Raw genomic sequence first — 188384 nt, 5'->3', positions numbered from 1 at the left:
GACTAAAGCAGGCACGAGGTGCGTGGTGGATTTCCCTTCCCGTTTTGAAGTGATCGTCATCGGCGGCGGTCATGCCGGTACCGAGGCAGCACTTGCATCAGCACGTATGGGGGCAAAAACCCTGTTGCTGACGCATAACGTGGAAACCCTCGGTGCCATGAGCTGCAATCCCGCCATTGGTGGGATCGGTAAAAGCCATCTGGTCAAGGAAATCGATGCCCTGGGCGGCGCGATGGCCATGGCTACCGATAAAGGTGGTATTCAATTTCGCGTATTGAACAGCCGCAAAGGCCCGGCCGTGCGTGCAACTCGCGCCCAGGCAGATCGGGTTCTGTACAAGGCCGCTGTCCGCGAAGCTTTGGAAAACCAGCCGAACCTGTGGATATTTCAACAGGCCGCGGACGACTTGATCGTCGAACAGGAACAAGTGCGCGGCGTTGTCACGCAAATGGGCCTGCGTTTCTTCGCCGACTCCGTGGTGCTGACGACGGGCACCTTCCTCGGTGGACTTATCCACATCGGGATGCAGAATTATTCCGGCGGTCGCGCCGGTGATCCGCCTTCGATTGCTTTGGCACGTCGTCTGCGTGAACTGCCATTGCGTGTCGGTCGCCTGAAAACCGGTACTCCGCCGCGTATCGACGGTCGGTCTGTGGATTTCTCGGTCATGACCGAGCAAGCCGGTGATACGCCGATCCCGGTCATGTCGTTCATGGGCTCCAAAGAACAGCACCCGAAACAGGTCAGTTGCTGGATCACCCACACCAACGCCCGGACCCACGAAATCATTGCCGCCAACCTCGACCGTTCGCCGATGTATTCCGATGCCGGGTTGATCGAAGGCATCGGCCCACGTTATTGCCCATCGATCGAAGACAAGATCCACCGCTTTGCCGACAAGGAAAGCCACCAGGTCTTCATCGAACCGGAAGGGTTGACCACTCACGAGCTGTACCCGAACGGGATATCCACATCCTTGCCGTTCGACGTGCAATTGCAGATCGTGCAATCGATCCGCGGCATGGAAAACGCGCACATCGTGCGTCCGGGCTACGCCATCGAGTACGACTATTTCGACCCGCGTGACCTGAAGTACAGCCTGGAAACCAAAGTGATCGCCGGTCTGTTCTTCGCCGGGCAAATCAACGGCACCACCGGTTACGAAGAAGCCGGCGCCCAGGGTTTGCTGGCTGGAGCCAACGCCGCACTGCGAGCCCAGGGCAAAGATGCCTGGTGCCCGCGTCGTGATGAAGCGTACATCGGCGTTTTGGTTGACGACCTGATTACCCTCGGTACCCAGGAACCGTATCGGATGTTCACATCCCGCGCCGAATACCGCTTGATTCTGCGCGAAGACAACGCCGACCTGCGCCTGACCGAAAAAGGTCGCGAACTGGGTCTGGTGGATGACGCGCGTTGGGCGGCTTTCTGCAAAAAACGCGAAAGCATCGATCTGGAAGAACAACGCCTGAAAAGTACCTGGGTTCGCCCGTGCACCGAGCAGGGCGATGCGATTGCCGAGAAGTTCGGCACGCCGCTGACCCACGAATACAATTTGCTCAACCTGCTGAGCCGTCCGGAAATCGACTACGCTGGTCTGATCGCCGTGACTGGCGGGGGCGCAGAAGATCCACAGGTCGCCGAACAGGTCGAAATCAAGACCAAATACGCCGGTTACATCGACCGTCAACAGGATGAAATCGCACGCCTGCGGGCCAGCGAAGACACCAAACTGCCTGTGGATATCGATTACACGAACATCTCCGGTCTCTCCAAGGAGATCCAGAGCAAGCTCGGTGCGACCCGTCCAGAGACTTTGGGCCAGGCGTCGCGTATTCCGGGCGTGACCCCAGCGGCGATTTCGCTGTTGATGATTCATTTGAAAAAACGCGGCGCGGGCCGTCAGTTGGAGCAAAGCGCTTGAGTTCGTTGGTTACCTCGCAACATGCAGAAGAGTTATCCACAGGTGCTCGCCAGCTCGGTGTCACACTGACGGAAACCCAGCACRCTCAGCTGCTGGGTTATCTGGCCTTGTTGATCAAATGGAACAAGGCTTACAACCTGACCGCCGTGCGCGATCCGGACGAAATGGTCTCCCGTCACCTGCTCGATAGCTTGAGCGTGATGTCGTTCGTCGAAAATGGTCGCTGGCTGGACGTTGGCAGCGGCGGAGGCATGCCGGGTATTCCGTTGGCGATCCTGTTTCCTGAGTCCCAGGTGACCTGTCTGGACAGCAACGGCAAGAAAACCCGCTTCCTGACCCAGGTCAAACTCGAACTCAAACTGGATAACCTGCAAGTTATCCACAGTCGCGTCGAAGCCTTCCAGCCTGAACTGCCATTCAACGGGATCATTTCCCGGGCGTTCAGCAGCATGGAGAACTTCAGCAACTGGACTCGCCATTTGGGCGACGCCGACACACGCTGGCTGGCAATGAAGGGCGTTCATCCCGCCGATGAGCTGGTAGCATTGCCGGCAGACTTCCACCTCGATAGCGAACACGCCCTGGCCGTACCCGGTTGCCAAGGCCAACGCCATCTGCTGATACTGCGCCGCACGGCATGATTGGGAACACAAGCAAGAATGGCTAAGGTATTCGCGATAGCGAACCAAAAGGGTGGTGTGGGCAAGACCACCACCTGCATCAACCTCGCAGCTTCCCTGGTCGCTACCAAGCGTCGGGTGCTGTTGATCGATCTTGATCCACAGGGCAACGCCACCATGGGTAGCGGTGTGGATAAACACGGCCTGGAAAACTCGGTCTACGATCTGTTGATCGGTGAATGTGATCTGGCCCAGGCCATGCACTATTCCGAACACGGTGGTTACCAGTTGTTGCCGGCAAACCGCGATCTGACCGCGGCCGAAGTCGTTCTGCTGGAAATGCAGATGAAGGAAAGCCGCCTGCGCAGCGCGTTGGCGCCGATCCGTGAAAACTACGATTACATTTTGATCGACTGCCCGCCATCGCTGTCGATGCTCACGCTCAATGCGCTGGTTGCCGCCGACGGGGTCATTATCCCCATGCAGTGCGAGTACTTCGCGCTCGAAGGGTTGAGCGACCTTGTGGATAACATCAAGCGCATTGCCGAACTGCTGAACCCGAACCTGAAAGTCGAAGGCCTGTTGCGGACCATGTATGACCCGCGCCTGAGCCTGATGAACGACGTCTCGGCGCAGCTCAAGGAACACTTTGGCGATCAGCTCTACGACACCGTGATTCCGCGCAACATCCGTCTGGCCGAAGCGCCAAGCTATGGCATGCCGGCACTGGCGTACGATAAATCATCGCGCGGCGCGATTGCCTATCTGGCATTGGCCGGTGAGATGGTTCGCCGTCAACGCAAAAATTCACGCACCGCCGCTGCCCAGGCAACTTAAGGAATCCCCATGGCCGTCAAGAAACGAGGTCTCGGACGTGGACTGGATGCACTGCTGAGTGGTCCGACTGTCAGCTCGCTGGAAGAACAAGCGGTGCAAGCCGACCAGCGTGAGCTGCAGCACCTGCCCCTGGACCTGATCCAGCGTGGCAAGTACCAGCCGCGTCGCGACATGGATCCTCAGGCGCTGGAAGAGCTGGCGCAGTCGATCAAGGCTCRGGGCGTGATGCAGCCGATCGTGGTTCGCCCGATTGGCAGCGGTCGCTTCGAAATCATCGCCGGCGAACGCCGCTGGCGCGCCAGCCAGCAGGCTGGCCAGGAAACCATCCCGGCGATGGTCCGCGATGTGCCGGATGAAACCGCCATCGCCATGGCGTTGATCGAGAATATCCAGCGCGAAGACCTCAATCCGATCGAAGAAGCGGTGGCCTTGCAGCGTTTGCAGCAGGAATTCCAGCTGACTCAGCAACAAGTGGCCGAGGCTGTGGGTAAGTCCCGCGTTACCGTGGCCAACCTGTTGCGCCTGATTTCGTTGCCGGAAGTCATCAAGACCATGCTGTCTCACGGCGACCTGGAAATGGGTCATGCCCGTGCCTTGCTGGGTTTACCGGAAAACCAACAGGTTGAAGGGGCGCGACATGTTGTCGCACGGGGGCTGACTGTGCGCCAGACTGAAGCACTGGTTCGCCAGTGGTTGAGTGGCAAACCGGAGCCTGTGGAACCGGCAAAACCGGACCCGGATATCGCCCGGCTCGAGCAGCGCCTGGCCGAGCGCCTAGGCTCTGCGGTGCAGATCCGCCACGGAAAGAAGGGTAAGGGGCAGTTGGTGATCGGCTACAACTCTCTTGATGAACTTCAAGGTGTGCTCGCACACATCCGCTGAAACAATTCCTCTTGTAGCGTGAAGTCGGAAATCACTACCTGACAGTTGAATAGGGGCAGAACCGCCCCTATACTCTGCGCGCATTTTGTCGGCACAAATTATGCCAAGTTATTGAATTTCGGCAGCCGACCATTGGGGAGCAAAAGTGATGGAAAACCGCACGCCAGACCGCTTGCCTTTCCATCGATTGGCTGTTTTTCCGGTGTTAATGGCTCAATTCGTCGTTTTGCTGATTGCCGCTTTGGCGCTCTGGCGATGGTATGGAGTCGTTGCCGGGTACTCAGGACTTTGCGGAGGCCTGATAGCCTTGCTTCCCAATATTTATTTCGCTCACAGGGCATTTCGGTTTTCCGGCGCCCGAGCAGCTCAAGCTATCGTCCGGTCTTTTTATGCCGGCGAGGCGGGCAAACTGATTTTGACGGCAGTGCTGTTTGCACTGACGTTTGCAGGTGTGAAGCCATTGGCGCCGCTAGCAGTATTCGGCGTCTTCGTGCTGACCCAACTGGTCAGCTGGTTCGCTCCCCTGCTTATGAGAACAAGACTTTCGAGACCTTAGGGCGTTTGAGGCAACCATGGCAGAAACAACCGCTTCGGGCTATATCCAGCACCACTTGCAGAACCTGACCTTCGGTCAGCTACCCAACGGCGGCTGGGGCTTTGCCCACTCCGCAGCAGAAGCCAAGGAAATGGGCTTCTGGGCTTTCCACGTCGATACCCTCGGCTGGTCGGTCGCGTTGGGTCTGATCTTCGTTCTTCTTTTCCGCATGGCGGCAAAGAAGGCGACTACAGGTGTACCTGGTGCTTTGCAGAACTTCGTTGAAGTATTGGTCGAATTCGTCGATGGCAGCGTGAAAGACAGCTTCCATGGCCGTAGTCCAGTGGTTGCACCGCTGGCACTGACCATCTTCGTCTGGGTCTTCCTGATGAACGCCATCGACCTGGTACCGGTTGACTGGATTCCTCAGCTGGCCATCCTGATCTCCGGCGACCACCACATCCCGTTCCGCGCCGTGTCGACCACCGACCCGAACGCTACCTTGGCCATGGCCTTCACGGTGTTTGCGCTGATCATTTTCTACAGCATCAAGATCAAGGGCCTCGGCGGCTTCATCGGCGAGCTGACCCTGCACCCGTTCGGCAGCAAGAACATCTTTGTTCAGGCGCTGCTGATTCCGGTGAACTTCCTGCTGGAATTCGTGACCCTGATCGCCAAGCCGATCTCCCTGGCTCTGCGTCTGTTCGGCAACATGTATGCCGGTGAGCTGGTGTTCATTCTGATCGCTGTGATGTTCGGCAGCGGTCTGCTCTGGCTGAGCGGCCTGGGCGTAGTTCTGCAGTGGGCGTGGGCTGTGTTCCACATCCTGATCATCACCCTGCAGGCATTTATCTTCATGATGCTGACCATCGTCTACCTGTCGATGGCGCACGAAGAAAACCATTAAGACCAGTCTCGACTGGTCTGATGTCCCACCCGGTCAAACGGGTGGGTGCCCTAAACGGGCTATGAAACGATTTGTTTTACCGCTTTAAAATCTAAAAAACCTAAACCATACGACGTAAAAGTCGGGAGGAAAGATGGAAACTGTAGTTGGTCTAACCGCTATCGCTGTTGCACTGTTGATCGGCCTGGGCGCACTGGGTACCGCAATTGGTTTCGGCCTGCTGGGCGGCAAGTTCCTGGAAGGCGCAGCGCGTCAGCCAGAAATGGTTCCAATGCTGCAAGTTAAAATGTTCATCGTTGCCGGTCTGCTCGACGCCGTAACCATGATCGGTGTTGGTATCGCTCTGTTCTTCACCTTTGCGAACCCGTTCGTTGGTCAAATCGCTGGCTAATTACTCGGATCTTCCGGGTAATTTGGTGTGATGGACAACGTAACTGCGAGGTGTTGGCGTGAACATTAATGCGACCCTGATTGGCCAGTCCGTTGCGTTCCTGATTTTTGTACTGTTCTGCATGAAGTTCGTATGGCCTCCGGTCATCACGGCTCTGCACGAACGTCAAAAGAAGATCGCTGATGGTCTGGACGCTGCCAGCCGAGCAGCTCGCGACCTGGAGTTGGCCCAAGAGAAAGCGGGTCAGCAACTGCGCGAAGCGAAAGCTCAGGCAGCTGAAATCATCGAGCAAGCCAAGAAACGCGGTACCCAGATTGTCGACGAAGCCCGTGAACAGGCTCGCGTCGAAGCTGACCGTGTGAAGGCTCAGGCTCAGGCCGAGATCGAACAGGAACTGAACAGCGTCAAAGACGCGCTGCGCGCCCAAGTGGGTAGCCTGGCCGTTGGCGGTGCTTCGAAGATCCTGGGCAAAGCAATCGATCAAAACGCGCACGCAGAGCTGGTTAACCAACTGGCTGCTGAAATCTAAGCGAGGGCGATCATGGCAGAACTGACCACGTTGGCCCGACCTTACGCTAAGGCGGCCTTCGAGCACGCTCAGGCCCACCAGCAACTGGCCAATTGGTCAGCCATGCTCGGCCTGGCAGCAGCGGTGTCGCAAGACGACACCATGCAGCGCGTGCTCAAGGCCCCGCGACTGACGAGCGCAGAAAAGGCCGCCACGTTCATTGACGTGTGCGGCGACAAGTTTGATGCCAAGGCACAGAACTTCATTCACGTCGTTGCCGAAAACGACCGTCTCCCGCTTCTGCCGGAGATCGCCGCTCTGTTTGACCTGTACAAGGCCGAACAAGAGAAATCGGTAGACGTTGAAGTGACCAGTGCTTTTGCATTGAACCAAGAACAGCAAGACAAACTCGCCAAGGTTCTCAGTGCACGACTCAACCGGGAAGTGCGCCTGCAAGTCGAGGAAGACTCATCCCTTATTGGTGGTGTTGTCATCCGCGCCGGCGACCTGGTTATCGATGGCTCGATTCGCGGCAAAATCGCGAAACTTGCCGAAGCATTGAAATCTTGAGTTTGAAGGGGCAGCAGAGCAATGCAGCAACTCAATCCTTCCGAAATAAGTGAAATTATCAAGGGCCGCATCGACAAGCTCGATGTGACCTCCCAAGCCCGTAACGAAGGCACTGTCGTCAGCGTATCTGACGGTATCGTGCGGATTCACGGTCTGGCCGACGTTATGTACGGCGAGATGATCGAGTTTCCGGGCGGCGTCTTCGGTATGGCTCTCAACCTGGAGCAAGACTCTGTAGGTGCCGTTGTATTGGGCGCATACCAGACTCTGGCTGAAGGCATGAGCGCCAAGTGCACCGGCCGCATCCTCGAAGTTCCGGTTGGTAAGGAACTGCTGGGTCGCGTAGTCGACGCACTGGGTAACCCAGTTGACGGCAAAGGTCCGCTGAACAACACCGAGACCGACGCGGTCGAGAAAGTTGCTCCAGGCGTGATCTGGCGTAAGTCGGTAGACCAGCCTGTACAGACTGGCTACAAGGCTGTCGATGCGATGATCCCTGTCGGCCGTGGCCAGCGTGAGCTGATCATCGGTGACCGTCAGATCGGTAAAACCGCTCTGGCGATCGACGCGATCATCAACCAGAAAGACAGCGGCATTTTCTGCGTCTACGTAGCTATCGGTCAGAAGCAATCGACCATCGCCAACGTAGTTCGCAAGCTGGAAGAAAACGGTGCACTGGCTAACACCATCATCGTTGCAGCGAGCGCTTCGGAATCTGCAGCACTGCAATTCCTGGCACCGTACTCCGGTTGCACCATGGGCGAATACTTCCGCGATCGCGGTGAAGACGCGCTGATCGTTTATGACGATCTGTCCAAGCAAGCAGTGGCTTACCGCCAGATTTCCCTGCTGCTGCGCCGTCCACCAGGCCGTGAAGCTTACCCAGGCGACGTGTTCTATCTCCACTCCCGTCTGCTGGAGCGCGCATCCCGCGTTTCGGAAGAATACGTAGAGAAGTTCACCAACGGCGCAGTGACCGGCAAAACCGGTTCCCTGACCGCACTGCCGATCATCGAAACCCAGGCTGGCGACGTTTCCGCGTTCGTKCCGACCAACGTGATTTCCATCACCGACGGTCAGATCTTCCTGGAATCGGCCATGTTCAACTCGGGCATCCGTCCTGCTGTGAACGCCGGTGTTTCGGTATCCCGTGTGGGTGGTGCSGCYCAGACCAAGATCATCAAGAAGCTGTCCGGTGGTATCCGTACCGCTCTGGCTCAGTACCGTGAACTGGCGGCATTCGCCCAGTTCGCTTCTGACCTGGACGAAGCGACCCGTAAGCAACTTGAGCATGGTCAGCGCGTTACCGAGCTGATGAAGCAGAAGCAATACGCGCCAATGTCGATCGCCGACATGTCGCTGTCGCTGTATGCCGCTGAGCGTGGGTTCCTGACCGACGTTGAAATCGCCAAGATCGGCAGCTTCGAGCAAGCGCTGATTGCTTACTTCAACCGCGATCACGCCGACTTGATGGCGAAGATCAACGTGAAGGGTGACTTCAATGACGAAATCGATGGCGGCCTGAAAGCCGGTATCGAGAAGTTCAAGGCCACCCAAACCTGGTAAGCCGCAGCGGGAGCCTAGCGGCTCCCGCTTGCTAACCTGATAGGTGTTACATGGCAGGCGCAAAAGAGATTCGCAGTAAGATTGCGAGCATCAAAAGCACGCAAAAGATTACCAGCGCCATGGAAAAAGTGGCGGTCAGCAAAATGCGCAAGGCACAAATGCGCATGGCTGCTAGCCGTCCTTATGCGGAGCGCATCCGCCAGGTTATTGGCCATCTGGCCAACGCTAACCCGGAATATCGCCACCCGTTCATGATCGACCGTGAAGTAAAGCGCGTTGGTTATGTCGTAGTGAGCAGTGACCGTGGTCTGTGTGGTGGCTTGAACACCAACCTGTTCAAGGCTTTGGTCAAGGACATGGCGGTAAACCGCGAAAACGGCGTCGAGATCGATCTGTGTGTCGTTGGTAGCAAGGGTGCGGCTTTCTTCCGCAACTTCGGCGGTAACGTCGTTGCAGCTATCAGCCACTTGGGTGAAGAGCCGTCGATCAATGATCTGATCGGCAGCGTCAAGGTGATGCTGGATGCCTACCTGGATGGCCGTATTGACCGCCTGTCCGTGGTGTCCAACAAGTTCATCAACACCATGACACAACAGCCTACCGTGGAGCAGTTGATTCCACTGGTGGCAACCCCGGATCAAGAACTCAAGCACCACTGGGATTATCTGTACGAACCGGACGCCAAAGAGCTGCTTGACGGCTTGATGGTCCGTTACGTGGAGTCGCAGGTCTACCAGGCGGTGGTCGAGAACAACGCGGCTGAACAAGCTGCGCGGATGATCGCGATGAAGAACGCTACCGACAACGCCGGTGATTTGATCAGCGATTTGCAGCTGGTCTACAACAAGGCGCGTCAGGCTGCGATCACCCAAGAGATCTCGGAAATCGTCGGCGGCGCTGCCGCGGTTTAACGGTTCAAATATTCAGAGGATCCAGCTATGAGTAGCGGACGTATCGTTCAAATCATCGGCGCCGTTATCGACGTGGAATTCCCACGCGACAGCGTACCGAGCATCTACGACGCCTTGAAAGTTCAAGGCGCCGAAACCACTCTGGAAGTTCAGCAGCAGCTGGGCGACGGCGTGGTTCGTACCATTGCGATGGGCTCCACCGAAGGCTTGAAGCGCGGTCTGGACGTCAACAACACTGGCGCAGCCATCTCCGTACCGGTCGGTAAAGCGACCCTGGGCCGGATCATGGACGTACTGGGCAACCCGATCGACGAAGCTGGTCCGATCGGCGAAGAAGAGCGTTGGGGCATTCACCGTCCTGCGCCAACCTTCGCTGAACAAGCGGGCGGCAACGAGCTGCTGGAAACAGGCATCAAGGTTATCGACCTGGTTTGCCCGTTCGCCAAGGGCGGTAAAGTCGGTCTGTTCGGTGGTGCCGGTGTAGGCAAGACCGTAAACATGATGGAACTGATCCGTAACATCGCCATCGAGCACAGCGGTTATTCCGTGTTCGCCGGTGTGGGTGAGCGTACTCGTGAGGGTAACGACTTCTACCACGAGATGAAGGACTCCAACGTTCTGGACAAAGTGGCACTGGTTTACGGTCAGATGAACGAGCCGCCGGGAAACCGTCTGCGCGTAGCACTGACCGGCCTGACCATGGCCGAGAAGTTCCGTGACGAAGGTAACGACGTTCTGCTGTTCGTCGACAACATCTATCGTTACACCCTGGCCGGTACTGAAGTATCCGCACTGCTGGGCCGTATGCCTTCGGCGGTAGGTTACCAGCCGACCCTGGCTGAAGAGATGGGCGTGCTGCAAGAGCGCATCACTTCGACCAAGCAAGGTTCGATTACTTCGATCCAGGCGGTATACGTACCAGCGGACGACTTGACCGACCCGTCGCCAGCGACCACCTTCGCCCACTTGGACGCCACTGTCGTTCTGTCCCGTGACATCGCTTCCCTGGGTATCTACCCTGCGGTAGACCCACTGGACTCGACTTCGCGTCAGCTGGACCCGAACGTGATCGGCAACGACCACTACGAAACCGCTCGCGGYGTTCAGTAYGTKCTGCAGCGYTACAARGARCTGAAGGACATCATTGCGATCCTGGGTATGGACGAGCTGTCGGAAGCCGACAAGCAGTTGGTAAACCGTGCTCGTAAGATCCAGCGTTTCTTGTCGCAGCCGTTCTTCGTGGCTGAAGTCTTCACCGGTGCTTCGGGTAAATACGTTTCCCTGAAAGACACCATTGCTGGCTTCAAAGGCATCCTCAACGGTGACTACGACCACCTGCCAGAACAAGCGTTCTACATGGTCGGCGGCATCGAAGAAGCGATCGAGAAAGCCAAGAAACTGTAATCCCGGCGCCCGGCAACGGGCGCTAATTTAGGTTGAGGCAATCAGATGGCTATGACAGTCCATTGCGATATCGTCAGCGCGGAAGGGGAAATCTTTTCCGGCCTGGTCGAGATGGTGGTTGCGCACGGTGCACTGGGTGATCTTGGTATCGCCCTGGGTCACGCGCCGCTGATCACCAATCTCAAGCCGGGCCCGATCCGCCTGATCAAGCAGGGCGGGGAAGAGGAGGTGTATTACATCTCCGGTGGTTTCCTCGAGGTTCAGCCGAACATGGTCAAGGTTCTCGCCGACACCGTGCAACGCGCTGCCGACCTGGACGAAGCCGCAGCTTTGGAAGCCGTTAAGGCTGCCGAGAAAGCCTTGCATGAGCGAGGCGCGGAATTCGATTACGGTTCTGCTGCCGCACGTCTGGCCGAGGCTGCAGCTCAGCTGCGCACCGTCCAGCAGATCCGCAAGAAGTTCGGCCACTAATCGGCCATCGACTTGTTGCGCGATTGATTAAAAAGGGTAGCCTCGGCTACCCTTTTTTCTTTTTCGATATTCATCACCTGGTCGCAGTTGCTGACCACCCAGGATTGGTAGCCAGTCATGTCCCTTGAAATCGTTATCCTCGCTGCCGGCCAAGGCACTCGCATGCGTTCGGCCTTGCCGAAAGTCCTGCATCCGATTGCCGGTAATTCAATGCTCGGCCATGTTATCCACAGCGCCCGGCAACTTGATCCACAGCGCATCCACGTGGTGATCGGCCATGGTGCCGAAGCGGTGCGCGAGCGTCTGGCCGCCGATGACCTGAATTTCGTCCTGCAGGACCAACAGCTGGGTACCGGTCATGCGGTGGCCCAGGCTGTGCCGTTCATCGAGTCCGATACCGTGCTGATTCTCTACGGTGACGTGCCGTTGATCGAAGTCGAAACCCTGCAACGTCTGCTCAAGCAGGCTGCACCGCAGCAATTGGGTCTGCTGACTGTCGAGTTGGATGACCCGACTGGCTACGGCCGTATTGTCCGTGATGCCGCCGGCAAAGTGACTGCCATCGTTGAGCAGAAAGATGCCAACGCGGTTGAGCGTGCGATCACCGAAGGCAATACCGGCATTTTGGCGGTGCCTTCCCAGCGTTTGGGCGATTGGCTGGGCCGCCTCTCCAACAACAATGCCCAGGGCGAGTACTACCTGACCGACGTGATTGCCATGGCGGTCAGTGATGGTCTGGTGGTGGCCACAGAACAACCCCATGACGCCATGGAAGTGCAGGGCGCCAACGATCGCAAACAACTGGCCGAGCTTGAGCGTCATTATCAACTGCGCGCCGCTCGTCGTTTGATGGCTCAAGGCGTAACCCTGCGCGACCCGACACGTTTCGATGTGCGCGGTGAGGTTACCGTTGGTCGCGATATCCTGATCGACATCAACGTGATTCTCGAGGGCAAAGTGGTCATCGAGGACGACGTGGTGATCGGCCCGAACTGCGTGATCAAGGACAGCACCCTGCGCAAAGGCGTGGTGATCAAGGCCAACAGTCATATCGAAGGCGCGATTCTCGGCGAAGGCAGCGATGCCGGCCCGTTCGCTCGTTTGCGTCCTGGCACAGTGCTGGAGGCCCGCGCACATGTGGGTAACTTTGTTGAACTGAAGAACGCTCACATGGGCGAAGGTGCCAAGGCCGGTCACTTGACGTATCTGGGCGATGCCGAGATCGGTGCGCGCACCAACATTGGCGCCGGCACCATCACCTGCAACTACGACGGTGCCAACAAGTGGAAAACCGTGCTGGGTGAAGATGTGTTCATCGGCTCCAACAACTCGTTGGTGGCGCCTGTGGATATCTCCTCCGGTGCGACCACGGCGGCCGGTTCGACCATTACCCAGAATGTGGATAACGCTCAATTGGCCGTTGGCCGGGCTCGACAGAAGAACATCGACGGCTGGAAGCGGCCTGAGAAGATCAAGAAGAGTTAAGTTATCCACAGATCAAAAGATCGCAGCCTTCGGCAGCTCCTACAGGGAATTCGTGTTCACTCTGTAGGAGCTGCCGGAGGCTGCGATCTTTTTTTGAGTTATCCACACATCTTTTTTTCTGAAGCTGGCTTGACGAAGTTTCGCCGATAGGTTTTGATTGCTTACGTTATCTTTCGAATCGAAACTTACCAAGTCATGTCAAAGCGCAACACGCCCCAACGCCGCCACAATATCCTCGCCTTGCTCAATGAGCAGGGCGAAGTCAGTGTGGACGAGTTGGCCAAACGCTTCGAAACCTCGGAAGTTACGATTCGCAAGGATCTGGCCGCGCTTGAAAGCAACGGTCTGTTGCTGCGTCGTTATGGCGGCGCGGTCACCATGCCGCAGGAGCTGGTCGCCGATATCGGCCAACCGGTTTCGAAATACAAGCAGGCCATTGCCCGCGCCGCCGTCACGCGGATTCGCGAGCATGCGCGCATTATCATCGACAGCGGCAGTACCACCGCCGCGATGATCCCGGAACTCGGCCAGCAACCGGGCCTGGTGGTGATGACCAACTCCCTGCATGTCGCCAACGCGTTGACTGAACTCGAGCACGAACCGGTGCTGTTGATGACCGGTGGTACCTGGGATCCGCATTCCGAATCCTTCCAGGGGCAGGTGGCAGAGCAGGTACTACGCTCATATGACTTCGATCAGTTATTTATTGGCGCCGATGGCATCGATCTGGTGCGCGGGACCACCACCTTCAATGAATTGCTGGGACTGAGCCGTGTCATGGCCGAGGTCGCCCGCGAAGTGATCGTGATGGTCGAAGCCGACAAGATCGGCCGCAAGATTCCCAATCTGGAGCTGCCTTGGAGCAGTGTCCATACCCTTATTACCGATGATCGCCTGCCGCTTGAGGCCCGCGATCAGATTCAGGCCCGCGGCATCAATGTGATTTGCGCCGCTGTCAGTCAGGAGAAATAGCATGTGTGGAATTGTTGGTGCAGTCGCAGAACGGAACATTACCGCCATCCTGCTCGAAGGCCTCAAGCGTTTGGAATACCGTGGTTATGACAGCGCCGGTGTGGCGGTGTACACCAACGATGAAAAACTCTTGCGCCTGCGTCGGCCGGGCAAGGTCAGCGAACTGGAACAGGCGCTGATCGAAGAGCCTCTGGTCGGCCGTCTGGGCATTGCCCACACCCGCTGGGCGACTCACGGTGCACCGTGCGAACGCAACGCTCACCCGCATTTTTCGGGCGATCTGGCGGTGGTGCACAACGGCATCATCGAGAACCACGAAGCCCTGCGCGAGCAGCTCAAGGCCTTGGGCCACGTGTTCACCTCGGACACAGACACTGAAGTCATCGCCCATCTGCTCAACGAAAAGCTCAATGAGCAGCCCGACCTGACCGCGGCCCTGAAAGCGACCGTCAAAGAACTGCACGGCGCCTACGGTCTGGCAGTGATCAGCGCTCGGCAACCGGATCGCTTGGTAGCAGCCCGCAGCGGCAGCCCATTGGTAATCGGTCTGGGCCTGGGTGAAAACTTTCTTGCCTCCGACCAGTTGGCCCTGCGCCAGGTCACTGACCGCTTCATGTACCTGGAAGAAGGCGATATCGCCGAAATTCGCCGCGACAGCGTGCAGATCTGGGACATTAATGGCGTGCTCGTCGAGCGTGAAAGCATTCAGTACCGTGACGGTGCCGAAGCCGCTGACAAAGGCGAGTTCCGGCATTACATGCTCAAGGAAATTCACGAGCAACCGGCCGTGGTGCAACGCACGCTTGAAGGTCGCCTGAGTCAGAATCAGGTGCTGGTCCAGGCGTTTGGTTCACAAGCGGCCGAGTTGTTCGCCAAGGTGCGTAATGTACAGATCGTCGCCTGCGGCACCAGCTATCACGCCGGCATGGTTGCCCGTTACTGGCTCGAAGAACTGGCCGGCATCCCGTGCCAGGTCGAAGTCGCCAGCGAATTCCGCTATCGCAAAGTAGTGGTGCAGCCCGATACCCTGTTCGTGAGCATCTCCCAGTCAGGCGAAACCGCCGATACGTTGGCCGCGCTGCGCAATGCCAAGGAACTGGGCTTCCTTTCCAGCCTGGCAATCTGCAACGTCGGCATCAGCTCCCTGGTGCGTGAATCGGACCTGACGCTGCTGACCCAGGCCGGTCGCGAAATCGGCGTGGCCTCGACCAAAGCCTTCACCACTCAATTGGTGGGCCTGCTCTTGCTGACCCTGGCCCTGGGTCAGGTTCGCGGCACATTGGCCGCAGGTGTCGAAGCCACACTGGTGGAAGAACTGCGTCGCCTGCCGACCCGTCTGGGCGAAGCCCTGGCCATGGACAGCACTGTGGAAAAAATCGCCGAGCTGTTCGCCGAGAAGAACCACACCCTGTTCCTCGGTCGCGGTGCGCAATTCCCGGTGGCGATGGAAGGGGCGCTCAAGCTCAAGGAAATCTCCTACATCCACGCCGAAGCCTACCCGGCGGGCGAGCTGAAACATGGCCCGCTGGCGCTTGTGGATAACGACATGCCAGTGGTCACCGTGGCACCGAACAACGAGTTGCTGGAGAAGTTGAAGTCCAACCTCCAGGAAGTCCGCGCCCGCGGCGGTGAACTGATCGTCTTCGCCGACGAGCAGGCCGGCATGACCAACGGTGAAGGCACTCATGTTGTGCACATGCCGCATATCCACGACATCCTGTCGCCGATCCTCTACACGATTCCGTTGCAGCTTCTTTCGTACTACGTGGCGGTGTTGAAAGGTACTGACGTTGACCAGCCACGAAATCTGGCGAAGTCGGTGACGGTGGAATAAGTTATCCACAGGTGATCGAACCAATAAAAATCGCAGCCTACGGTTGCGATTTTTTTTACCTGAGCGAAGGACATACCCGATGGACCGATYCCAGGAAATGCAGGTCTTCGCCGCTGTCGCCCAGGACCAGGGTTTCTCGGCGGCGGCGCGGCGCTTGGGGATGTCGGCGGCCAGCGTTACCCGGGCAGTGGCGGCGCTTGAGCAGCGCATTGGCACTCAGTTGCTGACGCGCACCACCCGTAGCGTGCATTTGAGCGAGGCGGGCCAGCGTTATCTGGAGGACTGTCGGAGAATTCTCGCCGAGGTGCAGGAAGCCGAGGATTCGGCCGCCGGGAGCCATGCCCAGCCCCGTGGGCAACTGACGATCACCGCGCCGGTATTGTTCGGCGATTTGTTCGTCACGCCGCTCATGGTCGGTTACCTGACTCAATTTCCTGAAGTCAGCATCAACGCTGTACTGGTCGACCGGGTGGTGAGCATGGTCGAGGAGGGCATCGATGTGGCCGTGCGTATCGGTGAATTGCCTGACAGCAATCAGCACGCAATTCGAGTGGGCGAAGTGCGGCGGGTGATCTGCGCTTCCCCTGGATTCCTGACTGACCATGGTCGGCCTCGGCATCCGGCAGACTTGAGCCGCGCCCCGATCATCGCTACCTCGTCCATCGGGCAGCCCAGAAGCTGGCCGTTCCTTGAGGCGGGAGAGCCGATCAGTGTTCGTCCGGAGCCACGTCTTGTGGTCTCTGCCAATCAAGCGGCGATCACTGCCGCCGCCATGGGCCTGGGATTGACCCGAGTCCTGTCGTATCAAGTGGCGAGCAAGATCGCCACCGGTGAGCTGGAAATCGTCCTGGCTGACTTCGAACTGCCGCCATTGCCCATTCATGTGGTCTACCAGGGTGGGCGCAAGGCCCCGACGCGGGTTCGCAGTTTTGTGGACTTTGCGGTGAAGGGGCTGCGCGAACACCCGGCCCTGCACGGCTGAAGGTTTATTGCACTGGATGAAATAATGGATTGCGTTTGCTGGTTATTCTGTTGCTTTGGTTGTGGATGGAAGATTGCGCTCCATCGGCGCTGATCTTTCCTGAGCGGCGCCACCACCCAGCGGAGTCGACCATGCAAGCCATCAAACTCTACAACTTCCCCCGTTCCGGCCATGCTCACCGTGTAGAGCTGATGCTGTCGTTGTTGCAACTGCCGACCGAGCTGATCTTCGTCGATCTGGCCAAGGGCGCACACAAACAAGCGGATTTTCTTGCGCTCAACCCGTTTGGTCAGGTTCCGGTGATTGAGGATCAAGGCATGGTGCTGGCCGATTCCAACGCGATCCTGGTCTACCTTGCGCAGAAATACGGCAACGGTCGCTGGCTGCCAACCGATCCGGTCGGTGCCGCCAAGGTTCAGCGCTGGTTGTCGGTCGCCGCCGGGCCGATTGCCTTTGGCCCGGGCAGGGCAAGGCTGATCACTGTATTTGGTGCGCCTTACAACGCTGAAGAGGTGATCGCCTATTCTCACACCTGGCTCAAAGTGATCGATCAGGAACTGGGTGCAACGGCCTATCTGGCCGGTAGCGAGCCGACCATCGCCGACATCGCCGCCTACAGCTACATCGCCCATGCTCCGGAAGGCAATGTGTCGCTGGACGACTACGCCAACATCCGAGCCTGGCTGGCGCGCGTTGAAGCCTTGCCAGGGTTTGTCGGCATGCCACGCACCATCGCCGGTTTGCAAAAAACTGCCTGATGTTCACGGCCCTATTCAGTCGGGCCGTTCTTATTGCGCAATGAGCGCAGGGGAGAAGCCGTTATGGAACGTTCACCTTGGCATGCAGGCGAGAAACAGTTGCAAGCCCACGTGGGTGTCGGGGAGCGAATGGAGGCATTGGGTCGTAGGGTGATTCGCGGCGAGATGCCGGACCAGCACCGCACGTTCTATCAGCAACTGCCGTTCATGCTGTACGGCGCGGTGGATGCCGACGGCAACCCTTGGGCGAGCATTCTTGAAGGGGCGCCGGGCTTTGCGAAGTCCCCCGAGCCCGGGCTGTTGCAGATCGGCAGCCTGCCCGGTCGCGACGATCCTGCACAACTGCAAGACGGGGCGGCGATCGGTCTGCTCGGTATCGAGCTGCACACCCGGCGTCGCAACCGTCTCAATGGTCGAGTCGGCGCTGTAACGGCGAGCGGCTTCGAGGTGACGGTGGAGCAATCCTTCGGCAATTGCCCGCAATACATTCAATTGCGCCAGTTTCGCTCGGTGCCATTGGCGGATCCGGAGACCCGTATCGCGCAGCATCTCAATGGTCTGGATGACGCGGCCAAAGCCATGATTGCCAGCGCCGATACCTTCTTTGTCGCCAGCTATGTGGACGTCGATGGCCAACGCTCGGTGGACGTTTCTCATCGGGGCGGCCAGGCCGGTTTCGTCCAGATAGAAGGCAATCGCCTGACCATCCCGGACTTCGCCGGCAACCTGTTCTTCAATACCTTGGGCAACCTGCTGATCAACCCTTGGGCCGGTTTGCTGTTCATCGATTTCGATTCGGGCGATTTGCTGCACCTCAGCGGTCGCACGCAAGTCATCCTTGAAGGCCCGCAGATCGAAGCCTTTCAAGGGGCTGAGCGGCTGTGGACATTCGAGGTGGAGCACGCGGTGCGTCGGCCCGCGGCACTGGCCTTGCGCTGGCGCTTTGACGGCGTGTCGCCCACCAGTCTGCTGACCGGCACCTGGACGCAGGCGAATGCACGCCTGCAAGCCCAGGCGCTGGGGAATCGCTGGCGGCCGCTGCGAGTGACGCGCATCGAGCGGGAGAGCCACAACATCCGTTCAATCTATCTGGAGCCTGCCGATGGCGCCGGGTTGCCGGTGTTTCAAGCCGGGCAACATTTGCCCTTGCGGTTCAACATCGCAGGCGATGTGCACATCCGCACGTACAGCTTGTCGAGCGCGCCATCCGATGACTTTTTCCGCATCAGCGTGAAGCGTGAAGGCCTGGTGTCCTCGCACCTGCATGAGCAGATTCGTGTCGGCGATGTGCTTGAAGCCCGCTCGCCTCAAGGGCATTTCACCGTGGCACCGAATGAGCGTCGGCCGCTGGTGCTATTGGCTGCCGGCGTGGGGATCACGCCGCTGCTGTCGATGCTGCGGGAGGTGGTTTATCAAGGCCTGCGCACGCGGCGCATCCGTCCTGTGTGGTTCTTCCAGAGCTCGCGGACCTTGGCCGATCAACCGTTTCGCCCTGAGCTGGATCGCCTGCTCGACGGCCTCGGTGATGAGGTGCGGGTGCTGCGTTTGCTTAGTCAGCCGGAGGCCGATGCCCGTGAGGGTGAAGATTACGACCTGACAGGGCGCATCGACGCCGACTTGCTCAAGACCACTCTTGAGGTGGAGGACTACGACCAAGTGGATTTTGTCCTGTGCGGTCCGGGAAGTTTTACCCAGGGGCTGTACGACAGCCTGCGGGATCTGGATGTCCCTGATTCAAGGATTCATGCCGAAACCTTTGGCCCGTCGACGCTGCGTCGCAAGCCGGACCCGGACGCGGTGGTCATCGAGCAATTGCCGGCCGCTACCGTTTCGGTGCCCGTCGTGTTCCAGCGCTCTGCCAAAGAAGCGCGTTGGCAGCCAGACGGCGGCAGTTTGCTGGAGTTGGCGGAGAGCCGTGGCTTGCGCCCGGAATTCAGTTGCCGCGGCGGTTCCTGCGGGACCTGCAAAACCCGGTTGATCAGCGGAGAGGTGAATTATCCACAGCCTCCGGCGGAGGCTCCCGATGCGGGTGAGGTGCTGATTTGTTGTGCGGTGCCGGCGCAGGGTTCGCAGCCGTTGGTGTTGGATCTGTAACTGAACCAGACAACAGAGAAAATCCCCTGTGGCTTACTCGCGAAAGCGGTGTCTCAGACAACTTCCACGTTGAATGTTAAACAGCCTTCGCGAGCAAGCCCGCTCCCACATTCGATCTCGGCTGGCCTGAAAATATTTGCGAACATCCTACAAATTTGGCTGTTCTGAAGGACAAATCCGACAAGTTCTAGCGGTTGTCGTATCAGAAGTCCGAGGGATAGGCTTTGGGAGTCACTGCAAATTCAGTGATCGGGTTTGGTCGCTCAGGTTTAGAATGGCGCACTTTTGTGCTTGCTTCATGGCGAGCTGTGCGTGGGAGGGCTTAGGCCCTGCCGGGTTCCATTCCCTGGTCGACCAACCCGCGTACGGTTCGCCACCCTTCTGCTTGGTCGCAGTGTTGGCGAACTCCAGTTCTCGAATGGAGTTTCACCATGTTCAAAGCCACACCGAATCCCCCGGAAACCGACGACGTTTCCCCCTACGAATCCCTCGATTCAAAAAAGCTCAACGAAGCCGCCGAGCGCGCGCTCGATCACTACCTCAACCCCTCCGCCCTCAAATCCCCCGCGGCCCGCAAGCCGAGCACGATGTTTATGGTTGCGCCGGATATCAAAGACGAAGACCTGTTGGCCCACACCYGTGAATCGTTGGCCCAGGCCAGTGTGATGGCGAGTGATTTTGCGGGGTATCTGCAAGGGCCGCACCGGCATACGGCGATGGCGATTCAACAGATCGTCATGCTGGCGGAACTGGCGGTGAACCGGATGCTGGATAACCTTGCCATCCCGAAACCTGCGCCACACAGCTGAACAATGTGGGAGCGARCAAGCCCGCTCGCTCCCACAAAAGCATTCAGGCGCTGGACGCAGTGGTGGCGAAGAATCAGGTGATCATTGCCTGCAAGCCGATAGCTGAGTAGGCTGCCGGGAATTCGTAACCGATCAATTGTGGCGAGGGAGCTTGCTCCCGCTGGGCTGCGAAGCAGCCCCTTCATATCATCAGACACACCACATGGGCTGCATTTTGCGACTGCTGCGCAGTCGAGCGGGAGCAAGCTCCCTCGCCACAGAGGATGAGGGTGGGCATTGTGTTTTTCATTCGCTTGTCGGCCTTGCTTGGCGCATTGATGTTGCTCAACGGTTGCGAGCAACCGGACGCGCCGCCGCTCGATCAGCAACTCTATGTCTGGCAACGGCTATGGACGCCAGCCCATGACGCCGCGCTGCGCGACAGCCACACCGATTTCTCGACCTTGCGCGTGCTGGCCTTGCAGGCATTTCCACAGTCTGGCTGGAGCCGGGCGCGGATCGATCCGGCGCTGCTCAAGCGTGATGGCCGACCGCTGATTGCGGTGGTTCGTCTGGATGGCCAGCTCAATGGGCTGGACCGGGACGAGGTCACGGCGCAGATCCAGCAGGTGCTCAGCGATTGGCAAGGGCAGGGGCTGACCCTGTCCGGCGTGGAAATCGACCACGATGCGGGCAACGCCCGGTTACCGGCCTACCGCGAATTCCTCACCCATTTGCGTGGCGTTCTGCCGGCGTCCTTGCCACTGAGCATCACCGCGTTGCCGGCCTGGCTAGACAGTTCTGAATTGCCGGCGTTGCTGGCAACGGTCGACAGCAGCGTGTTGCAGGTGCACGCGGTGAGCGATCCACGGCGTGGGCTGTTCGACCCGGATCAGACACGGCAGTGGGCCAGGGCCTGGAGTCGCAACACATCGAAACCGTTTTATCTGGCGCTGCCGGCTTATGGCGTGGCGCTGTTGCCGGGGGCCGGGGGCGCGCCGGTCGTGGAAAGCGAAGTGCCCATCGAGCAAGGCGGTGAACGTCGGGAGTTGCTGGCAGACCCGCAGCAACTGAGTAAGCTCGGCACCGAGTTGCGCGCCGATCCACCGGCCCATCTGGCCGGGCTGATCTGGTTTCGCCTGCCCCTGGCCAATGATCGCAGGGCCTGGAGCCTGACGACGCTGGGCGCTGTGGCGCGCGGCGATACGCTCGACAGTCATGTGGGGCTGAAACTCTCGGCGCAGGACGGCCTCTACGACATCAGCCTCAGCAACCAAGGCAACCTCGACAGTGCCTGGCCCGAACGTCTGACGCTGGCGGTGCAGGGCTGCGAGGGCGCCGATGCGCTGGCCGGTTATGCGTTGCAACAGCGCCCGGATCTGCTTACCTTCATCCGCCTGCGTGACGGTCGAATCCCGGCCGGCGGGCAGCGCGCTATCGGTTGGGCTCGCTGCGCACACATTGATCAAGGAGGTTCGAATGTTTACCCGTAACTGGCCCCGCCATGTGCTTTGCCTGAGCCTCAGCCTGCCATTGGGTTCGGCGCTGGCCTGCGGGCCGGACTTCCCCATGCGCCTGCTCGACAACCGTGGCCAGTCGCTGGCGGAACTGCCGGAAGGCAACTTCAACCTTGAGATCAGCCGCCTCGGGCATGCCATCGCGGGACTGAAAAATGTCACCGCCGCCACCAACATTCCGGGGGACGGTTACGGCGATGCGCCTGATTACACCCATCAGCGCGATACCGCTGAACAGGCCGGTCTGACGCCTGAGCAGCAAGCGCTGGTGAAACAACTGCGCAACCTGATCGATGCCCGTCAGGTTGAAGAGCAAGGCGCGAATCTGCCGCCCGAGCACAGACTCTATCTGGCTGGCGCCGTGGCGTTCAACGCCGGTGACCATGGCCTGGCCGCCGACTACTTCCAGAAAGTGCTGGCGCTGCCGGCGGAACAACGCCCGTTGCGTAGCACCTGGGCGGCGTACTCGTTGGGCCGGGCGCTGTTTGCCATGAGTTCAGAAGCAGGCGCGACCCCTGACCTGTTGGCTCAGTCCCGCAAGGCCTTCGAGCAGACCCGTCAACTGAGCATCGACGGCTTCAACGACCCGTTGGAACTGGGTGTCGCCAGCCTCGGCGAAGAAGCGCGAGTGGCCCGCACCGCGGGTGACTGGGACAACGCCATCCAACTCTACGCCACGCAGAACCTTCACGGCTCGGCGGTGGGCTACACCTCGCTGAAGCTGTTGATGGCCGATCTGGCGGCGATGCCCGACGAGCAACTGGCCGGGTTGCTCAAGGGCAAAGCGGTGCAGCAACTGGTGACGGCGTCGTTGATCAGTCGGCTGGGCTGGTCATTCGGTGATCAACCGCCGAACGAACAGAAACTGATCAAACTGCTGCAAAGCAGCACCCGTGGCAGTCTGGATAATGCCGATCGCCTGGCGGCGATGAATTATCAACAGGGCGATTACGCCAGCGCCAAAGCCTTCCTCGAACAGGCTGGTGACGGTGGCCTTGCATGGTGGTTGCGGGCGAAGCTGGCGGTGCGTGATGGCGACAAAAACGCCGCCGCAGCGGCCTATGCCAAAGCCGCCCAGGCCTTCCCGCAGAACGAATCCTGGGGCGAGCGGCGGACGCCCGACTGGGATTACGAAACGCTCCAGCCCAAGTGCCGGGTCGAGGGTGAAAGCGCGATCCTGGCCCTGCAACGCGGGGATTACCTGCAGGCCTTCGATCAGCTCTATCGCAGCCAGGGCATCTACTGGTTCGACGCGGCCACCGTGGCTGAGCGGGTGCTGACCCTCGATGAACTCAAGCAGTACGTCGACACCCAGGTGCCGGCACCGCCACCGCTCAGCCAGCAGGATCGCGACAATTATGTGCCGTTGCCGGTGGCCGCGAGCCTGCGCAATCTGCTCGGGCGGCGTTTATTGCGTGAAGAGCGTTACGATGAGGCTCCGGCTTACTTCGACAACGCGGATTTGCAGGCCAAGGCCAAATGGTATGGGCAATTGCGCAAGGAGGCCGAGTCCAAATGGTGGCCGACCTCCAAGGCATTCGCTTATTACTACTCCGCGACGCTGGCTCGCTACGATGGGATGGAGCTGTTGGGCTACGAGATGTCCCCGGATTACGTGACCTTCGGTGGCAATTACAGCCTGGAAGCTCCGGAGCTCAAGGTCGGACCGCTGATGACCGAGGGCGAAGTGCAGCGTCAGCAAGCTACGGTGGCGCAACCTGATGAGCGTTTCCATTACCGTTATGTCGCCACGGCTCTGGCGAGTAAGGCCGCCGATCATCTGCCCCACAGCAGTCAGGCGTTTGCTTCGATGCTATGCAAGGCCTCAGGGTGGGGCACCAACCTGCAAGAGCAAAGCGCGTTCTATCGTCGTTATGTAGAGGAGGGGCCCTATGTGGTCTGGGCCGGTGATTTCGGTCATCAATGCCAGGAGCCGGACTTCCAGAATGCCGACAAGCGCTATGTGACCCAGGTCACCGACGCTATGCGGTCCACGCTGCGACCCTACAAAAAACCATTGCAGATCGGCGCCGTGTTGGCCGTTACGGCAGCGGCGCTGTTGTTGATCAGTCGCCGCCGTCGGAAAGCGCGATAACGCTCAAGCTTGTTGAACAAAGGTCAGCCGCACAGCAAAACCAATCAACAGGCTGCCAAACAACCACTGTTGTACCCGCTGGGCCGATGGACTGCGTTGCAGCCAACGGCCCAACGCAGCGCCGACCAGCGCGTAGGCGCTGTCGAACAGCAAGCCGACGCTGACCAGCATCATGCCCAGGGTCGCAAATTGCGCGAGCACCGGTCCGGCTTGAGGGTTGATGAACTGCGGCAGCAGCACCGAGCAAAACAGCAGCGCCTTGGGGTTGAGCAGGTTAGTCAGCAAACCGCGCTGGATCGCCTCCGGCCACCGTGGTTTAGCAGTCGTTGCGTCTGCACCGTTCAAGCTCGGCAGCATCGTGGTGCGCAGGCACTGAATGCCGATCCAGAGCAGGTACGCGGCGCCGGCCAGGCGCACCACGTCGAAGGTCCAGGGCGCAGTCCTGAACAGCGTCGCCAAACCCAATGCCGCCAATGCCACATGACAACCGCGCGCCACGCCCAGCCCCAATGCCGTGGCCAGCGCCGCGCCTTTGCCCTGACGAGCGCCGGTCTGCAACAGCAGAATCATGTCCGGGCCCGGCAACAGGTACACCACTGTCAATGCCATGAAAAACAGCCAGAGTTCTGTCATGTCGCCCCCATTCGTTGTCGATTTGGTGGGGTCAGTCTACGGCCGAGGGGCAGGGCAGGTGGTTGCGTAGTCGGCTTCTAAAGCTTCGATATTTGGCATAACCTGCCAGTTTGTGATGATCGAACCATCAGGATCTACCAAAACATGAAACTGGACGCCTACGACCGCAAAATCCTCACGGCGCTGCAACGGGACGGACGCCTGAGCAACGTACAACTGGCCGATGAGATCGGCTTGTCGGCCTCGCCCTGTTTGCGCCGGGTCCGGATGCTGGAAGAGGCCGGTGTGATTCGTGGCTATCAGGCCAACCTTGATCGAGATGAAGTGGGCCTTGGGCTGACGGTGTTTGTCGGGGTCAAAGTCGAACGGCATAACGATGAACAAGCCGAAGCGTTTCGCCTGGCCGTGACGGCATTGCCTGAGGTGATTTCGGCGTTTCTGGTGTCCGGGGAATCGGATTTTCTGCTGCAAGTGGTGGTACCGGACTTGCGCGCCTATGACCGTTTCCTCACCGGGCGATTGCTGAAATTGCCGGGCGTGAGCGATATCCGCAGCAATTTTGCAATTCACACGGTGAAGACGCCGGGAGCGTTGCCGTTGGGGCATCTGCCTGACTGAAAAAGCGAAAAGATCGCAGTCTTTGGCCGCGATCTTTTGATCGTTCTAAATCTGCGTCGCCATCCCTTCCACATTCATCGCCGCCTGGCGCAAGGCCTCGGAGCGGGTAGGGTGCGGATGGCAGGTCAGGGCGATGTCTTCGGCCGAGGCGCTGAACTCCATGGCCACGCAATATTCGCCAATCATTTCGCTGACGCTCGGGCCCACAAGGTGCACACCGAGAACTTCGTCGGTGCGCTCATCGGCCAGTACCTTGGCGAAGCCTTCGGTTTCGTGGTTGATCTTCGCCCGGCTGTTGGCGGTGAAGGGGAATTTGCCGACCTTGTAGGCGCGACCTTCGGCCTTCAACTGTTCTTCGGTCTTGCCGACGCTGGCCAGCTCCGGTTTGGTGTAGATCACGCTGGGGATCAGGTCGTAATTGACCTCGCCAGCCTTGCCGACGATCTGCTCGATGCAGGCCATGGCTTCGTCTTCGGCCTTGTGGGCGAGCATCGGCCCTGAGGTGACGTCACCGATTACCCAGACCCCCGCGGCTTCAGTGCGGTGGCCCTTGTTGGCGAGCATGCCGCGTTTGTCGGTGGCGAGGCCGACGTTCTCCAGCCCCAGGCCCTGGGTGTAAGGACGACGACCGATAGCCACCAGCACGTAGTCGGCTTCCAGCAGTTCGGCGGTGCCACCTGCGGCCGGTTCGACACTGAGTTGAACACCGCTTGCCGAGGAGGTGGCGCTGGTGACTTTCGAACTCAACTTGAAGCGGATGCCTTGCTTGCTCAATGAGCGCTGAAGGGTTTTACCGGCTTCAGCATCCACACCCGGGCAGATCCGGTCGAGAAATTCGACGACCGTCACCTGAGCACCCAGGCGCCGCCATACCGAACCCAGTTCCAGGCCGATCACCCCAGCGCCGATCACCACCAGGTGCTTCGGTACTTCAGCCAGCGACAGCGCGCCCGTGGAGTCGAGGATGCGTTGGTTGTCGATGTCCACGCCTGGCAGGGGAGTGGGTTCGGAACCGGTGGCGATGATGATGTCTTTGGCGCTCAGCCGGGTCTTGCCACCCTGATTGTCGGTCACCGTGACGCTACCCGGCCCGTCGATGTGGCCCCACCCCTTGATCCAGTCGACCTTGTTTTTGCGAAACAGAAACTCGATGCCCTTGGTCAACCCTGTGACGCTTTCATCCTTCTGTTTCATCATCTGAGCCAGGTTGAGCACAGGTTTGACCTCGATCCCGAGGTTGGCGAATTCCGCCCCCGTGGCCGCGTCGTAGAGCTCGGAGGCATGCAGCAATGCCTTGGACGGCATGCAACCGACATTCAGGCAGGTCCCGCCGAGGGTGGCGCGGCCTTCCACGCAGGCCGCTTTCAAGCCCAACTGCCCGGCGCGGATCGCTGCGTTGTAACCGCCGGGGCCGGCGCCCAGAATCACGACGTCATAGGTGCTCATGGTGCAACTCCTGGATTGAGAGGGGCGGGATCGATAAAAAGTAGTCTTCAATAAAAATTACGAACGTAATATGTGCGTTTCTCACCATTTCGGTCAAGGCTTCAGCTTGGCGACAGGTTCAGCGTTTTTAGATAGAACGATTCAGGACGAAAATTTCACCATTTTCGTTATATCGTAACGAATTGTGATGTGAGCAATGGCTGGGGTGGTATGCAAGTCGATCTCGATGGCGATGGGGCACAGATAGCAGGGCTGCCGCGCTTTCAGCAGGCGGTCGTTCAAGGACGTCGATTACGCCAATGGGCAATCGGTTTGGGGGCCTTGGCGGCCGCAGGGCTGGTGCTGGCGTTTTTTGTCGGGCTGTTTGCACCGCAGTCGCTCTGGCCCGCGTTGCTGGTCAATCAGAGCGCCGGTTTGCTGGTGCTGGTCGCCGGTCTGCAGTCGGCCTGGTGGATAACGCAGTGGCGCGCACGAGCGATGAATCCATCAGTGTTGGTGCCGGTGGCTATCACCGAAGAAGTCGTTGTCGCCGAAGGTTGGTACGAGCGGTTGCTGGACGGCATCAGTCAGCGTTGGCTGCGGTTGCTTGGGCAGATCGGTGCACCGACGCTCTGGCTTGGCGGCTGGGCGTTGTTGAGTTTGTACAGCATCGAGCAGGTCTGGAACCTCGCTTTGCCACCCGCTGCGTTGGGATTATCGGCCAGTGTCGGCGCGGCGTTGTCGTTGCTGCTGGCGTTCGGTTTGCTGGTGCTGGAGCGGCAACTGGCGCAGGAAAATGTCGCCCAATGGCCTGAAGCCGGGTCGTTGGCGCAGCTGGCGCGGGTCGCGATTATTGGCCTGGTGCTCAGCGCCTTGTGTCTGTTGTTCGGTAGCGAAACAGCCGTCTGGCCGGTGCGTCTGGCGGTGCTGATCGGCTTGTTGCCGGGGCTGGTCGCCATCGAGTTGTTGCTGCGCGCCGTGTTGTCACTGTTCAGCCCCCGTCGTGAACAGCTTGAACCGACCTTGCTGGCGCGAAGCTTCGTCGCCGATATGTTGCGCTGGCCGCCACAGCCCCTGCTCGCATTGCAGCACGAGTTGCACAATCGCTTCGGTATCGACCTGCGACAAATCTGGGCCTTCACCTACATGCGCCGGGCGTTTTTGCCGGTGCTGGCGGTGGTGGCAATCGTCGGTTGGTCGCTCACCGGCATTCATGAAATACCGCTACAGGGGCGGGGCATCTACGAACGTTTCGGCAAACCGGTGGAAGTGTTTGGGCCCGGTTTGCACGCCGGTTTGCCGTGGCCGCTGGGTCGCGTGCTGAGCGTCGAGAACGGCGTAGTCCATGAGTTGGCCACCAGCGTGGGCGAAGCATCGGCCCCGGTCGCGGCCGAACCTGCCGAAGGCCCGGCACCGGCCATTGCCAATCGCTTGTGGGACGCCAGCCATGTGAATGACAAATCCCAGGTCATCGCCAGCAGCCGTGCCGACAAGCAGAGCTTTCAGATCGTCAACATGGACGTGCGCTTCGTCTATCGCATCGGCCTGAGCGATCAGGCGGCTCTGGCCGCGACGTACAACAGCGCCGACGTGCCGACGCTGATTCGCAGCACCGCCAGCCGGATTCTGGTTCATGACTTCGCCTCAAGAACCCTCGACGGTTTGCTCGGCGAAGACAGGGTAGGGCTCTCTGAAGAAATCGGCCGCGCCGTGCAGGCGGATCTGCAAAAACTCGACAGCGGCGTGGAAATTCTCGCCACGGTGGTCGAGGCCATTCATCCGCCAGCGGGGGCTGCCAATGCTTATCACGGCGTTCAAGCAGCGCAGATTGGCGCCCAGGCATTGATCTCCCGCGAGCGCGGTGCCGCAGCGGAGGCGACCAACCAGGCGCAATTGCAGGCCAGCATCGCTCGCGATCAAGCCACGGCCAGTGCGCATGAAATCAACTCGAGCGCTCGGGCCGCCGACCTGAAATTTGCCGCCGAGCGAAAGGCGTACTCCAGCGCCGGCCAGGCTTTTGTACTGGAGCAATACCTCAGCCAACTGACCCAGGGTCTGGCTAACGCCAAGCTGCTGGTTCTCGATCACCGTCTGGGTGGTAGCAGCAATGCGCCGACCATCGACCTACGTACATTCACGCTGCCGGCTGACCCTGCGCCGTCGCGTAATACCGCTCAGCCAGGAGCCGCCCATTGAGCCAGTCGACGCCTACTCACGATCATCACGACCACGATGACCACGCCGGCCACGATCACGGCCATGGCGGGCATCACCACGGTCATCATCACCATCACCACCATGGTGATCCGCACGAAGCTGGCCCTTTTCCGTGGCGGCGAATGGGCTGGGCGGCGCTRCTGGTGGCCTTTGCCGTTGCGGCGGCAAGCCTGGTGCAAGTGCGCTCGGGGGAGGCCACGGTGATTACGCGCTTTGGCAATCCATCGCGGGTGTTACTGGAGCCGGGTCTTGGCTGGCGTTGGCCGGCGCCGTTCGAGGCGGCGATTCCGGTTGATCTGCGGCTGCGTACCACCTCCAGCGGTTTGCAGGATGTGGGCACGCGCGACGGTCTGCGCATCATCGTGCAAGCCTACGTGGCCTGGCAGGTACAGGGCGATCCGGACAACGTGCAACGTTTTATGCGCGCTGTACAGAATCAACCCGATGAAGCCGCGCGGCAGATTCGTACCTTTGTCGGCTCGGCGCTGGAAACCACTGCCAGCAGTTTCGACCTGGCCAACCTGGTGAACACTGACGCCAACCAGGTGCACATCGCCGATTTCGAAGCGCAGCTGCGCCAGCAGATCGATCAGCAGTTGCTCACCACCTATGGCGTGCGAGTGCTGCAAGTCGGTATCGAGCGCTTGACGCTGCCATCGGTGACGCTCACCGCGACGGTCGATCGTATGCGCGCCGAGCGTGAAACAATCGCCACTGAACGCACGGCTATCGGCAAACGTGAAGCGGCACAAATCCGTTCTGCGGCCGAGCGTGATGCGCGAATCGTACAAGCTGATGCCACTGTGAAAGCCGCAGACATCGAAGCCCAATCCCGCGTCGAAGCCGCGCAGATTTACGGCCGCGCCTACGCAGGCTCACCGCAGCTCTACAATTTGCTGCGTTCGCTCGACACCTTGGGCACCATCGTCGCACCGGGCACCAAACTGATTTTGCGCACCGATGCGGCGCCGTTCCGGGTGTTGGTTGACGGTCCACCGACGCTCGAAAACAAGTCCGGGTCGCAGCCATGAGTTTGGTTCCACGTGGAACAAATGAATTGAGCAGCCCCTGGATTCAGGCCGGGCGCTTGGCTTTTCTCGCGCTTTACGCCGTGACCGTGCTGGCTGCTTTGGCGTGGGCATTTTCCAATGTGCGGCAGATCGACCCGCAGAATCGCGCCGTGGTGCTGCACTTCGGCGCGCTGGATCGCATTCAAAATTCCGGCTTACTGTTGGCGTGGCCACGACCGTTTGAGCAGGTGATCTTGTTGCCGGCAGCGGATCGGGTGATCGAGCGTCGGGTGGAAAATCTGCTGCGCACCGATGCCGCGTTGCAGGCCGACCGGGTGGCGAGCTTCGCCACACCCCTCAGCGATGCGCTCGCCGGTTCCGGTTATCTGCTGACCGGTGACGCGGGCGTGGTGCAGCTGGATGTGCGGGTGTTCTACAAAGTCACTGAGCCCTATGCCTTCGTTCTTCAGGGTGAGCATGTGTTGCCGGCTCTGGATCGACTGGTGACGCGCAGTGCCGTGGCACTCACCGCGGCGCGAGACCTGGACACCATTCTGGTGGCTCGACCGGAACTGATCGGTGCCGACAATCAGGCTGCCGAACGTCGCGAACGTCTGCGCGGCGATCTGGTGCGAGGCATCAATCAACGCTTGGCCGAACTGACGGCGACCGGGCAGGGCTTGGGTATCGAAGTGGCGCGGGTCGATGTGCAATCGAGTCTGCCCGGCCCGGCAGTGAGCGCGTTCAACGCCGTGTTAACTGCCAGCCAGCAAGCTGACAAGGCCGTGGCCAATGCGCGCACGGAAGCCGAGAAGCTGACTCAGTCCGCCAATGAACAAGCCGACCGCACGCTGCAAGTGGCTCACGCCCAGGCCAGCGAACGCCTGGCCAAAGCCTCCACCGACACCGCCACAGTATTAAGCCTGGCCAAGGCGCAACAGCAGGGCACCGATCCGCAAATGCTGCTGCGTATTTACCGTGAGCGGATGCCGAAGATTCTCGGGCAGGCCGGTTCGGTGACGACGGTCGATCCGAAAGACGATTCCCGCCTGATCATTCAGGGAGCTGCGCAATGACTGCCCAAACCGCCGCCGCGCCGAGCATGTTGTCTTCGGCTGAACAACGTAGCGCCGCGCGCCAGTTGACCCTGGCCATGCTTGCACTGGGCTTGCTTGCGCTCGGCCTGATCTGGCGCTGGTTGTTGCCGGAGCAGACCGGGGTCAGCCAATTGCTGTTGGGTTTTGCTTCGTTGCTGGTGGCCGTGCCGGTCATGCGTTCGGCGTGGTACAGCCTGCGTTATCCGAGCCTGCACGGGATCACCGATCAGTTGATTGCCCTCGCCATGCTCGGCGCTTGGGCCACTGGCGATCTGCTGACTGCGGCACTGCTGCCGATCATCATGATCTTCGGCCATGTGCTGGAAGAGCGCAGCGTGATCGGCTCACAGGAAGCGATTCATGCCCTCGGCAAACTGACGCGTAGCCATGCGCGCAAGATTCAGGCTGACGGCGCTATCGTTGAAGTCGATAACGGCACACTCAAGGCCGGCGACCTGGTGGAGGTGCGTGCGGGTGATCGCGTGCCGGCCGATGGTCGGGTGTTGTCCGGTCAGGCGAGCCTCGACACTGCATCGATCACCGGTGAGTCGGTGCCCATAGAGGCCGTTGTGGGCATGCCGGTGTTCGGCGGAGCGATCAACCTTGATGGCCTCTTGCGCATTGAAGTGACCCGCACCGGTCACGAGTCGACACTGGGTAAAGTCATCGCGTTGATGCAAAACGCCGAACGCTCCAAGCCGCCGATCACCCGTTTGCTCGAACGCTACGCCGGCAGTTACATGGTGCTGGTGTTGCTGCTGGCTGCCGTAACCTGGTTCGTCACCAACGATGCCCAGGCGATGCTTGCGGTGTTGGTGGCGGCCTGTCCTTGCGCACTGGTGTTGTCGGCACCGGCCACGGCGATTGCCGGGGTGGCGGTCGCAGCTCGGCACGGGATTCTGATTCGCAGCTCGGCGTTCCTCGAAGAATTGGCTGACCTGACGTCGTTGGTGGTCGACAAGACCGGAACCCTGACGTTCGGCACCTTGCGCCTGCAATCGATCGACAGTCCGCTGAAAGATCGCAGTCACGTACTGAAACTCGCCGCCAGCCTTGGCTCTGCCAGCAGCCACCCGGTCAGCCGCGCGTTGGCCGGGTTGGTCACTCAGGAACATTTTCTGCTGCTCTCCGACATCCGCGAGCGTCAGGGGCTGGGTGTCGTGGCGATGACGGAGCAGGGCGAAGCGGCCCTCGGTCGTCCGGAGCTGTTCGCGCAATTGGGCATCGTCACCTCAGCTGTTCCCGGCCACGATGGCCCGATTGCCGGGCTGGCACTCAACGGTGAATTTCTCGCTTGGCTGTTGCTCGCCGACAGCGTCAAACCCGAGGCGCGGTTTGCCCTGAGCGAGTTGCGTGAACTGGGCTTGGGTCGTCAGTTGTTGCTGACCGGGGATCGACAAAGCGTGGCTCATACGCTGGCCCGGGATGTGGGCATCAGCGATGTCGAAGCCCAGGCCTTGCCCGAGGACAAACTCAATCGCGTGTTGAAAGAAATCGACAGCGGTTTCCGGCCGATGGTGGTGGGAGACGGCATCAACGATTCCCTGGYGCTGAAGGCCGGTGTGGTCGGCGTGGCCATGGGCGCGGGCGGTGCGGACATCGCGCTGGCCTCGGCCGATATCGTACTGATCGGCAGCGACCTGCGCCGGCTCGGAACCTGTGTGCGCCTGAGTCGCCAATGCCGGCAGACTTTACAGGTGAACGTAATCATCGGTCTGGGCTGGACCCTGGCGATTGTCGCCTTTGCCGCATTCGGCTGGCTGGGCGCGGCCGGGGCGATGATTGCCGCGCTGTTGCACAACTTGAGTACGTTATTGGTGCTCGGTAATGCTGGGCGTTTGCTGCGTTTTCAGGAGCCTTTGCTCAAGCTCAAAGATGAGGTTTGAGCGAGGCGAAAAGTTTTTTCATCGCCTCTGTAACGCCGTCAGGGCAGCGCTCTCTAGTGCTGTGTCGGGACTGAACAACCTTCCAGCCGACACCCCTGACGATTACTGAGGATATACAAATGAACTTCAAAACCGCCACCGCCGGTGCCGCTCTCGCCTTTGCCGCTGCAACAATGTTCGCAGGTGTTGCCACTCAGGCTCAGGCCGCCGACGCTGCACAGGTTCACTGCTACGGCGTGACATCGTGCAAAGGCATGAATGACTGCAAGACAGCCGAAAACGCCTGCAAAGGTCAGGCTGTCTGCAAAGGGCATGGCTTCAAGGCAATGACTCAGGCCGAATGCATGAAGGCCGATGGAAAAGTCGGCGAATAACTGACTGCCGAATGCCGTCGCGGTGGCTCTCTTGCCACTGCGGCACTTTGCGAGGAGTCCGCAAATGTCTGCTTCCCTTTCTTGTCTGGGCTACGGCCTGGGTTTGCGCAGTGCCTACTACCAACAGATTCTTGAACAGTCGCCAGCCGTGGACTGGTTTGAAGTGGTCTCGGAAAATTTCATGGTCCAGGGCGGCAAGGCGCTGTACTACCTGGACGCCATTGCCGAACGGTATCCCGTGGTGATGCATGGCGTATCGCTGTCTATTGGCGGTCCTCATGCCCTCGATCCGCAGTATCTGCAACAGCTGAAACTTCTGGCGGAGCGAGTTGAACCGGCATGGATCTCCGATCACTTGTGTTGGAGCCGCGGCAATGCCCATCAACTCCATGATTTGTTGCCGCTGCCCTACACCGAAGAAAGTCTTTATTACGTGGCCGGCCGAGTGCGGCAGGTTCAGGACGTCTTGCAGCGTCCGCTGGTGCTGGAAAACGTCTCCAGTTACGTGCGCAGCGCTGGCGACGAATTCAGCGAATGGGAGTTTCTTGATGCGCTCAGCCGGTTGAGCGACTGCGAGCTGTTGCTGGACATCAACAACGTCTATGTCAGCTCCCGCAATCATGGCTTCGATCCGTGGACATTCATTCAAGGGCTGCCGGCCAAAAAGGTTCGACAGTTGCACCTGGCTGGCCACAGCGACCACGGCGATTACGTGATCGACACCCATGACCAGCCGGTGAGTGATCCGGTTTGGGCGCTCTATCAACAAACCCTGGAACACCTCGGGCCAGTCGCGACACTGCTGGAACGCGATGATCATTTCCCGCCTTTTGAAGAGCTACTTACCGAGTTGCAAAAGGCCCGGGCATTGGGTGATAGCGTGTTGACCCGGAGACTGAGATGCGCCTGAACGACTGGCAGCTGGCCTTTGAAACGTATCTGCTGGGTGAGCAGACAGCAGCCGATACCGCGCTAGGCGCGAGTCTTATGGGGGGGCCGACACTGGATGTGAGCACCGGGCTGGCGATCTATCACAACGCCTATCAGGCAAGGCTTCAGGAAGTTCTGCGCGGCGACTATCCGGTCATTTGGCATTGGCTGGGTGACGATGAATTCGAGCAGCTCGCGGCGGCTTACATTCGCCAGTGTCCGTCTGTTCATTACAGCCTGAGGTGGCTGGGTGAAGGGTTCGAGTCGTTTATTCGACAGCATTTAGTGCCAGAGCAAAGTGCAGCGCTGGGGGAGTTGGCGGCACTTGAGTGGGCATTCACGCTCGCGTTCGACGCGCCTGAAGGCGCGCCGCTGACGATACAGGACATGGCCGCCCTGAAGCCTGAAGACTGGCCGACGTTGCGGGTCAGCCCCAGCCCCTCTGTGCAATGGCTTGAGTGTGCTTTCAACAGTGTTGCGTTGTGGCGGGCAGTGAAGGATGAAACCGGGTTCCCCGGTAGTGCAGCGTTAGGGGCGCCCCAAGTATTGGTGATCTGGAGAGCGGGGCTGGTTTGTCATTACCGCAGCCTGGAACCTGCGGAGGCGGCAGCTCTAGACGGCTTGTTTCAGGGCGACTGGGATTTCGCTGAACTGTGCTCCGAATTAGCAGTCATCTATGGTGAGGATGCATCCCTTCAGGCTGTTACATGGCTGAAACAGTGGGTTCAGGACGGTTGGTTGCAGCCTCGAATCATAGAGAGCAGCTATTAAATCGATAGCCGGCTATTTTTCAAGGATGGACTACCCTCAAATCAGACGTCTGAAAATCAGGGGGATTATCCATGCTCGCGCAACTTCCACTGGCCTTACAGAATCTGCAGTTGCCGCTTCGCTTGCGACTCTGGGACGGCCATGAGTTCAACCTGGGGCCGACGCCCAGCGTCACCATTGTGGTCAAGGACCCGCACATGGTTACCCAGTTCACCCATCCGAGCCTGGACGCGCTGGGGGCGGCGTTTGTCGAAGGCAAACTGGAGCTCGAAGGCTCCATCAGCGACGTGATTCGTGTCTGCGATGAATGGAGTCAGGCGCTGATCAGCGAAGACGACGATGCGCAACCGGTGCGCCTGGTTCACGACAAGGAAACCGACGCCAAAGCCATCTCCTACCACTACGACCTTTCCAACGAGTTCTATCAGCTGTGGCTCGACAGCGACATGGCGTATTCCTGCGCCTACTTCGAGACCGGCAGTGAAACCCTTGAGCAGGCTCAACAAGCCAAGTTTCGCCACCTGTGCCGCAAGTTGCGCTTGCAGCCAGGGGAGTATCTGCTGGATGTCGGTTGCGGCTGGGGCGGGTTGGCGCGGTATGCCGCGCGGGAGTTCGGCGCGAAGGTGTTCGGGATCACGCTCAGTCAAGCGCAGTTGGATTTGGCTCGTGAGCGGGTGAAAGCCGAAGGCCTGGAAGACCAGATCGAACTGCAACTGCTCGACTACCGCGATCTGCCTCAGGACGGGCGTTTCGACAAGGTGGTCAGCGTCGGTATGTTCGAACACGTCGGCCACGCCAATCTGGCCGAATACTGCAAGACCTTGTTCGGCGCGGTGAAAGAGGGCGGTCTGGTGATGAACCACGGGATTACCGCCAAACACACCGACGGTCGTCCGGTCGGGCGCGGTGCTGGTGAGTTCATCGAGAAGTATGTGTTCCCCAACGGCGAACTGCCGCACCTGGCGATGATCTCGGCCGAGATCAGCGAAGCGGGGCTGGAGATTGTCGATGTCGAGAGCCTGCGCCTGCATTACGCGCGGACCCTGGACCACTGGAGCGAACGCCTGGAAGACAATCTGGAAGCCGCCGCCAAACTGGTACCGGAGCAGGCACTACGGATCTGGCGGTTGTATCTGGCGGGATGCGCCTATGCCTTCGCCAGAGGCTGGATCAACCTGCATCAAATCCTCGCGGTGAAAGCCCATCCCGATGGCAGCCATGAACTGCCGTGGACCCGCGACGACATCTACAACTAGAGAATCGGCGAAATAAGCCGGGCGATCCGCATGCCGACCTGTTGCAGGCGGTGGGTTTCCCGGCTTTCTTCTTTGGCGATTTCGTGAGCCTGGGCGAAATCGTGGTTGAGCATCTGCTCCACTTCGGCGGCAAACCCGCTGTCGACCGTCAGCAGCATCACTTCGAAATTCAGCCGGAACGAACGGTTGTCCATGTTGGCGCTGCCGATGGCGCTGATTTCGTCGTCGATCAGCACCACTTTCTGATGCAGGAAGCCGGGTTGATAACGGAACACGCGCACCCCGGCACGTACGGCTTCGAAGGCATAAAGGCTGGAAGCGGCGTAGACGATCCGGTGATCCGGCCGCGATGGCAACAGGATCCGTACATCCACACCGCGCAGCACCGCCAGTCGCAACGCGGCGAACACCGCTTCGTCGGGGATGAAGTAAGGGCTGGTGATCCACACGCGTTCCGTCGCCGCATGGATGGCTTCGACGAAGAATAGCGAACAGGTTTCGTAGGAGTCCGCCGGGCCGCTGGCCAGTAATTGGCAGAGCACGCCGTCATCCGGATAAACGTCTGGCAGGATCAGTGGCGGCAGCGAACGGGCCGCCCAGAACCAGTCTTCGGCGAAGGACTCCTGCATGCAGGCCACCACCGGCCCGCGAACTTGCACGTGGGTATCGCGCCAGGGCGCCAGGGGTGGTTTCTCGCCCATGTACTCGTCGCCGACATTGAGCCCGCCGACAAATCCGACAAGCCCGTCGACGACTACGATCTTGCGGTGGTTGCGGAAATTCACCTGGAAGCGGTTGAGCCAGCCGCTGCGGGTGGCGAAGGCTTTGACCTCGATACCGGCATCTCGCAATGGTTGCACATACTCGTGGGGCAGGGAGTGGCTGCCGATGCGGTCGTAGAGCAAGTAAATCGCCACGCCCTCGGCGGCTTTCTTCGTCAGCAGGGTGTGCAGGCGTTGGCCGATGCGGTCATCGTGGATAATGAAAAACTGGATAAGCACCGCTTCACGGGCGTTGCTGATGGCGTCGAAAATTGCATCGAACGTGGCTTGGCCGTCGATCAGCAAGCGCACATCGTTGTTTGCCAGGCATGGCATGCGCCCCAGCTTCGGCATGGCCCGCAAAGACGCGTAAGCGCTGGAGGCACGCGCAGCCAGTGCCTCTTCTACCCAGGGGCGCCAGTTCAGTTCGGAGATGGCCTTGCGCATTTCCTCGTTGGCTTGCCGTCGGGCCTTGATGTAACCATCGAAGGTGCTGCGACCGAAGACCAGATAGGGGATCAGCGTGAGGTAGGGAATGAACAGCAGTGACAGGGCCCAGGCGATCGAGCCCTGAGCGGTCCGAACGGTCAACACGGCATGGATGGCGGCGATCGAGCCCAGTGTGTGCAACAGTGCGATCAGATAACCGAATACATGCGGTCCGAAATAATCCATGGGGCAGCCTTGCTCCTTGAAGATTCAATGCTTAACAGACCATGTTCCGGGCAGAATGTCGCTATTTAATTGGCCCATGAACCGAAGCCCGTGGCCGACGTCTAACGGCCACTAATGATCAGGAGTTACTCGATGAACGTTCGTCTGCTGGGTTTGGCCATGGCGTTTGGTTTGGCACTTCCTGTGGCCGCTCAGGCACAGATGCTGCAACCGGGCTTGTGGGAGTTGACCTCAAGCAACATGAAGGTCGATGACCAGAACATGCCCGATCTGCAATTGATCCTCGGCCAGCTACAAAACCAGATGACCCCCCAACAGCGGGCGATGCTGGAGAAACAAGGTATCACCATGGGCGGCAAAGGGATTCGGGCGTGCCTGACACCTGAGCAGGTGAAGAGCGACAACATTCCGCTGACGGACCCGCAATCGGGCTGCAAGCAGGAAATTACCGAGCGTACCGGTAACCAGTGGAAATTCCGTTTCAGCTGTCCGAAAGCGCAGGGCAGCGGAGTGGCCACTTTTATGAGTGACCGTGAGTTCACCACCAAGGTCAACGGCACCTTCAACGCCACCGGCATTCAGCAGAAGGGTAGCCTCGATACTCGCGCTGTGTGGTTGGGTCAGGATTGCGGCACAGTGAAGCCAAGGGCCTAAAAGCTTTGCGGGTAGGCTCGTTCCCACCAGGTCATATGTGATCCCTGTGGGAGCGGGCTCGCCCGCGAAGGTGTCCGCTCAGGCACCAGCAGTCTTGGGCGGGTTCAACAAATCACACACCGCCTCAATCCCTTTCTCCCCGAAATCCTCCCCGCTGCCACTGCGCATGCTGACAAACCCACCGTCCTTTTCCTTCTCTCCGACCACCAACAGGTATGGCACTTTCTGGCTGTGCTGGCGAATCTTGCGGCTGATTTTCTCGTGACGCAGATCCGAGTTGGCGCGCAGTCCGCGCCGGCGCAGCGCTTCGGTCACCGAGTGCGCATAATCGCTCTGACGCTCATCGATATTCACAACCACGACCTGGGGTGGCGCTCGCCAGGTGTCCAGTTCCTGTTGGCTGGACCAACACGTGCCATAGATTCGTTGCTGCAACGTGCCGCTGATGTGGTCCAGTGCAAAGGCCTGCAACACCTTGGTGGTGGGAACATGCGGGCCTGCCGCGAAACCCTCGAAGTCCCCCAGACGATACAGCGATAGCCTTTCGGTTGGCGTTTGCTCCTGCCGGCGGATCGAATGGTTGGTCGCCGCCAATTCGCGCATACGCGCTTCGATCACTGGCAGAGCGGCCAGGGTTAAGGATCGCTGGAAAGCAAACTCATAAAAGAAGCCGTCACCCAGCGCCGATCCGGCCCGCAACTGCGTATTCGGATGTAGCTGTTTTACGGCCATGGCCAGCATCAGCGCACAGGAACGCCGGAGGATCTCCAGACCGTCGGGTTCCTGGGACGTGACGATGCTGACCCGCGCATCGCACTTGATCAGAAATCCGCAGTCCACCAGCACGCCGTCCACCCGACCCGCGAGCGCTGCATTAGCCAGGCCGAGGCTGATACTCGCGGCAACCTCAAACACGGACAGCGGTTGGTCATACTCACGCAATGAACCATCAGGCAGGGTGATGTGGATCATGATCGGTGTTCTCGAATGTTTTCGATAACGTGCGTCAGCGCATAAACCGTAGCGGTAAGCCCTGACAGTTATCATTAAGACGTTTGTCGTGCCACGCAATTTGTCCCGACACGACCGTGGTGCTGACGCTGTGGCGAAAGCGATGCCGGGCGAAGGGCGTCCAGCCACATTGCGAAAGGATGGGTTGCCGGGAAACGGCCACGCCATCGGGCTCGTGTTTGATCAACACCAGGTCGGCCCAATACCCTTCGCGCAGGTAGCCGCGGTCGGGGATGGCAAACAGATCGGCGACCCGATGACTGGTTTTGGCCACAAGGGTGGTGATCGGCACGATCCCATCAGCCACCAGTTCCAGCAGCGCGGGCAGGGCGTGTTGCACCAACGGCAAACCGGACGGCGCCTGGTTGTAGGGGCGCTGTTTTTCGGCCCAGGTGTGAGGCGCATGATCGCTACCGATCACGTCCAGTCGATTACCCGACAGTGCGTTGCGCAAGGCGTCGCGGTCGGCCTGGGTCTTGATTGCCGGGTTGCATTTGATCAGGTTGCCGAGGCTCGGGTAGTCGCGGTCGTCGAACAACAAGTGGTGCAGACAAACCTCGGCGGTGATGCGTTTCTGTGCCAGCGGCTTGTCTTCGAACAGTGCCAGTTCACGGGCGGTGGTCAGGTGCAAAACGTGCAGCCGGGTGCCGTGACGTCTGGCTAGATCGACGGCCATTGAGGAGGATCGAAAGCACGCTTCGGCATTGCGGATAAGCGGGTGAGCGGCGGGCGGAAGGTGCTCGCCGAACAGCTCTCGCAGGTTCRCCGCGTTGGCTTCAATGCTGGGCGTGTGTTCGCAGTGGGCCAATAAAAGGGTCGGCACCTCGGCGAATAACCGCTCAAGAATTCGCGGATCGTCCACCAGCATATTGCCCGTGGAGGCGCCCATGAACACTTTGACCCCGGCCACTTCGCAAGGATTGAGTGCGGCGACGGTATCGAGATTGTCGTTGCTCACGCCGAAATGAAAACCGTAATTGGCCACTGAGTGAGTTGCCGCTCGACGTTTCTTGTCTGCCAGCGCGGCGAGGGTCAGGGTGGCCGGCGAGGTGTTGGGCATGTCCATGAAGCTGGTGATGCCGCCGGCCACCGCAGCTCGAGACTCAGTATGGAAGCTGCCCTTGTCCGGTGCTCCTGGGTCACGGAAATGCACCTGGTCATCGATCATGCCTGGCAGCAGCCATTGGCCGTTTGCGTCGATTTCCACAGCGGCTTTTTCACCTTCGATGCTGCTGGCGATCTTGACGATGCGACCGTGGCTTACCAGCAGATCACCGTCGAATTCCCGACCTTCGTTCACCAGCCGGGCGTTGCGAATCAGCACGCTGCTCATGGTCAGAACTCGTTCTGCAGGGCTTTGTAGCCGCGCACCAAATCGACGTTGGTGCGCGCCACGTCTTCGGAAAACTCCGAGGCGCTGACGCTGACGGGTGGGAACTGCGACAGGTCGGTGTTGGGGCCGATGCGTGTAGTGGAGGGCACGTAGAAGGCGTCAGGCAAGTCACGACCATCGACTACCGAGTTGTGCCGCACCACGCAACCGTCGCCCACCGCGCAGTTGAACAGCACGCTGTTGAAACCGATGAACACGCGATTACCGACCCTGCAGGGTCCGTGGACGATGGAGCGGTGGGCGATGGAGCTGAACTCGCCGATGGTCACCGCCGCGCCGGACTTGGAGTGGATCACCACGCCATCCTGGATGTTCGAATTGGCGCCGATGGTGATTGCTTCCATCTCGCCCGAGTCGTCCACTTCATCGGCGCGAATCACCGCGTAGGGTCCGACGAAGACGTTCTCGCCGATCACCACTTTGCCGCAGATGATTGCGGTTTTATCCACGTACGCCGACTCCGCAATCAACGGCAGATCACCTGAAGGATTCTTGCGGATCATGGCTTGCTCAATGCCTCGTACAAAGTGTTGAGGTTGTATTCGAACAGCCCGGTGAAGGTGCTGGCCGGGCCGGTTGCAGCGAGGGCATCGGAGTACAACGTGCCACCGATATGCGCGCCGCTTTCATCAGCGATTTGCTTGAGCAGGCGCGTGTCCTTGATGTTTTCCATGAACACCGCTTTGACCTTGGCCTGACGGATCTGTGTGATCAGCGCAGCGACGTCGGCGGCCGAAGGTTCGCGTTCGGTGGACAGGCCTTGCGGCGCCATGAAGTTGATGCCGTAAGCCTGACCGAGATAGCCGAAGGCATCATGGGAGGTGACGATTTTGCGATTACCCGGCGGCAGCGAACCGAGCTTGGCTTTAGCCTCGGCGAGCAAGGCGTAGATCTTTTTCAGATAGGCCTGGCTGTTGTGTTCGTAGTCGGCTTTGTTTGCAGGGTCGGCGGCGATCAGCGCTTTGGTGATGTTGCTGATGTACAACTCGGTGTTCGCCAGGTTGTGCCAGGCGTGCGGGTCCGGGATGGTTTCGCCGTCTTCATCCAGCGAGCGCGGAATGACACCGTGGCTGGCGTTGATGACCGGGGCTTTGGTTTCGGTGCTGGTCACCAGGCGGTCCAGCCATGGCTCGAAACCCAGCCCGTTCTTGATGATCAGTTTGGTGTTGAGCAGTGCCTTTGCACATTGGGATGTGAGCAAAGGCGGGCGGCGCAGCAAACCGTGTACCGGACCGAACACCACGGACAGCAGATACACACCGCCAGCCACCAGCACGATTGCCGGGCCGCTGGGCAGCGAGTAGTAGAACGACAGCAACAATCCGAGCCAGACCGAGAGGCTGCCGAGCAACGCGGCGATGATGATCAGCACCGGCAAACGACGACTCCAGAAGCGAGAAGCGGCGGCCGGCAGCATCATCAAACCGACCACCATCAGCGCGCCGATAGCCTGGAAACCGATCACCAGGTTCAGCACCACCAACGTCAGAAATACCCCGTGAGCCAGCGGCCCGAGACGGCTGACGGTTTGCAGAAAGAGCGGGTCGAGGGTGTCCAGCAACAGTGGTTTGTAGATCAGGGCCATGGCGAGCAGGCTGAAGCCCGAGACCCAGAGCATGCCGGTCAAGGTCGGGCCATCGACCGCCAGCGCCGAACCGAATAACAGGTGCAACAGGTCCAGCCGCTTGCCGGCGATACCGAGGATAAGCACGCCGCTGGCCAGCGATATCGGGTAAATCGCGGCCAGGCTCGCGTCCTCCCGCAAGCCGGTGCGGCGGGTAATCCAGGCGGCCAGTCCGGCCATGCTCAAGCCGGCACCGAGGCCGCCAATGGTCAGCGCGGGCAGGCTCAAGCCTGCGTACCAGAAGCCCAATGCGGCGCCGGGCAAGATGCCGTGAGCCACTGCGTCGCCGATCAGACTCATGCGCCGCAGGATCAGAAACACCCCAAGCGGCGCCGTACTACAGGCCAGAACAAGGCCACCCAGCAGTGCCCGACGCATGAATACGAATTCGTGAAACGGTTGCCAAAGGTGAGCAGCGGCGATCATCAAGCCACCTGCGTCTGAGGTTGTTGGCGAATCAGCTCGGTACTGGGGCCGAGGACGCAGCCGCTGCTTTTGATCAGTAGCGCTTGTGGAATCTGTTGGCGCACGGCGGCCAGGTCATGACACACCACGACCAGGGTTCGACCGTCTGCATGCCAGGCGTGGAGGTGTTTCCAGAGCAGCGCCTGGCCGAGTTCGTCGAGCGCGGCGTGGGGTTCGTCGAGCAGCAGCAAGGGCGCTTCGGCAAGGCTCAGTCGGGCGAGTAGGGCACGTTGCAATTCGCCTCCGGAGAGGGCCATTAACGGGCGATGTTCCAGACCGGTCAGGCACCAGTCTTCCAGTGCAGCCTTGAGTCGCTGGCTGCGAATTTCCGGAGTTTGCTTGATGCCCCAGAAACCTGCGGCCACTAACTCTTGCAGACTGATGGGGAATTGTCGGTCCAGGTGTTGTTGCTGAGGCAGGAACGAAAGGCCGCCCTTGCGTGGAACATCAATGACGACGTTGCCGGCCAGTGGCTTTTGCAGGCCGGCGATGACTTTCAGCAGGCTGCTTTTGCCCGACCCGTTGGCGCCGATGACGGCGGTCAGACTCCCCTTGGGCAGTTCGAAATCAACCGCTGGAGTGAGCGGCTGACCGGGTGCGCCCCAGCGCAAGGCTTGGCATCGAATCATGCGGCCTCCCAGTTCCAGCGGCTTTCGGCGACGGCATCATGGGCGTGAAGGCTTTCAGCGTGGACGACTCGCACGTGAAAGGCGTTGATGCCCGGGGAGCGTTTCAATGCCAGGTTCAAGCGTCGCGCGGCATCTTCGCAGAACATCAGGTTCTGACCGTTGGCGAGGGCGAAAGCTTGTTCGTCGGCGCGTTTCACGGCGGTTTGCACAGCAGTGCCGAGAACGGCTTCCGCGTCGTTGATCGCGGCGATCAACGGCAGGTCATCCAGATAGTCATCCAGACGCAGCTGCAATTGCGCATTACTGCGTTGGCTATGCGGCGTCGCGACGATGCCTTTCGTGGAACCGAGCCAAGCCAGAACGTCTTCGTGTTGCAATGGTTGATTGGCGAAGTCATCAACGAATTGCTGCTGAATCAACTGCCTCGAGAGCGCTGCTGAGCATGGACAGGTTGAGGAATATGGAACGTCGATTTTTAGTTCCACGTGGAACATCGCGTTTTTCAGACTCGCTTCGATGCTCACCGGATAGGTTTTCCAGCCGGACAACGGACTGACGAGCGCGGGTCTTTTGAGCAGAAGTTCGGTGTGAATTTTTAGGTAAGCGTTGTGGGAAAGTCCTTCATGAGTCTCGAGAAAACTCAGCAAGACTCGCCGCAACAACGAGGGTGAAAGGTTTTCCTGCTCAAGCATTTCCAGCGCCAGGTACAGCCGCGACATATGGATGCCACGCGCCTCTCCATCGTCGAGGCTAACGCCAGCGTCGGCTTTTGCACTCAGTCGCTGGCCATCGAATAAAACAGGAAGAGCAATGCCGCACATGCCCACCCAATCGAGTGGCAGGGCTTGGCGTGAGGCCTGCGCGGCGATATCCGGCAGAGTCAGCGCATTCATGAGCAGGTCCATCGTGGGAGTTGATTTGGCATGTTATATTATAACAATCAAATCGACGATGCCTTTTTCGTGAACGAGCTTTCATCATGCACAGACGTCACTTGCTCAACCTGATTCTGGCCAGCGCGGCCTTTGCGTTACCTTTTGGTGTGTCGGCCACGCAAATTCGCAATGCACGACTGTGGCGTTCGGACGACAAGCTGCGACTGGTGTTCGATCTGAGCGGGCCGGTGCAGTACAAAACTTTTTCCCTGAGTGCTCCGGAGCGGCTGATCATCGATCTGAGTGGCGCCAACTTCAGTGGCGACTTCAGTCAGCTGGCGCTCGACAACTCGGTGATTCGCGCGATCCGTTCCGGGCATTTCGGTCAGGGCGATACGCGGATCGTCCTCGACCTCAGCGGTCCGGTGCAGCTCAACAGCTTCCTGTTGCCACCACAGGATGGGCAGGGGCACCGATTGGTGCTCGATCTGAAGGCCATTGCTCCGCTACAGATCGCGGCGGCGCCGTCGGAAAAACGTGAGCCCATCATCGACAAGGCTCATCCCAAGCGCGACATCATTGTGGTGGTCGACCCTGGTCACGGCGGCAAAGACCCGGGCGCGGTCGGCGCCAAAGGTGAGCGGGAGAAAGACGTGGTGCTATCGATCGCCCAGCTGTTGGCCAAGAGGCTGAAGCGTGAAAAGGGCTTCGACGTGAAACTGGTGCGTAACGACGACTTCTTCGTCCCGCTGCGCAAGCGCGTGGAGATCGCCCGCAAGCACAAGGCCGACATGTTCATCTCGGTCCATGCGGACGCCGCGCCGCGCCTCACCGCTTCAGGTGCGTCGGTGTACTGCCTGTCCGAAGGCGGTGCGACCTCGGCCACGGCGCGTTTCATGGCGCAACGGGAGAACGGCGCGGACCTGTTGGGCGCCACCAGCCTGCTCAATCTCAAGGACAAGGACCCGATGCTCGCCGGGGTGATTCTCGACATGTCGATGAACGCCACCATCGCCGCCAGTTTGCAGTTGGGCAACACGGTGCTCGGCAGTCTGGCGGGCATTACCACGCTGCATCAGAAGCGTGTGGAGCAGGCGGGATTTGCGGTGTTGAAGTCGCCGGATGTGCCGTCGATTCTGGTGGAAACCGGCTTCATCTCGAACGCCCGCGACAGCCAGCGACTGGTGACGGCGCGGCATCAGCAGGCCGTGGCGGATGGTTTATTCGAAGGCTTGCAGCGTTACTTCCAGAAGAATCCCCCAATGAACAGCTATATCGCCTGGCAGCAGGAGCAGAAAAAGGCACAGGCCTAGCAACCGGTCATCCGGCTACAGGTGAACTTCGCGCTGCTGCCCCCGGAACTGGAGAACCGATTGATGGTTGTCCAGCCAACCCGGCGGTTGTAACCGACCCAGGCTTCGCCATCGGATGCGAGGCCGGTAAAGAACGTCAGTTGCCCGTAGCGGCTGTTGGTTTGCGCCCAATGGCGTTTGCCGGCCACTTCAAAGCCGCGCAAGTAGATCGTGCTACCGACGGTGTTAACGCTGTAGGCATTGCCGTCGGCATCCACGCAGGCCAGCAGATTGGCGCTGCGGGTGCATTTGGCCAGGCTGGGGATTTGTCCCCAGGCATTGACTGCGATCAGCAGCGAAAGGCTCAACAACGAGAATCTCAGAGCGTTTCCCATGGCATTTCTCAAGGAGCGGACAGGTTAAAGCATCGTGCTCTTTGTCGCGGTGAGCAAGAGGAGAGTGGCTTGTTTGTATTGTTATACTATAACATAAATTAAGCCCGACATTGCGACCGGGCATCCCTGTGAGGAATACCTGATGCCCAATCGTCTTCCCGTGACCGTCCTGTCGGGCTTTCTCGGCGCCGGAAAAAGTACACTGCTGAATTACGTACTACGTAATCGCGATAATCTGCGGGTCGCGGTGATCGTCAACGACATGAGCGAAATCAACATCGATGGCAGTGAAGTTCAACGCGATGTCAGCCTGAACCGTGCCGAAGAAAAACTCGTGGAAATGAGCAACGGTTGCATTTGCTGTACGTTGCGCGAAGACCTGCTCGAAGAAGTCAGCAAACTCGCCAGGGACGGTCGTTTCGATTATCTGCTGATCGAGTCCACCGGCATTTCCGAGCCGCTGCCCGTGGCGGAAACCTTCACCTTTCGCGATGAAGAAGGGCAGAGCCTGGCCGACATTGCGCGGCTCGACACCATGGTCACCGTGGTCGACGGCATGAACTTCCTGCTCGACTACCAAGCCGCCGAAAGCCTCGCTTCCCGTGGTGAAACCCTGGGCGAGGAGGACGAGCGCTCGATCACTGACCTGTTGATCGAGCAGATCGAATTCGCCGACGTGATCCTGATCAGCAAGATCGATTTGATCAGCAGCCGCGAACGCCAGGAGCTGATCGCGATCCTCGAACGGCTCAATGCCCAGGCCGAGATCATTCCGATGGTCATGGGTGAAGTGCCGCTCAAGAAAATCCTCAACACTGGGCGTTTCGACTTCGAGAAGGCCGCTCAGGCACCAGGATGGTTACAGGAATTGCGCGGTGAACACGTGCCGGAAACCGAGGAGTACGGTATTGCCTCCACGGCTTATCGGGCGCGGCGACCGTTTCATCCGCAGCGTTTTTTCAGCTTCATCGATCGCCCGTGGGTGAACGGCAAACTGCTGCGTTCCAAGGGCTTTTTCTGGCTGGCCAGCAAACACATGGATGCCGGCAGCTGGTCCCAGGCCGGCGGCTTGATGCGTTACGGGTTTGCCGGGCGCTGGTGGCGTTTCGTGCCGAAAAACCAGTGGCCGCAAGACGAAGAAAGCACCGCCGGGATCATGGAGAACTGGACGGCCGCCACCGGCGATTGCCGGCAGGAACTGGTGTTTATCGGTCAGAACATCGACTTTGCACAACTCACCGCCGAACTTGATAACTGCCTGCTGACGGATGATGAAATGGTCTTGGGCGTCGAGGGGTGGCGGCTGTTGCCCGATCCGTTCGGTCTCTGGCACGAAGAGGCGGCTGCCTGATGCTGGCGCCCAGTCTGAAGCGGCGACCGCTCATTGCTCAGGTTCAAGGTGAAACGCCAAAGGTGCTGACCGGGATTCTGGACGACGGTGTGAACCTCGCCCTCTGGCAACGCCAACTGCCGGCGCACATTGCCGATTTCGGTCGYTTGCTGTTGTCCCTGAACCAGCCGCTGGCCGAGTCGCTTTCCCTTGAAATGGCCAGTGATGAAGCCGAACCCAATCTCCACGGTTTAGCCTCAGGCTTCAGCGATCTTGAAGGTTACGAAGGTTTTATCGCCGACGTTTCCTGGCTGGTCAGCGCGTTCGCCTGCCTGTTGGGCGCCCAACGCATCGGCCTACGCCTGCGGGTTCTGGACAAAGCCATGTGCCCGCGTTTCCACGTCGATCATGTGCCGGTGCGGTTGATCACTACCTACGCAGGGGTCGGCAGCCAGTGGCTGAAAGAAGGGGCGATGGATCGCCGCCGATTAGGCGAGCCTGACGCCGAACCCCAGGATGATTCGCTGATCCAGCGTATCTCCAGCGGCGAAGTGGCGCTGCTTAAAGGAGAGAAGTGGCACGGCAACGAAGGTTTCGGTCTGGTTCACCGTTCGCCGCAGCCGGCACCGGGCGAGCGTCGTTTGATCCTGACCCTCGACTGGCTGGGCTGACAGCTCAAGGTTTGAGCCAGGTTCCCTGGCTCTGGGCTTCGCAAAACGGCTTCAGATACGCCGCATCGGTGGCCACGCCGTAATAGTGAATATCCTGCCGGTAAGGCATATTGGCGACTTGAGCGTTGCTGCATACCCCGAACGCGCCGGCGGGGCATTGGTCGACGTACTGCACCTCGACTTTCTGCCCGGCCAGATTCGGCTGGCAGAAGCCGTCGGCGAACAGTTTTTCCGGGATGTTGCGGTTCTGCTGGCAGACCTTCACGTCCAGCCGCTCAGCCGTACTATGTACCACGCAGGCTTGGGCCAGCGCTTCACCCGACATGAGCGCCAGAAGCAACGACCATCCCATCAACCGCATCCTTTACCTCCTCAGAAAACTTCGACCATGTTGCAGAACATTCCCACCCACGTCATCGCCGGCCCGCTGGGTGCCGGCAAGACCAGTCTGATCAAGCACCTGCTGGCGCAGCGGCCGGCCGGTGAGCGCTGGGCGGTGCTGATCAACGAGTTCGGCCAGATCGGCCTGGATGCTGCGCTGCTGACCCAGGACGTCGATGGTATCGCACTGGGGGAAGTGGCCGGGGGGTGTTTGTGTTGCGTCAATGGTGCGCCGTTTCAGATCGGCCTCGGGCGGCTGCTGCGCAAGGCACGACCGGATCGACTGTTCATCGAGCCCTCCGGGCTGGGGCATCCGGCGCAGTTGCTCAGGCAATTGAGCGAGGCGTCGTGGCAAGGCGTCCTGGCGGTGCAGCCTTGCGTGCTGGTGCTGGACGCCCAGGCGCTCGCGGCTGGAAAACCGCTGCCAGCGGCGCAACTGCAAGCCTTGGACAGTGCCGGGTTGCTGTTGCTGAACAAGGCAGAAAGCCTCGACGACAGTGATCGCCAGCGAGTTGTCGCACAGTTGCCGTCGCGTCCTTTGTACTGGACGCAGCAAGCTGTCTTGCCGCTGAGCGAGTTACCGGGCCTCAAGGCTCAGGCTGTCGCGGGTGTGGATAACTTCATCGTGCCCAAGGGGCTGGCACAGATGCCGGCCATCTGGACTGACCCTGCGCAGCCGATTTGCTTGAGTCAGGCGCAAGAGGGTGGCTGGAGCGTCGGCTGGCGCTGGCATCCGAGTCAGACATTCGATGCCGTRCTTGTCGGAAAGTGGCTTGAGAGCCTTGAATGGCTGCGGGCGAAGCTGGTTATCCACAGCGTCGAAGGTTGGGTGTCGGCCAACGCGCTGAATAACTCGTTACTGGATTGGCAACCCAGCGAATGGCGACGGGATTCGCGCATCGAGCTGATTTTCAGTGAAGTGCAGGATGTTGAGTCGCTGCAAAGAGATCTGGCCGATTGCCGGTCGGTTTGAAGATCAAAAAATCGCAGGCTGCGATCTTTTGATCTTCAGGGACGCCACTTGGTGTGTTCTTGCCGCCACTGGCTCAATTCAATCACCTCGGCGCTGGGTTTTGCGACTTCGACCACCGGCGGTGTGTCGTCGAATGGCATTGGATAGGGCGCGAGCTCGATGTGTGCGCTATGGGCGCCGAACTGAGTGATGGTGCCGTTGTGGCGGGTTTCGCCGGTCACGGTAAATTCGAAGTTATACACACGGGCCAGGCGCCGACGGCCGTTGGCGTCTTTAATGAAAGCGATCTTCTTCAAGGCTACGTTGCCGTCCAGCAGCTCGATCCGCAGCTTGGCGCAATGCTGCTGAACCCGCTCCAGTGCGCGTTCGCGCAAGCCGTGGTTGTGCCACAGCCATGCGCCACCGGTGGCGAGCAGCATCAGCACGAAGATATTTCCTAGGGTCAGCATCAACAGGGTGCTCCAACAAGATAGTGTCAGCTTAACTGCGTCTCTGGTCTGTCGTACAGGCTGCGTTTAGTCGCATACTGCGCGGCTCGAATTTCAATCGGTTTATGGAAAACTCACCGCATGAAACGTACGCCCCATCTGCTCGCCATCCAGTCCCATGTGGTGTTCGGCCACGCTGGCAACAGCGCCGCGGTTTTCCCGATGCAGCGGGTCGGGGTGAACGTCTGGCCACTCAATACCGTGCAGTTCTCCAACCACACGCAATATGGCCAGTGGGCCGGGGAAGTGCTGGCCCCGCATCAGATTCCGGAGTTGGTGGAGGGCATCGCGGCGATTGGCGAACTGGGCAACTGCGACGCCGTGTTGTCCGGCTACCTCGGCAGCGCGGCCCAAGGGCGGGCGATTCTGGCGGGAGTGGAGCGAATCAAATCGATCAATCCCAAAGCCTTGTACCTCTGCGATCCGGTGATGGGCCATCCGGAGAAGGGCTGCAGTGTTCCAGCCGAAGTCAGCGATTTCCTGCTGGAAGAGGCGGCGGCGTTAGCCGACTTCATGTGCCCGAATCAGCTGGAGCTGAACAGCTTCTCGGGGCGCAAGGCGCAGTCACTGTTCGATTGCCTGGCCATGGCGCGGGCGCTGCTGGCGCGCGGTCCGAAGGCGGTGTTGGTCAAGCATCTGGACTATCCCGGCAAACTGACGGATGGCTTCGAGATGTTGCTGGTGACCACTGAAGGCAGCTGGCACTTGCGTCGGCCGTTGCTGGCGTTCCCGCGTCAGCCGGTGGGCGTTGGCGATCTGACTTCCGGGCTGTTCCTGGCGCGTGTGCTGCTGGGTGACAGTCTGCTGAGCGCCTTCGAATTCACCGCGGCGGCGGTGCATGAAGTGCTGCTGGAAACCCAGGCGTGTGCCAGCTATGAACTGGAACTGGTGCGGGCGCAGGACCKGATCGCCCATCCCCGGGTGCGGTTCGAGGCGGTAGCGATCAGTTTGTAATGGTGTGGCGGTAGAAAAGATCGCAGCCTTCGGCAGCTCCCGCGCGTCTGTGGGCGCTGCCCAGGCTGCGATCTTTTGCTTTAAGCGTCGCCCTTGATTTCCTGATAGCGCTTTTCCAGTTCCTGACGAATCTGCCGACGCTGCTGGGCTTGCATGTACCGACGCTTGTCTTCGCTGTTCTGCGGTTGCAGTGGCGGGACGGAGGCCGGTTTACGCTGGTCATCCACCGCGACCATGGTGAAGAAGCAGCTGTTGGTGTGGCGCACCGAGCGCTCGCGAATGTTCTCGGTCACGACCTTGATGCCCACTTCCATCGAGGTATTACCGGTGTAGTTGACCGAGGCCAGAAAGGTCACCAGCTCACCGACATGAATCGGCTCGCGGAAGATCACCTGATCCACCGACAAGGTCACTACGTAACGGCCGGCATACCGGCTGGCGCAAGCGTAGGCCACTTCATCGAGGTATTTGAGCAGGGTGCCGCCGTGGACATTGCCAGAGAAGTTGGCCATGTCGGGGGTCATCAATACCGTCATCGACAGCTGGGCGTTTCCGGGTTCCATAACGTACTCACGGGTTCAAGGCAGGGTTTGGGGGGCACCTCTGTGGGTGCTTGTCGGTGTTTTTCAAACCAACAGTTATCGGGACGCCRGGCGGGGAGGCGCCGTCACGCCCGAAGCGATCTGTTTCCATATATTGCACCGTCTTTGCGCCGGAAGTCGTGGTGTTACCCTTCAAAAGCCCACCCCCGAAGGAGCCACACACCATGCATGCCATCAGTTTCATTCAGGATCTGGCAGTGATCATGTTGATTGCGGGTGTGGTGACCGTGCTCTTTCATCGTCTCAAACAACCGGTGGTGCTCGGCTACATCGTCGCCGGTTTCATTATCGGCCCGCACACGCCGCCCTTCGGCCTGATCCACGACGAAGAAACCATCAAGACCCTCGCCGAGCTCGGGGTGATTTTCCTGATGTTCTGCCTGGGGCTGGAGTTCAGCCTGCGCAAGCTGTTCAAGGTCGGCGCCACGGCGTTTATCGCGGCTTTCCTGGAAATCGTCCTGATGATCTGGATCGGCTACGAAATCGGCCGCTGGTTCGACTGGAATACCATGGATTCGCTGTTCCTCGGCGCGATCCTGGCGATTTCCTCGACCACCATCATCGTCAAGGCGCTCAACGACCTGAAGATGAAGAACGAGCGTTTTGCGCAGTTGATCTTCGGCGTACTGATCGTCGAGGACATCCTCGGTATCGGCATCATCGCCTTGCTGTCGAGCATCGCCGTCAGCGGCACGGTCAGTTCCGGCGAAGTCTTTTCCACCGTCGGCAAGCTTTCCCTGTTCATGATTGTCGCACTGGTCATCGGTATTCTGCTGGTGCCGCGACTACTGGCCTATGTGGCGAAATTCGAAAGCAATGAGATGTTGCTGATTACCGTGCTGGGCCTGTGTTTCGGCTTCTGCCTGCTGGTGGTCAAGCTTGAATACAGCATGGTTCTCGGCGCGTTCCTGATCGGTGCGATCATGGCCGAATCGCGCCAGCTGCTGAAGATCGAGCAGTTGATCGAGCCGGTTCGCGACCTGTTCAGTGCGATCTTCTTCGTCGCCATCGGCCTGATGCTCGACCCGATGATCCTGCTGCAATACGCCTGGCCGATTGCGGTGATCACTGTGGCGGTAGTGCTGGGCAAGATGCTGTCCTGCGGCCTTGGCGCGTTTATCGCCGGCAATGACGGACGCACCTCACTGCGCGTGGGGATGGGGCTTTCACAGATTGGCGAATTCTCTTTCATCATCGCCGCGCTGGGCATGACGCTGCAGGTCACCAGCAGCTTTCTCTATCCGGTGGCTGTGGCCGTCTCGGTGATCACCACGTTGTTGACGCCCTATCTGATCCGCGCGGCCGATCCGCTGTCGATCAAGCTTGCTGCCGTGATGCCGCAGCGCCTGGCTCGTGTGCTGGGGATGTATGGCGAATGGCTGCGCAGCATCCAGCCTCAGGGCGAGGGCGCGCTGTTGGCGTCGATGATTCGGCGGATTCTGTTGCAGGTGGGGGTTAATCTGGCGCTGGTGGTTGCGATCTTTTTATCGGGCGCCTTCTTCGCCGAGCGCATGTCCGTTTACCTGCAAGACTGGATCAGCGACCCGAGCTGGCAGAAAGCGTTGATCTGGGGTGGGGCGTTGCTGTTGTCGCTGCCGTTCCTGATCGCCGCCTATCGCAAGCTCAAGGCGCTGTCGATGCTGCTGGCAGAAATGGGGGTGAAGTCGGAGATGGCCGGCCGCCACACGCAGCGAGTGCGTCGGGTGATCGCCGAAGTGATCCCGATCCTCTCGCTGCTGGTGATTTTCCTGCTGCTGGCGGCCTTGTCGGCCAGTATTCTGCCGACCAACAAGTTGCTGGTGCTGATTGTCGTGGTCGCGGCTGGGATAGCGGCGCTGCTCTGGCGCTGGTTCATCCGCGTGCATACGCGGATGCAGGTGGCCTTGCTGGAAACCCTGGATAACCACAAGGATTCGGCCGAGCATTGAGCGTGACGAATCCCTGTAGCAGCTGCCGAAGGCTGCGTTCGACTGCGCAGCAGTCGCCAATCAGGCTACGAGGTGATTCAGGTTAACCGGGTGTCAGGGTTTACGACTGCTTCGCAGCCGAACGCAGGCTGCGCCAGCTGCTACAAAAAGTCGTGCAGGGTTAAATCAGCTTTCCAGCCAGACGTCCCGTGCCCAGTGCCAGACCGATTCCCAGGTTTCTTCGGCGAGTAACTCTTCTTCGGCCAGCCACAACACCACGGTGCCGTCTTCTTCGACGCAGTAGTAGTTGTCACCGTCCTGGCAGATCGGGATCAGGCTGCGATCAACACCAGCGTCCCAGGCGTTGGCGGCAACGTCCGGCAGGTAGGTGTGGGATTGCGGGTCGGTGACGGTCACCGGCTCCAGGCTGCCGTAGACTACATCGCTGACGGTCAGCAGAAATTCTCTGAATACGAAGGGAATGTCGATGAACAGTTGTTCTTCGATTTCTACCAGCAGATCTTCGTCGGGCAACTCCAAGGGGACCGGTACCGGTTCGTTGGCTTCACGCAGTTGTTCGATGATTTCTTCCACGTCCGGGATCCTCTTGCTTGATGGCGCGGTTTAGTTTGGGCGGTTTATACAGTAGCTCGCTATAGATGCAACCGTGAAATAGAAAACCCCGGCAGAGCCGGGTTTTCATTACAGCATGCGAAACGCGGAGTTATCAGCCGTTCTGGCGGATACCTGCGACCAGCCAAGGCTGGTTTTCGCCCTGTGGACGTTCCATGTTCCAGCTTTCGCTGAACACTTCGCCCTGGTCGAAACGCGAGGTCTTCGACACGCCGCTGAAGGTCAGGGTGGCGATGGTCTTGTCCGCACGGTCATCAACGCCGTCCAGTTGTACCTGGAGGTTGTCGATGTAGGTCGACTGGAAGCCGTCGCCCAGGTCGGCACGTTCGCGCTTGAGGAACTCCAGCAGTTGCGGGGTCACGAACTCGGCGATCTTGTCCATTTCGTTGGCGTCCCAGTGCTGTTGCAGGGACTGGAAATGGTTGCGCGCGGCTTCAACGAAGCGCTGTTCGTTGAACCAGGCCGGAGCATTGATCACCGGACGGGCAACAGGTGCGGCCGAACCGCCGAAGATCGAACCCATGGCTGGCTTCTGCTCGAACACTTCACGTTGCATCGGCGCGCCGGCCGGAGCCATATGCTCCTGCTGTTTGCGACGACGAGCGGCAATGAAGCGGAAGACCAGGAAGGCGATGACCGCCATGATCAGGATGTCGAAGAACTGCATGCCCTGGAAGCCGCCGCCCATGAACATGGAAGCCAGCAGGCCACCGGCCGCGATACCGGCCAGAGGGCCGAGCCAACGCGAAGCACCGCCGGCCTTGGCGGCAGCGCCAGCGGCACCGGCCGCGCCGGCAGTGGCGGCTGCACCGCCCACGCCAGGAGAAGAAGGAGCCATTTGGCTGGTCTGGTGAGTCGGCGCAGCGCCGACACTCTTGCCGCCACCAAAGCGCTTGGCGTTGGCGTCCAGGCTCATCGTCAGGCCGATGCACAACGCCATGGCGATGCTAAGAAAACGTTTCATAAAGGGAATTCCCATTTGTGGATGGCACGCGCGCCATGTTGCACAGCTGAAGTGTTACTGGCTAGCGGCAGAGTGTTTCGGGCTTTTGCCTGACAGGTTGTGTTCAGCTTCAGTCAGCGCAATAAGGCCTGTTAGCGTTAGTCTGTAGGACGAGTGGATAGCTTCTGTAGGAAGGATGCTTAGCGCCGCAGCGCCAGCATGACGACACCGGCCGTAATCAGGCCGATTCCGCTCCATTGGCGCAGGTCGAGTTTTTCACCCAGCAGAATTACGCCGAGCACCGCCACCAGCACCACGCTGAGCTTGTCCACCGGAGCGACCAACGAGGCCGGCCCCAGTTTCAGCGCGCGGAAGTAGCAGATCCACGAGGCACCGGTGGCCAGTCCCGACAGCAGCAGGAACAGGTAGCTCCTGGCCGAGATCGATCCTAATGACTGATATTGGCCCGTGGCGTACAAAATCAAGGCCAGGCTGACCAAAACCACCACCGTGCGCAGCAGCGTGGCGAAGTCCGAGTTAACGTTTTCGATGCCGATTTTGGCGAAAATCGCGGTCATGGCGGCAAACGCCGCCGACATCAGGGCCCAGAATGTCCAGGAAGAAAAGAAACCCGAGCCCATGTTTTTGCGCCTTTTATAAGATCAATCTGAAACACAGAACCTTGTGGGAGTGAGCAGGCTCGCCCCCACAGTAAATCACTGGCAGGTTTTAGATCGCTTCCAGCTTGGCGTAACCGAGCATCAGCCACTTGCTGCCTTCGCTGAAGTTCACCTGCACCCGCGCTTGAGCACCGGCGCCTTCGAAATTCAGGATCACACCGTCGCCGAACACCGAATGCCGCACAGTCTGGCCGAGGCTGAACCCGGTGTCCGGGATCTCGCTGCCGCCGAACAGGCTGCTGGAACTCTGCTGCTGGCCTCCGCCGAACGGACGGCTGACACTGTTGGACAGTCGCACTTCCTGGATCAGGCCTTTCGGCACTTCACGTACGAAACGCGACACCTTGTTGTAGGTCTCGCTGCCGTACAAGCGTCGGGTTTCAGCATACGTCAGCACCAGGTTCTGCATCGCCCGGGTGATACCGACATAGGCCAGACGACGCTCTTCTTCAAGGCGACCGGGTTCTTCCAGGCTCATTTTGTGCGGAAACAGGCCTTCTTCCATGCCCACCAGGAACACGTAAGGGAATTCCAGGCCCTTGGCGCTGTGCAGGGTCATCAACTGAATGCTGTCTTCGTGCTCGTCGGCCTGGGTGTCCCCGGCCTCCAGCGAGGCGTGGCCGAGGAATGCCGCCAGTGGCGATTGCTCTTCGTCCTCTTCCGGGTTTTCGAAGTTGCGCGCGGCGCTGACCAGTTCCTCAAGGTTTTCTACCCGGGCCTGGCCTTTCTCGCCTTTTTCCGCCTGGTGGTAGGCGATCAGCCCCGACTGCTCGATGACGGTCTGGGTCATCAGGTGCAACGGCATTTCCATGCACTTGGCGGCGAGGTTCTCGATCAGCTCCATAAACGCCCCAAGTGCACCGGCAGCGCGCCCGGTCAGGCCCTTGTTGGCCACCAGCTGACGCATGGCTTCCCACATCGACACGTCGCTGTGGCGCGCATGATCGCGAATCGCTTCGACGGTTTTTTCGCCGATGCCACGGGCCGGAACGTTGATCACCCGCTCAAGGGCCGCGTCGTTGCCACGACCTTCCAACAAACGCAGATACGCCATGGCGTTCTTGATTTCTGCCCGTTCGAAGAAGCGCTGACCACCATAAATGCGGTACGGGATGCGCTCGCGCAGCAAGGCTTCTTCCAAAACGCGCGATTGGGCGTTGGAGCGGTACAGAATCGCGATATCACTGCGAGCCAAGCCGGTTTTCAGCGCGCTTTCAATGGTTTCAACCACGTAGCGTGCTTCATCGTGTTCGTTGAACGCGGCGTACAGATTGATCGCTTCGCCTTCGCCACCATCGGTCCACAGCTCTTTGCCCATGCGCCCGGTATTGTTGGCGATCAGGGCGTTGGCGGCCTTGAGGATTCCGGCGGTGGAGCGGTAGTTCTGCTCCAGACGAATGATCTCGGCATCCGGGAAGTCGTCGGAATACTGATAGATGTTCTCGATTTTCGCGCCGCGCCAGCCATAGATCGACTGATCGTCGTCGCCGACCACCATCAGGCTGTCGCCACCCTTGGCCAGCAGACGCAGCCAGGCGTACTGCACGGCGTTGGTGTCCTGGAACTCGTCCACCAGAATGTGCCGGAAGCGCTTCTGATAATGGGCGAGCAGCCCCGGGTGGTCGCGCCACAGATCGAGGGCGCGCAGCAGCAGTTCGGAGAAGTCGATGACGCCGGCACGCAGGCACGCAGCCTCGTAGGCTTCATAAATGCTGCGCATGGTCGCCAGGAACAGATCGCCGCTGGCTTGAATATGTTGTGGACGCAGACCTTCGTCTTTCTGCCCGTTGATGAACCACTGGGCCTGCCGGGCCGGCCAGCGTTGCTCGTCCAGGCCCAACTCGCGGATCACCCGCTTGACCAGCCGTTGCTGGTCGTCGCTGTCGAGAATCTGGAAGGTCTGGCTCAGGCCCGCCTCTTGCCAGTGCGCCCGCAATAAGCGGTGCGCCAGGCCGTGGAAGGTGCCGACCCACATGCCGGCCGGGTTGATACCCATCAGCTGCTCGATGCGATGACGCATCTCGGCAGCGGCCTTGTTGGTGAAGGTCACCGACAGAATGGAGTGGGGCGAGGCGTTTTCGACCTGGATCAACCAGGCGATACGGTGCACCAGCACTCGGGTTTTACCGGAGCCAGCACCGGCCAGGACCAACTGACGACCCACGGAGGCAGCTACGGCCTGGCGTTGGGCATCGTTGAGGGAGTTCAGCAGAAGGGAGAGATCATCGCGCATCGGGGCATTCTAGGGTGCGACGTCACACCGGGCAAACCGAGCTTTGCATTAGCCGATGAAAGAAGCACCGATGACGACCGGTCGGTCACTGGCTGCAAGCAGGGGCGGGGCTCGCCTGGCGGCTTTTACCCCGGATGCGGGCGACTAAAACTTTTGTCTATTTTATGACCTGAGGCAGTTTGGTCCGGGCATTTGCTTGTGTATGCTCCGTCCACAATTCGGGCTCGCATGCTCAACTATAAGAACAAGAACATCGCCTATGACCCTCAGCTCCGACCTGTCGGGCCCCTCCGTGGAGCCTCGGGCTATCCGCAAACAGTACGCCATGGAGATGGCGGTCGAACGCACGCGTCTGCTGTACCAGGGCTCGCTCTTGCCGACGCTTTTCATGTTGATCAACGGTCTGGTCTGCGCCGGGTTGCTCTGGAGCCCGCAACGCTACTTCGTGGTCAGTGTCTGGCTGGTCTGGTTATTGTCGCTGGTGGCGTTGCGGGTGATTCAAGTCGCGGCCTTCGATTCGGCGATTCCCAACCGTCAGGCCCATCCGATCTGGCGTCGCATGTTTCTGCTCGGTTCGGCGATGACCGGCCTGACCCTGGCCGGTGCCGGCATCGCGCTGGTGCCCGCTGACAATTTCATCCAGCAAGCCTGGGTATTCGGTCTGATCGGCGCCGCAGCCCTTTCGGCCAGCGTCGCTTATGCGGTCAGCCTGCCAGCATTTCTATCCTTTACCTTGCCCTGTCTGTTGCCCGCCATCGGTTATCTGTTCTGGGGCGGCGATGAACAGGAGCAGGGCTGGGGCTGGTTCGGGCTGATTCTTCTGGGCTCGTTGAGCGTGGTCGCCTGGCAGGTCAATCGGTTGATCGATCAGGGTTTGTTGCGGCGTTTTCAAAATCAGGCGCTGATCGAACACTTGCAGCAAGCGCAAAGTCGCAGCGAGCAACTCAATCACGAACTGGCCAAGGAAATCGACCAGCGTCGTCGCGCCGAAGAAGAATTGCGCGAAACCCAGGTCGACCTTGAAAACCGGGTTGCCCAACGCAGTCTGGAGCTGGATGCGGCCAACCAGGCCTTGAGCAAGAGCGAAGCGCGGCTGGCGCTGGCGTTGAAAGCGAGTGAGCTCGGTTTGTGGGACTGGAACCTGCAGACCGACGAAGTTCATCACACTCAGCTCCAGGAGTTGTTCGGGCTGGAGCCGGAATACGTGACGGCAATGCTCCGCCACCTCAAGCCGAGGCTGCATCCCGACGACTTGCCAGCGCTGAAGCGGGCGCTGGTCGAGCATTTGAAGGGCCGCACCGAGGATTATCAGATCGAGTACCGCGTTCGGCATGGCGATGGCCATTGGGTCTGGATCGAGGACCGTGGTCGAGCGGTCGAGCGTAGTGAAAATGGCCGGGTGATCCGCATGGTCGGCACCCGCCGCGATATCAGTGCCAGCAAGCACCTGGAAGAACAGCGCCAACTGGCGGCGACGGTGTTCGAGGCGGCCAGCGAAGGCATCGTGATTTTCGACCCGAATTACGCACTGATCGCGGTCAATCAGGCTTTCAGTCGGGTAACTGGCTATGAAATCGATGACATGCTCGGGCGCAACGTGGTCGATTTGCCCTGCAGCCGCGACGCCTGTCGGCATTACGCGGCGATTCGTCAGGCGCTGGAGCAGCACGGTAGTTGGCAGGGCGAGTTGGTCGAGACCCGCAAGAATGGCGAGTTGTATCCGCAGTGGCTGCAACTGAATGCCGTACGCGATTTGCGGGGAAATGTCAGTCATATCGTCGGCTTCTTCGCTGATCTGTCCGCTCGGCGTGAATCCGAAGAGCGTATGCGCTACCTCACCCATTACGACGAGCTCACGGGGCTGGCCAACCGTTCGTTATTCCGTGAACGACTAAGCGAGGCTCATCAGCGGGTGCGTCAGGGCGGTCGGCGCAGCCTGGCGCTGCTGCACATCAATCTGGATCGCTTCAAGTTGCTCAACGACAGCCTCGGCCACGAAATCGCCGATCAGCTGTTACAGAAAATGGCCCGGCGGTTGGTCAATGCGTTGCCGGAAGCGGACACCATCGCCCGGTTGTCCGGCGATGAATTTGCGGTGCTGTTCGACGCCTACGGCAACCTGTCGAGCCTGGCGCGCGTGGCGACCCGATTGTCGACCAAGCTGCGTTTGCCGATCACTGTCGAGGGGCATGAACTGGTGATGAGCGCGTCCATGGGCATCAGCCTGTTGCCGGACACCGCACGGGAGATTTCCGCGCTGGTCAGCCAGTCGAACATGGCCATGCAGCATGCCAAACACTTGGGCGGCAACAACTTCCAGTTCTACACCGACAGCCTGCAGGCCAGCACGCTCGAGCGTTTGCAGCTTGAGAACCAATTGCGCAAAGCCATCGAAGAAAAGCAGTTGAAGGTGTTTTATCAACCGAAACTCTGCCTCGCCACCGGCCGGTTGAATGCCGCCGAAGCGCTGGTGCGCTGGAATCACCCGACCCTTGGCCAGGTACCGCCGGGGGATTTCATCGGTCTGGCCGAGGAAACCGGCCTGATCAACGCTATCGGCGAGTTCGTCTTGCGTCAGGCCTGCTGGCAAGCCTGCGAATGGCAACGTCAGGGGCTTGAGCCGATTCGGGTGTCGGTCAATCTGTCGGTGCATCAGCTGCGTCAGGGGAAACTGGTCAGCCTGGTGCGCCAGGTGCTGGAGGAAACCGGTCTGGCGCCGCACTATCTGGAGCTGGAACTTACCGAAAGCCAGTTGCTGGACAGCGTCGAGCACATCATCGCGACCTTCCAGCAATTGCGCGATCTGGGGGTGAAGCTGGCGATCGACGATTTTGGTACCGGGTATTCGTCTCTGAGCTACCTCAAACGTATTCCTGTGGATTACGTGAAGATCGATCAGGCATTTATCCGTGGGCTGGGGGAGAGCAGTGAAGATGCGGCGATTACCCGGGCGATCATTGCCATGGCCCACGGCCTGTCGTTGAAAGTGGTGGCCGAAGGCGTCGAACGGCCGGAGCAGCTGGAGTTTCTGAAGGTCGAGCATTGCGATGAAGTGCAGGGTTATTGGATCAGCCGTCCGGTTGAGGCTGCAGACCTGGCTGAGCTGTTGCGCGCGGACGAAAAAACCTCGTAGGTGCTACATGGAGCATATGTCGCGTGATATGGGGACATTGAGTTATGCATTGAGCAGGCAAAAAGCCGATTCATGTAGTATAACTACAAGCGTGCTACATCCCCGGCACCTGCCAATGACAAAGAGTCCAGCCCCTTGAATCTGCTGCAACACATCGCCCAGTCACGCCACCTGTTACGCAAGTCGGAGCTCAAGGTCGCCGACCACGTGCTGCTTGATCCTGCGGCGGTGATGCACAGTTCCATGGCCGACCTGGCCCACAGCGTAGGCATCAGCGAGCCGACCATCGTGCGGTTTTGCCGCGCCATCGGTTGCTCCGGGTTCCAGGATTTGAAACTGAAGCTGGCGCAGAGCCTGGCGGCCGGCGCGAGCTTCGGGCAATTCGCGATCCATGAAGACGATTCGGTTGCCGACTACAGCCTGAAAATCTTCGACACCACCCTGCATACCCTGATGGAAGTTCGCGAGAAACTTGACCCGGTAGCGTTGCAGAAGGCCGTGACCGCGATGTCCCAGGCCCAGCGTGTCGAGTTCTACGGCTTCGGTGCGTCGGGTGCGGTGGCGGCGGATGCCCAGCACAAGTTCTTCCGTTTGTTGCTGACTGCGGCGGCGTATTCCGACCCGCACATGCAGGCGATGTCGGCGGTGACCTTGAAGCCGACCGACGTGGCGATCTGCATTTCCCAGTCCGGTCGCTCAAAGGACCTGTTGATCACCGCCAACCTGGTGCGCGAAAGCGGCGCCACGCTGATCACCCTGTGCCCGAGCCAGACACCGTTGGCCGAGCTGTCGACCGTTAACCTGGCGATCGACGTGCACGAAGACACTGAAATCTACACGCCGCTGACGTCGCGCATCGCCCACCTGGTAGTGATCGATGTGTTGGCGATGGGCGTGGCCATGGCCCGTGGGCCGAGCCTGGTCAATCACTTGAAAAGCGTCAAGCGCAGCCTTCGCAGCTTGCGGTTGTCGCCAAAGTCAGTAAAAGCGCTGGACGATTGATTCTGGCTGGAATTGTGGCGAGGGAGCTTGCTCCCGCTCGGCTGCGCAGCAGTCGCAAAATCTTAGGGCTGCTTTGCGACCCAGCGGGAGCAAGCTCCCTCGCCACAGGTTCGCGGTCAGCCAGTGAGTTTCATCGTTCTGTAACCCTCCCGCCGCCAAACCGTCATCCCTCGCGCCTATCTTGAAACTCCCGTACTCGCCTTGGGAGACTCGAAATGGCCCAGCCCTACGAAGAACGCAACAGCGCCGTCAAAACCCGTCGTCAGCAAGAAGACCAGCGCCGCATGGAATTTCGCCGCGCCATCGAAGATCGCTGCGAACGCCGCCAGCTTCTGGCCGAAATCGGCGAATTTCCCGACGACCTCGAACTCAACTACTGGCAGGCAGCACCGGTAACTTCCCGTCGAAACGCTCAACCAGTGCGCTGATTTGCGCTCGTTCGCTGCGGATAAACGCAAGGAATGCGTGGGCCACCGGCGATAGCCGTTTGGCCTTGGCCTGCACCAGGCACCAGCTACGCAGCAGCGGCAGCTCTTCGACCGGCAGCTCGATCAGGCCACCGGTCGCCAACTCAAGGTTCAGGGCGTGGCGCGTCAGCAGCGCCAGGCCCAGACCCGCCAGCACGCATTCACGCTGAGCTTCCGCCGAGGCGACCTCCTGGGTCTGGGTGAAGTGCACGCGCTTCTCTTTGAAATACTCCTCGCAGGCCAGTCGCGTGCCGGAACCGGGTTCGCGCAGCAGCAGCGTGTAGGGTTCCAGATCCTGCAAGCGCAATGGACCCATGTGGCACAGCGGATGATCCGGTGGCGCCACGGCTACAATCGGGTTGTTGAGGAACGGCAGGAATTCCAGCCCCATGTCCTGGGGGACCATCGACATGATCACCAGATCATCACGGTTATCCGACAGGCGCCGGATGACCTGGCCACGGTTGACCACCGTCAGGTGCAGGTTCACTTCCGGGTGCTGGCGCTTGAACGCGGCAAACAGATGCGGCACGAAATACTTGGCGCTGGACTCCACCGCCAGTTTCAGCTGACCTTGCAATGAGCCTTGCATGTCCGACAGCTGCATATCGAGGTTTTCCAGGCGCCCGAAAATGTCCCGGCTGGCGCGCTGCAGCGCTTCGGCCGCCTCGGTCATGTAGAGTTTTTTGCCGACATAATCGAACAAGGGCTGACCGATCAGCTCTTCAAGTTGACGAATCTGTAGGCTCACGGCAGGTTGTGTGAGAGACATTTCGTCGGCAGCGCGGCTGTAGGACCTTAAATCGCACACCTCATTGAAGATCTGCAATTGACGCAATGTCATACGCATCAATGACTTACGCATTTTCTATAAATCCTGAGCGAAGGTCGATGACTCAACTATAAGTCTTTGCTTATGTCTGACCCAATTATTATTCATTTTTGTTAATCCCTTGCGACAGCTAGTGTGGAGCTGCGACTGAATTGAAACATTTGGTCACGCGTCGACCTGTCTAATCGGGTCGTGGGTGCCACCGGCTCAAGGGAACCTCCAAGTGATAAAAAAGATCCTGATTGCCAACCGTGGTGAGATTGCCGTACGAATCGTGCGCGCCTGCGCCGAAATGGGCATTCGCTCGGTCGCGATCTATTCCGACGCCGACCGTCATGCTTTGCATGTGAAGCGTGCGGACGAGGCCCACAGCATCGGTGCCGAGCCATTGGCCGGCTACCTGAACCCGCGCAAGCTGGTGAACCTGGCGGTGGAAACCGGTTGCGATGCGTTGCACCCCGGCTACGGCTTTCTTTCGGAAAATGCCGAGCTGGCGGACATCTGCGCCGAACGCGGAATCAAATTCATCGGCCCGTCGGCGGAAGTCATTCGCCGCATGGGCGACAAGACCGAAGCGCGCCGCAGCATGATCAAGGCCGGCGTGCCGGTCACACCGGGCACCGAAGGCAACGTGTCGGGCATCGAAGAGGCCCTGACCGAAGGCGACCGCATCGGTTACCCGGTGATGCTCAAGGCTACCTCCGGTGGTGGCGGACGCGGCATTCGTCGTTGCAACAGTCGCGAAGAACTCGAACAAGCCTTTCCGCGAGTGATTTCCGAAGCCACCAAGGCTTTCGGTTCGGCGGAAGTGTTCCTGGAAAAATGCATCGTAAACCCGAAACATATCGAAGCGCAGATCCTCGGCGACAGCTTCGGCAACGTGGTGCACCTGTTCGAGCGTGACTGCTCGATCCAGCGTCGCAACCAGAAGCTGATCGAGATCGCTCCGAGCCCGCAACTGACTCCGGAACAGCGCGCCTACATCGGCGACCTGTCGGTTCGTGCAGCCAAGGCCGTGGGTTACGAGAACGCCGGTACCGTGGAGTTCCTGCTCGCCGAGGGCGAGGTGTACTTCATGGAGATGAACACCCGGGTGCAGGTGGAACACACCATCACTGAAGAAATCACCGGCATCGACATCGTTCGCGAGCAGATCCGCATCGCATCCGGTTTGCCGCTCTCGGTGAAACAGGAAGACATCCTGCACCGTGGTTTCGCGCTGCAGTTCCGGATCAACGCCGAAGACCCGAAAAACAACTTCCTCCCGAGTTTCGGCAAGATCACCCGTTACTACGCGCCCGGCGGTCCCGGCGTGCGCACCGACACAGCGATCTATACCGGCTACACCATTCCGCCGTTCTACGATTCGATGTGCCTGAAACTGGTGGTCTGGGYGCTGACCTGGGAAGAGGCGATGGACCGTGGCCTGCGGGCCCTCGACGACATGCGTCTGCAAGGGGTCAAGACCACCGCCGCGTACTACCAGGAAATCCTGCGTAACCCGGAATTCCGTAGCGGCCAGTTCAACACCAGCTTCGTTGAAAGCCACCCTGAACTGACCAACTACTCGATCAAGCGCAAACCCGAAGAGCTGGCCCTGGCCATCGCCGCCGCCATCGCCGCCCACGCAGGCCTGTGAGGAATAGAACAATGAGCAAACAAATCCACGTTACCGACACAATCCTGCGCGACGCCCATCAATCGCTGCTCGCCACCCGCATGCGCACCGAAGACATGCTGCCGATCTGCGACAAACTCGACAAAGTCGGTTACTGGTCGCTGGAAGTCTGGGGCGGTGCGACCTTCGACGCCTGCGTACGCTTCCTGAAAGAAGACCCGTGGGAGCGTCTGCGCCAACTGCGCGCCGCGTTGCCTAACACGCGCCTGCAAATGCTCCTGCGTGGCCAGAACCTGCTGGGCTACCGCCATTACAGCGACGACGTGGTCAAAGCCTTCGTCGCCAAGGCCGCGGTCAACGGCATCGACGTGTTCCGTATCTTCGACGCCATGAACGACGTGCGTAACCTGCGCGTGGCCATCGAAGCGGTGAAAGCTGCCGGCAAACACGCCCAGGGCACCATCGCCTACACCACCAGCCCGGTGCACACCATCGAGGCTTTCGTGGCGCAAGCCAAGCAAATGGAAGCCATGGGTTGCGACTCGGTGGCGATCAAGGACATGGCCGGTCTGCTGACCCCGTACGCCACGGGTGAACTGGTCAAGGCACTGAAGGCCGAGCAATCGCTGCCGGTGTTCATCCACTCCCACGACACCGCCGGCCTGGCTGCGATGTGCCAACTCAAGGCCATCGAAAACGGCGCCGACCATATCGACACCGCGATCTCCAGCTTCGCCTGGGGCACCAGCCACCCGGGCACCGAATCGATGGTCGCCGCCCTTAAAGGCAGCGAGTTCGACACCGGCCTGAACCTGGAGCTGCTGCAAGAGATCGGCCTGTACTTTTACGCCGTGCGCAAGAAGTACCACCAGTTCGAAAGCGCGTTCACTGCCGTCGACACTCGCGTGCAGGTCAACCAGGTTCCGGGCGGGATGATTTCCAACCTGGCCAACCAGTTGAAAGAGCAGGGCGCCCTGAATCGCATGAGCGAAGTGCTGGCTGAAATCCCGCGCGTTCGCGAAGACCTCGGCTTCCCGCCGCTGGTGACCCCGACCTCGCAAATCGTCGGCACCCAGGCGTTCTTCAACGTGCTGGCCGGCGAGCGCTACAAGACCATCACCAACGAAGTGAAGCTTTACCTGCAAGGCGGCTACGGCAAGGCGCCGGGCACTGTGAACGAAAAGCTGCGTCGTCAGGCCATCGGCAGCGAAGAGGTGATCGACGTGCGTCCGGCCGATCTGCTCAAGCCGGAGATGACCAAGCTGCGTGCCGAAATAGGCGCCGTGGCCAAGTCTGAAGAAGACGTGCTGACCTACGCCATGTTCCCGGACATCGGCCGCAAGTTCCTCGAAGAACGCGCAGCCGGCACCCTGACACCGGAAGTGCTGCTGCCGATTCCGGAAGCAGGCGGTGTGGCTTCGGCCGGTGGTGAAGGCGTGCCGACCGAGTTCGTCATCGACGTTCACGGCGAAACCTATCGCGTCGACATCACTGGTGTGGGCGTCAAGGCTGAAGGCAAACGCCACTTCTACCTGTCCATCGACGGCATGCCGGAAGAAGTGGTGTTCGAACCGCTCAACGAGTTCGTCAGCGGCGGCAGCAGCAAGCGCAAGCAAGCCACTGCACCGGGCCACGTCAGCACCACCATGCCGGGCAACATCGTCGACGTTCTGGTCAAGGAAGGCGACACCGTGAAAGCCGGCCAAGCCGTGCTGATCACCGAGGCGATGAAGATGGAAACCGAAGTCCAGTCGGCCATCACCGGCAAAGTCACCGCCATCCACGTGGCCAAGGGCGACCGGGTGAACCCGGGCGAGATCCTGATCGAGATCGAAGGCTGAGTTAACAGCCTCGATATACCGCTTTAAACCTCGGGGGGGCATGTGCTCCCCTTTTTTTTTCGCACTGGGTTTGTGGCTGTTAGAAACTCATTCGCCACTGACCCGTCACGCCGTGGTTACGGCTGTCGGTGCCGATCTCGCCAGTGAGTCCGATGCCCAGGGTGTGTCTTGCTGACAATCCAAGGTCCAGCCCTGTATCGACCAGCAGGCTGTCACGATCCAGCGGCGCACCGGAAACGGTGAAGTTTTTTCCGCCCGTTACCAATCGTTGGCGGGTATCGCTGTAGACGTCCCCGTAAGTATGTTTCCAGCCGGCACTGAACCGTGGCGTCAGCTGCATGCCGTTATCCAGAGTGTTGAGCTTCGCCAGCCGCAGGCCGAACGTGCTGTTCAAATTGTTCTGCGTTTGACCGTGTACCTTCAGAGCCGCAGCGCCACCTTTTTCCGTGTAAGTGTCGCGTTGATAGCGCTGGTAGCCCAGGCTGGCAAACGGTTCGATGCTGACGTTCGTCCGCCCCAGGTTGTAACCCAATTCCGCAAAGGCCTGCTGGGTGTTGGCATCGTAACGGCCTTCGGGGCGGTCGCTGAAACCTTTGAAGGCAACCCGGCGTTTAGTGCTGCCATCGTGACTGCTGTAGGTCGCACCCAGGCGCAGGGACATTGGTCCGTTTTGACGCAGGGCATAAGCTCCCAAATGCCAGCTGTCGAGATCGCCGTCGAGTCCGCGGCTGTCCAGGCGCGTTTCGGATTTTCCGCTCATCACCCCGATGCGCCATTCTTCATCGATGCCCCAATCAGCTCCCAGTACCAGACCGTGGGTTGTGTGTTTCAGAGCGTCGTAGTCGCGATCCAGCGTTCCACCGTGACCCAATGCTTGAAGCCAGACTCGGCCATTGTCTTCGCTGCCGGCGGCCAGGCGTGGCGCATTGCGCCTGGTGGAATTGCTGTAGCTACTGGTGCTGTGCAGCTGACGCATGGCCGAGAGCATGGTCGCGCTGATTGGGCTGTCACTGTTCAGGGTCGCTTTCGCAAGGTTGGCGTTGTTGCCGCCGTCCAGCTGGTCGATGGCCTGGGAGGCTGTTTCGGTGGTGGAGGCAAGCAGGGCCGTGACAGCGGCGTTCGCGGTATTGGGAGGTGTCTGCGCCGTCGGACTGGCTTTGGGTTCTTCAATACTGCGGGCGAGTTCCCGACCGTTTTTGTTGGTTGCGAGACTCTCGAAAGGCACTTCGTTGCGAGCGTAGGTCAGGCGGACGGCCTTTTCGTCGCTGTAGTCCGGGGTGGCCGTCATGAATGCAAGATTGTTTTCAATATTGCCGAAATGCCCATCGACCTTGTCGGCCTCGATAATGGTGTACTGGGTGGTTTGCGGATAGTCACCCGATACTGCGACGATTTTCAGGGTGGCATTGCCGAGGCTGGCGGTGCCGTCGACTTTGATCGTTTCGTGACGGCCGTCGGGGTTGACCTCATAGGCCAGGATGGCTGAGTTGGACAGGTTCAAATTGCCTTTGACCCTTGGGGCGCCATGCAATCCATCGACGTTGACGCGGCCGGAGACATCCAGGCCACCGACGGTGCCTGCACCTGCAAAAGTACCGCCGTGCGCGACTGTTACATGACCTTTGATGTCGCCATTGTTGAAGAGCTTTCCGACCGTAATCGCCCCACCTTCGATTTTCCCGTCATTGGTCAGGATGCCGTCATCGAGCACCACCACACCCTTGTTGAAATCTCCGGTACTGGTCAGCGTCCAGGATCCCTGCGAAACATACAGGCCGTTGAAGTTGCGGGTATTCCCCAATCGGCCACCGTCAGTTGCATCAAGCTGTATGACGTTGGTTCCTTTGCCGCCATCGACCCGACCTTCGAAGCTTCCACCATTTTTGACGATGATGAGGTCATCTCTATTTTCCGGTCTCAGGGAAGTACCTCGCCGAGCGGGCTGCGGCGCATCAATCACCGTTTGAAAGGTGGTGTCCGCCTCGATAAAGGCTAGAAGCCGGGTAAGCGGGTGCGGCTCAGTATCAAGCTGCCCGGTTACCTCAGCGATATTCGTCGCCTCAGCTTGCGCGGGTAGTTGTTGGGCGCTTGAAAATTCGGCGCAACCCAGCGCAAGCGCAATGGCCAGCGCCAGGTGTTGTGGTCGGTATTTGTGTTGAACGGGCATCGAGTACGGCCTCTTTTGATGGGAGGCCAAACTCTAAAAGTGAGGCTATAGGTGCCGATGTCAGCTGCTTCCGGCGGGCCTGCGGGGGGTGTCAGCAGGTTGTGTAGAAAATAGCCAGCCGCTTGAGGGCGGCTGTTTTTTGCCCATTTGAACTGGGCGCTTTTTCTTACAGTGAATCAGGACAAGGGGGCTGGCGCTCCAGCAAAAATGCATCTGTCGCGGATCAAAAAAAGCGCAGCTCTCGACGGCTCCTACCGGCTCACGTACGCCTTCCCGTAATGCCGTTCCATCCGCGCCTGAATCAGCTCCAGTCCAATCGACATCAGCCAATAAATAATCGCCGCCGTCGTCAGCATTTCGATATAGCGATAGCTCGAACGTCCATACGATTGCGCCAGGAACATCACTTCCCAAACCCCCATCACCGAGATCAGCGACGAGTCCTTGAGCATGGAGATGAACTGGTTGGTGGTGGGCGGGATGATGGCGCGCATGGCCTGGGGCAGGGTGACGCGCCAGAAAATCACGGTTTCGCGCATGCCCAGGGCCAGCGATGCTTCGCGTTGGCCGTGGGGAACGCCGAGGATGCCGGCGCGGAAGATTTCGCTCAGGTAGGCGCCATAGTTCAGCGACAGGGCGATGATGCCGGCGGTGATGGCGCCCGGCACGACGCCCAATTGCGGCAAGCCGAGGTAGATCAGCAATATCTGGATCAGCAGCGGCGTGCCGCGAAAGAACGAGGCATAGAAGCTTGCGATGCCGAACGCCACGGCGCTTTTCGACAGTCGAGCGAGGGCCGTGATGAAGCCCAGCAGCGACGAAGCCACAATCGAGCACAGGCACAAGAACAGCGTCAGTGCCGCGCCTTGCAGAAAGCCGTTGGGCGCCAGGTGCAGGCCGATCAGGTTCGGCAGTTTGTCGAGGATGATCGAGAACTTCAGGTCGAAGCTCAGGAAGAAACTGGCGAACAAGCCGAACATCGCCGACCAGGTCAGGTACAGCCGGGTACGGAAGCCGAAGACCCGTTGCAGTAATGACTCAGCCACCGGTTGCGGCGGCTGAGGAGGTTTGGGGAAGGAAGTCATTTGCTGATGTCGGCGCCGATCCATTTTTGCGACAGCTTGCTCAAGGTGCCGTCCTGTTTCAACTGAGCGAACACATCACGCACTTTGGCGTCCCACTGCGCGTCACCTTTTTCGATGGCCACCGAGTTCGGCTCCGAGTACAGCGGCTGGCCGGCGAGCTTGAAGCGCTTGTCTTCGTTCAGGCGCGGTTGCGCGGTGACGAGGTTGGTGAGGATCGCGTCCAGACGCACGCCAGCGCCCAGGCCCAGATCCTGGAACGCGACGTTGTCGGTGTCATACGGGGCGATCTGCACGTTCTCGAACGGGTACTGCAATTGGGTGTCTTCGGCGCCTTCGATCACCAGGTTTTTGTTCAGGTAGCTTTCATAGCTGGAGGCGCTGGTGAGACCGACTTTCTTGCCGCTCAGGTCCTTGGCGCTGTGAATGCTATCGTCCTTGGCATTGACCACGATCACGGCAGGGGAGGCGTAGTACTCGACCGGGAAGTCGAAGACTTCGGCGCGGGCCTTGCTCGGGGTCATGGAGCAGATGCAGATGTCGTAACGCCCGCTCCAGCGGCCGGCGGCAATCACATCCCAGGACGGCGTTTCCAGACGCAGCTTGACGCCCAGTTTGTCCGCCACGGCCTTGGCCACGTCGACGTCGAAACCGTCGAGCTGGTTTTGATCGTTGAGGAACGAGAAGGGTGGATAGCTTTCCATCAACACGCCGACCAGTTCTTTCTTTTGCTCGATGCGATCCAGAGTGGCGCCGGCAAAGGCTTGGGTGGAGGCAGCCAGAATCGTCAGGCCCAGGGCCAGCAGCGGTTGAAATTTCACAGTTGATCCCTGAAAAAAAAGAGGTTGTTATTAACCGAGTGGTGCGTATTAAATAGTTATAAGAACGACTCTGATAGTGAGTTATTTTCATAAGCTTATGAGTGAAAAGCATATGGGCGCAGGGACGGTAATTCTGGATGGTGGCATGGGTCGGGAGCTGCAGCGCCGAGGGGCGCCGTTCAGGCAGCCCGAGTGGTCGGCGCTGGCCTTGAGCGAAGCGCCGCAGGCGGTGGAGGCGGTGCACGCGGCTTATATTGAAAGCGGTGCCAACGTGATCACCAGCAACAGTTACGCGGTGGTGCCGTTCCACATTGGCGAGGAGCGTTTCGCGGCTGAAGGCCAGGCCCTTGCGGCGTTGGCCGGTGAGCTGGCTCGGCGTGCAGTCGATGCCTCGGGCCAAGCGATTCGTGTGGCCGGCTCATTGCCGCCGTTATTCGGCTCCTACCGCCCGGACTTGTTCGACGCTGCTCGGGTGACTGAACTGCTGAGCCCTCTGGTCAATGGTCTGGCGCCTCATGTCGACCTGTGGCTGGCCGAAACCCAGAGTTCGATCGTCGAAGCACGGGCGATCCATGCCGGTCTGCCGAAGGACGGCAAACCGTTCTGGCTGTCGTTTACCTTGAAAGATGAAGACACCGACGAAGTGCCGCGTTTGCGCTCCGGTGAACCGGTGGCTGAGGCCGCTGTGGTGGCGGCTGAGTTGGGTGTCGAGACTTTGCTGTTCAACTGCAGCCAGCCGGAAGTGATCGGGGCGGCGATTGATGCGGCGCGGGAAACCTTCGAGCGCCTGGGGGTGAAGATTCACATTGGCGCATACGCCAACGCCTTCCCGCCGCAGCCGAAAGAGGCCACGGCCAACGACGGTCTGGATCCGCTACGCGACGATCTCGACCCGCCGGGTTACCTGATGTGGGCGGCTGACTGGCAGAAGAGGGGAGCCAGCCATTTGGGCGGGTGCTGTGGGATCGGGCCGGAGCATATTGCGGTACTTGCCCAGACATTAGCGTGATGCCATTCGCGGGCAAGTCGGATCACCGTGCCGCGATCCGACTTGCCCGCGAAGGTGTCGTCCGGGCGCCGAAGCTTACCCGCGGCACTCCGTCAACGTTTTCACCTGCCCCGATTCCGTCTGGTTTTCATCGCTCAACCACCGCTCGAACCCCGCCTGAATCGTCGGCCATTCCGAGTCCAGAATCGAATACCACGCTGTGTCGCGGTTCTGACCCTTGACCACCATGTGCTGGCGGAACACCCCCTCAAAACTGAACCCCAACCGCTCCGCCGCGTACTTGGAGCGGGCATTGCCGTTGTTGCACTTCCACTCCAGGCGCCGGTAGCCCAACGCAAAGGCTTCCCTGGCCAGCAGGTAAACCGCCTCGGTACTTTTCGGCGAACGCTGCATCGGTGCGCCGAAGGTCACATGGCCGATCTCGATGCGACCCTGGGCAGGAACGATCGACATCAGGCTGAGCAGGCCCTGCACCTCGCCGCTGACACGGTCGATCACACTGAAGAAATACGGATCGCTGTTGGCCGCATGGTTGTTCAGCCAGTCATTGAACGCACTGCGTTCCGGGAAAGGACCGTAGGGCAGATAGTCCCAGAGTTTCGGGTCTGAGCCCGGGCCTTCCAGGGCTTTCCACAAACCGTCGGCGTGACGCGCCGGGTCGAGTTTTTCCAGGCGAATGAAACGCCCTTCGATCAGTTGGACCGAGGGCGCCGGAACGCCTTTCCAGTCTGCGAGTGAAGTCGACATGGTGTTCTCCTTGAACCTTAAAGGGCTTTGCGAAACTGGATGAAACCGGGCCGTTCGGCGATGCGCTCGTAGAGCTGGATCGCGGTGGCGTTGGTTTCGTGGGTCAGCCAGTGGACCTTGCAGCAACCGTCGGCCTTGGCTGTGCTGTAGACGAATTCGATCAGTTGCCGACCGACGCCGGTGCCACGAGTTTCGGGTGTCACCAGCAAGTCTTGCAGGTAACAGGAGTTTTCGATGCTCCAGTTCGAGCGGTGATAGATGAAATGCACCATGCCCACCGCTTTGCCGTCGACCCAGGCCAGCGCCCCGTGGGTCGGTTCGCTCGGGTCGAGCAGGCGCTGCCAGGTGCTTTGAGTGACCGCCTCGGGCAGCTCGGTGTTGTAGAAGCGCAAGTAGGCTTGCCACAACGGCAGCCAGGCAGCGTGATCGTCGGCGGTGACCTGGCGGATGTCGATCTGACTCATGTTCATTCCTTAACGCGTCAAAGTGGCAGATACATGGAAAATTCCTTGGCGAATGCCTTCATCCTAGGCAGRCTAATGGTCTGTTGTAAGAGCCATTAATGACCAATTTCATAGGTCCATTGTCATGTCGAATACGCCGCTTCCCTCGTCGTTCAACCCGGCGGGTATCGAACTCGACCGCCGCCAGGGCCTGAGTCGACAGCTCTATCAAGCGCTGCGGGTACGCGTACTCGACGGACGATTGGCCAGCGGCACACGACTGCCGGCCAGTCGCGATCTGGCTACGGCCTTATCGATTTCCCGCAACAGCGTGGTTCGTGCCTACGATCAGCTTTACGCTGAAGGCTTCATCGAGGGGCGTGTGGGTGACGGGACTTACGTGGCGCAATTGCCTCAGGCGGCGTTGCCGGCGAAAAAATTATCCACAAAAGTATCCACAGGGTTTTCAACAGGGTTACCCACAACCTTATCCACAAATTGGCTGGATTTACCTGTTGTTCCATCCAGTAAAGTTATCCACAGCAGTGCTTTGGGGCGCGTTGAAAAGAATCATTTGGCTGTGCCGCCTGGTGGTCCGCCGCGCGCATTCAGGGTCGGCGTCCCGGCGTTCGATCTGTTCCCGTTCGAGGTTTGGGCCAAGCTGAATGCGGCTTTCTGGCGTAAGCCGGATTTACAGCAGCTGTGTTATGGCGACCCGGCAGGTGATGAACGCTTGCGCGGATTGATTGCTGCCTACTTGCGCAGCTCGAGAGGGATGCAGTGCGCCGCTGAGCAAATTGTGATCACCAGTGGCGCGCAGCAGGGGATCAGCCTTTGTGCACAGTTGCTGGTGGAGCCTGGCGATGGGGTGGGGATTGAAAATCCGGGTTATCGCGCTGCCGGCCATGCCTTCGCGGTAGCCGGTGCGCGGTTGCACGGTGTGCCGGTGGATGAGGAGGGGATCGACTGCAGCGCCTTGGCGCAGTTGAGCGATTGCCGGCTGGCTTACGTTACGCCTTCCCATCAATACCCGACCGGTGTGGTCATGAGTCTGGCCCGGCGTCTGGAACTGCTCGCCTGGGCCGAGGGCAACCAGGGCTGGATCATCGAGGACGACTACGATGGCGAGTACCGTTACAGCGGCGCGCCACTGGCGCCGCTGGCGGCACTCGATCGCCATGGGCGGGTGCTGTATGTCGGCACCTTCGGCAAGGTCGCTTTTCCGGCGCTGCGCCTGGGTTATCTGGTGCTGCCGCCGGGCCTGGTGGACGCATTCGCGCAGCGTCGGGCGGTGGATGTGCGGCATTCCGAAGTGAGCACTCAAGCGGTGATGGCCGAGTTCATGGCCGCCGGGCATTTCCAGCGGCACATTCGCCGGATGCGGCGTGCCGCCCTCAGCCGTCGCAATTGTTTGCTGGGCGGCTGGCCGGCGGGGATGACCGGAGTGGGTAGCCTGCCCACCGTCTCCGCCGGGCTGCACATGACGGTTTCGGTGGACAGCCTGGCCCGCGAACGGCGACTGATCGAACAAGCGGAAAGTGTGGGTGTGGAGATCAATGGCTTGAGCAACTATTGGCTACCGGACTCCAGGACACCAGTCGATCAGCGCGCCGGTCTGGTATTGGGTTTTGCGGCGGTGCCAGAGCCAGCGATAGAGTCGGCGCTGGCACGGTTGCGACAGGTCTGGCGGGATTGAACGATGGCCTCCCGGTTTTTAAATGAACCGCTGATCTATGAAAAACACTGAGGCGGCGAGTGTGCGACTGATCTCGCCGCGATAAATGGCGATGAGTTCCTGATTGCTGCCACCCGCGCAGATCAAAGCCCCCCCTATTAGCCGTTGACCAAAAAAGACCCGCGATGGCGCGGGTCTTTGATTCACCGGGTGTTTCAGGTCCCGGACTTGATCTTGGTCCAGGCCCGGGTCCGTGCCCGTTCAGCATCGCGAGGCAAGGGTTGCAGGGTGTAAAGCGTGCTCATCGCCGTTTCGGTCGGGTACAGGTTCGGGTTGTTGCGAATCGCCGGGTCGACCATTTCCGTGGCGTCCTTGTTCGGGTTCGGGTAGCCGACGAAGTCGCTGACCGGTGCGATGACCTGGGGTTGCAGCAGGTAGTTGATGAAGGTGTAGGCGTCTTCCGGGTTTTTCGCGCCTTTGGGGATCGCGAGCATGTCGAACCAGATCGGCGCGCCTTCCTTGGGCAGGCGCATGTCGACGATCACACCATTCTTGGCTTCCTTGGCGCGGTTGGCGGCCTGGGAGAAGCTGCCGGAATACCCGACCGCGACGCAGATGTCACCGTTGGCGATGTCGGCCATGTACTTGGACGAATGGAAGTAGGTGATGTACGGCCGGATCTTCATCAGCAGCGCTTCAGCCTTGGCGTAGTCCGCCGGCTTCTTGCTGTTGGGGTCCAGGCCGAGGTGTTGCAGGGCCAGCGGCAGGATCTCCGAAGGTGAGTCGAGCAGGGCCACGCCGCACTGCTTGAGCTTGCTGATGTTCTCTTCCTTGAAGATCAGGTCCCAGCTGTTCACCGGTGCGTTGTCGCCCAGCGCAGCCTTGACCTTGGCCGGGTTGAAGCCAATCAGGATGGTGCCGTACATGTACGGCACGGCAAATTTGTTACCCGGGTCGTTGGCTTCGATCAGCTTCATCAGCTTGGGGTCGAGGTGGTTCCAGTTCGGCAGTTTGCTGCGGTCCACTGGCTGGAATACGCCGGCTTCGATCTGCTTGGCGAGGAACACGTTGGACGGCACCACCACGTCGTAGCCGGAGTTGCCGGTCAGCAGCTTGGCTTCCAGCGCTTCGTTGGTGTCGAAGATGTCGTAGACCAGTTTGGTCTGGGTGTTCTGAGCCTTGAAATCGTCCAGGGCTTTGGGGGTGATGTAGTCGAACCAGTTGTAGACCCGCAAAGTACGTTCTTCAGCATGGACGGCGCCACTGAGCAGTGTGGCGCAGAGCGCTGGAGCGATAAGACGCTTGAGTCTGTTCATTCTTCTAATTCCTCATTGGGCGCTTTCAAAACCTTCGAGAACGTTCACGGCGTTGATGCCGATTTCTTCTACCGCGTAACCGCCTTCCATCACGAACAGCGTCGGCTTGCCGAGGCCTGCGATGCGGGTACCCATCGCCAGGTAATCCGGGCTGTCGAGTTTGAATTGGGAGATGGGGTCGTCCTTGAACGTATCGACGCCCAGGGACACGACAACGATGTCGGCGCCGTACGTTTCGATCTCTTTGCAGGCTTGTTCCAGCGCGGCGCTCCAACGGTCCCAAGCACTGCCGGCGGGCAATGGGTAGTTGAAGTTGAACCCTTCGCCTGCGCCTTCACCGCGTTCGTCTTCGTAGCCGAGGAAGAACGGAAACTCGGCTTCTGGATGACCGTGGATCGAGGTGAACAGCACGTCGCTGCGTTCGTAGAAAATCGATTGAGTGCCGTTGCCGTGGTGGTAATCGACATCGAGGATCGCGACCTTTTTATGGCCCTGATCGAGGAAGGCTTGAGCGGCGATGGCAGCATTGTTGAGGTAGCAATAGCCGCCCATCAAATCGCTGGCGGCATGGTGTCCCGGTGGACGGCACAGGGCGAAGGCACTGCGGGCGCCGCGCTGGATCGCCGCTTGGGCCGTGAGGGCAACTTGCGCTGCGCTGTACGCCGCTTGCCAGGTGCCGGCGGTAATCGGGGCGCCGCCGTCGAAGCTGTAATAGCCGAGTTGGCCGTGCAGGCTGGTGGGCATGATTCGGCGCAAGGTGCGGGCCGGCCAGGTGTAGGGCAGCAAGTCGCCGTCGGTATTGAATGCGGTCCAGCGCGCCCAGGCGCCTTTGAAGAAGTCGAGGTAGTCGCGGCTGTGGATGCGCGCGATCGGATCAAGGCCAAAGTCTTTCGGCACTTCAACCGGGCCGAGGTTCTGGTCCTTGACCCGTTGCAATACGTGATCGGCCCGTGAAGGCATTTCGAAGCAGGGCATCAATTGCCCGTCCATCAATTCACAACGGCCGTGATGCAGGTGGTGATCGTCAGAGTAGATCGTCAGCATTGTTGTTCTCCGCAGGCTGATTCGGTTTGAACACAGTCTTGCGGCAGGCGACGTTTGGGAGAACGGCAGGAAAGGCCAAAAGGGGATCTATGTGGCCAAAACATTTGACCGAAATTCGCCCCTTATTGGCGCGGGAGTGCCCCGGTCCGGGGCAATAAAGTGCTCAAGCGCTTGGAATGGAGCCTGCCTCTTCCGGGAAGTACCGTTGCAGTACTTGCAGCATGTCTTCACGTTTGCGTTGTTTTAACCAAAAACGCATCACTGCCAGGTTGTCTCCCTTGCACTGGTGACCGGCGCGAGGGTCGGCGCCTTTTTCCAGCATCAACGTGAACAGGTCTAGCGTTTGTTGCTGGTAGGCGACAGGGTCCATTCCGCTCGACAGGTCCCGTCGGGCCAGGCGCAGCAGTGCCGGTTCGAGTACCTCTTCATTGCTGTTGCAGGTGCCTTCTCGATAACCCACGTCCAACTGTGCTCCGCTGTTGATCAACCGTGCAGCGGCAGGGTAGGCGCCGCTTTCGATTGTGAGGTAAAGCGCGGATCGACCTTCTTTCTTTTCTCGCAGGTCGAGGTTCTGAGGGTACTTGAGCAGCCAAGTGAACAGGTCGGAATCCATGATCGTGGCGTGTTGCATCAACACGGTTTCACCGTTCAGATCGGTCTCGTCGATGGCGGCTCCCGCTTCGAGCAAAAATTTTAGGCGCCGGGCCTTTTCGGGGTCTTTGCTTTCCCGGCGATCCTTGTACAGCGCCTGCATCACCAAAGGCTCGCTGCCATTAAGGCCTTGGGTCTTTGCGCCGTGCTCCAGCAGCAAGCGAGCGATTGCAAAGTTGGGTTTATCCAGTGAATGCAGCAACGCACTGCGCCCATCCTCGCCCTGGGTATCGGCAGGAATGCCGGCTTCCAAAAGACTGCGCACGCGGGTTTCATCCTGAGCGTCGACCGCTTGCAACAGCGGCCATTGAGCCTTGCAGGTTTGCGGATCGCCCTGGGTGATATTCAGCCTTTCCAGGACCCGATCGGGAATGCTCATGTCGCGTGCCAAGCGCAGGCCGCAGTAAATTCGGTAGTACTCCAACGCCTGTGCGTGGTTGGTGGTGTACGCGGGGGTCTTTTCGTACCAGGACCACTGCAGGTCTGCCATGTTCAGATAGGTCGGGATACGTTGAGGATCGCGGCGAATGACTTCCTTCAACAAATTGATGGTGACTTTGTCCGGCGTGTTTGCACTTCGCCAGAAAGCGATGTCATTAAGCAGGCCGGCGAAATCTTTCTGGTCGGCGCCGACAACGCGAAAGTCAGTGTTGAGAAACAGCTCTTCGACTTTCTTCAGGCCCGGGCCTTTGTCCTTGGCTTTGGCCAGTTGCTGGTGCAGCTCACGCAGTTGTTTCGCGCCGTCACCGGCGTCGTAGGGTTGAGCCGCAATGCTGAAACCGAATGCCTCGTCCGGGACGTGGTAACGCAGCGCCGGCCGCGAAGATTCCAATGCCTTGAGCCAGGCGTCTGAAGTGTCCGGGAGGGTCGCTTGCAGCGCCTGGAAAACCAGGTGCTGATCGTTTGGGAAGCGCCCGATAGCCAGCACCGGCGTGCCCGGATTGCGGCTGTCGACCAGCAGGTAACGTCTGGTGTCCCAGCCGTTGCGCCCACATTCAAAGCTCAGCTCGTTCACCGCGATGCCTGGCGCCAACTCGATATGCGAGGCGCTGGGACTCATGACGAGGTTTTCCTGACTTTTGGTGCAGTCATGGAATTCTTGCGCAGTCATCAGCGGTATCGGGCCGAGCTTATAGGCGCGCTCCCGATAGTTTTCATCGCGATAAACATTCAGATAAAACAAACCGCGATACTGGCTGAGCAAGCCGACCATGGGCGGTGAGACGCCCGTCGCACTTTCCGTGACGGCTGTAGGGACGATGGCAATCTTGTATTCGGGGGTATCGACCACGGCTTGAGGGGGCAGGCCAAACCAGTCCATTTGAATGGCCTGTGCGGCCAGGGGCAGGTTGAGCAGCAAGGCCAGCAAGGCAGCGCGCGTGCAAAGAGAAGAGAAGGGCATCAAGCAGGAACACCGGCAAAGATTGGGCTGCGTAATGTAGTTCAGCCCGGTCGGATGTGCCTGGTTTTATCTCAAGGCCGGAACTGGCTCGGTGCCACGCCACTCCAGCGCACAAACGCATGCCGGAAGCTCGCGGTCTCGCTGAACCCCAGTGCTTCGGCGATTTGATAGATCGGCAGTTGATCCTCGCAAAGCATGCGTTTGGCTTGCTCAAATCGCAGTTCATCGAGCAGTTCCTGATAGCTGCATCCCAGGTCCTTCAGATGTCGGCGCAGGGTGCGCGACGAGCAGTTCAGCTGTTCGGCCAGCCCGTCCAGACCCGGTGCCGCGCTCAGTTGCGCGGCGAGCAATTGGCGGATGCGCCCGAGCCAGGCCTGACGCCCGGTGAACTCGGTGTTTTGCTTGCGGCAGCGTTCGGCCATGGCCTGGTGGGTAATGGCGTCGGCCAGTGGCAGGGGGTGTTCGAGCCAGCGCTTGTCGAAGGCAAATCCGTTGGACGCTGCATCAAACTGCAACGGACAGTCGAAACGCTCGCTGTAGCGCGTCTGATAGTCCGGTGCCGGGTAATCGAAGCGAGCGCCAAGCAAAGGTAGAGGGTGGCCGAGCAGGTCTTCGCAGGTGACTTTCATCGAGACCAGGCAAAACTCGACATTGAACGGTGCCAGCGCGGGGTTTTCCCGATAGTCGCCCGCGGTGAGCCAGATGCGCTCGTCATCCTCCTCCAGGCTCAACTCGAACAGTGTTCCCAATAGCGCCGGGTAGTGCAGCGCCAACTGCAAGGCGTCACCTAAAGTGGCGCTGGTGAGTAAGGCGTACCCGAGCATGCCATAGGACGAAACGTGCATCCGCCGGCCCAACTCCAGACCGATATCGCGGCGCAGCGCGACGGCATTGGCGCACACCAGCATCTCTTGATTGGTGGTGATGCGCGTGTCCGCCCGGCTCAGATCCGCCACGCTGATGCCGCTGCCGGCCAATAACGCCTCGCTGGACAGGCCTTCGGCCTTGAAGGTGTTGAGCACCAGGGAGACGGCGTTGAGGGTGGTGAGGTGGGAGTGGAGCATGGAGTCTTCCAGCGTCGAGATGCTGGAACGGGAGCAAGTTATGTGCCCAATAACGATCTTGTGGGAGCGGGCTCCCACAAGGTTATGTGTTGTGTCAGCTCAGTTCGCCACACAGGTCGAGTTCGACCAGCCGCCGAACTTCAGCGGTTTCAAGCCCTGCACCGAGCAGCCCATGCAACTTGCCGAGCGCCGCCTCGCGAGTCATGCCGCCACCGGACAACAGGCCGGCATCGCGCAAGCGGCTGCCCGCCTCATACACGTCGAGCTTCACGCCACCCTCATGACATTGGGTGACCGCAACCACTACCACGCCATTGTCTCGTGCCCGTTCCAGGCTGGCGATAAACCCGGGGTTGTCGCTTGGTCCGGTACCGCTGCCATAACATTCCAGCACCAGACCCTGAATACCGCTGTTGAGCAGGCCATCCAGTTGCTCGGCGCCGATGCCGGGGAACAACGGCAGCACCGCGACCTTCGCCAGTTGCCTTGACTGGTTGTAGTTCAGTTGGGCAGGTATCGAGGAAGCTTTCACGCCGCCGCCCTGACGCTCCAGTCGCTTGAACGGATGACGACCGAAACTGCGAACCTTGGCGCAGCGGGTCGGGTCGAGCAGTTCACCGTGGAAGTACAGATGAACACCCGGCGCCAGGCCTTGGCCAAGGGCACCCAGTGCACCACTGATGTTTTCCCAGGCATCACTGTCGGTCACGCCGGCGGGCAGCATGGAGCCGGTGAAACATACACGGGCGTTCAGGCCGAGCAACTGGAAGCTCATGGCCGCGGCACTGTAGGCCAGGGTGTCGGTGCCATGCAGGATCAGCACGCTGTCGCAGCCCTGGACATCAACGGCGTCGACCACCGCTTCACGCAGTTGCTGCCAGTACGCAGGGGTCATGTTGGCGCTGTCGATCAGTGGCGACATCTCGCGAAAGCGCCACTGCGGCACCACCAACTCAGGCTGGCTGTGCAGGTAGTCGCGCATCCGCGCTTCGAAACCGGACGCCGGGGCCAAGCCGTGGGCACTGGCTTGCATGCCGATGGTGCCTCCGGTGTAGAGCACCATGACGTGCTGCGCGGCAGGGTAAGAGGCGGAATTCATTGATGGGTCTCCTGGACGAATGCACCTTGCGCCGCAGCATGCCTGCGTGCGCAAGGTGTGTCACGTCGAGTGGCAGGACGCCACTCGTTGCGGTCTGTCGCGGCGGGTGGCGGGGAGCCACCCGCCAGGGCGATCAGCGTTGCGTGGCAGGCGTGCCCTGGGCTGCGCCTTGCTCGCGTGGAGCCGATTGGCTTGGGCTGGTCGGCCAGGCCTTCAGGTCCAGGTCCAGATCGGTGAATTTGCTGGAGTCGAACACTGGCTGCTTGACGCCGGCGCGGCGCTGCTCGTCGTAGTCGCGCATCACGCGCAGGCCGACCTTGAACAACATGGCCAGGGCCATCAAGTTGACGAAGGCCAGGCAGGTCATGGTGATGTCGGCGAAGGCGAACACGGTCGAAAGGTCCTGCATCGAACCCCATACCACCAGCGCCAGAACCAGGCCGCGGAAAACCATCAGCACGACGCGGTTGCGGCTGAGGAACTGCAGGCTGTTCTCGCCCAGGTAGTAGTTGTAGAGGATGCAGGTGAAGACGAACAGCGACAGCGCGACGCTGACGAACACGCGGCCCCAGTCACCGACCACGGCGGCCAGCGAGTTTTGGGTCAGGACGATGCCGTCACCTTCGAAGCCCGGGGTGTAGAAGCCCGACAGCAGGATCAGCAGCGCGGTGCAGGTGCAGATCACGAAGGTGTCGAGGAACACGCTGAAGGCCTGGACCACGCCCTGGGCGCCCGGGTGTTTCACGGCGGCCACGGCGGCGACGTTCGGCGCACTGCCCAGGCCTGCTTCGTTGGCGAACACGCCACGCTTCACGCCCATCACGATGGCGCTGCCGAGCAGGCCGCCGAAGGCTGGGTCGAGGCCGAAGGCGCTCTTGAAGATGGTTTCCAGCATGGCTGGCACGTGTTCGATCTGGGTGCCGATCACGTACAGGGTCACGCCGATATAGGCCAGGGTCTTGATCGGTACCAGCAGGTCGGACACCGCGGCGATGCGTTTGATGCCGCCGATGAAGGTGATGGCCAGCAGCACCGCCAGGACGATACCGGTGTGGCGTGGGTCGAAGGCAAAGGCGTTCTGCAGCGAGTGGGTCACGGTGTAGGACTGCAGGCCGATGAAGGCGAAGCCGTAGGTGACCAGCAGCAGGATGGAGAACACCACCGCCATGCCTTTCAGCTTCAGGCCGTGCTGGATGTAGTAGGCCGGGCCCCCACGGTACAGGCCGTCGCCTTCGGCGCGCTTGTAGACCTGGGCCAGGGTGCATTCGAAGAAGCTGCTGGACATGCCCACCAGTGCGGTGACCCACATCCAGAACACGGCGCCCGGGCCGCCGAGGGTCACGGCGATGCCGACACCGGCGATGTTACCGGCGCCGACGCGGCCGGCGAGGCTCAGCATCAGGGCCTGGAACGAGCTCAGCTGGCCTGCCTGGCCGTGAAGGGACTCTTTGAAGACACTGAACATGTGGCCGAAATGGCGGAACTGGACGAAACGCGAGCGGATCGTGAAGTAGCTACCGAGCCCGACAATGAGCGCGATCAGTACTTTCCCTGAGAGGAAGTCGTTGATGACTTCGAGCATGGATTATTCCTCGCTATTTTTTGTGTGTGCGAATACTGGGTGGTCGACACATCGCGTTACACCAGGTTGTGCGTGGCACAACAGGTGGGTCGAAGGTTCGTCCCTGTTCCATTTCGCGGGTTGTTATTAGTTCGGCTTTCGCATGGGCTTGGGTCTCGTTATCGACGACCGCTCACGCGAAGAGGGCCGGCACTATACATAGGAGAGTGCCATCCGTCTGCACAGTTGTGGTGCAATCGACGAAACGAAAGTGCTGCAAAATCAAAAAATCGCAGCCTTCGGCAGCCTCTACGGGTCTCTGTCAAACCCTGTAGAAGCTGTCGAAGGCTGCGATCTTGGCGGCACTGAAAACATTCAACATGTTCGTAAAATCCGCAAAGTGTTGGAAAAAAAAGGGCTTGAGGGAGTAAATCCCCAAGCCCTCAAAAGGTGAGAGGTGTCTAGTCCCTCGACCTGGTGAGCGTGCTCTTCAAAAGAGCCTGCGTTTGGTTAAGCCTTCAAAGGCACCAGACGCGGAGCAATCATGTTTTCCGGGCGCAGGATGTCGGCGAGCATTTCTTCGTCGAGCAAGCGTTCCTCGCGCACCAGTTCCAGCACGCCGCGGCCGCTTTCGAGGGCAACACGGGCAATGCGGGTGGCGTTTTCATAGCCGATGTACGGGTTCAGCGCGGTGACCAGGCCAATCGAGTGTTCGACCAGTTCACGGCAACGCTCTTCGTTGGCGGTGATGCCGACGATGCAGTGCTCGCGCAGCATGTCCATGGCACGTTGCAGCAGGCGGATCGAGTCGAAGATCTTGAAGGYGATCAGCGGCTCCATCACGTTCAGCTGCAGCTGGCCGCCTTCGGCCGCGATGGTCAGGGCCAGGTCGTTGCCGATGATCTGGAACGCCACCTGGTTCACGGCTTCAGGGATAACCGGGTTGACCTTGCCTGGCATGATCGAGCTGCCTGGCTGACGCGCCGGCAGGTTGATTTCGTTGATGCCGGTGCGTGGGCCGCTGGACAGCAGGCGCAGGTCGTTGCAGATCTTCGACAGCTTGACCGCGGTACGCTTGAGCATGCCGGAGAACAGCACGAAGGCGCCCATGTCGGAGGTGGCTTCGATCAGGTCGGCGGCTGGCACCAGCGGTTGACCGCTGATCAGGGCCAGACGCTGAACGGCCAGGGCCTGGTAACGCGGGTCGGCGTTGATGCCGGTACCGATCGCGGTGCCGCCCAGGTTCACTTCGGTCAGCAGTTCAGGCGCCAGGGATTTGAGGCGTGCCAGGTCTTCGCTCAGGGTGGTGGCGAAGGCGCGGAATTCCTGGCCGAGGGTCATCGGCACGGCGTCTTGCAGCTGGGTACGGCCCATCTTCAGGACGTGGCTGAATTCTTCACCTTTGGCGGCGAACGACTGGATCAGGCTGTCGAGGCTGGCCAGCAGCGCGTCGTGACCCAACAGCAGACCCAGGCGGATAGCCGTCGGGTAGGCGTCGTTGGTCGACTGCGCCATGTTCACGTCGTTGTTCGGGTGCAGGTACTGGTATTCGCCCTTGCTGTGGCCCATGGCCTCCAGCGCGATGTTGGCGATGACTTCGTTGGCATTCATGTTGGTKGAMGTRCCMGCGCCRCCYTGAATCATGTCCACCACGAATTCTTCGTGGAAATCGCCGCGGATCAATCGGGCACAGGCTTCGCTGATGGCAGCGTGCTTGGCTTCGCTCAGGTGACCCAGCTCGCGGTTGGCGTCAGCGGCGGCCTGTTTGACCATCGCCAGACCAACAACCAGTTTTGGGTAATGCGAAATCGGAACGCCGGAGAGACGGAAGTTGTTCACCGCTCGCAGGGTCTGGATGCCGTAATACGCTTGAGCAGGTACTTCGAGTACGCCAAGCAGGTCTTTTTCTGTGCGGAAAGATGCAGCGGAGGACATGATAGAAATCATCTCGATATGGACCCGGTCTATGCCGGAATAGCGCAAATGCTAGGCTTGAGAAGAATTTTGGGCCAATGCTGTTAAACACTGGGCTATGCACATTCGGCATAATGTCGGTGTGACGCCGCGTACGTGGCGAACGTGTGACCTAAATTGGTGCATGTCCGGGAGGGCGTGATGAATCTGGAAAGCAAATGGCTGGAGGACTTTAGTGCTCTGGCTGCCACCCGCAGCTTCTCCCAGGCGGCCGAAAGACGCTTCGTGACTCAGCCCGCCTTCAGTCGGCGGATCCGCAGCCTCGAAGCCGCGCTGGGGCTGACCCTGGTCAATCGTTCTCGCACCCCGGTCGAGCTGACGGCAGCGGGGCAGTTGTTTCTCGTGACCGCGCGAACCGTGGTCGAACAGCTGGGTGAAGTGTTACGTCATCTTCATCACCTGGAAGGCGGGCAGGGCGAGGTGATCCAGGTCGCCGCCGCCCACTCCCTGGCACTGGGTTTCTTTCCACGCTGGATCGCACAATTGCGCAACGAAGGGCTGAACATTGCCACGCGGCTGGTGGCCACCAACGTCGGCGATGCGGTGCATGCGCTGCGTGAAGGCGGGTGTGATCTGATGCTGGCGTTCTATGATCCGGACTCCGCGATGCAAATGGACCCGGAAATTTTCCCGTCACTGCATCTGGGAGACACTGAAATGCTCCCGGTGTGCGCCGCGGATGCTGACGGCAAACCGTTGTTCGACCTGGAAGGCGAGACCAGCGTGCCTTTGCTGGCCTACAGCGCCGGGGCATTTCTCGGGCGCTCGGTGAACATGCTGTTGCGCCAGCGTGCCCTGAGGTTCACCACTATTTACGAGACCGCCATGGCCGACAGCCTGAAAAGCATGGCGCTGGAAGGCCTGGGCATCGCCTGGGTGCCGCGCTTGAGCGCGCGCGCCGAATTGGCTCGCGGCGAGTTGGTCATCTGCGGTGGCCCGCAATGGCATGTGCCGCTGGAGATTCGGCTGTATCGCTGCGCGCTGGTGCGCAAGGCGAATGTGCGGTTGCTCTGGCGCAAGCTGGAAGGCGGCACAGCGCCAAACCCGGCAGGTTAATGTTTTTTTGTAGGAGCCAGGCTTGCCGGCGAAGGCGTCCGCGAGATCGCCTTCGCCGGCAAGCCTGGCTCCTACAGATTCAGGTCGATATGAACTATTTCAGGCTGACCCCGAAGTCAATAAAACCGGTACTTTGCGCCGTATGACAGATGGTCGTATGGGGGGCTGTTTATCTGCTTCATTGAGGTATACTGCGCGGCCTTCGGCCGGTTTGACTGGCCATAATTCGTACAATCAAGCCACGCATTTTGCGTGGCTTGTTGTTTTTTGACGCGCCTGCGGGCGCCCAGAGAGAAGAGGCACGACGATGAGCGCACTGGTTGGCGTGATCATGGGCTCCAAGTCCGATTGGTCCACCCTTAGCCACACCGCCGATATGCTGGAAAAGCTCGGCATCCCTTACGAGGTGAAAGTGGTCTCTGCCCACCGCACCCCGGACCTGCTGTTCCAGTATGCCGAAGAGGCTGAGGCCCGTGGCATCGAGGTGATCATCGCCGGTGCCGGTGGCGCGGCCCACCTGCCTGGCATGTGTGCGGCCAAAACCCACCTGCCGGTGCTGGGCGTGCCGGTGCAGTCGTCGATGCTCTCGGGCGTCGATTCGCTGCTTTCTATCGTGCAGATGCCAGCCGGCATTCCGGTCGCCACCCTGGCCATCGGCAAGGCCGGTGCGATCAACGCAGCGCTGCTCTCGGCGAGCATCCTGGGCGCCAAGCATCCGCAGTTTCATACCGTGCTGAAAAAATTCCGCGCTGAGCAGACAGACAGCGTCCTGGACAATCCAGACCCACGCATCGCCTGAGGTTGTTGACGATGAAGATCGGTGTAATCGGTGGCGGCCAGTTGGGTCGCATGTTGGCGCTGGCGGGCACTCCGCTGGGCATGAACTTCGCTTTCCTCGACCCTGCGCCGGACGCCTGTGCCGCTGCGCTGGGTGAACATCTGCGGGCCGATTACGGCGATCAGGATCACCTGCGTCAGTTGGCCGATGAAGTCGATCTGGTGACCTTCGAGTTCGAAAGCGTCCCGGCCGAAACCGTGGCCTTCCTGTCGCAATTCGTTCCGGTGTACCCGAGCGCCGAAGCGCTGCGCATTGCCCGCGATCGCTGGTTCGAGAAGAGCATGTTCAAGGACCTGGGAATTCCAACTCCCGCGTTCGCCGACATCCAGTCCCAGGCTGACCTGGACGCCGCCGTGGCTTCCATCGGCCTGCCGGCCGTGCTGAAAACCCGCACCCTGGGTTACGACGGCAAGGGTCAGAAAGTCCTGCGCAAGCCTGAAGATGTGGTCGGCACCTTCGCCGAACTGGGCAGCGTCGCCTGCTTGCTGGAAGGCTTCGTGCCGTTCACTGGCGAAGTCTCGCTGATCGCCGTGCGCGCTCGCGATGGCGAAACCAAGTTCTACCCGCTGGTGCACAACACCCACGACAGCGGCATCCTCAAGCTGTCCGTGGCCAGCACCGACCACCCGTTGCAAGCGTTGGCTGAAGACTACTCCAGCCGGGTACTCAAGCAGCTGGACTACGTCGGCGTGATGGCGTTCGAGTTCTTCGAAGTCGACGGTGGCCTCAAGGCCAACGAGATCGCCCCGCGTGTGCACAACTCCGGGCACTGGACCACCGAAGGTGCCGAGTGCAGTCAGTTCGAAAACCACCTGCGGGCCGTTGCCGGTCTGCCGCTGGGTTCGACGGCCAAGGTCGGCGAGAGCGCGATGCTCAACTTCATCGGCAAAGTCCCGGACACCGAGAAAGTCCTGGCCATCGCCGATTGCCATCTGCATCACTACGGCAAGGCCTTCAAGGTCGGCCGCAAGGTCGGTCACGCCAACCTGCGTTGTGCTGACCGTGCGACGCTTGCCGCGCAGATCCTCAAGGTCGAAGCGCTGATTGCCGAATAGTTTCATGTGGCGGCGGCGGAACCTTCCGAGGCCGCCGTTCTCTGATGGCAGGATGCCAAAGTCTGGCTAGGCTTTAGCCAATTCAATCAGAGGGAAATGCCATGGGAATTATCGGAACCATCTTTATCGGCTTGATCGTCGGCCTGCTGGCTCGGTTTCTGAAACCGGGCGATGACAGCATGGGCTGGATCATGACCATCCTGCTCGGTATCGGCGGTTCGCTGGCGGCCACTTACGGCGGCCAGGCCCTGGGCATCTACCATGCGGGTCAGGGCGCAGGGTTCATCGGTGCGCTGGTGGGCGCGGTGATATTGCTGGTGGTCTACGGCCTGATCAAAAAGAACTGATTCAAGCGACAAAGCCCTCTCTGCGCCAACACCGGAGAGGGCTAGAATGCTTGGCGTTATACCGTCCTTTCCTTTGCCGAGCACCTTCATGCGCCGTCTTCTGTTGACTCTTCTCTTCCTGGGCAGTGGTTTGGCCCATGCCGGCGAACTGCCGGAAACCGACTGGCTCGAACTGATGCCCAAGTCGGACCAGAAGGCCCTCGAGGCCATGCCCGAAATCGATCACAACTCACCGGAAGCCAATGGCACCTTTACCCAAAAAGGTGGCATGAAGCAGAGCAAGGGCTTGCCGGCGGTGATGTATTCGACCAAGACCGTGCCGTCGATGAACGACAAGCACATCCGCATCGGCGGTTATCCGGTACCGCTGGAATCCGATGCGAAGGGCCGCAGCACGTTGTTCTTCCTCGTGCCGTACCCAGGCGCTTGTATCCACGTGCCACCACCGCCGCCTAACCAACTGGTGCTGGTGCGTTATCCCAAAGGCCTGAAGCTGAATGACATCTACACACCGCTGTGGGTGACCGGTACGCTGAAGATCGAGAAGGTCAGCAACGACCTGGCGGATGCGGCGTATGCGCTGGATGCGGCGCAGGTGCGGGTGGTCAAGGAGTCGGATTTGTAGGTTTTTAAATGTGGGAGCAAGCCTGCTCCCACATTTATTGTGTGGTGTTAAAGCGGTTTGCTGGCGATGCTCACGCCCAGGGTATGGCTAGCCCCCGGTGCCAGCGTCACCACATCATCCATCACATTTGCCGTTTCAATGCACAGCATGCGCTGCCAGCCATCGTCAGCCATGTCGCTGAACGCGGCCGCACGGTCGATCCACGGGTTCCAGATCACCGCCGAGCGCGAACCGCTGCTGGTCAGTTCAATGCGTCGCTCCCAATGCGGGTCAACGATGCTCAATGTCGGCGGGGTATTCAGATAGATGCGGTCGGTCTCACCGGTAAAACGCAGATCACCGGTCTGAGTGACGGTTTTCCAGTCGTCCAGTGTCTCGATGTAACTCAAGCCATCCAGCCCTTCAACGTGCACGTTGCGCACATCGCTGACCGCGAAATAGCTGTGCAGCGCCTGGCTGATCGTGACCGGTTCGGCGCCGTTGTTTTCGCTCGTCAGGCTGATATGCAATTGTTCATCCAGACGAATGCTCAGTTTCAAGTCCACCTGATGCGGCCAGCCTGGCAGTCCGCCTTCGGGGTAGGGCAGGACGAATTCCACCTTCAGGCTTTCGCCCTCGGTTTCGATGCTGCCCAGTTCCCAGTCCATCGCTCGCACCAGCCCGTGAGCGGTCGGCGGCTCCTGGCTGATGCGCATGGCCTGGACACTCTGCGGGTTGCGCGACAGATTGCCGAACCACGGCCAGCACACCGGCACACCGGCACGAATAGCTTTGCCGGTCTTGAACACTGCCTCGTCGTTGAGCCAGATCAGCGGCGGTTGGCCGGCCAATTGATAACTGAGGATGTGCGCGCCTTGCTGGGCCACCAGCAATTCGGCCTGACCGTGGCGGATGCGCCAGCAGTTCAGTTCATCCAGTTTCACGGCTTCGACGGTGGGCGTGCTCATGGGGCGACTCTCAATCAGGAACAATGACTGCTATGGACCGCAAAACGGTCACCGCGTTTAACGAGCGCCTTGTTTAACGAGCTCTGGGCGGAACCGAACGAGTGCGGCCGCTGCCGTCGATGGCGACGAACACAAACACGGCTTCGGTCACTTTACGCCACTCGCTGGACAGTGGATCGTCGCTCCAGACTTCGACCATCATCTGAATCGAGCTGCGACCGATTTCCAGGGCCTGGGTATAGAAGGAGAGCTGAGCGCCCACCGCCACCGGCACCAGAAACGCCATGCGATCGATCGCAACGGTGGCCACGCGACCACCGGCAACCTTGCTGGCCATTGCGGTGCCAGCCAAATCCATCTGCGCCACCAGCCAGCCGCCGAAAATATCGCCAAAGCCGTTGGTTTCACGCGGAAGCGCGGTAATTTGCAGGGCCAGGTCGCCTTGCGGGATTGGATCTTCTTGTTCGAGCTCTATCATGCCGGGGGTGCCTCTGACCCGTGACTCTCATTGGTACTTCAGGTGAATAGCCGTCTCAAGGAAAAACGATTCAGCCCCGAACATACTACGTTCGTCACGTTTTTCGTAAGGCGCCTAAAGGGAAACTCTGCGAAATCGGCTGACGGGTGCCAACGACGGTTTCGCACAGCAACCCCTTACAAACCGTTGCAACGTTGTGAGTATATCGGTCGATAGACTTCGAGACGACCGTCCGGTTCTCATTTCGACCGTCAAATACGCACCTCTATGTGCTTTTTCGAACAATTTGCTATCGTGCCGAACCTGCCCAAGCCTCCGCCAGCGTTGTTGAGGTTGCAGATCTGACTATAAGAGAAGCCCTTGCCATGACCACAGCGCCCTCGAGCATCGCGCAACCAGCCCAACCTGCACGTCCGCTGACCCGCAACGACTACAAGACATTGTCGCTGTCTGCCTTGGGCGGTGCGCTGGAGTTTTACGACTTCATCATCTTTGTGTTCTTCGCCACAGTGGTCGGCAAACTGTTCTTCCCCGCCGACATGCCCGAGTGGCTGCGCCTGATGCAGACGTTCGGCATTTTCGCCGCCGGTTACCTGGCCAGGCCGCTGGGCGGCATCGTCATGGCGCACTTCGGTGACCTGCTGGGACGCAAGAAGATGTTCACCCTGAGCATTTTCATGATGGCGGTACCCACCCTGATCATGGGCTTGCTGCCGACTTATGCGCAGATAGGCATGTGGGCGCCGATCCTGTTGCTGCTGATGCGGGTGATCCAGGGCGCAGCGATTGGCGGCGAAGTGCCGGGAGCCTGGGTATTCGTTTCCGAACACGTACCGCAACGGCATATCGGTTATGCCTGCGGCACGCTGACCAGCGGTCTGACTGCCGGCATTCTTTTGGGCTCGTTGGTCGCCACGGCAATCAACAGCCTCTATACGCCGGTGGAAGTGGCCGATTACGCCTGGCGGATCCCGTTCCTGCTGGGCGGCGTGTTTGGCCTGTTCTCGGTCTACCTGCGCCGCTGGCTGCACGAAACCCCGGTGTTTGCCGAACTGCAATTGCGTAAAGCCCTGGCCGAAGAAGTGCCGCTGCGCGCTGTGCTGCGTGACCATCGCGGTGCGATTCTGATTTCCATGCTGCTGACCTGGTTGCTGTCCGCCGGGATCATCGTGGTCATCCTCATGACGCCGACTGTATTGCAGACCGTTTACCACTTCCCGCCGACTACCGCGTTGCAGGCCAACAGCCTGGCCATCGTGTTCCTGAGCCTGGGCTGTGTGGCCTCCGGCGCACTGGCTGACCGTTTTGGCGCCGGGCGGGTGTTCGTGTTCGGTAGCGCGTTGCTGCTGCTGACCTCGTGGACCTTCTATCACAGCCTGTTCAATCATCCAGACTGGCTGTTCCCGATGTATGCCCTGACCGGTTTGCTGGTCGGCACCATCGGTGCAGTGCCGTATGTGATGGTCAAAGCCTTCCCGGCGGTGGTGCGCTTCAGCGGCCTGTCGTTCTCCTACAACCTGGCCTACGCCATCTTCGGCGGCCTGACCCCGATGGTCGTCACCCTGCTGCTCAAGGAAAGCCCGATGGGGCCGGCGTATTACGTGGCGATTATTTGCGGCGTCGGGATTGTGGTGGGTGGTTACCTCTGGAAGAAAGGTCGCTAAGCCGACCGATGCCTTCGCGGGCAAGTCGGATCGCCGCACCGCTCGCTCCTACAGGTCATGCGCCAGTTTTGAAATGACACTGATCCTGTAGGAGCGAGGCTTGCCCGCGAAGAACGATGACGCGATATCCCTTCAAAAATCCAAATACTGGCCTTTCATCCAATTGTCATATTTCAGCCATAGAGTGTTCACACGGCCTGCTGATACTTGGCCCCGACTTAACACACCCTATCTGCTAGGAGTAAGGCATGAAACTGAAGCGTTTGATGGCGGCAATGACTTTTGTCGCTGCTGGCGTTGCGACTGCCAACGCGGTTGCCGCTGTTGACCCTGCTATCCCGAGCTACACCAAGACCACTGGTGTGTCGGGCAACCTGTCCAGCGTCGGCTCCGATACCCTGGCCAACCTCATGACCCTGTGGGCTGAGAACTACAAAAAAGAATACCCGAACGTAAACATCCAGATTCAGGCCGCTGGCTCTGCCACCGCGCCACCTGCGCTGACTGAAGGCACCTCCAACCTGGGCCCGATGAGCCGCAAGATGAAGGACACCGAACTGGCGGCCTTCGAGCAGAAGTACGGCTACAAGCCAACCGCTATCCCGGTGGCCGTGGACGCCCTGGCGGTCTTCGTACACAAAGACAACCCGATCCAGCACCTGACCATGGAACAAGTCGACGCGATCTTCTCCTCGACTCGTCTGTGCGGCGCCAAAGCTGATGTGAAAACCTGGGGCGACCTGGGTGTGACCGGCGACCTGGCCAACAAGCCAGTACAACTGTTCGGCCGTAACTCGGTATCCGGCACTTATGGCTACTTCAAAGAAGAAGCCCTGTGCAAAGGCGACTACAAGCCAAACGTCAACGAACAACCAGGTTCGGCTTCGGTCGTGCAGTCGATCAGCTCCTCGCTGAACGGCATCGGTTACTCGGGCATCGGCTACAAGACCGCCAGCGTGAAGACCGTGGCCCTGGCCAAGAAAGGCAGCACTGACTTCATCGAAGACAGCGAAGAAAACGCCCTGAACGGTAAATACCCGCTGTCGCGTTTCCTCTACGTATATGTCAACAAGGCCCCGAACAAGCCTCTGGCCCCGCTGGAAGCCGAGTTCGTGAAACTGGTTCTGTCCAAGCAGGGCCAGGAAGTTGTAGTGAAAGACGGCTACATCCCACTGCCAGCCAAGGTTGCTGCAAAAGCACTGGCTGACCTGGGTCTGGCGGAAGGCGGCGCTGAAGTCGCAAAAAAGTAAAACCCTAGGTCCGGGGTAAACCCGGACCTGCAGGAGCGAAGCTTGCCCGCGAAGGAATCGCCGCATCGCTCGCTCCTGCAAAGGCTCAGGGTTGCCACGCTGGCAACCCGGCCCCCCAAATTTCCGATCCACTGCCAGTTTCCACTGGCGGCGGATTTGTTGCGTCACTGCATTGTCATCTTTCTGTCATACAGGATCGCTAGGGTGTGCGCATGAATGATCTGGCCAATTCCACCATGACTACAAATCCCCCCAAGCGAATTGACTTCAATACGCCTGAGCTGCACCGCAAGCGCCGTATTCGTGCGCTGAAAGATCGCCTGACCCGTTGGTATGTGCTTGTCGGCGGCCTCGCCGTCCTGGGCGCGATCACCCTGATCTTCTTCTTCCTCGGTTATGTTGTCGCGCCGCTGTTCCAGGGGGCTGATCTGACCGCCAAAGACGCCATCACGCCCGCCTGGATGCAAGACGCCGGCAAGCCGCTGATGATCTCCCTTGAAGAACAGAACCAGGTGGCCATGCGGGTTTCCGACAAGGGCCAGGCGCTATTCTTTGATATCGATAGCGGCGCCGAACTGCGCCGTGTCGACCTGCCGATCCCGGCCGGTACCAGCGTGACCTCCATCGGTGAAGATCAACCCGGCCATCCATTGGTCGCAGTGGGGTTGTCCAACGGTCAGGTGCTGGTGTTCCGTCACACCTATAAAGTCAGCTACCCGGACGGCAAGAAAACCATCTCGCCGGCCATCGAATACCCGTACGGCGAAACGCCAATCGTGCTGAACGAGGCGGGCGGCGCTCTGGAGCACGTCAGCCTCAATGCCACCGATTCGACCCTGCTGCTGGCTGGCTCCACTGGTGCGCAACTGCATGTCATGTCGCTGACCAGCGAAGAAAACATGATGACCGGCGAAGTCACCAACGAGCAGAAACGTATCGACCTGCCGCAAATGACCGAGCCAGTGAAGAACATCTTCGTCGACCCGCGTCAGCAGTGGCTGTACGTGGTCAACGGTCGTGCTCAGGCTGACGTTTTCAGCCTGCGCGACAAGAGTCTCAACGGTCGCTACAAATTGCTCGAAGACGGCGATGCCGAGATTACCGCCAGCACCCAGCTGGTGGGTGGTATCTCACTGATCCTCGGCGACTCCAAGGGCGGTCTCGCCCAGTGGTTCATGGCTCGCGATCACGATGGCGAACTGCGCCTGAAGCAAATCCGCACCTTCCAGATGGGCGCTGCGCCGATTGTTGAAATCACCGCCGAAGAACGTCGAAAAGGCTTCGTTGCCCTTGATGCGTCCGGCAAGCTCGGCGTGTTCCACAGCACCGCGCACCGCACTTTGCTGGTGGATCAGGTGGTCGACGGCCAAGGCCTGTTCGGCCTGTCGCCACGGGCCAACCGCGTGATCGTGGAGCAAGGCGGCAAGCTGCAACCGTTGCTGCTCGACAACCCGCACCCGGAAGTTTCCTGGAGCGCGTTGTGGAGCAAGGTCTGGTACGAGAACTACGACGAGCCTAAATACGTCTGGCAATCGACCGCCGCCAACACCGACTTCGAACCCAAGCTGAGCCTCTCGCCGCTGACCTTCGGTACCCTGAAAGCCGCGTTCTACGCCATGCTGCTGGCCGCGCCCCTGGCCGTCGCCGCGGCGATCTACACCGCGTACTTCATGGCCCCGGGCATGCGTCGCAAGGTCAAGCCGGTGATCGAGCTGATGGAAGCGATGCCGACGGTGATCCTCGGCTTCTTCGCCGGCCTGTTCCTCGCACCGTATGTAGAAGGGCATTTGCCGGGCATCTTCAGCCTGCTGATGCTCCTGCCGATCGGCATTCTGGTGGCCGGTTTCGTCTTCAGTCGCCTGCCTGAGTCGATCCGCCTGAAAGTGCCGGACGGCTGGGAAAGCGCGATCCTGATTCCGGTGATTCTGTTCGTGGGCTGGCTGTCGCTGTACATGAGCCCGTACATGGAAGCCTGGTTCTTCGGCGGTGACATGCGTATGTGGATCTCCCACGACCTGGGCATCACCTACGACCAGCGCAACGCTCTGGTGGTCGGCCTGGCCATGGGCTTTGCAGTCATCCCGAACATCTACTCGATCGCCGAAGACGCCGTGTTCAGCGTGCCGCGCGGCCTGACCCTCGGCTCCCTGGCCCTTGGCGCCACGCCGTGGCAGACCATGACTCGCGTGGTGATCCTCACCGCCAGCCCGGGCATCTTCTCGGCGCTGATGATCGGCATGGGCCGTGCGGTCGGTGAAACCATGATCGTGCTGATGGCCACCGGTAACACCCCGGTCATGGAAATGAACCTGTTCGAAGGCCTGCGCACACTGGCAGCCAACGTCGCGGTGGAAATGCCCGAATCGGAAGTCGGCGGCAGCCACTACCGCGTGCTGTTCCTCTCGGCGCTGGTGCTGCTGTTGTTCACCTTCATCATGAACACCCTCGCGGAACTGATTCGTCAGCGTCTGCGCAAGAAATACTCGTCGCTTTAACAAAGGTAGAAGTCTGTGAAACAGAACTCCCTGAATGGATGGTTCAAGAGCGGCGCCCCCGGCGTCTGGATCAGCGGCGGCGCGGTGTCCATTGCGGTCATCATGACCATTGGCCTGCTGGCGGTGATTGCCGTGCGCGGTCTGGGGCACTTCTGGCCGGCGGACCTGATCCACGCCAATTACGACGTGCCGGGCCAGGCCAACCACCTGGTCATCGGCGAAGTGGTGCAGAAGGAAGAAGTGCCACGCGAGCGCCTGAAAACCGCTGGCCTGCCAGTGCCCGATCAGGGCCCGGAGTTCATGACTCGCGAGCTGATCAAAGTCGGCAACCGTGATCTGAACGGCACGGACTTCACCTGGATTGTCGGCGAGTGGCTGACCAACCAGAAAACCCCGCCAGAGCTGATGACCATCGAGCGTCGCGAGTGGGGCAACTTCTACGGCTATCTGGTCAACGTTAAAGAGGACGGCAAGGTCGTCGCTGAAGGCGAAGCCGCATGGCCTGAGTTGCAGGCCCGTGTCGATCGCGTCAACCAGTTGGCTGGGCAGCTCAAGAGCTTGGAAAAAACCGACATCGGCGCGATCAACGCCGGTCTCGAACGTGTTCGTCTGCACGGTCGCAAGCTGGAATTGGCCGGCCGTCTCGACGCTACCGCACAGGCGGACCTGGAGTCTGAGCGCGCCGAGCTGAATGCCCGTTATCAGGAAATCGAAGCGCGTCTGAACGACCTGCACAAGCAGTTCAACCGTGACAGCCTGACGGCTCGTGACGCGAACGGTAAAGAGGTCGAGATCGGCATCGGCAAAGTGGTTCACGCCTATCAGCCGAACGCCATGAGCACCTTTACCAAGGTGGGCTTCTACTTCAGCAAGGTCTGGGAATTCCTCAGTGATGACCCGCGCGAAGCCAACACCGAAGGCGGGATCTTCCCGGCGATTTTCGGCACCGTGATGATGACCTTGATCATGGCGATGATCGTCACTCCGTTCGGAGTGCTGGCGGCGGTCTACCTGCGTGAATACGCCAAGCAGAACACCCTGACCCGAGTGATCCGTATTGCGGTGAACAACCTGGCGGGCGTACCGGCGATCGTTTACGGCGTGTTCGGCCTGGGCTTCTTCGTTTATGTACTGGGCGGCTCGATCGACCGGTTGTTCTTCCCCGAAGCCTTGCCGGCGCCGACCTTCGGTACGCCGGGTCTGTTGTGGGCTTCGTTGACCTTGGCCCTGCTGGCTGTGCCGGTGGTGATCGTGGCCACCGAAGAAGGCCTGGCGCGGATTCCTCGCACCGTACGCGAAGGCTCGTTGGCCCTCGGCGCGACCAAGGCCGAGACCTTGTGGAAGATCGTGCTGCCGATGGCCAGCCCGGCAATGATGACCGGCATGATCCTCGCCGTGGCCCGCGCCGCCGGTGAAGTGGCGCCGCTGATGCTGGTGGGTGTAGTGAAACTGGCACCGTCGCTGCCGCTGGATGGCAACTACCCGTACCTGCACCTGGACCAGAAGATCATGCACCTGGGCTTCCACATTTATGACGTCGGCTTCCAGAGCCCGAACGTAGAAGCCGCGCGGCCGCTGGTGTATGCCACGGCGCTGCTGCTGGTGCTGGTGATCGCGACATTGAACCTGTCGGCCGTTTATATCCGTAACCACCTGCGCGAGAAGTACAAGGCGCTGGATAGCTGATCAACACCGAACTGTAGGAGCCGGCTTGCTGGCGAAGGCATCACCGCGGTGAGCCTGCGGGACCGAGTTGTCTGCATCGCCAGCAAGCCGGCTCCTACAAAGAATTGCGTAACCGCGGGCCTGGCCTGCGGTCCCGAACCGAATTTGTTAGCACAGGGAGCCTCCCATGCAGCACGAAGCACACACTCACGGCATCAACATGTCGGCCCTGGGCCGCGACAAACAGAGCCTGAGTCTCGAGCAGGAAACCGTGGCCATCGAAGTGCCGGGGTTGAGCCTGTTCTACGGCGACAAACAAGCGCTGTATGACGTCAGCATGAACATCCCGAAACAGCGCGTGACCGCCTTCATCGGCCCGTCCGGCTGTGGCAAGTCCACGCTGTTGCGCACTTTCAACCGCATGAACGACCTGGTGGATGGCTGCCGCGTCGAAGGCGCGATCAACCTCTACGGCAACAACATCTACCGCAAGGGCGAGGACGTGGCCGAGCTGCGTCGTCGCGTCGGCATGGTGTTCCAGAAGCCCAACCCGTTCCCGAAAACCATCTATGAAAACGTGGTTTACGGCTTGCGCATCCAGGGCATAAACAAAAAGCGCATCCTCGACGAAGCCGTCGAGTGGGCGTTGAAAGGCGCGGCGCTGTGGGATGAAGTCAAGGATCGTCTGCACGAGTCGGCACTCGGTCTGTCCGGTGGTCAGCAGCAACGTCTGGTGATTGCCCGCACCATCGCCGTGGAGCCGGAAGTGCTGCTGCTCGACGAACCGTGCTCGGCACTCGACCCGATCTCCACGCTGAAAGTCGAAGAGCTGATCTACGAACTGAAATCCAAGTTCACCATTGTTATCGTGACCCACAACATGCAACAGGCCGCGCGGGTTTCCGACTACACGGCGTTCATGTATATGGGCAAACTGGTGGAGTTCGGCGACACCGACACCCTGTTCACCAATCCGGCGAAGAAGCAGACCGAAGACTACATCACCGGTCGTTACGGCTAGGAAGCTGTTGTTGCTCACTGAACTGACGCTGCGGCCCACCGCACCTTACCGGACGCTCCAAGGACGCCAACATGATTAGTAAAGAAGGCCTTACCCATCACATCTCCCAGCAGTTCAACGCTGAGCTCGAGGAAGTGCGCAGCCACCTCCTGGCCATGGGCGGGCTGGTCGAGAAGCAGGTCAACGACGCGGTCACCGCGCTGATCGAGGCCGATTCCGGCCTGGCCCAGCAAGTGCGCGAGGTCGACGACCAGATCAACCAGATGGAACGCAACATCGACGAAGAATGCCTGCGCATTCTGGCCCGTCGTCAGCCGGCGGCGTCGGACTTGCGTCTGATCATCAGCATCTCCAAATCGGTGATCGACCTCGAGCGTATCGGCGACGAAGCCACCAAGATCGCCCGTCGCGCCATTCAGTTGTGTGAAGAAGGCGAAGCGCCGCGCGGTTATGTCGAGGTTCGCCACATCGGCGACCAGGTGCGCAACATGGTTCGCGATGCCCTGGACGCATTTGCCCGCTTCGACGCCGACCTGGCGCTGTCGGTGGCGCAGTACGACAAGATCATCGACCGCGAATACAAGACCGCGCTGCGCGAACTCGCCACCTACATGATGGAAGATCCACGCTCTATCTCGCGTGTCTTGAGCATTATCTGGGTGCTGCGTTCCCTTGAGCGAATCGGCGACCACGCGCGCAATATCTCGGAACTGGTGATTTACCTGGTGCGCGGCACCGACGTGCGTCACCTGGGCCTCAAGCGCATGAAGGAAGAAGTGGAAGGCACAAGTGCCGAAACCGCTAATGTTCCGGACAAAGCTGACGATAAGTAAGGTTGCCCAAGAAAAAGCGCCCGGCCTCTTGGCCGGGCGTTTTTGTTTGTGTGGCTTTTGAACTGAAAAGCCGAATTGAAAAGCAGCACCCGCGAACGAAAAGTCCCGGCGTGACTGAAGAGTTTTGGCAAAGTGCCATCAGCCAGCGTTATGCTTGCCGGGATTTTTAAAGGGGTGTTGGATGAGCAAGATCAGTGTGTTGGTCGTGGACGATGCGTCGTTCATTCGTGACCTGGTAAAAAAGTGCCTGCGCAACTACTTCCCGGGGATCCGGACCGAAGATGCAGTCAACGGTAAAAAGGCCCAGGCCATGCTGGCCAAGGAAGCGTTCGACCTGGTTCTGTGCGACTGGGAAATGCCGGAAATGTCCGGTCTGGAGTTGCTGACCTGGTGCCGTGAGCAGGACAACCTCAAGACCATGCCGTTCGTGATGGTGACCAGCCGTGGCGATAAAGAAAACGTGGTCCAGGCGATCCAGGCCGGGGTTTCCGGCTACGTCAGCAAGCCATTCACCAACGAGCAGCTGTTGACCAAGGTCAAGCAGGCCCTGAACAAGGTCGGCAAGCTCGATACCTTGATGAACAGCGCGCCGACCAAAATGAACTCGGCGTTCGGCAACGATTCCCTGAGCGCATTGACCGGTGGCAAAGCGGCGGTAGTCGCACCCTCGGCTGCAGCGGTCAACCCGTTTGCCAAACCTGCCGCCGCCGCGCCAGCCCCGGCTGCGGCGCCGTCTCGCGGCCTGCTCAACAATCCACCGGTCAAGGCGCCTGCCTCCGCATCAGCTGGCGGTCGTGGCCAAGGCCAACTGCGCCTGTCGAGCGGCACACAGCAATGCGTGATCAAGGCCTTGAGCATCAAGGAAGCGCTGCTGGTGGTGAAACGCACCGACACCTTGCCGCAAGTCCTCGACAACGCCGTACTCGACCTGGAGCAGGGCGACAATGCCGAAACTGCCCGTCTTAACGGCTACTTGCACGCCATCGTCGCCCACGAGCCGAAGCCGGACAGCGAGTGGCTGCAACTGACGTTCCGCTTTGTCGACCAGGATGCACAGAAGCTCGACTACATCTCCCGCCTGATCGCCCGTGGCACCGCGCAGAAGCACTTCGTACCGGGTGCGTAACGTGTACCGCTGATCGTTCCCACGCTCTGCGTGGGAATACCTCCCCGGACGCTCCACGTCCGCTTCGGATGGGACGCAGAGCGTCCCGTGCTGCATTCCCAGGCAGAGCGTGGGAATGATCATTTGAAACATCTGTCGACAACGCAGGTCCATTTCTGCTGCTAGGCTCCTTCCCAGGCCTACTCAACAGAATTTTGCCCATGCTCGCGCGCCTGCTGTTTTTCTGTGGTCTTTTCATGGCCTCCACCTCGGCTGTGGCCATGACGATCTATAAGTCCACTGATGCCAGTGGCGTGGTCTCTTACAGCGACCGCCCCACCAAAGGCGCGAAGGTGTTCGTTTTTCGCGACCGAATGGTCGAACACCTTGAGCGGCAGGTGTACCTCGACATCAAGAGGCTGAATGGCATGGACAGCGTGTTCGTGCGCAACGACCTGTATGCGCCGGTCGAGATCGAGCTGAGTTTCGACAGACTGCAGAACGTCAGCGGAGCGCCGAGCCGACCGATCCGGCGGGTGATGCCGGCGCGCAGTAACCTTCGTCTGGCCCTGCTCACGCCGACGAAGGCCGGAAGGCCGATCGTGTATAACCCAAGGTTCGCATATTTCCTGGGCGACCCCTCAGGGGCTGCCATGGCCTATCGATATCCGTTGCCCTGGCGTGGCGGTCCGTTTCGGCTGACCCAGGGCCCCAATGGCCAATACAGCCACTACGGACCGAAGAACCGTTACGCGATGGATATCGCCATGCCCGAAGGCACGCCGATCATCGCGGCGCGCGGCGGGGTGGTGGTGAAAACCGAGAATGGCCAGACCGGGCGCGGCAACGATCCATCGGGCAATTTCGTGCGGGTGTTGCACGATGACGGGACCATGGGCGTGTACCTGCACCTCAAGAAAGGTTCAGTCTGCGTACGGGAAGGTCAGCGGGTAGTGGTGGGCAGTGCGCTGGCGCTGTCGGGCAACACCGGCAACAGCAGCGGCCCGCACCTGCACTTCGTGGTGCAGCGCAATACCGGGTTGGGCCTGGTGTCCATTCCGTACCAGTTCAATCAACCGGTGGGGGCGTTGCCCAACTTTGCGTTGGGCAGTAGGAGCCGGCTTGCTGGCGATGAACGATAACGCGGTATAACAGAGACACCGCAGCGCTCCTGATCGCCAGCAAGCCGGCTCCTACAAGGGCGTGGCTCAGTCCAGCATCAACACCTTGGCCAATATGATCTTCGGCCCTTTCATCTTTTTGATGATGATCCGCAAACCTTCGACTTCCAGCACTTCTTCCTCTTCGGGCACCCGTTTCAGGGTTTCGTAGACCAGCCCGGCGAGGGTTTCGGCTTCGATGTGGTCCAGGTCGATGCCCAGCAGGCGTTCCACCTTGAACAGCGGCGTATCGCCCCGCACCAGCAGCTTGCCCGGCTGATACGCGAGGATCCCGCGTTCAGCCTTGCGGTGTTCGTCCTGAATGTCGCCCACCAGCACTTCCAGCACGTCTTCCATGGTCAGGTAGCCGATGATGTTGCCGTCGGCTTCCTCGACCAAGGCGAAGTGCGAGCCGCCCTTGCGGAACTGCTCCAGCAGTTGCGACAGCGGCATGTGCCGCGATACGCGCTCCAGTGGTCGGGTCAGTTCGGCGAGGTTGAACGACTCGGGAATGTGATCAAGGGCGGCCAGTTCCAGCAGCAGATCCTTGATGTGCAGCAGGCCGACGAACTCCTTGCGCTCGCTGTCGTACACCGGGTAGCGGCTGAACTTGTGGCGACGGAACAACGCCAGGATTTCCTTGAGCGGAGCGTTGAACTCGAGGGTGACCAGGTCTTCCCGGGAGTTGGCCCAGTCGACCACTTCCAGCTCGCCCATTTCCACCGCCGAGGCCAGTACGCGCATGCCTTGGTCGCTTGGGTCCTGGCCACGGCTGGAGTGCAGGATCAGTTTCAGTTCTTCGCGGCTGTAATGGTGCTCGTGGTGCGGGCCGGGCTCACCTTGCCCGGCGATGCGCAGAATCTGGTTGGCGCTGGCGTTGAGCAGGTAGATGGCCGGGTACATGGCCCAGTAGAACAAGTACAGCGGCACCGCCGTCCACAGCGACAGCAACTCGGGTTTGCGGATGGCCCAGGATTTTGGTGCCAGCTCACCGACCACGATGTGCAGGTACGAAATGATGAAGAACGCCGTGAAGAACGAAACTGCCTTGACCACTTCAGCGGAATCTACACCCACGGCACTCAGCACAGGCTCCAGGAGGTGCGCGAACGCCGGTTCGCCGACCCAGCCCAGACCCAGAGAGGCGAGGGTGATACCCAGTTGGCACGCTGACAGGTAAGCATCGAGCTGACTGTGTACGGTGCGCAGGATGTGCCCGCGCCAGCCGTGCTGTTCAGCGATGGCTTCGACCCGGGTCGAGCGCAGTTTGACCATGGCAAACTCTGCCGCAACGAAAAAGCCGTTGAGCAAAACCAGGATCAGAGCAAAAAGAATCATGCCGAAGTCGGCGAATATTGTTGCGAGGGTCAAGCCAGGGGAAGGGTCCATGATGGAGTTTTGCGGGTTCCGTGTATTCAAAAAAGGGGGAAATGCAGTGCCTGAAGGGCAGGCACAAGTCAGCCAATGTAGCGGCTGACTGATCGATTGCCTAGTGGCGAGTGCTAGTCGGTATCAGTCCGCGGCGCTGATCACGCGGGATTTGGTGACCTGGGCCGGCGCGAAATGGCAGGTAAACGTGCTGCCATGCCCCGGCACACTGCTGATTTCCATGCGTGCCCGGTGGCRCAGCAACACGTGCTTGACGATGGCCAGCCCCAGCCCGGTGCCGCCGGTGTTGGAATTGCGGCTGGAATCGACGCGGTAGAAGCGTTCGGTCAGGCGCGGCAGGTGTTTGCTGTCGATACCGATTCCCGAATCCTGCACGCTCAGGTGTGCACCTTGCTCGTCGCCCCACCAGCGAATGCGGATATTGCCTTCGGCCGGGGTGTATTTCACCGCGTTGAACACCAGATTGGAAAACGCACTGCGCAGTTCGGCTTCACTGCCCTTGAGCAGAATCGTCGGGTCGGCTTCCAGGGTGATGCGCTGATTTTTCTGACCCGACAGCTGCTGGGCGTCGCTCTTGATCGATTGCAGCAGGCTATCGATGGACACTGGTTGGTTGTCCGATGGGTAATCGGTGGCTTCCAGTTTGGCCAGCAGCAGCAAATCGTTAAGCAAGGTCTGCATGCGCCCGCCTTGCTGCTGCATTTGCTGTAGGGCACGGGTCCAGCGCGGATTCACGTCCTCGACGTTATCGAGCAGGGTTTCCAGGTAGCCGCAAATCACCGTCAGGGGCGTGCGCAGCTCGTGGGACACGTTGGCGATGAAGTCTTTGCGCATCTGCTCCAGCTGATGGATACGCGTCACGTCGCGCACCAGCATCAAGTGCTCGTTGTTGCCGTAGCGGGTGATGTACAGCTGAATGCGCAGGCGATCATTGATCGGCGACGGAATCTCCAATGGTTCGGCGTAGTTGTCCTGCTCGAAGTATTCCTTGAAACGCGGATGGCGCACCAGGTTGGTCACCGGCTGGCCGCTGTCCTGAGGAGTCTTGAGGCCGAGCAGGGTTTCGGCGGCGCGGTTCCACCACTCAAGGTTGCCGTCGCTGTCGAGCATGATCACTGCGTCTTTCAGCGCGGCAGTGGATTCCTGGACCCGGTCGATCACCGCTTGCAGGCGCCCGCGTACCCGTTGGTCGCGGCGTTGCAGGTGATAGATGCTGTCGAACACTTCGCCCCACAGGCCATAGCCGTCGGGCGGTGCTTCATCGGGTTGGTGCAGGCGCAGCCATTCGTGCAGGCGCAGCAGCTGTTTGAGGGTCCAGGCCAGGTAAACACCCAGGCCCACGGCGAGACTCCAGCCGTAGTAGCCGGAAATCAGGCCGATCACCAGGCAGGCGGTGACCAGCAACAGCATGTGGCGAATCAGGGTGCCATGCCAGTTTTGGTTCACGGAAAATATGCGTCCTTGTCAGCGAGGCTGGCGGCCGGCTCAGGCCTTGGTGGAAAACCGGTAGCCGGTGCCGCGCACGGTTTGTACCAGATTTTCGTAGGCATCGCCGAGGGCTTTGCGCAGGCGACGGATGTGCACGTCGACAGTGCGCTCTTCGACGTAGACATTGCCGCCCCAGACCTGATCCAGCAACTGGCCGCGGGTGTAGGCGCGTTCCTGGTGGGTCATGAAAAATTGCAGCAAGCGGTACTCGGTGGGGCCCATCTCGGCAGGTTTGCCGTCGATGGTCACGCGGTGGCTGATCGGGTCCAGCAGCAGGCCGCCGACTTCGATCGGCGCTTCGCCATCGGTCGGGCCGGCGCGACGCAGCACGGCTTTGAGGCGTGCCACCAGCTCACGGGGTGAAAATGGTTTGGTGATGTAGTCGTCGGCGCCGACTTCCAGGCCCTGGATCTTGTTGTCCTCTTCGCCCTTGGCGGTGAGCATGATGATCGGGATATCCCCGGTCAGTTCGTCGCGCTTGAGGCGGCGGGCCAACTCGATGCCGGAAGTGCCGGGCAGCATCCAGTCGAGCAGAATCAGGTCCGGTTTGCGGTCGACGATAATGGCATGGGCCTGCTGGGAGTTCTCCGCCTCCAGGCAGTCATAGCCGGCCATTTCCAACGCAACGGCGATCATTTCGCGAATGGGCGCTTCGTCGTCGACGATCAGAATGCTCCTGCCAACCATGCCTTAATCCTCTTGTCATTTAACTGTCTTGCGCCGCATTAGATAACGGAATTATTGCAGTCGTGTGACAGTATTTTAGCCGGCCTGCGATTGTCGCGATCCTGAACTAAGCTCTAATTCCGAATCCTGACAACCACAAAAGGAAGGTTTCCATGAATCACATTGCTAAATCCTGGAAGGTCCTGCTGGTCACGGCTGCGTTAACGCTGCCGTCCCTGGCCTTTGCGGCAGAACCCGCCATGATGAAAGGCGGCATGATGGTCGATCAGAAGGGTATGACCTTGTATACCTTTGACAAGGACAAGGACGGCAAGTCGATGTGCATGGGTGAGTGTGCGAAGAACTGGCCGCCGATGATGGCTCCGATGGATGCCAAGCCCATGGGTGAATGGAAGCCGATCAAGCGTGACGACGGCACAATGCAATGGACTTACGACGGCAAGCCAATGTACACCTACAAAATGGACAGCAAGCCGGGAGACATGAAAGGCGACGGCATGATGAAAATGTGGCACGTGATTGGCGAACACAAGTAAGTGATTTGCCTGCCCTGTAAACAGTCTGTAGCAGCTGGCGAAGCCTGAGTTCGGCAGCTGCTACAGATCAATCGCAGTCAACGTAATGCGTAATCCAGCACAATCCCCACAAAAATCGCCAACCCCGCCCAGTGGTTATGCAAAAACGCCTGGAAGCAACGCATCCGGTCTTTGCTGCGGGTGTACCAGAACTCCCACGCAAAGCAGCCTGCCGCCACCAGCAACCCAAGGTGGAACCAGCCACCGAGATGGAATTTCGAGCCAGCCAGCAACAGGCAGCCCAGCGCCAGGCCTTGCAAGGTCAGAATGATCACCCGGTCGGCATCGCCAAACAGGATCGCGGTGGATTTCACCCCGATCTTCAGGTCATCGTCGCGGTCGGTCATGGCGTAATAGGTGTCGTAGCCCACGGTCCACAGCAAGTTGGCGATCCACAGCAACCAGGCTGTCGCCGGCAACTCACCGGTCTCGGCAGTGAACGCCATCGGCATGCCCCAGGAGAACGCCGCGCCCAGCAYCACTTGTGGGTAATAGGTGTAGCGCTTCATGAACGGGTAAGTGAAGGCCAGGGCCAAACCGCCCAGCGACAGCCAGACCGTCGCCGCGTTGGTGCACAGCACCAGCAAGAAGCTCACACCCATCAGCACCGCGAAGAACACCAAGGCTTCTTTGGAGCTGATCTTGCCGCTCACCAGCGGCCGTTGCTCGGTGCGTTTCACATGGCCATCGACCTTGCGGTCCGCCCAGTCGTTGATCACGCAACCGCCGGCACGGGTCAGTACCACACCGAGCACGAAAATCACGATATTGGCCAGTGACGGCGAACCTTCACCGGCAATCCACAGTGCCCACAATGTCGGCCACAGCAGCAGGTAAATGCCGATCGGCTTGTCCATGCGGGTCAGCTGAATGAAATCCCAGGCCCGAGGATTCACGCGGTTCAGAGACTTGAGCAGGTTCTGGTACATCAGCAGTTCTCCGGATGCGCGCGGGCGGCGCTCCACAGGGTCGGCAGGAAAACCTCGGCCACCAGCACGCTCAGGGCGCCACGGTCGAAACGCGAGCGCCGGGCCCACAGTTCAGGTGCTTGAGCCTCCATCGGCAACCACGCTTGAGGATAGTGACAAACCTCGATGGCCCGGCGCTGAAATGCCTGATCGCAAAACAGCAATTCACCCAGAGAACGGCTACCCAGCTCATCCATATGCAATCCGTCGCCCTGCAGCGCGCTACGCGCCGCCACGCTGCGGGCAAACACCCAAGCTTCACCGTGGCCGCGCAGATACACCTCGCGCACCCAGCCTTCGCTGCCTTCGGCCAGCTCCAGCGCGGCACATTCGTCGGCGCGCAGCGATTGCCAGCCTTCGAACAGCGGCGTGACGCTGAAACCGTCATTCGACAAACGGGTCAGGCGTCGGGTCAGTGACCCTTCATCGAACAACCAATCGAGCGTAGACGTGTCGGGGCGGGGCATCAGTTGGCTTTGAGAAAGCCAGAGCGGCGTCGGGGAAGGGGCTTTTGAGTGCGGCACAGTGAGTCATTATTGGCAGCAAATGAGGCGGCGAGCTTACCATGTCAGGCGGCGAGTTTGATTGATCCGGCCTGCCGTTGCGCCGAACAGGCTTGCATCTGTCGGGCCCGATCAGTACAAAACGCCCTGAGCCGGACGGCAACGCTTCATCTATCGACCGTTCGCGCCGGCAAAAGCCTGAATCCCGAGGAAATACCTGAATGAAAAAGTGGCAATGTGTGGTCTGCGGCCTGATCTATAACGAAGCCGAAGGCTGGCCGGACGACGGTATTGCGGCGGGCACACCGTGGCAGGACGTGCCGGAAGACTGGCTGTGCCCGGACTGCGGCGTGGGCAAAATGGATTTTGAAATGATTGAAATCAACTAAGCATCCAAGGAGCTAGGAATGAACGCACCTGTCGTGATCGTCGGCACTGGGCTGGCTGGCTACAATCTGGCCCGGGAGTTTCGCAAACTCGATGGCGAAACCCCGCTGCTGTTGATTACCGCAGATGATGGGCGCTCCTACTCCAAGCCGATGCTTTCCACCGGCTTTGGCAAGAATAAAGACGCCGATGGCCTGAGCATGGCCGAACCGGGCGCCATGGCCGAGCAATTGAAGGCCGAAGTGCGTACCCACACACGCATCAGCGGCATCGATCCGGGCCACAAGCGCCTGTGGATCGGTGAAGAGTCGGTGATCTATCGCGACCTGATCCTGGCCTGGGGCGCGGAAACCGTGCGGGTGCCGATCGAAGGCGACGCGGCCGATGCCGTTTTCCCGATCAACGACCTTGAAGACTACGCACGTTTTCGCGCAGCCGCGGCCGGCAAGCGTCGGGTGCTGCTGCTGGGCGCCGGTTTGATTGGCTGCGAATTTGCCAACGACCTGATTCTCGGTGGCTACGAAGTGCAACTGGTTGCCCCCTGCGAACAAGTCATGCCGACCTTGCTCCACCCGGCGGCGGCCGCTGCGGTCCAGGCCGGCCTGGAAAGCCTGGGCGCGCGCTTCCACCTCGGGCCGGTGCTCAATCGCTTGCAGCGAGTGGCTGACGGCCTGGAAGCGCATCTGTCTGACGGCCAGGTCATCCCTTGCGACGTAGTGGTGTCGGCCATCGGTCTGCGTCCGCGCATCGACCTGGCGGCCGCTGCCGGGGTGCAGGTCAATCGTGGTGTGGTGGTCGACCGCCACCTGAAAACCTCTCACGCCAACATCTACGCCCTGGGCGATTGCGCCGAGGTCGACGGGCTGAATCTGCTGTACGTCATGCCCCTCATGAGCTGTGCGAGAGCGCTGGCCCAGACCCTCGCCGGAAACCCTACGGCGGTGAGTTACGGCCCGATGCCGATCACCGTGAAAACCCCGGTCTGCCCATTGGTGGTTTCGCCGCCGCCACGGGGCGCGGAGGGCGTCTGGACGGTCGAAGGGCGGGGCGCGGACATCAAGGTGCTGTGCCGCGACAGCGCCGGCAAATTGCTGGGCTATGCCCTGACCGGCGCGGCGGTGATGGAAAAACTCGCCCTGAACAAAGAACTTCCGGCCCTGTTGGCGTAAATGCCGGTCGTTCTGTCGGAATCACCCCGTTTTTGCCCCCACAAAGGTCGCGGGGAGACTGGCGCCGCTCTTGCGCGCATGCCATCCTCATTCCCGTCTGCCGCAGAGTAGAGCACCTGCGGCGCCTTGGGCGCTGTTCCAACGAGAACAGCACGGACATAACAACAAAAAACCGTCAAAGGGGCTTCACTCATGCGTAAACCAGAACTCGCCGCTGCCATCGCGGAAAAAGCAGATCTCACCAAAGAACAGGCCAATCGCGTTCTCAACGCCGTTCTCGAAGAAATCACCGGCGCTCTGCATCGCAAGGATAGCGTCACGCTGGTGGGCTTCGGCACCTTCCTGCAACGCCATCGCGGTGCCCGCACCGGCAAAAACCCGCAAACCGGTGAGCCGGTAAAAATCAAGGCCAGCAACACTGTTGCGTTCAAGCCAGGCAAGTCGTTGAAAGACAGCGTTAATCCGTAACACGCACCGACTTCCCGCACAGCGGGCGAGCGGGATAAAAAATGGGCACGCCAACGAGGTTGGGTGCCCATTTTTTCTGTCTGGCGGATCAGCCGACTCGGCTTTGTTTCCTGGCGAGAATCGCTGCTATTTCCGGCTCATTCAGGTGATCCAGCGCGCGCTCCACCAACAAATGCACCCCGTCGGCCAGGCGGCTGAGCGCCTCATTCCTCGTCCAAATCTTCCTCATCGATCAGTCCTTGAACGAAACGGAGGAAGTTCGAGCAAATAGGCTTCTCGGATTCAGCCTGGTTCTCTTCCGGGCTAAGGTCACTATCAAACGTGTCAGTCGTGAAATAACTGATGGCTCCCGAATCAAGGTTCAAGCAAAAGAAATTGCCGCCCAGGTCGTCTGCGAAAGGAAGGAGATGTGCAGGAAGAACTTGTTTCTTCAGCATCAACTGATAGGTGGACAGCAGCGTGGGTTCACCATAGGTAATCGGCCTGAAAGAGGCGACTTCGATGGGGTCGAAAAAGTCTTCGCTGACCCAATAAGCTCGTTCCGGCATGCCGCCGTTGTACTTGAGGTAATGGTTTCGAAAGGGAGCCGGTAGCTTCTTGCCGATGACGGACTCCAGCTGGTCCAGATTCGCTGGGGTAATGGCCTTTTCGTAATCTGAGAATTTGTTTTCAAGCATTGAAATCTCCAATCATGAGCAGCGCCCAGGTTTGACTTTGGTGTTGGGAATCTTGTTGGCGAGCCAGCCTTTCTTAGACGCTGCTAGGACTGATTCGCTGCTGTCGTAATTAACTTTGAAATGTTTCTCATATTGCGCAACTGAGCCGCCATGGGGATAGGTGGCTTCGTGGGCAGATTTCCTGACAAGCTGCATCGTTGTGTTACCCGTTTTAGGGTCGAAGTCATCAACGTGGTGCCAGGTATAGTCCTTCTTGGCACTCCTTGGAATACCGGCTTCTTTATAGGCTTGAGTAAAGTCACGCGACCTGGAGCCTTGCATCTTGATAGTCACGATATTTTTTTGTGCGCCTTTAATCGGATACAAATCACTGCTTCCCGTGAAATCTACCCCGGCATACGCCCAGCCCCATGGATCCGCCCAACCGATAGGGTTCGGAGCGTATTGGTAAAGATTGAGCCCACCTTCCAACCCAATCGGATCCGGCGTCGTAAACCGCCCCACATCCGGATCATAAAACCTGAACGTATTGAAATGCAGCCCCGTCTCCCGGTCCAGGTACTGCCCCTGAAACCGCAGGTTCTGCTCCTCAATGTAATACGGCTCGCGCACCTCTTCTAACGTGTTGCCCCACACCCGATAACTCGCCTGCCAGACGTTGTGGCCGTCCGCCTCGGTGAGCTGTTCCGGCAGGCCGTTGAGGTCGTTGTGGTAGTAGCGGATTTTTTGCAGTGGGCCGGTGCCGTCGACGCGGGCCAGGGGCTCGTAACCTTCGTCTTCGTAGAGGTAGAGGCTGGTCTGTTGATGGCGATGTTCCTGCAACAGGCGCAGGCCGTCCCAGGTGAAGCGGGTTTCGCCGAGAGGGTAGCCGTTGGTGTCGTGTACGGTTTTTTCGATGCGCCGGCCCAGCGGGTCGTAGGTCATCCTGACCACGCTGCCGTTTGCGTTGCGCACTTCGATCAACCGGCTTTCGGCGTCGTAACCGAAGCGTTGCAAGCCCCGTTGAGCGCTACGTTTTTCGATCATCCGGCCAAACGCGTCATAGCGATAACGCTTGTCCTGATAGGTCAGCAGTTTGTTGTGAACCACCAGCCCGGCGCCGGGTTGTGGGCCGTCCAGCAGGTTGGCGGCGGCGTCGTAGGCGAAGGTTTCGCGCTGGCCGTGCAGGCTGTCCTGGCTGGCGATGATGCGGCCAGTGGCGTCGTAGTGCAGCAGTTGGCGGTGTTGTGCGGCGGGTTGCTGGTCGAGTTTGCCGATCAGGTTGTCGGCGGGGTCGTACTCGAAGTGCTTTTGTACCGCTGCCGGCATCAGCGATGGCTGACTGCTGTGACGGCGTTGGCGTGAGCGTAAACGCCCGCTGCGGTCGTATTCGCTACGAGTGCTGATCTGGCCCTGGGTGCGCAGCACTTCGCGGTGCAGGCGGTCGCGTTCGAAGTCGCTGATGACCTGGGCGTCGTAACTGAATTGGGTGCGTTCGCCGAGGGCATCGGTGATCGTTTGCAGATAGCCCCGGTTGTCGTAGTTGAACCGCGTCGGATAACCCGAACAATCGATGTGTTCGACCAGTTGGCCGAACGGGTTCCAGCGCAGTCTTTTGCTTTTGCCGGTGGCGTCGATGATCTCGACGACCTGGCCTTGGGTGTCGTAGCGGTAGCGGGTGATGTGGCCCTGCGGATCGGTTTCGGCGATGCAGTTGCCTCGCTGATCGTAGCAAGTTTGCTCCCTATCGGCGGCGCAGCCGTCGTAACCGGCTGATCGATACCTTTGAAAAAGACGGCGCTGGTGAGATCGATGACGAGCACAACTCAGGTAAATTGAACGAGGAAATATCCAGCTTCGTCGCCTTCCTTCATCTTTTTCGCCCGGTTGTCGGCAAAAACGTAGCCGATGCCACCGCCGAACAATCCTTCGTGGCGAGAACTGATTTTTGCGATATCGGCGTCCAATATCTGGGCTAGAAAATAATAGCGAGGGCTTTCATACAACGGATCTTGCAACCAGCCAGGGCGACCTAATATTTTGCTGATACTGGCGCCGCAGTCCGGATCCTCCAGCTCTTCGGTCATTTGTTCGTCCGTGAGGGGTTGCTGGGCAATGTAGCTTCGCGGAATCGGATCTTCCAGGGTCGGTGGCATAAGCTCGAAAGGCGCCAGCGTATGAAGCAGAACTTTACTATGTCCCTGTGCCAGCTTTTCCATCTCGCTCTGTTGGTGGACAGTCAATTGGCGTAACGATGACCGTTTGTACGTATCGCCTTCACGCTCCACGGAAACGAATACTGTCAGAGCCATACCCGACGGTATAAAAGAAGTGCTGAGGAAATCCGATGTCATCATAAGCACTGGTAGCATCAAATGACCCTTGGTTGGATCCTTTGGCCACAGATCAATATCGGTGAGTCGAGCGCCCCCGCCTATTTGTCCAAGGTTATGGTCTTTTTCGGAGAGGATGATTTGATTGATGCCCATAGTCCGTGATCCTTTAGAAGCAGCCTTTTCTTTTGGCGAATGATGTGGAAAAACGCCTTGCTGTTCGTGCCTGTTGTTGGGTGATGATGCCGGTTCTGACCAATGAGTTGTGAATAGCTTGGGACATGAGGCGAATTTCCAGCTTCCCGCGCTTGAGCATTTGATTAGGTCCCAGCCCGCGAGCACGGCGCAAACGATTTTCCTCGGCATGCACCATGTCGTGATGTTCGGGCGATAGCGCAATGGAAGGGTTACCTTTATAGCGCCGGCCCTTTGCAATACCTTTCTCTTCCAGAAACTTATTACGAACAATCTCGTGTGCTTCCAGCCCATCATTCTTGTGGGCTTTGGCACCGTAACCGGCCACCTCACCTTCTTTTAGCAGTCCAAGTGGGTCAATCCACCCGGTGGAGTTGGGAGCGTACTGGTAGAGATTGTATCCCCCCGCGAGCCCAATCGGATCCGGCGTAGTAAACCGCCCCACATCCGGATCATAAAACCGAAACGTGTTGTAGTGCAGCCCGATCTCCCGATCCAGATACTGTCCTTGGAACCGCAAATTCTGCTCTTCGATGAAGTACGGTTCACGCACCTCTTCAACTGTGTTACCCCACACCTGATACCGTGTCTGCCACACCGTATGCCCGTCGACTTCGGTCAGTTGTTCCGGCAGCCCATTCAGGTCGTTGTGGTAATACCGCACGCTCTGGTGTTCGCCTGTCCCATCAACGCGAGCCAGCGGCGCATAGCTATCTTCTTCATAGATATACAGGCTGGTCTGGCTATGCCGATGCTCTTGCAACAGGTGTAAGCCTTCCCAGTCGAAACGAGTTTCTCCCAAGGGATAGCCGTGACTGTCATGTTCGGTTTTAGCGATGCGTCGGCCCAGTGGGTCATAGGTCATTTTCACGACCGTTTCCCGCTCGCCTTTCTGGCTGCGCACTTCAATCAAGCGACTCTCGGCGTCGTAACCGAAGCGCTGCAGGCCCCTTTTAGCGCTGCGTTTTTCGATCATCCGGCCAAACGCGTCATAGCGATAACGCTTGTCCTGATAGGTCAGCAGTTTGTTGTGCACCACCAGCCCGGCGCCGGGTTGTGGGCCGTCCAGCAGGTTGGCGGCGGCGTCGTAGGCGAAGGTTTCGCGCTGGCCGTGCAGGCTGTCCTGGCTGGCGATGATGCGGCCGGTGGCATCGTAGTGCAGCAGTTGGCGGTGTTGCGCGGCGGGTTGCTGGTCGAGTTTGCCGATCAGGTTGTCAGCGGGGTCGTACTCGAAGTGCTTTTGCACGGCCGCCGGCATCAGCGATGGCTGGCTGGTGTGTCGGCGTTGGCGTGAGCGTAAGCGGCCGCTACGGTCATATTCGCTGCGGGTGCTGATCTGGCCCTGGGTGCGCAGCACTTCGCGGTGCAGGCGGTCGCGTTCGAAGTCGCTGATGACCTGGCCGTCGAGGTTGATCTGGTGCAGGTGGCCGCTGCCGTAGTACAGGCGATTGAGCCAGCGGCCGTCGGGCAGTTGGGTCTGGATCAGATTGCCGAGTTCGTCGTAGTGGTAGTGCAGGTTGCCGGCCGCGCTTTGTTCTTCGAGCAATTGACCGAGGGCATCGTAGGCGAAGCTCAGGGTTTGTGCGTGGCCCTGGTGGTCGGTGAAGGTGACGGCGGTGAGCTGGTCCAGTGAGTCGTAGGTGTAGTCGGTGCGGCCATCGTCGGTGACTTTGGCGATCAGCCGGCCGACGGCGTCGCGTTCCAGTCGGTGAACGATGGGAGCGGGGGGCGACTCGGGGACGACGGCCAGGCCGTTGCCGTAAGGCGCCGGCACAGCCGTGACCGCCGCGACGTTATCCAGCAGGTCATAGGTGTAGCGCTTGGCACTGCCATCCAGATCCTGCTGTTCGGTCAGCCGATCCCCTGCATCCCAGGCGAAGCGATAACTTTCGCCATTCTCATTGGTCAGCGCTTGCAGCCGCCCATAGCGGTCATATCCGAACTGCACCTGCCGGCCATGGGCGTCGGTACGCTGACGCACCTGGCCGCGGCGGTTGTGTTGATACAGGGTGGTGTGCCCGGCGGGGTCGGTATAACCGGTCAACTGGCCACTGACGTCGCGCTGATACTGCTCGGTGCGGCCGTCCGGCAATTGGCTGCTGAGCAACCGTCCCTGGGCGTCGTAACTGAATTGGGTGCGTTCGCCGAGGGCATCGGTGATCGTTTGCAGATAGCCCCGGTTGTCATAGCTGAACCGCGTCGGATAACCCGAGCAATCGATGTGTTCGACCAGTTGGCCGAACGGGTTCCAGCGCAGCCTTTTGCTTTTGCCGGTGGCGTCGATGATCTCGACGACCTGGCCCTGGGTGTCGTAGCGGTACCGCGTTACATGGCCCAGCGGATCGGTTTCGGCGATGCAGTTGCCGCGCTGATCGTAGCGATATTGCCAACTGTTGCCCGCGGTATCGGTTTCCACCAGCGGCAAGGCCCAGTGTTCGAGCCATAAGGTCGAGTCACTGCGGCCCAGCGGGTCGGTTTCTCCGATCAGGTTGCCGGCGTCGTCGTAGCTGTATTCGTAGCGTCCGCCCAGCGGGTCGGTCGCGCTGAGCAATTGGCGTTCGTCGTTCCACTCGAACTGCCAGGTCTGGCCGAGGTTGTCGGTGTATTCGGTGATCTGGTGCTGGGTGTTCCAGCGTCGTGTGCTGATGCGCTGTGAGCCGTCGGTGATGCGTGTGACACCGGCCTTCAGGTCATAGTCGAACTGGTAAGTGTCGCCTTCGTCGGTCCAGTGCCCGACCACGCGCCATTCAAGGTCTTCAACCAACGCCCATTCATAGAAACAACGCAGCCCCGTGGGCAACTGATGCTCGACCATCCGCCGCCCGGCGTCGTAGGCGAAGCGCCGTTGTACCTGGCCGATGGCATCGCGCACTTCGGCCAGATTGCCCATTGCGTCGTAACCGTAGCTGACGAGTATTTCGCGGTGTTGATCGGGGTACAGACGTTCCACCCGAGCCACACGACCGCCTTCTTGAATCAGCTCGACCTGCACCAGATCGAAAGTATCCCGCAGGCGCGCCAACCGTCCGGTTTCGTCATAGTCGAGGTGGATACGGTTGTCATTGCGGTCGCCCAATTGATCAAGGCGCAGCAGTGCTGTATTGCCCGGCGTCGGATTGAACAAGCGGTACATGCCGTCATCGCTTTCGATCAACAGTTGTCCATTAACGTGCCGCCGAACACTCAGCCCTTCACCCGCACTGAACACCGCGCCGCCCAGAGGAATCGAGCCCATATCGATGCGCCGGCCCTGCTCATCGGTGTAGACCAGCGTTTCTCCACCCTCCGGGTGAGGCAGGATTTCAACACACACCTCGTAGGACACGCTCCAACCGGCGCCGAACAGCCCGTCGCGGCGTTCGTCACGGCTGTTGTAGAAGCGCTGCCAATCGATCGGCAAGATGCCCGGCAGCACGAAATCCAGCTCTTCGTCCCCACCTAGCACCTTGGCCCCGGTGGCGGCATGCACCGGGTTCGACGAACCCATGGCGGCGTTGGCCATGGCGCCCATGGCGCTGCTGACAGCCATCGACGTCGCGCCGCCGATCAGCATGCACGGCAATTTGCTGAAGAACTTGCCCTTGCCGCCCTTGAGCATCAGCAACGCGGTGACCGCCAGCCCCACGCCCGGGGTCTTGCCGCTGCGGATCTCACGTACTACCACCGAACCGCCACCAATGGTCACGTTCGATGAGATCAGCCCGGACGATACGACCTTGGCGTCGCAGGTGGTGCGGTCGCCGCTGCGCACGGCGGGCTGGCCGTTGATGGTGACTTTGTCCGAGCCCTCGGCCAGAAACTGCGGCGGCATCGGCGGATGCTTCATGCAGGTGACCAGATCCAGCGGCTTGGGCACTGCGCCGGGCGCCGGGGTGGCGACGGTGGGGCGCCACATCTGCGAGAAGAAGCTCTCGGCGATGTCCAGATAGCTGGGCTCGGCTTCGGGCTCGGGTGCCTCCAGCTCGGTGCCGGCCGGCGCAACATGGGACGGAATCGCCCCGGCGGCCCGGGCGGCGGGCATGTTGTTGGTCAGGGTGTTGGTGGAACCGGTGAGAATCGTCGCCTGCACCGTGGGCGGAAACAGCGCATTGCTGAAGCTCTCGCACAGGTTGCTCAAGCCCTTGTCGGCCCCGGTCTTGCTCATGGCGAGGCCGACGATGGTGCCCACCACCGCGCCGAGCAGGAAGCAGCCGAGGCCGCCGGTGGCGACAGTGATGCCCGTGGCCGCCACCACGGCAGCCGTCGCCACCGCGGTGATCGCGATGTTCGCTGCCACCTCCAGCACGCCGCCAAGAATGTCGGCCATCATCGAGGTGTGGTCGAGTGCATCGCCCAGCCGGGCGGCCCAGAGTGCGTCAGACATGCAGGGTGCTCATCAGGCCGGAACGTCGAACAACAGCGAACTCTTGATGGTTGCCCAATGCGCGGCTTCGGCATCGCCGAGTTTTTCCGCCTTCACGTAGCTCAGGGCGAGCATTTTACGGGTGCCGGGCAATACCAGCGCCAATTGATACTGGAAAACTTTGTCGTTGCCCTTGTTGAACTGGCTGCGCAACTCGATGCCTTCGACCTCCTGGCTGGCGCCCAGGCGCACGGCGACGCCCGGCTGAAAACGCAAGTCCTGCACTTGTTTTTCCAGGCGCTTGAGCTGGTCGTCGAAGTTGCTTTGCAGGGTTTCGCCCTCGGCCAGCAAGCTGCGGCTGACAATCAGCGAGGTGCCCAGTTCGGGGAACTTGAGGATGTTGATCGTCGCGTCTTGCAGCTCGCCTGCCGGCAGCTGGAACTGGAACTCATTGATGCGGTAAGTCATGGCGCTTGAATCTCGTGGTTAGCCCTTGGGCTTGGGGAATGCGGCATTGATATTGGCGTCGATGCTGGCCTTGACGCCCTGGCCGTCAGGCGTGGCGCCAGGGCCGCCGCCGTTGTTCAGGTGCAGCACGCCGCCGGTGTTGATCTCGGCGTCACCGCTGGCATAGAAGCTGATTTGCACGCCGGTCAGGTTGATCTGGCCGCTGGCATTGAGCTCCAGGATGCTTTCGCCGCACACCAGCCGCAGGTTTTCGCCCACTTCGATGACGTAGCTCTGGCTGATGCTGTCGGTCTTGCGCTGGCCCACCGACAGAATGTCTTCCTGCTTGACGATGCGCAGGCGGTTGTTGCCGATGGTCACCGTCTCGTTATGCCCGATGCTTTTGTTGCGGTCGTGGCCCACCGAGTGGCTTTCATCCACCTCGACCACGATGTCCTGATTGCGCTCGGCATGGATGTACAACTGCTCGGCGCCTTTTTTGTCTTCCATGCGGATTTCGTTGAAATTGGCCGGCGAGCCGCCCTTGCTCGAACGGCTTTTCATGCCGCTCTGGGTAGCGTTTTCCGGCAAGTCGTAGGGCACGGTCTGTTCGGCGTTGTAGACGCGGCCGGTGATGATCGGCCGATCCGGGTCGCCTTCGAGGAAGCTGACGATGACTTCCTGGCCGATTCGTGGGATCTGCATCGAGCCCCAGTTTTTTCCGGCCCAGGATTGCGACACGCGAATCCAGCATGAACTGTTTTCGTTGGATTGGTCGTGACGGTCCCAGTAGAAGTGCACCTTCACCCGGCCGAACTGGTCGGTCCAGATTTCCTCGCCCTTGGGGCCCACCACCAGTGCGGTCTGCGGGCCTTTGACGATTGGGCGGTGGGTGTTGGGCAGCGGGCGATAGCTTTGTTGTGCGTCGATGCAGGTCAGGCTGCTTTCGAACTGCGCCGAAGCCACGCCACCGCTGGTTTCCAGGCTTTCCTGGTCAATGTGGTAGCGGGCGCCGACGATCAGGTATTCGCGGTTCTGGTCCTGGCGGCTGAAGCCGGTGAGGCTGAACAAATGACCCGACCCCAGGCCTCGGGCGTTGCCGGCCAGCTCGACCTGTTCGTGCAGGGTCTGCAAGGCTTCGATACGGGTACGTGCGTAGTGTTCGCCGTCTTCGCTTTGCACATAGGTGCCGGGGTAGTCATACAGCGGATAATCGCCGGCGGTGTGCGGACGGGGCATGGCCGAGCGAACGTCAATCCGCGCGCCAGGGCGCTGGAAGTCATAGTCGTTGAGCTCCAGCGAGCCCGGCTGGACTTGCTGGGCCAGGTGCCAATCGTAGATGTGATCGCGTTCGCGCTGCTGTTCATTCTTGGGGTAGTAGGGCACCGAGGCATAGCCGGGCACGTTGGCATGGGCGCCGTAGGCATCGGCCAGCACCAGCACATGACGACCCTGTTCATGGCGGAAGAAGTAGTAGATTCCTTCCTGTTCCATTAGGCGGCTGACGAAATCGAAGCTGGTTTCGCGATACTGCACGCAGTATTCCCACTCGCGATAGGGCCGGCTCAGGGCATCTTCGAAATCGGAAAAACCCAGGTCGCGAAACACCTGCTTGATGATCTGCGGGATGGTCAGGTTCTGGAAAATCCGGCAATCGGAGGTGCGGGTCAACAGCCATAGCCAGGGCCGCAGCGTGGCCTGGTAACTGGCGAACTGGCCCTGGTCGACGTTCTGGCTGCAACGGGCAACGATGCCATGGAAATGACGCTCGCCACCGCCGTCCAGTTGCAGGCTCAGGCACATGGGTTTGCCGAGCAACTGGTTGAGGTCGATGGCGTTGTCCAGCGAGTGCAACTGCAGCTCATAGCTGAACAGCCGCCCCAATTCTTCGTCTCCGCCCATGTCCTTGAGCAACAGCGCATCCGGCCCCAGGGGGCTGGTGATCTTTGCCAGGCGTGAGAGTTGCTTGAATAGCATCAGTTATCCCTTGTCACTGCTCGATTCCTTCCTACTGAGGAGGACCGCTTAGGCGGCGTCACTGAAGTCGTAGTGCAATTCGTTATCCCGGGCGCTGATCCGCACGCCTGCCAGCGCTTTGCCTTCGAGCATGCGAGTGAGGAATTCGCGGCTCATGTCCGGTAGCAGGCTGTTGGTCAGGATGGTGTCGATCATCCGCCCGCCGCTTTCGGTTTCGGTGCAACGGGAGACGATCAGGTCGATCACCGCGTCGTCGTAATCGAAGGCCACCTTATGGGTGTTCTCCACGCGCTTCTTGATGCGGTTGAGTTGCAGGCGGGTGATGGCCTTGAGCATCTCGTCGCTGAGCGGGTAATACGGAATGGTCACCAGGCGGCCCAGCAAGGCCGGCGGGAAAATCTCCAGCAGCGGTTGGCGCAGGGCCTTGGCGATTTCTTCGGGCTCCGGCACGTTTTGCGGGGCTTTGCAGACCTGGGCAATCAGTTCGGTGCCAGCGTTGGTGGTCAGCAGAATCAAGGTGTTCTTGAAGTCGATCACCCGGCCTTCGCCGTCCTCCATCACGCCTTTGTCGAAGACCTGGAAGAAGATCTCGTGCACGTCCGGGTGGGCCTTTTCCACCTCGTCCAGCAGCACCACGCTGTAGGGTTTGCGCCGCACGGCTTCGGTCAGCACGCCGCCTTCGCCATAGCCGATGTAGCCCGGTGGCGCGCCCTTGAGGGTGGACACCGTGTGGGCTTCCTGGAATTCGCTCATGTTGATGGTGATGACGTTCTGCTCGCCGCCGTACATGGCTTCGGCCAGGGCCAGGGCGGTTTCGGTCTTGCCCACGCCGGAGGTGCCGGCGAGCATGAATACCCCGATCGGCTTGCTCGGGTTGTCGAGGCCGGCGCGGGAGGTCTGGATGCGTTTGGCGATCATCTGCAAGGCGTGGTCCTGGCCGATGATGCGTTTCTTCAAGTGCTGGTCGAGGTTGAGCACGGTTTCCAGTTCGTTACGGGCCATGCGGCCCACCGGAATCCCGGTCCAGTCGGCGACCACCGAGGCCACGGCCTGGTAATCCACGGTCGGCAGAATCAGCGGCGTTTCCCCTTGCAGGGCGCTGAGACGCTGTTGCAGGTCCACCAGTTTTTCGCGCAAGGCGTGGCTGGTCTCGCTGCCGTCCTCGCTGTCCACCACGCCGACGCGTTCACGCAGGGTGGCGCGGGTGGCGAGCAATTCGTCCACCAGGGTTTTCTCTTCGGCCCAGCGACTTTCCAGCTCGGCGAGGCGTTCGCGTTCGGCACTCAGCAGGTTTTCACTTTGGGTTTGGCGGGCGCCGATGACGATGCCGATGGCGTGCTCGCGGGCGATGATCTGCAGCTCGGTTTCCAACGCCTCGATGCGCCGACGGCTGTCGTCCACTTCGGCCGGCACGGCGTGCAGGCTGATGGCAACGCGGGCGCAGGCGGTGTCCAGCAGGCTCACGGATTTGTCCGGCAACTGGCGCGCGGGGATGTAGCGATGGGACAGTTTGACCGAGGCTTCCAGGGCTTCGTCGAGGATCTGCACCTGATGGTGTTTTTCCATGGTCGAGGCCACGCCGCGCATCATCAGCAGCGCCTTGTCTTCCGACGGTTCGGCGACTTGCACCACCTGAAAGCGGCGGGTCAGGGCCGGATCTTTTTCGATATGCTTTTTGTACTCGGCCCAGGTCGTGGCGGCCACGGTGCGCAGGGTACCCCGGGCCAGGGCCGGCTTGAGCAGGTTGGCCGCGTCCCCGGTGCCGGCGGCGCCACCGGCACCTACCAGGGTGTGGGCTTCGTCGATAAACAGGATGATCGGTTTTGGTGAGGCCTGGACGTCTTCGATGACTTGGCGCAGGCGCTGTTCGAATTCACCTTTCATGCTCGCGCCGGCCTGCAACAGGCCGACGTCCAGGCTGCGCAGTTCCACATCCTTGAGCGCCGGCGGCACGTCACCGGCGACGATGCGCAGGGCAAAACCTTCGACCACGGCGGTTTTACCGACGCCGGCTTCACCGGTCAGAATCGGGTTGTTCTGCCGACGACGCATGAGGATGTCTACCAATTGGCGGATCTCTTCGTCACGGCCGACGATCGGGTCAAGCTTGCCACTGCGCGCTTGTTCGGTGAGGTCGACGGTAAAACGCTTGAGCGCTTCCTGCTTGCCCATGGCACTTGGGGCCATGGCGCCACTGGCTTCACCGGGCACGCTGCCGGCGTTGAAACCATCGCTGGCGCTGAGTGCATTTTCCGGCGAGTCGCCGACGTACTCGTCAAAACGCTCGCTCAGGGCCTCGACCTTGATCTTGTCGAACTCTGCCGACAGTCCCAGTAATCCATGGCGCAGGCTTGGGGTCTTGAGGATGCCCAGCACCAGATAACCGGTACGCACCTGGCTTTCGCCGAACATCAGGCTGCCGTAGACCCAGCCACGCTCCACGGCTTCTTCCACATGGGAAGACAAGTCAGTGATTGACGTCGAGCCTCGTGGCAAACGGTCCAGGGCGTCGGTCAGGTCCCGGGCCAGGCGCGCCGGCTCGATATTGAACTGGCGGATGAGGCGGTGCAGGTCCGAATCCTGCAATTGCAGCAACTGATGAAACCAGTGGGCCAGTTCCACATAAGGGTTACCGCGCAACTTGCAGAACACGGTGGCGGCTTCGATGGCTTTGTAGGCCACGCTGTTGAGTTTGCCGAACAACGCGGCGCGACTGATTTCACCCATGCTCTTGGCTCCTTGAGATCTGTGAGGTGTTGGCTTGCTCGGCGTAATGCCGGGCCAGTATTAAGTCCTTGGCATCTTTTGCGGGCTTGCCCACCCAGGTATTGAACCCCAGGCGGAAGCGGCCATTGAGTTGCAGCGTCGGCACTTCGGGCTGTTTCAGAACCAGGTTCAGATCCCAGTCCAGTTCATGGCCCAGGTATTCGGCCACCCAGGCCACCAGCTCATTGAAGGATGGGCTGCCGGGCAACATGCTCATGTAGTCGTCCAGCTTGAGCGGCCCCAGGCGAATGCGGAATTTGTGCTGGCGATCCCAGACGCAGCGGCCCAGGCAAAAATCCACGCCCAATTGATGGGCGCTGACGCCCACGCGGCTGCGCTCCGGCAGCACCAGCCATTGGCCGACGTACTCTTCGATCTCCACCGGCAGGCCGAAGTACTCGCTGATGATTGCCTTCAAACCGTCGGGATAGCGGGTTTGTGCCGACAGATGACCGCTGTAATGCAGCTTCGCCGTGTCGGGTATCAGGCCTTGTTTGAGCAGGCTCGGCATGCCTCGACCGCTCAGCGCTGCCAGACGTGCCGACCAGTAGTCATCGTCCGGGCGATCATGGCTGACTGTCGGTCGCGCTTCGGCCCAGGCCCGGTAAAACAGGCTCAGCAGGCGATGGTGGAATACATCCAGAAAGCGTTTGCTGGTGCTGTCGGCGTTGTTGCGCTGGCGTTCACGCACATATTCGGTGAGGTGCAACGGCAACGGGCCGTTGGGGCCGCCGAGGCCAAAAAAGAATTGTTCCAGACGTGCCGGCGAACCGTCGATGCCCGGCTGTACCGAGGCCAGGGTCGCCGGAGCGAAGGTGCAATCGGCTTGTTGCCCAAGGCGCAAGGGGTCATCGGCCAGGCGCAACGAATGACCCAGGCGCGGAAGCTCAGGCGATTCGCACTCGATGCGCCGTAATGCCTGGAAGAAGTCGTATTCCCAGGGCTCCTGGTGCATCGCGTCCAGGGTATTCACAGGGTCGGACGACGTCCGGGTTTGGCTTTCCATCGCATGATCTCGCCGCGCTCGGTGGTACGGATCACCGTCTCGGTAAAACTGTTGATCGACACGTAACGTGCCAGGAAGCGCTCGAACACTGCACCGAGCAAAAAGACGCCCGTGCCACGAAACGCGTTCTCATCGAATTCCAGGGTGATCTCCAGGCCGCGGCCAAACGCGATCGGGCCCGGCATTGGCAAACGTCGGGTGCAGGCCTTGCTGCTGACTTCGCGCAGGCCTTCGATCTGCAATTGCAAGGCTGCATCGTTGTCGTCGCCATACAGGCGCAGCAGCTCGCGCAGGGCGGCGGCGCCCTGGCCTTGCTCGCTGAGGGACAAGTAATTGAGCGAAAGCTGGCTGATCAACCGCCAGGCCTTGGCGTCGTGGGCATGGCTGGCGCGTGGGCGGCTCGGGCCGGCCACGCAGCGTACCGCCGCTACCGGCGCGCTGTCGGCCAGGGTGAAGTCGGTCTTGTTGTTGCCCACGCTCATGAACAGGGGCAGGTCGCGGTTGGTGCATAACGCCGTTACGCCCAATTGGCGCAGGTCGTGACGATAGGGCGCCTGCTGGCTGTCCACCAGACTGACGAAGGTTTCGCTGCCGATGTAAGTCGAACGTGGGCCGTTGCGCCGCTGGCCGCTGGAGAGCATGCGGGGTTCGCGCCGCACCGTGTAATACGCCTGATCGCGGCCGTAGCGAGACGGATCGCGGACGGCGTAGAACGGCAAAAAAGGCTGTTCCGACCCGGTGCCATGGCCGGTGAGGGCGGTCAGGGAATGAATCTCGAAATCCATCGGCCGGGTACGGTCGGCGATCACATGGTGTTCATTCACCCGTTCCGACAAGTGGATGCGATCCAGGCGCTTGGGAAACAAGTTGATTGCCGGGGTGCAGAACGGCAGGAACTGCGCGGCACCGACACTGCCTTCCAGGCTCGGATCGTGACGGTCGAACAGCACGATCAATTCCAGCTCCTGGCCCTGGCAGCGTTTGACCGCCCGGCTCAACCCGGTGAAGTCGACAAACAGAAAGCGGCGGGGCAGGGCGAAGTATTCCTGCAACAGGCGATAGCCCTGGAAGGCTCGCGACACCACGGGCAGCGCGGCGTCGGTATCGTCGAACCCCACGGAGCGCAGTGCATCCTGGGGCAGGCGTTCTACCCAATCGCCGCCGGGCTGACGGGCGAAGACGGCGCAGGCGTTACCCAGCAACTGTTCGTAGAGGCGAAAGGGTTGTTCSTCGGCGCCGTTGAGGTACAACGGCAGGTTGTCCAGGGCCAGACTGTTGAAAGGCAGTTCGGCACCGGTGCGCAGGGTCAGGCGCAGGCCAGCCTTGGCCTTGGGGGCACTGGCGGCCAGGCGCCCGAGCACGGCGGACGGGTTGCCGAAGTACTCGGCCTGGCTGACCTGCAATGGCCACAACGTCACCGCATGGGCGGTGCGGTACTCACAGCAGGTTTGGCTTTCGCGACCCAGGGCTGCGCGCAGAACCGTATCCCGGGGCAACGGGAAGCCGCTGCTCAGTGAGCCTTCATCGGGGTCTGCCTGAAATTGCACCACGGTCATCGACGGTGTTGGCGCCAGGTAATGGGGGTACGCGATTTCCAGCAGGTTGTGGGTGAAGGTCGGGTATTCGGCATCGAGCTTGAGCTGTACCCGCGCCGTCAGGTAGGCGAACCCTTCCAGCAAGCGCTCGACGTACGGATCGGCGCAGTCCATGCCGGACAACGTCAGCCGGCTGGCGATTTTCGGGTACTCCTGGGCGAACTCCGCCGCGCTTTCGCGCACGTGGTGCAGTTCCTGGTTGTACAGTTCCAGCAGGCGCGGGTTCATGAGTGTCTCCGCTGGTCGGCGTTGACCACTCGCACATGGCCGGATTCCAGGTCCAGGTCGGTTTGCAGCATCAGGCGCAGCGGCACTGGCTGCGCCCAGAGATCGCCTTCGATCTCGAAACTCAGGGCGTTGTGATTCATCTCGGCGGATGCCCGGGCCCGCACGCGCAGGGTATGGCGCAGAATTCGCGGCTCGAACGTGGCGATGGCCTGGTGGATCAGTGCTTCAAGCGCCGCGATATCGACGTTCGATGCACTGTTGCCGGCCAGGGCTGGCAGCCCGAAGTTGACCACCGAAGTGCCGGCCGGTGTGTGCAGGGTCGCATCGGCGCTGAGCAATGACGTGGTGTTGAGCAGCCACGCCAGGTCCCGCAGCACCGAGGCTTTGAGTTGGGTCAGGGACAGCACGCGCTTGTCGGCGCTTTCCTTGAGGTTGCCTGGGTCGTCGTCGGTCAACCGATCCAGCAGGGACGGTTGCAGGCGATCGCGGGTGGCGATGTCGGTTACCACGTAAATGGCGCTACATACATTTTTTGGTCCCCTCCCGTGCCGCAGGACGCAAACGTGTTGACCGCTCCCGCCTCCAGCCCTCCCGGGATCTGGCGGATAGCCTGCATTTTGCTGAGGCAGTCGCGGCTGGGCGCAGGCATGTGCTCGCTGCGCCAGACCGAAAATATCGGGATGTTGTTGAACGTTTCTACGCGCAGTTGCTGTTGTTTATTCAGGCTGAAGCTGCAAGGCCATTCCATGTCCAGCTTCATGCGACTCTGGTCGGGTTTGACCAGCGTGCATTGACCCTGGTCGTCAATCAGGCTGAGTTGCTGCCCAACAAAGACGGCCTGGGTTGTTGGCATCTGGGCATGTTCGGCGCATGCGCTCAGGCTGGTCAGGCTTATCGCCAGGCACATGGCGAGCCGGTGATTTTTCATTATGCGAGCTCCCAGAACCAGACAGCTCTGGACCTGTAAAAGAGGTCGCCGGTTTGGGTCAGGCCCCGATTCCATAGATCAATATGATCGCCAGTACGATTGTCCGCCGACTCCCCTGACTGCTGGAAACAGTCCTTGAAGAAGATAAGCCCGGTCTTGCCCATCAACGTGCGACGCTCCTCGGCGCTGTTACCCAGAATGGTTGGCCGCCCCAGATGATGCTTCCACAACCAGTTCGCCAGCGACTCGGCACCCCGGGCGTGCTCATGTGCACACTTGGGTTCGGTATAGGTGGATTTGTTGACCTTGATGGTCAGCTCTGCATTGAGTGTCGCGCTCATGCGGATAGCACACTGGTTTTCCCAAGGGCCCTCACAGGGCTTGGCGTCAGGATACGTAACCAGAAGGTCGGAATAGGCTTTCCACAAATTGACAAACGAAGGCTTGGCCATGACTCAGACACCGGATGGGAAAGGATTGGATTCGAGCAAGCACCAAAATGCCCCCGGCGCATAACGACGGGGGCACGTTCGATTACACCTTGACGTTCTGGCGGATGTTCCAGCCGAACTTGATCGGCCCGCCTTCCTTGGTGCCGTCGGCTTTTTGCGGCTGGTAGTCCACCAGCACCTTGGCGAAGTTCAGGGTGACGTTTTCAGTCAGACGATCATCGCTGCCCGAGCCGCCGGTGCTCAGGGAACTGATCAGCACTTCTTCTAGGTTGATGATCATGTACTCGACCTGGCTTTCGCCGCCGGCCTTGCGCACGGTCAGCTTGACCTTGTCGATGTGCTTGCCGCTGGCGCAGTGCATCATCAGGTTGGGTGTAGCCTTGTCGACGTACTTGGTCAGCGACAGGTCCTGGACGTTCACCTTGCCGGCTCCGCCGCCGCCGCCCACGTGCATATTGCCGGACTGAGACATGCCCCAGCTCCAGTTCAAGACGTCGATTTCGTCCTTGTGGGCCTTGTCCATGGACTCGCCCTTGATGTCGCCGATCTTGATGAAAATATCAACAGCCATGTTCTCTCCCTGTGTGGTGTCTACCACGTTGTGTTTTTCTGATCGTTCCCACGCTGAGCGTGGGAACGATCACATCAAGGGCGGTGTTACGCGCCTTTGGCCGAAGGCAGCTTGGATACCAGGCGCAGCGACACAGTCAGACCTTCGAGCTGATAGTGCGGGCGCAGGTAGAACCGGGAGTTGTAATACCCCGGGTTGCCTTCCACCTCTTCGACAATCACTTCGGCCGCCGCCAATGGGTGCTGGGCCTTGGTGGTTTCGGTGGAGTGCGCTGGGTCACCGTCGACGTAGTTGAGGATCCAGTCCTGCAACCAGCGCTGCATTTCGTCCTTCTCTTTGAAGGAGCCGATCTTGTCGCGCACGATGCACTTCAAGTAATGGGCGAAACGGCAGGTGGCGAACAGGTAGGGCAGGCGCGCGGCCAGGTTGGCGTTGGCGGTAGCATCCGGGTCGTCGTACTCAGCCGGCTTTTGCAGCGACTGGGCGCCGATGAACGCGGCGAAGTCGGTGTTTTTCTTGTGCAGCAGCGGCATGAAACCGTTCTTCGCCAGTTCCGCTTCACGGCGGTCCGAAATGGCGATTTCGGTCGGGCACTTCATGTCCACGCCACCATCGTCGGTCGGGAAGGTGTGCGCCGGCAGGTTCTCCACTTCACCACCAGACTCCACGCCACGAATGCGCGAGCACCAGCCAAAGTGTTTGAACGAGCGGTTGATGTTCACCGCCATCGCGTAAGCGGCGTTGGCCCAGGTGTACTTGGAGCTGTCGGCGCCGTCGGTGTTTTCTTCGAAGGCGAAGGCTTCCACCGGGTCGGTCTTGGCACCGTACGGCAGGCGTGCCAGGAAGCGCGGCATGGTCAGGCCGATGTAACGCGAGTCTTCCGATTCACGCAGCGAGCGCCAGCCGGCATATTCCGGGGTGGTGAAGATTTTGGTCAGATCGCGCGGGTTCGACAGTTCCTGCCACGAGCCCATGCCCATCACGGTCGGCGATGCGGCGGCAATGAATGGTGCGTGCATGGCGGCGCAGACTTTCGACAGTTCGCCCAGCAATTCGACATCCGGCGGCGACTGGTCGAAGTAGTAATCGCCCACCAGGCAGCCGTAAGGTTCGCCGCCGAACTGGCCGTATTCTTCTTCGTACATCTTTTTGAAGATCGGGCTCTGGTCCCATGCGGTGCCCTTGAATTTCTTCAGGGTCTTGTGCAGGTCGGTCTTGGAGATGTTGAGCACGCGGATCTTGAGCTGCTCGTCGCTCTCGGTGTTGTTGACCAGGTAGTGCAAGCCACGCCAGGCGCTTTCCAGTTGCTGGAACTCCGGGTGATGGATGACCTGGTTGACCTGGGCGGTGAGCTTGGCGTCGATGGCGGCGATGATCGACTCGATCGACTTGATGGCGTCGTTGGACACCAGGTCGGTCTGCGCCAGGGCCTGTTCGGCCAGGGTGCGCACGGCGGTCTCGACGGCTTCACGGGCGCGTTCGGTCTTGGGTTTGAATTCTTGCAGCAGCAGGGAGGCGAACTCGCTGGCTTCTTCGGTGGTGCCCAGTGTCTGGGCGCTTGCGCGTACTGGATCGGTCATGATCATTCGTCCTGATTAAGCCTGAGGCTCGGCGGGCTTGGGCGCACTGGCAAGTGCCTGGAGCAGCGCCGGATCCTTGATGGCCTTCATGATGATTTCTTCGGCACCGGTCTTGCCGTCCATGTAGGTCAGCAGGTTGGCCAATTGAGTGCGCGCTTCGAGCAGCTTGTTTAGCGAGTCGACTTTGCGCGCCACGGCGGCCGGGCTGAAGTCGTCCATGCTTTCAAAGGTGATGTCCAGGCTCAGGTTGCCTTCGCCGGTCAGCTCGTTGGGCACGTGGAACGCAACGCGTGGCTGCATGGCCTTGAGGCGGGAGTCGAAGTTGTCCACATCCACTTCAAGGAACTTGCGATCGGCCACAGGTGCCAGAGGCTCGGCGGGCTTGCCGGCGAGGTCAGCCATAACGCCCATTACGAAGGGCAACTGGACCTTTTTCTCGGCGCCGTAAAGCTCGACGTCGTACTCGATCTGCACTCGAGGCGCACGGTTGCGCGCGATGAATTTCTGAGAACTTTGCTTCGCCACGTTGCTGCTCCTGGTCGCTCAAGCGACGGTGTTGGCGTCATCGGCGGTGCCGGTGACGTGACTGCGTGATCCGTACGCTTTTTATTCGCTGTCTGGTCCGCGCAGGTTTTCAAATTGGCTGATGCCGTCGGGAATCAGGTTGCGCACGATCGCCGCGAAGTCGGCGTGCACCAGATTCTTTGCCCGATTCAACAGCACCGGCAGGGGGCTGGAGGGCTCGTGACGGGTGTAATACGCAAGAATCCGGTCCAGGCTGCGCAGCACGTCGTCACGGTTGTTGATTTCGCCGCTGCTGGCGTTGGCGTTGGCGTTGCGCGGCGCGCTTGGCGCGGTGGTGTATTCAACCGGCGCGGCACTGTCGTCGCTGATGGCATCGGGCTGGGGGCTGTCGCCGCTCTGCGGGGCGAACTGGCCGAGAATCTGCAAGGCCATTTTGAGCGGTTGCTTCAATGGGCCAAGGTCAACGCCCTGGGCGGAGCCGACTTGTTCGCTGACGTGTTGCTCGATGGTCTCGGCGGCGCTACGGGCCTCGTGCAAGGCTTTGCGGATGATGTCCAACTGTTCGGGATCGCTGTCGAGGAACGCTCCGGCGAGTTGTTCGGCGCCGAGGTTTTCGTCAGGGAAGCTTTGCAGACCGCTGGCGTTGGCGGCGGCGCGCAGGCTGACAGCGCCAAAGGTTCGCGAACGGGCCAGGATACTTTCGCGCAACAGGCGAATGGTGGCATCGGACGCCAGGCCGGCGAGGGCATTGATGCGCACGGTGGGATCGTTGTCGTCTTCGGCATCCAGGCGTGGATGCAGGTCGGCCCAGTATTGCTTGAGCAATTCGCTGATCAGCGTCAGGACGCGGGCCAGGCCGGGGACACCTTCCAGGGCAAGGGAGCTTTGCAGAAGGAAATGGGTGATACGCAGGTCTTTGCTGCGTTGCAACAAATCCAGGCTTTGCTGCTGGATGCTGCGCCATTCAGGCGGTTCGGCAGGCAATATCGAATCGCCCATGCTGCGCTCGGGCTGGCCTTGGGAATCGCGTTCCAGGCGCAAAAAGTCAGCGTCGTATTCCAGATCTTCGCCACAAGGCGAAGTCGCGGAAACGGCGGCGAGCAGCAAAGGCACTTCCACTGAAATTGATCTCCCTATCGCCCGCGACAGAAACGGGCAGTTCACACGTTAGTTCCAAGTGGAACTTCGCATGTTTCCTTGTGTGTAATGGCCCTTTGGATCCTCTGTGATCTTAAAGTGCCATCACTGTATTCAAGAAAGTTGTTCATTTTTGGTGTAGTACTTATGGCTTGTCAAGGTAAGCTATTTCTCCTGTGTGACAGATGTGAGGTGCTTAACAACCCTCGCGACCGGTAGGTCCAAGAAGGTACTGACGCAGATTTTTTGTCACGTAAACCGGTTAAGATCAGCAAATGTGCTGGTAAAAAGCTGTTTTTTAGGTTGTTTGCAAGGTTTGTCGGCGAGCTTCGCGGGGATTGATCCCTTCATTCGCCGGCGCGCAAAGTGTGCAGCAAGGAGGCAAGATGCCGCTGTGTTTGACTATCACTAGTTATCACAAGATTACCCCTGGTCAATGCTCTGAAAAATCCATGGATCAGGGAGTAATGGCAATTGGCCGTAATTCTGATAATGACTGGGTATTGCCCGATCCAGAGCGCTTGGTTTCCGGAAAGCATTGCGTTATTCAATATAAAGATGGCCGGTATTATTTAACCGATAACAGCACTAATGGTGTGGAATTGGTTAAGGCCGGCATTCGTCTGCGCAAAGGAAACAGCGAGCCGTTGCAAGATGGGGAAGTTATCCGCATAGGTGATTATGAAATCCAGGCGCGTATCGATTTCAATCTGCCGGTGACTGACAACAACCCTTTTGCCGATTCGTCCAACAGCTTCGAGGCTCTGATGGGGCGTCAGGGCGCCGGCGTGGCTACGCCGACATCGTCGCCCATGACACCGCCTGCACATTTCCAGGGTGTGTCGGCCATGGACACGCTGCCGGACTTGTTCGACTTTCTGGCACCGACCACCGTCCCGCCGGCCACCCAGTCCGACCATGTCCCGGCTGAGCAGCACGACTTCCGCCCACCGACCCCGATCCCCAACCCGACGTCCATGGCCGAGCCTGTGCCGATGGCGTCGACCCCAGCCCCGGTGATTCCGGAAGATTGGGACCTGTTCAGCGACCAGCCTGCGCCGATGGCGATTGCTCCCTTGCCTGTTGCAGAGGTTGCGCCACCACCCGTACCTCAAATCAGCGTGCCGATCGAGCCGGCCCCCCTGCGCGAACCGCCCGTGGCTATCGTTGAGCCCCCGGTCAATCCGGTCAGCCCGGTCGACCATTCGCAACCCGACCTGTTGCGAGCCTTTCTGCGCGGCGCCGGGCTGGATCAAGTGCGCCTGGAAAAGGCCCAGGCCGAAGCGCAGATGGAAAACATCGGCCGCAGTTATCGATTGATGGTCGAAGGCCTGATCGATGTCTTGCGCGCCCGCAGCAGCCTCAAGGGCGAGTTTCGCATTCAGCAGACGATGATTCAGCCGGTGGAAAACAACCCGCTGAAATTCGCTCCCAACGTCGATGAGGCCTTGCTGCTGCTGTTGCGCCACACCAATCAGGCGTTCATGGCGCCGGACCTGGCGGTGCGCGACAGCTTCGATGACTTGCGTGCCCACCAGTTGGCGGTGATGGCCGGTGTGGAAGCAGCGATCAAGCATCTGCTGGCGCGTTTCGAGCCGGCACAACTGGAAGAGCGCATGGGCAAGCCCGGTGGCCTGTCGAGCATTTTCAATGGTTCACGACAGGCCCAGTACTGGCAGCAGTTCACCGAGCTCTACAGCAATATTTCCCGTGAGGCCCAGGAGGATTTCCAGGACCTGTTCGGTCGGGAATTCAGCCGTGCCTACGAAGAACACAGTACCAGGCAACGCCGCCGCTGAGCGTGGCCGTTGCATAACGGCATTCAGAGCAAAGAACGGAACAACGGATAGCTGAAACGTCATTGAGGACGCAGGATGATTCACAGGTTTTTACTCGCAGTCGCCACCGCGCTTCTGCTGACCGCGTGTGCCAAGGAGGCCACCAAACCCCAGCCCGAAGAGGCTGAGGCCGACACGGCCGCCGTCGAGTTGCACTTTCACGCCATCGCCGGGCTCAACCCCGGAGCCACTGGCCAGCCGGCCCCGGTCCGGGTGCGCATTTTCGAATTGAAAAATGCCGCCACCTTCGGTCGTTCCGATTATTTCGCACTGGCCGAACGAGCCCAGGCGACGCTCGGTGCGGATCTGATCGACCAGGACGAAGTGCTGATCCAGCCTGGCCAGCAGTTGAGTCTGCAGCGTGACCTCGATCCGGCCACCCGTCATATCGGCGTACTGGTGGGGTATCGCGAGCTGGATCAGTCGCTGTGGCGCACGGTGATGAACGTCCCGCCGCGCCAATACACCGAATACCAGATCAGCCTCGACGTGCGAGCCGTGCGCAGCGCCGTCGCGGTTCCCCCATCCAGCCCTGCCCAATAAACAATCGGAGCCCCCCATGTCCTGGAACAATCGCGTGGTCTGGTCGGAAGGCATGTTCATTGGAACGCAGCACTTCCAGCAGCATGACCGTTACCTGGAGAATCTCATCGACGCCCGGAGTMGCCCATTGTCGGCCGGTGCCTGGGGGTTTTCTGAGTTGCTGATCGACCAGGGCCTGCTGGCCCAGGGCAAACTGGCGATCATCTCGGCGCGGGGCCTGTTGCCAGACGGCACGCCATTCAACATTCCCCAGGATGATCTGGCGCCGAGCCCGCTGAATATCGATGACAACCTGCGCGATGGTTTGGTGTACCTGGCCTTGCCGCTCAAGCGCGCCGGCGCGCGTGACACCGTTGACGAAGGCGAGGCCCTGGGTGCTGCGCGCTATGTGAGTCAGGTGCGCGAAGTGCGGGACGACAACGCGCCGTTCGAAAACCAGGCCCCGGTGGCCGTGGGGTCGAGGGCACTGCGATTATTGGTCGCCCGGGATGGCATCAGCGACTACGCGGCCATCGGCCTGGTGCGAATCAAGGAGAAACGCGCCGACCGCGCCTTGGTGCTCGATGACACTTACATCCCGCCGCTGCTGGATGTGGTCGCCTCCACGCCCTTGGCTGCGTTTCGCAACGAGCTACTGGGCCTGCTTCATCAACGCGGAGAAGCGCTCGCTGGGCGGGTGGTGGCGTCCGGTGCCGGCGGTGCTTCGGAGATTGCCGATTTCATGCTGCTGCAACTGGTCAACCGTGCTCAGCCGTTGATCCAGCACTTGAGCCACTTGAGCCCTTTGCATCCCGAGCGCTTCTACAGCGAGTTGGTGAGCCTGGCCGGGGAATTCTCGACTTTTACCGCTTCCGGGCGGCGACCGCAGGAATTCCCGCAGTACCAGCATGATGACCTCGCGCTGAGCTTTGCGCCGGTGATGCAAGCCCTGCGTGAAGCGCTGTCGATGCTGATCGACAGCAAGGCCACGCCGATTCCGATCGTCGAAAAAGCCTATGGCATTCATGTGGCCATGCTGGCTGACAAGACCCTGCTCGACAACGCCAGTTTTATTCTGGTGGTGCGCGCCGATGTACCTGCCGAGACCCTGCGCAGCCGCTTCGGCCTGCAGAGCAAAATCGGCTCGGTGGAACACATTCGCGACATGGTCAACCTGCAATTGCCGGGCATCGGTCTGCTGCCGCTGCCGGTGGCGCCACGGCAGATTCCCTATCACGCCGGCTCCACCTATTACGAACTCGACCGGGGCAGCGAGCATTGGCAACAACTGGCCAACTCCGGCGGTTTTGCGTTCCACATCGCGGGTCAGTTCCCGGGGTTGAACCTGGCTTTCTGGGCGATCCGAGGATAAACCGCGATGAATAACGACGATCGTACCCAGTTCATGCCGACACCCGGTGGCCGTGGCGCCGAGCCGGCCCGCCCGGACCCTGGCCGCGCCCAGCCCGCGCCACTGTCGATGCCGGCCGCGCCGCTGTTGACCGGCAAAGCCGAAGGTCTCAACCCCCTGGAGAGCGCCGCGGGCCCGCTGCTGGCTTTGCTGACCCGCTTGCGCAACACCATTGCCCACCCGGCACCGGCGAGTCTGCGGGCGCAACTACTGGCCTACCTGCGCCAGTTCGAGGAGCGCGCCGAGGCCGCCGGCGTGGTGCGCAACGATGTGTTGCTGGCCCGTTACGCCTTGTGCACCGCCCTGGATGAAGCGGTGTTGAGTACGCCGTGGGGTGGCACCGGCGACTGGGGCAAGCAGAGCCTGCTGATCACCGTGCACAACGAGGCCTGGGGCGGCGAGAAGGTGTTCCAGCTATTGGAACATTGCCTGCAAAGCCCCCGCGAACGTTTGTATCTGTTGGAGCTGTTGTACCTGTGCATGTGCCTGGGTTTCGAAGGGCGTTATCGGGTCATGAATGATGGTCGCAGCCAATTGGAGGCGTTGCGTGAGCGCACCAGTGCGGTTATCCGCAGCGCCCGTGGCGAATATGAGCGTGAACTGTCGCCCCATTGGCGCGGCGTGACCGTGGCGCGCGATCGACTGGCGCAATTCATGCCGCCATGGATCGCGGTGGCCATCGGTGTGGCGTTGCTGCTGGCCCTGGTGTTCGGCCTGCGCTTGAAACTGGCCGCCGATGCCGAGCCGGTGTTTAAAAACATTCATGCGCTGGGCGAGATCCCGGTGCAGGCCATCGACCGTCCGGTGGTGCAGCCGAAACTGGTCGAGCGGCCACGCTTGGCCGGTTTTCTCGCTGATGAAATCAAGGCCGGCCGGGTGGCCGTGGAAGATGCCGTTGACCGTTCAGTGGTGACTATCCGTGGCGATGAGCTGTTCGCCTCGGGCAGCGCCAGTATCGTCGACAATTTCCAGCCGCTGATGCTGCGCATCGCCGATGCCATTCGCAAGGTCAAGGGCCAGGTCCGGGTGACCGGTCACAGTGACAATCGCCCGATTGCCACCTTGAGGTTTCCATCGAACTGGGCGTTGTCCGAGGCACGGGCCACTTCGGTGCTGCAAATCCTTTCGGCCAAGACCGGCCAGCCCGAGCGCTTCAGCGCCGAAGGCCGCAGCGACACAGAACCGTTGGCCTCGAACGCTACGACCGAGGGCCGCGCACGCAATCGTCGGGTCGAAATCACAGTGTTGGCGGAGGGGGTCGAGTGAAGGCGTTTTTCAGTTTTATGACCCGCTGGGTCATTCCGTTGCTGGGGCTGATCGCCCTGAGCCTGATCATCTGGTTTGTCGGGCCGCTGCTTGAGCTCCTGGTGCCCGAAGGCCGGCGCTGGGCGCTGATCATTCTGCTGTTCGCGGTGTGGATCGCCTATCGGGTGTTTCGCATCATCCAGGCCCGCCGTCAGGCCGCCGAAGTCATGCGCAGCCTGGCGGCGCAAACCCCGCCGGACCCGACCAGCATCGCTACGGCCGAAGAGCTCGAAACCCTGCGCCAGCGCATGGACGAAGCCCTGACGCTGTTGAAGAAAGCCAAGCTGGGCGGCGACGAACGACGCAATCTCTACGAATTGCCGTGGTACGTGATCATCGGCCCGCCGGGTTCGGGCAAGACCACGGCGCTGGTCAACTCCGGTCTGCATTTTCCGTTGGCCGCGCAGTTGGGCGCCGGTGCGGTGCGCGGCGTCGGCGGTACGCGCAATTGTGATTGGTGGTTTACCGACCAGGCTGTGCTGCTCGACACCGCAGGCCGCTACACCACTCAGGACAGCGACGCGACGGTCGACAAGGCCGCATGGCTGGGCTTTCTGGGTCTGTTGAAAAAACAGCGGGCCCGTCGCCCGATCGACGGTGCATTTATCGCCATCAGCCTCTCCGACCTGTTGCTGGGCAGCGACGCCGAACGCGCCGCCCATGCCGCTGCGATACGCCTGCGCATTCAGGAGCTGTACACCCAACTGGGCGTGCGCTTCCCGATCTACCTGATGCTGACCAAGCTCGATCTGGTGCCCGGGTTCATGGAGTATTTCGACACCCTGAGCAAGGAAGAGCGAGCTCAGGTCTGGGGCATGACCTTCGCTCTGGATGACGGCAAAAGCAATGACAGCCCGCTGGCCCATCTGCAAAGCGAATTCGCCGGTCTGGAGCAACGCCTGAACGATCGGCTGGTGGAGCGCTTGCAGCAGGAACGCGACCCGGCGCGACGCGATCTGATCTACGGTTTTCCACAGCAGTTCGGCGCGTTGAAGGATTGCCTGCAAAGCTTCCTTGAGGGCGTGTTCAAACCCAACGCCTTTGAAGAGCGGGCGCTGTTGCGCGGGGTGTATTTCACCAGCGGCACCCAGGAAGGCAGCCCGATTGACCGGCTGATCGGCTCCATGGCCYAGAGCATGAACCTGGACCGCCAGCACCTGGTGCGCCAGAACGGCACCGGGCGCAGTTACTTCATCGAAAAGCTCTTCAGCGCCGTGGCCTTTGCCGAGCGTGGGCTGGTGGGTGTCAATCCGAAAGTCGAACGTCGACGCAAGTGGATCGCCCAGGGCGTGCTGGCCTCGACCGTAGCCTTGGTGCTGGTGGTCGGGACCTTGTGGTGGGTCAGCTACCGCGCCAATCAGGCGTATATCGCGCAAGTCGATCAGAAAGTCGTGCCCCTGGGCCAGGCCGTGCAGAACCTCAGCCCGGCCCAGCGGGACGTGCTCGCCGTGTTGCCCTTGCTCAACGCAGTGAAGCACTTGGCCGATGATGCGCCGAACTGGGCCGAAGGCCTGGGTCTGTATCAGGGCGACATGCTTGAAGCCGAGTCCGGCAGCGTTTATCGCAAGCTGTTGATCGCGGTCTTCGCGCCGCGCTTGCTCACGCGTATCGAGGAGCAACTGCACGGCGGCGGCAATTCGGACTTCCTTTACGAAGGCTTGAAGGCCTACCTGATGCTCGCCGACAGTGAGCATTACGATGCTGATTTCATCAAGGCGTGGATCGCCCTGGACTGGGACCGCAGCCTGCCGCGCGACTTACCGGCCGAGCAGCGCGTAGCCCTCGGTGAGCACTTGCAGGCGCTGTTCGAACGCCATCCGCCCACTGCGCGTCTCGACCCACGCCTGATCGACGATTTACGCCGGCAGTTGCAACAGCTGCCGGTGGCCCAGCGTGTCTACGACCGGATCAAACGGCAGAAACTGCCGGACGGCATTGCGGACTTTCGTCTTAGCGAAGCGGCCGGGCACGATGCTGCGCTGGTGTTCAGCCGCAAGAGCGGCAAGCCGCTGGGCGACCCCTTGAGTGGCTTCTTCACGGCCAAGGGTTACCGCCAAGGGTTTTTGCTCACCAGCCTGAACCAGACCGGCACCCTGGCCGAGGAGCAGTGGGTGCTCGGTCGCGATCAGGCAGAACAACAGAACGTCGCCAGCCTGGCTGCCGATGTACGCCGTTTGTATTTCCAGGATTACCAGCGCCAGTGGGACGCCTTGTTGGCTGATATCGACTTCGTGCCGATCACCAGCGTGGCCCAGGCCGCCGATGTGCTGCGGGTGATTTCCGGGCCGACTTCGCCGTTGAAAAAACTGCTGGTGGCGGTGGCGAAGGAAACCGACCTGCAACAGGAAGAACGCGTGCTGGCCGCCAAGGGCGCGCCGGTGGAGGGCGGGGTCGACAAGCTCAAAGAGCGCTTGGGCACTTTGCTCGGCCAGGAGCAGGCGATGCAAAACACGCCTGAGGCCAGTGACGATCCAGTCACTGCGCATTTTGCCGAACTCAACCGCATCGTCAGCAAGAACGAAGGCGAGCCGGCAGCCATCGACGGCCTGCTGGCCGACATGAACGCCCTGTATGTGCAGGTCAGCGCCATGGTCGGTGCCAGCGGCGACGCCTTGCTTGGCGAAGCCAAGAACCAGGCCGCAGCGGCGGCGACGCGGGTCAGCCTCAACGCCGAGCGTCAACCGGCGTTGGTGCAGGGCCTGGTCAAGTCGGTGGTCAACTCCACCACCAACAGCATGATGGGTGGAGTACGCAATCAACTGAACGCGGCCTGGACCAGCGAAGTGGTGAACATCTATCGCCAGTCCCTGGCCGGGCGTTATCCGATGTCGCCAGGCAGTGCACGGGACGCGACCCTCGACGACTTCGGTCAGTTCTTCGGCGTGGGCGGGGTGATGGACAACTACTTCCGCAAATACCTGCAGCCCTACGTGGATACCTCGACCCAGGCCTGGCGCTGGCAACCGGGCGCCGCGCAGAAGCTCGGCATCGCCCCGGGCGTGCTGCAAACCTTCCAGCGGGCAGCGACCATCCGGGATGCGTTTTTCCGTTCCGGCGGTACCCAGCCGATGGTGCGCTTCGAACTCAAGCCCGTGGCCATGGATTCCACCATCACCCAGTTTTTGCTCGACCTCGACGGCCAGCAATTGAGCTACGACCACGGACCTAGCCGTCCGACCGCCATGCAATGGCCCAACCCCGGCAGCATCGGCGTGGTGCGGATCTCGATCATGCCGCCCACGGCCAGCGGTCGGTCCGGCATCACCCTGGACGGGCCCTGGGCCTGGTTCCGCCTGCTCGAGCAATCGGACCTGACCGCCGGCAACTCGCCGGACCGCTTCAACCTGCGGTTGCGGGTCGATGGCGCCAGCGCCTCTTATGAGCTACGGGCCAACAGCGCCTTCAACCCGTTCAAGAGCCGTGTGCTCAGCGGTTTCAGCCTGCCGGAGCGCTTATGAGCACGCCGGGCTTCTATGGAAAGTTGGCCAGTCGCGGGGACTTTGTCAGCCGTGGCTTGCCGCAGAGTTTTATCGGCCCTTGGGATTCGTGGCTGGCGGCGGGGTTGCTCGCCAGCCAGAGCCTTGGCGACCGTTGGCTGAATGCCTATCTGGTCAGTCCGCTGTGGCGCTTTATGGTCGCGCCCGGTGTGTGCGGGCCGCAGGCCGCCGTGGGGGTGGTGATGCCGAGCATTGATCGGGTTGGCCGGTATTTTCCGCTGACCGTCGCGGTGCTGCTGGATCACGACGCTGATCCTGCGTCGGTGATAGGCGGTTCGGATATCTGGTTTGAACAGGTCGAGCAATTGCTGTTGAGCACCTTGAACGTGGAGGCAAGCTTCGAGGCCTTCGGTGCAGGACTGGAGGCGCTGGGCAGCCCGGCTTATCTGCGACGCACCCCGAGCGGCCGTTTTGCCGGTTTGCACCGCTTTGATGTCACTGATCCGCAGGCGCGAATGATCGCCCTCGCCGAACAGGCCTGCGAAGGGGCCAGTGTGTGGTGGGGCCAGGGTTCGGAGCGCATCGCCCCCGGTTTATTGCGGTGCCAGGGCCTGCCGGCCGCCGCTGATTTTGCGCAATTTTTGCTCGGCCAAGAAGGTGTTGTGTAGATGTGTTCAAACGTGGGAAGGACCCTCAAGTCTGCAAGCAAAAGCCATGTCGGCATGGTCCGCCAGGTTAACGAAGACGCTTGCCTGGACCTGCCGCAAAAAGGCCTGTGGGTGGTCGCCGATGGCATGGGCGGGCACGCGGCGGGCGACTACGTCAGCAGTCTGATTGTCGACAGTTTGCGTAGCATTGCTGTGGGCCGTTCGCTGGATGAATACGTCGCGGCGTTGAAAACCGACCTGCTGCGGGTCAACGCCGCCGTGCGTGAAGAAACCGCCAACCGCGGCGTGACCATGATGGGCAGCACGGTGGTGGTGCTGGCGGCGCGTGACTTGCGTGGGGTGTGTCTGTGGGCGGGTGACAGCCGCTTGTATCGCCTGCGTGACGGCCGGCTCAAACGCATCTCGCGGGACCACAGTTACGTCCAGGATCTGCAGGACAGCGGCCTGCTCAGTGAAGCCGAAGCCCGGGTGCACCCGCGGTCCAATATTGTCACCCGCGCTATCGGGGTCCAGGCACAGCTGGAACTGGCGATGGTCGAGTTGCTGTTGAAGCCCGGCGACAGTTACCTGTTGTGCAGCGATGGGCTGAACAAAACCGTTGAAGATCATGAGATCCGCGAGGTGCTGGGCCACGACGAGCCAGGGGAAATCGCCAGCAGCCTGGTGTCCCTGGGCCTGATGCGCGGCGCTCCGGACAACATCACCGTCATCGTCGTGAAGGTGCCTTCATGAACCTCACCGCGAACATTCTGATCCCGGGCTACGACATCGACGGTGAGATCGGTGAGGGCGCCATGGCCAGCGTTTACCTGGCGACCCAACGCTCGCTGGAGCGCAAGGTGGCGTTGAAGGTCATGACCGCCGCGCTGGCAGCCGATCCGAGTTTCTGCGAGCGCTTCCTGCGCGAAGGCAAAACCCTGGCGCGCCTGTCTCACCCGCATACGGTCACCATCCATGACATCGGCAATGTCGGTGAGCTGTATTACATGGCCATGGAGTACCTGCCCAACGGTACGCTCAAGGAGCGCATTGCCGCCGGCCTGACGCCGGAGCAGGGCCTGATCTACATCCGCCAGATCGCCTCGGCGCTGGGCTATGCCCATGGTCTGGGGCTGGTTCATCGCGACGTCAAACCGGCGAACATTCTGTTCCGCGCCGATGGCACAGCGGTGCTCTCGGACTTCGGCATCGCCAAGTCGCTGGACGACCGCACCCAGTTCACCCAAGCGGGTTTCGCCGTCGGCACGCCCAGCTACATGAGCCCGGAACAGGCGCGCGGCCAGGACATTGACGGCCGGGCCGATCTTTATGCCCTGGGCGTGGTGCTCTACGAAATCCTCGTCGGCAAACTGCCGTACACCGGCAACGACGCGCTCTCTACGGCCTTGGCGCATTTGACCGAACCGCTGCCGGAGCTGCCGGTGCACCACGGCCGTTATCAAGAGGTGCTGCGCAAGCTGTTGGCCAAGGATCCGGCCGAGCGTTTCCCGGATGCAAAGGCGTTGTTGCAGGCGCTGGATAATCTGCCCGGGGAATCGGTTGAAGCGACCACGATCCGGCCGTTGCCCCTTCCGGTGGGCAATGACCTGGCGGGACTGACGCCGGTGTCTATCGACATTCCGACGAGCCCTGCACAGCCACAACCCCAAGCCAAGCCTGTTGCGCCGACGGCGAAGTCGACGCCGCAATCCCCGGCCTCGGAGCAGCGCAAGGGACCGGTGTTCGCGCTTGCCGCTGTTGCGGTAGCCGTGGTGCTGGCCTTGGGCGGCGCGGGTTATTGGTGGCTGTCCGGTGACGTCGAAGCGGACGCCAAGGCGCCAGTGGCTTCAGTGCCTTCAGTGCCTCCAGTCAAAACACCGCCGCCAGCCGTGGCGCCACCGGTGAACCCCCCTGTGGCGACAGAAGTCGATAACGGTCAGCGCCCGCTGCTGATGGCCGGCAAAAAAACCTTGTTCCAGCGGGTGCTCAGCAACCCGGGAGCGAAACTCGCCAGTGAACCGGGGGCAGCACCTGACAAGGCCTTGCCGGCGTTTTCCGTGCTGTACGTCTATCAGCGCCAAGAGGTGGCCGGCAGCCCGTGGCTACGCGTCGGCGCCGCCACCGACGGGCGCAGTGACGGCTGGTTGCCAGCCGAACAAGTCAGCGACTGGAAGCAAAGCCTGGTGCTCAAGTTCACCGAACGCTCCGGTCGTGCGCCGGTGATGTTCCTGCGTCAGCCCGGCGAAGTGGAGCGGCTGCTGGCCGATCCGTCGGCTGCAAAAAACCTGTTGCTCAAGGCCCAGCAGAACCGTGAAGACAATCAGCAGGTGCTGGCCCTGGAACCGGCCGCCAGCGCGGTGCCGCAGAACCAGTTTTATCTGTTGCCGATCTTTGATTCGCGCGAGAGCTTCGATGAAAACGGCCAGCCGGTGCAGTTGCTGAACGTGGCGTCCATCGACCCCGGCAATGCACCGAAGGCCACTGTCGGCAACACTCCGATCAGCGCCGCCAATGCCGATGCATTTCGCACCGCTGTGGTGTTGGTCGTCGACACCACGGTGTCCATGCAGCCCTACATCGATCAGGTCCGCGACGTGGTGCACCAACTGCAAACCCGCATCGCCGAGCGGGGCGAGCTGGACAGTGTCAGCTTTGGCCTGGTGGGGTTTCGAAACAGCATCCAGAAAACCCCTGGCCTGGAATACGTCGCCAAAACCTTGATCACCCTGGACCAGGGCCGCGACCCACAGCGCTTCATGGACCTGGCGCGGCAGGTCAAGGCGTCCACGGTCTCGAGCCATTCGTTCAATGAAGATGCGTTTGCCGGCGTGATGGAAGCGGTCGAGGGCATGGACTGGTCCGGTTATGGCGGACGCTTGATTCTGTTGGTCACCGATGCCGGTGCGTTGCGCAAGAACGACCCGTATGCCGCCACGCAAATGAACGAGGCCGAAGTGCGTCAGGCCGCATTGGGCAAACAGATCAAAATCTACGCCTTGCACCTGCTCAGCGATGCCGGCAAGAAAACCCATGGCGGTGCGCAAAGTCAGTATCGAACCCTGACCGCCGACGCCAACCCGCAGATCGGCGATCTGTACATCCCGGTGCCGGGCGCCGATGTGCGCAAGTTCGGTGAACGGGTGGACGAGATCGGTTCGGTGTTTGCCGACCTGGTGCATCAGGTGCGCAGCAACAAGTCGCAAACCGTGCCGCTGCTGAGCGCCGCGCCGAGCCTGGCCGACAAATCGGCGGCCATCGGCTACGCGATGCACATGGACTTCCTGGGGCGAAAAGCCGCCAGCCAGGCGCCGCAACTGGTCAGCGCCTGGACCGCCGACCGCGACCTGACCAACCCGGCCCTGCCGGCGTTCCAAGTGTGCGTGATGCTGACCAAACTGCAGCTCAACGACTTGCAGCAATCGCTGAAACTGATCGTTGACGCCGCCCGCAAGACCCAGACCTCACCGAAGAATTTCTTCCAGGAAATCGCCAGTGCCAGTGCCTACATGAGCCGCGATCCCTCGGCCTTGCGCAAGGGGGGCAATCTGGCCGATGGCGGGGTTTTGGGGGAGTACCTGGAAGGACTGCCTTATCGCAGCAAGTCGCTGAACATGACCCAGGATTTGTGGCTTTCCCTGAGCGTGGCCGAGCAGGAGGACTTTATCGACGAGCTGGACTCGAAAATCCGCCTCTACGAAACCTTCCACAACGACCTGGCCAACTGGGTGCGTTTCGGCGGTTGGTCCCAGTGGCTGCGGCAAAAGCACGTTGCTCGATTTGCTGGCGCTGGTGCTGGCGCCGGATCAGGCCGGGCAGTTTGATTTTGCGTCCGGCCAAACCACGACGGACATTGCCGGGCTGTGGCGCGCAGATGCGCAAAGTGCCTTGGCGAACCTGCGCAGCCGGCACTTGGGTTACGTGCTGCAAACCGGTGGCCTGCTGGATTTTCTGGACGTGCGCGGCAACATCGACCTGTCGCGCCAACTGCTCGGCTTGAAAGACGACGGCAGCGTCGATCGCCTGGCCGGGGCGTTGGATATCACCGATCAACTGGGCAAAAGACCGTGCGACTTGTCCGTCGGCCAACGGCAACGGGTGAGTTGTGCCCGCGCCCTGGCCCATGGGCCGCGCCTGCTGTTGGCCGATGAACCGACCGCTGCCCTCGATCCGCTGAACGCGGAACGCGTGATGCAATTACTGGTGACCCAGGCTCGTGAACACAGGGTGTGCTGCGTCGTTGCCACCCACGACGAGTCACTGGCCCGCGCCAGCGGTTTGCAGGTGCGACGCATCAGTTGTCATCGCGACGTCGATGGCGGTGTCACCGCCACCCTTGGGGAGGCCTGCTGATGCGCGGCGCACTGGTGGCTTCCCTGGCCTGGCAGGATTACCGCAACGATGCCTGGCTGTCGGCCTGCTCGGTATTGGCGCTGGTGGCGGTGATCGCACCGCTGCTGGTGCTGTTCGGTTTGAAATTCGGCCTGGTCAGCAGTTTGACCGAGCGCCTGGAAAACGACCCGGCCACCCGGGAGATCATCCCCCTCGGTGGCGGCCGGTTCAGTGCCGCGTTTATCGAGCAGTTGAGCCAGCGCAGCGACGTGTCGTTCGCCTTGCCGCGCACCCGGCAGATTGCCGCGACAGCGGATCTGACCGCTGGCGCTTCGACGGTGACTGTGGAAATGATCCCCACCACCGCCAACGATCCGTTGCTCGGCAGTCTGCCGGTACCCCAAGGGCTGGATCAGGTGCTGCTCAGCCAGACCGCCGCCGAAAAGCTTGGGGCCAAGGCCGGTGATTGGTTACAGGCCGGTTTTGGCCGGCAGGTGGCCGGTCGTGGCGAGGCGCAGCGCACTCGCGTTCAGGTGCTGCAGGTTCTGCCGCTGGAAGCCTTCGCCCGGGACGGATTGTTCGCGCCGTTGACGTTACTGGAAGCGGCTGAAGATTACCGGGACGGCCGCGCCGTGCCTGCGTTCGATTGGCCAGGTGATGCGGTGGGCGCGACGGAGCAGCGGGTATATCCGGCGTTTCGCCTGTACGCCCGCAGCCTCCAGGATGTCGAACCGCTGCGCCAATACTTCGCTGCACAGAACCTGCTGGTCTCGACCCAGGCCCAGGCCATCGCCCAAGTGCAATCGCTGAGCCGCAACCTGTCGATCGTGTTCTGGATCATCGCCGGATTAGCCGTGGCGGGAGCGTTCGCGGCGATTTTTGCCGGGGCACTGGCGGCGGTCGAGCGCAAGCGTCGAGCGTTATCGGTGCTGCGCTTGCTGGGGTTTTCCACGGCAGCGTTGCTGTTGTTTGTGGTGGTGCAGGCGCTGTACAGCGCCGGCCTTGCCGCCCTGTTGAGTGCCGGGCTGTATGGCCTGGCGCAATCGGGCCTGAACCATTTATTTGCGCAGATGCCGGGCGAGTACGCCAGCCATCTGCTGGCGCGTCACTACGCGTTGGCCCTGGCGGCCGTGCTCGGCGTCAGCGCCGTGGCGGCGCTCTGTGGTGGCTGGCGAGTGGCGCGTATCCAGGCGTGTGAAGGAATCCGAGATGTATAAGTTACTGGGCGCCGCCGTGGCGCTGAGCCTGGCCGGCATGGTCTGGGCTGATGAAGGCACCGACAAGCTGGACAACCCCAAGCCGTTGCCCGATGACGTCAGCCTGCCGCTGCCGTGCGAAGGGCAGATGGTGTTCCGTTACGTCTACATCCTGGCCCAGGGCAGTCTGGACGACCGCGAGATCAGCCTCGGTTACCCGTTCAGCGAAGGCGAGGCCGGCTATCAGCAGTCGTTCATTTCCGGTTATCGCCGGGACTTCATCAATGGCCAGTTCACCCTCAAGGATCTGCCCAAGGACTGGAGTAAAAGCATCACCCCGTTGATGCCCAAGACCGACGCCAACACCCCGCTCAAACCGATGCTCTATTTCATCGGCAAATACGAAGTCACCGCCCGCCAATACGCGCAGGTCATGGCCCAGGCGCAATCGTTGGCCAGCGGTGAACCAGCGCCAGCCTGCGAGGCGTTGCAGGCTGAAATTCCGCAAGGCATGGCCGGGCGTTTGCCCAAGGTGAAGCTGTCGCGATTCGAGGCGGAACGCTTCTCGGCGGTGTATAGCGCCTGGCTGATGAAATACCACAAGGACCTGCTGCCGGTGAGCGGTCGCGGCACCTCGGCAGAGGAGGGCGGGCTGGGTTTTGTGCGCTTGCCGACCGAAGTCGAATGGGAATTTGCTGCCCGTGGCGGGCAGGCCGTCAGCCGTCAGGACCTGGAAGGGCGCCTGTTTCCCCGGCGCCTGGACGGCAGCGAAAGCGACGGACCGCTGGCCGATTGGGCGGTCTTCAATCAGGTCGCCGGCGGCACCGGTCAGGCCGCGCGGTTGATGCCGATCGGTACCAAACTGCCAAACCCCATTGGCTTGTTCGACGTGATCGGCAACGCCGCCGAAATGGTCCAGGAGTCCTTCCAGCTGGTGCACGCCGGACGCCGCCAGGGCACCTACGGCGGCTTCGTGGTCAAGGGCGGCAATTACCTGGAAGGCGAGGGCACCTTGTTTACCGGGATGCGCCGCGAGTACCCGCTGTTCGCCGCCGACGGCACCGAGCAAAACAACGAAACCACCGGGTTCCGGGTCGCGGTTGGCGCGTTGTCGGCGCCCCGTTCGCGCTACAAGGAACTGTTTGCCCAATGGCAGAAAGAAGGTCGGCTGGCTTCGCTGACCGATGCCATCGATGACGCCCAGGACCCGACCAAACGCCTGGACAGCATCATTGCCGCCAGCGTCGATCCGCGTTTGCAAGCCGAGTTGGGGCTGGTCAACGAAGAGCTCAAGCGCAACGTCTCGCTCATCGCCCAACAGCGCGAGGAAGCGGCCGGCAACCTGATCCAGTCGGCGGCCCTGGTGGCCGAGACCGTCAACAACTACAACATTCGCCTGACCAATTTGCAGAAGAGTCGCCAGCAGGCCGTGGACGCCAAGGACGAGGCCAGCGCCAAGCTGTTCGCCATGGCCATCGACAACGGCCGCAGCGCGCTGGACGGCGCGGTGGCGATCTACATCGACAACCTGGCGACTGGCACGCGCTACACCGATGCCGTGATCCAGGCGCAGTTTCAACGCATCAAGGAAGAGTTGGAGCGCAAGCCGGTACTGGGCAAGAGCCTGGTGACGCGCGCGACGTTATTCGTTCGCCATGTCGGTGATTATCGTCAGCAACGACGAGCCGACCCGGCGGCGATATTGAAGGAATTGCTCGCATCGAACGCTCAGCGGTCTTGATCGTTCGTTGTACAGCGAGCTTGGAAGGGACTCAGGCGGCGATGGGCCGTGCTGAGCTGGTCAAACTTAAACGAGAACACAACTATGCTTTCCTCCCGTAAAGCTTTTGCTTCGGTTTCCAAGCGTCACTTGCTGCTGATCGCTGTTGGCTTCAGCACCGTACTGACCGGTTGCGCTACGTCGCCGACGTCCAAGGTCGCCTCGAGCACCAAGGTCGAGTACTACCCGAACTGCTACGAGCCGGTGCAGCACCTGCGCGCCACCGATTCGAACATGACCAAGTCGGTGGTTACCGGTGCGGCTGTCGGCGCTGTCGGCGGTGCACTGTTGGGCGCCCTGACCGATTCCGAGAACCGTGGCCGCAACGCCGCCATCGGTGCAGCAGGCGGTGCCCTGGCGGGCGGCGCGGTCGGTTACTACAACGAGCGTCAGAAGCAGATCGCCGATGACAACCAGCGCATCGCGTCCTACGCCTCCGACGTCAACAAAAGCGCCGCCGACATCGACCGCAGCACCGCGTACGCCAAGGCTTCGCAACAGTGCTACCAGAGCGCGTTCACCAAACTGGTCGCCGACCGCAAGGCCAAGACCGTCAGCGACACCGAGGGCCGCAAGCGCCTGGCAGAAATCGTCGCCGGCCTCAAAGAGTCCAACGACCTGATCGTCGCGGTGAACGGTAAAGCCAGCGAAGACCTGAACAACTACACCCAGGCCTACGAAAAAGACCTGCAGCAAGTAGGCGTGCAGCGCACTGACGTGGTCACCGTGGCGACCGCCGACACCACACCGGTCGTGACCCCGACCAAGAGCAAAAAAGCGGTGAAACCGGCGAAAAAACCGGTGCTGCCAACCGTGCCGAAAGAAGCGGTCACCACCGAGAAAACCCTGCAAACCGCACAAGCCAAACAGGCGGAAAGCAAGCAAGTCGCCAGCGCAGGCACCACTCAGGTCAACAGCATGTGCAAGAACCCGGACCTGGGCGACTGGGCACCGGTACCTTGCCCGAATGTTTGATTGAGCTTTCTGTAGGGCTTTGATCATTCCCGCGCGCTGCGTGGGAATGATCTGTACTGGCTACGCCTGGGCGCCATGCGCCGCCATCTCCTGCGCTGGCAAATGATCCAGCGCTCGCTTCACCAGCAACTGCGGATTATCCGCCATTCTGCTCAACGCCAATTTACATCCCTGCCAGCCTCCATAGGGGATGCCGAGTTGGAGCAAGCGCAAACTACCCGACACGCTTACAAGCGAACAAAAGAATGATGTCGGACGCCTCCAGAAAGTACGTCAGAGTTTTCCGCGTTTCAGAATGTTGCGTCAGCAACGCGCGAAGGGCTTTCGATACTTTTGTAAGAAATTTGAGGCGAACAGAATATGTATTTGGAGAGAAGTGGATCAAATACAAGGCGCCATCATTTTGACGGAGCCTTGTATTGCTTATTGTCTGTCACTGCTATGTCCATAGATGACTGTAACTTTTCGGAAACCTCCTACATTTTTCATTTTTTATTTTTGTCATGCTGGGTTCCGCTTCAGGGCGTGAATGTTCAGTGATTATCCACTGGTTTGATAAACCGCTCTGGCCCAATGGTTTCGGGGGCAATGCGTCGAGATGGGAGGGTTAAAGCCAGCGTCAGGGAATCCCCTGTCACATATAGGGCTTTCTCCTACATGCAATAGAGAAACCGCCGTTTTATTGTTTATTTGGGTGCTTGCTAATGGCCATCATTGTGATTAGGATGCGCGCACTTGAAAGAGCACGAACTCAATTGGATGAGACTCATCGCAGCTCTTTGATACTGTCCGGCGCCATTGCAACTGCAATGGCCGCATGACCGTTTTCCTAATTAAGGCCATGGATGTCCTACTCAAGCAAACTTTCTGCCCATTACCTTGAACTCGCAAAAGCCTCTGTTTCCCAAGAGAGTTTCGCGGGCGAGGATGTTCGCTTTTCGAGCGAATACGAGGCATTGGAAAGCGAACTGGCCAAAGCCCAGTCCATGCACGAAAGTGGTCAGATCGACTGGCTGAAAATCCGTGAAAACAGTGAAAACCTGCTGCGCACTCAATCCAAGGATTTGCGTGTCGGCGCGTGGCTGACCTGGGCGCTATACCAGCGTGAATCCTTCCAGGGGCTGCTGGCCGGCCTCGGTTTGTTGCACCATCTTTGCGAAAACCACTGGGCTGAAGTTCACCCGAACAAGGCCCGCACCCGCTCCGCCGCCATCAGCTGGTTGGTGCCGCGTCTTGAACAGGTGCTGAACGAAAACGTTGCGATCAAAGAGCAGCTGCCGCTGTTCCGCCGGCTGGTCGAGCATCTGGAAGGCCTCGACGCCGCGTGCACCGAGCACTTGGGCGATGACGCGCCGTTGCTGCTGCCGATCTCCCGCCGCTTGAAAAACATGGTTCAGCGCGCTGCCGACAACCAGCCGGAGCCCGGTGTGGTGGGCGCCGCAGTGGCCCAGGTCAAGCAGGCTGCGACTCAGCTGTTCACCCCCGGCGCACCGATCGACAACGAGAAAGAAGCCCATAAGGCCCTGCGCGCTCAGCAGGAAAGCGCCCGTCCGTTGTGCGCCTGGTGGCTGAAGCAGAAAGCCACCGACCTGCGCGCCCTGCGCCTCAATCGTACGCTGCTGTGGCTGCCCATCGACGCGGTGCCCGAGCGCAATGCCGAGCAGATCACCGTCCTGCGTGGCGTGCCGGCAGACAAACTCAAGGCCTATCAGGACCGCTTCGACCAAGGGAAATACGCTGATCTGCTGGTAGAGCTGGAGGCGAGCCTGGCGAAGGCGCCGTTCTGGTTCGATGGCCAGCGAATGGTCTGGGAATGCCTTCAGGGGCTGAACGCCGAGATGGCCATGCGCGAAGTGGAAATCCACTTCGCGCTTTTGGTTCAGCGCCTGCCCGGCATCATCGAATTGCGTTTCCACGACGGCGCGCCGTTCGCCGACCCGGCCACCCGCGCCTGGATCAGCGCCCACGTCATGCCGCACCTGCAAAGCGCCAGTGCGCCGCGCAAGGTCGAAGTCGCCGATACCCAGCCGGCCTGGGAACTGGCCCTGGAAGAAGTCATGCCGATTCTGCGCAAGGACGGCCTCAAGGCCGCCGTGCAGATCCTCAAGCAGGGCCTGCAAAGCGCCCACGGCGGGCGGGTTCGGTTCTTCTGGCAGTTCGCCCTCGCGCGGCTGTGCTTCATGGCCAAGAAATACGAACTGGCCAAGACCCAACTCGAAACCCTCGACCAAACATTACAGGACTCAGGCCTGCACGCCTGGGAGCCCGATCTTGCGCTGGAAGTGCTGCATTTGCTGCATAGCTGCTGCGAGTTGTTACCGCAGAACCATGCAGTGCGTGAACGCAAGGAAGAGATTTATCGCAGGCTGTGCCACCTCGATCTCGAAGTGGTACTCGAATAGGCCCCAGGGCCACAACCGCAAGGAGAAAAGCCATGGCCAAAGAAGGCTCGGTAGCCCCCAAGGAACGCATCAACGTCACCTTCAAACCCGCCACCGGCGGTGCTCAGGAAGAGATTGAACTGCCGCTGAAACTACTGGCAATCGGTGACTACACCCACCGCAAGGACGAACGCAAAGTCGAAGATCGCAAGCCGATCAGCATCGACAAGATGACCTTCGACGAAGTGCTGGCCAAGCAAGAGCTGAGCCTGACGCTGAGCGTACCGAACCGTCTTCAGGAAGAAAGCGACACTGAAGAACTGGCCGTGCAACTGCGCGTCAACTCGATGAAGGACTTCAACCCGGCATCCTTGGTCGAGCAAGTGCCTGAGCTGAAAAAACTGATGGAACTGCGCGACGCGCTGGTGGCCCTCAAAGGCCCGCTGGGTAACGCGCCTGCGTTCCGCAAAGCCATCGAAGGCGTGCTCGCCGACGACGAATCCCGCGGTCGCGTACTCGGTGAGCTGGGCCTGAACGCCGCAGCCCAGGACGCCTGAGCCCCCATCAGCCAAGGAAGCCAACACAATGAGCACTAGCGCAGCACAGCAAAAGAGCAACGAGAACGGCGAATACAGCATTCTCGACAGCATCATCGCCGAAACCCGCCTGACCCCGGATGACGAAGCCTACGACATCGCCAAGCGCGGTGTGTCGGCGTTCATCGAAGAGCTGCTCAAGCCGCAGAACAACGGTGAGCCGGTCAAGAAGGCCATGGTCGACCGCATGATCGCCGAGATCGATGCCAAGCTCAGCCGCCAGATGGACGAAATCCTGCACCACCCGGACTTCCAGTCCCTGGAATCGTCGTGGCGTGGCCTGCAGTTGCTGGTCGACCGCACCAACTTCCGCGAAAACATCAAGATCGAAATCCTCAACGTCTCCAAGGACGACCTGCTGGATGACTTCGAAGATTCGCCGGAAGTGATGCAGTCGGGCCTGTACAAGCACATCTACACCGCTGAATACGGCCAGTTCGGTGGTCAGCCGGTTGGCGCGATCATCGCCAACTACTACATGTCCCCAAGCTCGCCGGACGTGAAACTGATGCAGTACGTGTCCAGCGTAGCCTGCATGTCCCACGCGCCGTTTATTGCTGCCGCCGGCCCGAAATTCTTCGGCCTGGAAAGCTTTACCGGCCTGCCGGACCTGAAAGATCTGAAGGATCACTTCGAAGGCCCGCAGTTCGCCAAATGGCAGAGCTTCCGTCAGTCGGAAGACTCCCGTTACGTTGGCCTGACCGTGCCGCGCTTCCTGCTGCGTAACCCGTACGACCCGGAAGAAAACCCGGTCAAATCGTTCGTGTACAAAGAAACCGTCGCCAACAGCCACGAGCACTACCTGTGGGGCAACACGGCCTACGCGTTCGGCACCAAGCTGACCGACAGCTTCGCCAAATTCCGCTGGTGCCCGAACATCATCGGCCCACAAAGCGGTGGCGCGGTTGAAGACCTGCCGTTGCACCACTTCGAAAGCATGGGCGAAATCGAAACCAAGATTCCTACCGAAGTATTGGTTAGCGACCGTCGTGAATACGAACTGGCCGAGGAAGGTTTCATCTCCCTGACCATGCGCAAAGGCTCCGACAACGCGGCGTTCTTCTCCGCAAGCTCGGTGCAGAAGCCGAAGTTCTTCGGCATCAGCGCTGAAGGCAAGGCTGCAGAGCTGAACTACAAGCTCGGCACCCAACTGCCGTACATGATGATCGTCAACCGCCTGGCTCACTACTTGAAAGTGCTGCAGCGCGAGCAACTCGGTTCGTGGAAAGAACGTACCGACCTCGAGCTGGAACTCAACAAGTGGATCCGCCAGTACGTGGCCGACCAGGAAAACCCGAGCGCCGAAGTCCGTGGCCGTCGTCCACTGCGCGCAGCCCAGATCATCGTCAGCGATGTTGAAGGCGAGCCGGGCTGGTACCGCGTCAGCCTGAACGTGCGCCCGCACTTCAAGTACATGGGTGCCGATTTCACCCTGTCGCTGGTTGGCAAGCTGGACAAAGAGTAAACGGAGCGACTCATGACTGGATACGGCAGCCTTTTCGAACGCCTGGGTGGCGACGCGGACAAACGCGTCGGCTGGAGCCGCGAGGTTTCCGCCATGGCGTCGGTGGCTGCCCATCTGGCCAAGATGCTCAGCACCCGTGCGGGCAGCGTGCAAACGCTGTCCGATTACGGGCTACCCGATCTCAATGACATGCGCCTGAGCCTGCACGACTCCCTGAGTCAGGCCCGCCGGGCCATCGAAAGCTTCATCGAAGCCTACGAACCGCGCCTGAGCAACGTGCGTGTCATCTCCCTGCCGCGTGACAACGATCAGCTTCGCCTGTCCTTCAGCATCGAAGGCCTGCTGGAAGTTGATGGTTTCAAGCGCCAGGTCAGTTTCGCCGCGCGCCTGGATGGCAGCGGTCAAGTAAAGGTCAATTAAGGAGACTCCGATGTCCGGCAAACCCGCAGCACGCGTATCCGACCCCACCGCTTGCCCGCTCCCCGGCCACGGCACCAACCCGATCGCCGCCGGTTCCGGCGACGTGTTCTTCGACGGCCTCGCGGCCGCCCGCCAAGGCGATGCCTCGGCGTGTGGTGGTGCGATGGTTGGCGACCTTGCAACGACTGTTTTGATCAACGGTAAACCGGCGGCGACCGTGGGCTCCGTTGGTGCTCATGGCAATAAAGTTACGGCCGGGTCTTCGACGGTGATTATCGGGAACTCTCACACGCCGGTTCCGTTTATTCCGCCGGTTCCATTGATGCTGTTTTCCCATTGTCAGCATGTTGTGATGGAAGATCAGGATGGAAATCCACTTCAGGATATTCCTTATCAGATTACAACCGCCAAAGGCGAAGTTATCTCCGGGCAAAGTGATGCAATGGGCAGAACCCAGTTGGTAGGGGGGGAAGAAGGTGAAACTTTTGACTTTCACGCCGCAATTGATGGAGCGTCGGTATGAGTGCCGAAATTTTGTCTACCTTGATGGCGCGGTCAATTGCGTTAACTCCAAAGTCAGATCCCGTCGGGAAAAAAGTTACCTATAAAGTATTCTGGAAAACGACTGCTTTCTGGACGGATGCAGATATTGCTGCTTATCACGACGAAGCACCATTGATTGCGGAAAAACTGATCAATGAAAAATATTGGGATAAAAACGGCGCTGTAAAAAATAATAAGTTTACGTGTGAAGACTTTGCTCTGAGGGTTTTATGCGAATTTGCGTCTAAGCGTGGATTGCCGGTAAAGCTGAAAACGGGTGTTAGAACTTACCGGAATATGGAGAATTACACCGCAGCGCAGCATGATCGTTACGCTTCCAATATGTACGGCTTTAGCGAAATGGTCATGTTGACCTATGGTGCTCCGGATATGCAGGAAGTGGGTGAAAATACTCTGGCTGTGGATGCAGTAGAAAGCCTGATGCCCGGGGACATCCTTGCGCAGGCTCTTGATCGTCCTGGAGATGTTGCGCACCATATCCAAGTCGTAGTCGGAATTAATACCTCCAGAATTGACATCAGGCAGGGTAATACTAGTGGTTGGAGTACCCGCCCTAATACAACATTTCAGAGATTGATTGGCTCTAACATGGCTGATCCGCAGAATGATGGATATGCGGGTATGTCGATTGAAAAAGGATTTTATGAGAAGGCGGTTGTTGGGTGGGATTATAAAAATATGGCTAAAGGCTCTACGGATGAAGACTTTTTGAAAAACTTCCAATTGTATCGTTGGAATTTCATGGGGTTTAATAAAAAATGAGTTTTGACGTCTATTTGGCAGTGTTGGCTGATAGTGATTTGTTTGGAACTTTGGCGATTTTTTGTTTTTTTGCGGCGATTGGTAATTTGTTTGTTAGGGTTAGAAACTCAAAGTGGCACCGAGTTTTGACTTTTTTGTGTCTGGTGTCCATTACATTGCTCGAAGTGGTTGGCAGTTATTATGCCAACTTACCGCCTGCGTGAATGCAGACTTTTTTCTGTGGTGTTTTGGCACTGAAACTGCTGCTGCTCTACAACGGAAGTTTTACTCAAGAGGATGTAAGGGATGAGCGGTTATCTGGCCGTATTAGCTGACAGTGACCTATTCGGTACGTTGGCCATTTTATCGCTGATTCTAGCCCTGACTGGGCTACGCAATAAAAGCCGTAACTCGAAGCTTCATAGGTTGCTGACGTTCATTGTCTTGATGGCGATACCGGTGATGCACGGCATTGGCACCTATTTCCTGAATTTGCCTCCCGCATAAATATGACCACTGAGCAAAAACACGTATCTAGCTCACCCAAATTCAAAACCAGGCAGCCCATCCATGTCCTTTAACCACTACTACCAAAGCGAACTCACCGCACTTCGCCAGTTAGGTCGTCGTTTCGCCGAGCGTAGCCCGGCGTTGGCGCCTTTCCTTGGTCAGGCCGGGCGGGATCCGGATGTGGAGCGGTTGCTGGAGGGTTTTGCCTTTCTGACTGGCCGTCTGCGCCAAAAGCTCGACGACGAGTTGCCGGAGCTCAGCCACTCGCTGATGCAGTTGCTGTGGCCGAACTACATGCGGCCGCTGCCGGCGTTCAGCATTTTGCAGTTCGACCCGTTGAAGCGTTCCGGGCCGGCGTTGAGGGTTGAGCGTGATACGCCGGTCGAGAGTGTGCCGGTCGATGATGTGCGCTGCCGTTTCCGTACGTGCTACCCGACCGAGGTGTTGCCGCTGGATCTGGCTGCGCTGAATTACTCGGTGAAGGGTGACGGTTCGCTGTTGAGCCTGCGTCTGGAGATGAGCGCGGATGGTCACCTCGGCGAGTTGGAGCTGAGCCGTCTGCGTCTGCACTTTGCCGGTGAGCGTTACATCAGCCAGATGCTTTACCTGAGCCTGTTGCGCAACCTCGAAGGCATCGAGCTGATCCCGCTGGACGGCGCCGGCAAGCCCATCAACGGCGTAAGCGGTCAACCGATGGCGTTCAAGATGCCCGGCGACCGTGTGCAGCCGGTGGGTTTTGCCGAAGAGGAAGCGTTGATCCCGTATCCGCTGAACACCTTCCGCGGCTATCGCTACCTGCAGGAGTATTTCGCTTTCCAGGACAAATTCCTGTTCGTTGATATCAACGGTCTGGACCTGCTCAAGGCATTGCCGGAAGACACCCTCAAGCAAATGCGCGGCCTTGAATTGCGCTTCGATATTCGCAAGAGCGGCATCATGCGGATGCGTCCGACCCTGGACAACGTGAAGCTCTATTGCACGCCGATCGTCAACCTGTTCGAGCACGATGCACTGCCGATTCGCCTCGACGGCAAGCAGGACGAATACCTGCTGCTGCCGGCCGAATACGACCTGGAAAACTGCGGCGTGTTTTCGGTGGAAACCGTGACTGGCTGGAAGCCCGGCGGCCTCGGTTATCAAGAGTACGTGCCGTTCGAATCCTTCGAGCACGACCCGAGTTTCGACGTGCCCAACAGCCGTCCGCATTACAGCATCCGCCAGCGTTCGTCGTTGCTGCACGACGGCCTCGACACCTACCTGAGCTTCGGCATCCGCCACACCGAAGCCCATGAAACCCTGTCGATCGAGCTGATGTGCACCAACCAGAACCTGCCGCGCAAGCTCAAGCTCGGCGACATCCGCATGGCCTGCGAAGAGACGCCGGAGTTTTTGAGTTTCCGCAATATCACCCCGGCTACCTCGAGTTTCGCGCCGCCGCTGAACCGCGACTTCCTCTGGAAGCTGATCAGCAACATGTCGCTCAACTATCTGTCGCTGGCCGACGTCAACGCGTTGAAGGTGATTCTCGAAACCTACGACCTGCCGCGCTACTACGACCAACACGCGGAAAAAGTCAGCAAACGCCTGCTGGGCGGGCTCAAGTCGATCAAGCACCAGCATGTCGACAGATTGCACCGAGGGTTGCCGGTTCGCGGGTTGCGCACCGAGCTGACCATCGACCCGGAAGGGTATATCGGGGAGGGCGACCTGTTCGTGTTCGCTTCGGTTCTTAACGAGTTTTTCGCGCTTTACGCCAGTCTCAATTCGTACCACGAGCTGCGGGTAAAAAGCACACAGGGAGAGGTGTACCAATGGACACCACGTATGGGCCTGCAGCCCCTGCTTTAAGCGGGCTGACCCGGGTAATACGCGAGTACTCGCTGTTTCAGGCCGTGCTGCTGGTGATTGACCGGCTGCGCGATGCACACCCGCACCTGAGCGAAGACGACCTGTACGACCAGCTGGAATTCCAGGCCAACCCGAGCCTGGGTTTCCCTGGCAGCGACGTCGATCGCGTGGAGTTTTTCGAAGAACACGGGATGAGGCGCGCGCGTCTGCGTTTCAACCTGATCGGCCTGGTCGGCTCCGGTTCGCCGTTGCCTGCGTTTTATGGCGAACAAGCGCTGGGTGACAGCGAAGACGGCAACCCGACCCGTAACTTTCTCGACCTGTTTCACCATCGCCTGCAACGGCTGATGCTGCCGATCTGGCGAAAGTATCGCTACCGCGCCAGTTTCCAGAGTGGCGCGCTCGACCCGTTTTCGGCGCAGTTGTTTGCCCTGATCGGCCTCGGCGGCGAAGAGATCCGCAAGGCCCAGGAACTGAACTGGAAACGCCTGCTGCCGTACCTCGGCCTGCTCAGCTTGCGGGCGCACTCGGCGGCGTTGATCGAAGCGGTGCTGCGCTACTACTTCAAGCACGCCGAGCTGACCATCGAGCAGTGCATCGAGCGCCGCGTCGAAATCCTCGACGAGCAGCGCAATCGCCTCGGTCGCGGCAACAGCATGCTCGGCGAAGACCTGGTGCTGGGCGAACACGTGCGCGACCGCAGCGGCAAATTCCGCATTCACATCCGCGAGCTCGACTGGCAACGCTTCCACGAATTCCTGCCGATCGGTTTCGGCTACCAGCCGCTGTGCGCGCTGGTGCGGTTCACCCTGCGTGACCCGCTCGATTACGACATTCGCCTGGTGCTGCGCCAGGAAGAAATCCGCGAACTTCGCATCGGTGAGCAGAACGCCTGTCGCCTGGGATGGACCAGTTGGCTCGGCCGCGAAAAAGCGGACGGCGTGGTGACCCTGGGCAGCAAAATTCATTAAGGACAGATGACACATGATCAACGTAGACCTGCAACAACTTATCCAGGCGCTGGACGCCGAAACCCGTCGTGACCTGGAAAGTTCTGCCGAACGCTGCGTCGCCCGTGGCGGCAGCAAGATCCTCGTCGAAGACTTGCTACTGGGCCTGCTGGAGCGTCCGCAAGGCCTGCTCGCCCGGGCGTTGCAGGATGCCGAAGTGGACGCTGGCGAGCTGAGCGCCGCGCTGCAATCGCGGGTCGAGCACAGCGCCTCGCGCAACCCGGTGTTCGCCCCGGAACTGGTGCAGTGGCTGCAGGACGCCTTGCTGGTGGCCAACCTCGAACTGGGCCAGAGCCAGGTCGAGCAGGCCGCGTTGATCCTCGCATTGCTGCGCAACCCAATGCGCTATGCCGGCAGCCGTTATCAGTCGTTGCTGGCCAAGCTGAACATCGAGCGTCTGAAAGAATTCGCCCTGTCGCAGAAAGAACAACCGGCCACCGGCAAACCGGCGGTGCCCGGCGAATCACTGCTGGAGCGCTTCACCCACAACCTGACCCAGCAGGCTCGCGACGGCAAACTCGACCCGGTGCTGTGCCGCGATGGCGCGATCCGTCAGATGGTCGACATCCTCGCTCGTCGCCGCAAGAACAACCCGATTGTGGTGGGTGAAGCGGGCGTCGGTAAAACCGCTATCGTCGAAGGACTGGCCTCGCGCATCGCCGCCGGTGAAGTGCCGCAAGTCTTGAAAGGCGTTGAGCTGCTGTCGCTGGACATGGGCCTGTTGCAGGCCGGCGCCAGCGTCAAAGGCGAGTTCGAACGTCGCCTCAAAGGCGTGATCGACGAAGTCAAAGCCTCGCCGAAGCCAATCATCCTGTTCATCGACGAAGCCCATACCCTGATCGGCGCTGGCGGCAACGCTGGCGGTTCCGACGCGGCCAACCTGTTGAAACCGGCCCTGGCCCGTGGCGAGTTGCGCACCATCGCCGCCACCACCTGGGCGGAGTACAAAAAATACTTCGAGAAAGACCCGGCCCTGGCCCGTCGTTTCCAACCGGTGCAACTGCACGAACCGACCGTCAGCGAAGCGGTGACCATTCTGCGTGGCCTGGCTCAGGTCTACGAGAAGAGCCACGGCATCTACCTGCGCGATGACGCGGTGGTTGCCGCGGCTGAGTTGTCCGCCCGTTACCTGGCGGGTCGTCAGCTGCCGGACAAGGCTGTCGATGTGCTCGACACCGCCTGCGCCCGCGTACGCATCAGCCTCGCCGCCGCCCCGGAAAGCCTGGAACGCCTGCGTGGCGAACTGGCCGAAGGTGGCCGTCAGCGTCAGGCCCTGCGTCGTGACGCCGAAGCCGGTCTGCTGATCGATCACGAAGCGCTGGACGCTCTGGAAGATCGCCTGGCTGATGCCGAAGACGAAAAGGTCGCCCTCGAAACGCTGTGGACCGAGCAGAAAGAACTGGCCGAGCGCCTGCTGGAGCTGCGTCAGCAACTGGCCAAGGCTCGCGAAGCCGCTGCTGTCGAACCGAGCATCACGGTTGAAGAAGACGCCGAAGGCAACGTGATCGAAACGTTGCCGGTGGACGAAGCGCAAAGCGTTGAAACCCTGGAAACCGCGCTCAACGAAACTCACAAAGCTCTGACCGAGCTTCAGGTCAAAGAACGCCTGGTGAGCTTCGAAGTCTGCCCGCGTCTGGTGGCCGAAGTGATCAGCGCCTGGACCGGTGTGCCATTGGCGCAACTGGCCCGCGAACACAACGCCAAGGTCGCAAGCTTCGCCACCGACCTGCGCACGCGCATTCGTGGTCAGGAACAAGCCGTTCACGCCCTTGATCGCTCGATGCGCGCCACCGCTGCAGGCCTGAACAAGCCGGATGCCCCGGTTGGCGTGTTCCTGCTGGTCGGCCCGAGCGGCGTCGGCAAGACCGAAACCGCGCTGGCCCTCGCCGATTTGTTGTACGGCGGTGATCGTTTCATCACCACCATCAACATGTCCGAGTTCCAGGAGAAGCACACCGTGTCGCGTCTGATCGGTGCGCCGCCGGGCTACGTCGGTTACGGCGAGGGCGGCATGCTCACCGAAGCCGTGCGGCAGAAGCCGTACTCGGTGGTGTTGCTTGATGAAGTCGAAAAAGCCGACCCGGACGTGCTCAACCTGTTCTACCAAATCTTCGACAAAGGCGTGGCCAACGACGGGGAAGGGCGCGAGATCGATTTCCGCAACACGCTGATCCTGATGACCTCGAACCTGGGCAGCGACCGCATCAGCGAGCTCTGCGAAAACGGCGCGCGGCCGACAGCCGAAGTCCTCGAAGAAACCATTCGCCCGGTGCTCAGCAAACACTTCAAGCCGGCATTGCTGGCGCGCATGCGCGTGGTGCCTTACTACCCGGTGGGCGGCCCGGTGCTGCGTGAGCTGATCGAAATCAAACTCGGTCGTCTGGGCGAGCGCCTGAACCGCCGTCAGCTGGATTTCACTTACTCCCAGGACCTTGTCGATCACCTGGCTGAACGCTGCACTCAAAGCGACAGCGGTGCACGCCTGATCGACCACTTGCTCGACCTGCATGTACTGCCGCTGGTGGCCGACCGTTTGCTCGATGCGATGGCCACCGGTGAAAGCCTCAAGCGCGTGCATGCGACGCTCGACGGCAATGCCAGCGTGACGTGCGAGTTCGCCTGAGGTGGGTGTGATGTTCACTCAAGTGCCGCAACCGCTGGTCTATGCCGAAGCCTTGCTGGCGCAGTTCGCCAGCCTGTCGCGGGCGGCGGACAGCGCTGTGCTGCTGGGTGACTTCGTGCGCGGCCTGGCCGAGCTCAGCGGTTGCGAGCTGACGCAGTTGTACCTGCTGGATGCGACCCACACTTGCCTGGGGATGAACGCCGAGTGCCTGAACGGCGTTCTGCAACCCCGGGAAGGGGCCAGCCTGCCGGCGGATTACAACGGTGAACAACTGCTGCAATTCGCCTTGTGCCAGAACCGCGTGGTGTGCCTCAGCGAGCTGAGCGGCAGCCTGCACGAAACCAGCTTCCTGCCGCCCCAGGCCACGCCCTGGCAGTCGCTACTGTGCGTGCCGCTGGTCAATCAGCAGAAGGCTGTCGAAGGTTTGCTGCTGTGCGCCAGTCGCCGGGTAATCGACCTGCAAGGCTTTGCCGATTCCCTCGGTCAACTGGGCTCGTTCGTGCTCGGCCAACTGCACTTGCTGCAGCGTTTGCGTCAGCCGAACGGTGATACACGCCCGGCGCCGCTCAACGTCCCGAGCGCCAGCGGTTATGGCCTGATCGGCAAGAGCGCGGCGATGCGCCAGACCTATTCGCTGATCAGCAAAGTCCTGCACAGCCCCTACACCGTGCTGCTGCGCGGTGAGACCGGCACCGGCAAGGAAGTGGTCGCGCGGGCGATTCACGATTGCGGCCCGCGCCGGTCCCAGGCGTTCATCGTGCAGAACTGCGCGGCGTTCCCCGAGAACCTGCTGGAAAGCGAGCTGTTCGGCTACCGCAAAGGCGCCTTCACCGGTGCCGATCGCGACCGTGCCGGGCTCTTTGATGCAGCCAATGGCGGCACCTTGCTGCTCGATGAAATCGGTGACATGCCGTTATCGCTGCAAGCCAAGTTGCTGCGGGTATTGCAGGAAGGTGAGATCCGCCCGCTGGGTTCCAACGACACCCACAAAATCGACGTGCGGATCATTGCCGCGACGCACCGGGATTTGTCGGTGCTGGTCAGCGAAGGCAAGTTCCGCGAGGACTTGTACTACCGCCTCGCGCAATTCCCGATCGAACTGCCGGCCCTGCGTCAACGCGAAGGCGACATCCTCGACCTGGCGCGGCACTTCGCCGACAAGGCTTGCGCGTTTCTGCAGCGCGATGCGGTGCGCTGGTCCGACGCGGCGCTGGATCACCTGTCCGGTTACGCCTTTCCCGGCAACGTTCGCGAACTCAAAGGCCTGGTCGAGCGCGCGGTCTTGCTGTGCGAAGGCGGCGAGTTGCTGGCCGAGCATTTCTCCCTGCGCATGGAAGCCATGCCGGAAGACAGCAGCCTGAACCTGCGTGAACGCCTGGAGCAGGTCGAGCGAAGTCTGCTGCTCGACTGCCTGCGCAAAAACGACGGCAACCAGACCCTCGCCGCCCGCGAACTCGGGCTGCCACGGCGCACGCTGCTGTACCGCCTCGGGCGGCTGAATATCAATTTGGGTGACTTCGATGGCTGATCTCGATTTCTACAACCCGACCACTCAGGTTGGAATGCCCCCTGTGGCTGGCGAATTCCCTGTGGCGAGGGAGCTTGCTCCCGCTGGGCTGCGCAGCAGCCCCAAAACCCTGCGCCGCGGTGTGGCAGTCAAACCGCACCCTCTGTTTTACGACTGCTTCGCAGCCGAGCGGGAGCAAGCTCCCTCGCCACAAAGGCGATGCGCAAGGCCTCTGGCTGGAGCGCTCGAATCCACCTCATCTGCTTCTGATAGCGCCACCCGAAAGGGTCGGCGCTTTGTGCTTTGTCTACCTCTGGAGACCCTCTGATGCCTGTTCGTCACTGGCAAGCCGTCCTGCTGACCTTCGTCGTTCTATGCGGCCTCGGCGGCTGTAGCGGCAATTACAAATACAACGACAACACCTATCGCCCATTGGGTGATCCGCAGGCGGTCAATCGCGGCAAGTGACCGCAAGGAGCATCATCATGGAACTGGTTTTCGAAATGCTGAACACCAAGCAGTTCGTGCCCACGGATTTGTGCCAGAAGACCTTCAAACAGGCCGGTGGCGTGATCGGCCGGGGCGAGGACTGCGACTGGATCATCCCCGACCGCAAGCGTCACCTGTCTAACCACCACGCGGTGATCAGCTACCGCGAAGGCACGTTTTTCCTGACCGATACCAGCAGCAACGGTATCCAGGACAGCGAAAGCGGCGCGCGCCTGCGCAAGGGCGAGCCGATGCGCATCGAACACGGCAGCGTGTATGTGCTGGGTGACTTCGAGATTCGCGCGCGACTGGTGCGCGACCCGGCGACGTTCGACGTCGAAGTCGGCCGTCCGCAGGCCGCGGGCAGCATCATCCCGGACGATGCGTTCCTCGACCTTGACCCGCTCAATGCCCTCGACCAGCAAGAACGCGTGTACTCGGAGATCGAGGAGCTGATTTCCCCGAGCACGGTGATCGAGGACACCCGTCAGCGTGCCGACTACGCGCGCATCGACATGGAAAGCCTGATGGTGCCGGAGCTGATCGCCGCCCCGGCAGAACCAGCGCCAGCCCCGCTGCCAAAAGCGGTTGAGCGTCAGAGCGAAGGTTTCTGGGAGCACTTCGGGGCGGCGTTGGGCGTGGACCTCAAAGGCCTCGACCACGATGCCCGCGAAGCCCTGGCCCTGAACGCCGCACGCCTGCTCAAGCAGAGCGTCGGCGGTTTGCAGCAGAGCCTGCGCACCCGCAGCGAGCTGAAAAACGAACTGCGCCTGGCCCAGACCACCGTACAAGGCAGCCAAAAGAACCCGTTGAAATTCGCCGTCGATGCCGGCGAAGCGCTGGGCATTCTGTTGCAGGGCAACAAGCCGGGCCAATTGCCGGCCGAGCAAGCGATCTCCCGTGCGTTCCGCGATTTGCAGGCGCATCAGGTGGCCTTGCTGACCGCCAGCCGCGCCGCTGTTCGCGGCACCCTGGAGCACTTCTCGCCGCAACAGCTGACCCTGCGTTTCGAGCGAGACAACAAGCCGTTGCTCGCCACCTCCGGCAGTCGCTGGAGAGCTTATGGGCGTTATCACCAGGCCCTGCGTCAGGACGATGACTGGAGCGAACGTCTGTTGGCCCGCGACTTCGCCCAGGCCTACGAAGAACAGATCCGCCTGATTTCCACCCTTCACACCGACCACCAAGGATGATGCGCATGTCTCGCTGTTCCACCGCTTTTTTCAAGATGCTGACTGCGTTCGCTGCTTTGGTGCTGCTGGCCGGTTGTTCGTCGCTGTCGCCGTATTCCACCGTGACCAAACTCAACCTGAAGCTGACCGCCAGCGATCAATTGAACCCGGACCTCAACGGTCGTCCATCGCCGATCGTCGTGCGCCTGTTCGAGCTCAAGCACCCGGTGGCCTTCGAGAACGCTGATTTCTTCAGCCTCTACGAACGCGCCAAGGAATCCCTGGCCCCGGACCTGGTGGCCAGCGAAGAACTGGAACTGCGCCCAGGCGAAACCGTCGAGCTCAAGCTCAGCGTGGAAGAGGGCAGCCGTTACGTTGGCGTGCTCGCCGCCTACCGCGACCTGCCGGAAACCAAGTGGCGCTACACCGTGCAAATCACTCCGGTGCAAGTCACCGCGGCTGATCTGACCCTCGATCAGGCCGGCATCCGCAACACCCATGAAACGCTCGCCAAGGCGGATGACTGAACATGAATGCCCATAAAGTCATTTGGCAGGAAGGCATGCTGCTGCGTCCGCAGCACTTCCAGCACAACGATCGTTACTACGACCACCAGATGAAGACCCGCACCCAGTTGCTGGGCAGCTACACCTGGGGCTTCCTCAACCTGGAAATCGACTTGCAGTTCCTCAACATGGGCAAACTGGTGATCAGCCAGGCCTCGGGGATTCTGCCGGATGGCAGCCTGTTCGAACTGGGCGGCAACACCGAGCCGTTGGCCCTGGACGTGCCGCCGAACACCGGCAATACGCCGATCTACCTGGCACTGCCGTTGGTGACGGGTAACCACATCGAGGCCCGCCGCCCGGAGCAGTCCGACGTGCTGGCGCGCTACACCGCGTATGAAGCGGAAGTGGCCGACTCCAACGCCGGTGACGACTCCGCCAGCCAGGTCAGTTGCGCCCGTCCGGACTTCAAGCTATTGCTCGGCGAGCAGCAGAGCGATCAGGCCTACGTGAAACTGAAGATCTGCGAAGTGCTCGACACCACGCCTGACGGCGTGATCAGCCTCGACCCGGATTTCGTGCCGACCTACATTCAGGCGCACTCGTCCAGCTACCTGCTGTCATGCCTCAAAGAAGTGATCAGCATGCTCGGCCACCGGGGCGACACCATCGCCGACCGGATCCGCTCCAACGGCAAGGTCGGCGGCGCGGAAGTCGGCGACTTCATGATGCTGCAACTGATCAACCGCACTGAACTGTTGCTGCGCCATTACCTCGGCCTGGAACAGGTTCACCCGGAAGAGTTGTACCGCACGCTGCTGACCATGCTCGGAGATCTGGCGACGTTTTCCAGCGACAGCAAACGCCCGCGTCTGGACAGCCGTTACCAGCACAGCGACCAGGGCGCGAGCTTCCGCAAACTGATGGAAGCGATTCGTCAGGTGCTGTCGATGGTGCTCGAACAGCACGCCATCGAACTGGTTCTGCAAGCGCGTCAGTACGGGATCATCGTGTCGCCGTTGCACGACCACAAACTGCTGGGCTCGGCTTCGTTCGTGCTCGCGGCCAGTGCCAACTGCGACTCCGAAGAACTGCGCCATCGCCTGCCGGCGCACCTCAAGGTCGGCCCGGTGGAGCGCATCCGCCAACTGGTCAACCTGCACCTGCCGGGCATCAAGGTCAAACCGTTGCCGGTGGCCCCACGGCAGATCGCGTTCCACTCCAACAAAACCTATTTCATCCTCGAACTCAGTTCCGAAGACCTGGCGCAACTCGAACGCTCCGGCGGCTTCGCGTTCCACGTGTCCGGCGAATTCGCCGAGCTTGAACTGAAATTCTGGGCCATCAGGAACTGACCGACATGATCAAGGACATGGAACACACCCAGGACGACAAAACCGTCCTGCTCGACCGCCAGGGCCACGGCCCGGCCTCGAGTCCGCTGACTGACTTCGCGGCACCGCCGCGTTTTGAACAGTTGGAAGAACGGATGATCTACGCCGCGCGCCTGCGCCCGGCCGAAGCGTTCAACATCAGCCTCAATTCGCTGGTGGCGGCGGCGTCCGAGCTGCTGTCGGAAGTGGTGCGGCTCAAACACAGCGACACCCGCGAAGACCTGTACGCGCTCAACGAGCGGCTGACCGCCGGGCTGAAACTGTTTGAAGTGCGGGCGCTGCACAACGGTGCTGAAAGCAGCCAGGTGATGGCCGCCCGTTATGTGCTCTGCACCGTGGTCGACGAAGCTGTCGTGACCACGCCGTGGGGCAACGAAAGCGAGTGGTCGCAGATGAGCCTGCTCAGCAGCTTCCACAACGAAACCTTCGGTGGCGAGAAGTTCTTCCAGCTGCTGGATCGTCTGTCGAAAAACCCGGTCAAGCACCTGCCGATGCTGGAGCTGATGTACCTGTGCCTGTCCCTCGGCTTCGAAGGCAAGTACCGCGTGCAAGCCCGCGGCATGCTCGAACTCGAAGGCATCCGCGACGCTTTGTATCGGCAGATTCGCCAACTGCGCGGCGACGTGCCTCGCGAATTGTCGCCGCATTGGGAAGGCTTGAACGATCAGCGTCGCAGCCTGGTGCGCATCGTGCCAGCGTGGATGGTGGTGCTGTTCACCGTGGTGTGCCTGGTGGTGATGTATTCGGGCTTTGCCTGGGTGCTGGGCGAACAACGCGAAACCGTTCTGCAACCTTATCAGCAGCTTGATCCGGCCACGGCTCAGCCGCAGCCGAAGCCGTAAACAGGGACGTGTGATGAAAAAGTTTTTCAAGAAAGTCGGCGCATTCCTGCGCCAGACCTGGGTATGGACCCTGTTGCTGGTGCTGTTCGTTGCGCTGCTGGTGTGGTTCGTCGGGCCGCTGCTGGCGGTCAATGACTACAAATTCTGGGAAGGTTCGACCTCCCGTTTGCTGACCATCAGTGTGCTGTTCCTGATCTGGGGCCTGACCATGGTCTTCGTCAGTTGGCGCGCCGGTGTGCGCAAAAAGGCTGTGGAAGCCACCGAAGACGGCCAGGACCGCATTCGCCGTGAAGAGCTGATCGACGAAGAAGAGAAAGAGTTGAAGGTGCGTTTCAAGGACGCCCTGAAAACCCTGAAGACGTCGAGCCTGTATCGCGGCCGCAGTGAACGCTGGCGCAGTGATTTGCCGTGGTACTTGCTGATCGGCCCGCAGGGCAGCGGCAAGACCAGCCTGCTGGACTTCTCGGGCCTTGAGTTTCCGATCAACAAGATCGACCGCAAACTCACCCGCGACACCCTCGGCACGCGGCATTGCGACTGGTACTTCGCCGACCACGGCGTGCTGATCGACACCGCCGGGCGTTACCTGACCCAGCCGGATGCCGAAGTCGATGGCAGTGCCTGGAGCACCTTGCTCGACCTGCTGCGCAAGCGTCGCCGCAACCGCCCGTTGAACGGCGTGCTGGTGACCATTCCGGTGGAAACCCTGCTGGGCGGCAGCGAGCAGGACCTCGAAACCCTGGCCCGCCAGGTGCGTGCGCGCCTGCAAGACGTGCATCAGAAACTGCACGTCGATGTGCCGATTTATCTGGTGTTGAGCAAGGCCGATCGCCTGCTCGGTTTCGACGAGTTCTTCGATCAACTGACCCGCGAAGAAAGCGATCAGGTCCTCGGCACCAGCTTCCGCAAAGAGCAGAGCGGCACCGATGTGGCCGTGCTGCGCGCCGAGTTCGAAGAGCTGCTGCGTCGCCTCAACAGCCAGGTGATCATGCGCATGCACCAGGAGCGCGACACCCAGCGCCGTGGCCGCATCCTCGACTTCCCGCATCAACTGGGGCAGATCGGCGAGCGCCTGTGCCTGTTCGTCGACCTGGCGTTCACCGGCAACCGCTACCAGCGTGTCAGCCAGTTGCGCGGTTTCTACCTGACCAGCGCACCGCACCTGACTCAACAGATGGACCAGACCACCGCCAGTATCGGCGCCAACCTGGGCATGAGCGCCGGCATGCTGCCAACCCTGCGCAGCGGCCGTTCGCGGTTCATTCACCATTTGCTCAGCCGGGTGATCTTCCCCRAGGCCGACCTGGCCGGTCTGGACAAGCGCGAGCGCAGCCGCATCCATTGGGGTCAACGTGCCCTGTACGTGGGCGCACTGGCGGCATTGGCGCTGTTCGGCATGCTCTGGGCGGGCGGCTTCTCGGCCAACTATGAGCGTCTGGAAAACCTGCGTTCCCTGGCACAAACCTGGAACCAGCAACGCTCGGCCCTGACTGCGCGCGATGATTCCATGGCGGTGCTCAAGACCCTCGACACCAGCTACGCGGCGACACAAGTGTTCCCGAACAAAGGTGACGTGTCGTACCACGAACGTGGTGGCCTGTACCAGGGCGAAGACGCCAATCCGGTGGTCAAGAGCGCCTACGAGCGTGAGCTCGAAGCGCAACTGCTGCCAAGGGTTGCGACGCTGCTGGAAGGGCAGATCCGCGCCAACATGAAGGACCGCGAACGCCTGCTCAACAGCCTGCGCGCATACCTGATGCTGAACATGAAAGATCGCCGCGATGCGGCATGGCTCAAGGATTGGGTCGCTACCGAATGGTCCCAGCGTTACGCCGGCAACACCGCGGTGCAGAACGGTTTGAACACCCACTTCGAGCGTTTGCTCAAGCAGCCGTTTATCTACCCGCTCAACGAACAACTGGTGGCGCAGGCGCGTCAGGTGCTGCGCAGCGAGTCGCTGGCCAACGTGGTTTACCGGATGCTGCGCGAGCAGGCTCGCAACCTGCCGGAATACCGCCTGAGCCAACACATCGGCCCGCAGGGTTCGTTGTTTGTCGGCACCGATTACGTGATTCCGGGGTTCTACACCCAACAGGGTTATCAGCAGTATTTCTCGGTCCAGGGTTCGGCGCTGGTCACCGATATCCTGCGTGACAACTGGGTACTGGGCGAAGGCTCGGGCATCAGCGGCATGGACTTGCGTCGCTTGATGGTCGAACTGGAGCAACTGTACTTCCGCGACTACGCCAACTTCTGGAGCGAAGCGGTCGGCCAGGTGGCTCTGCCCGCGATCAGCGATTTCAGTGAGGGTGCCGAGCAACTGGCGGGCCTGACGTCGGCCAATTCCCCGGTGCTGCAACTGCTGGTGGAAGTGCGCGAGAACACTCGGTTCCCGGCGGAAGCCGAACCGGTTGATGAGGCGGCCGATGCCGCTGCAAAACTGGGCGAGCAGAAGGGCAAGCTCGGCAAGTTGGGCAAACTGGCGTCGGCCGCAGCGGACGCGGCGTCTGACATGGCCGCGACCAAAAACCTGCCGGACACCGCGAAGAAATCCCTGCAACGTCGCTTCGAACCGCTGCACCGCTTGCTGGATGACAACAACGGCCCGGCCGCTGATTTGACTCCGGCCCTGCAAGCCCTCAACGACCTGCAAATGCAAATGGCAAGCCTGGCCCGCGCCAGTTCGCCAGAGCAGGCTGCGTTTGAAATGGCCAAGACCCGCATGAGCGGCCAGCGTGATGCGCTGAGCAACCTGCGCAATGCGTCGAACCGTCTGCCGCGTCCGGTGAGCGTGTGGTTCAACGTGCTGGCCGAAGACACCTGGCGTCTGGTGCTCAACGATTCCTACCAGTACCTGAACCAGCGTTATCAGAGCGAGCTGTACAGCTTCTACGGCAAGGCGATCAACAAGCGTTACCCGTTCAGTGCCCACAGCACCAGCGACGTCGCGATCAGCGACTTCCGCGAGTTCTTCAAGGCCCAAGGCATCGCCGATCGGTTCTTTGATACCTACATGCGTCCATTCGTCAGTGGCGACCCAGGCAACTACCGCCTGCGCAGCATTGACGGTCACAGCATGCCGATCTCCAAGGTCTACCTCGACCAGATGGCCGCGGCACAAGTGATCCGCCAGAGCTTCTTCGCCATCAACCCGGCCGAGCCGCAAGTGCAGTTCAAACTGGAGCCGTACACCCTCGACCCGGCGGTCAGCCGTTCCGAGTTCAAGTTTGGCGACAAGACCATCGAATACCGCCACGGCCCGATCGTGCCGGTGTCGTTCAAATGGCCGACCGATGCCGAAGACGGTCGCACCAGCCTGGTCCTCGACAAAATGGCTGGCCGCCCGATCGGCATCGAGAAGAACACCGGCCCATGGTCGCTGTTCCGTCTGTTCGACCTGATGCAGACCGAGTACCTGACCGGTCGCGACGTGCTGGTGCTCAAGGCAGACGTGGGTGGCCTGCGCGCCAACTACTTGCTGTCGAGCCAGCGCACGCCGAACCCGTTCGACATGGGCGTGCTGCGCACCTTCCGTATGCCGGTGCAGCTCTGATGCTGGTTGCCAGCCCCTGGCGCAGCGCTGCGCGTACCGATCCGGGCAAGGTTCGGGCGCGCAACGAAGATGCCTTTCTCGACTGTCCACAGCAGGGGCTGTGGGTGGTCGCGGACGGCATGGGCGGTCATCAGGGTGGCGACATCGCCAGCCAGTTGATCGTCGCCAGCCTGGCGGAATTGCCGGTGCAGGACGACTTCGACGAACGACTCAAAGGCATTCGCCAGTGCTTGCACTGGCTCAACCGCCGCTTGGGTCAGGAGTTGACCGTCACCGCCGGCCGTCACGACAGCATCATGGGCAGCACCGTGGTGGCGCTGCTGGTGGAAGGTAATCGCGCGGCCTGCATCTGGGCCGGCGACAGCCGCTGCTACCTGTGGCGCGGCCAGCGTTTGTATCAGCTGTCCAAGGACCATTCGCTGCAACAACAACTGATCGACGAACAGAACATGAGCGTCGAAGACGCTCGCGCGCATCCTGCCGCTCATGCGCTGACCCGTGCGGTCGGCGCTGCCGAGCAACTGACGCTGGATGTGTTGGAACTCGAGGTCTATCCCGGCGATGCGTTTCTGTTGTGCAGCGACGGTTTGTATCAAGGGCTGACCAGCGATGCCCTGGGCAACGCCCTGAGCCTGACCGCGCCGCACGTTGCGCTGGAGCGTCTGTTCGACGGCGCTCTGCGTGGCTCGGCCCGGGATAACCTGACTGCCGTGGTGATCCGCCAATGACTGAACTCATGCCACCGATCGACGACCTGCTGGTGACCGAGGAAGAAGCCAATAACCTGACTTACTTCGCTTTCGCCACGTCGCTAAACGGAAAGCCGCATCAGGCCAAACCTGCGCTGGCGCCGACCCGGGCCAGCATCAGTGAACTGCCCGACGTGCTGGCGGGACGTTACCGCATCGAGCGTCTGCTCGGGGCTGGTGGCATGGGCGCGGTTTACCGTGCACGGGATCTGCTGCGCGAACAGTTCGGCGATCCCGACCCTTACATTGCGCTGAAAATCCTCAGCGAAGAATTTGCCGAATCGCCGGACGCCAGTGCCTTGCTCTACAGCGAGTTCACCCTGACCCGACGACTGCGCCACGACAACGTGCTGCGTTTGCACACCTTTGAAGTGGACACCGACTGCCAGCGTGCCTTCATCACCATGGAACTCATGCGTGGGCTGACCCTGGACAAATTACTCTGCGAGCGGCCCCTGGGTCTGCCGTGGTTCGAGCTGCGCGACATCGCGCTGCCGCTGCTTGATGCGCTGGCCTACACCCACGCTCGCGGCGTGCTGCACGGCGACCTGAAGCCGAGCAACGTGATGCTCAGCGAAGAGGGCGTGCGTCTGTTCGACTACGGCCTCGGCCAGGCCGAAGAGGGCATCTTGCCCGGCCTGCCGCACCTGAGCCGCGACCGCTTCAACGCCTGGACCCCCGGCTACGCCGCCCCCGAACTGCTTGAAGGCCAGCCACTCTCGGCCAGCGCGGACGTGTACGGCGTGGCCTGCGTGCTCTATGAATTGGCGGGCGGCAAACACCCGTTCCGCCGCTTGCCGTCGACGGAAGCCCGCGACGGGCGCCTCGACCGCGAGCTGCACGCACCTCGGAATCTACCCAAACACTGCTGGCCAGCCCTGCGAACGGCGCTGGCTTTCGATGCGGCCAAGCGCACCATCACCGCCGCCCAATTGCGTGACGCCCTGGGCGCCACTTCGTCTTTGCTGCAACGCCTGCGACTGCGGGCGTAACGGATGACTACCGAACAGGGAGCAAGCAATGTTCAACTCAGCTAACGAAACGCACTTCAGCCTCACCGTCGAAGACTATGTGGGCGACCTGCAAGTGCTGTCGTTCACCGGCACCGAAGGCATCAGCCAGCCGTATCGCTTCGACCTGGAACTGGTCAGCGAAAACCCGGACCTGGACCTGGAAAAACTCCTGCACAAGCAGGCGTTCCTGGCGTTCGACCCGAAAGGCAGTGGCATCCACGGCCAGATCTACCGCGTCGCCCAAGGCGATGCCGGCAAGCGCCTGACCCGCTACAAAATCTCCCTGGTGCCGCACCTGCAATACCTGCATCACCGTACCAACCAGCGCATCTACCAGCAGATGTCGGCGCCGAAAATCATCGCCCTGATCCTCGAAGAACACGGCATCAAGGGTAACGCCTACCGCTTCCAGCTGAGCACCCCGTGCCCGGACCGCGACTACTGCGTGCAATACGACGAAACCGACCTGCACTTCGTCCAGCGCCTGTGCGAAGAAGAAGGCATTCACTACCACTTCCAGCACAGCGAAAAAGCCCATCTGCTGGTGTTCGGCGACGACCAGACCGTGTTCCCGAAACTCGGCCAGCCCACCGCCTACGTTCAAGGCAGCGGCATGGTCGCCGACGAACCGGTGATCAAAGGCTTCAAACTGCGCCTGGAAACCCGCACCGGCCGCGTCACCCGCCGCGACTACGACTTCGAAAAGCCCAACCTGCGACTCGAAGCGGCGTACAAACCCGACGGTGAAAGCACCGAACCGGACCTCGAAGACTACGACTACCCCGGCCGCTTCCTCGACCGTGCCCGCGGCAAATTCCTCAGCCAACGTGCCCTTGAACGCCACCGCGCCGACTATCAACAAGCCGAAGGCCGTGGCGACCAGACCACGCTCGTCAGCGGCCACTTCCTCGAAATCTCCGACCACCCACGCACCGAGTGGAACGACCTCTGGCTGCTCACCGAAGTCGTCCACGAAGGCAAACAGCCGCAAGTGCTCGAAGAAGCGGTGACCAGCGACACCACCGACAACAAAGACGACTTCCACCAGGGCTACCGCAACCGCTTCCTCGCCACCCCGTGGAACGTGTTCTACCGCCCGGCCCTGGAACACCCAAAACCCCGCGTGCTCGGCAGCCAGACCGCCATGGTCACCGGCCCCAAAGGCGAAGAAATCCACTGCGACCAATACGGTCGCATCAAAGTGCAATTCCACTGGGACCGCGAAGGCCTGGCCGACGACAAAACCAGCTGCTGGATGCGCGTCTCTTCGAGCTGGGCCGGCGACCGTTATGGCGCCATCGCCATCCCGCGCATCGGCATGGAAGTCCTCGTCACCTTCCTCGAAGGCGACCCCGACCAACCGTTGGTAACCGGTTGCCTGTACCACAAGGAAAACCAGGTTCCCTACGACCTGCCGACGAACAAAACCCGCACCGTCTTCAAAACCCTCAGCTCACCGGGGGGCGGTGGGTACAACGAACTGCGGATTGAAGACAAGAAAGGGGCGGAGCAGATCTTTATTCATGCCCAGCGGGATTGGGATGAAAACATCGAGCACGACCAGAAGATTCGGGTGGGGAATGAACGCCACGATACGGTGGTGAAGAACACCTACACCGAGCTGAAGGCCGAAGAACACCGCACCACCATCGCCGACCGCAAGACTGAAGCGCGGATGGATGATCACCTGACGGTTGGGCAGAACCAGCACATCAAGCTTGGGACTGCGCAGCTGACCAGTGCCGGGAAGGAAATACACCTCAAGGCTGGGGACAAGATTGTTATCGAAGCGGGGATGGAGCTGACGGTAAAAGCGGGCGGAAGCTTCATCAAGCTCGATGCCGGTGGGGTTACCGTGGTTGGGCCGGTGGTGAAGATTAATGCTGGTGGATCGGCGGGGAGTGGGACCGGGATTGGGATTAAGCCACCGGTACTGCCGGGGGCTGCGGATAAGGATAAGGCGGGGAGTTTGATGGATCAGGCGTTGGGGAATGCGGCGCCTGAGAAGGTTAAGCCTATCGTTGATTACCCATTCTCCCTGTAACCCAAAATATGCTCTGAGCAGTTAACCAAGGATTAGGAAACGAACACATGATAATTAGCCCTCCTTTTTTACCGGCACCTTTGGCCGGAGAAAGTGATGAAGCTTTCATAGCAAGAGCGATGCTAGGAGGTACGCCAGGAGACGGCAGCTATCCGCTAAGCTTCGATCTTAACTGGCACAGCGGTATCCATTTAACGGCACCCCGTGAAGGCGCTGATGCACTTCCCGTTCGAGCGATTGCGGACGGAAAATTAGTATATTTTCGCCAGCCAGCGGAGCAGTCAAGTGATGCCGATGAGCCGCTGTATTATCGCGAAAGTTGGACGGATAATGGTTGCATTGTTCTTAGGCATGAAACAGAAATAGGTGAGGGAGATAATTGTAAAGTTGTTTATTTTTCCATCTATATGCATTTGTCAAAGTTGCTGATAACGCCTGCTCCGGTAATAGGTGCTCAAATATACCGTAAGGATGAGTTAGGGCGGGCAGGGAAAATATATGGGCAGCCAGACAAAATCCATTTTGAAATAATTGCTAGTGAAGTGGATAAGCTTGTTGGACGAATCACCCCAGCTCTAGAATATAAAACCACCAGTGGCCGCCAAGGAAGCTGCTGGGGGGACATGCATTTTTTCTTGCCATCCGAAGCGGTTTGTTACGCAGAACATCCGGCAAACTGGGTAGAAACTAATAATGTTAGTGCTGTTGTTGCTCGCCCGCAGGAAGATTTGTTTGTTCGCATGCGGTACGAGAAAGGAAAGTGTGTACTAAGCACATATACTGAGAAAGGTGGGCTGCTTGGTGAATTTACAGAAGCAGATAATTTTGAATATAAACTTTTCGAGACTGCTAATGAGCGATTTGCGGCATGTCCCAGTGCAGGTTTTGAGCTGTTGCGCTTCGGTCGTGTGCTAGGACCTGATGCTCTTCAGCCGGTAGCAGCAGCGCATTGGCGTCAGATTTTTCTTCCCGCAGGTAATGCTTGGGTTAATTTAAATGGGTCAACAGTTAGCTGTTTTAGTGATTCGGACTTCCCCAGTTGGCAGGGTTGGCAACTGATTGATGATGATGTTGATACCGATAGTCACTGTCAGTCTTCTCGTATAAGGGAGTTACTGAAACTTAATGGGAATGAGCAGTTTCCTGACGACACGGATGCAATTTCAATTGCTAGCTCCTCTGCTTATTCGGGGATGTCGGCGGAAGAAAAAAACGCTCTGTCTGAGCGCTATGTTATAGAGCGCTCTCGCAATACTGAGATTCTTAGTCTGGCCGAGAGCCAAGAGAAGTTGAAGCGCTGTATAGTTAAATTTCCTAGCGAATGGAATAAGGGTGACTTTGACGCTAGATATGGTTGGCTGCTGAAAGTCGCAGAGGGAGGGGCTTTGCCTCAAGTGAGCTATGATAAACTTAAAGCTCATCAAGAAAAATTAGCATTTTGGGAGGAGGCAGCGTTAGATGGGATAACGTCAAATCATTGGCACTTCCCGCCGAAAGAGTTTATAGCTACTTTCCGAAAGTGCGGTTGGTTGAGCAGGAATGAGCTCGTTCAGTTGCTGCCAATGAACTCGTTGCGAAAAGCAAGCCCAACCTGGCAGTGGGAGTCCGTAAGCTTGCCAAATGCTTCAACAATGCTTTCCAGTTCAAATGCAGATGCTTTAACGCGTCGTGTTGACCTGAATAAAGCACTGCGAAAATTTCTTGTTGTAACTCCAGTAAGGCTGGCATGTTTTTTTGGCAATGCGACACAAGAAACCCAATGGTATCAAAAGCTTCATGAAGGAAGTCCGTACTGGTATAAGCCATGGGATGGTAGGGGGTTCCTGCAGTTGACTCATGCGAGTAACTATATTAAGTATTGGAAGTTTAAGGGTGAGCCTGTCAGTCAGCAAATTTCGCAGACATTAGCAACCCACACCACAATGGCAAATAATAATAGGCCGATAGTTAACGGCAATAAATCTATGTATGACCCTACAAATTCTTTAAGTGACGCTTCAACTGGTATCCCACAAGCAGTTATTGCAAAGCGGGAAGCTGTGAAAACCTCGTTTGATGCTGCAAACAGTGCCGGTGCCTACTGGGCGTGGTCTGGGGCTTCTAAGCAGGCGGATGGCTACTACAGTTCTACAAGTAGTACATTGAGAGCATTAACGACGAATGCACAGACTAAACATTACTACGAAAATACAGCGTTTGGGAATGTCGCTGCGACTGTTAATCTCGGTTCGCCATCATCTAATTTTGCATCGATATGGGGAGTTCAAGCGCGTTTCCTCGCGTTTGCAAATGCGCAAGTAGTACTGCTTGATCATTTGGTATTTCCAACATCAACTGGCTCTTTATCTAATACCCCACAAGACTTTGTTCGTCGGAGCATTGAATAGTGAAAAAAACAAGCAGATGGCACGTATCTATAGTCGGATGTTTGATTTCGGTGCCGGTATTTTCCTCTGATACAGGGCAAATTTCTGTCGTGGATATAGGAAATCAACCAGGTTATTCTGCTTATGCTTCTGGAAAAGCAATAGCTGCAATACATCAGGGTAATTGCAGCTATTCTATGGTATTGCTTGAGAATCAGTATGTAAAGTTCAATACTCCTGATGTTGTATTTCTTGAATCAAAAACCATGCCGAAAGACAAAAGTTGGCCGTATCTCACACAGGCGGAAATGTCTGCTGGATATAATTGGAGCTTCAAGAAAGATGGTGGCCTGGAATCAAAGTGGTTTGGGCTGATGTGTGATGGTACAGAGAACTTCGATCTGCAGGGTGCTAGCATAAGTTCTAATTCAGGAGAGGTTAGTCCAGAACTTCAGGATGTGAAAGAAGCTAATAATCTTAAGTGTCCCGCGACGTTGACAGGCAAAGGGTGGGTGCCAAATAATAATGCAGGACGACCGGGAGAGTATATTTTTCAAGAACTCAATGGTGCTAACTGGTCGGGATTTATATTTGGTTTTAGAGATAAGATGAAAGACAGTATCGCTCGTGTAAGTTTCTGTCTGGTTCGAGATAGTAATGTTCTGGTAGGCGCAGCTGAAAATTATTCCAAGCCATTGTTGCTCAACCAAAAAAGCTTCGAGGAAATAAAGGCTACGTTGGAAACCGTGAAATTCTTGCAATGATTGGGTCGGCGTGAAGATGTCAGGAGTAAAAATAGCGGAAAAAGTGGACGGATTTATTTGTTGGGTAGGTTTAGCTGTCGATTAATAAATCTGTCCACATTTGGTCACTATTTCAGATCTTATAGAGTATGAGTATTTGCAGATGTTCAAGAGTAGAACCGCTGTTTTTTTTCTGTCGTTTTTATCGTCAGGCATTGCTGTGTCTTCTCCAGGTGCTGAGTCGTATGTAAAAAAAGATGTCATGGATTGTGAAGGAATTAAAGTTGAGTTGGTGTCGAGTTGCCAGAAAGATACGGTAGAGATATCCCAGCCGCATGGGGGGCTGCCTGTATGTACTGATCAAGTTATTAATATAAGTGGTAAAGAAAATCGTCGTAAAATTGATAAGGTCTCTCAGCTTACAGACTCCGGAAGAAAGGTTAAGTCTTTATCAAATGTTGTAGTTTCTATGGCTTGTATTAAAGGCAGCAAAGAAAGCGTGGTGTCTATAGGTGGTTTTGGTGGATGCGGCTCTTGCCCTGAGTGGCATGGTTATTACTCAAAGGAGGGGAGGCTGATTTATCATGTTTTTAGTAATTCATATAAGTTATTTGATACTTCCGGATCTTATGAAGACTTGCTTAACAAGTATGGTGTTAAGGAGAGGGATCTAGTTGACGAGAGTCGGTTTGCGCAGAAAGTTGAATATGACAATCCTTAATCTCTTCTGAGTAAAGGGGTGGATTTATTTGTTGCGCTCAATGGCTTTGATCATGGTGGGGAGCTTAAATAGATCAGTCCTGGTTGTTTCGATACTGCTCAGTGGCTTTTCGTTTTTCGCGTTTTTACCGATTGCTCAATCAGAACCTATGAATATATGCGGAGTTGTAATACCCGATATTCCTGGCTTCGAATTAAGCGTGAGGGTCGAGGGTGGGGTTTGTTATGGTGAACTTGTTTCGAACGTCAATTTAAATCCAGATATTTTGACGGAGGAGAATGTTTTCTTAATTGAGTCAGTTATTTTTGAGAAAAGCTTGGCTGCGTCTGGGCGTTTCGATAGTAGTGGTAAATATATATACAGCTACGCCGCCGATGAAAATTTTCGTCAAGGGCCGGAAACGGGATCGGTAGACCTTGTTCATTCATTTGCGTCAGGTACTGCCGCAGTCAGAGTAATAGCGTCTCCTTTTATGCTTTGGGTTTCTGATGAAGAAATTTCTGCTGCTAAAAGTAAATTTTCGTTGGACAAAGAAGGCCTGTGGTTTGACTGCTTCTATGGGCTAAAAGGTATAAATGGTGCCACGGTGAAGTTTTCTGCTTGTGTGCCAAGATCTAATTTGAAAGGCGATCCTCAATTGTCTGACATTAAGTCATCATTTGAGAAAATTACAGCTAGTAAAAATTAGATTTAAGGAAAGGGTATGGGTTTTTTGTTGCATTCGAGGGATTTGGTCTTTAAAGCGGCGTAAAGAGTTTTTTCTCGATTATTATCGCGAGAAGTGCAAGGTTTTCGAATTTTTGGTAAAGCAGGATGTAGTGATGACGATGCACGTTGTGTTTTTTCGTAATCTATTGTTTGCGTTTATGTCGATTTCAATTTCTTCAGTGTGTTTTTCTCACGATGTCCGCTGTGAGGATGCCGCCGGTGAGAAAAGTCGTGAGTGCGCGGAGTCAGCGATGAAAGATGCGGATCGAGCTCTCAATGAAAGCTACGAGGCTGTGATTGATAGAGCCGGGGTTCGGTATATTTTTCAATACCAATCACAACATGAGGTACATAAAGCTTTTCTAGTTCGATTGAAAAATTCTCAGCGCGCGTGGCTAAAGCTGAGGGATACGAACTGCGTGCTAGAGGGTTTTGAAAATGAATGGGATAAAAAAGCCTATTCTGAAGATGTCGATAGGTGCGTGGCAAAGATGAGTCTGGAAAGAGCTGCCTATTTGAACGGCATTCTACCTGCGAGTTGATAGTCTTCGAACAGTGGTTGGTGTTATTAAATAGAGGCTGGAAAGCTGCGCATGACGCGGGCATTGAGTTTTGTGGTTTGATATTTTTAGAGGACTCAATGAAATGAGGTTTGCTGTTTTTTGCTCGTTGATGATGACTTTTGCATTACCAGCCAGCGCAGCCCTCCAGGACGGCCAGTGCGCGGTAGGGCCTGCCTCCGTTGAAAGCCAATAACAGCCTTCCTCTCTCTGTGACTAGTGCCAAGGCGCGCCCTTTCTCCTGAACGGATTCAAGATGAAAAAGCTACTCCCGTTACTCATATTCTTCCTCCCCCTGACAGCCCACAGCCAAGTCACCTCCGACAACTACTGCTTCGAAGGCACCAACTCGATCAAGTTCGAGTTCCGAACCTTCTACGACCACGACAGCAATTGGTCGGGTGGTTTCGTCAAATACGCCAAGTCGAAAACGCCGATTTCCATCGTACTGACGGATCATCAGGAAGAAATACTTGCCCCGGACGCACCCACGCAAAATACCAGTACCTGGTCCGAGATTGTCGACGGCAAGGTCACGGGAACCTATGAGTGGGTCACCCAAGCGGCGATGAGCGTTTCGATGGTGTACACGAAGAAGTCCAACGGCAAGGAATACAGTTTCCTGCTTAACCCCAACATCGACGTTTCTCTGGAAGGTGGTTGCAAGTGGGAGCAGGGCGATCAATGACTCGGGTGAGTTTGGGTTTGGCGCTGTTCGGGTTATTGGGTTCGGCGTCGGCGGGGGCCGAGGTAACATCGTTCAACCCTGTTAAAAACGTTGAAGCGATGTTGGAAGTGAACGGGCCGAAGGTGACGGTGACGGTTCAAGTCGATGCTCGCGAGCCGCGAACCATCGACTTTGCCGCTGAAAAATCCCTGCACGTCGCTATCGATGATTTCAACTTCGATGGCATGAAAGATTTTTCTGTCTGGCAGATCGACGACGGCATGGGTACCTACACGATCCACCGGATTTTCATCTACCGGCCGAAAACCGCTGACTTCGAGGAAGTGCAGCCAGATTGTGGCGATGGTTTCGTCAATCTCCGTGTAGATAAGAAACGCAAAGTCTTGCTCAGCACCTACTGGGGAATGGACGGGCCGCAGTCATGCGTGACGCGCTTTCACAAGCGCTGAGCCTGAACCCGTCACGGTAAACGTTTAACGCTTGTGCATCTGCCAACCCCCATTYTCCATTAAACTCCCCGCCCTCAAGGAATGCGCTCAGGACACGGAATGCCAGCCCCCTCTTTCTCTCTTCGCTCCACGATGGTGCTTTGGCTGTATGCCGCCGCGATCGTGCATGTGCTCGCCGGTCTCACGCTGACCTGGGCCGGTCATTCCGGATTACTTGACGGCTATCTTCACACCCTCGAACTCGCGTTCTGGGGCGCCGATGCGGTTCCTGCTGCCGGTCACGAGCAGCAGGTCTGGTGGCTCGCGTTGTTCGGCGCGACGCTGCAAAGTTATTCGCTGTACATGCTCGCGTTGGTGCACCTCGGCAACCGTCTTAAAGCACCCGCAATTTGGGGATGGTTGATGGCTGGCGTTCTGTTATGGGCACCGCAGGACATGTGGCTTTCAGCGCAAAAACAGGTCTGGTCGCATCTGTGGCTCGACGGTTTTGCGCTGCTGGTGCTGTTGCCGCCGCTGGTCTGGTTGCTGCGCCATGATCGTCGGAAATCCCCTCCAGAAAGATAGTGAGCAAGTCCAACCCGTTTGCCGGCGGCGCCTACAAGCGGGTGCTGATCAGCAAAAAGGGGACGAATTTATTTTGTAAAGTAGGTTTTAACTTTCGATAAATAAATATCTCCCCATTTTTTAAACTAAATGGAATTAAGCTCTGTGGTTAAAAATACAATTTTCTTGGCGTGCTCAGCATTTTTTGTATTTAGCGTCGCTACCGTTAAAGCAGAGCCGTTCTATTCCGCGAAGATATTACAGGCCGACTATTCTGCGGCCCCTAACTTGAGACTGCTAATTAGAATTCAAGATGTAGAAACGGGAAGTAATGAGCCGAGCGGCTCTACTCGAGCGGACTGTATGCGTGCTAGCAAGTCAGCTGCTCAGCCTGGGCCAACCCCTTGCTTTTCTTTCGAGCTGGATGAGGGAGATGGAAATGTCGGTGTTTTAAAGCAGACTCTGCTAAATGATCCGCAACGGGGAAGCGACCCAATTTATATTGAGTTGCTTTACAAGTCGGAGCAGACAAAAAATCAATATGGGTGGTTTGATAATAAAACGGTTAAGCTAAGAGTTGATGACAATAATGGATTGAATAACTGGGATGCGGATCTGCCTCAGAGTTTGCCTCAAGTAAAAATAGTGCAAGAGAGCGATATTTATCAGTTGGTTTTGGCGGATGCGGATGCGCTGCTTAATTCGGCTTACCATGATAAGGCAAATCGTTTAAGTGACGAAAAAAGAACCGCGTTTCGTGAGGTTCAACGAGCTTGGATGAAGTTTCGGGATCTCGAGTGCGTAAAGTCTATATATGGTGAGCAATCTGCTAGTTGCTTGATTCGTCTGACCCTTGATCGTGCCAGGCAAATCGCGGTTGCTCCGCCATCAAAGTAGCTGAAATAAACTTAAAAATAGGTATGTTCCATAATCAAGGATTGAAGACAGTGAAACGCTTTGTTTTAGGGTTAACCAGTGTGCTAATCGCGTTCGCGCTACTACCGGTTTCAGCCGCGTTCGCCCAAGACGACTGCAGTGAAGTCAGCTCTAGCCCGCAGGTTGTCCCGTGTTCCGAGGCTGCAAAGAACTCCGCAGATTCTCAGTTGAATACGAGCTATCACCAACTGATGGCAAGGCTTGAATCTCAATATTCAGTTGACCCGAAATTAGGGGTGGAGTATTCGACGCAGGTAAAGGAATCCCAGCGTGCGTGGATCAAATTACGGGATACGAATTGCACCGTAGAGGCGTTCGAGATTGAGGCAGCCAAGCCTGCTCATGTGGCGGTAGTGAACAATTGCATTGCAAAAATGAGTCAGGAGCGTTCGGCTTATTTGGACGGGATCGCGCCTGAGACTGTGGGTCGTTCAGGCAGTGGGGGCGGGGGAAGTGCTTCGTGTCCATCCTCAGACTTCGCGCAGTTTCTGCCAGTGTTTTCCGCCAATGCCGAGTCTCAAAAGCGCCTTACCGCACTGGCGGTAAAAATATTGGTATTGAAGCGCACCTCGGACCCTGGTCAATTTGAACCAAAAATTACTGCGGAGACTGGCGCCAGTTTGACGTTTCCGTTGATGGCAGCGATGGAGGGCAAGACTGAAGGGGTTGAGATCGAAACAGTCGATGACGCTCACATGAACGTTGTGGATAAACGGGCCGGTAACAGCAACATCAAGATTTTTAACTTTGCTAAAAAGTCGTGCTGGTCGCTGGTGGGAATTGAGGATTGGTCGATCAGCGAGAAGGAGCTTGTCGCACCCGATAGACCCGGAATGAGCCGCGCGGAGAACCTTTGTTATCAACGTGCTGAGGGCTTGGGTGGGTTGGGGTTTCTTGAACGATACCGTCTGACTGGGGAGTTGATTGAAGCGTCACTGGAAAACTATGTCTGTGCTGCAGAGTCGGGTGATCCACAGGCGAGTCTGTCGGCGGCAAGCTTAAGTCTTTCGCAGATGGCACCTCAGCTGGAAACCAGCAAGGTTGAGGCTTTGTTCAAAGCGGCATCGACGACAGCGAGCGGCGCGCTGGGTTATGCCACTTATTTTTGTAACGGTAATTCCACCGACTATAACGGCCCTTGCCTCCACCCCGAGCAGGCAGAAAGGGAAGTTATTCGCGCGGTTTCCATGGGATCCACAGAGGCGATGAACTACCTGGGGTCTTCTTTTGAGAGTGGTGAATTGGGAACAAAGGATGTGTCCCGGGCGTTGGCCTGTTATCAGATGTCAGCTGATAAAGGTAGCCCGGGGGGTAGCGACGGCGTGAAGCGTTTGGTTTCGCAAGGCTCAGACATAAAGGCCAGTCACTGCCTGTAAATTTCGCGGTGCAGGTATAAACGCTGAAGAAGGGGACTTTAAGTCCCCTTCGTACTTTTTTGCTACGCCTTCACCCGATGCTCCGCCGGATTCGGCGAATCAATGTGATCCAGCGCTCGCTCCACCAACAACTGCACCCCATCGGCCATTCTGCTGAGTGCCAGGGCGACTGAGCGGCGGGTGCCTTCGATGTCATCGGCCAGGTCGGCGGCGATGGCGCTGATGGACTTCAGGTCTTCTGAGGCATTGGCCAGGAGGGCTTCGGTGTCGATGTCGGGGGAGACGGTGAAGAGTTTGCCTTTGCGCTTGGGTTTTTCTTTGGGGGGTGGGGCGAAATGGTGGTCGAGGGCGCGTTCAGCGGCTTCGTGGAGCTTTCTGGAATCTAAGGATTCGTAGGGGGATGTGGCTGGGTTTTCTGGGGGATTCGGTGTTGGCTTGAACATAAAGTGTTACTCCAAAATTTAAGGAGCTGACACCGTTTCGCGTGCACTTCGAAAGAGGTGGCAGCTGTGCATAGGTGTGCAAGACCGGTGGAGTCACCCGGCAGACCCGAAGGTCTCCCATACACAGCAGCCATAACGATTCGCGAGCATAGGAAAACGCTCGATGAATTGCCATAACCGAATGTGTACTCCATCGGACTTGCACGTCCGAATCACCGATTTTTTCGGTGACGGATAGAGGTTATCGGTGAACGCCAAAGTCGCCTAGTTCACGGACAGCCCGGCGTTTTGAAGGAAATGTCCGAGAGGTTTGAGGGCATCAAGATCAAAAGATCGAAGCCTTCGGCAACTCCTACAGAAATGTGTTTCTTCAGGTGTAGGGCGGGTGTTGGGTGTGACGCGGAGCGTCACGGGATGCATTCCCACGCGGGAGCGTGGGAACGATCAAGGTTGAGGCGGTAAAGCGTGACTTAGCGGTCATCATGCGGGAAAAGCGGTTCATCTTCTTCTAACGCAACCCGATGGTGGCGTTCTGGCTTGGAGCGGCTACACTGCGCCGGCCGTTCATTTTTCTTTTGAGGCTGTGCRCATGAAATTTCGTTTTCTTCTGTGGATGCTGGGTTTGTTGATGGGTAAGGCCAGTCGGACTAATCCTGCGTTTCAGCAGCAGTTGGGTGACAAGGCATTGGTGTTTCAGCTACAGACCCTGGACGGGAAGGTGGCGCGGCATTTCGTGGTGAAGGATCAGCGCATTACCAGCAAGTCGGGCGTGTATGCCGAGCCGGCGTTTGCGATTGCGTTCAAGGACGCGGCGTATGGCTTTGCCACGATGCAGGCGAAGAACAAGCAGTTGGCGTTTATGCAGGGGATTCAGGACAAGTCGATTCAGATCAAGGGCAACCCGGCGCTGGTGATCTGGTTTCAGGGGTTGACCAAGTATTTGAAGCCTAGGAAGGCGAAGGCTAAGGCCTGAGAACCTTGATCCAGTCAGGAGTGGAGGAGGCTTTTGTGGCGAGGGAGCTTGCTCCCGCTGGGCTGCGAAGCGGCCCTAAAGCCTGAGACTTCGGTTGTATCTGACACACTGCGGCGGCTGGGTTGCGACTGCTGCGCAGTCGAGCGGGAGCAAGCTCCCTCGCCACAGAGGTTGTGGTGATCAGGTAGATCGGCGGGGGATTCATCGCGGGCAAGCCACGCTCCCACAGGGATCACCTGAAACCTGTGGGAGCGTCGCTTGGTCCGGGCGGCGATCCGACGATGCTTTTAGGCCTGGCTAAATTGCGAAGCCAATTCGCGCAGCAGCACTTCAGCTTCAAGCACTTTGCTGACCACATCGTTGGCCTTGTCGCGAGTCAGCCCCACACGTTCCAGCAAGGCATCCGGAATGTCTTCATCCGGCCCCGAGCCAATCCCGCGACTACGCAGCAAGCGCACTGCCAGGCACACGAGGTTTGGGTACTCGGCGTAGTCGCCGTCGTAGCTTGGGTCGTGCTGGAAGCGCAGGGCGGTGGCCAGTTCTTCGGGCATGTCCCAGTAGCGCATCAGCCATGAGCCGATCTGTTCGCGGCTGATGCCCAGCAGGTGTTGCTCGACGTAGCTGTGGCACAGGTGCGGGTTGACCTCCAGGTGGCGGCAGATCAGCGAGAAGTGCGGCGGGAAGACGTGGGCCAGCAGCAGGTAGCCGAAGTTGTGCAGCAGGCCGGCGAGGTAGGTCAGGCCGGCTTCCGGGCGCTGGGCGCGGGGCATGGCGCGGGTCAGGCCTTCGATGACGGCGGCGGTGTAGATCGATTGCTGCCAGTACGGCGTGGTGTGTTGCGGGTGGTCTTTGGGCAGGCTCAGGGTTTTGCCCAGGGCCAGGCCCAGCGCCAGGTTGATCACCAGGTCGAAACCCAGCACGCGGACGATGGCGTCTTCCACTGAACGAATCTTGCCCGGCGAGGCGTAGTACGGCGACGCCGCCCAGCTGACGACTTGGGCGGCCAGGGCTGGGTCGGTTTCGACCACGCCGGTGATGTCGTCGATGGTGGCGTTGGGGTCGACCCGCAGTTTGATGATTTTTTGCGCGGTTTCGGCCAGCGGCGGTATCTCGATGGTCGCTTCCAGGCGTTGCTGAATGCGCCGCGCGGTGAACGCTTGCACGGCCTGGGTGATTTCCTCGCGGTCATCGTCGGGACGGTCGAGGTTCGGGCGGATGCTGTGCACGGCTTCGCCGAAGTTGCCGGCGCTGGCCTTGGTCAGCATGGTTTTGAAATCTTCGCTGGTGATTTCCAGCAGCACGCCCGGCTCGCCCGAGTTGATCAGCAACTTCGGTTCGCGCAGCAGGCTTTCTTCATACAGGCACGGTGAGCTGGTGAGCGCCGGCAGGCCGGGCAGCAGGCTCAGGCTGTGTTTGCCGAGCATTTTTACCAGGCGTTCGGTGGATACGGCGGTCAACCGGCGGCCGGTGAGTTCGGCGAGGCGGTTGAGGTCGAGCAATTGACTTTGCGGAAACAGCACCATGAGCGCGCCGACGGCATCGTCCAGCAAAACTGCCTGCACTTTGCGTGCGGCGTTCAGGCCGTGATGGTCGAGGACTTCCTGGTAGGCGATGCCCAGCTTGCCGAGCAGCAGCCGAATAACAGACGGAGCGTGCGGGGTTTCGGGGGCGAGGGCAGCTTCTGTCATGGTCTGTATCCGTTTTCAAACAATTGCAGGAGTATAACCAGCTTGTTTAAAGCCAGGGTCCAGAAACTGCGACAGTGCTCACACTTGGCCGTATTGCTGCCCATGGCGTAGCCAGCGGTCGAGCAGCGGGCTGACGTGATCCGGCCAGCGTTCGAGCAAGGCCTGGGCGGCGTCGCGCACGGCTGGCAGTAAATCGGCGTCGCGCATCAGGTCTGCGACCTTGAATTGCAGCAGGCCGGTCTGGCGTGTGCCGAGCATTTCGCCGGGGCCGCGCAGTTCGAGGTCTTTTTCGGCGATGACAAAACCGTCGTTGGTTTCGCGCATGATGCCCAGCCGCTGACGGCCGATCTGCGACAGCGGTGGATGGTAGAGCAGCACGCAATGGCTGACGGCGCTGCCCCGGCCGACGCGGCCACGTAACTGGTGCAATTGTGCGAGGCCAAGGCGTTCGGGGTTTTCGATGATCATCAGGCTGGCGTTGGGCACGTCCACGCCAACTTCGATCACGGTGGTGGCGACCAGCAGTTGCAGGTTGCCGGCCTTGAATTCGGCCATGACGGCAGCTTTTTCGGCGGGCTTCATGCGGCCGTGGATCAGGCCGACCTTCAACTCGCCGAGGGCGGCGGTGAGGTCTTCGTGTGTGGTTTCGGCGGCCTGGCAGGTCAGCTCTTCCGATTCTTCGATCAACGTGCACACCCAATAGGCCTGACGGCCCTCGGCACAAGCGCCGCGCACCCGTTCGATCACTTCAACGCGCCGAGTGTCGGTGACCAGCACCGTGTTCACCGGGGTACGGCCGGGCGGCAATTCGTCGAGGATCGAGGTGTCGAGGTCGGCGTAGGCGCTCATGGCCAGCGTCCGCGGGATCGGCGTGGCGGTCATGATCAGCTGGTGCGGACACATCCGCCCGCCGACGCCTTTCTGCCGCAATGCCAAGCGCTGCTGCACGCCGAAGCGGTGTTGTTCGTCGATGATCGCCAGTGCCAGGTTCTTGAACTGCACTTCGTCCTGGAACAACGCGTGGGTGCCGACCACCATCGGTGCGCCGCCCGCGATCTGCTCCAGCGCGGCCACGCGGTTTTTGCCCTTGAGCTTGCCCGCCAGCCACGCAACTTCGATGCCCAGCGGTTCGAGCCAGCGCTTGAAGGTGATGAAGTGCTGCTCGGCGAGGATTTCGGTGGGCGCCATCAGCGCGACCTGATAACCCGCTTCCAGCGCCTGAAGCGCGGCGAGGGCGGCAACCACGGTTTTGCCCGCGCCCACGTCGCCCTGAATCAGCCGCAGCATCGGTTCGTGCTGGCTGAGGTCGTAAGCGATTTCGTTGCCGACCCGTTGCTGGGCGCCGGTCGGGGTGAAGCCGAGGTTAGCCAGATACTGTTGTGGCAGTTTCGTGGCTTTGGGCATGGCCGGCGCGCGCAGGGCACGCATGCTCTCGCGCAGGTGCTGCTGGGACAGTTGATGGGTCAGCAGCTCTTCGAAGGCCAGGCGGTGCTGGGCCCAGTGATGACCGAGGGCGAGCTCATCGACGTCAGCATCGGCGGGCGGGTGATGCAGGTAGCGGATCGCATCGGCCAGCGGCGCCAGTTGATAGTCCCGGGCCAGTTCGGTCGGCAGCCAGTCGGGCAAGCTGCTGGGGCCGAGCAGGGTCAGGGTTTGCATGCACAGCTGGCGCAAGCGCTGCTGAGTCAGGCCTTCGGTGAGCGGGTAGACCGGGGTCAGGGTTTCATCCACTGGCGGCGGCTCATCGCCGGTGATGGCGCGATATTCCGGGTGGTAGATCTCCAGCCCCGACGCACCGGGCCGGGCTTCGCCGTAGCAGCGAATCCGCGTGCCGCGTTTGAGGCCTTCTTTCTGGGCGTTGCTGAAATGGTAGAAGCGCAGGCTGAGCCCGCCGGTGCCGTCCTGCAGACGGACAACCAGGCTACGGCGCCGGCCCATGACCACGTCGGCGCCGCTGACGGTGCCTTCGATCACCGCGTCTTGCCCGGGTCGCAAATGGCCGATCGGGACCACGCGGGTGCGGTCCTGATAGCGCAACGGCAGGTGGAACAGCACGTCCTGGAGATTCTCCAGACCGACCTTGGCCAGTTTCTCGGCCATGGCTTCGCCGACACCCTTGAGTGCCGTCACCGACACTTGCGACAACTCGGTCATGACAGCGACTTAACCGGCCACCACCGGCGCTGGCGGCTTGGCCACCGAGCACAGGCGAATGGAGTCGGCGAGGATTTCAATCGCCTTGGGCCGTGGGAAGCTCGCGCGCCAGGCGATGGCTACGGTGCGGAATGGCACCGGCGCACTCAATGGACGCACTTCGATCACGCCGGGGGCGTAGTGGTGGCTGTCCACCGCCGACAGCGGCAGGATCGAAATGCCCAGGCCAGAGGCGACCATGTGGCGGATGGTTTCCAGCGAGCTGGATTCCACGGTGGTGTGCTTGGCGCCGTCGTTGCCTTTGGCCAGGGTCGGGCAGGCTTCCAGCACTTGATCGCGGAAGCAGTGGCCTTCGCCGAGCAGCAGCAGGCTCTTGTCGTTGAGCAGGGCGGCGTCGATGGATTCTTTTTGCGTCCACGGGTGCTGGGCCGGCATCAGGACGTAGAACGGCTCGTCGTAGAGCTGCAACGTCAGTACATCGGCTTCGTTGAACGGCAGGGCGATGATGATCGCGTCGAGCTCGCCGTTGCGCAGTTTGTCGCGCAGCACGTGGGTGAAGTTTTCTTCGATGTACAACGGCATCTGCGGGGCGACCCGGTGCAGTTGTGGAATCAGGTGCGGGAACAGGTACGGGCCGACGGTGTAGATCGCGCCAACTTTCAGCGGTGCAGTCAGCTGGTTCTTGCCGGCCTGGGCCAGTTCGCGGATGCCTTGGGCCTGTTCCAGGACTTTTTGCGCCTGGGCGACAATGCCTTCACCGACCGGGGTCAGGCGCACGGCGCTCTTGCTGCGCTCGAAAATCAGCACACCGAGTTCGTCTTCAAGCTTTTTCACGCCCACCGACAGGGTCGGCTGGCTGACGTGGCAACGCTCGGCCGCGTGACCGAAGTGCTGCTCTTGGGCGAGGGTAACGATGTAGCGTAATTCTGTGAGAGTCATAGCAAGCGTCCATGAAGTTGCGGGCCAAGCATACCGGCTGCAATCGATAGACGCACGTTATCAGACTGAGTGTGCTAAGTGACACTGGGCAATGCAGGTTTGCCGTTTCCAGATATGCAAAAAGGCACCTTTCGATGCCTTTTATAGGTTTTGTAACCGCCGAAGAACCTGTGGGAGCGGCGGTGTTTTTAGCGTCGGCGTTCCAGCGAGTAAACAAACGGTGCAACGATTTCGATGGTGCCGTTGTTCAGCATGTCGGCTGGTGGCTTGGGCAGCGGTTGGGCGCGGCGGATCATTTCCAGGGTAGCCCGGTCCAGATCGGCGTTGCCGGAGCGGCCCACCAGTTCGAACGACAGCACGTTACCTTCGGCATCCACCACAAAGCGCAGACGGTTCAAACCTTCCTTGCCGCGTTGCTGTGCGCTGGCCGGGTACTTTTTGTACTTGGCCAGGTGCGCGAGCAGGGTGCCTTGCCAACTGGCCTTGGCGGCTTGTTGCGCGGGCGATGGACCGGGAGCCGGCTGAGCGGACTTC

The 188384-nt window shown here is 59.8% G+C and carries 161 protein-coding genes and 5 pseudogenes (1 of these 166 running past the window's edge); 106 read left to right on the top strand and 60 right to left on the bottom strand.

Features of this window, described 5'->3' with window-relative positions; all coding sequences use genetic code 11:
• Positions 1-25: 25 nt before the first annotated feature.
• From mnmG to AC1DIS_RS08260, 22 genes are all read left to right on the top strand, one after another.
• Positions 26-1924 (top strand): tRNA uridine-5-carboxymethylaminomethyl(34) synthesis enzyme MnmG, encoded by a 1899-nt coding sequence (mnmG, locus tag AC1DIS_RS08365; protein WP_477743525.1) that lies wholly within the window; start codon positions 26-28, stop codon positions 1922-1924.
• Entirely contained in the window at positions 1921-2565 is a 645-nt protein-coding gene (gene rsmG / locus AC1DIS_RS08360; protein WP_477780824.1) for a 16S rRNA (guanine(527)-N(7))-methyltransferase RsmG, read from the top strand. Before mnmG ends, rsmG begins: the two co-directional genes overlap by 4 nt.
• Positions 2566-2583: 18 nt before the next feature.
• The gene (locus AC1DIS_RS08355) at positions 2584-3381 is read left to right on the top strand and encodes a ParA family protein (RefSeq protein ID WP_007934331.1); all 798 of its coding nucleotides are present in this window, start codon (positions 2584-2586) and stop codon (positions 3379-3381) included.
• Between the two features lie 9 nt (positions 3382-3390).
• Entirely contained in the window at positions 3391-4263 is an 873-nt protein-coding gene (locus tag AC1DIS_RS08350) for a ParB/RepB/Spo0J family partition protein (protein ID WP_477780823.1), read from the top strand.
• Positions 4264-4411: 148 nt separating this feature from the next.
• Positions 4412-4819 (top strand): F0F1 ATP synthase subunit I, encoded by a 408-nt coding sequence (locus tag AC1DIS_RS08345; RefSeq protein ID WP_064621181.1) that lies wholly within the window; start codon positions 4412-4414, stop codon positions 4817-4819.
• Between the two features lie 16 nt (positions 4820-4835).
• Positions 4836-5705, top strand: a complete 870-nt coding sequence (gene atpB / locus AC1DIS_RS08340; RefSeq protein ID WP_007934337.1) for a F0F1 ATP synthase subunit A — start codon at positions 4836-4838, stop codon at positions 5703-5705.
• A gap of 133 nt (positions 5706-5838) precedes the next feature.
• Entirely contained in the window at positions 5839-6096 is a 258-nt protein-coding gene (gene atpE / locus AC1DIS_RS08335) for a F0F1 ATP synthase subunit C (protein ID WP_003097235.1), read from the top strand.
• A gap of 58 nt (positions 6097-6154) precedes the next feature.
• Positions 6155-6625: a F0F1 ATP synthase subunit B gene (locus tag AC1DIS_RS08330; protein WP_007969903.1), complete on the top strand. Its 471-nt coding sequence runs from the start codon at positions 6155-6157 to the stop codon at positions 6623-6625.
• A gap of 12 nt (positions 6626-6637) precedes the next feature.
• Positions 6638-7174, top strand: a complete 537-nt coding sequence (locus tag AC1DIS_RS08325; RefSeq protein WP_064621179.1) for a F0F1 ATP synthase subunit delta — start codon at positions 6638-6640, stop codon at positions 7172-7174.
• Positions 7175-7195: 21 nt separating this feature from the next.
• Positions 7196-8740 (top strand): F0F1 ATP synthase subunit alpha, encoded by a 1545-nt coding sequence (atpA, locus tag AC1DIS_RS08320; RefSeq protein WP_007969905.1) that lies wholly within the window; start codon positions 7196-7198, stop codon positions 8738-8740.
• Between the two features lie 50 nt (positions 8741-8790).
• On the top strand, positions 8791-9651 hold the full coding sequence (atpG, locus tag AC1DIS_RS08315) for a F0F1 ATP synthase subunit gamma (protein ID WP_007934344.1): 861 nt from the start codon (positions 8791-8793) through the stop codon (positions 9649-9651).
• 27 nt (positions 9652-9678) lie between these two features.
• A complete protein-coding gene (gene atpD / locus AC1DIS_RS08310) occupies positions 9679-11055 on the top strand; it encodes a F0F1 ATP synthase subunit beta (protein ID WP_007969907.1) in 1377 nt (458 codons plus the stop codon).
• Between the two features lie 45 nt (positions 11056-11100).
• The gene (locus AC1DIS_RS08305) at positions 11101-11526 is read left to right on the top strand and encodes a F0F1 ATP synthase subunit epsilon (RefSeq protein ID WP_007934346.1); all 426 of its coding nucleotides are present in this window, start codon (positions 11101-11103) and stop codon (positions 11524-11526) included.
• A gap of 117 nt (positions 11527-11643) precedes the next feature.
• Complete coding sequence (glmU, locus tag AC1DIS_RS08300; protein WP_019580347.1) at positions 11644-13011, top strand: bifunctional UDP-N-acetylglucosamine diphosphorylase/glucosamine-1-phosphate N-acetyltransferase GlmU; 1368 nt, start codon at positions 11644-11646, stop codon at positions 13009-13011.
• A gap of 195 nt (positions 13012-13206) precedes the next feature.
• Complete coding sequence (locus AC1DIS_RS08295) at positions 13207-13983, top strand: DeoR/GlpR family DNA-binding transcription regulator (RefSeq protein ID WP_007934349.1); 777 nt, start codon at positions 13207-13209, stop codon at positions 13981-13983.
• Between the two features lies 1 nt (position 13984).
• Positions 13985-15817 carry a glutamine--fructose-6-phosphate transaminase (isomerizing) gene (gene glmS, locus AC1DIS_RS08290; RefSeq protein ID WP_477743526.1) on the top strand — a complete coding sequence of 611 codons (1833 nt, stop codon included), beginning with the start codon at positions 13985-13987 and terminating at the stop codon, positions 15815-15817.
• Positions 15818-15896: 79 nt separating this feature from the next.
• Complete coding sequence (locus AC1DIS_RS08285; RefSeq protein WP_477780822.1) at positions 15897-16799, top strand: LysR family transcriptional regulator; 903 nt, start codon at positions 15897-15899, stop codon at positions 16797-16799.
• Positions 16800-16930: 131 nt separating this feature from the next.
• Entirely contained in the window at positions 16931-17557 is a 627-nt protein-coding gene (locus AC1DIS_RS08280) for a glutathione S-transferase family protein (protein WP_018927332.1), read from the top strand.
• 63 nt (positions 17558-17620) lie between these two features.
• Positions 17621-19651, top strand: coding sequence for a 2Fe-2S iron-sulfur cluster-binding protein (locus AC1DIS_RS08275; RefSeq protein WP_477743527.1), 2031 nt, complete (start codon positions 17621-17623; stop codon positions 19649-19651).
• A 431-nt stretch (positions 19652-20082) separates the two neighbouring features.
• Entirely contained in the window at positions 20083-20460 is a 378-nt protein-coding gene (locus AC1DIS_RS08270) for a DUF6124 family protein (protein WP_477780821.1), read from the top strand.
• A 275-nt stretch (positions 20461-20735) separates the two neighbouring features.
• Positions 20736-21932 (top strand): DUF3142 domain-containing protein, encoded by a 1197-nt coding sequence (locus AC1DIS_RS08265; RefSeq protein ID WP_477743662.1) that lies wholly within the window; start codon positions 20736-20738, stop codon positions 21930-21932.
• Positions 21919-24051, top strand: a complete 2133-nt coding sequence (locus AC1DIS_RS08260) for a hypothetical protein (protein ID WP_477743528.1) — start codon at positions 21919-21921, stop codon at positions 24049-24051. Before AC1DIS_RS08265 ends, AC1DIS_RS08260 begins: the two co-directional genes overlap by 14 nt.
• 3 nt (positions 24052-24054) lie before the next feature.
• On the opposite strand, the gene AC1DIS_RS08255 is transcribed toward AC1DIS_RS08260, so the two are convergent.
• Entirely contained in the window at positions 24055-24684 is a 630-nt protein-coding gene (locus tag AC1DIS_RS08255; protein ID WP_018927337.1) for a LysE family translocator, read from the bottom strand.
• Positions 24685-24828: 144 nt separating this feature from the next.
• On the opposite strand from AC1DIS_RS08255, the gene AC1DIS_RS08250 reads away from it, so the two are divergent.
• Positions 24829-25302, top strand: a complete 474-nt coding sequence (locus AC1DIS_RS08250; RefSeq protein ID WP_019580354.1) for an Lrp/AsnC family transcriptional regulator — start codon at positions 24829-24831, stop codon at positions 25300-25302.
• Positions 25303-25347: 45 nt separating this feature from the next.
• Here AC1DIS_RS08250 and lpdA read toward each other — a convergent pair whose 3' ends face one another.
• A complete protein-coding gene (lpdA, locus tag AC1DIS_RS08245; RefSeq protein ID WP_477743529.1) occupies positions 25348-26748 on the bottom strand; it encodes a dihydrolipoyl dehydrogenase in 1401 nt (466 codons plus the stop codon).
• A gap of 210 nt (positions 26749-26958) precedes the next feature.
• On the opposite strand from lpdA, the gene hflK (AC1DIS_RS08240) reads away from it, so the two are divergent.
• From hflK (AC1DIS_RS08240) to cfaB, 8 genes are all read left to right on the top strand, one after another.
• Positions 26959-28923, top strand: coding sequence for a protease modulator HflK (gene hflK / locus AC1DIS_RS08240; protein WP_086945266.1), 1965 nt, complete (start codon positions 26959-26961; stop codon positions 28921-28923).
• On the top strand, positions 28920-29975 hold the full coding sequence (gene hflC, locus AC1DIS_RS08235) for a protease modulator HflC (RefSeq protein ID WP_086945235.1): 1056 nt from the start codon (positions 28920-28922) through the stop codon (positions 29973-29975). The genes hflK (AC1DIS_RS08240) and hflC overlap by 4 nt, the downstream gene beginning before the upstream one ends.
• Positions 29972-31030 (top strand): protease modulator HflK, encoded by a 1059-nt coding sequence (gene hflK, locus AC1DIS_RS08230; RefSeq protein ID WP_026286517.1) that lies wholly within the window; start codon positions 29972-29974, stop codon positions 31028-31030. Before hflC ends, hflK (AC1DIS_RS08230) begins: the two co-directional genes overlap by 4 nt.
• The gene (locus AC1DIS_RS08225; protein WP_477780820.1) at positions 31027-32937 is read left to right on the top strand and encodes a heavy metal translocating P-type ATPase; all 1911 of its coding nucleotides are present in this window, start codon (positions 31027-31029) and stop codon (positions 32935-32937) included. Before hflK (AC1DIS_RS08230) ends, AC1DIS_RS08225 begins: the two co-directional genes overlap by 4 nt.
• A 119-nt stretch (positions 32938-33056) precedes the next feature.
• Positions 33057-33311 (top strand): BufA2 family periplasmic bufferin-type metallophore, encoded by a 255-nt coding sequence (gene bufA2 / locus AC1DIS_RS08220; RefSeq protein WP_018927345.1) that lies wholly within the window; start codon positions 33057-33059, stop codon positions 33309-33311.
• Between the two features lie 64 nt (positions 33312-33375).
• Positions 33376-34221, top strand: a complete 846-nt coding sequence (gene bufB / locus AC1DIS_RS08215; protein ID WP_064621173.1) for an MNIO family bufferin maturase — start codon at positions 33376-33378, stop codon at positions 34219-34221.
• The gene (locus AC1DIS_RS08210) at positions 34212-35012 is read left to right on the top strand and encodes an HvfC/BufC N-terminal domain-containing protein (protein ID WP_064621172.1); all 801 of its coding nucleotides are present in this window, start codon (positions 34212-34214) and stop codon (positions 35010-35012) included. The genes bufB and AC1DIS_RS08210 overlap by 10 nt, the downstream gene beginning before the upstream one ends.
• Before the next feature lie 71 nt (positions 35013-35083).
• Positions 35084-36268 carry a C17 cyclopropane fatty acid synthase CfaB gene (gene cfaB / locus AC1DIS_RS08205; protein WP_018927348.1) on the top strand — a complete coding sequence of 395 codons (1185 nt, stop codon included), beginning with the start codon at positions 35084-35086 and terminating at the stop codon, positions 36266-36268.
• On the opposite strand, the gene cls is transcribed toward cfaB, so the two are convergent.
• The gene (gene cls / locus AC1DIS_RS08200) at positions 36265-37704 is read right to left on the bottom strand and encodes a cardiolipin synthase (RefSeq protein WP_477743530.1); all 1440 of its coding nucleotides are present in this window, start codon (positions 37702-37704) and stop codon (positions 36265-36267) included. The two genes, cfaB and cls, sit on opposite strands and share 4 nt — an antisense overlap.
• 132 nt (positions 37705-37836) lie before the next feature.
• On the opposite strand from cls, the gene AC1DIS_RS08195 reads away from it, so the two are divergent.
• A complete protein-coding gene (locus tag AC1DIS_RS08195) occupies positions 37837-38358 on the top strand; it encodes a DUF3617 domain-containing protein (RefSeq protein ID WP_019580360.1) in 522 nt (173 codons plus the stop codon).
• Between the two features lie 78 nt (positions 38359-38436).
• Here AC1DIS_RS08195 and AC1DIS_RS08190 read toward each other — a convergent pair whose 3' ends face one another.
• From AC1DIS_RS08190 to folE2, 7 genes and pseudogenes are all read right to left on the bottom strand, one after another.
• Complete coding sequence (locus AC1DIS_RS08190; RefSeq protein WP_111453101.1) at positions 38437-39330, bottom strand: His/Gly/Thr/Pro-type tRNA ligase C-terminal domain-containing protein; 894 nt, start codon at positions 39328-39330, stop codon at positions 38437-38439.
• Positions 39331-39364: 34 nt separating this feature from the next.
• Positions 39365-40702: a dihydroorotase gene (locus AC1DIS_RS08185; RefSeq protein WP_477780819.1), complete on the bottom strand. Its 1338-nt coding sequence runs from the start codon at positions 40700-40702 to the stop codon at positions 39365-39367.
• Between the two features lie 2 nt (positions 40703-40704).
• Positions 40705-41265 (bottom strand): gamma carbonic anhydrase family protein, encoded by a 561-nt coding sequence (locus tag AC1DIS_RS08180; protein WP_018927353.1) that lies wholly within the window; start codon positions 41263-41265, stop codon positions 40705-40707.
• Positions 41262-41957 (bottom strand): annotated as a pseudogene (locus tag AC1DIS_RS08175) (metal ABC transporter solute-binding protein, Zn/Mn family); the annotation flags it as partial. The gene AC1DIS_RS08180 and the pseudogene AC1DIS_RS08175, both read right to left, overlap by 4 nt.
• A pseudogene (locus AC1DIS_RS08170) lies at positions 41949-42812 on the bottom strand (metal ABC transporter permease); the annotation flags it as partial. The pseudogenes AC1DIS_RS08170 and AC1DIS_RS08175, both read right to left, overlap by 9 nt.
• Positions 42812-43480 (bottom strand): metal ABC transporter ATP-binding protein, encoded by a 669-nt coding sequence (locus tag AC1DIS_RS08165; protein ID WP_477743532.1) that lies wholly within the window; start codon positions 43478-43480, stop codon positions 42812-42814. The gene AC1DIS_RS08165 and the pseudogene AC1DIS_RS08170, both read right to left, overlap by 1 nt.
• A complete protein-coding gene (gene folE2 / locus AC1DIS_RS08160) occupies positions 43477-44373 on the bottom strand; it encodes a GTP cyclohydrolase FolE2 (RefSeq protein ID WP_477743533.1) in 897 nt (298 codons plus the stop codon). Before folE2 ends, AC1DIS_RS08165 begins: the two co-directional genes overlap by 4 nt.
• A gap of 86 nt (positions 44374-44459) precedes the next feature.
• Between folE2 and AC1DIS_RS08155 the strand changes: the two genes are divergently transcribed.
• Positions 44460-45668 carry an N-acetylmuramoyl-L-alanine amidase gene (locus AC1DIS_RS08155; protein WP_064621166.1) on the top strand — a complete coding sequence of 403 codons (1209 nt, stop codon included), beginning with the start codon at positions 44460-44462 and terminating at the stop codon, positions 45666-45668.
• On the opposite strand, the gene AC1DIS_RS08150 is transcribed toward AC1DIS_RS08155, so the two are convergent.
• Positions 45665-46042, bottom strand: a complete 378-nt coding sequence (locus tag AC1DIS_RS08150; RefSeq protein ID WP_477743534.1) for a glutamine synthetase — start codon at positions 46040-46042, stop codon at positions 45665-45667. The two genes, AC1DIS_RS08155 and AC1DIS_RS08150, sit on opposite strands and share 4 nt — an antisense overlap.
• Positions 46043-46184: 142 nt before the next feature.
• On the opposite strand from AC1DIS_RS08150, the gene zigA reads away from it, so the two are divergent.
• Both zigA and AC1DIS_RS08140 read left to right on the top strand, forming a co-directional pair.
• The gene (gene zigA / locus AC1DIS_RS08145; protein WP_064621164.1) at positions 46185-47393 is read left to right on the top strand and encodes a zinc metallochaperone GTPase ZigA; all 1209 of its coding nucleotides are present in this window, start codon (positions 46185-46187) and stop codon (positions 47391-47393) included.
• Positions 47393-48043 carry a DUF1826 domain-containing protein gene (locus AC1DIS_RS08140; RefSeq protein ID WP_018927361.1) on the top strand — a complete coding sequence of 217 codons (651 nt, stop codon included), beginning with the start codon at positions 47393-47395 and terminating at the stop codon, positions 48041-48043. The genes zigA and AC1DIS_RS08140 overlap by 1 nt, the downstream gene beginning before the upstream one ends.
• A gap of 4 nt (positions 48044-48047) precedes the next feature.
• Here AC1DIS_RS08140 and AC1DIS_RS08135 read toward each other — a convergent pair whose 3' ends face one another.
• Entirely contained in the window at positions 48048-48404 is a 357-nt protein-coding gene (locus tag AC1DIS_RS08135) for a hypothetical protein (protein ID WP_018927362.1), read from the bottom strand.
• 27 nt (positions 48405-48431) lie between these two features.
• Between AC1DIS_RS08135 and AC1DIS_RS08130 the strand changes: the two genes are divergently transcribed.
• Positions 48432-49397: a CobW family GTP-binding protein gene (locus tag AC1DIS_RS08130; protein ID WP_477743535.1), complete on the top strand. Its 966-nt coding sequence runs from the start codon at positions 48432-48434 to the stop codon at positions 49395-49397.
• Positions 49398-49432: 35 nt separating this feature from the next.
• On the opposite strand, the gene AC1DIS_RS08125 is transcribed toward AC1DIS_RS08130, so the two are convergent.
• Entirely contained in the window at positions 49433-49846 is a 414-nt protein-coding gene (locus tag AC1DIS_RS08125; RefSeq protein WP_064621161.1) for a DUF3301 domain-containing protein, read from the bottom strand.
• A gap of 120 nt (positions 49847-49966) precedes the next feature.
• On the opposite strand from AC1DIS_RS08125, the gene pdxY reads away from it, so the two are divergent.
• On the top strand, positions 49967-50839 hold the full coding sequence (gene pdxY, locus AC1DIS_RS08120; RefSeq protein ID WP_477780818.1) for a pyridoxal kinase PdxY: 873 nt from the start codon (positions 49967-49969) through the stop codon (positions 50837-50839).
• 80 nt (positions 50840-50919) lie between these two features.
• On the opposite strand, the gene AC1DIS_RS08115 is transcribed toward pdxY, so the two are convergent.
• A complete protein-coding gene (locus AC1DIS_RS08115; protein ID WP_007934430.1) occupies positions 50920-51402 on the bottom strand; it encodes an acyl-CoA thioesterase in 483 nt (160 codons plus the stop codon).
• Between the two features lie 203 nt (positions 51403-51605).
• On the opposite strand from AC1DIS_RS08115, the gene AC1DIS_RS08110 reads away from it, so the two are divergent.
• Positions 51606-53369 (top strand): cation:proton antiporter, encoded by a 1764-nt coding sequence (locus AC1DIS_RS08110; protein ID WP_477743537.1) that lies wholly within the window; start codon positions 51606-51608, stop codon positions 53367-53369.
• A 165-nt stretch (positions 53370-53534) separates the two neighbouring features.
• On the opposite strand, the gene AC1DIS_RS08105 is transcribed toward AC1DIS_RS08110, so the two are convergent.
• From AC1DIS_RS08105 to uvrD, 4 genes are all read right to left on the bottom strand, one after another.
• Positions 53535-53942: an SMI1/KNR4 family protein gene (locus AC1DIS_RS08105; protein WP_007934432.1), complete on the bottom strand. Its 408-nt coding sequence runs from the start codon at positions 53940-53942 to the stop codon at positions 53535-53537.
• A 133-nt stretch (positions 53943-54075) separates the two neighbouring features.
• The gene (locus AC1DIS_RS08100) at positions 54076-54945 is read right to left on the bottom strand and encodes a Tim44 domain-containing protein (protein ID WP_086945222.1); all 870 of its coding nucleotides are present in this window, start codon (positions 54943-54945) and stop codon (positions 54076-54078) included.
• A gap of 179 nt (positions 54946-55124) precedes the next feature.
• Positions 55125-55565: an EamA family transporter gene (locus tag AC1DIS_RS08095; RefSeq protein WP_018927368.1), complete on the bottom strand. Its 441-nt coding sequence runs from the start codon at positions 55563-55565 to the stop codon at positions 55125-55127.
• 88 nt (positions 55566-55653) lie between these two features.
• Entirely contained in the window at positions 55654-57837 is a 2184-nt protein-coding gene (uvrD, locus tag AC1DIS_RS08090) for a DNA helicase II (protein WP_007934438.1), read from the bottom strand.
• A 259-nt stretch (positions 57838-58096) separates the two neighbouring features.
• Between uvrD and AC1DIS_RS08085 the strand changes: the two genes are divergently transcribed.
• From AC1DIS_RS08085 to AC1DIS_RS08075, 3 genes are all read left to right on the top strand, one after another.
• Positions 58097-60970, top strand: coding sequence for an EAL domain-containing protein (locus AC1DIS_RS08085; RefSeq protein ID WP_477748744.1), 2874 nt, complete (start codon positions 58097-58099; stop codon positions 60968-60970).
• A gap of 135 nt (positions 60971-61105) precedes the next feature.
• Positions 61106-61972, top strand: coding sequence for a transcriptional regulator HexR (gene hexR, locus AC1DIS_RS08080; protein ID WP_017850032.1), 867 nt, complete (start codon positions 61106-61108; stop codon positions 61970-61972).
• A gap of 215 nt (positions 61973-62187) precedes the next feature.
• Positions 62188-62400 (top strand): PA3496 family putative envelope integrity protein, encoded by a 213-nt coding sequence (locus AC1DIS_RS08075; protein WP_019020903.1) that lies wholly within the window; start codon positions 62188-62190, stop codon positions 62398-62400.
• Here AC1DIS_RS08075 and AC1DIS_RS08070 read toward each other — a convergent pair.
• Entirely contained in the window at positions 62342-63304 is a 963-nt protein-coding gene (locus AC1DIS_RS08070; RefSeq protein ID WP_018927370.1) for a LysR family transcriptional regulator, read from the bottom strand. The genes AC1DIS_RS08075 and AC1DIS_RS08070 overlap by 59 nt on opposite strands.
• Before the next feature lie 190 nt (positions 63305-63494).
• On the opposite strand from AC1DIS_RS08070, the gene AC1DIS_RS08065 reads away from it, so the two are divergent.
• Together AC1DIS_RS08065 and oadA are read left to right on the top strand one after the other, a co-directional pair.
• Positions 63495-64910: an acetyl-CoA carboxylase biotin carboxylase subunit gene (locus AC1DIS_RS08065; protein WP_477780817.1), complete on the top strand. Its 1416-nt coding sequence runs from the start codon at positions 63495-63497 to the stop codon at positions 64908-64910.
• Between the two features lie 11 nt (positions 64911-64921).
• Positions 64922-66730 (top strand): sodium-extruding oxaloacetate decarboxylase subunit alpha, encoded by a 1809-nt coding sequence (gene oadA, locus AC1DIS_RS08060; RefSeq protein WP_018927372.1) that lies wholly within the window; start codon positions 64922-64924, stop codon positions 66728-66730.
• A gap of 79 nt (positions 66731-66809) precedes the next feature.
• On the opposite strand, the gene AC1DIS_RS08055 is transcribed toward oadA, so the two are convergent.
• The 3 genes from AC1DIS_RS08055 to AC1DIS_RS08045 all read right to left on the bottom strand — a co-directional run bounded on the left by AC1DIS_RS08055 (position 66810) and on the right by AC1DIS_RS08045 (position 70800).
• Positions 66810-68897 carry an autotransporter outer membrane beta-barrel domain-containing protein gene (locus AC1DIS_RS08055; protein WP_305410577.1) on the bottom strand — a complete coding sequence of 696 codons (2088 nt, stop codon included), beginning with the start codon at positions 68895-68897 and terminating at the stop codon, positions 66810-66812.
• A gap of 251 nt (positions 68898-69148) precedes the next feature.
• Positions 69149-69982 (bottom strand): amino acid ABC transporter permease, encoded by an 834-nt coding sequence (locus AC1DIS_RS08050; RefSeq protein WP_477743538.1) that lies wholly within the window; start codon positions 69980-69982, stop codon positions 69149-69151.
• The gene (locus tag AC1DIS_RS08045) at positions 69979-70800 is read right to left on the bottom strand and encodes an ABC transporter substrate-binding protein (RefSeq protein WP_064621156.1); all 822 of its coding nucleotides are present in this window, start codon (positions 70798-70800) and stop codon (positions 69979-69981) included. Before AC1DIS_RS08045 ends, AC1DIS_RS08050 begins: the two co-directional genes overlap by 4 nt.
• 112 nt (positions 70801-70912) lie before the next feature.
• On the opposite strand from AC1DIS_RS08045, the gene AC1DIS_RS08040 reads away from it, so the two are divergent.
• Positions 70913-71809, top strand: a complete 897-nt coding sequence (locus AC1DIS_RS08040) for a homocysteine S-methyltransferase family protein (RefSeq protein WP_064621155.1) — start codon at positions 70913-70915, stop codon at positions 71807-71809.
• Between the two features lie 75 nt (positions 71810-71884).
• Here the strand turns inward: AC1DIS_RS08040 and AC1DIS_RS08035 are convergent, their stop codons facing one another.
• Positions 71885-72556 (bottom strand): GNAT family N-acetyltransferase, encoded by a 672-nt coding sequence (locus tag AC1DIS_RS08035; RefSeq protein ID WP_477743539.1) that lies wholly within the window; start codon positions 72554-72556, stop codon positions 71885-71887.
• Between the two features lie 17 nt (positions 72557-72573).
• Entirely contained in the window at positions 72574-73020 is a 447-nt protein-coding gene (locus AC1DIS_RS08030; protein ID WP_018927378.1) for a GNAT family N-acetyltransferase, read from the bottom strand.
• Between the two features lie 124 nt (positions 73021-73144).
• Between AC1DIS_RS08030 and pdxR the strand changes: the two genes are divergently transcribed.
• Positions 73145-74695, top strand: coding sequence for a MocR-like pyridoxine biosynthesis transcription factor PdxR (gene pdxR, locus AC1DIS_RS08025; RefSeq protein WP_477743540.1), 1551 nt, complete (start codon positions 73145-73147; stop codon positions 74693-74695).
• 194 nt (positions 74696-74889) lie between these two features.
• Here the strand turns inward: pdxR and AC1DIS_RS08020 are convergent, their stop codons facing one another.
• The 6 genes from AC1DIS_RS08020 to AC1DIS_RS07995 form a co-directional block, all read right to left on the bottom strand.
• A complete protein-coding gene (locus AC1DIS_RS08020; protein WP_086945216.1) occupies positions 74890-75990 on the bottom strand; it encodes a polyamine ABC transporter substrate-binding protein in 1101 nt (366 codons plus the stop codon).
• A gap of 12 nt (positions 75991-76002) precedes the next feature.
• Positions 76003-77034, bottom strand: coding sequence for a histone deacetylase family protein (locus tag AC1DIS_RS08015; RefSeq protein ID WP_018927381.1), 1032 nt, complete (start codon positions 77032-77034; stop codon positions 76003-76005).
• Positions 77035-77197: 163 nt separating this feature from the next.
• On the bottom strand, positions 77198-79087 hold the full coding sequence (locus AC1DIS_RS08010; RefSeq protein ID WP_477743541.1) for an ankyrin repeat domain-containing protein: 1890 nt from the start codon (positions 79085-79087) through the stop codon (positions 77198-77200).
• Between the two features lie 71 nt (positions 79088-79158).
• Positions 79159-80151 (bottom strand): AraC family transcriptional regulator, encoded by a 993-nt coding sequence (locus AC1DIS_RS08005; protein ID WP_477743542.1) that lies wholly within the window; start codon positions 80149-80151, stop codon positions 79159-79161.
• A 94-nt stretch (positions 80152-80245) separates the two neighbouring features.
• Positions 80246-81250, bottom strand: coding sequence for an asparaginase (locus tag AC1DIS_RS08000; RefSeq protein ID WP_477743543.1), 1005 nt, complete (start codon positions 81248-81250; stop codon positions 80246-80248).
• A 133-nt stretch (positions 81251-81383) separates the two neighbouring features.
• A complete protein-coding gene (locus tag AC1DIS_RS07995) occupies positions 81384-82832 on the bottom strand; it encodes an alanine/glycine:cation symporter family protein (RefSeq protein ID WP_477743544.1) in 1449 nt (482 codons plus the stop codon).
• A gap of 250 nt (positions 82833-83082) precedes the next feature.
• Here AC1DIS_RS07995 and AC1DIS_RS07990 point away from each other — a divergent pair, with 250 nt between their 5' ends.
• A complete protein-coding gene (locus AC1DIS_RS07990; protein ID WP_138866537.1) occupies positions 83083-83265 on the top strand; it encodes a hypothetical protein in 183 nt (60 codons plus the stop codon).
• A 56-nt stretch (positions 83266-83321) separates the two neighbouring features.
• Here AC1DIS_RS07990 and AC1DIS_RS07985 read toward each other — a convergent pair whose 3' ends face one another.
• Positions 83322-84746 (bottom strand): aspartate ammonia-lyase, encoded by a 1425-nt coding sequence (locus AC1DIS_RS07985; RefSeq protein ID WP_477780816.1) that lies wholly within the window; start codon positions 84744-84746, stop codon positions 83322-83324.
• Positions 84747-84926: 180 nt separating this feature from the next.
• Here AC1DIS_RS07985 and AC1DIS_RS07980 point away from each other — a divergent pair, with 180 nt between their 5' ends.
• The 5 genes from AC1DIS_RS07980 (at position 84927) to AC1DIS_RS07960 (ending at position 88706) form a co-directional block, all read left to right on the top strand.
• Positions 84927-85841, top strand: coding sequence for a LysR substrate-binding domain-containing protein (locus AC1DIS_RS07980; protein WP_018927385.1), 915 nt, complete (start codon positions 84927-84929; stop codon positions 85839-85841).
• A 307-nt stretch (positions 85842-86148) separates the two neighbouring features.
• The gene (gene purE, locus AC1DIS_RS07975) at positions 86149-86640 is read left to right on the top strand and encodes a 5-(carboxyamino)imidazole ribonucleotide mutase (RefSeq protein ID WP_003196369.1); all 492 of its coding nucleotides are present in this window, start codon (positions 86149-86151) and stop codon (positions 86638-86640) included.
• Between the two features lie 11 nt (positions 86641-86651).
• The gene (locus tag AC1DIS_RS07970; protein WP_007934491.1) at positions 86652-87734 is read left to right on the top strand and encodes a 5-(carboxyamino)imidazole ribonucleotide synthase; all 1083 of its coding nucleotides are present in this window, start codon (positions 86652-86654) and stop codon (positions 87732-87734) included.
• A gap of 101 nt (positions 87735-87835) precedes the next feature.
• Positions 87836-88081: a GlsB/YeaQ/YmgE family stress response membrane protein gene (locus AC1DIS_RS07965; protein ID WP_018927386.1), complete on the top strand. Its 246-nt coding sequence runs from the start codon at positions 87836-87838 to the stop codon at positions 88079-88081.
• A gap of 88 nt (positions 88082-88169) precedes the next feature.
• On the top strand, positions 88170-88706 hold the full coding sequence (locus tag AC1DIS_RS07960; RefSeq protein ID WP_026286519.1) for a DUF3299 domain-containing protein: 537 nt from the start codon (positions 88170-88172) through the stop codon (positions 88704-88706).
• A gap of 47 nt (positions 88707-88753) precedes the next feature.
• Here AC1DIS_RS07960 and AC1DIS_RS07955 read toward each other — a convergent pair whose 3' ends face one another.
• Entirely contained in the window at positions 88754-89653 is a 900-nt protein-coding gene (locus AC1DIS_RS07955) for a D-hexose-6-phosphate mutarotase (protein ID WP_477743545.1), read from the bottom strand.
• Between the two features lie 73 nt (positions 89654-89726).
• Positions 89727-90131, bottom strand: a complete 405-nt coding sequence (locus tag AC1DIS_RS07950; protein WP_007896491.1) for an acyl-CoA thioesterase — start codon at positions 90129-90131, stop codon at positions 89727-89729.
• A 365-nt stretch (positions 90132-90496) separates the two neighbouring features.
• On the opposite strand from AC1DIS_RS07950, the gene AC1DIS_RS07945 reads away from it, so the two are divergent.
• The 8 genes from AC1DIS_RS07945 to AC1DIS_RS07910 all read left to right on the top strand — a co-directional run bounded on the left by AC1DIS_RS07945 (position 90497) and on the right by AC1DIS_RS07910 (position 101306).
• Positions 90497-91795, top strand: coding sequence for an MFS transporter (locus tag AC1DIS_RS07945; protein WP_018927389.1), 1299 nt, complete (start codon positions 90497-90499; stop codon positions 91793-91795).
• Positions 91796-92043: 248 nt separating this feature from the next.
• Complete coding sequence (locus AC1DIS_RS07940; RefSeq protein ID WP_018927390.1) at positions 92044-93045, top strand: phosphate ABC transporter substrate-binding protein PstS; 1002 nt, start codon at positions 92044-92046, stop codon at positions 93043-93045.
• A 461-nt stretch (positions 93046-93506) separates the two neighbouring features.
• Complete coding sequence (locus AC1DIS_RS07935) at positions 93507-95540, top strand: ABC transporter permease subunit (protein ID WP_172901218.1); 2034 nt, start codon at positions 93507-93509, stop codon at positions 95538-95540.
• Positions 95541-95555: 15 nt separating this feature from the next.
• Positions 95556-97226 (top strand): phosphate ABC transporter permease PstA, encoded by a 1671-nt coding sequence (pstA, locus tag AC1DIS_RS07930; RefSeq protein WP_018927392.1) that lies wholly within the window; start codon positions 95556-95558, stop codon positions 97224-97226.
• A gap of 166 nt (positions 97227-97392) precedes the next feature.
• The gene (pstB, locus tag AC1DIS_RS07925; RefSeq protein WP_008150054.1) at positions 97393-98226 is read left to right on the top strand and encodes a phosphate ABC transporter ATP-binding protein PstB; all 834 of its coding nucleotides are present in this window, start codon (positions 97393-97395) and stop codon (positions 98224-98226) included.
• 71 nt (positions 98227-98297) lie between these two features.
• A complete protein-coding gene (gene phoU / locus AC1DIS_RS07920; protein WP_007934507.1) occupies positions 98298-99059 on the top strand; it encodes a phosphate signaling complex protein PhoU in 762 nt (253 codons plus the stop codon).
• Between the two features lie 181 nt (positions 99060-99240).
• Positions 99241-100185 (top strand): response regulator, encoded by a 945-nt coding sequence (locus AC1DIS_RS07915; protein WP_086945212.1) that lies wholly within the window; start codon positions 99241-99243, stop codon positions 100183-100185.
• Between the two features lie 200 nt (positions 100186-100385).
• On the top strand, positions 100386-101306 hold the full coding sequence (locus AC1DIS_RS07910; protein WP_018927394.1) for a peptidoglycan DD-metalloendopeptidase family protein: 921 nt from the start codon (positions 100386-100388) through the stop codon (positions 101304-101306).
• Positions 101307-101372: 66 nt separating this feature from the next.
• Here the strand turns inward: AC1DIS_RS07910 and AC1DIS_RS07905 are convergent, their stop codons facing one another.
• The 3 genes from AC1DIS_RS07905 to phoB all read right to left on the bottom strand — a co-directional run bounded on the left by AC1DIS_RS07905 (position 101373) and on the right by phoB (position 104888).
• Complete coding sequence (locus tag AC1DIS_RS07905) at positions 101373-102713, bottom strand: hemolysin family protein (protein WP_018927395.1); 1341 nt, start codon at positions 102711-102713, stop codon at positions 101373-101375.
• A 123-nt stretch (positions 102714-102836) separates the two neighbouring features.
• Positions 102837-104159 carry a phosphate regulon sensor histidine kinase PhoR gene (gene phoR / locus AC1DIS_RS07900; RefSeq protein ID WP_477780815.1) on the bottom strand — a complete coding sequence of 441 codons (1323 nt, stop codon included), beginning with the start codon at positions 104157-104159 and terminating at the stop codon, positions 102837-102839.
• Positions 104160-104198: 39 nt separating this feature from the next.
• On the bottom strand, positions 104199-104888 hold the full coding sequence (gene phoB / locus AC1DIS_RS07895; RefSeq protein WP_007896474.1) for a phosphate regulon transcriptional regulator PhoB: 690 nt from the start codon (positions 104886-104888) through the stop codon (positions 104199-104201).
• 152 nt (positions 104889-105040) lie between these two features.
• On the opposite strand from phoB, the gene AC1DIS_RS07890 reads away from it, so the two are divergent.
• A complete protein-coding gene (locus tag AC1DIS_RS07890; protein WP_018927397.1) occupies positions 105041-105424 on the top strand; it encodes a COG4315 family predicted lipoprotein in 384 nt (127 codons plus the stop codon).
• A 77-nt stretch (positions 105425-105501) separates the two neighbouring features.
• Here AC1DIS_RS07890 and ubiA read toward each other — a convergent pair whose 3' ends face one another.
• Positions 105502-106392: a 4-hydroxybenzoate octaprenyltransferase gene (ubiA, locus tag AC1DIS_RS07885; RefSeq protein WP_477780814.1), complete on the bottom strand. Its 891-nt coding sequence runs from the start codon at positions 106390-106392 to the stop codon at positions 105502-105504.
• Positions 106392-106955, bottom strand: coding sequence for a chorismate--pyruvate lyase family protein (locus AC1DIS_RS07880; RefSeq protein ID WP_086945211.1), 564 nt, complete (start codon positions 106953-106955; stop codon positions 106392-106394). The genes ubiA and AC1DIS_RS07880 overlap by 1 nt, the downstream gene beginning before the upstream one ends.
• Before the next feature lie 200 nt (positions 106956-107155).
• Between AC1DIS_RS07880 and AC1DIS_RS07875 the strand changes: the two genes are divergently transcribed.
• The 3 genes from AC1DIS_RS07875 to AC1DIS_RS07865 all read left to right on the top strand — a co-directional run bounded on the left by AC1DIS_RS07875 (position 107156) and on the right by AC1DIS_RS07865 (position 108958).
• Positions 107156-107323 (top strand): rubredoxin, encoded by a 168-nt coding sequence (locus AC1DIS_RS07875; RefSeq protein WP_007896465.1) that lies wholly within the window; start codon positions 107156-107158, stop codon positions 107321-107323.
• 18 nt (positions 107324-107341) lie between these two features.
• Complete coding sequence (locus tag AC1DIS_RS07870) at positions 107342-108490, top strand: NAD(P)/FAD-dependent oxidoreductase (protein WP_477748448.1); 1149 nt, start codon at positions 107342-107344, stop codon at positions 108488-108490.
• Between the two features lie 192 nt (positions 108491-108682).
• Entirely contained in the window at positions 108683-108958 is a 276-nt protein-coding gene (locus tag AC1DIS_RS07865) for an HU family DNA-binding protein (protein WP_003213368.1), read from the top strand.
• Positions 108959-109046: 88 nt separating this feature from the next.
• On the opposite strand, the pseudogene AC1DIS_RS07860 reads toward AC1DIS_RS07865, so the two are convergent.
• The 17 genes and pseudogenes from AC1DIS_RS07860 to tssA (AC1DIS_RS07780) all read right to left on the bottom strand — a co-directional run.
• A pseudogene (locus AC1DIS_RS07860) lies at positions 109047-109160 on the bottom strand (DUF6124 family protein); the annotation flags it as partial.
• Between the two features lies 1 nt (position 109161).
• A complete protein-coding gene (locus tag AC1DIS_RS07855) occupies positions 109162-109635 on the bottom strand; it encodes an SMI1/KNR4 family protein (protein WP_138866532.1) in 474 nt (157 codons plus the stop codon).
• A gap of 126 nt (positions 109636-109761) precedes the next feature.
• A pseudogene (locus AC1DIS_RS07850) lies at positions 109762-111345 on the bottom strand (HNH endonuclease signature motif containing protein); the annotation flags it as partial.
• Between the two features lie 95 nt (positions 111346-111440).
• The gene (locus AC1DIS_RS07845; protein ID WP_477748449.1) at positions 111441-112103 is read right to left on the bottom strand and encodes a hypothetical protein; all 663 of its coding nucleotides are present in this window, start codon (positions 112101-112103) and stop codon (positions 111441-111443) included.
• A gap of 13 nt (positions 112104-112116) precedes the next feature.
• Positions 112117-116505, bottom strand: coding sequence for an RHS repeat-associated core domain-containing protein (locus AC1DIS_RS07840; RefSeq protein ID WP_477748450.1), 4389 nt, complete (start codon positions 116503-116505; stop codon positions 112117-112119).
• A gap of 12 nt (positions 116506-116517) precedes the next feature.
• Positions 116518-116952 carry a DcrB-related protein gene (locus AC1DIS_RS07835; protein ID WP_052967849.1) on the bottom strand — a complete coding sequence of 145 codons (435 nt, stop codon included), beginning with the start codon at positions 116950-116952 and terminating at the stop codon, positions 116518-116520.
• A gap of 18 nt (positions 116953-116970) precedes the next feature.
• Positions 116971-118908: a type VI secretion system Vgr family protein gene (locus AC1DIS_RS07830; protein WP_477748451.1), complete on the bottom strand. Its 1938-nt coding sequence runs from the start codon at positions 118906-118908 to the stop codon at positions 116971-116973.
• A 48-nt stretch (positions 118909-118956) separates the two neighbouring features.
• Positions 118957-121635, bottom strand: coding sequence for a type VI secretion system ATPase TssH (gene tssH, locus AC1DIS_RS07825; RefSeq protein ID WP_477748452.1), 2679 nt, complete (start codon positions 121633-121635; stop codon positions 118957-118959).
• Positions 121628-122680: a type VI secretion system baseplate subunit TssG gene (tssG, locus tag AC1DIS_RS07820; protein ID WP_086945203.1), complete on the bottom strand. Its 1053-nt coding sequence runs from the start codon at positions 122678-122680 to the stop codon at positions 121628-121630. Before tssG (AC1DIS_RS07820) ends, tssH (AC1DIS_RS07825) begins: the two co-directional genes overlap by 8 nt.
• Positions 122644-124503, bottom strand: a complete 1860-nt coding sequence (gene tssF / locus AC1DIS_RS07815; protein WP_477780813.1) for a type VI secretion system baseplate subunit TssF — start codon at positions 124501-124503, stop codon at positions 122644-122646. The genes tssG (AC1DIS_RS07820) and tssF (AC1DIS_RS07815) overlap by 37 nt, the downstream gene beginning before the upstream one ends.
• Entirely contained in the window at positions 124500-125012 is a 513-nt protein-coding gene (gene tssE, locus AC1DIS_RS07810) for a type VI secretion system baseplate subunit TssE (protein ID WP_018927413.1), read from the bottom strand. The genes tssF (AC1DIS_RS07815) and tssE (AC1DIS_RS07810) overlap by 4 nt, the downstream gene beginning before the upstream one ends.
• Complete coding sequence (locus AC1DIS_RS07805; RefSeq protein WP_019650056.1) at positions 125006-125431, bottom strand: hypothetical protein; 426 nt, start codon at positions 125429-125431, stop codon at positions 125006-125008. Before AC1DIS_RS07805 ends, tssE (AC1DIS_RS07810) begins: the two co-directional genes overlap by 7 nt.
• A complete protein-coding gene (locus tag AC1DIS_RS07800) occupies positions 125431-125883 on the bottom strand; it encodes a type VI secretion system amidase effector protein Tae4 (protein WP_018927415.1) in 453 nt (150 codons plus the stop codon). Before AC1DIS_RS07800 ends, AC1DIS_RS07805 begins: the two co-directional genes overlap by 1 nt.
• An 82-nt stretch (positions 125884-125965) precedes the next feature.
• A complete protein-coding gene (locus AC1DIS_RS07795) occupies positions 125966-126454 on the bottom strand; it encodes an Hcp family type VI secretion system effector (protein WP_018927416.1) in 489 nt (162 codons plus the stop codon).
• An 86-nt stretch (positions 126455-126540) separates the two neighbouring features.
• Complete coding sequence (gene tssC / locus AC1DIS_RS07790) at positions 126541-128034, bottom strand: type VI secretion system contractile sheath large subunit (protein ID WP_018927417.1); 1494 nt, start codon at positions 128032-128034, stop codon at positions 126541-126543.
• A gap of 15 nt (positions 128035-128049) precedes the next feature.
• The gene (gene tssB / locus AC1DIS_RS07785; RefSeq protein WP_007894500.1) at positions 128050-128559 is read right to left on the bottom strand and encodes a type VI secretion system contractile sheath small subunit; all 510 of its coding nucleotides are present in this window, start codon (positions 128557-128559) and stop codon (positions 128050-128052) included.
• Positions 128560-128640: 81 nt separating this feature from the next.
• Entirely contained in the window at positions 128641-129678 is a 1038-nt protein-coding gene (tssA, locus tag AC1DIS_RS07780) for a type VI secretion system protein TssA (RefSeq protein ID WP_477748453.1), read from the bottom strand.
• Between the two features lie 404 nt (positions 129679-130082).
• Here tssA (AC1DIS_RS07780) and tagH (AC1DIS_RS07775) point away from each other — a divergent pair, with 404 nt between their 5' ends.
• The 42 genes and pseudogenes from tagH (AC1DIS_RS07775) to AC1DIS_RS07570 all read left to right on the top strand — a co-directional run bounded on the left by tagH (AC1DIS_RS07775) (position 130083) and on the right by AC1DIS_RS07570 (position 181653).
• Entirely contained in the window at positions 130083-131495 is a 1413-nt protein-coding gene (gene tagH, locus AC1DIS_RS07775) for a type VI secretion system-associated FHA domain protein TagH (protein WP_477748454.1), read from the top strand.
• Between the two features lie 75 nt (positions 131496-131570).
• Positions 131571-132077, top strand: coding sequence for a type VI secretion system lipoprotein TssJ (tssJ, locus tag AC1DIS_RS07770; protein ID WP_018927420.1), 507 nt, complete (start codon positions 131571-131573; stop codon positions 132075-132077).
• A gap of 16 nt (positions 132078-132093) precedes the next feature.
• Positions 132094-133428: a type VI secretion system baseplate subunit TssK gene (gene tssK / locus AC1DIS_RS07765; RefSeq protein WP_477780812.1), complete on the top strand. Its 1335-nt coding sequence runs from the start codon at positions 132094-132096 to the stop codon at positions 133426-133428.
• A 6-nt stretch (positions 133429-133434) separates the two neighbouring features.
• The gene (locus tag AC1DIS_RS07760; RefSeq protein ID WP_018927422.1) at positions 133435-134733 is read left to right on the top strand and encodes a DotU family type VI secretion system protein; all 1299 of its coding nucleotides are present in this window, start codon (positions 133435-133437) and stop codon (positions 134731-134733) included.
• Positions 134730-138230, top strand: coding sequence for a type VI secretion system membrane subunit TssM (gene tssM / locus AC1DIS_RS07755; protein WP_477780811.1), 3501 nt, complete (start codon positions 134730-134732; stop codon positions 138228-138230). The genes AC1DIS_RS07760 and tssM (AC1DIS_RS07755) overlap by 4 nt, the downstream gene beginning before the upstream one ends.
• On the top strand, positions 138227-138877 hold the full coding sequence (tagF, locus tag AC1DIS_RS07750) for a type VI secretion system-associated protein TagF (protein WP_064621130.1): 651 nt from the start codon (positions 138227-138229) through the stop codon (positions 138875-138877). Before tssM (AC1DIS_RS07755) ends, tagF begins: the two co-directional genes overlap by 4 nt.
• Before the next feature lie 12 nt (positions 138878-138889).
• Positions 138890-139609: a PP2C family protein-serine/threonine phosphatase gene (locus AC1DIS_RS07745; protein ID WP_168206193.1), complete on the top strand. Its 720-nt coding sequence runs from the start codon at positions 138890-138892 to the stop codon at positions 139607-139609.
• The gene (locus AC1DIS_RS07740) at positions 139606-142677 is read left to right on the top strand and encodes a serine/threonine-protein kinase (protein ID WP_477780810.1); all 3072 of its coding nucleotides are present in this window, start codon (positions 139606-139608) and stop codon (positions 142675-142677) included. The genes AC1DIS_RS07745 and AC1DIS_RS07740 overlap by 4 nt, the downstream gene beginning before the upstream one ends.
• Positions 142586-143206, top strand: a pseudogene (locus AC1DIS_RS07735) (ATP-binding cassette domain-containing protein); the annotation flags it as partial. The gene AC1DIS_RS07740 and the pseudogene AC1DIS_RS07735, both read left to right, overlap by 92 nt.
• Positions 143206-144402 (top strand): ABC transporter permease, encoded by a 1197-nt coding sequence (locus AC1DIS_RS07730; protein ID WP_019650065.1) that lies wholly within the window; start codon positions 143206-143208, stop codon positions 144400-144402. The pseudogene AC1DIS_RS07735 and the gene AC1DIS_RS07730, both read left to right, overlap by 1 nt.
• Positions 144395-146122, top strand: coding sequence for a formylglycine-generating enzyme family protein (locus AC1DIS_RS07725; RefSeq protein ID WP_019650066.1), 1728 nt, complete (start codon positions 144395-144397; stop codon positions 146120-146122). Before AC1DIS_RS07730 ends, AC1DIS_RS07725 begins: the two co-directional genes overlap by 8 nt.
• Positions 146123-146206: 84 nt before the next feature.
• A complete protein-coding gene (gene tagQ, locus AC1DIS_RS07720) occupies positions 146207-147136 on the top strand; it encodes a type VI secretion system-associated lipoprotein TagQ (protein ID WP_019650067.1) in 930 nt (309 codons plus the stop codon).
• Between the two features lie 845 nt (positions 147137-147981).
• The gene (gene tssA, locus AC1DIS_RS07715; protein WP_019650068.1) at positions 147982-149538 is read left to right on the top strand and encodes a type VI secretion system protein TssA; all 1557 of its coding nucleotides are present in this window, start codon (positions 147982-147984) and stop codon (positions 149536-149538) included.
• Positions 149539-149570: 32 nt separating this feature from the next.
• Positions 149571-150074, top strand: coding sequence for a type VI secretion system contractile sheath small subunit (tssB, locus tag AC1DIS_RS07710; RefSeq protein ID WP_007934526.1), 504 nt, complete (start codon positions 149571-149573; stop codon positions 150072-150074).
• A gap of 28 nt (positions 150075-150102) precedes the next feature.
• Positions 150103-151578: a type VI secretion system contractile sheath large subunit gene (gene tssC, locus AC1DIS_RS07705; RefSeq protein ID WP_019580436.1), complete on the top strand. Its 1476-nt coding sequence runs from the start codon at positions 150103-150105 to the stop codon at positions 151576-151578.
• Positions 151579-151590: 12 nt separating this feature from the next.
• A complete protein-coding gene (tssE, locus tag AC1DIS_RS07700) occupies positions 151591-151998 on the top strand; it encodes a type VI secretion system baseplate subunit TssE (protein WP_018927433.1) in 408 nt (135 codons plus the stop codon).
• Between the two features lie 10 nt (positions 151999-152008).
• Positions 152009-152521, top strand: coding sequence for a PAAR domain-containing protein (locus AC1DIS_RS07695; protein ID WP_064621122.1), 513 nt, complete (start codon positions 152009-152011; stop codon positions 152519-152521).
• Positions 152518-153324: a hypothetical protein gene (locus AC1DIS_RS07690; RefSeq protein ID WP_064621121.1), complete on the top strand. Its 807-nt coding sequence runs from the start codon at positions 152518-152520 to the stop codon at positions 153322-153324. Before AC1DIS_RS07695 ends, AC1DIS_RS07690 begins: the two co-directional genes overlap by 4 nt.
• A gap of 285 nt (positions 153325-153609) precedes the next feature.
• Complete coding sequence (locus AC1DIS_RS07685; RefSeq protein WP_019650072.1) at positions 153610-153810, top strand: hypothetical protein; 201 nt, start codon at positions 153610-153612, stop codon at positions 153808-153810.
• A gap of 63 nt (positions 153811-153873) precedes the next feature.
• Positions 153874-155661, top strand: coding sequence for a type VI secretion system baseplate subunit TssF (tssF, locus tag AC1DIS_RS07680; protein WP_019650073.1), 1788 nt, complete (start codon positions 153874-153876; stop codon positions 155659-155661).
• Entirely contained in the window at positions 155625-156632 is a 1008-nt protein-coding gene (gene tssG / locus AC1DIS_RS07675) for a type VI secretion system baseplate subunit TssG (RefSeq protein ID WP_018927440.1), read from the top strand. The genes tssF (AC1DIS_RS07680) and tssG (AC1DIS_RS07675) overlap by 37 nt, the downstream gene beginning before the upstream one ends.
• 13 nt (positions 156633-156645) lie before the next feature.
• A complete protein-coding gene (tssH, locus tag AC1DIS_RS07670; RefSeq protein WP_018927441.1) occupies positions 156646-159294 on the top strand; it encodes a type VI secretion system ATPase TssH in 2649 nt (882 codons plus the stop codon).
• A gap of 10 nt (positions 159295-159304) precedes the next feature.
• The gene (locus tag AC1DIS_RS07665; protein WP_018927442.1) at positions 159305-160822 is read left to right on the top strand and encodes a sigma-54 interaction domain-containing protein; all 1518 of its coding nucleotides are present in this window, start codon (positions 159305-159307) and stop codon (positions 160820-160822) included.
• A 306-nt stretch (positions 160823-161128) separates the two neighbouring features.
• Positions 161129-161269, top strand: coding sequence for a hypothetical protein (locus tag AC1DIS_RS07660; RefSeq protein WP_018927443.1), 141 nt, complete (start codon positions 161129-161131; stop codon positions 161267-161269).
• A gap of 17 nt (positions 161270-161286) precedes the next feature.
• The gene (tagH, locus tag AC1DIS_RS07655) at positions 161287-162483 is read left to right on the top strand and encodes a type VI secretion system-associated FHA domain protein TagH (RefSeq protein WP_018927444.1); all 1197 of its coding nucleotides are present in this window, start codon (positions 161287-161289) and stop codon (positions 162481-162483) included.
• A gap of 5 nt (positions 162484-162488) precedes the next feature.
• Entirely contained in the window at positions 162489-162989 is a 501-nt protein-coding gene (tssJ, locus tag AC1DIS_RS07650; protein ID WP_018927445.1) for a type VI secretion system lipoprotein TssJ, read from the top strand.
• A 2-nt stretch (positions 162990-162991) separates the two neighbouring features.
• Positions 162992-164323: a type VI secretion system baseplate subunit TssK gene (gene tssK, locus AC1DIS_RS07645; protein ID WP_018927446.1), complete on the top strand. Its 1332-nt coding sequence runs from the start codon at positions 162992-162994 to the stop codon at positions 164321-164323.
• Positions 164324-164328: 5 nt separating this feature from the next.
• Positions 164329-165204 carry a type IVB secretion system protein IcmH/DotU gene (gene icmH, locus AC1DIS_RS07640; RefSeq protein ID WP_019650077.1) on the top strand — a complete coding sequence of 292 codons (876 nt, stop codon included), beginning with the start codon at positions 164329-164331 and terminating at the stop codon, positions 165202-165204.
• 13 nt (positions 165205-165217) lie between these two features.
• Positions 165218-168757 carry a type VI secretion system membrane subunit TssM gene (gene tssM, locus AC1DIS_RS07635; protein WP_477780809.1) on the top strand — a complete coding sequence of 1180 codons (3540 nt, stop codon included), beginning with the start codon at positions 165218-165220 and terminating at the stop codon, positions 168755-168757.
• Complete coding sequence (locus AC1DIS_RS07630) at positions 168757-169485, top strand: PP2C family protein-serine/threonine phosphatase (RefSeq protein WP_019580447.1); 729 nt, start codon at positions 168757-168759, stop codon at positions 169483-169485. Before tssM (AC1DIS_RS07635) ends, AC1DIS_RS07630 begins: the two co-directional genes overlap by 1 nt.
• The gene (locus AC1DIS_RS07625) at positions 169482-170498 is read left to right on the top strand and encodes a serine/threonine-protein kinase (protein WP_477748455.1); all 1017 of its coding nucleotides are present in this window, start codon (positions 169482-169484) and stop codon (positions 170496-170498) included. The genes AC1DIS_RS07630 and AC1DIS_RS07625 overlap by 4 nt, the downstream gene beginning before the upstream one ends.
• A 28-nt stretch (positions 170499-170526) precedes the next feature.
• A complete protein-coding gene (locus tag AC1DIS_RS07620; RefSeq protein WP_477748456.1) occupies positions 170527-172563 on the top strand; it encodes a type VI secretion system Vgr family protein in 2037 nt (678 codons plus the stop codon).
• A 47-nt stretch (positions 172564-172610) separates the two neighbouring features.
• Complete coding sequence (locus AC1DIS_RS07615) at positions 172611-174950, top strand: M23 family metallopeptidase (RefSeq protein ID WP_477748457.1); 2340 nt, start codon at positions 172611-172613, stop codon at positions 174948-174950.
• Complete coding sequence (locus AC1DIS_RS07610) at positions 174950-175693, top strand: hypothetical protein (protein WP_477748458.1); 744 nt, start codon at positions 174950-174952, stop codon at positions 175691-175693. The genes AC1DIS_RS07615 and AC1DIS_RS07610 overlap by 1 nt, the downstream gene beginning before the upstream one ends.
• A 142-nt stretch (positions 175694-175835) precedes the next feature.
• Positions 175836-176393, top strand: coding sequence for a hypothetical protein (locus tag AC1DIS_RS07605; RefSeq protein ID WP_477748459.1), 558 nt, complete (start codon positions 175836-175838; stop codon positions 176391-176393).
• Between the two features lie 40 nt (positions 176394-176433).
• Positions 176434-177081: a hypothetical protein gene (locus AC1DIS_RS07600; protein WP_477748460.1), complete on the top strand. Its 648-nt coding sequence runs from the start codon at positions 176434-176436 to the stop codon at positions 177079-177081.
• 133 nt (positions 177082-177214) lie between these two features.
• Complete coding sequence (locus AC1DIS_RS07595) at positions 177215-177643, top strand: lysozyme inhibitor LprI family protein (RefSeq protein ID WP_477748461.1); 429 nt, start codon at positions 177215-177217, stop codon at positions 177641-177643.
• Positions 177644-177917: 274 nt separating this feature from the next.
• Positions 177918-178349, top strand: coding sequence for a hypothetical protein (locus AC1DIS_RS07590; RefSeq protein WP_477748462.1), 432 nt, complete (start codon positions 177918-177920; stop codon positions 178347-178349).
• A complete protein-coding gene (locus AC1DIS_RS07585; protein ID WP_477748463.1) occupies positions 178346-178798 on the top strand; it encodes an XAC2610-related protein in 453 nt (150 codons plus the stop codon). The genes AC1DIS_RS07590 and AC1DIS_RS07585 overlap by 4 nt, the downstream gene beginning before the upstream one ends.
• Before the next feature lie 99 nt (positions 178799-178897).
• Positions 178898-179362: a hypothetical protein gene (locus AC1DIS_RS07580; RefSeq protein ID WP_026331816.1), complete on the top strand. Its 465-nt coding sequence runs from the start codon at positions 178898-178900 to the stop codon at positions 179360-179362.
• Positions 179363-179704: 342 nt separating this feature from the next.
• Entirely contained in the window at positions 179705-180238 is a 534-nt protein-coding gene (locus AC1DIS_RS07575; RefSeq protein WP_019580453.1) for a lysozyme inhibitor LprI family protein, read from the top strand.
• Between the two features lie 50 nt (positions 180239-180288).
• On the top strand, positions 180289-181653 hold the full coding sequence (locus AC1DIS_RS07570; protein ID WP_477748464.1) for a lysozyme inhibitor LprI family protein: 1365 nt from the start codon (positions 180289-180291) through the stop codon (positions 181651-181653).
• 62 nt (positions 181654-181715) lie between these two features.
• Here AC1DIS_RS07570 and AC1DIS_RS07565 read toward each other — a convergent pair whose 3' ends face one another.
• Entirely contained in the window at positions 181716-182096 is a 381-nt protein-coding gene (locus tag AC1DIS_RS07565) for a DUF6124 family protein (protein WP_477748465.1), read from the bottom strand.
• Between the two features lie 589 nt (positions 182097-182685).
• Between AC1DIS_RS07565 and AC1DIS_RS07560 the strand changes: the two genes are divergently transcribed.
• Positions 182686-183069 (top strand): helicase, encoded by a 384-nt coding sequence (locus AC1DIS_RS07560; RefSeq protein ID WP_477748466.1) that lies wholly within the window; start codon positions 182686-182688, stop codon positions 183067-183069.
• Between the two features lie 287 nt (positions 183070-183356).
• Here the strand turns inward: AC1DIS_RS07560 and AC1DIS_RS07555 are convergent, their stop codons facing one another.
• The 4 genes from AC1DIS_RS07555 to AC1DIS_RS07540 form a co-directional block, all read right to left on the bottom strand.
• Positions 183357-184757 carry an aminoacyl-tRNA deacylase and HDOD domain-containing protein gene (locus tag AC1DIS_RS07555; RefSeq protein ID WP_018927474.1) on the bottom strand — a complete coding sequence of 467 codons (1401 nt, stop codon included), beginning with the start codon at positions 184755-184757 and terminating at the stop codon, positions 183357-183359.
• A 78-nt stretch (positions 184758-184835) separates the two neighbouring features.
• The gene (gene recG / locus AC1DIS_RS07550) at positions 184836-186911 is read right to left on the bottom strand and encodes an ATP-dependent DNA helicase RecG (protein ID WP_477748467.1); all 2076 of its coding nucleotides are present in this window, start codon (positions 186909-186911) and stop codon (positions 184836-184838) included.
• Positions 186912-186920: 9 nt separating this feature from the next.
• Entirely contained in the window at positions 186921-187850 is a 930-nt protein-coding gene (locus tag AC1DIS_RS07545; RefSeq protein WP_008007618.1) for a hydrogen peroxide-inducible genes activator, read from the bottom strand.
• Between the two features lie 188 nt (positions 187851-188038).
• Positions 188039-188384: the final stretch of an energy transducer TonB family protein gene (locus tag AC1DIS_RS07540; RefSeq protein WP_018927476.1), read on the bottom strand. Its footprint extends 401 nt past the window's final position; only the last 346 of its 747 coding nucleotides appear in the window; its start codon lies beyond the right edge, outside the window; the stop codon is at positions 188039-188041.

This window comes from Pseudomonas sp. 05N433 (assembly GCF_056396925.1).
The sequence above is the reverse complement of the archived record's forward strand: the minus strand, read 5'-3'. Positions and strand labels throughout refer to the sequence as shown.

Bases quoted from the DNA above. Each gene is read 5' to 3' on its own strand.
- AC1DIS_RS08085 (WP_477748744.1), top strand. From the start codon at position 58,097: ATGACCCTCAGCTCCGACCTGTCGGGCCCCTCCGTGGAGCCTCGGGCT.
- AC1DIS_RS07955 (WP_477743545.1), bottom strand. From the start codon at position 89,653: ATGAGCACGCCCACCGTCGAAGCCGTGAAACTGGATGAACTGAACTGC.
- AC1DIS_RS07950 (WP_007896491.1), bottom strand. From the start codon at position 90,131: ATGATAGAGCTCGAACAAGAAGATCCAATCCCGCAAGGCGACCTGGCC.
- uvrD (WP_007934438.1), bottom strand. From the start codon at position 57,837: ATGCGCGATGATCTCTCCCTTCTGCTGAACTCCCTCAACGATGCCCAA.
- tssG (WP_018927440.1), top strand. From the start codon at position 155,625: ATGGACACCACGTATGGGCCTGCAGCCCCTGCTTTAAGCGGGCTGACC.
- AC1DIS_RS07940 (WP_018927390.1), top strand. From the start codon at position 92,044: ATGAAACTGAAGCGTTTGATGGCGGCAATGACTTTTGTCGCTGCTGGC.
- AC1DIS_RS07565 (WP_477748465.1), bottom strand. From the start codon at position 182,096: ATGTTCAAGCCAACACCGAATCCCCCAGAAAACCCAGCCACATCCCCC.
- AC1DIS_RS07970 (WP_007934491.1), top strand. From the start codon at position 86,652: ATGAAGATCGGTGTAATCGGTGGCGGCCAGTTGGGTCGCATGTTGGCG.
- AC1DIS_RS08030 (WP_018927378.1), bottom strand. From the start codon at position 73,020: ATGAGTCAGATCGACATCCGCCAGGTCACCGCCGACGATCACGCTGCC.
- AC1DIS_RS08000 (WP_477743543.1), bottom strand. From the start codon at position 81,250: ATGAATTCCGCCTCTTACCCTGCCGCGCAGCACGTCATGGTGCTCTAC.
- recG (WP_477748467.1), bottom strand. From the start codon at position 186,911: ATGACCGAGTTGTCGCAAGTGTCGGTGACGGCACTCAAGGGTGTCGGC.
- cfaB (WP_018927348.1), top strand. From the start codon at position 35,084: ATGCTCGCGCAACTTCCACTGGCCTTACAGAATCTGCAGTTGCCGCTT.
- tssF (WP_019650073.1), top strand. From the start codon at position 153,874: ATGTCCTTTAACCACTACTACCAAAGCGAACTCACCGCACTTCGCCAG.
- AC1DIS_RS07620 (WP_477748456.1), top strand. From the start codon at position 170,527: ATGTTCAACTCAGCTAACGAAACGCACTTCAGCCTCACCGTCGAAGAC.
- atpE (WP_003097235.1), top strand. From the start codon at position 5,839: ATGGAAACTGTAGTTGGTCTAACCGCTATCGCTGTTGCACTGTTGATC.
- tssG (WP_086945203.1), bottom strand. From the start codon at position 122,680: ATGGAAAGCCAAACCCGGACGTCGTCCGACCCTGTGAATACCCTGGAC.
- AC1DIS_RS07725 (WP_019650066.1), top strand. From the start codon at position 144,395: ATGTATAAGTTACTGGGCGCCGCCGTGGCGCTGAGCCTGGCCGGCATG.
- tssA (WP_019650068.1), top strand. From the start codon at position 147,982: ATGTCCTACTCAAGCAAACTTTCTGCCCATTACCTTGAACTCGCAAAA.
- AC1DIS_RS07905 (WP_018927395.1), bottom strand. From the start codon at position 102,713: ATGGACCCTTCCCCTGGCTTGACCCTCGCAACAATATTCGCCGACTTC.
- AC1DIS_RS07870 (WP_477748448.1), top strand. From the start codon at position 107,342: ATGAACGCACCTGTCGTGATCGTCGGCACTGGGCTGGCTGGCTACAAT.
- AC1DIS_RS08190 (WP_111453101.1), bottom strand. From the start codon at position 39,330: ATGATCCACATCACCCTGCCTGATGGTTCATTGCGTGAGTATGACCAA.
- bufA2 (WP_018927345.1), top strand. From the start codon at position 33,057: ATGAACTTCAAAACCGCCACCGCCGGTGCCGCTCTCGCCTTTGCCGCT.
- AC1DIS_RS08055 (WP_305410577.1), bottom strand. From the start codon at position 68,897: ATGCCCGTTCAACACAAATACCGACCACAACACCTGGCGCTGGCCATT.
- AC1DIS_RS07855 (WP_138866532.1), bottom strand. From the start codon at position 109,635: ATGCTTGAAAACAAATTCTCAGATTACGAAAAGGCCATTACCCCAGCG.
- AC1DIS_RS08100 (WP_086945222.1), bottom strand. From the start codon at position 54,945: ATGAAACGTTTTCTTAGCATCGCCATGGCGTTGTGCATCGGCCTGACG.
- AC1DIS_RS08020 (WP_086945216.1), bottom strand. From the start codon at position 75,990: ATGAACAGACTCAAGCGTCTTATCGCTCCAGCGCTCTGCGCCACACTG.
- AC1DIS_RS08180 (WP_018927353.1), bottom strand. From the start codon at position 41,265: ATGATCCGCAAGAATCCTTCAGGTGATCTGCCGTTGATTGCGGAGTCG.
- AC1DIS_RS07605 (WP_477748459.1), top strand. From the start codon at position 175,836: ATGTTCAAGAGTAGAACCGCTGTTTTTTTTCTGTCGTTTTTATCGTCA.
- tssJ (WP_018927445.1), top strand. From the start codon at position 162,489: ATGTCTCGCTGTTCCACCGCTTTTTTCAAGATGCTGACTGCGTTCGCT.
- AC1DIS_RS08095 (WP_018927368.1), bottom strand. From the start codon at position 55,565: ATGGGCTCGGGTTTCTTTTCTTCCTGGACATTCTGGGCCCTGATGTCG.
- AC1DIS_RS08355 (WP_007934331.1), top strand. From the start codon at position 2,584: ATGGCTAAGGTATTCGCGATAGCGAACCAAAAGGGTGGTGTGGGCAAG.
- tssK (WP_018927446.1), top strand. From the start codon at position 162,992: ATGAATGCCCATAAAGTCATTTGGCAGGAAGGCATGCTGCTGCGTCCG.
- AC1DIS_RS08135 (WP_018927362.1), bottom strand. From the start codon at position 48,404: ATGCGGTTGATGGGATGGTCGTTGCTTCTGGCGCTCATGTCGGGTGAA.
- AC1DIS_RS07805 (WP_019650056.1), bottom strand. From the start codon at position 125,431: ATGAAAAATCACCGGCTCGCCATGTGCCTGGCGATAAGCCTGACCAGC.
- AC1DIS_RS07630 (WP_019580447.1), top strand. From the start codon at position 168,757: ATGCTGGTTGCCAGCCCCTGGCGCAGCGCTGCGCGTACCGATCCGGGC.
- AC1DIS_RS07730 (WP_019650065.1), top strand. From the start codon at position 143,206: ATGCGCGGCGCACTGGTGGCTTCCCTGGCCTGGCAGGATTACCGCAAC.
- AC1DIS_RS07845 (WP_477748449.1), bottom strand. From the start codon at position 112,103: ATGGGCATCAATCAAATCATCCTCTCCGAAAAAGACCATAACCTTGGA.
- AC1DIS_RS07600 (WP_477748460.1), top strand. From the start codon at position 176,434: ATGGCTTTGATCATGGTGGGGAGCTTAAATAGATCAGTCCTGGTTGTT.
- AC1DIS_RS07935 (WP_172901218.1), top strand. From the start codon at position 93,507: ATGCAAGACGCCGGCAAGCCGCTGATGATCTCCCTTGAAGAACAGAAC.
- AC1DIS_RS07945 (WP_018927389.1), top strand. From the start codon at position 90,497: ATGACCACAGCGCCCTCGAGCATCGCGCAACCAGCCCAACCTGCACGT.
- AC1DIS_RS07800 (WP_018927415.1), bottom strand. From the start codon at position 125,883: ATGGCCAAGCCTTCGTTTGTCAATTTGTGGAAAGCCTATTCCGACCTT.
- atpB (WP_007934337.1), top strand. From the start codon at position 4,836: ATGGCAGAAACAACCGCTTCGGGCTATATCCAGCACCACTTGCAGAAC.
- AC1DIS_RS08155 (WP_064621166.1), top strand. From the start codon at position 44,460: ATGCACAGACGTCACTTGCTCAACCTGATTCTGGCCAGCGCGGCCTTT.
- tssB (WP_007934526.1), top strand. From the start codon at position 149,571: ATGGCCAAAGAAGGCTCGGTAGCCCCCAAGGAACGCATCAACGTCACC.
- AC1DIS_RS07615 (WP_477748457.1), top strand. From the start codon at position 172,611: ATGATAATTAGCCCTCCTTTTTTACCGGCACCTTTGGCCGGAGAAAGT.
- AC1DIS_RS07545 (WP_008007618.1), bottom strand. From the start codon at position 187,850: ATGACTCTCACAGAATTACGCTACATCGTTACCCTCGCCCAAGAGCAG.
- AC1DIS_RS07960 (WP_026286519.1), top strand. From the start codon at position 88,170: ATGCGCCGTCTTCTGTTGACTCTTCTCTTCCTGGGCAGTGGTTTGGCC.
- AC1DIS_RS08035 (WP_477743539.1), bottom strand. From the start codon at position 72,556: ATGTCGACTTCACTCGCAGACTGGAAAGGCGTTCCGGCGCCCTCGGTC.
- pdxR (WP_477743540.1), top strand. From the start codon at position 73,145: ATGTCGAATACGCCGCTTCCCTCGTCGTTCAACCCGGCGGGTATCGAA.
- AC1DIS_RS07910 (WP_018927394.1), top strand. From the start codon at position 100,386: ATGCTCGCGCGCCTGCTGTTTTTCTGTGGTCTTTTCATGGCCTCCACC.
- AC1DIS_RS08125 (WP_064621161.1), bottom strand. From the start codon at position 49,846: ATGCTGACCCTAGGAAATATCTTCGTGCTGATGCTGCTCGCCACCGGT.
- AC1DIS_RS08010 (WP_477743541.1), bottom strand. From the start codon at position 79,087: ATGCCCTTCTCTTCTCTTTGCACGCGCGCTGCCTTGCTGGCCTTGCTG.
- tagQ (WP_019650067.1), top strand. From the start codon at position 146,207: ATGCTTTCCTCCCGTAAAGCTTTTGCTTCGGTTTCCAAGCGTCACTTG.
- tssC (WP_019580436.1), top strand. From the start codon at position 150,103: ATGAGCACTAGCGCAGCACAGCAAAAGAGCAACGAGAACGGCGAATAC.
- purE (WP_003196369.1), top strand. From the start codon at position 86,149: ATGAGCGCACTGGTTGGCGTGATCATGGGCTCCAAGTCCGATTGGTCC.
- AC1DIS_RS07840 (WP_477748450.1), bottom strand. From the start codon at position 116,505: ATGTCTGACGCACTCTGGGCCGCCCGGCTGGGCGATGCACTCGACCAC.
- tssC (WP_018927417.1), bottom strand. From the start codon at position 128,034: ATGACCGATCCAGTACGCGCAAGCGCCCAGACACTGGGCACCACCGAA.
- AC1DIS_RS07760 (WP_018927422.1), top strand. From the start codon at position 133,435: ATGAATAACGACGATCGTACCCAGTTCATGCCGACACCCGGTGGCCGT.
- AC1DIS_RS08075 (WP_019020903.1), top strand. From the start codon at position 62,188: ATGGCCCAGCCCTACGAAGAACGCAACAGCGCCGTCAAAACCCGTCGT.
- AC1DIS_RS08005 (WP_477743542.1), bottom strand. From the start codon at position 80,151: ATGCTCCACTCCCACCTCACCACCCTCAACGCCGTCTCCCTGGTGCTC.
- AC1DIS_RS07685 (WP_019650072.1), top strand. From the start codon at position 153,610: ATGAGCGGTTATCTGGCCGTATTAGCTGACAGTGACCTATTCGGTACG.
- AC1DIS_RS07580 (WP_026331816.1), top strand. From the start codon at position 178,898: ATGCCAGCCCCCTCTTTCTCTCTTCGCTCCACGATGGTGCTTTGGCTG.
- AC1DIS_RS07575 (WP_019580453.1), top strand. From the start codon at position 179,705: ATGCGTGCTAGCAAGTCAGCTGCTCAGCCTGGGCCAACCCCTTGCTTT.
- AC1DIS_RS07980 (WP_018927385.1), top strand. From the start codon at position 84,927: ATGAATCTGGAAAGCAAATGGCTGGAGGACTTTAGTGCTCTGGCTGCC.
- AC1DIS_RS08050 (WP_477743538.1), bottom strand. From the start codon at position 69,982: ATGACTTCCTTCCCCAAACCTCCTCAGCCGCCGCAACCGGTGGCTGAG.
- AC1DIS_RS07695 (WP_064621122.1), top strand. From the start codon at position 152,009: ATGTCCGGCAAACCCGCAGCACGCGTATCCGACCCCACCGCTTGCCCG.
- folE2 (WP_477743533.1), bottom strand. From the start codon at position 44,373: ATGAATGCGCTGACTCTGCCGGATATCGCCGCGCAGGCCTCACGCCAA.
- AC1DIS_RS07915 (WP_086945212.1), top strand. From the start codon at position 99,241: ATGAGCAAGATCAGTGTGTTGGTCGTGGACGATGCGTCGTTCATTCGT.
- AC1DIS_RS07590 (WP_477748462.1), top strand. From the start codon at position 177,918: ATGAAAAAGCTACTCCCGTTACTCATATTCTTCCTCCCCCTGACAGCC.
- AC1DIS_RS08250 (WP_019580354.1), top strand. From the start codon at position 24,829: ATGAAACTGGACGCCTACGACCGCAAAATCCTCACGGCGCTGCAACGG.
- tssJ (WP_018927420.1), top strand. From the start codon at position 131,571: ATGATTCACAGGTTTTTACTCGCAGTCGCCACCGCGCTTCTGCTGACC.
- oadA (WP_018927372.1), top strand. From the start codon at position 64,922: ATGAGCAAACAAATCCACGTTACCGACACAATCCTGCGCGACGCCCAT.
- AC1DIS_RS08325 (WP_064621179.1), top strand. From the start codon at position 6,638: ATGGCAGAACTGACCACGTTGGCCCGACCTTACGCTAAGGCGGCCTTC.
- tssH (WP_477748452.1), bottom strand. From the start codon at position 121,635: ATGGGTGAAATCAGTCGCGCCGCGTTGTTCGGCAAACTCAACAGCGTG.
- AC1DIS_RS07865 (WP_003213368.1), top strand. From the start codon at position 108,683: ATGCGTAAACCAGAACTCGCCGCTGCCATCGCGGAAAAAGCAGATCTC.
- hflK (WP_026286517.1), top strand. From the start codon at position 29,972: ATGAGTTTGGTTCCACGTGGAACAAATGAATTGAGCAGCCCCTGGATT.
- AC1DIS_RS08255 (WP_018927337.1), bottom strand. From the start codon at position 24,684: ATGACAGAACTCTGGCTGTTTTTCATGGCATTGACAGTGGTGTACCTG.
- AC1DIS_RS08260 (WP_477743528.1), top strand. From the start codon at position 21,919: ATGTTTACCCGTAACTGGCCCCGCCATGTGCTTTGCCTGAGCCTCAGC.
- tagF (WP_064621130.1), top strand. From the start codon at position 138,227: ATGAGCACGCCGGGCTTCTATGGAAAGTTGGCCAGTCGCGGGGACTTT.
- AC1DIS_RS07660 (WP_018927443.1), top strand. From the start codon at position 161,129: ATGCCTGTTCGTCACTGGCAAGCCGTCCTGCTGACCTTCGTCGTTCTA.
- tssH (WP_018927441.1), top strand. From the start codon at position 156,646: ATGATCAACGTAGACCTGCAACAACTTATCCAGGCGCTGGACGCCGAA.
- glmS (WP_477743526.1), top strand. From the start codon at position 13,985: ATGTGTGGAATTGTTGGTGCAGTCGCAGAACGGAACATTACCGCCATC.
- AC1DIS_RS08165 (WP_477743532.1), bottom strand. From the start codon at position 43,480: ATGATTCGATGCCAAGCCTTGCGCTGGGGCGCACCCGGTCAGCCGCTC.
- glmU (WP_019580347.1), top strand. From the start codon at position 11,644: ATGTCCCTTGAAATCGTTATCCTCGCTGCCGGCCAAGGCACTCGCATG.
- AC1DIS_RS08275 (WP_477743527.1), top strand. From the start codon at position 17,621: ATGGAACGTTCACCTTGGCATGCAGGCGAGAAACAGTTGCAAGCCCAC.
- AC1DIS_RS07560 (WP_477748466.1), top strand. From the start codon at position 182,686: ATGAAATTTCGTTTTCTTCTGTGGATGCTGGGTTTGTTGATGGGTAAG.
- tssE (WP_018927433.1), top strand. From the start codon at position 151,591: ATGACTGGATACGGCAGCCTTTTCGAACGCCTGGGTGGCGACGCGGAC.
- hflK (WP_086945266.1), top strand. From the start codon at position 26,959: ATGCAAGTCGATCTCGATGGCGATGGGGCACAGATAGCAGGGCTGCCG.
- AC1DIS_RS07995 (WP_477743544.1), bottom strand. From the start codon at position 82,832: ATGCTCGAAGTCATCAACGACTTCCTCTCAGGGAAAGTACTGATCGCG.
- zigA (WP_064621164.1), top strand. From the start codon at position 46,185: ATGCCCAATCGTCTTCCCGTGACCGTCCTGTCGGGCTTTCTCGGCGCC.
- AC1DIS_RS07890 (WP_018927397.1), top strand. From the start codon at position 105,041: ATGAATCACATTGCTAAATCCTGGAAGGTCCTGCTGGTCACGGCTGCG.
- AC1DIS_RS07665 (WP_018927442.1), top strand. From the start codon at position 159,305: ATGTTCACTCAAGTGCCGCAACCGCTGGTCTATGCCGAAGCCTTGCTG.
- lpdA (WP_477743529.1), bottom strand. From the start codon at position 26,748: ATGAGCACCTATGACGTCGTGATTCTGGGCGCCGGCCCCGGCGGTTAC.
- AC1DIS_RS07795 (WP_018927416.1), bottom strand. From the start codon at position 126,454: ATGGCTGTTGATATTTTCATCAAGATCGGCGACATCAAGGGCGAGTCC.
- tagH (WP_477748454.1), top strand. From the start codon at position 130,083: ATGCCGCTGTGTTTGACTATCACTAGTTATCACAAGATTACCCCTGGT.
- AC1DIS_RS08210 (WP_064621172.1), top strand. From the start codon at position 34,212: ATGCGCCTGAACGACTGGCAGCTGGCCTTTGAAACGTATCTGCTGGGT.
- tagH (WP_018927444.1), top strand. From the start codon at position 161,287: ATGGAACTGGTTTTCGAAATGCTGAACACCAAGCAGTTCGTGCCCACG.
- AC1DIS_RS08110 (WP_477743537.1), top strand. From the start codon at position 51,606: ATGCATGCCATCAGTTTCATTCAGGATCTGGCAGTGATCATGTTGATT.
- icmH (WP_019650077.1), top strand. From the start codon at position 164,329: ATGATCAAGGACATGGAACACACCCAGGACGACAAAACCGTCCTGCTC.
- AC1DIS_RS07555 (WP_018927474.1), bottom strand. From the start codon at position 184,757: ATGACAGAAGCTGCCCTCGCCCCCGAAACCCCGCACGCTCCGTCTGTT.
- AC1DIS_RS08040 (WP_064621155.1), top strand. From the start codon at position 70,913: ATGGGCGCAGGGACGGTAATTCTGGATGGTGGCATGGGTCGGGAGCTG.
- AC1DIS_RS07875 (WP_007896465.1), top strand. From the start codon at position 107,156: ATGAAAAAGTGGCAATGTGTGGTCTGCGGCCTGATCTATAACGAAGCC.
- AC1DIS_RS08150 (WP_477743534.1), bottom strand. From the start codon at position 46,042: ATGGGAAACGCTCTGAGATTCTCGTTGTTGAGCCTTTCGCTGCTGATC.
- AC1DIS_RS08295 (WP_007934349.1), top strand. From the start codon at position 13,207: ATGTCAAAGCGCAACACGCCCCAACGCCGCCACAATATCCTCGCCTTG.
- AC1DIS_RS08195 (WP_019580360.1), top strand. From the start codon at position 37,837: ATGAACGTTCGTCTGCTGGGTTTGGCCATGGCGTTTGGTTTGGCACTT.
- atpG (WP_007934344.1), top strand. From the start codon at position 8,791: ATGGCAGGCGCAAAAGAGATTCGCAGTAAGATTGCGAGCATCAAAAGC.
- AC1DIS_RS08115 (WP_007934430.1), bottom strand. From the start codon at position 51,402: ATGGAACCCGGAAACGCCCAGCTGTCGATGACGGTATTGATGACCCCC.
- AC1DIS_RS08280 (WP_018927332.1), top strand. From the start codon at position 16,931: ATGCAAGCCATCAAACTCTACAACTTCCCCCGTTCCGGCCATGCTCAC.
- AC1DIS_RS07595 (WP_477748461.1), top strand. From the start codon at position 177,215: ATGACGATGCACGTTGTGTTTTTTCGTAATCTATTGTTTGCGTTTATG.
- AC1DIS_RS08345 (WP_064621181.1), top strand. From the start codon at position 4,412: ATGGAAAACCGCACGCCAGACCGCTTGCCTTTCCATCGATTGGCTGTT.
- AC1DIS_RS07740 (WP_477780810.1), top strand. From the start codon at position 139,606: ATGAACCTCACCGCGAACATTCTGATCCCGGGCTACGACATCGACGGT.
- AC1DIS_RS08070 (WP_018927370.1), bottom strand. From the start codon at position 63,304: ATGCGTAAGTCATTGATGCGTATGACATTGCGTCAATTGCAGATCTTC.
- AC1DIS_RS07830 (WP_477748451.1), bottom strand. From the start codon at position 118,908: ATGCTATTCAAGCAACTCTCACGCCTGGCAAAGATCACCAGCCCCCTG.
- AC1DIS_RS08015 (WP_018927381.1), bottom strand. From the start codon at position 77,034: ATGCTGACGATCTACTCTGACGATCACCACCTGCATCACGGCCGTTGT.
- phoB (WP_007896474.1), bottom strand. From the start codon at position 104,888: ATGGTTGGCAGGAGCATTCTGATCGTCGACGACGAAGCGCCCATTCGC.
- cls (WP_477743530.1), bottom strand. From the start codon at position 37,704: ATGGATTATTTCGGACCGCATGTATTCGGTTATCTGATCGCACTGTTG.
- pstB (WP_008150054.1), top strand. From the start codon at position 97,393: ATGCAGCACGAAGCACACACTCACGGCATCAACATGTCGGCCCTGGGC.
- phoU (WP_007934507.1), top strand. From the start codon at position 98,298: ATGATTAGTAAAGAAGGCCTTACCCATCACATCTCCCAGCAGTTCAAC.
- AC1DIS_RS08305 (WP_007934346.1), top strand. From the start codon at position 11,101: ATGGCTATGACAGTCCATTGCGATATCGTCAGCGCGGAAGGGGAAATC.
- AC1DIS_RS07625 (WP_477748455.1), top strand. From the start codon at position 169,482: ATGACTGAACTCATGCCACCGATCGACGACCTGCTGGTGACCGAGGAA.
- bufB (WP_064621173.1), top strand. From the start codon at position 33,376: ATGTCTGCTTCCCTTTCTTGTCTGGGCTACGGCCTGGGTTTGCGCAGT.
- AC1DIS_RS07965 (WP_018927386.1), top strand. From the start codon at position 87,836: ATGGGAATTATCGGAACCATCTTTATCGGCTTGATCGTCGGCCTGCTG.
- AC1DIS_RS07690 (WP_064621121.1), top strand. From the start codon at position 152,518: ATGAGTGCCGAAATTTTGTCTACCTTGATGGCGCGGTCAATTGCGTTA.
- AC1DIS_RS07585 (WP_477748463.1), top strand. From the start codon at position 178,346: ATGACTCGGGTGAGTTTGGGTTTGGCGCTGTTCGGGTTATTGGGTTCG.
- AC1DIS_RS07835 (WP_052967849.1), bottom strand. From the start codon at position 116,952: ATGACTTACCGCATCAATGAGTTCCAGTTCCAGCTGCCGGCAGGCGAG.